The 226800-nt window shown below is 71.0% G+C and carries 203 protein-coding genes, 11 pseudogenes and 1 riboswitch (2 of these 215 only partly in view); of the genes and pseudogenes, 110 read left to right on the top strand and 104 right to left on the bottom strand.

Annotated features, from left to right (window positions below; genetic code table 11):
* Positions 1–357: the beginning of a MalY/PatB family protein gene (locus OOK07_RS01580; protein ID WP_266794731.1), read on the bottom strand. 822 nt of this gene lie to the left of the window's left edge; only the first 357 of its 1179 coding nucleotides appear in the window; its start codon is at positions 355–357; its stop codon lies beyond the left edge, outside the window.
* 174 nt (positions 358–531) lie between these two features.
* Here OOK07_RS01580 and OOK07_RS01585 point away from each other — a divergent pair, with 174 nt between their 5' ends.
* Together OOK07_RS01585 and OOK07_RS01590 are read left to right on the top strand one after the other, a co-directional pair.
* Entirely contained in the window at positions 532–1362 is an 831-nt protein-coding gene (locus OOK07_RS01585; protein ID WP_266794732.1) for an SAM-dependent methyltransferase, read from the top strand.
* 116 nt (positions 1363–1478) lie between these two features.
* Entirely contained in the window at positions 1479–2858 is a 1380-nt protein-coding gene (locus tag OOK07_RS01590; protein WP_266676126.1) for a S1 family peptidase, read from the top strand.
* Positions 2859–2862: 4 nt separating this feature from the next.
* Here the strand turns inward: OOK07_RS01590 and OOK07_RS01595 are convergent, their stop codons facing one another.
* From OOK07_RS01595 to OOK07_RS01605, 3 genes are all read right to left on the bottom strand, one after another.
* Positions 2863–3270 (bottom strand): hypothetical protein, encoded by a 408-nt coding sequence (locus OOK07_RS01595; RefSeq protein WP_266676128.1) that lies wholly within the window; start codon positions 3268–3270, stop codon positions 2863–2865.
* Positions 3271–3326: 56 nt separating this feature from the next.
* Entirely contained in the window at positions 3327–3512 is a 186-nt protein-coding gene (locus tag OOK07_RS01600) for a hypothetical protein (RefSeq protein WP_266527958.1), read from the bottom strand.
* A gap of 110 nt (positions 3513–3622) precedes the next feature.
* Positions 3623–4783 carry an ROK family transcriptional regulator gene (locus OOK07_RS01605; protein WP_266676130.1) on the bottom strand — a complete coding sequence of 387 codons (1161 nt, stop codon included), beginning with the start codon at positions 4781–4783 and terminating at the stop codon, positions 3623–3625.
* A 242-nt stretch (positions 4784–5025) separates the two neighbouring features.
* Between OOK07_RS01605 and OOK07_RS01610 the strand changes: the two genes are divergently transcribed.
* Positions 5026–6228: a Gfo/Idh/MocA family protein gene (locus tag OOK07_RS01610; protein WP_266683272.1), complete on the top strand. Its 1203-nt coding sequence runs from the start codon at positions 5026–5028 to the stop codon at positions 6226–6228.
* Positions 6229–6256: 28 nt separating this feature from the next.
* Here OOK07_RS01610 and OOK07_RS01615 read toward each other — a convergent pair whose 3' ends face one another.
* The 7 genes and pseudogenes from OOK07_RS01615 to OOK07_RS01650 form a co-directional block, all read right to left on the bottom strand.
* Entirely contained in the window at positions 6257–6955 is a 699-nt protein-coding gene (locus tag OOK07_RS01615; RefSeq protein WP_266676132.1) for a L,D-transpeptidase family protein, read from the bottom strand.
* A 154-nt stretch (positions 6956–7109) separates the two neighbouring features.
* Positions 7110–7596 (bottom strand): annotated as a pseudogene (locus OOK07_RS01620) (SDR family NAD(P)-dependent oxidoreductase).
* A gap of 586 nt (positions 7597–8182) precedes the next feature.
* A complete protein-coding gene (locus OOK07_RS01630; protein WP_266676134.1) occupies positions 8183–9097 on the bottom strand; it encodes an SDR family oxidoreductase in 915 nt (304 codons plus the stop codon).
* Positions 9098–9192: 95 nt separating this feature from the next.
* A complete protein-coding gene (locus OOK07_RS01635) occupies positions 9193–9567 on the bottom strand; it encodes a DUF4180 domain-containing protein (RefSeq protein ID WP_266676136.1) in 375 nt (124 codons plus the stop codon).
* Positions 9568–9595: 28 nt separating this feature from the next.
* Positions 9596–10225, bottom strand: coding sequence for an MBL fold metallo-hydrolase (locus tag OOK07_RS01640; protein WP_266676138.1), 630 nt, complete (start codon positions 10223–10225; stop codon positions 9596–9598).
* Positions 10225–11310 carry an S-(hydroxymethyl)mycothiol dehydrogenase gene (locus tag OOK07_RS01645; protein WP_266794733.1) on the bottom strand — a complete coding sequence of 362 codons (1086 nt, stop codon included), beginning with the start codon at positions 11308–11310 and terminating at the stop codon, positions 10225–10227. Before OOK07_RS01645 ends, OOK07_RS01640 begins: the two co-directional genes overlap by 1 nt.
* Before the next feature lie 55 nt (positions 11311–11365).
* Complete coding sequence (locus OOK07_RS01650; RefSeq protein WP_266676142.1) at positions 11366–11569, bottom strand: hypothetical protein; 204 nt, start codon at positions 11567–11569, stop codon at positions 11366–11368.
* Between the two features lie 198 nt (positions 11570–11767).
* Here OOK07_RS01650 and OOK07_RS01655 point away from each other — a divergent pair, with 198 nt between their 5' ends.
* Positions 11768–13522 carry an ABC transporter ATP-binding protein gene (locus tag OOK07_RS01655; RefSeq protein WP_266794734.1) on the top strand — a complete coding sequence of 585 codons (1755 nt, stop codon included), beginning with the start codon at positions 11768–11770 and terminating at the stop codon, positions 13520–13522.
* Between the two features lie 367 nt (positions 13523–13889).
* Here the strand turns inward: OOK07_RS01655 and OOK07_RS01660 are convergent, their stop codons facing one another.
* On the bottom strand, positions 13890–14744 hold the full coding sequence (locus tag OOK07_RS01660; protein ID WP_266794735.1) for a (2Fe-2S)-binding protein: 855 nt from the start codon (positions 14742–14744) through the stop codon (positions 13890–13892).
* Positions 14745–14956: 212 nt separating this feature from the next.
* On the opposite strand from OOK07_RS01660, the gene OOK07_RS01665 reads away from it, so the two are divergent.
* The 9 genes from OOK07_RS01665 to OOK07_RS01705 all read left to right on the top strand — a co-directional run bounded on the left by OOK07_RS01665 (position 14957) and on the right by OOK07_RS01705 (position 26076).
* Complete coding sequence (locus OOK07_RS01665) at positions 14957–15949, top strand: FecCD family ABC transporter permease (protein WP_405673932.1); 993 nt, start codon at positions 14957–14959, stop codon at positions 15947–15949.
* Positions 15946–16995: a FecCD family ABC transporter permease gene (locus tag OOK07_RS01670; RefSeq protein ID WP_266794736.1), complete on the top strand. Its 1050-nt coding sequence runs from the start codon at positions 15946–15948 to the stop codon at positions 16993–16995. The genes OOK07_RS01665 and OOK07_RS01670 overlap by 4 nt, the downstream gene beginning before the upstream one ends.
* 68 nt (positions 16996–17063) lie before the next feature.
* Positions 17064–17879, top strand: coding sequence for an ABC transporter ATP-binding protein (locus OOK07_RS01675; protein WP_266676151.1), 816 nt, complete (start codon positions 17064–17066; stop codon positions 17877–17879).
* 33 nt (positions 17880–17912) lie between these two features.
* Positions 17913–18932: an ABC transporter substrate-binding protein gene (locus OOK07_RS01680; RefSeq protein ID WP_266794737.1), complete on the top strand. Its 1020-nt coding sequence runs from the start codon at positions 17913–17915 to the stop codon at positions 18930–18932.
* An 83-nt stretch (positions 18933–19015) separates the two neighbouring features.
* Positions 19016–20191 carry an ATP-grasp domain-containing protein gene (locus OOK07_RS01685; RefSeq protein WP_266794738.1) on the top strand — a complete coding sequence of 392 codons (1176 nt, stop codon included), beginning with the start codon at positions 19016–19018 and terminating at the stop codon, positions 20189–20191.
* The gene (locus OOK07_RS01690) at positions 20188–21891 is read left to right on the top strand and encodes an IucA/IucC family protein (protein WP_266794739.1); all 1704 of its coding nucleotides are present in this window, start codon (positions 20188–20190) and stop codon (positions 21889–21891) included. The genes OOK07_RS01685 and OOK07_RS01690 overlap by 4 nt, the downstream gene beginning before the upstream one ends.
* A complete protein-coding gene (locus tag OOK07_RS01695; protein WP_266794740.1) occupies positions 21888–23099 on the top strand; it encodes an MFS transporter in 1212 nt (403 codons plus the stop codon). The genes OOK07_RS01690 and OOK07_RS01695 overlap by 4 nt, the downstream gene beginning before the upstream one ends.
* Positions 23099–24862, top strand: coding sequence for an IucA/IucC family protein (locus tag OOK07_RS01700; RefSeq protein ID WP_266794741.1), 1764 nt, complete (start codon positions 23099–23101; stop codon positions 24860–24862). Before OOK07_RS01695 ends, OOK07_RS01700 begins: the two co-directional genes overlap by 1 nt.
* Positions 24859–26076: a type III PLP-dependent enzyme gene (locus tag OOK07_RS01705; RefSeq protein ID WP_266794742.1), complete on the top strand. Its 1218-nt coding sequence runs from the start codon at positions 24859–24861 to the stop codon at positions 26074–26076. Before OOK07_RS01700 ends, OOK07_RS01705 begins: the two co-directional genes overlap by 4 nt.
* 167 nt (positions 26077–26243) lie before the next feature.
* Here OOK07_RS01705 and OOK07_RS01710 read toward each other — a convergent pair whose 3' ends face one another.
* Positions 26244–26540, bottom strand: coding sequence for a hypothetical protein (locus OOK07_RS01710; protein ID WP_266676165.1), 297 nt, complete (start codon positions 26538–26540; stop codon positions 26244–26246).
* Positions 26541–26712: 172 nt separating this feature from the next.
* On the opposite strand from OOK07_RS01710, the gene OOK07_RS01715 reads away from it, so the two are divergent.
* The 3 genes from OOK07_RS01715 to OOK07_RS01725 all read left to right on the top strand — a co-directional run bounded on the left by OOK07_RS01715 (position 26713) and on the right by OOK07_RS01725 (position 28717).
* Entirely contained in the window at positions 26713–27078 is a 366-nt protein-coding gene (locus OOK07_RS01715) for a nuclear transport factor 2 family protein (RefSeq protein ID WP_266676167.1), read from the top strand.
* 226 nt (positions 27079–27304) lie between these two features.
* Entirely contained in the window at positions 27305–27757 is a 453-nt protein-coding gene (locus OOK07_RS01720; RefSeq protein WP_266794743.1) for a hypothetical protein, read from the top strand.
* A 5-nt stretch (positions 27758–27762) separates the two neighbouring features.
* Positions 27763–27845, top strand: a riboswitch (ZMP/ZTP riboswitch).
* A gap of 23 nt (positions 27846–27868) precedes the next feature.
* A complete protein-coding gene (locus OOK07_RS01725; protein WP_266676171.1) occupies positions 27869–28717 on the top strand; it encodes a bifunctional 5,10-methylenetetrahydrofolate dehydrogenase/5,10-methenyltetrahydrofolate cyclohydrolase in 849 nt (282 codons plus the stop codon).
* Here OOK07_RS01725 and OOK07_RS01730 read toward each other — a convergent pair whose 3' ends face one another.
* Together OOK07_RS01730 and OOK07_RS01735 are read right to left on the bottom strand one after the other, a co-directional pair.
* Positions 28718–29692 carry a CU044_5270 family protein gene (locus OOK07_RS01730; protein ID WP_266794744.1) on the bottom strand — a complete coding sequence of 325 codons (975 nt, stop codon included), beginning with the start codon at positions 29690–29692 and terminating at the stop codon, positions 28718–28720.
* Positions 29685–30233, bottom strand: coding sequence for an RNA polymerase sigma factor (locus OOK07_RS01735; protein WP_266676175.1), 549 nt, complete (start codon positions 30231–30233; stop codon positions 29685–29687). The genes OOK07_RS01730 and OOK07_RS01735 overlap by 8 nt, the downstream gene beginning before the upstream one ends.
* A gap of 105 nt (positions 30234–30338) precedes the next feature.
* Here OOK07_RS01735 and ctaD point away from each other — a divergent pair, with 105 nt between their 5' ends.
* On the top strand, positions 30339–31946 hold the full coding sequence (gene ctaD, locus OOK07_RS01740; protein ID WP_266794745.1) for an aa3-type cytochrome oxidase subunit I: 1608 nt from the start codon (positions 30339–30341) through the stop codon (positions 31944–31946).
* Positions 31943–32293, top strand: a complete 351-nt coding sequence (locus tag OOK07_RS01745; RefSeq protein WP_266676179.1) for a hypothetical protein — start codon at positions 31943–31945, stop codon at positions 32291–32293. Before ctaD ends, OOK07_RS01745 begins: the two co-directional genes overlap by 4 nt.
* On the opposite strand, the gene OOK07_RS01750 is transcribed toward OOK07_RS01745, so the two are convergent.
* On the bottom strand, positions 32286–34253 hold the full coding sequence (locus tag OOK07_RS01750; protein WP_266794746.1) for an RICIN domain-containing protein: 1968 nt from the start codon (positions 34251–34253) through the stop codon (positions 32286–32288). The two genes, OOK07_RS01745 and OOK07_RS01750, sit on opposite strands and share 8 nt — an antisense overlap.
* Before the next feature lie 247 nt (positions 34254–34500).
* Here OOK07_RS01750 and OOK07_RS01755 point away from each other — a divergent pair, with 247 nt between their 5' ends.
* Positions 34501–35790, top strand: a complete 1290-nt coding sequence (locus tag OOK07_RS01755) for a glycosyltransferase (RefSeq protein ID WP_266801870.1) — start codon at positions 34501–34503, stop codon at positions 35788–35790.
* An 82-nt stretch (positions 35791–35872) separates the two neighbouring features.
* On the opposite strand, the gene OOK07_RS01760 is transcribed toward OOK07_RS01755, so the two are convergent.
* A complete protein-coding gene (locus OOK07_RS01760; RefSeq protein ID WP_266794747.1) occupies positions 35873–36535 on the bottom strand; it encodes a TetR/AcrR family transcriptional regulator in 663 nt (220 codons plus the stop codon).
* A gap of 182 nt (positions 36536–36717) precedes the next feature.
* On the opposite strand from OOK07_RS01760, the gene OOK07_RS01765 reads away from it, so the two are divergent.
* Complete coding sequence (locus OOK07_RS01765; RefSeq protein ID WP_266676185.1) at positions 36718–37977, top strand: YncE family protein; 1260 nt, start codon at positions 36718–36720, stop codon at positions 37975–37977.
* Positions 37978–38335: 358 nt separating this feature from the next.
* Here the strand turns inward: OOK07_RS01765 and OOK07_RS01770 are convergent, their stop codons facing one another.
* From OOK07_RS01770 to OOK07_RS01785, 4 genes are all read right to left on the bottom strand, one after another.
* Entirely contained in the window at positions 38336–40192 is a 1857-nt protein-coding gene (locus OOK07_RS01770) for a glycoside hydrolase family 5 protein (RefSeq protein ID WP_266794748.1), read from the bottom strand.
* Between the two features lie 93 nt (positions 40193–40285).
* The gene (locus tag OOK07_RS01775; protein WP_266794749.1) at positions 40286–42259 is read right to left on the bottom strand and encodes an elongation factor G; all 1974 of its coding nucleotides are present in this window, start codon (positions 42257–42259) and stop codon (positions 40286–40288) included.
* A 267-nt stretch (positions 42260–42526) separates the two neighbouring features.
* On the bottom strand, positions 42527–43978 hold the full coding sequence (locus OOK07_RS01780; RefSeq protein ID WP_266794750.1) for an MFS transporter: 1452 nt from the start codon (positions 43976–43978) through the stop codon (positions 42527–42529).
* A gap of 83 nt (positions 43979–44061) precedes the next feature.
* The gene (locus tag OOK07_RS01785) at positions 44062–44580 is read right to left on the bottom strand and encodes a metallophosphoesterase family protein (protein ID WP_266794751.1); all 519 of its coding nucleotides are present in this window, start codon (positions 44578–44580) and stop codon (positions 44062–44064) included.
* A 193-nt stretch (positions 44581–44773) separates the two neighbouring features.
* On the opposite strand from OOK07_RS01785, the gene OOK07_RS01790 reads away from it, so the two are divergent.
* The 4 genes and pseudogenes from OOK07_RS01790 to OOK07_RS01805 form a co-directional block, all read left to right on the top strand.
* Positions 44774–45235: a MarR family winged helix-turn-helix transcriptional regulator gene (locus tag OOK07_RS01790; RefSeq protein ID WP_266794752.1), complete on the top strand. Its 462-nt coding sequence runs from the start codon at positions 44774–44776 to the stop codon at positions 45233–45235.
* A gap of 297 nt (positions 45236–45532) precedes the next feature.
* Complete coding sequence (locus tag OOK07_RS01795) at positions 45533–46117, top strand: hydrolase (protein WP_266794753.1); 585 nt, start codon at positions 45533–45535, stop codon at positions 46115–46117.
* Positions 46118–46234: 117 nt separating this feature from the next.
* Positions 46235–48193 (top strand): glycosyltransferase family 2 protein, encoded by a 1959-nt coding sequence (locus tag OOK07_RS01800; protein ID WP_266794754.1) that lies wholly within the window; start codon positions 46235–46237, stop codon positions 48191–48193.
* Positions 48194–48197: 4 nt separating this feature from the next.
* A pseudogene (locus OOK07_RS01805) lies at positions 48198–48708 on the top strand (dTDP-4-dehydrorhamnose 3,5-epimerase family protein); the annotation flags it as partial.
* A gap of 22 nt (positions 48709–48730) precedes the next feature.
* Here OOK07_RS01805 and OOK07_RS01810 read toward each other — a convergent pair.
* The 6 genes and pseudogenes from OOK07_RS01810 to OOK07_RS01835 form a co-directional block, all read right to left on the bottom strand.
* Entirely contained in the window at positions 48731–49534 is an 804-nt protein-coding gene (locus OOK07_RS01810) for a class I SAM-dependent methyltransferase (RefSeq protein ID WP_266676201.1), read from the bottom strand.
* The gene (rfbD, locus tag OOK07_RS01815) at positions 49531–50427 is read right to left on the bottom strand and encodes a dTDP-4-dehydrorhamnose reductase (RefSeq protein ID WP_266794755.1); all 897 of its coding nucleotides are present in this window, start codon (positions 50425–50427) and stop codon (positions 49531–49533) included. Before rfbD ends, OOK07_RS01810 begins: the two co-directional genes overlap by 4 nt.
* A gap of 2 nt (positions 50428–50429) precedes the next feature.
* Positions 50430–50641 (bottom strand): annotated as a pseudogene (locus tag OOK07_RS01820) (GDP-mannose 4,6-dehydratase); the annotation flags it as partial.
* Positions 50638–51705 carry a glucose-1-phosphate thymidylyltransferase gene (locus tag OOK07_RS01825; protein WP_266676205.1) on the bottom strand — a complete coding sequence of 356 codons (1068 nt, stop codon included), beginning with the start codon at positions 51703–51705 and terminating at the stop codon, positions 50638–50640. The gene OOK07_RS01825 and the pseudogene OOK07_RS01820, both read right to left, overlap by 4 nt.
* Before the next feature lie 118 nt (positions 51706–51823).
* Positions 51824–52003, bottom strand: coding sequence for a hypothetical protein (locus tag OOK07_RS01830; RefSeq protein WP_266676207.1), 180 nt, complete (start codon positions 52001–52003; stop codon positions 51824–51826).
* A 154-nt stretch (positions 52004–52157) separates the two neighbouring features.
* Positions 52158–54605 (bottom strand): SpoIIE family protein phosphatase, encoded by a 2448-nt coding sequence (locus OOK07_RS01835; RefSeq protein ID WP_266794756.1) that lies wholly within the window; start codon positions 54603–54605, stop codon positions 52158–52160.
* Positions 54606–54801: 196 nt separating this feature from the next.
* On the opposite strand from OOK07_RS01835, the gene lanKC reads away from it, so the two are divergent.
* The 4 genes and pseudogenes from lanKC to OOK07_RS01855 form a co-directional block, all read left to right on the top strand.
* On the top strand, positions 54802–57381 hold the full coding sequence (gene lanKC / locus OOK07_RS01840; RefSeq protein ID WP_266794757.1) for a class III lanthionine synthetase LanKC: 2580 nt from the start codon (positions 54802–54804) through the stop codon (positions 57379–57381).
* Between the two features lie 73 nt (positions 57382–57454).
* Positions 57455–57571, top strand: a complete 117-nt coding sequence (locus OOK07_RS01845; RefSeq protein ID WP_266794758.1) for a SapB/AmfS family lanthipeptide — start codon at positions 57455–57457, stop codon at positions 57569–57571.
* A 106-nt stretch (positions 57572–57677) separates the two neighbouring features.
* Entirely contained in the window at positions 57678–59384 is a 1707-nt protein-coding gene (locus OOK07_RS01850) for an ABC transporter ATP-binding protein (RefSeq protein ID WP_266794759.1), read from the top strand.
* A gap of 380 nt (positions 59385–59764) precedes the next feature.
* Positions 59765–60859: pseudogene (locus OOK07_RS01855) on the top strand (ATP-binding cassette domain-containing protein); the annotation flags it as partial.
* A 231-nt stretch (positions 60860–61090) separates the two neighbouring features.
* Here the strand turns inward: OOK07_RS01855 and OOK07_RS01860 are convergent.
* Positions 61091–61699: a response regulator transcription factor gene (locus OOK07_RS01860; protein ID WP_266794760.1), complete on the bottom strand. Its 609-nt coding sequence runs from the start codon at positions 61697–61699 to the stop codon at positions 61091–61093.
* Positions 61700–62028: 329 nt separating this feature from the next.
* Between OOK07_RS01860 and OOK07_RS01865 the strand changes: the two genes are divergently transcribed.
* Complete coding sequence (locus OOK07_RS01865) at positions 62029–64182, top strand: SpoIIE family protein phosphatase (RefSeq protein ID WP_266676219.1); 2154 nt, start codon at positions 62029–62031, stop codon at positions 64180–64182.
* Positions 64183–64273: 91 nt separating this feature from the next.
* Here OOK07_RS01865 and OOK07_RS01870 read toward each other — a convergent pair whose 3' ends face one another.
* Positions 64274–65719: a S1 family peptidase gene (locus OOK07_RS01870; protein ID WP_266794761.1), complete on the bottom strand. Its 1446-nt coding sequence runs from the start codon at positions 65717–65719 to the stop codon at positions 64274–64276.
* Positions 65720–65909: 190 nt separating this feature from the next.
* On the opposite strand from OOK07_RS01870, the pseudogene OOK07_RS01875 reads away from it, so the two are divergent.
* The 5 genes and pseudogenes from OOK07_RS01875 to OOK07_RS01895 all read left to right on the top strand — a co-directional run bounded on the left by OOK07_RS01875 (position 65910) and on the right by OOK07_RS01895 (position 73077).
* Positions 65910–66322: pseudogene (locus OOK07_RS01875) on the top strand (PaaI family thioesterase).
* A gap of 481 nt (positions 66323–66803) precedes the next feature.
* Positions 66804–67019 carry a type A2 lantipeptide gene (locus OOK07_RS01880; protein WP_266676223.1) on the top strand — a complete coding sequence of 72 codons (216 nt, stop codon included), beginning with the start codon at positions 66804–66806 and terminating at the stop codon, positions 67017–67019.
* Between the two features lie 214 nt (positions 67020–67233).
* Positions 67234–68040, top strand: coding sequence for an HlyD family efflux transporter periplasmic adaptor subunit (locus OOK07_RS01885; RefSeq protein WP_266676225.1), 807 nt, complete (start codon positions 67234–67236; stop codon positions 68038–68040).
* The gene (locus tag OOK07_RS01890) at positions 68037–70259 is read left to right on the top strand and encodes an NHLP family bacteriocin export ABC transporter peptidase/permease/ATPase subunit (protein WP_266794762.1); all 2223 of its coding nucleotides are present in this window, start codon (positions 68037–68039) and stop codon (positions 70257–70259) included. Before OOK07_RS01885 ends, OOK07_RS01890 begins: the two co-directional genes overlap by 4 nt.
* A 1-nt stretch (position 70260) precedes the next feature.
* Positions 70261–73077 carry an NHLP bacteriocin export ABC transporter permease/ATPase subunit gene (locus tag OOK07_RS01895; protein WP_266794763.1) on the top strand — a complete coding sequence of 939 codons (2817 nt, stop codon included), beginning with the start codon at positions 70261–70263 and terminating at the stop codon, positions 73075–73077.
* Positions 73078–73081: 4 nt separating this feature from the next.
* On the opposite strand, the gene OOK07_RS01900 is transcribed toward OOK07_RS01895, so the two are convergent.
* Positions 73082–73609, bottom strand: a complete 528-nt coding sequence (locus OOK07_RS01900) for an SRPBCC family protein (protein ID WP_266794764.1) — start codon at positions 73607–73609, stop codon at positions 73082–73084.
* Positions 73610–73615: 6 nt separating this feature from the next.
* Positions 73616–73960, bottom strand: a complete 345-nt coding sequence (locus tag OOK07_RS01905; protein ID WP_266794765.1) for an ArsR/SmtB family transcription factor — start codon at positions 73958–73960, stop codon at positions 73616–73618.
* 196 nt (positions 73961–74156) lie between these two features.
* On the opposite strand from OOK07_RS01905, the gene OOK07_RS01910 reads away from it, so the two are divergent.
* Positions 74157–75659 (top strand): MFS transporter, encoded by a 1503-nt coding sequence (locus tag OOK07_RS01910; protein ID WP_266794766.1) that lies wholly within the window; start codon positions 74157–74159, stop codon positions 75657–75659.
* A 683-nt stretch (positions 75660–76342) separates the two neighbouring features.
* Here the strand turns inward: OOK07_RS01910 and OOK07_RS01920 are convergent.
* Positions 76343–76777 (bottom strand): protease inhibitor, encoded by a 435-nt coding sequence (locus OOK07_RS01920; protein ID WP_266794767.1) that lies wholly within the window; start codon positions 76775–76777, stop codon positions 76343–76345.
* A 324-nt stretch (positions 76778–77101) separates the two neighbouring features.
* Here OOK07_RS01920 and abmR point away from each other — a divergent pair, with 324 nt between their 5' ends.
* Positions 77102–77653, top strand: coding sequence for an ATP-binding transcription factor AbmR (gene abmR / locus OOK07_RS01925; protein WP_266794768.1), 552 nt, complete (start codon positions 77102–77104; stop codon positions 77651–77653).
* A gap of 410 nt (positions 77654–78063) precedes the next feature.
* Here abmR and OOK07_RS01930 read toward each other — a convergent pair whose 3' ends face one another.
* Both OOK07_RS01930 and OOK07_RS01935 read right to left on the bottom strand, forming a co-directional pair.
* On the bottom strand, positions 78064–80256 hold the full coding sequence (locus OOK07_RS01930) for an MMPL family transporter (protein ID WP_266794769.1): 2193 nt from the start codon (positions 80254–80256) through the stop codon (positions 78064–78066).
* 222 nt (positions 80257–80478) lie between these two features.
* Positions 80479–80958, bottom strand: coding sequence for a flavin reductase family protein (locus OOK07_RS01935; RefSeq protein WP_266794770.1), 480 nt, complete (start codon positions 80956–80958; stop codon positions 80479–80481).
* 322 nt (positions 80959–81280) lie between these two features.
* Here OOK07_RS01935 and OOK07_RS01940 point away from each other — a divergent pair, with 322 nt between their 5' ends.
* Positions 81281–81898: a TOPRIM nucleotidyl transferase/hydrolase domain-containing protein gene (locus tag OOK07_RS01940; RefSeq protein WP_266794771.1), complete on the top strand. Its 618-nt coding sequence runs from the start codon at positions 81281–81283 to the stop codon at positions 81896–81898.
* Between the two features lie 265 nt (positions 81899–82163).
* Positions 82164–83231, top strand: coding sequence for an aromatic acid exporter family protein (locus tag OOK07_RS01945; RefSeq protein WP_266794772.1), 1068 nt, complete (start codon positions 82164–82166; stop codon positions 83229–83231).
* Positions 83232–83288: 57 nt separating this feature from the next.
* Here OOK07_RS01945 and OOK07_RS43595 read toward each other — a convergent pair whose 3' ends face one another.
* On the bottom strand, positions 83289–83747 hold the full coding sequence (locus OOK07_RS43595) for an ArsR/SmtB family transcription factor (RefSeq protein ID WP_406311222.1): 459 nt from the start codon (positions 83745–83747) through the stop codon (positions 83289–83291).
* 74 nt (positions 83748–83821) lie between these two features.
* Between OOK07_RS43595 and hemC the strand changes: the two genes are divergently transcribed.
* Positions 83822–84757, top strand: coding sequence for a hydroxymethylbilane synthase (gene hemC, locus OOK07_RS01955; RefSeq protein WP_266676249.1), 936 nt, complete (start codon positions 83822–83824; stop codon positions 84755–84757).
* A 27-nt stretch (positions 84758–84784) separates the two neighbouring features.
* Here hemC and OOK07_RS01960 read toward each other — a convergent pair whose 3' ends face one another.
* The 4 genes from OOK07_RS01960 to OOK07_RS01975 form a co-directional block, all read right to left on the bottom strand.
* Positions 84785–85306: a hypothetical protein gene (locus OOK07_RS01960; RefSeq protein ID WP_266794773.1), complete on the bottom strand. Its 522-nt coding sequence runs from the start codon at positions 85304–85306 to the stop codon at positions 84785–84787.
* Between the two features lie 190 nt (positions 85307–85496).
* On the bottom strand, positions 85497–86357 hold the full coding sequence (locus tag OOK07_RS01965; protein ID WP_266794774.1) for an ABC transporter permease: 861 nt from the start codon (positions 86355–86357) through the stop codon (positions 85497–85499).
* A complete protein-coding gene (locus tag OOK07_RS01970) occupies positions 86317–87177 on the bottom strand; it encodes an ABC transporter ATP-binding protein (RefSeq protein ID WP_266794775.1) in 861 nt (286 codons plus the stop codon). The genes OOK07_RS01965 and OOK07_RS01970 overlap by 41 nt, the downstream gene beginning before the upstream one ends.
* Complete coding sequence (locus OOK07_RS01975) at positions 87174–87626, bottom strand: MarR family winged helix-turn-helix transcriptional regulator (protein ID WP_266794776.1); 453 nt, start codon at positions 87624–87626, stop codon at positions 87174–87176. Before OOK07_RS01975 ends, OOK07_RS01970 begins: the two co-directional genes overlap by 4 nt.
* A 251-nt stretch (positions 87627–87877) precedes the next feature.
* Between OOK07_RS01975 and OOK07_RS01980 the strand changes: the two genes are divergently transcribed.
* Entirely contained in the window at positions 87878–88672 is a 795-nt protein-coding gene (locus tag OOK07_RS01980; protein ID WP_266676259.1) for a SigB/SigF/SigG family RNA polymerase sigma factor, read from the top strand.
* A gap of 34 nt (positions 88673–88706) precedes the next feature.
* Here OOK07_RS01980 and OOK07_RS01985 read toward each other — a convergent pair whose 3' ends face one another.
* Positions 88707–89042 (bottom strand): ANTAR domain-containing protein, encoded by a 336-nt coding sequence (locus OOK07_RS01985; RefSeq protein WP_266794777.1) that lies wholly within the window; start codon positions 89040–89042, stop codon positions 88707–88709.
* Positions 89043–89208: 166 nt separating this feature from the next.
* On the opposite strand from OOK07_RS01985, the gene OOK07_RS01990 reads away from it, so the two are divergent.
* Positions 89209–90012, top strand: a complete 804-nt coding sequence (locus OOK07_RS01990; RefSeq protein WP_266676263.1) for a VOC family protein — start codon at positions 89209–89211, stop codon at positions 90010–90012.
* A gap of 3 nt (positions 90013–90015) precedes the next feature.
* On the opposite strand, the gene glgX is transcribed toward OOK07_RS01990, so the two are convergent.
* Both glgX and OOK07_RS02000 read right to left on the bottom strand, forming a co-directional pair.
* Positions 90016–92133 (bottom strand): glycogen debranching protein GlgX, encoded by a 2118-nt coding sequence (glgX, locus tag OOK07_RS01995; protein WP_406313266.1) that lies wholly within the window; start codon positions 92131–92133, stop codon positions 90016–90018.
* A gap of 32 nt (positions 92134–92165) precedes the next feature.
* Positions 92166–92678, bottom strand: coding sequence for a pep a2 (locus OOK07_RS02000; RefSeq protein ID WP_266676267.1), 513 nt, complete (start codon positions 92676–92678; stop codon positions 92166–92168).
* Positions 92679–92990: 312 nt separating this feature from the next.
* Between OOK07_RS02000 and OOK07_RS02005 the strand changes: the two genes are divergently transcribed.
* The 8 genes from OOK07_RS02005 to OOK07_RS02040 all read left to right on the top strand — a co-directional run bounded on the left by OOK07_RS02005 (position 92991) and on the right by OOK07_RS02040 (position 104480).
* Entirely contained in the window at positions 92991–93329 is a 339-nt protein-coding gene (locus tag OOK07_RS02005) for a DUF5133 domain-containing protein (RefSeq protein ID WP_266676269.1), read from the top strand.
* A gap of 72 nt (positions 93330–93401) precedes the next feature.
* A complete protein-coding gene (locus tag OOK07_RS02010; protein WP_266676271.1) occupies positions 93402–95369 on the top strand; it encodes an alpha-1,4-glucan--maltose-1-phosphate maltosyltransferase in 1968 nt (655 codons plus the stop codon).
* Positions 95370–95394: 25 nt separating this feature from the next.
* Complete coding sequence (gene treS / locus OOK07_RS02015) at positions 95395–97113, top strand: maltose alpha-D-glucosyltransferase (protein WP_266676273.1); 1719 nt, start codon at positions 95395–95397, stop codon at positions 97111–97113.
* Between the two features lie 28 nt (positions 97114–97141).
* Positions 97142–98503 carry a maltokinase N-terminal cap-like domain-containing protein gene (locus tag OOK07_RS02020; protein ID WP_266794779.1) on the top strand — a complete coding sequence of 454 codons (1362 nt, stop codon included), beginning with the start codon at positions 97142–97144 and terminating at the stop codon, positions 98501–98503.
* Positions 98504–98507: 4 nt separating this feature from the next.
* Positions 98508–100718, top strand: coding sequence for a 1,4-alpha-glucan branching protein GlgB (gene glgB / locus OOK07_RS02025; RefSeq protein ID WP_266794780.1), 2211 nt, complete (start codon positions 98508–98510; stop codon positions 100716–100718).
* A gap of 61 nt (positions 100719–100779) precedes the next feature.
* Positions 100780–101868 carry a glutamate--cysteine ligase 2 gene (locus tag OOK07_RS02030; protein ID WP_266801871.1) on the top strand — a complete coding sequence of 363 codons (1089 nt, stop codon included), beginning with the start codon at positions 100780–100782 and terminating at the stop codon, positions 101866–101868.
* A 124-nt stretch (positions 101869–101992) separates the two neighbouring features.
* Positions 101993–103900 (top strand): AMP-dependent synthetase/ligase, encoded by a 1908-nt coding sequence (locus tag OOK07_RS02035; protein ID WP_266676280.1) that lies wholly within the window; start codon positions 101993–101995, stop codon positions 103898–103900.
* A 145-nt stretch (positions 103901–104045) separates the two neighbouring features.
* Entirely contained in the window at positions 104046–104480 is a 435-nt protein-coding gene (locus tag OOK07_RS02040) for an ATP-binding protein (protein WP_266676282.1), read from the top strand.
* Positions 104481–104492: 12 nt separating this feature from the next.
* Here OOK07_RS02040 and OOK07_RS02045 read toward each other — a convergent pair whose 3' ends face one another.
* Positions 104493–104945: an ATP-binding protein gene (locus OOK07_RS02045; protein WP_266676284.1), complete on the bottom strand. Its 453-nt coding sequence runs from the start codon at positions 104943–104945 to the stop codon at positions 104493–104495.
* A gap of 238 nt (positions 104946–105183) precedes the next feature.
* Between OOK07_RS02045 and OOK07_RS02050 the strand changes: the two genes are divergently transcribed.
* From OOK07_RS02050 to OOK07_RS02060, 3 genes are all read left to right on the top strand, one after another.
* Complete coding sequence (locus OOK07_RS02050) at positions 105184–105552, top strand: STAS domain-containing protein (RefSeq protein WP_266676286.1); 369 nt, start codon at positions 105184–105186, stop codon at positions 105550–105552.
* A 221-nt stretch (positions 105553–105773) separates the two neighbouring features.
* Positions 105774–107168, top strand: coding sequence for an NAD(P)/FAD-dependent oxidoreductase (locus OOK07_RS02055; RefSeq protein WP_266676288.1), 1395 nt, complete (start codon positions 105774–105776; stop codon positions 107166–107168).
* A 79-nt stretch (positions 107169–107247) separates the two neighbouring features.
* A complete protein-coding gene (locus OOK07_RS02060) occupies positions 107248–109491 on the top strand; it encodes an FUSC family protein (protein WP_266794781.1) in 2244 nt (747 codons plus the stop codon).
* A gap of 7 nt (positions 109492–109498) precedes the next feature.
* Here the strand turns inward: OOK07_RS02060 and OOK07_RS02065 are convergent, their stop codons facing one another.
* From OOK07_RS02065 to OOK07_RS02090, 6 genes are all read right to left on the bottom strand, one after another.
* Positions 109499–109930 carry a hypothetical protein gene (locus tag OOK07_RS02065; protein ID WP_266676292.1) on the bottom strand — a complete coding sequence of 144 codons (432 nt, stop codon included), beginning with the start codon at positions 109928–109930 and terminating at the stop codon, positions 109499–109501.
* 28 nt (positions 109931–109958) lie between these two features.
* On the bottom strand, positions 109959–110798 hold the full coding sequence (locus OOK07_RS02070) for a DUF1206 domain-containing protein (protein WP_266794782.1): 840 nt from the start codon (positions 110796–110798) through the stop codon (positions 109959–109961).
* A gap of 55 nt (positions 110799–110853) precedes the next feature.
* Positions 110854–111720 (bottom strand): ANTAR domain-containing protein, encoded by an 867-nt coding sequence (locus OOK07_RS02075; protein ID WP_266794783.1) that lies wholly within the window; start codon positions 111718–111720, stop codon positions 110854–110856.
* Positions 111717–111959 carry a DUF5133 domain-containing protein gene (locus tag OOK07_RS02080; protein WP_266794784.1) on the bottom strand — a complete coding sequence of 81 codons (243 nt, stop codon included), beginning with the start codon at positions 111957–111959 and terminating at the stop codon, positions 111717–111719. The genes OOK07_RS02075 and OOK07_RS02080 overlap by 4 nt, the downstream gene beginning before the upstream one ends.
* Positions 111960–111966: 7 nt before the next feature.
* Positions 111967–112842, bottom strand: a complete 876-nt coding sequence (locus OOK07_RS02085) for a SigB/SigF/SigG family RNA polymerase sigma factor (protein ID WP_266794785.1) — start codon at positions 112840–112842, stop codon at positions 111967–111969.
* A gap of 176 nt (positions 112843–113018) precedes the next feature.
* Entirely contained in the window at positions 113019–113462 is a 444-nt protein-coding gene (locus OOK07_RS02090; protein WP_266676302.1) for an ATP-binding protein, read from the bottom strand.
* A gap of 260 nt (positions 113463–113722) precedes the next feature.
* Between OOK07_RS02090 and OOK07_RS02095 the strand changes: the two genes are divergently transcribed.
* Positions 113723–113944 carry a hypothetical protein gene (locus OOK07_RS02095; RefSeq protein WP_266676304.1) on the top strand — a complete coding sequence of 74 codons (222 nt, stop codon included), beginning with the start codon at positions 113723–113725 and terminating at the stop codon, positions 113942–113944.
* A gap of 344 nt (positions 113945–114288) precedes the next feature.
* Entirely contained in the window at positions 114289–114744 is a 456-nt protein-coding gene (locus tag OOK07_RS02100; protein ID WP_266794786.1) for a cyclic nucleotide-binding domain-containing protein, read from the top strand.
* Positions 114745–114818: 74 nt separating this feature from the next.
* Here the strand turns inward: OOK07_RS02100 and OOK07_RS02105 are convergent, their stop codons facing one another.
* Positions 114819–116117, bottom strand: a complete 1299-nt coding sequence (locus OOK07_RS02105) for an MFS transporter (RefSeq protein WP_266794787.1) — start codon at positions 116115–116117, stop codon at positions 114819–114821.
* Between the two features lie 176 nt (positions 116118–116293).
* Positions 116294–117028 carry a TetR/AcrR family transcriptional regulator gene (locus OOK07_RS02110; protein ID WP_266676310.1) on the bottom strand — a complete coding sequence of 245 codons (735 nt, stop codon included), beginning with the start codon at positions 117026–117028 and terminating at the stop codon, positions 116294–116296.
* A gap of 147 nt (positions 117029–117175) precedes the next feature.
* Between OOK07_RS02110 and OOK07_RS02115 the strand changes: the two genes are divergently transcribed.
* Together OOK07_RS02115 and OOK07_RS02120 are read left to right on the top strand one after the other, a co-directional pair.
* A complete protein-coding gene (locus tag OOK07_RS02115; protein WP_266794788.1) occupies positions 117176–118396 on the top strand; it encodes a saccharopine dehydrogenase family protein in 1221 nt (406 codons plus the stop codon).
* A gap of 110 nt (positions 118397–118506) precedes the next feature.
* Entirely contained in the window at positions 118507–118764 is a 258-nt protein-coding gene (locus OOK07_RS02120; protein ID WP_266676314.1) for a WhiB family transcriptional regulator, read from the top strand.
* 88 nt (positions 118765–118852) lie between these two features.
* On the opposite strand, the pseudogene OOK07_RS02125 reads toward OOK07_RS02120, so the two are convergent.
* The 3 genes and pseudogenes from OOK07_RS02125 to OOK07_RS02135 form a co-directional block, all read right to left on the bottom strand.
* Positions 118853–119050, bottom strand: a pseudogene (locus OOK07_RS02125) (two-component sensor histidine kinase); the annotation flags it as partial.
* A gap of 114 nt (positions 119051–119164) precedes the next feature.
* A complete protein-coding gene (locus OOK07_RS02130) occupies positions 119165–119317 on the bottom strand; it encodes a hypothetical protein (RefSeq protein ID WP_266794789.1) in 153 nt (50 codons plus the stop codon).
* 42 nt (positions 119318–119359) lie between these two features.
* The gene (locus OOK07_RS02135) at positions 119360–120784 is read right to left on the bottom strand and encodes a M1 family metallopeptidase (RefSeq protein ID WP_266794790.1); all 1425 of its coding nucleotides are present in this window, start codon (positions 120782–120784) and stop codon (positions 119360–119362) included.
* A gap of 150 nt (positions 120785–120934) precedes the next feature.
* On the opposite strand from OOK07_RS02135, the gene OOK07_RS02140 reads away from it, so the two are divergent.
* Positions 120935–121294 (top strand): DUF488 domain-containing protein, encoded by a 360-nt coding sequence (locus OOK07_RS02140; RefSeq protein ID WP_266794791.1) that lies wholly within the window; start codon positions 120935–120937, stop codon positions 121292–121294.
* On the opposite strand, the gene OOK07_RS02145 is transcribed toward OOK07_RS02140, so the two are convergent.
* The 3 genes from OOK07_RS02145 to OOK07_RS02155 form a co-directional block, all read right to left on the bottom strand.
* A complete protein-coding gene (locus OOK07_RS02145; protein ID WP_266794792.1) occupies positions 121249–121857 on the bottom strand; it encodes a GMC oxidoreductase in 609 nt (202 codons plus the stop codon). The two genes, OOK07_RS02140 and OOK07_RS02145, sit on opposite strands and share 46 nt — an antisense overlap.
* A 72-nt stretch (positions 121858–121929) precedes the next feature.
* On the bottom strand, positions 121930–123603 hold the full coding sequence (locus OOK07_RS02150; protein WP_266794793.1) for an FAD-binding dehydrogenase: 1674 nt from the start codon (positions 123601–123603) through the stop codon (positions 121930–121932).
* A 59-nt stretch (positions 123604–123662) separates the two neighbouring features.
* Entirely contained in the window at positions 123663–124310 is a 648-nt protein-coding gene (locus tag OOK07_RS02155; RefSeq protein ID WP_266794794.1) for a TetR/AcrR family transcriptional regulator, read from the bottom strand.
* A 104-nt stretch (positions 124311–124414) separates the two neighbouring features.
* Here OOK07_RS02155 and OOK07_RS02160 point away from each other — a divergent pair, with 104 nt between their 5' ends.
* The 3 genes from OOK07_RS02160 (at position 124415) to OOK07_RS02170 (ending at position 127262) form a co-directional block, all read left to right on the top strand.
* Entirely contained in the window at positions 124415–125041 is a 627-nt protein-coding gene (locus tag OOK07_RS02160; RefSeq protein WP_266794795.1) for an alpha-ketoglutarate-dependent dioxygenase AlkB, read from the top strand.
* 197 nt (positions 125042–125238) lie between these two features.
* Positions 125239–125985: an MBL fold metallo-hydrolase gene (locus OOK07_RS02165; RefSeq protein ID WP_266676330.1), complete on the top strand. Its 747-nt coding sequence runs from the start codon at positions 125239–125241 to the stop codon at positions 125983–125985.
* Positions 125986–126026: 41 nt separating this feature from the next.
* Complete coding sequence (locus tag OOK07_RS02170) at positions 126027–127262, top strand: DUF4032 domain-containing protein (protein WP_266676332.1); 1236 nt, start codon at positions 126027–126029, stop codon at positions 127260–127262.
* Between the two features lies 1 nt (position 127263).
* Here the strand turns inward: OOK07_RS02170 and OOK07_RS02175 are convergent, their stop codons facing one another.
* Positions 127264–128136: a universal stress protein gene (locus OOK07_RS02175; RefSeq protein ID WP_266794796.1), complete on the bottom strand. Its 873-nt coding sequence runs from the start codon at positions 128134–128136 to the stop codon at positions 127264–127266.
* A gap of 223 nt (positions 128137–128359) precedes the next feature.
* On the opposite strand from OOK07_RS02175, the gene OOK07_RS02180 reads away from it, so the two are divergent.
* From OOK07_RS02180 to OOK07_RS02195, 4 genes are read left to right on the top strand one after another with little or no spacing between them, the layout of a single operon-like run.
* Positions 128360–130036 (top strand): NAD(P)/FAD-dependent oxidoreductase, encoded by a 1677-nt coding sequence (locus OOK07_RS02180; protein WP_266794797.1) that lies wholly within the window; start codon positions 128360–128362, stop codon positions 130034–130036.
* Positions 130033–131490 (top strand): ATP-binding protein, encoded by a 1458-nt coding sequence (locus tag OOK07_RS02185; RefSeq protein WP_266676337.1) that lies wholly within the window; start codon positions 130033–130035, stop codon positions 131488–131490. Before OOK07_RS02180 ends, OOK07_RS02185 begins: the two co-directional genes overlap by 4 nt.
* The gene (locus tag OOK07_RS02190; protein ID WP_266676338.1) at positions 131487–131837 is read left to right on the top strand and encodes a UBP-type zinc finger domain-containing protein; all 351 of its coding nucleotides are present in this window, start codon (positions 131487–131489) and stop codon (positions 131835–131837) included. The genes OOK07_RS02185 and OOK07_RS02190 overlap by 4 nt, the downstream gene beginning before the upstream one ends.
* A gap of 58 nt (positions 131838–131895) precedes the next feature.
* Positions 131896–134883, top strand: a complete 2988-nt coding sequence (locus OOK07_RS02195; RefSeq protein ID WP_266794798.1) for a helix-turn-helix transcriptional regulator — start codon at positions 131896–131898, stop codon at positions 134881–134883.
* On the opposite strand, the gene OOK07_RS02200 is transcribed toward OOK07_RS02195, so the two are convergent.
* The 5 genes and pseudogenes from OOK07_RS02200 to OOK07_RS02220 all read right to left on the bottom strand — a co-directional run bounded on the left by OOK07_RS02200 (position 134838) and on the right by OOK07_RS02220 (position 140681).
* A complete protein-coding gene (locus OOK07_RS02200) occupies positions 134838–136133 on the bottom strand; it encodes an SGNH/GDSL hydrolase family protein (protein WP_266794799.1) in 1296 nt (431 codons plus the stop codon). The two genes, OOK07_RS02195 and OOK07_RS02200, sit on opposite strands and share 46 nt — an antisense overlap.
* Positions 136130–137511: pseudogene (locus OOK07_RS02205) on the bottom strand (glycosyl hydrolase family 95 catalytic domain-containing protein); the annotation flags it as partial. The gene OOK07_RS02200 and the pseudogene OOK07_RS02205, both read right to left, overlap by 4 nt.
* Complete coding sequence (locus tag OOK07_RS02210; RefSeq protein ID WP_266794800.1) at positions 137457–137606, bottom strand: hypothetical protein; 150 nt, start codon at positions 137604–137606, stop codon at positions 137457–137459. The gene OOK07_RS02210 and the pseudogene OOK07_RS02205, both read right to left, overlap by 55 nt.
* A 19-nt stretch (positions 137607–137625) precedes the next feature.
* Positions 137626–139467, bottom strand: a complete 1842-nt coding sequence (locus OOK07_RS02215; RefSeq protein WP_266794801.1) for an alpha-galactosidase D — start codon at positions 139465–139467, stop codon at positions 137626–137628.
* A 26-nt stretch (positions 139468–139493) separates the two neighbouring features.
* Positions 139494–140681, bottom strand: coding sequence for an ROK family transcriptional regulator (locus tag OOK07_RS02220; RefSeq protein WP_266794802.1), 1188 nt, complete (start codon positions 140679–140681; stop codon positions 139494–139496).
* A 62-nt stretch (positions 140682–140743) separates the two neighbouring features.
* On the opposite strand from OOK07_RS02220, the gene OOK07_RS02225 reads away from it, so the two are divergent.
* A complete protein-coding gene (locus OOK07_RS02225) occupies positions 140744–141265 on the top strand; it encodes a hypothetical protein (RefSeq protein ID WP_266794803.1) in 522 nt (173 codons plus the stop codon).
* 57 nt (positions 141266–141322) lie between these two features.
* Here the strand turns inward: OOK07_RS02225 and OOK07_RS02230 are convergent, their stop codons facing one another.
* Positions 141323–143128, bottom strand: coding sequence for a M4 family metallopeptidase (locus OOK07_RS02230; RefSeq protein ID WP_266794804.1), 1806 nt, complete (start codon positions 143126–143128; stop codon positions 141323–141325).
* Between the two features lie 262 nt (positions 143129–143390).
* On the opposite strand from OOK07_RS02230, the gene OOK07_RS02235 reads away from it, so the two are divergent.
* The 7 genes from OOK07_RS02235 (at position 143391) to OOK07_RS02265 (ending at position 151433) form a co-directional block, all read left to right on the top strand.
* Positions 143391–143969, top strand: coding sequence for a serine hydrolase (locus OOK07_RS02235; RefSeq protein ID WP_266794805.1), 579 nt, complete (start codon positions 143391–143393; stop codon positions 143967–143969).
* Positions 143970–144050: 81 nt separating this feature from the next.
* A complete protein-coding gene (locus tag OOK07_RS02240) occupies positions 144051–145472 on the top strand; it encodes a CAP domain-containing protein (protein WP_266794806.1) in 1422 nt (473 codons plus the stop codon).
* Positions 145473–145537: 65 nt separating this feature from the next.
* Positions 145538–146215 carry an AIM24 family protein gene (locus OOK07_RS02245; protein WP_266794807.1) on the top strand — a complete coding sequence of 226 codons (678 nt, stop codon included), beginning with the start codon at positions 145538–145540 and terminating at the stop codon, positions 146213–146215.
* A gap of 224 nt (positions 146216–146439) precedes the next feature.
* Positions 146440–147480 (top strand): tetratricopeptide repeat protein, encoded by a 1041-nt coding sequence (locus OOK07_RS02250; RefSeq protein ID WP_266794808.1) that lies wholly within the window; start codon positions 146440–146442, stop codon positions 147478–147480.
* Entirely contained in the window at positions 147477–148514 is a 1038-nt protein-coding gene (locus OOK07_RS02255; protein ID WP_266794809.1) for a polyprenyl synthetase family protein, read from the top strand. The genes OOK07_RS02250 and OOK07_RS02255 overlap by 4 nt, the downstream gene beginning before the upstream one ends.
* Before the next feature lie 131 nt (positions 148515–148645).
* Positions 148646–149605 (top strand): threonine/serine dehydratase family protein, encoded by a 960-nt coding sequence (locus OOK07_RS02260; protein ID WP_266794810.1) that lies wholly within the window; start codon positions 148646–148648, stop codon positions 149603–149605.
* A gap of 184 nt (positions 149606–149789) precedes the next feature.
* Entirely contained in the window at positions 149790–151433 is a 1644-nt protein-coding gene (locus OOK07_RS02265; RefSeq protein WP_266794811.1) for a protein kinase domain-containing protein, read from the top strand.
* On the opposite strand, the gene OOK07_RS02270 is transcribed toward OOK07_RS02265, so the two are convergent.
* Complete coding sequence (locus OOK07_RS02270) at positions 151425–152870, bottom strand: serine hydrolase domain-containing protein (RefSeq protein WP_266794812.1); 1446 nt, start codon at positions 152868–152870, stop codon at positions 151425–151427. The genes OOK07_RS02265 and OOK07_RS02270 overlap by 9 nt on opposite strands.
* A 75-nt stretch (positions 152871–152945) precedes the next feature.
* Between OOK07_RS02270 and OOK07_RS02275 the strand changes: the two genes are divergently transcribed.
* The 3 genes from OOK07_RS02275 (at position 152946) to OOK07_RS02285 (ending at position 155828) form a co-directional block, all read left to right on the top strand.
* Positions 152946–153917 carry an LLM class F420-dependent oxidoreductase gene (locus tag OOK07_RS02275; protein ID WP_266794813.1) on the top strand — a complete coding sequence of 324 codons (972 nt, stop codon included), beginning with the start codon at positions 152946–152948 and terminating at the stop codon, positions 153915–153917.
* A 97-nt stretch (positions 153918–154014) separates the two neighbouring features.
* Positions 154015–155031, top strand: a complete 1017-nt coding sequence (locus OOK07_RS02280) for a hypothetical protein (RefSeq protein ID WP_266794814.1) — start codon at positions 154015–154017, stop codon at positions 155029–155031.
* Between the two features lie 89 nt (positions 155032–155120).
* Positions 155121–155828 (top strand): DUF2238 domain-containing protein, encoded by a 708-nt coding sequence (locus OOK07_RS02285; RefSeq protein WP_266794815.1) that lies wholly within the window; start codon positions 155121–155123, stop codon positions 155826–155828.
* Here OOK07_RS02285 and OOK07_RS02290 read toward each other — a convergent pair.
* Entirely contained in the window at positions 155752–156249 is a 498-nt protein-coding gene (locus OOK07_RS02290; RefSeq protein ID WP_266794816.1) for a DUF6328 family protein, read from the bottom strand. The genes OOK07_RS02285 and OOK07_RS02290 overlap by 77 nt on opposite strands.
* A 161-nt stretch (positions 156250–156410) precedes the next feature.
* Here OOK07_RS02290 and OOK07_RS02295 point away from each other — a divergent pair, with 161 nt between their 5' ends.
* The gene (locus OOK07_RS02295; protein WP_266794817.1) at positions 156411–156761 is read left to right on the top strand and encodes a hypothetical protein; all 351 of its coding nucleotides are present in this window, start codon (positions 156411–156413) and stop codon (positions 156759–156761) included.
* 15 nt (positions 156762–156776) lie between these two features.
* Here the strand turns inward: OOK07_RS02295 and OOK07_RS02300 are convergent, their stop codons facing one another.
* Positions 156777–157760, bottom strand: a complete 984-nt coding sequence (locus tag OOK07_RS02300; RefSeq protein ID WP_266794818.1) for an aldo/keto reductase — start codon at positions 157758–157760, stop codon at positions 156777–156779.
* A gap of 39 nt (positions 157761–157799) precedes the next feature.
* On the opposite strand from OOK07_RS02300, the pseudogene OOK07_RS02305 reads away from it, so the two are divergent.
* Positions 157800–158428 (top strand): annotated as a pseudogene (locus OOK07_RS02305) (alpha/beta fold hydrolase); the annotation flags it as partial.
* Here OOK07_RS02305 and OOK07_RS02310 read toward each other — a convergent pair.
* Both OOK07_RS02310 and OOK07_RS02315 read right to left on the bottom strand, forming a co-directional pair.
* Positions 158397–159002 (bottom strand): TetR/AcrR family transcriptional regulator, encoded by a 606-nt coding sequence (locus OOK07_RS02310; protein WP_266794819.1) that lies wholly within the window; start codon positions 159000–159002, stop codon positions 158397–158399. The pseudogene OOK07_RS02305 and the gene OOK07_RS02310 sit on opposite strands and share 32 nt — an antisense overlap.
* A complete protein-coding gene (locus tag OOK07_RS02315; RefSeq protein WP_266676365.1) occupies positions 158999–160480 on the bottom strand; it encodes an MFS transporter in 1482 nt (493 codons plus the stop codon). Before OOK07_RS02315 ends, OOK07_RS02310 begins: the two co-directional genes overlap by 4 nt.
* 194 nt (positions 160481–160674) lie before the next feature.
* Between OOK07_RS02315 and OOK07_RS02320 the strand changes: the two genes are divergently transcribed.
* Positions 160675–161127, top strand: a complete 453-nt coding sequence (locus OOK07_RS02320) for an SRPBCC family protein (protein ID WP_266676366.1) — start codon at positions 160675–160677, stop codon at positions 161125–161127.
* Positions 161128–161173: 46 nt separating this feature from the next.
* On the opposite strand, the gene OOK07_RS02325 is transcribed toward OOK07_RS02320, so the two are convergent.
* Together OOK07_RS02325 and OOK07_RS02330 are read right to left on the bottom strand one after the other, a co-directional pair.
* Positions 161174–161869, bottom strand: coding sequence for a ribonuclease H family protein (locus OOK07_RS02325; RefSeq protein ID WP_266676368.1), 696 nt, complete (start codon positions 161867–161869; stop codon positions 161174–161176).
* 100 nt (positions 161870–161969) lie between these two features.
* Entirely contained in the window at positions 161970–162764 is a 795-nt protein-coding gene (locus OOK07_RS02330) for a VOC family protein (RefSeq protein WP_266676370.1), read from the bottom strand.
* 152 nt (positions 162765–162916) lie between these two features.
* On the opposite strand from OOK07_RS02330, the gene OOK07_RS02335 reads away from it, so the two are divergent.
* The 4 genes and pseudogenes from OOK07_RS02335 (at position 162917) to OOK07_RS02350 (ending at position 165824) form a co-directional block, all read left to right on the top strand.
* Positions 162917–163930 (top strand): zinc-binding alcohol dehydrogenase family protein, encoded by a 1014-nt coding sequence (locus OOK07_RS02335; RefSeq protein ID WP_266801872.1) that lies wholly within the window; start codon positions 162917–162919, stop codon positions 163928–163930.
* Positions 163926–164201 (top strand): annotated as a pseudogene (locus OOK07_RS02340) (Crp/Fnr family transcriptional regulator); the annotation flags it as partial. The gene OOK07_RS02335 and the pseudogene OOK07_RS02340, both read left to right, overlap by 5 nt.
* Positions 164201–164690, top strand: a pseudogene (locus OOK07_RS02345) (SAM-dependent methyltransferase); the annotation flags it as partial. The pseudogenes OOK07_RS02340 and OOK07_RS02345, both read left to right, overlap by 1 nt.
* 219 nt (positions 164691–164909) lie before the next feature.
* The gene (locus OOK07_RS02350) at positions 164910–165824 is read left to right on the top strand and encodes an SGNH/GDSL hydrolase family protein (RefSeq protein WP_266794820.1); all 915 of its coding nucleotides are present in this window, start codon (positions 164910–164912) and stop codon (positions 165822–165824) included.
* 135 nt (positions 165825–165959) lie between these two features.
* On the opposite strand, the gene OOK07_RS02355 is transcribed toward OOK07_RS02350, so the two are convergent.
* Positions 165960–166442: a VOC family protein gene (locus OOK07_RS02355; protein ID WP_266794821.1), complete on the bottom strand. Its 483-nt coding sequence runs from the start codon at positions 166440–166442 to the stop codon at positions 165960–165962.
* Positions 166443–166572: 130 nt separating this feature from the next.
* On the opposite strand from OOK07_RS02355, the gene OOK07_RS02360 reads away from it, so the two are divergent.
* The 3 genes from OOK07_RS02360 to OOK07_RS02370 all read left to right on the top strand — a co-directional run bounded on the left by OOK07_RS02360 (position 166573) and on the right by OOK07_RS02370 (position 169183).
* A complete protein-coding gene (locus OOK07_RS02360) occupies positions 166573–167832 on the top strand; it encodes an epoxide hydrolase family protein (protein ID WP_406313269.1) in 1260 nt (419 codons plus the stop codon).
* Positions 167833–167940: 108 nt separating this feature from the next.
* On the top strand, positions 167941–168579 hold the full coding sequence (locus OOK07_RS02365; RefSeq protein WP_266676377.1) for a ClpP family protease: 639 nt from the start codon (positions 167941–167943) through the stop codon (positions 168577–168579).
* Between the two features lies 1 nt (position 168580).
* Complete coding sequence (locus OOK07_RS02370) at positions 168581–169183, top strand: ClpP family protease (RefSeq protein ID WP_266676379.1); 603 nt, start codon at positions 168581–168583, stop codon at positions 169181–169183.
* A 21-nt stretch (positions 169184–169204) separates the two neighbouring features.
* Here the strand turns inward: OOK07_RS02370 and OOK07_RS02375 are convergent, their stop codons facing one another.
* Positions 169205–169630, bottom strand: a complete 426-nt coding sequence (locus OOK07_RS02375; RefSeq protein ID WP_266676381.1) for a helix-turn-helix domain-containing protein — start codon at positions 169628–169630, stop codon at positions 169205–169207.
* 87 nt (positions 169631–169717) lie between these two features.
* Between OOK07_RS02375 and OOK07_RS02380 the strand changes: the two genes are divergently transcribed.
* Together OOK07_RS02380 and OOK07_RS02385 are read left to right on the top strand one after the other, a co-directional pair.
* Positions 169718–170497: a class I SAM-dependent methyltransferase gene (locus OOK07_RS02380; RefSeq protein ID WP_266801873.1), complete on the top strand. Its 780-nt coding sequence runs from the start codon at positions 169718–169720 to the stop codon at positions 170495–170497.
* A 105-nt stretch (positions 170498–170602) separates the two neighbouring features.
* The gene (locus tag OOK07_RS02385) at positions 170603–171490 is read left to right on the top strand and encodes an RNA polymerase sigma factor SigF (protein ID WP_266676383.1); all 888 of its coding nucleotides are present in this window, start codon (positions 170603–170605) and stop codon (positions 171488–171490) included.
* 55 nt (positions 171491–171545) lie between these two features.
* Here OOK07_RS02385 and OOK07_RS02390 read toward each other — a convergent pair whose 3' ends face one another.
* Positions 171546–172001 carry an ATP-binding protein gene (locus tag OOK07_RS02390; protein ID WP_266676385.1) on the bottom strand — a complete coding sequence of 152 codons (456 nt, stop codon included), beginning with the start codon at positions 171999–172001 and terminating at the stop codon, positions 171546–171548.
* A 2-nt stretch (positions 172002–172003) separates the two neighbouring features.
* Between OOK07_RS02390 and OOK07_RS02395 the strand changes: the two genes are divergently transcribed.
* Both OOK07_RS02395 and OOK07_RS02400 read left to right on the top strand, forming a co-directional pair.
* The gene (locus OOK07_RS02395) at positions 172004–172345 is read left to right on the top strand and encodes a hypothetical protein (RefSeq protein WP_266794823.1); all 342 of its coding nucleotides are present in this window, start codon (positions 172004–172006) and stop codon (positions 172343–172345) included.
* Positions 172346–172493: 148 nt separating this feature from the next.
* On the top strand, positions 172494–173768 hold the full coding sequence (locus OOK07_RS02400) for a streptophobe family protein (RefSeq protein WP_266794824.1): 1275 nt from the start codon (positions 172494–172496) through the stop codon (positions 173766–173768).
* Positions 173769–174042: 274 nt separating this feature from the next.
* On the opposite strand, the pseudogene OOK07_RS43600 reads toward OOK07_RS02400, so the two are convergent.
* The 3 genes and pseudogenes from OOK07_RS43600 to OOK07_RS02410 form a co-directional block, all read right to left on the bottom strand.
* Positions 174043–174263: pseudogene (locus OOK07_RS43600) on the bottom strand (hypothetical protein); the annotation flags it as partial.
* Positions 174264–174322: 59 nt separating this feature from the next.
* The gene (locus tag OOK07_RS02405) at positions 174323–176671 is read right to left on the bottom strand and encodes an ABC transporter ATP-binding protein/permease (RefSeq protein WP_266794825.1); all 2349 of its coding nucleotides are present in this window, start codon (positions 176669–176671) and stop codon (positions 174323–174325) included.
* A gap of 59 nt (positions 176672–176730) precedes the next feature.
* Entirely contained in the window at positions 176731–177141 is a 411-nt protein-coding gene (locus tag OOK07_RS02410; protein ID WP_266676393.1) for a hypothetical protein, read from the bottom strand.
* A 321-nt stretch (positions 177142–177462) separates the two neighbouring features.
* On the opposite strand from OOK07_RS02410, the gene OOK07_RS02415 reads away from it, so the two are divergent.
* Both OOK07_RS02415 and OOK07_RS02420 read left to right on the top strand, forming a co-directional pair.
* Positions 177463–177849: a nuclear transport factor 2 family protein gene (locus OOK07_RS02415; protein ID WP_266794826.1), complete on the top strand. Its 387-nt coding sequence runs from the start codon at positions 177463–177465 to the stop codon at positions 177847–177849.
* A 71-nt stretch (positions 177850–177920) separates the two neighbouring features.
* A complete protein-coding gene (locus tag OOK07_RS02420) occupies positions 177921–178208 on the top strand; it encodes a DUF1905 domain-containing protein (RefSeq protein ID WP_266801874.1) in 288 nt (95 codons plus the stop codon).
* A 172-nt stretch (positions 178209–178380) separates the two neighbouring features.
* Here the strand turns inward: OOK07_RS02420 and mgrA are convergent, their stop codons facing one another.
* The gene (mgrA, locus tag OOK07_RS02425) at positions 178381–179373 is read right to left on the bottom strand and encodes an L-glyceraldehyde 3-phosphate reductase (protein ID WP_266676399.1); all 993 of its coding nucleotides are present in this window, start codon (positions 179371–179373) and stop codon (positions 178381–178383) included.
* Positions 179374–179507: 134 nt separating this feature from the next.
* On the opposite strand from mgrA, the gene OOK07_RS02430 reads away from it, so the two are divergent.
* Together OOK07_RS02430 and OOK07_RS02435 are read left to right on the top strand one after the other, a co-directional pair.
* A complete protein-coding gene (locus OOK07_RS02430) occupies positions 179508–180401 on the top strand; it encodes a LysR family transcriptional regulator (protein WP_266676401.1) in 894 nt (297 codons plus the stop codon).
* Positions 180402–180418: 17 nt separating this feature from the next.
* A complete protein-coding gene (locus OOK07_RS02435) occupies positions 180419–180934 on the top strand; it encodes a mycothiol transferase (protein WP_266794827.1) in 516 nt (171 codons plus the stop codon).
* On the opposite strand, the gene OOK07_RS02440 is transcribed toward OOK07_RS02435, so the two are convergent.
* Both OOK07_RS02440 and OOK07_RS02445 read right to left on the bottom strand, forming a co-directional pair.
* Positions 180916–181995 (bottom strand): adenosine deaminase, encoded by a 1080-nt coding sequence (locus OOK07_RS02440; RefSeq protein WP_266676405.1) that lies wholly within the window; start codon positions 181993–181995, stop codon positions 180916–180918. The two genes, OOK07_RS02435 and OOK07_RS02440, sit on opposite strands and share 19 nt — an antisense overlap.
* Positions 181996–182042: 47 nt before the next feature.
* Positions 182043–182435 (bottom strand): VOC family protein, encoded by a 393-nt coding sequence (locus OOK07_RS02445; protein ID WP_266794828.1) that lies wholly within the window; start codon positions 182433–182435, stop codon positions 182043–182045.
* Positions 182436–182585: 150 nt separating this feature from the next.
* Here OOK07_RS02445 and OOK07_RS02450 point away from each other — a divergent pair, with 150 nt between their 5' ends.
* On the top strand, positions 182586–183044 hold the full coding sequence (locus OOK07_RS02450; protein ID WP_266794829.1) for a pyridoxamine 5'-phosphate oxidase family protein: 459 nt from the start codon (positions 182586–182588) through the stop codon (positions 183042–183044).
* 105 nt (positions 183045–183149) lie between these two features.
* On the opposite strand, the gene OOK07_RS02455 is transcribed toward OOK07_RS02450, so the two are convergent.
* The 4 genes from OOK07_RS02455 to OOK07_RS02470 form a co-directional block, all read right to left on the bottom strand.
* Positions 183150–184175: an alcohol dehydrogenase catalytic domain-containing protein gene (locus tag OOK07_RS02455; protein WP_266794830.1), complete on the bottom strand. Its 1026-nt coding sequence runs from the start codon at positions 184173–184175 to the stop codon at positions 183150–183152.
* A gap of 343 nt (positions 184176–184518) precedes the next feature.
* Positions 184519–185442 (bottom strand): aldo/keto reductase, encoded by a 924-nt coding sequence (locus OOK07_RS02460; RefSeq protein WP_266676413.1) that lies wholly within the window; start codon positions 185440–185442, stop codon positions 184519–184521.
* Between the two features lie 44 nt (positions 185443–185486).
* Complete coding sequence (locus tag OOK07_RS02465) at positions 185487–186851, bottom strand: phosphoinositide-specific phospholipase C-related protein (protein WP_266794831.1); 1365 nt, start codon at positions 186849–186851, stop codon at positions 185487–185489.
* A 67-nt stretch (positions 186852–186918) separates the two neighbouring features.
* Positions 186919–187629, bottom strand: a complete 711-nt coding sequence (locus OOK07_RS02470) for a chitinase (protein WP_405623197.1) — start codon at positions 187627–187629, stop codon at positions 186919–186921.
* Between the two features lie 323 nt (positions 187630–187952).
* Between OOK07_RS02470 and OOK07_RS02475 the strand changes: the two genes are divergently transcribed.
* Positions 187953–188171 carry a hypothetical protein gene (locus OOK07_RS02475; RefSeq protein WP_266794832.1) on the top strand — a complete coding sequence of 73 codons (219 nt, stop codon included), beginning with the start codon at positions 187953–187955 and terminating at the stop codon, positions 188169–188171.
* Between the two features lie 59 nt (positions 188172–188230).
* Here OOK07_RS02475 and OOK07_RS02480 read toward each other — a convergent pair whose 3' ends face one another.
* From OOK07_RS02480 to OOK07_RS02500, 5 genes are all read right to left on the bottom strand, one after another.
* Complete coding sequence (locus tag OOK07_RS02480) at positions 188231–188857, bottom strand: SRPBCC family protein (protein WP_266794833.1); 627 nt, start codon at positions 188855–188857, stop codon at positions 188231–188233.
* A complete protein-coding gene (locus OOK07_RS02485) occupies positions 188854–189216 on the bottom strand; it encodes an ArsR/SmtB family transcription factor (RefSeq protein WP_266676421.1) in 363 nt (120 codons plus the stop codon). Before OOK07_RS02485 ends, OOK07_RS02480 begins: the two co-directional genes overlap by 4 nt.
* 60 nt (positions 189217–189276) lie before the next feature.
* Positions 189277–190629, bottom strand: a complete 1353-nt coding sequence (locus OOK07_RS02490) for an aldehyde dehydrogenase family protein (RefSeq protein WP_266794834.1) — start codon at positions 190627–190629, stop codon at positions 189277–189279.
* A gap of 157 nt (positions 190630–190786) precedes the next feature.
* Positions 190787–191989 (bottom strand): RNA polymerase sigma factor, encoded by a 1203-nt coding sequence (locus OOK07_RS02495; RefSeq protein WP_266794835.1) that lies wholly within the window; start codon positions 191987–191989, stop codon positions 190787–190789.
* On the bottom strand, positions 191989–192345 hold the full coding sequence (locus tag OOK07_RS02500) for a YciI family protein (protein ID WP_266683279.1): 357 nt from the start codon (positions 192343–192345) through the stop codon (positions 191989–191991). Before OOK07_RS02500 ends, OOK07_RS02495 begins: the two co-directional genes overlap by 1 nt.
* A 98-nt stretch (positions 192346–192443) precedes the next feature.
* On the opposite strand from OOK07_RS02500, the gene OOK07_RS02505 reads away from it, so the two are divergent.
* Together OOK07_RS02505 and OOK07_RS02510 are read left to right on the top strand one after the other, a co-directional pair.
* Positions 192444–193493, top strand: a complete 1050-nt coding sequence (locus tag OOK07_RS02505) for an acyl-CoA dehydrogenase family protein (protein WP_266794836.1) — start codon at positions 192444–192446, stop codon at positions 193491–193493.
* 255 nt (positions 193494–193748) lie between these two features.
* Complete coding sequence (locus OOK07_RS02510) at positions 193749–194087, top strand: nuclear transport factor 2 family protein (RefSeq protein WP_266676429.1); 339 nt, start codon at positions 193749–193751, stop codon at positions 194085–194087.
* Positions 194088–194126: 39 nt separating this feature from the next.
* On the opposite strand, the gene OOK07_RS02515 is transcribed toward OOK07_RS02510, so the two are convergent.
* The 6 genes from OOK07_RS02515 to OOK07_RS43395 all read right to left on the bottom strand — a co-directional run bounded on the left by OOK07_RS02515 (position 194127) and on the right by OOK07_RS43395 (position 199629).
* The gene (locus OOK07_RS02515) at positions 194127–195272 is read right to left on the bottom strand and encodes an LLM class flavin-dependent oxidoreductase (protein ID WP_266794837.1); all 1146 of its coding nucleotides are present in this window, start codon (positions 195270–195272) and stop codon (positions 194127–194129) included.
* Between the two features lie 23 nt (positions 195273–195295).
* The gene (locus OOK07_RS02520; RefSeq protein WP_266676433.1) at positions 195296–196480 is read right to left on the bottom strand and encodes an SfnB family sulfur acquisition oxidoreductase; all 1185 of its coding nucleotides are present in this window, start codon (positions 196478–196480) and stop codon (positions 195296–195298) included.
* Positions 196481–196485: 5 nt separating this feature from the next.
* Positions 196486–197040, bottom strand: coding sequence for an NADPH-dependent FMN reductase (gene ssuE, locus OOK07_RS02525; protein ID WP_266676435.1), 555 nt, complete (start codon positions 197038–197040; stop codon positions 196486–196488).
* Positions 197041–197062: 22 nt separating this feature from the next.
* Positions 197063–198280, bottom strand: coding sequence for an acyl-CoA dehydrogenase family protein (locus OOK07_RS02530; protein WP_266794838.1), 1218 nt, complete (start codon positions 198278–198280; stop codon positions 197063–197065).
* Between the two features lie 33 nt (positions 198281–198313).
* On the bottom strand, positions 198314–199435 hold the full coding sequence (gene sfnG, locus OOK07_RS02535; RefSeq protein WP_266676439.1) for a dimethylsulfone monooxygenase SfnG: 1122 nt from the start codon (positions 199433–199435) through the stop codon (positions 198314–198316).
* 110 nt (positions 199436–199545) lie between these two features.
* Positions 199546–199629 (bottom strand): putative leader peptide, encoded by an 84-nt coding sequence (locus tag OOK07_RS43395; RefSeq protein WP_351532065.1) that lies wholly within the window; start codon positions 199627–199629, stop codon positions 199546–199548.
* A gap of 138 nt (positions 199630–199767) precedes the next feature.
* Here OOK07_RS43395 and OOK07_RS02540 point away from each other — a divergent pair, with 138 nt between their 5' ends.
* On the top strand, positions 199768–200679 hold the full coding sequence (locus tag OOK07_RS02540) for a LysR family transcriptional regulator (RefSeq protein ID WP_266676441.1): 912 nt from the start codon (positions 199768–199770) through the stop codon (positions 200677–200679).
* A gap of 29 nt (positions 200680–200708) precedes the next feature.
* Here OOK07_RS02540 and OOK07_RS02545 read toward each other — a convergent pair whose 3' ends face one another.
* Positions 200709–200873: a DUF8839 family protein gene (locus tag OOK07_RS02545; RefSeq protein WP_266676443.1), complete on the bottom strand. Its 165-nt coding sequence runs from the start codon at positions 200871–200873 to the stop codon at positions 200709–200711.
* A gap of 224 nt (positions 200874–201097) precedes the next feature.
* Between OOK07_RS02545 and OOK07_RS02550 the strand changes: the two genes are divergently transcribed.
* From OOK07_RS02550 to OOK07_RS02560, 3 genes are all read left to right on the top strand, one after another.
* On the top strand, positions 201098–202627 hold the full coding sequence (locus OOK07_RS02550; RefSeq protein ID WP_266794839.1) for an SDR family oxidoreductase: 1530 nt from the start codon (positions 201098–201100) through the stop codon (positions 202625–202627).
* A gap of 80 nt (positions 202628–202707) precedes the next feature.
* Positions 202708–204081 (top strand): cryptochrome/photolyase family protein, encoded by a 1374-nt coding sequence (locus OOK07_RS02555; RefSeq protein ID WP_266794840.1) that lies wholly within the window; start codon positions 202708–202710, stop codon positions 204079–204081.
* Between the two features lie 138 nt (positions 204082–204219).
* Positions 204220–204660 carry an SPW repeat protein gene (locus OOK07_RS02560; protein WP_266794841.1) on the top strand — a complete coding sequence of 147 codons (441 nt, stop codon included), beginning with the start codon at positions 204220–204222 and terminating at the stop codon, positions 204658–204660.
* 128 nt (positions 204661–204788) lie between these two features.
* Here OOK07_RS02560 and OOK07_RS02565 read toward each other — a convergent pair whose 3' ends face one another.
* Positions 204789–206252: an APC family permease gene (locus tag OOK07_RS02565; protein ID WP_266794842.1), complete on the bottom strand. Its 1464-nt coding sequence runs from the start codon at positions 206250–206252 to the stop codon at positions 204789–204791.
* Between the two features lie 131 nt (positions 206253–206383).
* On the opposite strand from OOK07_RS02565, the gene OOK07_RS02570 reads away from it, so the two are divergent.
* Positions 206384–207568, top strand: coding sequence for an ROK family transcriptional regulator (locus OOK07_RS02570; RefSeq protein WP_266794843.1), 1185 nt, complete (start codon positions 206384–206386; stop codon positions 207566–207568).
* A 103-nt stretch (positions 207569–207671) separates the two neighbouring features.
* On the top strand, positions 207672–210374 hold the full coding sequence (locus tag OOK07_RS02575; protein WP_266794844.1) for a glycoside hydrolase family 2 protein: 2703 nt from the start codon (positions 207672–207674) through the stop codon (positions 210372–210374).
* Between the two features lie 38 nt (positions 210375–210412).
* Here the strand turns inward: OOK07_RS02575 and OOK07_RS02580 are convergent, their stop codons facing one another.
* The gene (locus tag OOK07_RS02580) at positions 210413–211864 is read right to left on the bottom strand and encodes a M6 family metallopeptidase (protein ID WP_266794845.1); all 1452 of its coding nucleotides are present in this window, start codon (positions 211862–211864) and stop codon (positions 210413–210415) included.
* Positions 211865–212153: 289 nt separating this feature from the next.
* Between OOK07_RS02580 and OOK07_RS02585 the strand changes: the two genes are divergently transcribed.
* Positions 212154–212417 (top strand): GlsB/YeaQ/YmgE family stress response membrane protein, encoded by a 264-nt coding sequence (locus OOK07_RS02585; RefSeq protein ID WP_266676458.1) that lies wholly within the window; start codon positions 212154–212156, stop codon positions 212415–212417.
* A 170-nt stretch (positions 212418–212587) separates the two neighbouring features.
* Here the strand turns inward: OOK07_RS02585 and OOK07_RS02590 are convergent, their stop codons facing one another.
* The gene (locus tag OOK07_RS02590; protein ID WP_266794846.1) at positions 212588–213517 is read right to left on the bottom strand and encodes an NAD-dependent epimerase/dehydratase family protein; all 930 of its coding nucleotides are present in this window, start codon (positions 213515–213517) and stop codon (positions 212588–212590) included.
* A 535-nt stretch (positions 213518–214052) separates the two neighbouring features.
* A complete protein-coding gene (locus tag OOK07_RS02595) occupies positions 214053–214829 on the bottom strand; it encodes a GNAT family N-acetyltransferase (protein ID WP_266794847.1) in 777 nt (258 codons plus the stop codon).
* Between OOK07_RS02595 and OOK07_RS02600 the strand changes: the two genes are divergently transcribed.
* A complete protein-coding gene (locus tag OOK07_RS02600) occupies positions 214828–215058 on the top strand; it encodes a hypothetical protein (protein ID WP_266794848.1) in 231 nt (76 codons plus the stop codon). The genes OOK07_RS02595 and OOK07_RS02600 overlap by 2 nt on opposite strands.
* Positions 215059–215508: 450 nt before the next feature.
* Positions 215509–216237: a class I SAM-dependent methyltransferase gene (locus OOK07_RS02610; RefSeq protein ID WP_266676466.1), complete on the top strand. Its 729-nt coding sequence runs from the start codon at positions 215509–215511 to the stop codon at positions 216235–216237.
* Between the two features lie 94 nt (positions 216238–216331).
* Here the strand turns inward: OOK07_RS02610 and OOK07_RS43205 are convergent, their stop codons facing one another.
* Positions 216332–217009: a chaplin gene (locus OOK07_RS43205; protein WP_323182913.1), complete on the bottom strand. Its 678-nt coding sequence runs from the start codon at positions 217007–217009 to the stop codon at positions 216332–216334.
* A gap of 295 nt (positions 217010–217304) precedes the next feature.
* Between OOK07_RS43205 and OOK07_RS02625 the strand changes: the two genes are divergently transcribed.
* Both OOK07_RS02625 and OOK07_RS02630 read left to right on the top strand, forming a co-directional pair.
* Complete coding sequence (locus OOK07_RS02625) at positions 217305–218882, top strand: alpha/beta hydrolase (protein ID WP_266794849.1); 1578 nt, start codon at positions 217305–217307, stop codon at positions 218880–218882.
* Between the two features lie 273 nt (positions 218883–219155).
* Positions 219156–220253, top strand: coding sequence for a baeRF3 domain-containing protein (locus OOK07_RS02630; protein ID WP_266794850.1), 1098 nt, complete (start codon positions 219156–219158; stop codon positions 220251–220253).
* Between the two features lie 30 nt (positions 220254–220283).
* Here OOK07_RS02630 and OOK07_RS02635 read toward each other — a convergent pair whose 3' ends face one another.
* The gene (locus OOK07_RS02635) at positions 220284–222332 is read right to left on the bottom strand and encodes a phosphocholine-specific phospholipase C (protein ID WP_266794851.1); all 2049 of its coding nucleotides are present in this window, start codon (positions 222330–222332) and stop codon (positions 220284–220286) included.
* Positions 222333–222472: 140 nt separating this feature from the next.
* Entirely contained in the window at positions 222473–222886 is a 414-nt protein-coding gene (locus tag OOK07_RS02640; RefSeq protein WP_266676472.1) for an SsgA family sporulation/cell division regulator, read from the bottom strand.
* 451 nt (positions 222887–223337) lie between these two features.
* Between OOK07_RS02640 and OOK07_RS02645 the strand changes: the two genes are divergently transcribed.
* Positions 223338–224762, top strand: a complete 1425-nt coding sequence (locus OOK07_RS02645) for a PP2C family protein-serine/threonine phosphatase (protein ID WP_266676474.1) — start codon at positions 223338–223340, stop codon at positions 224760–224762.
* A gap of 56 nt (positions 224763–224818) precedes the next feature.
* Here the strand turns inward: OOK07_RS02645 and OOK07_RS02650 are convergent, their stop codons facing one another.
* Positions 224819–226309 carry a DNA-binding protein NsdB gene (locus OOK07_RS02650; protein ID WP_266676476.1) on the bottom strand — a complete coding sequence of 497 codons (1491 nt, stop codon included), beginning with the start codon at positions 226307–226309 and terminating at the stop codon, positions 224819–224821.
* 233 nt (positions 226310–226542) lie between these two features.
* Here OOK07_RS02650 and OOK07_RS02655 point away from each other — a divergent pair, with 233 nt between their 5' ends.
* Positions 226543–226800 carry the beginning of an aminoglycoside phosphotransferase family protein gene (locus OOK07_RS02655; protein ID WP_266794852.1) on the top strand. The gene runs 885 nt beyond the window's last position, so the window shows 258 of its 1143 coding nt (coding positions 1–258); its start codon is at positions 226543–226545; its stop codon lies beyond the right edge, outside the window.

Here is a 226800-nt window from a genome sequence, read left to right on the forward strand (position 1 = left end):
ATCCCCGTGCCCGGTGACCAGTTTGAGCATCTCGACGACGCCCAGCATGACGTCGGGCACGATCGCCGTGCGCTCCACGGCGAGCCCGTCCCACCTCCACCTCTTCTCGGCGAAGGCGGCGAGCGCCTCGGCGTAGGCGGTGCCCGCCGGGTAGCCGGTGTCCCCGAGCGCGAGCGCGTCGGTGACCGCGCGGACGACTGGTTCGGCTAGCGGTACGTCCATCTCGGCCACCCACAGGGGCAGCACGTCGGCCGGGTAGGTGCGCCACTTCATGCTCGTACGGCATCGCAGGCTCTCCAGGGAGAGTGCGCGGAGGGGATTCGGTTCACCGGACGTGTCGTGCGGGATCCTGGTCATGGGGCACAAGATAGGGGGCGCCGGCACGACCTGGAACGACCTGTTCCGCAGGGCGAGCAGCACCCGGCGCCGAAAACACTCCTCCCTCACCCTCGGCAGACATCAACTCTGCCGTCTAGATTGCCGGTTGTCGTCGTACGCACCGCACCATCAGGCATTCCTGGAGCAGACCTCTTGACGGAGAACCCGGCAGTCACCGAAGATCCGGCGGCGGCGCTGCGCAGACGCATCGACACGGTGCGCCCGCACACGGCCCGGATCTGGAACTACTGGCTCGGCGGCGGCGACTACTACGAGGTCGACCGGGTGGCCGGCGACCGGATCCGCGAACTGCATCCGGCCATCGGCGAGTACGCCCGTGCCGACCGACTCTTCCTGGGACGCGCCGTGCGTCATCTGGTGGCCGACGCGGGGATCCGGCAGTTCCTCGACATAGGCACCGGCCTGCCCACCGCCGACAACACGCACGAGGTCGCCCAGCGTCTGGCCCCGGACGCGCGGATCGTGTACGTCGACAACGACCCGCTCGTCCTGGCCCATGCCCGCGCGCTGCTCACCAGTTCGCCCCAGGGCCGCACCGATCATCTGGACGAGGACGTGCGCAACGTCGAGTCGATCCTGGAGCGAGCGGCCGACAGCCTGGACTTCACACAGCCGGTGGCTCTGATGCTGCTAGGAGTGATCATCTTCCTCCGCGACGACGAGGACCCGTACGGTGTCGTGCGGCGGTTCATGGAGGCGCTGCCGTCCGGCAGCCATCTCGTCCTGTCCCACACCATCTCCGGCCCGGGGCTGCCCGAGGTGGACGCGGCGGTCCGGTTCTGGAACGAGCACGGCACCCCGGCGCTGACCCAGCGCACCCCCGAGGCGGTGGCCCGCTTCTTCGACGGCCTGGAGCTGCTGGACCCGGGCGTGGTCTCCTGCTCGCGCTGGCGTCCCGAGCGGACGCCCGGGGGCGGACCGCGGGAAGTGGCCATGTACGGCGGGGTGGGCCGCAAGAGCTGAGAAGATCACCCGGGCGCTGAACGCGATCGTCTGATGCCACGTATGGAGATGAGGGCACTCAACGACCGGAGGGCCCCGTGGCGTTGACGCCGCGCGTTCGGGTTCGGGAGCCATGCATGAGGCACGCACGACGACGGATCGTCCGGCGAGTGACGCGGCTGGCGGCCGTCGGCGGACTCCTCCTGGGAGGAGCGATGGTGACGCAGGCCGCCATGGCGAGCGAACCGTCGGCTACCTCCGCGCTCCCGCTCAGCGACTCGGGGACGTCGGACAACCCTGGTGCCGCGCTCGTGTCCAGGCTCGGCACGGCCCGTACGGCAGGCACCTGGATCGGCACCGACGGACGTCCGGTCGTCGCGGTGACCGACGCGAAGGCTGCGGCCGAGGTCGAGCGCGCGGGGGTCGCGTCGAAGATGGTCGGCCACAGCATGAACGAGCTGAGGGCGGCCGCGGCGACGCTGCGTTCGGCGCCCCGGGTCGCCGGTACGGCGTGGGTCATGGACTACCGGACGAACAAGGTGGTGGTGCAGGCCGACAGCACCGTCTCGTCCACCGACTGGTCGGGGATGACCAAGGTGGCGACCGGCATCGGCAGTTATGTCCGCATGGAGCGCGCCCAGGGCGAGTTCACCACCCGGCTCAACGGGGCGTCGCCGATCCTGTCGACCGGCGGGCGCTGCTCGGCGGGTTTCAACGTGACGAACGGCAAGAGCGACTTCATCCTCACCGCCGGCCACTGCGGGCCGACGGGGTCCATCTGGTTCGCCGACAGCCAGGGCAACCAGCAGCTGGGCAGGACGGTCCAGCAGAACTTCCCCGGCAGCGACTTCTCGCTGGTCCAGTACGCGAACGGCACGGCGGGCAACGGAGCCGACATCGTGGCCATCGGCAAGGGCAACGGTGTGCGCATCACCGGCGTCGCCGACCCGGCCGTCGGGCAGCGGGTGTTCCGCAGCGGCAGCACCAGCGGACTGCACGACGGCGAGGTGAAGGGGCTCGACGCCACGGTCAACTACCCGGAGGGCACCGTCACCGGCCTCATCGAGACGAATGTGTGCGCCGAACCCGGGGACAGCGGCGGCCCGTTGTTCTCCGACGGCATCGCACTGGGCGTGACCTCGGGCGGCAGCGGCGACTGCACCTCGGGCGGCACGACGTTCTTCCAGCCGGTGACGAAGGCGATGCAGGCGCTCGGCGTCCAGATGATCGTGTCGAAGCAGGCCGCCGGGCAGGGCGCCGCGCCGTCGCCCGCGCCGTCCACCTCTGCCACGCACAGCGCGATCGCTCCCGGAGCCACCTCCCCCGGCTCCTCGGCCCCCACGACGGGTGCCGCGAACGGTGAGACGCTGCTGGCCCGGCTCGCGGACCCCAAGAACGTCGGCCCCGGCATGCTGGTCATCGGGGGCAGCCTGCTCGCGCTGGTGGCCACCCGTTACATCCGCGCCGAGCAGGATCGCAAGGAATACCGGCGCTACTACTCGGCGCGCTGGAGCTGACCGGTCAGCCGAGCGTCAGCAGGACGGTGGCGGCCGCGGCGCCCAGTAGCCCGGCCGTCTGCCGCCGGGTGACCCGTTCGTGCAGGAGGGCCAGGCCGAGGACGACGGGCAGGGCAGAGGGAGGACCACGGCGACGGCGAGCAACTGCCGCTGGGCGGCGAGCAGACCAAGGACCAGGCCGAGCGCGGCCACGGCCCCGGCCATCAGCGCCTGGGCGATGAGGCGTCCCGGCAGCCTCAGGACGGACGGCGTCCGCGGGCACGAGAAAGGCGGCGGCGCCGGCGAGCAGCAGGCCGCCCAGTTGGCCGAGGAAGGTGGTCGCGGCGAAGGTGCCGCAGCGGGACGGCAGCCCATCGGTGAAGTCGACAATGGCGTAGCGGACAGCCGAGGTCAGTGCGAGGAGAGGGCCCATTCGGTGTGGGATGCCCCGGTCCGGGGCTCCGATGCGCGGTGGGCCTCAGCTGATGCTCAGGCCGCTCGCGCCGGCTGAGGGGCCGCGGCGGCCCACTCCAGGACGAGACGCTGGTATTCCTCGCGCTGCTCGCCGCTCAGTGTCCCGCCCGACCGGTGCCACAGGGCCCGGATCTCCTCGTTGACCTCGTCTGCCGAGCGATCGGAGGCGGGTTCAACAGTGGTGGACATGGTGTGAAGCATACGGCTCCGCAGGTGAAGGCGTTGTGAGTAAGGCCGAACAAAATGGACATATCAGACCGTTCGGGGCCGTGTTACTGATCACGTCTGTCCGACAAGGCCGGCTGTCGGGTTCACGCCTCAGCCGCTCCCAGCACCAGCACCTGGATCGCCAGGACGGCGGCGCCGCGGGCCCAGTCGTGGAAGTCGGAGACCTTGGTCTCCAGGGGGACCGGGGCGGCCATCGGATGCCGCTGGACGGTGATCGCCTCCCGCACCGTGTCTCCGGCCACATCCATCAGGCCGACGCCCTCGCCTGCGAGCAGGATCTTCTGCGGCATCGCGAAGTTGGCGATCTGGGCGACAAGAGTGCCGAGAGCACGTGCCGCCTCGTCGATGACGCGGGCGGACATGGGTTCGCCGGCGGCGGCGAGGCCGAGGATCTCCTCGTACGTCCGGTCGCGGCCGGTGGCGGCGCGGACCTGGTAGCGGATGCTGGAGCTGGTCAGCAGCGAGACGGCGCTGCCGCGCTCGCCGTCGGGGGTGAGCGGCCCGTTGGGGTTGATGATCCAGTGACGGCCGAATCCGCGGTCCTCCTCGGCGCAGGACACCCGCCTGCCGCCCAGGACGAGCCCGTAGCCGATGCCGGCGCCGATGGTGAGGACGACGAAGCGGTCCAGGCCTCGGCCGGCCCCGAACCAGGTCTCGGCCTCGGCCAGGGCGGCGACGTCGTTCTCCACGACGACGGGCAGTCCCGTGCGCTCCCCGACCAGGCCGGCCAGCGGCACGTCCCGCCAGTCCAGGAACGGTGACTCCCCCACCACGGCACGGTCCTCGACCCGACCGCCCACGCCGATGCCGATGCCCGCGAGGCGCGGGTGGGTGCGGGCGAGTTCGCCCGTCATCTCCGCGAGCAGGTCGGCGACCTCGGCCGGGTCATGGGTGGCGAGCGGGCGGTCGTGGCGCGCGACGATGTCGCTCCTGAGGGTGGTGACGACGCCGTAGACCTTGTCCTCGGTGATCTTGAAGCCGATGAAGGAGCGGGACTCGGCGACGACGGCCAGGGGCTGCGAGGGGCGCCCCTGGCGCACCTCGGCCGGGGATCCGGCCTCGGCGGTCTCGATCAGCAGGCCCGACTCGATCAGCGGCTTGGTCAGCCGGGTGAGACTGCCGGCGGAGAGGTCGAGCCTCCGGGCGAGTTCGGTGCGCGACAGCGGGCCGTGGACCAGTACCTCGATCGCCACCGAGCGCTCACCGGGGCTCAGCGGAAGCCAGCTGGCGGCAACTGTGGTCATGAAGGCCAGACTCCCACATGATTTCTTTCACCATGAAAACAACCAGCCCAGAATAGCGCGCCTCACGCCGCCGGAAAAGAAGCGGCGCAGGGCCTTGACGCCTGGATTCTTTCGCACCAAAAGTAAGTGGCCATGCAGGACATCCACGGCAACGGCAGATCCGCGACCAGCCTGAACCAGACCAACCGCCAGATCAACCTGATTCTCGACCAGTGACTCGACTGATGAAGGGCATGCCTTCCATGACGTTCTCCCTCGGCATCGTCGGTGCCGGCCAGTTCTCCGGCCAGTTCGCCAAGCTGTTCCTGGCCCATCCCGGCGTGAGCGATGTCCACGTCACCGACATCCTGCCGGAACGGGCCGAGCAGCTCGCCGCCGCCGAAGGCCTCACCGGCACCTTCCCGTCGTACGAGGCGATGCTGGAGTCGACGGCGGTCGACGCGGTCGCGGTCTTCACCCAGCGCTGGACGCACGGGCCGCTGGTCCTCCAGGGCCTGAACGCGGGCAAGCACGTGTACTCCGCTGTCCCCATGGCGATCTCCACGGAGGAGATCGCGGCGATCATCGACGCGGTCAAGGCGACCGGACTGACCTACATGATGGGCGAGACCAGCCAGTACAACCCGGCGACCGTGCACGCCCGCAACCAGATCGCGGAGGGTGCCTTCGGGCGGATCTTCTACGCCGAGGGCGACTACGTCCACGACATGGACCTGGGGTTCTACGAGGCGTACCAGTACAGCGGCGGCGAGAACTGGAAGGCGACCGCCAGCTATCCCCCGCTGCTCTACCCGACGCATTCGGTGGGCGGGGTGCTCGGCGCCTGGCAGACACACGCGGTGAGCGTGTCGGCGATCGGTGTCGTCGACGAGCGCGGCGACGGTGTCTTCGACAAGGACGTCAGCCAGTTCGGCAACGACTTCTCCAACGCGACCGCGCTGTTCGAGGTGGCGGGCGGCGGTTCGTTCCGTACGAACGAGTTCCGGCGGGTCGGCTACCCCTCGCACATCCGCGAATCCCGCTTCCGCTTCTTCGGCACCGACGCGAGCATGGAGCAGCTCGCGACGGTCGCGCTGTGGCAGGACAAGAAGGGCGTGCAGGACATCAGCGAGCTGCTGGAGCCCAAGCCCACCATGGCTCCTGACGACCCGTCACTCCAGCACATCGCGCCGGATCTGCGGGCCGCCTTCACCTCCGGTTCGGCGCCGGTGCACGACCGGGCCCGGCTGCCGCGGGAGTTCGACAACCTGCACAACGGGCACGAGGGCAGCCACCACTTCCTGGTCGACGACTTCGTGACCGCCGTGAACACGCGGTCGCTGCCGTCGGTGAACGCGTGGGTGGCCGCCCGCTACACCCTGCCGGGCATCGTCGCGCATGATTCGGCACGGCAGGGCGGGGCCAGGCTGGAGATCCCGGACTTCGGGGACGCGCCGGAGAGCTGAGCCACCGGGCCGGGTGCCTGCGCGTGGCTCAGGTGCCCGGCTTGCGGCCGTACACGAAGACGTCGTCGCCGGTCTTCAGCAGCGACCAGTACTTCTTGGCCGTGGCGGTGGTCATGTTGACGCAGCCGTGAGAGCCCGGCGGGTTCCACATGCTGAGGTTGACCGAGTGGAAGGCCTGGCCGCCGTCGAAGAACTGGCTGTAGGGCATCGGCACGTGGTAGAGGTTCGAGACGTGGTTCTTGTCCCGCCAGTAGATCTTCTTGAGGCCGGTGCGGGTCTCGTAGCCGTCGCGGCCGGTGCGGACCGGGACGGGGCCGTAGACGAGCCTGCTGCCGTCCTGGATCCAGCTGAGCTGGAGGGTGAGGTTCACGCAGGCGATGCGGCCCTTGTTCGTCGGGCACGCGCCGTTCCTGTTGGGGTTGTTCCCGACGGCCTTCTGCTTGTTCATGAGATCCATCACGCCCCAGGTGACGGACCCGGCGTAGCCGATGTTCGGCGTGATGCCGTGCTTGGTCTGAAAGGCCTTGATGGCCTTGCAGTCCGTGGCGGACTGCCTGCCGTCGACGGTCAGGCCGAGGAACTTCTCGACCTTCTTCTGGTAGGGCCCGGTCGACGTGGTGCAGCTCGTCGCCGCCTGTGCGGGCGCGGTGCCCAGTGCGAGTGCGAGCGGTGCCACCAGTCCGGTGATCCCGAGTGCGACGGCTCCCCGTCTGCGTATGTCCCCCATGGCCGGCCTTGCCTTTCGTACGGAATGGTCGTCTGATCTGCGGTCTCTGCCACCTAGACCGACGTCCCGCGCGATCGGTTGCAAGGCTTCCTCACGATGCGACGAAACGGTGACATTCGCAGTGCCCCAGGTCACAGAGTGACGAGGTGCACCGCTAGGCGTCCCTCTCCTGTCGCGTCGCTCGGAGAAATCCCGTGTTGACCGCGGTGAGGCCGCCGTCGACGGTGAGCGCGGTACCGGTGATCCAGGCCGCGTCGCGGGAGGCGAGAAAGGCGACGGCCGCGGCGACGTCGTCCGTCGCGGGTCCACGCCTCGTCCGGCCCGTCCTCGAAGAGCGGGGTGTCGGGGGTGCAGCTCGCCGCGCTGTTGACCAGGACGTCCAGCGAGCCGAAGGCCCCGACGGCGTGTGCGACGGCCGCCTCCGCGGAGGCGCGGTCCGCCACGTCGCACGCCAACGCCTCGGTCGCCAGGCCCTGTTCACGCAGGCGGGCAGCGGTCTTCTTGGCCTCGGGCGCGTCCATGTCGGTCACCAGCACCCGGGCCCTCTCCTCGGCGAGCCTCCGCGCCACGGCGGCGCCGATGCCGCGGGCGGCGCCGGTGACGAGGACGCCGTACCCTTCGAAGCGTTTGGTGTCAGCCATGGGCCGAACGTACTCCCCCCAAGATCTGCAGGGCGGATAGCGTGCGTCCATGGCCGCGCTTGTGCAGCAACTCCCCGCGCTGACAGGTGTCGTGATCGGCGCCCTCGGCTCGTATCCGGCGGTCGTCCGGGGCGACCGGGCACGGTTCCGCCGCGAGCGGGTGGCCCGTCGGGAGGAACGGCGGTTCGCGGTGTACGCGGGCTGGGCCCAGGCGTTGAAGCAGCAGGTCACGCCGACCTACCGGGTGGCGGCGTACCTCGGCAACGATCCGCATCCGCATCCCCCGTCGCCGCAGGACGCGGAGCCGCTGCTCGCCGAGATCCGGACGGCCCGGGAGCCGCATGGAGAGGCCCTCGTCCTGCTGGGCAGCCCGAAGGCCGTGGAGCAGGCCCGGGAGTGGATCGTCACGGTGCTGGAGATGGAGCGATCCGTACGGGTGGGCACGCGGGATCCCGCCGCCTGGCAGGGCCTGCTGGAGCGCCGGCGGGCCGGGCGCGAGGGCTACTACACCTCCGTACGCGACGATCTCGGGCTCACGCCCGGCCACTCCGCGCCGGCCGCTGCCGCCCGTGCCCCCTGCCTGATCTCACCGGTATCCGGTGGTGTCCGCCGGCTTCCCCGCGTCCTGGACCTCGACCACGTACCGCCAGGCGTCCGGCCGGCTGCCGTCGAGGTCCGTGAAGCCGTACTCCTTGGCCAGTCCCCCACTGGAGAGGGAATCGCCGTTCCACCGGGACACGTCCGGATCGGCTGCGAGGGCCGCGACGGCTCGGCCCACATAGCGCGGGGTCTCGGAGATGGCGAAGTGGGGGACGCGTTCGAGGGCGTCGTGCCAGTTGTCCTCGCCCACGCCGAACTGGTCGAGCATGATCTCCGAGCGCAGCCAGCCGGGGGTCAGCGCGACGGCGGTGGCGCCGCGCGGCCCGAGTTCGTGGCTGAGGGCGAAGGCCATGCGCAGCACGGACGTCTTGGCGAGGTCGTAGAAGAAGGAGTTCCGGTAGGTGTCGCGGTTGTACTCGGCGGTTCCGTCGGTGACCTCGACGACCAGTCCGCCGGGGTGGCGCAGGAGCAGGGGCAGCGCGTGGTGGCTGGTGATGGCATGGGTGTCGACCGCGAGCCGCAGGAGCCTGAGTCCGTTGTCGAGGTCGTGATCCCAGACCGGGCTCTCCCATTCGAAGAGGTTCTCGCCGCCCCAGATGTCATTGACGAGGACGTCGAGGCGGCCCTGCTCGTCCGCAACACGGTCCACGAGGGTGCGGACCTGTGCGGGGTCGAGGTGGTCGGTGGGTACGGCGATGCCCTGGCCGCCGGCCTCGGTGACGAGGTCCGCGGCGTCCTCGATGGTCTCGGGGCGGTCGTACTCGGAGCGCCGGGTACGGGTGGTGCGGCCGGTGACGTAGACCGTGGCGCCGGCCGCACCGAGTTCCACCGCGATCCCCCGGCCCGCGCCACGCGTCGCCCCGGCGACCAGCGCCACCTTGCCCTTCAGCGGTGCGGACATGTTCGGCCTCCCGTTTCCCCACGACTGCTGTCACGGTCGAGGATGCCTGGGAACCCGGACATCTTCTGTCGCCTTTTACGGAGAACCCGGTCCGGTCACCCGGCCGGCCGCAGCCTGGCGCCGAGGGCGTCGTCGTCGGCGAGGAACCAGATGTGGGCGCCCTGGTTGGTCTCGTGGACGAAATCGCGCAGTGCCGTGCTGTCGGCAACAAGCCGGGAGATGTCGCCGACGACGGCGAGGCGCACGCGGTAGTTCACGAACTTCTGCATGACCGCACCCGCGATTCCCGAACTCAGCCGGAAGAACTCGTCCGCCACCCGTTCCACGGGCAGCACGACCAGCTCGGCATCGTGCCCCATCGCGTCGCCGATCAGATCGAGCGCGGCCCGCTCACCGTCGAGCGGCGGGCCCCCGAAGGCGCCGCGCAGCACGCGTACGCCATGGATGGTTTCGACTGTGTTGGTGGTCATGCTCGGTGATCGTATCCGTCGGCCGCTCTCAGTGGCCCCGGGTGATCCATTCCTCCAGGTCGGGGGCTTCGGCGCCGATGGTGGTCGCATCGCCGTGGCCGGTGAGGACCTTGGTCTCGGGCGGGAGGGTGAGCAGTCGGTCGCGGACGGAGTTGATGATCGTCGGGAAGTGGGAGTACGAGCGGCCGGTGGCGCCCGGGCCGCCCTGGAAGAGGGTGTCGCCAGTGAAGACCGTGGCCAGTGCGGGGTCGTAGAGACAGACGGCGCCCGGCGCGTGCCCGGGCGTGTGCAGCACCGTGAGGTCGGCGCCCGCGGCCTCGATGACCTGGCCGTCGATCAGATGGGCGTCGGGGTCCCGGTCGGGGTGGGTCTGCTTCCACAGCGGCAGGTCGTCGGGGTGCAGCCAGATGGTGGCGCCGGTGCGGTCGGCGAGCGCGGGTGCGGCGTCGATGTGGTCGTTGTGGGCGTGGGTGCACACGATGGCCGTGAGCCGTCGGTCCCCCACCGCCTCGGCGATGGCCTCGGCGTCGTGCGCCGCGTCGATGACGATCACCTCGTGGTCGTCGCCGACGATCCACACGTTGTTGTCGACCTCCCAGCTGCCGCCGTCGAGGGTGAACCGGCCGGAGGTGACGAGGCGTTCGATGCGCGCGGTCATCACAGCACCACCACCGAACGCAGCACGTCACCGTGGTGCATCCGCTCGAACGCCTTCTCCACCGCGTCGAGTTCGATGGTCTCGGTGACGAACTTGTCCAGCGGCAGGCGACCCTGCAGATGCAGGTCGATGAGCATCGGGAAGTCACGGGAGGGCAGGCAGTCGCCGTACCAGGACGACTTCAGCGATCCGCCCCGCCCGAAGACGTCCAGCAGCGGCAGCTCCAGCTTCATCTCCGGGGTCGGTACACCCACCAGCACGACCGTGCCCGCCAGGTCGCGGGCGTAGAAGGCCTGCTCATACGTCTCCGGGCGGCCCACCGCCTCGATCACCACGTCCGCGCCGAAGCCACCGGTCAGCTCACGGATCGCCTCCACGGCGTCGCGCTGCCTGGAGTTCACGGTGTGCGTGGCACCCATCTCGCGCGCCGTGGCCAGCTTCCGGTCGTCGATGTCCACCGCGATGATCCTCGCCGCGCCCGCGAGGTTCGCCCCGGCGACGGCGGCATCGCCGACCCCGCCGCAGCCGATCACGGCGACACTGTCCCCCCGGCCGACTCCGCCGGTGTTGATGGCCGCCCCGATCCCGGCCATCACGCCACAGCCCAGCAGCCCTGCCACCTGGGGTGAGACCGACGGGTCGACCTTCGTGCACTGGCCCGCCGCGACCAGCGTCTTCTCCGCGAACGCGCCGATGCCCAGCGCCGGCGACAGCTCCGTGCCATCGGTGAGGGTCATCTTCTGCTTCGCGTTGTGCGTGTTGAAGCAGTACCACGGCCGGCCCCGCAGGCACGCCCGGCAGTTCCCGCACACCGCACGCCAGTTGAGGACGACGAAATCTCCGGGCTCGACGTCCGTGACGCCCTCGCCCACCGACTCCACCACGCCCGCGGCCTCATGACCGAGCAGGAAGGGGAAGTCGTCACTGATCCCGCCCTGCTTGTAGTGCAGGTCGGTATGACAGACCCCGCAGGCCTGGACGCGCACCACCGCCTCCCCGGGCCCCGGATCGGGCACGACGATCGTGTCCACCCGCACCGGTTCGTTCTTGCCCGGCGCGATCACGCCGCGTACTTCCTGCGCCATGGTGGTGAACCCTTCGTCGGCTGCTGTCCGTCCTTCCGACCCTACGGGTGACTGATCAGTAACGGCGGCGGTGGTCCCACGCCCGTGCGAAGCCCTCGGCGGCGGCGCGCGGTTCGGCGTCGGACCCGGCGGACCCATGGACGTAGGCCCGCTCGCCGTCTCGTACGGCCTGCAGGAGCGTGCGGCGGACCTCGGCGGGGTGCCACGGAACGTGCACGCTCCAGCCGTGGTCGGCGGCGAACCTGGTCAGCTCCGGCACGGCTCCGTGGCCGACGAGGACGGGGCCGTCCGGCCTACGCCGCGCTCGGGCCCGGTGACGCCGTGACCGGCAGGCTCGCCGGCCGTCTGTCCGAAGGCGCCGGCCGACCGCTCACCCTCCCGATGGCACAAAACTGGCAGGCAGCACGGCAGGAGGCCGACGTAGCCTGAACGCTTCAGTCCAATACCGAGGAGCGCCGTGAGCATCGCAGAGACCGAGTCCGGCCCGCCCGCCTGGCGGTTGCTCCTCGCCTACGTGCGGCCGCATCGGTGGGCGCTGCTGGCGGGCGCCTTGCTCTCGCTGGTCACGGGCGCCACCGGGCTGCTGTTGCCGCTGGTGGCCAAGGGCCTGATCGACGACCTTTCGCACGATCGGGCCATCACCGGCGCGCTGGTGGTCATGTCGGTCCTGGTGGTCGTCAACGCGGCGGTCGGCGCGCTCGGCTCGTATGTGCTGCGTCGCACCGCGGAGTCGGTGGTCCTCGGTGCGCGGCGTACCTTGTCGTCGTATCTGCTGAGGCTGCGGATCCCGGCGGTGGACCGCAGCGAGCCGGGCGATCTGATGGCCCGTATCACCTCGGACACCACTCTGCTGCGCGAGGTCACCACCGACTCGCTGGTCGGACTGGGCACCGGCGGGCTCACACTCGTCGCGACCGTGGCGATGATGGGCCTGGTGGACCCGGTGCTGCTCGCCGTCACCCTGGGCGTGATCCTGGGCGCGGGCACGGTGCTCGGGGTGATCGTGCCGCGCATCAACCGGGCGAGCCGGCAGGCGCAGGACGCGGTCGGCGTGATGGGCGCCTCGCTGGAGCGGATCCTCGGCGCGCTGCGCACGGTGAAGGCGTCCGGCGCCGAGCACCGGGAGGAGCGGACGCTGCACGAGGCCGCCGAGGAGTCGTGGCGGCAGAGCGTACGGGCCGCCAAGTGGTCGGCGGCGGCGGGCAACACGGCTGGTCTCGCGATGCAGATCGCGTTCATCACGGTGCTCGCGGTGGGCGGGGCGCGGGTGGCGACCGGCTCCATCCAGGTGGGCACGCTGGTGGCGTTCCTGCTGTACGTCTTCTACCTCATGTCCCCGATCCAGCAGGTGGTCGGCGCGATCACGCAGTACCAGACGGGCGCCGCCGCGCTCGCCCGGATCCAGGAGGCGCTGAGTCTGCCGTCCGAACCGGCCACCGCGCCCGCCCCGTTGCCCTCCGCAGACGCCCAGCCGGCATCCCTCGCCTTCGACGAGGTCCGTTTCCGGTACGCCGACGATCTGCCGTACGTCCACCACGGGGTGACGTTCGCCGTGCCCGCGCGGGGCATGACGGCGTTCGTCGGGCCGTCAGGCGCGGGCAAGACCACGGTGTTCTCGCTCATCGAGCGGTTCTACGATCCCGAGTCCGGCACCATCACCCTCGACGGACTGGGCCTGCCGGACTGGGAGTTGCCCCCGCTCCGTGCGGCGATCGGCTATGTGGAGCAGGACGCCCCGGTGCTGTCGGGTTCGCTGCGGGACAATGTGCTGCTGGGCAACCCGGACGCCGACGAGGACGCGCTCGACCGAGTACTCAAGACGACCCGCCTCGACGGGCTGGTCGCCCGCCTGCCGAAGGGCCTCGACACGCTGGTGGGACATCGCGGCACCAAGCTGTCGGGCGGCGAGCGGCAGCGGGTCGCCATCGCCCGTGCACTGCTGCGCCGGCCACGGCTGCTGCTGCTCGACGAGGCCACCTCACAGCTCGACGCGGTCAACGAGGCGGCGCTGCGGGACACCGTCTCCGATGTCGCGCGTACGACGACGGTCCTCGTCGTCGCCCACCGGCTGTCCACGGTGACGATGGCCGACCGGATCGTGGTCATGGACGCGGGACGGGTGCGTGCGGTCGGCACCCATCGTGAACTGGTCGCCGCCGATCCGCTCTACGCCGAGCTGGCGGCCACTCAGTTCCTGGCCACGGCAGACTGACCCGCTCCGCTTCCCGAACTGAGAGCGCGAGTTCGATTCTCGTCACCCTCTCCAGCAGAAACCCCGCCTCGGGTCGCCGCGCTCGCGCAACCCTCCCGCGCGCCCGACACACAACGTCGGCTCAGAACGCCGGCGCGGATTGCTCTTGCTGCGGGCTCTGGCTGCGTGCCCTGAGCAGCACGTCCCGTAGACGGTTGTGTGTCATGGCCAGGCCCACCGTCACCGCACCGCGCGCTGTCGACAGTCCCAGCTCCGTACCCCTGGCGTGCCCGTAAGCGCGGTCAACCACGGTCAACAGGGGTGCGATCCGACCGGAACAACCATGTCAACACAGCACATCTCCGCAGGTCAGAGGTAGATGGGCCAGTCAAGCGCCATCGCTTCCCAGTCTGCGCAACCGCTCCGCGTCGCCGGTGCGGGGACAGGTCACGCACGACTCGGCGGGCCGGATCGCATAGAACATGCAGCAGCCGGTACGGGTACGGGTGATGTGCCGTCGGCCGTCGACTCCGGCCAGGTCACGGAAGCCGGCGCCGGCCGGGTACGGGGCCATGCCGATCGGCAGCACTTCGGTGGCGGCGCGCACGGCGTCGCCCTCCTGGTCAAGCATCCGGCCCAGGTACCAGATGCCGGACACGAGGTCGTCGGCGACCATGCCCCACATCGACCGTGCCCCGCGTCGTGCGGTGGGGCCGATCGCGGCCAGGAGCGGACGCATGTGATCGGCCATCGCCTTGCGCAGCGCGGCCCGCAGCTGGTCCTCGTGGCGGAGCGTCAGCACGCCGGGCTGCGAGGCGACCAAGTCGCCCGCCAGGCAAGCCAGTTCGGTGCCGGGTGTGATCTCGTACCTGCCTGTGGCGAGGTCCAGCCGGACGTCGTCGAGCCGGATCTGGGGCACGCGCCGCTGGAGATACCAGGCCCCGCCCATCAGCACGCCGAGGTTCCAGGCGTAGGCGTGCAGGGCGCGCGAGGCGGCGACGTCACGGCGGGCAGCGACCTGGTGACGGTCGTGGATACGGGCCGCCTCGGCGTCGACGAAGGCGGCGAGCGCGGCCCGGTCCGAGGCCAGCTCGGCCGCGGTGACCGCTGTCGGGGCCGGTTCGTGGCCCGGCGCCACGACCCGTACCGCCAGCGCTTCGCAGACCTCGCACAGTCTCCGGTAGACACCGCCGAGGGCATGCGTGACGTCACCGGCGGAGTGGGCCTTCAGAGCCACGGACATGGGCGCTCCAGCACAGGAGATTCACAAGACAGCCAGCAAGGTCAGGCTTACCTTACTTCACGCCTGGTGAGTTGGCCTACGGGGGGCATCGGCAGCCCCCGAATCACGAAGCGCCCAGGTCGGGGCCATCTCTGCGGCCGGTTGAAAAGTAAAGGTAGGCTCACCTAAGCTCACGGCTTGTGACCGTGACCCAACGGGCCGCTCCCAACGGCGTGCCCTCCCCTGCCCGCAGACACGTCCCCGTGTTCGTCGCCGGACTTGGCGCCCTCGCGCTCTGTACCGCGCTCAGCCTCGCCCTCGGCGCCCGGTCGGTACCCCTGTCCACGGTCGCCGACGCGCTGTTCGGTCACGCCCACGGCCGGGAGGCGCTCGTGGTCACCGGGCTGCGGCTGCCGCGCACCGTCATCGGCCTCGCGGTCGGCGCGGCGCTCGGGGTCGCGGGCGCCGTGGCCCAGGGCATCACCCGCAACCCGCTCGCGTCGCCGACCACTCTCGGCATCAACGCCGGCGCCGGTTTCGCGGTGGTCGCCGCGATCTTCGCGCTGAAGCTCAACGACCCTGTGCAGTATGTGTGGTTCGCGTTCGCCGGCGCCGCGGGCGCCGCCCTGTTCGCCCAGGCGCTGGCCCGCCGCGCCGGGGACATCGATCCCGTACGGCTCGCGCTCGGCGGCACCGTTCTCCAACTCGTGCTGCTGTCCTGGACGTCGGCGGTGATGCTGATGAACCAGCGCACCCTCGACGAGGCCCGCTTCTGGCTGGCAGGATCCCTGTCCGGCAGGCCCCTCGACGTGCTGTGGCCGGTGCTGCCGGCCGTGCTGCTCGGGCTGGTGGTCGCGCTGGCCGTGTCCCCCGCGCTCAACGCCCTTGCCCTGGGCGACGATTCGGCCCAGGCGCTCGGTGTGCCGGTGGCCCGGATCCGACTGGCCGGCGGCATCGCGGTGGTCCTGCTCGCCGGTTCGGCGGTCGCGGTGGCCGGGCCGGTCGCCTTCGTAGGTCTCGCCGCGCCCCATCTGGTACGCCCCCTCCTCGGCGCCGACCACCGGTTGCTGGTGCCCGGCTGTCTGATCGCCGGACCGGTGCTCCTGCTGTCGGCCGATGTCCTCGGCCGGATGGTGATCCGCCCCTCGGAGCTGGAAGTGGGCATCGTGACGGCGTTCCTGGGCGCGCCCCTGCTGGCACTGCTGGCCCGGAAGGTGGCCCGATGACCGGCACCGTCGCCTTGGTTCGTGCGAGGTCAGGGTCCTTTGTCCGGGTACGTCGCCGTGTCGTGGTGTTCACCGCCTCCTGTCTCGTCGCGCTGTTCGTGCTGCTCACCGTCTCCCTGACGACGGGTGAGATGCGGATGCCCGCGGGCACGGCGCTGCGTGCGCTGGCCGGCCTCGGGGATCCGGGGGACGTGCTGGTGGTGCAGCAGTTCCGGGCACCGAGGACCGTGGCGGCCATCGTCGCCGGTGCGGGGCTGGGCGCGGCGGGCTGTGTGCTGCAACGGCTGTTCCGCAATCCCCTGGCATCCCCGGATGTCATGGGCGTGACAGGCGGGGCGTCGTTGGGCGCGGTCGCGCTCATCGCCGCCGGGGCCTCACAGACGCTGGTCCCGCTCGGAGCCCTCGGCGGAGGCCTGCTCGCGGCCCTGCTGCTGGGCGTGTTCGCCTGGCGGTCCGGGCTCGCCGTCACCCGGCTCGTACTCACCGGGCTGGCCGTGCAGGCGGGACTGGCCGCCGCCGTGAACCTGATGATCGTGCGCTTCCCGGCCGAACTCGCCGGGTCCGCGCTGCAGTGGACCACGGGGTCGGTGTACGGCCGTACGTGGACGGAGGTGTCGGGAGCGGGCGGCGCCATGGTGCTCGCGCTCGCTGTCACCCTCGTACTGCACCGCCGGCTGGCCGTGCTGGACCTCGGGGACGACTCGGCGGGTGCCCTGGGCCTGCGAACCTCGGCCGCCCGTCTTCAACTCCTGTTCGTGGCCGTCGCGTTGGCGTCGCTGGCGGCCGCGGTCGCGGGTCCGGTGACCTTCGTCGCGCTCGCCGTACCGCACATCGTGCGGTTCGTCACCGGTCCGCCCACGGCCGCCTCCCTGGGGCTGGCCGGTCTCACGGGAGCGGTGCTGCTGCTCGCCTCCGACCTCGTGGTCCAGCACCTGCTGCCGATCGAGGGGCTGCCGGTGGGCGCGGTCACCGCCACGCTCGGCGCGCCCTGGCTGCTGGTGCTGATGTTCCGGCAGAGCTCACCCCTCCAGAGGAGCCGGGCATGACCGGCGCCCCGGAGACAGGCCAGGAGCCACGTACGACCGCAGCACAGCAAGCCCGTCAGGAGCCGCACATGACCACCGCCAACCAGCTCTCCACGCGGGGCCTCGATCTGCGCTACGGCGAACGGCTCGTCGTCGGCGGACTCGATCTGACGCTCCCGGGGGGCGCCGTCACCGCGATCGTCGGACCCAACGCCTGCGGAAAGTCGACCCTGTTGCGCGGGCTGAGCCGGCTGCTCGCCCCGGCCGCCGGGACCGTCACCCTGGACGGCGCGGACATCCACCGCATGTCCGCGCGGACGCTCGCCCGCCGGATGGGACTGCTCCCCCAGCAGCCGGTCACGCCCGAGGCGATCACCGTCGAGGCGCTCGTACGCCTGGGCCGGTATCCGCACCAGCGACTGCTGAGCCCCTGGTCCGCTGCGGACCAGCGGGCGGTGGACGAGGCGCTGGAGCGCACCGGCACCACGTCCCTGCGCGACCAGAGCGTCGACCAGCTCTCCGGCGGCCAGCGCCAACGCGCCTGGATCGCACTGGCGTTGGCCCAGGACACCGAACTGCTCCTGCTCGACGAACCGACCACCTTCCTCGACCTGCGGCACCAGATCGACGTCCTCGACCTGGTCGCCGCCCTGCACGCCGAGGCGGGCCGCACCGTGGTGATGGTGCTGCACGACCTCGGACAGGCCGCCCGCTACGCGGACCACATGGTGGTCCTCAACGACGGCCGCCTCGCCGCCGCAGGCGCCCCGGCTGACGTCCTGGACGCGGACCTGGTCAGGTCCGTGTTCGACGTGGACTGCCGGGTGATCCCCGACCCGGAGACCGGCACACCGCTGGTCGTACCGAAGAGCAGCGCGGTGCGGCACCCCGCCGTGTCCGCCTGACCCGTAAGCACCTACCAGAAAGACCGGCCCCCCATGTTCCAGCGCTCTCCCCTGCACGGAATCGGCAGACTCCTCGCCGTGCTGCTCTCCGTCGTGCTCGGTACGGCCGTACTGGCCGCCTGCGGCAGCGAGAAGACCGACGGTGGCGGCTCCGCCAAGTCCTCCGGCTCGGCGTCGGCCGGCTTCCCGCGCACCCTCAAGACCGTGATGGGCAACGTCGAGATCCCGTCCAAGCCGAAGCGGGTCGTGGTCCTCGACACCGGTGAACTGGACGACGTCACCCTGCTCGGCATCGACCCGGTCGGCGCGGTCGCCCCGCACTTCAAGACCGAGGGCGGCTTCCCGACGTACCTCAAGGGCGAGTTGAGCGGCACCGCCGACGTCGGACCGCTCCTGGAGCCCAACCTGGAGAAGATCGCCTCCCTCAAGCCCGATCTGATCCTGTCGTCGAAGGTCCGGCACGAGAAGATCTACGACAAGCTCAGCGCGATCGCCCCGACCGTCTTCACCCAGACCACCGGCGGGGTCTGGAAGCAGAACCTGAAGGTGCACGCCGAGGCGCTGGGCCTGGAGAAGGAGGCCGCGGCGAAGGTCGAGGAGTACGAGACGCGGGCCAAGGCGCTGGGTGAGGCCATCCGGAAGAAGGACGGCGGCACGATGCCGACCGCGTCCGTGGTCCGCTTCATCGCCGGTCCGACGCGCCTCTACCAGTCCAACTCCTACAGCGGTGTCGTCCTGAACGACATCGGCCTCAAGCGGCCCAAGTCGCAGGTGTCGAACGACCCCGACGTCACCATGAAGGACGTCAGCCCCGAGGAGATCGACCGGGCCGACGCCGATCTGATCTTCGTCACCTCCGCCGACGCAGACGACAAGACTCAGAAGAGCCAGGTCACCTCCAACCCGGTCTGGAAGGCCCTCCCGGCCGTCAGGGACGGCAGCGTCCACGAGGTCCCGGACGAGACCTGGATGTCCGGCATCGGCGTCCAGGCCGCCGAACAGGTGCTCAAGGACGTGGCGAAAGCCACCGGCGTGGACCTCCCGAAGAAGTAACTCCCGTTCCCCGGGGGCGGACCGCGCCGTCTGCCCGGTCCGCCCCCAACCCCCCACCTGCCAAAGGGAGTTGCCTGCACACCGTGCGCATCTACCTGCTTGCCCTCAATCCGACCGACTCCGTCTCCGAGGGCTTCCTGCCCGCCGCCGCCCGGCTGGGCCTGGATGTCACCGTCCTCACCGACCAGCCCGCCGCCCATCGCCGTACCCACCCGGACATCGAGGTCCTGGAGTGCGACGTCCGCGACCACCGGGCGGTCGTCACCCGGATCTCCACGCACCACCGCCCCGACGCCGTCTTCACCAACAGCGACCACCTCCAGACCCAGGCAGCCCTGGCCGCCGCCTACTTCGGGCTCCCCGGCAAGGACTGGCGGGCCACGCTGCGCACCAAGGACAAGGCGGAGATGCGGCGCCGGCTCGCCGCCGCCGGTGTGGACACCGTGTGGTCGGCCGAGGTCACGGAGCCCGTGGCGCCCGCGGGCGCACCGTACCCGTGTGTCCTCAAGCCGCGCGAGGGCGTGGCCAGCGAGGACGTCGTCCTGGTCGACGATCCGGAACAACTCGTCACTCAGGCCAAGGAGATCCTGGGCCGTCGGCCCGGTGCCGTCCTGGTCGTCGAGGAGTACCTCCCCGGCGAGCTGTACACCCTGGAGACGCTGGGCGACGGGCAGGTCCGCCATGTGCTGGGCGGCTTCCACACCGAGTTGTCGGACCCGCCGTACTTCATCGAGGAACGCCTCACCTTCGTCCCGGCCCACCCGGAGCCCGTCGTGGCCCAGGTGCTCGCCCAGCTGGACGCGCTGGGCGTCGGGTTCGGCGCCTGTCACACCGAGTTCGTGGTGCATGAGGGACGCGCCAGGATCATCGAGGTCAACTACCGTGCCATCGGCGACCAGTGCGATCTGCTGCTCGCCCGGCTGCTGGAGATACCGCTCTTCGAGCTCGTGCTGCGCACCCACCTGGGCGAGCAGCTCCCCGCCGACCTGGGAGCCCGCCGCGACGGCGCCGCGCGTCTGGAGTACCCGTGCGCCGACCGCGCCGGCGCTCTTGTCCAAGCCCCCGCCGCCGGTGAACTGACCGTCGACGGCGTTCATCTGACGTACCGTCCGCTGCGCGCGGTGGGCGAGCGACACGAGCTTTACCGCACCAACCGCGACTACCTGGGCGTGCTGCGGGCCGTCGGCACCGACCAGCGGACGGTGGACAGGGTGTCGGCGGAATTCCTGGCCGCCCGGAGCTGGGAGATCCAGTCGTGAGCGCGCCGACCGCGACGGACACCTGCGAGACGCAGCTGCTCACCCGCGTTCTCGGCGCCCTCCTGCGCGAGGACGTGGTCGGGCTGCGCAGCCGCAGCGCCCTCGTGCACCGGCCGGACGGCGACTGGCTGCGGCTGCCGGCCGCCGGTGACGCCCTGCTGCTGCCGGTCGCCGGGGACGGCTACCAGGGCGAGTACCGGGCCCGGTTGCCCCTGCTGGCACGCGAGTCGGACGCCTCCGAGCTGACCTCCCACGAGGCCGTGCTCGGCGCGCTGCGCGATCTCGCCGAGCCCGAGGACCGCGACGGCTTCGACGCGTTCGCCGAGGAGTGCCGTCAGACACTGGACACGATGCGGCTGCACGCCCGCACGCGGGACGGCGTCATGCGGCGGCTGACCGACCGGCACGGGCACGATCCGGCCGGGTGGCCGGACCTCGCGTACGACACTCTCGCCGCCCGCCTCGACCATCCCGTCTACCCGACGGCACGCGGCCGCTCGGGGCTCACCGAGGCTCAACTGCAGGCGTACGCACCGGAGTTCCACCCCCGTTTCACGCTGCGCTGGCTCGCCGTGCCGCGTGCCGCGGTGACTGTGACCGGCCCGCTCCCCGAGCTGTGGCCCACGCCCGCGCTGCTCGGACTGCCCGAGGTCGAGCACACCCATATGGCGTTGCCCGTCCACCCGTTGACCGTGGGAGCGCCGCTGGACGAGGCCCTGCGGACCACGGGCCTCGCGGGCAGCGCGCTGCTCGCCGAGCGCGCCCACCTCGAAGTCGTGCCCACGCTGTCGATGCGCACCGTGGCGGTGGCCGCGGATCCTTCGCTGCACCTCAAACTCCCCCTGGCCACCGCCACGTTGGGTCTGCGCAACAAGCGCTCCATCAAGCCCGGCACCCTCGTCGACGGCGCGGCGGGGCAGCGGCTGCTGGAGGCGGTGATCGCGCGCGAGCCCCGCTTCCGGGACACGATCCTGCACGCCGACGAGACCACGTACGCGCATGCCGGGCACGAGCTGCTGGCCGTCCTGTGCCGCCGTCACCCGGCCGCACTCCGGGACTCCGTCGTCGTCCCGCTGGCCGCGCTTCTCGCCGAGGCGCCGGGCGGGCGCCTGGTCCTCGACCTGCTGGCCGACCGCTTCCACGGCGGCGATCCACTGGCCCTGCTGGACGCCTTCCTGACGCTGCTGTTCGACTGGCAGACGACTCTGTTCGGCTACGGCATCGCGCTTGAGTCGCATCAGCAGAACGTCTCACTGGTGCTGGGGCAGGGCACCCTGCGGTTGCTGTTCAAGGACAACGACGGGCCCCGCGTCAACCCCTCACGGCTGGCCGCCAAGCTGCCCGGGCCGTGGGGTTTCGACGATCCTCGCACGTTCAGCGCCGGGGACGGACCGGTCGCGGACCTGTTCACCACCATCACGGTCCATCTGTGCGCGGGGGCCTACGCGTTCGGCCTCGCCCGGCACCGGGACGAGCTGTTGGGTCTCGTACGCGACCGGCTCTCCCGGGCCGTCGGCCGGCTGGGCGGTGACGCGGGAGCGGTCCTGCGCGAGCGTGTCCTCGATGCACCACGGTTGCCGGTCAAGGCGATGGTCACGGCCGGAACGCTGCTCTCCAAGGAGCGTTCGGGCGCCACGGACGTCAACAAGCACTACACGACCGGCCCCAACTACCTGCTGCCCACCGGGGGCACGGCATGAGCGCCGAAGTCCTGCGGATGCCGGACCGGGCGTTCAGCCGGGCGCATGTGCACGCGGTGGCCGGTTGCTACTTCGTGGCGTCCTTCGCGGCGCTCGGGCTGCCGCCGTATCTCACCGAGATCCTGCCGGAGCTGGGCGACCCGGGAGCCCGCTGGGCGGGGGTGCTGTACGTCGTGCCGACCGTGTTCGGTGCGCTCGGCGCCCCGCTGTGGGGACGGCTCGCCGACCGTCACGGCCGAAAGCGGCTGCTGCTGCGCGCCCAGTTGGGGCTCGCCGTGGCCTTTCTGCTCGCGGGCTGGGCGGACTCCCTGGCCACGTTCACCGTGGCACTCGTCCTGCAGGGCATCCTGGGCGGCACCTTCGCCGCGTCCAACGGGTACCTGGGCGCCGCCCTGGAGGGGCCCGCCCTGTCCAGGGCGCTCACCCTGATGCAGGGCAGCGCCCGAGCCGCGCTGGTCGTGGCGCCGATCGTGATCGGTTCACTGTCGGGCTGGCTGTCGCCTCACCGCCAGTACGCCCTGCTCGCGGTACTGCCGCTGACGGCCGCCCTGTTGCTGGCGGCCCTGCCCGAACCGGAGCGTGCCGCACCGGAGTCGGAGCGAGTCGTCGAGACCACCTGCGCCGGCGAGACGCCGGTGATCTCCCTCAGGGCCCTGTACGCCCTGGAGTTCGCCTTCGTCTTCTCCACCGTCATCTCCTTCCCCTATCTGATCGCGCTGGTCGACGACCGTCTCCCGGGCACCTCCCCGACCCTCTCCGGCGTGCTGTTCGCCCTGCCACACCTGTGCTATCTGGTGTCGGCGCTGCCCGTGCACTCCGCGTTCCGCGACCGGCCCCGGGCCGGGATCGCGCTCGGGTTCACCTGCATCGCGCTCGGTCTCGCGGGGCACGGGCTCGCCGGTTCCCTGGCGACGCTGGTCGCCGTCCGGCTGCTGCTGGGCGCGGGCCTCACCCTCGGCCTGGTGTGTCTGTCGGTCCTGGCCGCCGACTGCGCCAAAGGACGCTCACCGGGCGGGATGTTCGGCTCACTGGAGTTCTTCTCCAAGGCCGGCGCGGTCGCCGCCGGCCTGGCCGCCGCGGCGGGCAGCGCCCGCTTCGGCCCGGCCGCACCCGTACTGACGGGCAGCGCGGCCGCCGCCGTCACCGTCGTCGCCACCGTGATGACCTCGTCCTTCCCCCCGCTGAACCGCACTCGCAGGAGCCGCTGATGCCCTCGCTGAGCCTCCCCCGGACCTCGTCCGGGGGGACCCCCGTCTCGCTTCGCCCGCCCGGCAGCGGGGCCGTACTCCCTTCCGCCGACGACGCCGTGGCCCACACGCTCCTCAACTGCCTGCTGCGCGAGGTCTCCGGACCCGAGCACCAGTCGGTCGTCGCCGATGGGCACCTCCTGCTGCGACTGCCGCGCCGCGGAGTGCTGCTGCGCATCGCCCTGCGCCGCACCTCGCTGCTCGGCGCACACCGGTTCACCGGCCCCGTGAGCGAACAGGGCGACGGCGGTTGGTCGGAGGTGGACTGGCGGCGCCTGGCCGAGTACACGCACGACGAGCTGTCGCTGCGCACGGGCGTGCGCAACGAGGAGTTCCTCGACCAGATCGCCTCCAGCCACGGCGCCGTCTCCACGTCGCTCGCCGCCCCGCGCTCCGCCCGCCTCCCGGAGGACCGTCTCTCGGCCTACCTGTCCTCCGAGCAGTCGCTGCTTTTCGGGCACCGCTTCCACCCGACGCCCAAGGCCCGCACCGGCGACCCGGGCGCCTGGGCCGCGTACGCGCCGGAGGTCGGCGCCTCCTTCCCGCTACGGCACCTCGCCGTCCGCGCCCACCTGATCGCCGAGGAGTTCGCGGACCCGTCGGCGACGGCCCTGCTGGACGGGCTGCGCACGGACGTGCCGCAGGGATACCGGCTGCTGCCCGCCCACCCCTGGCAGTACGAGACGCTCCGGGCGCATCCGGCTCTGGGCGCCGCGCTCGACCGCGGCGACATCCTCGACCTCGGCCCGGGCGGACGCCCCTTCGCCGCCACCGCGTCGGTGCGGACCCTGTACGACGGGGAGACCTTCCTCAAGTTCAGCCTGAACGTCCGGATCACCAACTGCCTGCGCAAGAACAGCAGTTACGAGCTGGCCGGGGCCGTGGCACTCACCGGCGTACTGGGTCCGGCACTCGCCGACCTGGCCGACCGTTTCCCCGGCAGCGCCGTGCTACGCGAGCCGGCCTACCGCACGCTCGCCCTGCCCGGCCCGGACGGCTCCGCCGACCGCGAGCTGTTCGAGGGCTTCGGCGTCATCGTCCGCGAGGGCCTGCCGCGCCGTCTCGCGCCGGGCACGGTCCCCCTGCTCGCGGCGGCCGTCGCCGACGAGTACCCGACCGGTCCCGCACACATCTCCCGCCTGCTCGACGGGGCGGACGTACGGACGACCCTCGCCTGGTGGTCGGCCTACCTCGACCTGCTCGTCCCTCCCGTCCTGGCCGCCTACTTCGACCACGGCCTGGTCTTCGAGCCCCATCTGCAGAACGTCCTGATCTGTGTCGGCGCCGACGGGATGCCCGCCCAGGTCCTCTTCCGGGACCTGGAGGGCACCAAGCTGGTCCCCGAACACCACGCCGACACCCTGGCCGCGCTGCCGCCCGAGGTCGCAGGCCCGATGACGTACGACGCGCAGCGCGGCTGGGACCGGGTCGTGTACTGCCTGCTCGTCAACCACGTCGCCGAGCTGCTCGCCGCCCTCGCCGACCTGCACCCGCAGGCGGAGGCGGCCCTGTGGGCCCGGGTGCGAGCCACGCTCCAGACGTACTCCGACCGCTACGGCTGCCCGCCCCGCCTCGCCGCCCTGCTCGCCGGGGTGCCCCTGCCCGCCAAGACCAACCTGCTCACCCGCTGGGAACGCAAGGCGGACCGGGACGCCGGCTACGTGCGGCTGCCCTCCCCGCTCGCCGAGGACGTCCTGCGCGACACGACCGGGAGCACCCGATGACCGGCCCGACCCCCGCGGTCCACGACCGCGTCCGGTCTCTCTCCTCGGCCGAACTGCCCGCATACGTCTATGACTTGGCGGCGCTGCGCACGCATGCCGCCACCGTCCGGGCCGCGCTTCCCGATCGGGTCGAGGTGTACTACGCCGCCAAGGCCAACCCTGAGCCGGAGATCCTGGGCACGCTGGGCCCGTACGTCGACGGGTACGAGGTCTCCTCGGGCGGTGAGCTCGCCCACGTGGCCGAGGCGGTGCCGGGCCGCGCTCTTGCCTTCGGCGGTCCCGGCAAGACGCCGGACGAGGTGACGGCCGCGTTGGAGCTGGGCGTTGACCGTTTCCATGTGGAGAGCGAGTACGAGCTGCGCATGCTGGGCGAGTTGGCGCAGAGGTGTGCGCCGGGGCGGCGGGTCGCGGTGCTGCCTCGGGTCAACCTGCCGGTGCCGGAGGGGTCGCTGGCGGGAAGTTCGCTGGCGATGGGAGGTCGTCCGACGCCGTTCGGGCTGGATCCGGGGAGGGCCGTGGACGTCGTCCGGGCGCTGACCGACGGCACGTATCCGCACCTCGAACTGCGGGGCGTGCACGCCCACTTGGCCAGTGGACTGGAGGCGTCCGAGCAGCTGGCCGTGGCCGGGGCGGTCGTGGACTGGGCCATGAGTCTCGGTGCTCCGCTCGCCGAGGTGAACGTCGGTGGCGGTATGACCGTCGACTACACCGAGCCGGAGCGCCGCTTCGACTGGACCGCGTACGGCAGCGGGCTGGCCCGTCTCACCGAGGCACACCCCGGACTGACCCTGCGCATCGAGCCGGGGCGGGCGTTGACGGCGTACTGCGGCTGGTACGCCACCGAGGTGCTGGACGTGAAGCGCAGTCACGGCGAGGAGTTCGCCGTCGTACGGGGCGGCACCCATCATCTGCGGACCCCGGCGACGAAGGGGCACGATCAGCCCTGCACCGTGCTGGCGTCGGAGAACTGGCCGCATCCGTGGCCGCGTCCGGCCGCCGGGAGCGAGCGGGTCACCCTGGCAGGGCAGCTGTGCACACCCAAGGACGTACTGGCCCGCCAGGTGCCCGCGCCCGGACTCAGGGCCGGTGACCGGGTGGTGTTCTCGCTGGCGGGCGCTTACGCGTGGAACATCTCTCACCACGACTTCCTGATGCACCCCCGGCCCGGATTCCACTTCCTCGACGCCGCATCCGGCGCTCCCACGGCGGAGTGAGCGCGGTCCGTCGGCGGCGGGCACGTCCCTTTCGGCGATGCTTGCCCCACCACGTGACATCTGATTCGCGATCCTCGGCGGGACGGCGATCAGCCTGCGGCAGAGTCAAGGGCCGCCCGGTGTTCCGGGCGGCCCTGGACTGGTGCGTGCGATGCGGCGTCGGTCTGCTAGAGGGCCTCGGGCAGCCCGGTCCCCGCGGCTCCCATGTGGGCGACCCGGTCCAGCTGCCCGAGGTTGTTGAGCCGGTTCAGCTGCTGCAGCTGCTGGGAGGGGCGCGGAACCTCGGCCCTGCGGTCCGCCGGGATGCCGGTCGCGGCGAGGGAGTCGATCGTGCTGATCGGGTTGAGCTCGCTCCCGTCCCGGTTCTGGATGGTCGAGTCGGACGCGCTGGCAAGGGGCGCCGCAAGGGCGGTGATGCCGGCGGCGAGACCAACCGCGGCAACGATACGTCGTGTTGAGATCATGCTTTTCACAACGTCACGGGGCCTCCGGCGGACACGGGCACAGTGCGCCGCTCACCCATCAGGGGCAGCGCTCCTGCTGCGCTTGCCGAGGCTGCCCTGGCGGAGGAGTCTCGGATGAGAGGCCCTCCGCGGCCCACTCCTCGTCGGGTCGCGGCCCTCGAAGGAGGTCATCATGGGCACCGCGGCAACCCCTGCCTTCAACGCCGACACCCTGCGCCGGGGCGTCGAGGGACACACGGCGGCAGATCTTCTGTCGCTCTACGCGGACGACGCGCAAGTGCGCATCGTCGACCGCAACACCCAACCCAGCAAGCCCAAGGTCCTGCACGGTCGCGGCGAGATCGGCGCGCTGTTCGAGGACATCTACAGCCGTGACATGACGCACAAGGTGGATCACTGCATCATCCAGGGCGACCATGCCGCCTACACCCAGTCCTGCGAGTACTCGGACGGTACACGCGTCCTGGCCGAGTCGATGATCACGTTGCGCGACGGAAAGATCACCGAAGAGATCCTGATCCAGGCATGGGACGAGTAGGAGGCAGAACCGCGAGGGTCCAGGTCACCACCCGGTTGACCTGGACCTTCTCGGCCCGTGCGGCGCTGGGGCGGGTGCGTCCTGCCCGGCCTCGGCGGCCGCTGCCAGTTTCCGCGGTAGGTCTGCCGGTGTCCGTTGCTCTGCTGCGCTCAGTGCTGAGAGCAGCGCGGCCTCGTCCGCTTCCTCCGTCACCGCGTGCTGCTCGAAGGCGGCGTTTCCCGCATCGGTGAGCCTCCGGACGAGGTGCGGCGCGGCTGGGCCTCCATGTATCTGCCTGATCGCCGACAACCACTTCAGTGAGCACGCCGCTGCACCCGCCCACTACGCGTCGGCGCTGGAGGCCGGGGAGTCGGGACCTGATCCGTTGCCGGCCCGGGAGGCCCTGCGTCATCCGGTCGACCACGACTTCGGTGACCCTCACCGTGCGCTGGAACGCCGGCGGCGGGCGACCGGGCTGGGCGGCGGTGCGGGCACGGTCCCCGGCACGCTGTCCCGGCAACTGCTGCTCGCGGTGCCGGCCCGTGACACCGGCGACGAGGCGGGGGCCAGGGCGCTCGCGACCGAGATCGCCCGCTGGGCGGGGGCCATCGGCGCCGTTCACATCGAGGCGGAGACGACCGCCTTCCTCGCCGGGGCCGATCCGACCGCCCCGCCGCAGCAGAGCGAGGAGGTCGGTTAGGGTCGTGGCGGGCCGTGACTGGCGCTGAGGTGGAGTACCACCGGGGAGCGGCCACGCGGAGTCGATGCCGTGCGCCTGGGCGATCCGGTCACACCGACCCAGGAGTGGATCATGTCTCAGGCCCGGCTCATGGACGGCACCTCGCTCGCCCGGCGGATCGTCGAGGACACCGCCGAGCGGGCGGCCGGCCTCACCGAACGCACCGGCACGGCGCCCTGTCTGGCGGCGGTGCTGGTCGGCGAGGACCCCGCCTCCGTCACCTATGTCCGCATGAAGCAGAACCGCTGCCGCAAGGCCGGCATCGAATCCCGCCACGTGGCACTGCCCGCGGCCACGACCACCGGGGAACTCGTCGGCACCCTGCGCTCACTGTCCGACGACCCCGGCGTACACGGCATCCTGCTGCAGCACCCGATGGGTGAACACATCGACGAGCGGGCCGCGTTCGAGGCGATCGCGCCCGAGAAGGACGTGGACGGCGTCACCTTCGCCTCCTTCGCGACGATGAGCTTCGGCCTGCCGGGCTTCGTGTCGTGCACGCCGGGCGGCATCATGCGGCTGCTCGACGCGTACGACGTCGACCCGTCCGGCAAGCGGGCCGTCGTAGTGGGCCGCAGCGCCATCCTCGGCAAGCCGGTCGGCATGCTGCTGCTCGCCCGGGACGCGACGGTGACGTACTGCCACTCGCGCACCCGGGAGCTGTCCTCCGTGGTCCGGGAGGCCGACATCGTGGTGGCTGCCGTGGGCCGGCCGCGGCTGATCCGGGGCGAGGACGTGAAGCCCGGCGCGGTCGTGATCGATGCCGGCTACAACCCGGGCAACGTGGGCGACGTGGACTTCGGCTCCGCCGTGGAGCGTGCCGGTCTCATCACTCCCGTGCCGGGCGGCGTCGGCCCGATGACGATCGCCACACTGCTGGAGCAGACCGTCGATGCCGCCGTCCGGCAGCTCGGGGCGTGATCAGCGCATCCAGGCGCTGTAATCCTCCACGTCGCCGGCCCTGACACCGTACTCGGGCTCGGCCTTGGTGAGGACGGTCTCCAGGCCGAGCACGGCTCCGGTGGCCGGGTTCATGATCAGCATCCGGCGATAGCCGGGAGCGTCGTACACGTACGCCTGGCCGCGCCGCCCGAGCCGGTCGGTCACCTGTCCGACCGGACGGAGTCCGTCGGTGCCGGCGAGGAGGCGCGCGAGGGTCGCGGACTCGCGGGCGCCGAGGGTCCAGTTGTCGAGCAGCACCTGGACGGCGTCGAGGAGTCCGGGGGTGTCGAGCGCGGTGTGGGTGTACGTGGCCTCCCGCAGATAGGCGCGCAGCCGTGCCGTTTCGCGCGGCGGAGGAGACTCGGGAGGCGCGTCGCTCCAGCTCGGCGGGTAGGTCTGCCTGCTGATGACATGGCCGTCCTCGACCAGGTGCGGATCGCCGCCCTCGTCACGCAGGACCGGCCGGCCGGGGTGCCGCGGGTCGGTCGCCACCACCAGCTCGGTGTGGCTGCCGTCTGCCTTCCAGCGCACGACTCGCTCCTCCGGGAGCGTGACCGGGGGCTTGTCGTCGCTCATGCCCATACTCCAGGACTGCACGTGCGTGCCCTTGCGCAGGTTGGGCGCCCCGTCCGCGGCCGCCTGCCGCTCTGCCCGGGCGGCGAGCTGTTCCAGGGGTACGGGGGTGGAGTCGCTCTGGACGACGAGCGCGCGGGGTGCGGCGACCGCGGGGGTCGTGCTCGGGCCGCCGAGCGTCAGCGTCAGCACGGTCGCGGCGACGACCGCGGTGGCCGCGAGACTCCACACGAGCCGGGTGCGGCGGCCGCCCGGAAGCTGTTCGTGCAGCAACTGGCCGAGCCGGCGCTCGGCGTGGTGGTCGAGGGGGCCGTCGCCGTAGCGGGGGCCGTCGGTCGGCGCCGGGTTGGCGCGGCGCAGGAGTTCGAGTTCGTCAGCCATGGTCGTGCTCCTTCGCGGCTGTCGGACCGGCCGTGGGTGCGGGGCGTATGCGGTCGATCTCGGCTCTGAGCCGGCGCCGGGCGCGGTGCAGCCGCATCGACGCGGCCCGGCTGCCGCAGCCGAGGGCGACGGCGACCTCGTCGATGCCCAGTTCCTCCCACGCCGTCAGGCGCAGCACCTCCCGATCGGCCTCGGAGAGCCGGGCCAGTGCGTCGTGCACCCAGGCGCCCGCCGCCTCCGTGTCGGGGCTGTCCACGGTCTGTCTGCCGTGCGCGGTCTCGTCGTTGCCCAGCCGGTCGACCAGCCGGCGGCGCCGGCCGTAGCCGCGTACCGCGTTCGCCAGGCAGTTGCGTGCCACGCCGTACAACCAGGGCAGCGGGGAGACCGGCAGGTCCAAGCGGCGCCGCCAGGCGACCGTGAACACCTCCGCCACCACTTCCTCCACCTCGTCGGCCCGCCCGTCCAGTCGCCGCGCGACATAGCGGCTGACCGCCCAGTAGTGCTCGCGATAGGCAGCGGCGAAGATCTCGTCGTTGCTCATGTTCCGTTCGTGTCCGGCACCGGCCGGATCGTCACACCCGCTTCCGTGATTCTCGTCGCGTCATCCGAGTGTGACCACAGTGCCGGGCCCGGACACAGGCGGGGTATGAGGCACCTCAAGTGGTTGACGACCACTGACCACAAGACGATCGGGACGCTCTACCTCGTCACGTCGTTCGCGTTCTTCATGATCGGCGGCGTCATGGCGCTGCTGATGCGCGCCGAGCTCGCCCGGCCCGGTCTGCAGATCATGACGAACGAGCAGTTCAACCAGGCGTTCACGATGCACGGCACGATCATGCTGCTGATGTTCGCGACGCCGCTGTTCGCCGGCTTCACCAACTGGATCATGCCGCTGCAGATCGGCGCCCCGGACGTGGCGTTCCCGCGGCTGAACATGTTCGCCTACTGGCTGTACCTGTTCGGCTCGACCATCGCGGTCGGCGGCTTCCTCACCCCGTCCGGTGCGGCCGACTTCGGCTGGTTCGCCTACTCCCCGCTCTCCGACGCGGTGCGCTCGCCGGGCATCGGCGCCGACCTGTGGATCATGGGCCTGGCCTTCTCCGGCTTCGGCACGATCCTCGGTGCGGTCAACTTCATCACCACCATCATCTGCATGCGCGCGCCCGGCATGACCATGTTCCGCATGCCGATCTTCGTGTGGAACGTGCTGCTGACCGCGGTGCTGGTACTGCTCGCCTTCCCCGTCCTGGCCGCCGCGCTGTTCGCGCTGGAGGCGGATCGGAAGTTCGGGGCACATGTCTTCGACGCGGCCAACGGCGGCGCCCTGCTGTGGCAACACCTCTTCTGGTTCTTCGGCCATCCAGAGGTGTACATCATCGCGCTGCCGTTCTTCGGCATCATCTCCGAGGTCATCCCGGTCTTCTCCCGCAAGCCGATGTTCGGCTACATGGGCCTGATCGGCGCGACCATCGCGATCGCCGGCCTGTCCGTGACGGTGTGGGCCCACCACATGTACGTCACCGGCGGTGTGCTGCTGCCGTTCTTCTCCTTCATGACGTTCCTCATCGCCGTACCGACCGGCGTGAAGTTCTTCAACTGGATCGGAACGATGTGGAAGGGGTCACTGAGTTTCGAGACCCCCATGCTCTGGGCCACCGGCTTCCTGGTCACCTTCACCTTCGGCGGCCTCACCGGTGTGATGCTCGCTTCGCCGCCCATCGACTTCCATGTCTCGGACAGCTACTTCGTGGTGGCGCACTTCCACTACGTGGTGTTCGGCACCGTCGTCTTCGCGATGTTCTCCGGCTTCCACTTCTGGTGGCCGAAGATGACCGGCAAGATGCTCGACGAGCGGCTCGGCAAGATCACGTTCTGGACGCTGTTCATCGGCTTCCACGGCACCTTCCTGGTCCAGCACTGGCTGGGCGCCGAGGGCATGCAGCGCCGGATCCCCGACTATCTGGCGGTGGAGGGGTTCGCGACGCTCAACACGATCTCGACGATCTCCTCGTTCCTGCTGGGCTCGTCGATGCTCCCGTTCTTCTACAACGTGTGGAAGACGGCGAAGTACGGCAAGCCGGTCGGCGTCGACGACCCGTGGGGCTACGGCCGTTCACTGGAGTGGGCCACCTCCTGCCCGCCTCCGCGCCACAACTTCGTCGCCCTTCCCCGCATCCGCAGCGAGTCCCCCGCGTTCGACCTGCACCACGCCCAGTCCCCGTCCCCGGCAAGGGAGTTGACCGCATCGTGAGCAGCAAGGACACCCAGGTGCTCCTCAACGAGATCGAGGGACACCTGCTCCTGTCCGCCGCCCAGGAGGAGGGCCGTACGGCCGCCGTGCGCTTCAGTGCCCGCCTCCACTGGCTGACCGACGCCCAACGCGAGGACGTGGAGCGCCGGTTCGAGGCCGAGTACCTCGCACTCGCCCGCACCTCCTGGCAGCGCACCGCGGAGCGTGCCGGTCAGTTGCGGGGCGAGTACGAGGAGACGTACCGCGGCCTGCGGCGCCGTCTGCTGGCCGGCTGGCTGCTGGCGTGCGCCGCGGTCATGGCCGCGGGTGTCGTGCTGCTCTCCTGCGCCTGGGCCGGGGCTAGTTGAGCGTCCACTTCTGGTTGTCGCCCGTACCGCACGTCCACAGCACCATGAAAGTGCCGTTGGCGGTGCCGTTGTTGTAGGCGTCCAGGCACAGGCCCGCGTTGACGTTGGTGATCGTGCCGTCGCTGTTCACGTTCCACTTCTGGTTGTTCTGGCCGTTGCAGTCCCAGATGACGGCCTTGGTGCCGTTGGTCGTGCCGTTGTCGTAGGCGTCCAGGCACTTGTTGCCGTACACCACGAGTTCCTTGCGGGAGGTGTACGTCCAGGCCTGGTTCTGGCCGCCGTTGCAGTCCCACAGCTCGGCCTGGGTGCCGTTGGTGATCGTGTGGTCGTAGATGTCGAGGCAGTGTCCGGACTGCTTGCCGACGACCTGGGTGCCGTCGGTACCGGGCTGGGGTCTGACGGTGATCGAGTCGAGGGTCGGGGCGCCCGAGAAGGTGAGCGAGTTGGTGGCGCCCTTGGACAGGCCCACCTGGACGGAGATCGTGCCCGGGCCGGCTCCGGTCGGCGGGAAGGAGACCGCGGTGGAGCCCTGGCCGTTGACCTTGAGGGTGCCGGTGCGGGCACTGGAGGTGTTGTTCGTGTACGAGACGTCGACGATCTTGACCCCGGTGCTCCCGGCGGCGACCCCGCTGAAGCTCGACGTGCCGGTGTAGGTGCTGCTCGACGCCTCGGTCCCCCCGGTGACCGTCAGCATGACCGAGCCGCCCGCCGGAACACTGGTCGTGTAACTCGTGCCGTGGGTACCGACGTTGGTGCGCGCCCACAGATCACGCACCGTCGCGGACGCGTCGGTCAGGCCCAGGTCGGACCAGCGGACGGTGATGTTCTGCGCGGAGGAGGTGCGGTTGAGGAGGACCACGGCGCGGTTGCCGGTGCCGGCCAGCGCCTTGCCGTACACCTGCAGTCCGCTCGTGTCCTCGGCGACCTTGACGCCCTGGAGTCCGCGCGGGTCCTGGTCGACGGCGACGACCTCGGGGTTCTTGAGGATCGAGGCGGTCTCGGAGGACATCGTGGCGAGGTTGTTGCCGGCGAGGAGCGGGGCACCGGAGATGGCCCACAGGTTCATGTGGGTGCGGTTCTGGGCGGCGGTGAAGCCGTCCATGCCGACCATGAGCATGTCCGGGTCGTTGTAGTAGCCGGTGTGCTGGGCCGTGGGGTGCAGGGTCTGGTCGAAGTTGGACAGCAGGTTCGTCATCGACGGCGAGTTGCCGTAGTAGATGATGTCCGTGCTCGTGCGCCACATGGGGGCCTGGCCCGGCGCCCAGTTCCAGGGGTTCTGCTTGCCCCAGTTGCAGATCGAGAGAGTGAGCGGGCGGCCGGTGGTGGCCGTCGCCTTGGCGACCGCGTCGCTGATCGACTGGTACGCCGTCGCCGCGTCGAGTCCCTCGACGTCTCCGCCGCACCAGTCGACCTTGACGAAGTCGAAGCCCCACTTGGAGAACTGGAGCATGTCCTGGTCGTAGTGGCCTTCGCTGCCGGTGTTCGCGGCGGCGGGGCGGCCGGTCGGGTAGTAGTAGCCGCAGCCGTTCTTGCCCGCGTCGGTGTAGATGCCGGCCTTGAGGCCCTTGCTGTGGATGTAGTCCGCGATGGCGCTCATGCCGCCGGGCCACTCCCCGGTGTCGACGGTGATGTTGCCGGCGCTGTCGCGGGTGCCCTGCCACCAGCCCTCGTCGATGTTGATGTACTTGTAGCCGGCCGCCGGCAGCCCCGCGGCGACGAACGCGTCGACCTGCTGCTTGATGACGTTGTAGTCGATCTTGGCAGCGAAGCTGTTCCAGGAGGCCCAGCCCATGGGGGCGGTGGGCACGGCTATCTGACGAGTCGTCGCCGCCTGTGCCGGGCCCGGAGCCGCGAACAGCAATGCGGCGGCCACGGTCAGGGCGAGGGCGAGAAGACGTACGGCGGCGGCTCTGCACCGGTGCACGAGACCTCTTCGGGGCGAGCGCGGAGGGGGGTACATGCGGCTCCTTCTGCGAGGGGACTCCGGTGGGGGAAGCCATTCAGCGACGCGTTCGAGCAGCACTTCCTCTCCATGTTCGACATGTCGAACATGGATCGATTAACCGAACGTGTCGCGCGCCGAAACTAGAGCCCCGGAGAGAGGGAAGTCAACGGATACGACAGGCCTGAAATGGCCGGTCCCGACGCGGTGTTCTCGCTGAGCGGCGTGCGGCGGCACCATACTGGCGGTCGTGCGCGTAGCGATCATGACGGCGGGTTCCCGAGGCGATGTCGCCCCCTACACCGGGCTCGGACATGGGCTCTCCCGTGCCGGACACGAGGTCACCCTGGTCACACACGCCCGTTTCGAGCCGCTCGTGGCGGGGTCGAAGGTCCGCTTCCATGCACTGCCGGTGGATCCGCGGGCCGAGCTGGAGTCCTCGCGCGGGCGTGGTCTGCACCGCAGCGGGACCGGCGTCGGGAAGTTGGTGCGGGTGGTGGCGATGGCGCGAACGCTGGCCGGGCGGATGACAGACGACCTCGTGGCAGCCGCCCGGTCGAGCGACGTCCTGCTGCTGTCCGGTTCAGTCGGCCCGCTCGGGCACACCATCGCCGAGGGACTGTCGCTGCCGTACCTGGACGTGCCGCTCCAACCACTCGCCCCCACAAGGGAGTTCGGGCCTCCGATGCTGGGGGTCCGCTCACTGGGGGCCGTGGGCAACCGGATCGCCGGGCACGGCGTCGGTCTGGCCGTCGAGCAGGTATTCGCCGGGGCGCTGCCCACGGTGCGGGAGCGACTGGGGCTGCCCCGCGTGAGTGCCGCCGCGGCCTGGCGGGCCCGGGAACGGCAGGAGCGGCCGGTACTGCACGGCTTCAGCCCTCTGGTGGTACCGCGGCCGGGAGACTGGCGGCCGGGTCTCACCGTGACCGGATACTGGTGGCCGTACGACACGGTTCCCCAACTCCCGCCCCTTCTACGGGACTTCCTCGACGCGGGACCACCTCCCGTCTACGTCGGACTGGGCAGCGCTACCGTGCCCGACCCCGAGCGGCTCAGCACCGCCATCGTGCGCGCCCTGCGCCAAGCCGGGCTGCGTGGCGTGATCCAGCGGGGCTGGGCCGGCCTCGGGGCCGTCGGCGACGACATGCTGAGCGTCGACGAGGTGCCGCACTCCGTGCTCTTCCCCCGCATAGCCGCCGTGGTCCACCACGCGGGCGCGGGCACGACGGCGGCCGGTCTGCGTGCCGGCGTACCCGCTGTGCCGGTACCGATCCAGTTCGACGAGGGCTTCTGGTCCGCCCGTCTGGTCGGCCTGGGCGTGGCCCCCCGCGCCCTGCCGCTGCGCCGCCTCACCGCCGACGCGCTGGCCGCGGCACTGAAACGGGCCACCCGCGATCCGGCGTTCGGGCGGCGCGCGGCGCACCTGGGGACGCGGATCCGGGACGAGGACGGAATGGCGCCGGTGCTGGCCGCGGTGAACGGGCTCGGCGCGGTGTCCGGGCGCGGAGAACGGACCGGACGCGTGAACGGACCGGACGCCCAAGAGCCCGGGTGATCGCACGCTCACCGGCCGCGACGAGCGCACCGCGGCTGCCGCCCGGGCGCACCCGACGCGCCGGGGGGACACATCGCACCCGTCAGTTCGCCGACGCAGCCCACCCCGGCGGACGCAGAATCGCGAGCAGCTGCTGCACCAGTTCGTCCACCACCTCGTCCAGCGTCGCGTCGACCCACCCGGCGCTCCAGTCATGGAGCAGGCCGTTGACGCTGCCGATGAAGGCTGTCGCGGCGAGGCGGTAGTCGCGCGGGGCCGCTTCTCCCCGCGCGGCCGCCGTTTCCGCCTCGGCACAGATGAGGTCCACCCAGCGGGAGCGACGGGCCAGGCGCTGCTCCTCCAGACGCGGGCTCACACCGATGATCTCGACGAAGGTGATCCGTATCCGGCGCGGGTCGCCGGTGACGTTGGCGGCGTAGGAGCGAAAGATGCCGGTGGCACGCTGGGCGAGCGGCAGGCCCTGTACTTCGGCGAGCGCGGTCACGACGGCCTCCTCGGCCCAGTCGTTGACCTGGAGGTGCAGGGCGGCCAGCACGTCCTCAAGGGTGCGGAACTCCTCGTAGAACTGCCGGGTGGACAGTCCCGCGGCCTCGCTCAGCGCCGCGACCGTGGTGGCCCGGTAGCCGGGTTCGCCGCCGAACAGTTCGAGCGCGGCGTCCAGGAACCTCCTGTGCCGCTCGGCCTGCCGTTCCGCGGCGGTCTTGCCTGCGTACCGACCCGTCGGCGCCCTGAGCCTGCCCGCCACTGAACCTCCCTCGTCCGCCCCCTCCGCCAATTTTGTCGTGCACGCAGTCTTGTGGAGAAGGGCGCCTCTTCCTTACTTTCCAGTAAGTAGGAATCTGAAGGCGCCTGTTTTCAGATTTGGCCATGCCCGTTCCGTTTGGCATGCCCCCGTCACGCTTCAGCCATCCAGAGGAGAGAGCACTCATGCCTGCCTTCAGAACCAGGCACCTTTGCTCCGTAGCCGCCGCCCTCGTCCTGACCGTCGCCGCGCCCGCGACCGCCGTCTCCGCCGCCACCGACTCCTCCTCCGCAGCCGCGCTGCGCGAGGTGATGTTCGTCGGCAACAACTGGGACGGCACAGCCGACGTCATCAAGTCCAGTGGCGACTTCGCGAAGGTCGGCCGCATCAACGTCATCCCCGACAAGGACCAGCGGATGGCGGCCATCAACGCCGATCCGATCAAGTGGATCTACTTCATGGCGATCCGCAACGGCGTCGGCGAGGGCCACGACCAGTTCGCCGACGACATGTACTCCACACCCGACGGCAGGTCGGTGGTGGTCTCCCGGCCGAGCTTCGCCGACGTCGTCTCCATCGACCTCGCCACCGGCAGCATCAACTGGCGTTTCCCCGTGTCCGGTTACCGTTCCGACCACATGGCGGTCTCCCCCGACGGCACCCGGGTGGCGGTGTCCGCCTCGACCGCGAACACCGTGCACGTGCTGGACATCAACACCGGCAAGCAGCTGGGCTCGTTCGCGACGGGCGACAAGCCGCACGAGAACATCTTCACCAAGGACGGCAAGTACATCTGGAACATGGCCATCGGGGACGTCAACACGTCACTCGACACCCCGGGTTGGGACTGGACCAAGGGTGACCGCCACATCACCGTCGTGGACGCGACGACCTACAAGCAGGTCAAGGTCATCGACATGCGGGACCGCCTCGACGCGATCGGCCTGAAGGACTTCTCGGACGCGGTACGGCCGGCCGTGTTCTCGCCGGACGAGTCCAAGCTGTACTTCCAGGTGTCCTTCTTCAACGGATTCCTGGAGTACGACGTCGCCACCGACAAGATCACCCGGGTGAAGACGCTGCCGAAGAACCCGGCGACCAGCGAGGACCGCACCACCTGGGTCAACGACTCGCGCCACCACGGCATTTCGATGAGCCCGGACGGCACCAAGCTGTGCGTCGCGGGCACCATGGACGACTACGCGACGGTCGTCGACCGCGCCACCCTCAACGAGGGTCCGCTGGTGTCCGCCTCGAAGCCCTACTGGGCCACGGTCAGCGGCGACGGCAAGGACTGCGTCATCTCCGAGAGCGGCGCCGACCAGGTCACGGCGATCGACTTCGCGACCGGGCGGAAGGTCACGTCCGTCTCCGTCGGTGACCATCCGCAGCGGGTGCGCTTGGGTCATGTGGAGGCGAACTGGTCGGGCACCTCCGGCAGCTGACTCCCGTGAGCCGTGAGGTGGGCGGCACGGGAACCAGGGGCCGGCCCACCTCGCCGCGGCACCGGACCAGCGGCCGTGGCAGGCGGACGCTCCCATCGGCCACACGCCCTCTCCGGCCTCCGCGCCAGCCAGCTCCGTCGTACGCCTACGGCCGCAAGCGGGACGCGGGACGCAACCACGCCCGGGGCCCGGGTCCTGGGCTCCGGGCGTGCCGGGCTCCGGGCGTGCCGGGCTCCGGGCTCCGGGCTCCGGGCTCCGGGCTCCGGGCTCCGGGCTCCGGGCGAACGTGCCGGGGGAGATTCCCGGGCGGACGTGACGGAGAAGATCCCCGGACGGCCGGCCCGCCCGGGGCACCTCGTCAGAAGTGCGCGGCAGCCCACGCCGTCAGTTCGGACCTGGCCGCAGTGAGCAGGCCTGCCGAGGGTGTGGTGGCGCCGTTGGTCACCAGTGCGTAGTGCAGGGCGCCCGAGTCCGTGTCGGTGAGCAGGAGCCGGCGGCTGCCGGTGCCGCCCGGTTCGGGAGCCGCGGCGATCGGGGCCGACGGCGTGTACGCCGGCGGGTCGAACGCCGTGCCCAGGTCGGAGACCACCGTGGTCGACGAGGTCGGGAAGGACGCCGGAAGGTGCAGTTCGGTGGGTGCCGAGCCGCTGCCCGAGCGCCATACGAGCAGCCCGTACTGGCCCGATCCCACCAGCGTCGCCACGTTCGGCAGCGAGCTCGGCACCGGGTTCCAGGTCAGGGTCGTCGAGCCGTCTCGTGAGCGGTCCTCGTAGGTGAAGGCGAGCGTCGAACCGGCGGTGGCGCTCGGGTACACGCGGTCGAGGAGCCGGCCGTCCTGGCGCAGCGTCGGCGTGCCGGAGTCGTCGAGGCCCACGGCCGAGAGGTCCTCGTCGTTCCAGGCGTCACCGGATGTGCGGACCTTGCCGGGGTTGTCGTTCATGAGCTCGTGGTGACGCCCGCTGTAGAGGTCCCACTGCCACTGCGAACCGGACAGCACGGGGCCCGAGCCCGCCGGATTCGACCACCAACTCGCTCCCGGCACACGGGAGTCGAGCGCCTGGTACATGGCCTTGACCACGGTCGGCGCCTTGTCCGCGGCATTTCCCGACAGCGGGTGGCCGAACTCGCTGACCACGGCGGCCGTTCCCGCAGCCGAGGCGCGGTCCCGGATCATCCCGAAGTCGGTCGCGTACTGGCCGTCGGCCGCCTTGCCCCACATGAAGATGCCGGAGATGGCCTTCTGGTCGTAGAAGTGCGTGTTGAAGACATACCGCGGACCGAGCGTGCCCGCGTCCAGGAGACCACCCTGCTGCTTCTGGAAGTCGATGTTGGCGTTCCAGAAGAGGTTGGGTTCGACGAGGGCCGGCTTGTCCTGCCAGCCCGCCGCGTCCATCCGGGCCCGGAACTTCACGTAGAAGGGCCACAGCAGGTTCTGTTCCCAGGTGCGGCTGGTCTGGCCCGGGTCGTAGCTGCCCGCATGGGGCTCGTTGTACGGGTCGAAGCCCACCACGCCGGCGAACTCCGCATCGCTGAGGTGCTGTCCGACGTACGCCATGGCCTTCTGCGCGGTGTCGAGAAAGGAGTCCTGCAGACCGTAGGTGTTGTGCCAGAAGTCGTGCTGCGCCTTGGTCACGGCCTGGTTCTGGGTGATGTTCTGACCCCAGAAGAGGCAGACGCCACAGGACTCCTGCGGGTAACCCCCAAGGTTCACCGCCCATTCGGGTGCGCCGTCGCCCGTGTACCAGCTGCCGGAGTTGAAGAGGTGGCGGGAGTAGAGGTCCTGGTGGAAGTCGGGGTAGACGCGGATGCCGGCGTCGAGGAAGGCCCGCATCTGGGCGGTGGCGGCGGCGAGGTAGGTCGTGTCGACCGCGCCGCGGGTGGGTTCGGTGTGGGCCCAGGACAGCAGGAAGCGGACCGAGTTGCCGCCACCGAGGGCGCGCAGCGCGGTCGCGGACTTCTTCGCGTCGGCCACCGAGGCGAACGGCAGGCCGCTGTTCTCCTCCAGCTTGGTCTCGCCGGAGACGTTGTACCCGCGCAGCACGACCTCGCGGCCGTGGCCGTCGACGAAGTGGCCGTTGTGCACGGTGAGCGGCGTTTCGTCGAACCAGAGAGAGTCGGGAAGGGTCGCGGCGGTGGCGGACGGCACGCCCGCCACCGTCAAAGATCCGAAGAGGACAACCAGAACAACGAGCAGACGTGCCCGGATATTCGGCATGTCCACTACAGTCCGTTGAATTCCGGACAGCGTCAATACTTCTGACTTTTGAGTAAGTTTCAGGTTTCTTGGGCACGTCCTCTCTCTGCCGCCTCAACTCCCCACTCGACGCGTCACGTTCAACAGGTACTCCTTGCGGTTGAGGGGGTTGTGGTCGGTGCGGGGACGTTCGGGAACCGTTCCGTAGGTGATCGGTGCGTGGTGGTCGAAGGCGGTCTCCAACTCGCCTTCGCCGCGCGTGAGTCCGGGCAGCCGCTGCTCCAGTTCGTGCACCCGGCCCGCCGGGACGGCACCCTCCAGCAGGCAGTCGGCACCCCGCGTCCCTGTCGTCTGCGGTACGGCCCGCAGCGCGGCCAGCACCGGGAGCAGGGCGCCGAGGGTGTCGGCCGGGGCCTCGATCCGGAAGCGGTGCATCGGCTCGTACACCCGCACGCCCGCCCGGCGCAGCGCCTCGGCCAGGACCAGCGGCGTCACCCCGCGGAAGTCAGCGCCGGTGCTCGACATGCTCTTGTCGAAGCCCTGGTGGGCGTGGCTCTGCCGGGGCGAGTAGCCGGAGTGGGTCATGGTGACGACGCAGTCGGTGACCTGCCAGCCGTGCAGACCCTGGCCGAGGGTTTCGCGGACGGTGTCCTCGACGGCCTTGAAGAAGGCGTACGGCATCGAGCCGAGTTCCACCTCCAGCCGGAAGTCCACGCCCGAGCCGGTCGGCGCGGGCTCGACGCGCAGGCCGACGGTGGCGAGGAACGGGTTCGGGTCCTTCTTGTTGTACTCGACGGCCGCCCCGGAGCCGGACAGCCGCTCGATGCAGATCGTCGTGGTCTCCCGGAAGGTGACGTCCAGCCCGAACTCCTCGGCGAGCGTGGCCTGGACGACCTCCTTCTGCACCTCGCCGTACAGGGAGACGGCGGTCTCCTGACGCACCTCGTCGTGGCGCAGGTCGATGAGCGGATCCTGTTCGGCGAGCCGGGTCAGCGCGAGATGGAGCTTCCCCCGGTCCACGCCCGGGCCCGGCACCACCACCGTCTCCAGCGTCGGCGGGGCGAAGAAGCGCCCGTACGCCTTGCGGGGTTCGCCGATCGCGTCGCCGATCCTGATGTCGGTCAGGCCCCACAGCCTGGCGATCCGGCCGGCGGGGACCGCATCGGCCCGGACATCGCCGCCGTGGTCGAAGACGCCGATCGCGGTGACCCTGCCCTTCTGGCCGGCGTCGCCGAAGGGGACCCGGTCGCGGGTGCGCAGGGTGCCGGAGAACATCCGGGCGTACGCCACCTTCTCCCCCGCCGGGCCGCGGTCGACCTTGAAGACGGTGCCCGAGACCGGTCCGCCGGGGTCGCCGTCCGCAGGCGGCAGGAGTTCCTTGATGCCGGTCACCAGTGCGTCCACGCCCGCGCCCGTGATGGCCGAGCCGAAGTAGACGGGGTGGACCTGGGCCTGGCGGGTCTGGGCGGTCAGGGCCGTACGCACAGTGGTGTGTGACATGGCACCACCCTCCACGCAGGCGGCCAGCAGATCGTCGTCATGGTCCGCCAGGACGTCGGGGGCGGTCGGCGCGAGGCCCGGCGTGAAGCGGGCGTCGGGCGTACCCGGCCCTGCGGTCGTCCCCATCGGCACGACCGCAGGGGTGAGCCGCGCGGAGATCGCGCGCAGGACAGCGTCGGGGCGGGCGCCTCCGCGGTCGATCTTGTTGACGAACAGAAGAGTCGGGATGCGCAGCCGCTGCAGGGTCCGCATCAGGACCCGCGTCTGCGCCTGGACGCCCTCGACCGCCGAGACGACCAGTACGGCGCCGTCGAGTACGCCGAGCACCCGCTCCACCTCCGCGATGAAGTCCGGGTGGCCGGGGGTGTCGATGAGGTTGACCGTCACGTCGTCGATCGGGAACGAGACGACGGCGGACTTGATGGTGATGCCGCGCTGCCGCTCCAGCGCGAGGGTGTCGGTCCGGGTGTTCCCGTCGTCGACACGGCCGATCTCGTCGATCACGCCGACCGAGTGCAGCAGCCGTTCGGTCAGGCTGGTCTTACCTGCGTCGACGTGCGCAAGGATGCCGAGGTTGAGCACATGCACGAAGCGTCATGTCCTTCGAAGAGGGGGCGTTTCCTTTCTGGCGGGACATGAACGGTGCGCGCATTGCTGCTCCCGGACGGTGCGGTGACAAGACATGGGAAGTGCAGCAGGCCGGTGGTCACGAGGCAACGGATTAACGCTCAACCAATGCCCCCGCTGCTCTCGCACCCTTCCAGGAGCGGTCCCAGAGTGACGTACATCAGGTGCATGCAGCGGCCCGGATCCTATGGAGCCATGCATGTCGCGGACCGGTCCCTGACACGCCTTTCACACTGACGCCCGCTGTTCCCTTCGCTTCCCGCCGCCTGGACGCAGGGCGCCCGGCAACAGGAGCAGCGCGAGCACCGCGCCCGTCGCGTACAGGCCCGCGGCTCCGAGCGCGACGACATGGAAGCCCCGTACGAGACTCTTCGCGTCGGTGGGCTGTCCGGCGATCGCTCCCGCCACCGCGATACCTATCGCACCGCCGGTCTGACGTGCGGTGTTGTTCATCGCGGAGGCCAGTCCTGCGCGTTCGGCGGGGACGGCCGCGATGGCCGCGGCGACGACGGCCGGGGTCAGCAGTCCCATGCCGGTGCCCCACAACAGGAACGCTGACAGCATGACCGGATACGGGGAGTGCGGCGCGGCCAGGACCAGGAGCGCGAGCCCTGCCGCGGCGACGAGCAGACCCGCGGCGGCCGGGAGGCGTGATCCGATCCGGCTGGTGATGCGCCCGCCGAACGGCGCGATGACCACGAGCGGCGCGAACAGCGGGATCACCGCCGCGCCCGCGAGCAGCGCCGAGCGGTCCTGGACCGACTGCAGGAACAGCATCAGCACGAACAGTGTGCCGAGCGTGCCCATGTTCATGATCCCGGCCACCACGTTCGCCGCGTCGAAAGCGGGTCGCCGCAGCAGAGTGGGGGGCAGCATCGCGTCGTCCCCGCGGCGCAGTTCGGCCACGACCAGTGCCGGCACCGCCAGGACGGCGAGTATCACGGCCGTGAGCACCTGCGATGTGGCGGCGCCCGAGCGTCCGCCCTCGATGAAGGCGTACGTCGTCGCCAGCAGCACCAGGCTGCCGAGCAGCACTCCGGGCAGGTCCAGACGCCGGGACTGCGCCTGACTGCTCTCCGGCACGATCGCTGCGGCCCACACCAGGGCCACCAGCACGATCGGCACGTTCAGCAGGAAGATCGCCCGCCAGCCGAGGCCGTCGACGAGTGCGCCGCCGAGCAGCGGGCCGGCCGGGAGGGCAAGACTTCCGATACCGGCCCAGAGGCCGATCGCCCGCGCGCGTGCCGCTCTGTCGGGGAAGGCGCGGCTGATGACGGCCAGGGTGCCCGGCAGCAGCAGGGCCGCGCCCACGCCCTGGAGCACCCTGGCGGCGACCAGGACGGGCAGGTCCGGGGCGACTCCGCAGGCCAGCGAGCCCACGCCGAAGACGACGAGTCCGTACAGCACCACCCGCCGGTGTCCGTACAGGTCGCCGACCGTCCCGCTGGTCAGCATGAGGGCGGCGAGTGCCAGCGCATAGCCGTCGACCACCCACTGGAGGCCGCCGACGTCGGCGTCCAGGCCCGAACCGATGGCGGGCAGCGCGACGTTGACGATGGTGACGTCGAGCAGCACCAGGAAGTACCCGGTGCACATGACGAGCAGAACGGTGCGCGGTGAGCCCTCGTGCCGTGCGGGGCTCACCGCGCGCCGCAGGAGCGTTGCCGGTGTTCCAGTCATGGTTCCTTGGTACCAGTGGGGTCTGACAATGCCGCCCCGTGGGAGGTGCTGCTGTGCGGCGCCACTGTCGGGTGCCCCGTCCCCTATCCCGAAACCGGTGGCCGTCGCACCGGCAGGCGGTGCAGCTGTACGTCCGTGAGCAGGCCGTCGGCCACGGTGGCGGTCATGTACGTGCAGTGGGGCTGACGGCGGCGGTCGGTCGGGGAACCGGGGTTCAGCAGTCGCAGGCCGCCCGGGGCGGTCGTGTCCCACGGGATGTGGCTGTGGCCGAAGACCAGCACGTCCAGGTCCGGGAACCGGGCGGCGCAGCGCGTCTCCCGGCCCGGTGCCGGGCCCGTCTCGTGCACGACCCCGAAGCGCAGTCCACCGAGGTCGGCGTACGCCACCTCGGGCAGCCGCGCACGCAGCTCGGGCCCGTCGTTGTTGCCGTACACACCGATGAGTCGGCGACAGCGGGCCACCAGCAGGTCGAAGGTGTCGGTATCGACCCAGTCCCCGGCGTGGAACACGACGTCGGCGCGCGGAAGTTCGGCGAGAAGCGGGGCGGGCAGCTCCTTGGCGCGCTTGGGGAGGTGGGTGTCGGTCGTGAGGAGAAGGCGCACAGGGGCAGCCTAGAGAGCGCATCGGTGCAGCGGAGGAAGCGGACCGCCCGGTGCGTCGGCGAGGGCCTGCGGCCGGCCCCGCTCCACACGGGCAGACCCGGCAACGACGTGTGTGAGCGGACGCGAAGGATCTACAGACAAAGCTGTTCAGGCTGGACTGGACAGTTTGAGCTTACGATTCTACGGTGAGGGTATGGACGGACCGGTCACCGACCCTCCCGGGGGCATCAGCGATTCCGCCGCGCGTGCGGCACGCGACCTGCGGGTCGTGTTCAGCCGACTGCGGCGCCGTATCAGGGAGGTCGCGGAGGACGACGAGCTCACGCCGCCGCAGGTCTCCGCGCTCACCCTGGTCGCCAAACACGGGGCTGCCACGGCCAGCGCCCTGGCCACGGCCGAGGGCGTGCGGCCGCAGTCGATGGCCACCACGCTCGCCGCACTGGACCGGCAGGGAATGATCCGGCGCAGCCCCGACCCGGACGACGGCCGCCGCCGGCTCGTCACCCTGACCGACGCGGGCCGCCGACGGGTCGAGGGCGACCGCCAGGCGCGCGAGGAATGGCTGGCCCGGGCCCTGCAGGACCGGTACACGGAGGACGAACGCCGCACGGTTCTCGACGGCCTCGCCCTGCTGGAACGGCTCACGGAGCAGTGACACCGAATCATTCCTGCGTCGCCACGTCGCGAGGCCGGCAACTTTGTGCCGTGGGGACGGCAGCCGAGCCGGCTCGTATCGCCTCTGCCGCCGGACTGCCGCACGCCTTCATGTTCCTCGTCACGGCGCCCGCGTCCGCCGCCGACGCGGCGCTCTGCGCCCACCGCACGGGCGCGGCAGGCCGGCCACGATCCGGCCCCGCGCATGCCTGCCGGGTCCGCGCCGCTCCTGGCGACCGACCCCCTCGACCACTCACCGAAACCGAACACACTCGCACGCTCCGGAAGGGCCTGACCCATGACCGTCACCGCACTCGATCCGCGCACCGCCCTCGTCGTGATCGACCTCCAGGCCGGCATCGTCGGCGCGCCCACCCAGCCGTACACCGGCGCCGAGGTCGTCACCCGTACGGCCGAACTCGCCGACGCCTTCCGTGCCCGCGACCTGCCCGTGGTGCTGGTCAGGGTCTCGTTCGCCGCGGACGGGAGCGACGCCGTCCCCGGCCGCACCCAGGCCGCCGGCCGGGGTGGCAGCCTGCCCGAGGGCTGGGACGTAGTCGTCCCCGAACTGGCCGGCCGCCCCGGCGACATCACCGTCACCAAACGCAACTGGGGTGCTTTCCACGGCACCGGCCTCGACCTCCAGCTGCGCCGCCGCGGTGTCACGCAGATCGTGCTGACGGGCATCGCCACCAGCATCGGCGTGGAGTCCACCGCTCGCGCCGCCCACGAGCACGGCTACCACGTCACCCTCGCCACCGACGCGATGAGCGACTTGAGCTCCGAGGCACACGACCACAGCATCGAGCGGATCTTCCCGCGTCTGGGGGAGCCGGGCACCACGGCCGAGATCCTGGAGCTGCTGGCCAAGACGCACGGCTGATCCGGCCGCCGGGGACACCGCAGGGCCGCCCGGAGTGGGACGAAGCTCCCTGCGGAGATAGCATCTGGCCACCGCACCCACACATACGGCGAGCGACCCGAGGGGGCTCGGAGCCCGATGCCGGTCAAGGTCAGCGTCATCGTCCCCGTCTACAACCCGGGGCCCTACATCGAGGACTGCGTCACCTCGTTGCTCAAGCAGTCCCTGCCACGCGACGAATACGAAGTGATCTTCGTCGACGACGGCTCCACCGACCAGGCCCCGGCCCGGCTCGACGCGCTCGCCGCGGAAGAGCCCCGGGTCCGGGTCTTCCACCAGGAGAACTCCGGCTGGTCGGGCAAGCCCCGTAACGTCGGCATCGCCGCCTCCCAGGGCGAGTACGTCATGTTCGTCGACAACGACGACCACCTCGGCGTCGAGGCCCTGGAGCGGATGTACGAGTACGGCGTGGCCAACGGCGCAGATGTCGTCGTCGGCAAGATGGCCGGCCAGGGCCGCGCGGTCCCGGTGGAGCTGTTCCGCCGCAACCGGCCGCGAGCGAGCGTGGCGGACGCCCCGCTCATCGACAGCCTCACCCCGCACAAGATGTTCCGCAGGGCCTTCCTCGACGAGATCGGCCTGCGCTTCCCCGAAGGCAGGCGGCGGCTGGAGGACCACGTCTTCGTGACGGAGGCGTATCTGCGCGCGGCCAACGTCTCCGTGATCGGCGACTACGTCTGCTACTACCACGTCCGCCGGGACGACTCCTCCAACGCGGGCTTCCAACGCTTCGACCCCGTCGGGTACTTCAAGAACCTGCGGGAGGCGCTGGACGTCGTCGAGCAGTACACCGAGCCGGGCGCGGTGCGCGACAGCCTCTACCGCCGATGGCTGCGCGTCGAGATGGTGGAGCGGATGCGCGGCCGGCGCCTCCTCAGCAAGCCGGACGACTACCGGCGCAAGCAGTTCGAGGAGATCCACCGCGTCGTCGCCGAGCGCTTCGGCCCCGGTGTCGTCGCCGGGCTGCTGCCGACGCAGCAGGTCGTGGCCGCGCTGATCGCCGCCGAACGGTACGACGACGTCGTGGCCTTCGCCGAGTGGGAGGTCGGGCTCACCCTGTCGGCCCGGCCCGGCACCGTCGAGTGGCGGGACGGGGCGCTGCGCATCGACTTCAGCGCCGAGTTCACCGCGGACGGTTCGCCGCTGACGTTCCCCGGCGGCGGGGTCCAGACCTCGCTGGACGGCCCGCCCGAGAACATCGCGGCCGCGATCGCCTGTGTGGGGGCCGACACCGTGGCCCGGTTCTCTCAGGCCACCCTGGACCTGCTGGTGCGCGAACGCGCCAGCGCCGCACAGTACTTCCAGCCGGTCGAGGTCACCCGGGAGATCGTGCCGGTCGAGGACAGCGGGCGCGTGCGGCTGGTGCTGCGGGCGACGGCGACGGTCGACCCGGCGGGCGCGGTCGACGGCACACCGCTGCGCGGCGGGCTGTGGGACACGTACGCCCGTGTCAGGCTGGGCGGTTGGAGCATGGAGTCCCGCATCGGCCCCGGCCCGCGCAAGGCCCGTGCCGCCACGTCGGGCGGCGTCGTGGGCGGGCGGGTGGTCCTGCCGTACTGGACCGACCAGCACGGCAATCTCTCCTTGGACGTCGACCGGGCGAGCAAACGCCTGGGCCTCGACCGCCTCGACCCCGCGGCCGTCGACACGGCGGGCGGCGGGCTGCGTACGCCTGTGCCGCTGCACGTGCCGGCCGACACCGCGGTACTGCTCCGGCTCACGTCGGCAAACAGGTCGGTCGACGCGCCGGGTACCCTCTCCCCCGCCGGTGACGGGGCCGTACTGGAGGCCACTCTGTCCGTCTCCGACCTCAGGGACGCGACCTGGCGGACCGCCCTGTGCCCGGCTCCGAAGGCCGACGAGCCACGCTTCCTCCCGCTGCCGCTCGCCCTGCGTGCGGACACCACCTCGGTCCAGGTGGTACGGACCCGCAGGCCCTCGGCTCTGCGACGAGTGGCCCGCAGGGCGCGGCGCTCGCTCGCCGCGGTCCTCGGCCGGCGCACGGCGTCCCGGTCCGCCAGGACTCCAAAGGCGTGACGGCGTGCGATCGCTCGGCGTGACGGGCGGACGGGTGTTCGAACCCAGGGTCTCCTCCGACGGGTGCAGCTTCCACGAGTGGTACCGCGGCGAGGAGTTCCGCCAGGCCACCGGGTACGACCTCTCGCTCGCGCAGGCCGACTGCCCGGTCTCCCGGTGGGGCGTCCTGCGCGGGGTGCACTTCTCCGACGTGCCGCCCGGGCAGGCCACGTAGGTCACACCTTCGCCCAGTGGGAGACGGTGCGCCTGGACGACGCCGGCCGGCACGCGCCGTTCCTCGCGGAGAGGCACGGGCACGCCTTCACGGCGCTGACCGACGACGCCACGGTGGTGCACCTGTGCTCGACCGGAAACGCGCCCCAGCGCGAGCACGGTGTACACCCCCTTGACCCGGGCCTGGGCATCGTCCGGCCGGAGGGCATCCCCCGCTGCTGTCGCCGAAGGACGCTCAGGCCCCGTCGCCGGCCGAGGCTCAGCGGACGGGGCTGCTTCCGTCGTGCGAGGCCTGCACCGCCTGCGGGAGGCCGCGCGGCGGGGTCAGCGACCGACGGCGAGCGGCTCCAGGGCCGACTGCAGCGCCTTCCAGCCGCGGGAGCGGCTCAGTCCGCGGTTGCGGGCGCGGACCAGCGGGCGCCAGAAGTCGGCTCCCACCAGGGTCTCCGGCTTGACCGCCTTGACCCGCTCCAGGACGGCCTCGGGCACCTTCTGCGGGTCGGGCACCTCGAACTCGGCCATGATCTCGTCGTACTTGTCCTTCAGCACCGTGTTCTTGGGGTCGGCGCCGAAGACGACCAGCTGGCCGGTGGGCTGGGTGTCGACGAGGACGGTCACCAGGTCGGGGCGGTAGCGGCCCAGGATCTCGATGATCTTGTACACGTCGCCGGTCCAGGCGGTGGTGTGCCGGTCGCGGGCCGCCTCGTCGATACTGCGCGGCAGCATGTCGTCGAGGACGATCACGCTGGACCAGTCGGAGTGCTTCTCGACGTTGATGAAGTCCCGCAGCGCGTACTCGAACAGGTGCATGCCGTCGATGAACGCCAGGTCGAGCGTGGTGCGCCGCCAGTACCCGAAGGGCTGGCGGCCGCGGCGCAGATTGCGCACGGGGTGCCGGCCGCCGCGCAGGTGCGCGAGGGGGTTGTCGCGGGCGAAGAAGTCGTCGCTGGTGGCCTTCACCAGGTGGACGTCGCAGCGGATCTCCGTGACCACCTTGAACGCGGGGTCGACCGCGACGCTGGGGACGCGCGACAGCTGGAGACTGCGGCCGTCGTTGACCCCGATCTCCAGGTAGTTGCGGTTGGCGCTGGACTTGTGCAGTTCCCTAAGGAACTCATGGCGTTTCACGCAGGGACTCCTTGCGGATCAGGGGAAGCTTCATGCAGGACGGCGCGCCAGTCGCGCGGCGGCGACAGGCCGAGCTCCTGCCGGCGCCCGTGGGCGAGGGCGCTGTACGCCGGGCGGGGAGCGGGCCTCGGGAAGGCCTCGCTGCCGGCGGGCCGCACCCGGTCCGGGTCGGCGCCGAGGCCCCGGAAGACCTCGCGGGCCAGCTCGTACCAGCCGGCCTCGCCGGAGCTGGTCGCATGGAAGACACCGCTCGCGCCGCGACCCAGGTGCGGGCCCAGGTCGGCGAGGCGTGCGGCGACATCCGCGCTCCACGTGGGCTGCCCACGTTGGTGGTCGACGACACCGAGGGTGTCGCGACAGGACTCCAGGTCGATCATCGTGCGGACGAAACTACGCCCGTGGGCGCCGTAGAGCCAAGCGGTTCGCACGATTGCGCCAGATGTGGGGAGTTCCTGGACCACGGCACGCTCGCCGGCGAGTTTGGTGCGGCCGTAGGTGGTGCGCGGGGCGGTGGGATGGTCTTCCGGGTACGGAGTCGTGGCATCGCCTGCGAAGACGTAGTCGGTGGAGACGTGGATCAGGCGTGCGTCGTGCGCGGCGCAGGCGCGGGCGAGGTGGCGGGGCCCGTCGCCGTTGATCCGCAGGGCCCGCTCCTCGTCGGTCTCGGCGTCGTCGACGTCCGTGTACGCGGCGCAGTTGACGACGAGATCAGGCCGGTGGTCGGCCAACGCCCCCTCGACCGCCTGCTGTTGGGCGATGTCCAGGGCCGCGTGATCGAGCCCTGTGACGTCCTCGCCGCGCCGGGTCAGCTCGTCGACCGTGTCCCGGCCGAGCATGCCGCCTGCGCCCGTGACCAGCCACCTCACGCCGACCGCCGTTTCAGGGGCTCCCACCAGGCCATCAGCTTGCCGACCAGTTCGGCGTCGCGGATGTCGCCCTGGACGAACTCCAGCCGGGGTGGGTGAGATCGAGGTTGTCGAGGTTGCCGGCGTAGGTCAGCTTGTCCAGCACGGTGATCCGCGGCGCCGGTGGCCCGTCGGCGGCGAGCAGGGTGCGGACGTAACACGAGCCGATGAATCCGGCGGCGCCGGTGACGAGGAGGTTCATGTATGGATCTGCACCTTGCTGTGGTCTCCGAGGACCAGACGGTGTGCGCTGGGCACACTGGGTGCCGGGGTGACCTCGACGTGCCGGCCGATCAGGGAGCTCTCGATCCGGCCCACTCCGAGGATCGAGGAGTCGCGCAGCACGATGGAGAACTCCAGTTCGCTGTCGATGATCCGGCAGTTCTCGGCGACGGAGGTGAAGGGGCCGACGTAGGACTCCTGGACAACGGTGCCGGCACCGATCACGACGGGTCCGACGATGCGGGAGTTGACGACCCGGGCGCCCTCCTCCACGACCACCCGCCCGATGGTCTCGGAGCCCTCGTCGACCTCACCGTCGATGCGGCGGTCCAGGCCTTCCAGGACGGTCCGGTTGACTTCGAGCATGTCGACGACGTTCCCGGTGTCCTTCCAGTAGCCCTTGATGACGGTGCAGCGCACGTCGGCGCGGCGGTCGATCAGGTGCTGGATGGCATGGGTGATCTCGAGTTCGCCACGCCAGGAGGGCCGGATGGCGCGCACCGCCTCGTGGATGAGGGGCGTGAAGAGGTAGACCCCCACCAGGGCGAAGTTGCTCTTGGGATGTTCGGGCTTCTCCTCAAGGCCGACGACCTGGCCCAGGGAGTCGAGTTCGGCTACGCCGAAGGCACGGGGGTCGGCCACTTCGGTGAGCAGGATCTGGGCGTCGGGGCGGTTGCCGCGGAACTCGTCCACGAGGGTGCTGATGCCGCCGACGATGAAGTTGTCTCCCAGATACATCACGAAGTCGTCTTCGCCGAGCCAGTCCCGCGCGATCAGCACCGCGTGAGCCAGCCCGAGGGGCCGCTCCTGGGGGATATAGGTGATCTCCAGACCGAACTTGGATCCGTCGCCGACCGCTTCCTGGATCTCGGATGCGGTGTCTCCGACGATGACGCCGACCTCCGTGATGCCTGCGGCGGCGATGGATTCCAGTCCGTAGAAGAGCACGGCCTTGTTGGCCACGGGCACGAGCTGCTTGGCCGACGTGTGCGTGATCGGCCTCAGTCGTGTACCAGCGCCACCGGACAGCACGAGAGCCTTCATCTGCTTCACCTTCGTCGCGGACCCCGAGGACGGGCTGCGACCAGTGTGGCCGCTTCGTCACGACGGCGCTGCGCCGCCGGTCCGGCGGCGCAGCACGCGTGTGGGGTCGCGGGCCTGCTCAGTCCTCGCCCCGCACGATGTTCCCCTCCGGACCCTGCTGGTCCGTCCGGGTGACCTCCTGGTCGAGAACGGCCGGAACGCAGGTGCGCACGACGCCCTTGCCGCGCAGACGCCTGGCCTTCGACCAGCCGGTCTCGGGTCGACGGATCATGAGCTTCTCACTGGTGTGCGACGTCACGGCGTCTCATCTTCCTTCTTCGTCAGTGCCCGCGGAACGGGTCCCCGGAGGCCGTCCGGCCAAACGGCGGTGTACGGGGCCGACGGGCGCATGAACACGCCGCGTGGAGCGTCCGGGCTCGGGCGTCCGCCACCAGGGCGGCTCACCGCCGACGTCACAGCGTGACCGCGAGCTCGGCCCACACCTGCTTGCCGCCGCTGACCGGCACGGTCCCCCATGTCTCCGACATGGCCTCGACGAGGAGGATGCCGCGGCCGCCGGTGGCCTCCCAGCCGATGCTCGTCGGCTTCACGGGGGTGCGGGCGGAGGAGTCGGCGACCGAGACACGCAGCTTGTTCTCGAGAAGGGTGAGGTCGAGGCGGACCTGGCCGTCGGTGTGCACCAGGGCGTTGGTGACCAGCTCGGAGACCACGAGAAGCACGGTGTCCATGCCGTCCGGGGTCACGCCCCAGGCACGCAGGACGCGCCGGGTGAAACGGCGGGAGTGTCCGACGGCCTCGGGGACACGCCACACGGTCCAGCTCTCGCGCCGCGGGCGCAGCGTCATGCCGTCGTAGCGCAGCAGGAGCAGTGCGACGTCGTCGCTGCGCCGGGCGTTGCCGAGCAGGGCGTCGGCGACGAGGCCGAGGTGGGCGGGGTCGGACACGGACAGTTCGTGGGCGAGGCGGTCGAGGCCGACGTCGATGTCTGCGTCGGCGGACTCGACGAGGCCGTCCGTGGTCAGGGCGACCACCGTGCCGGGCTGCAGCCGGAGCACGCTCAGCGGGAAGTCGGCCTGTCTGACCACGCCGAGCGGCGGTCCGCCCTCCACGTCCGGCACCTCCGTGCTGCCGTCCGGATGGCGCAGCACCGGCGGCAGGTGTCCGGCGCGGACGTACCAGGCGGAGCCCTCCTCCATGTCGACGTCGACGTAGCAGCAGGTGGCGAAGAGATCGGTCTCCAGGTCCATGAGGAGCCGGTTGGCGTGGGAGACGACCACGTCCGGCGGGTGTCCCTCCACGGCGTAGGCGCGCAGCGCGGTGCGCATCTGGCCCATCAGGGTGGCGGCGCTCGCGTTGTGGCCCTGGACGTCGCCGATGACGAGGGCGACGTGGTTGTCGGGCAGCGGGATCACGTCGTACCAGTCGCCACCCACCTCCAGGCCGGCCGTTGTGGGCAGATAGCGGGCGACGGCGACCGCGCCGGGCAGCTTGGGCAGGCGGCGGGGCAGCAGCTGGCGCTGGAGCATGCCGACGAGTTCGTGTTCGGCGTCGAAGGCGTGGGCGCGCATCAGGGCCTGGCCCGCAAGGCCGGCGGAGGCGGTGAGCAGGGCCCGTTCGTCGGGGCCGAAGTCGTGCGGGGTGTCCCAGCCGATCAGACAGGCGCCGGCCATGCGGTTGCCGGCGGGCAGCGGCAGGACGGCGAGTCCGCCGGGGCCGACGTCCGCGAGGGCGGGCTCCAGGGGCGTGCCGGCGGGCCAGATGTGGGCGCGGCCCTCGCGCAGTGCGGCGGCGAGGGTGGGCATGGCGCGCACCGGAGCGTCGGGCCATTCGCTGCGCCACTCCATGCGCCACAGCTCGGGCCAGGACTCCGGTTCGGGCGGGTCGAGGACCGTGACGACGAGCCGGTCGCCCTCCAGCTCGGCGAGCGCGATCCGGTCGGCCTGCAGTGGTTTGCGCAGGGCGGCGACCACGGCCTGGCTGACGTCGCGGACGGTGCCGGCGGTGGCGAGCATGGCGGCGAGACGCTGGACGCGGGCCACGTCGGTGACGTCGGAGCGCAGTTTGGAGGCGTCACCGACCGTGCCCACGAGCCTGGCGGGCTGTCCCTCGCCGCCGGCCTGCAGGCGTCCGCGCAGGCTGAGCCACTTCGGCGGGCCCGAGGGCTGCAGGACCCGGAACTCCAGCTCACGGTCGCCGATGGACATGTGGTCGGCCTCGACCACGGACATCAGCGAGGGCAGGTCCTCCGGCACCGTGAGGCCCAGCAGGGTCTCGACCTTGCCGTCGAAGTCGGCGCGGGTGAGGGCGAACAGCTCCAGGATGTCGTCGCCGACCTCGACCCGGCCGCTGTCCATGGCGAGGCTGAACCCGTTGGACGGCAGCTCGGCGCCTTCGACGGCCCGGGCGGGGGTGGGGCAGCCCACGGCATCGGCGATCAGTTCGAGGCACTTGCGGTCCTCGGTGTCGAACCCGTCGGGCCGCTCGCTGACGGCCAGCAGCGAGCCACCGCCGTCCTCGCCGCGCGCGGGCAGCACGGCCAGGAAGAAGTCCCGCGACGGTGTCCGCCGCGCCTCGGGGCACCGGGCGAGTTCCTCCGGGTCGAGCCACACCGGGCTCCCGGAGCGATGGCTGTCGGCCACCGGGGAGGTCCCGGACCGTGGATAGCTGTCGCGCAGGCCGAGCAGTGTCCTCGGCACGCCCGCCGACTCGACCAGGCAGAGCAGTTCGCCGTCGTCCCCCGGTGTGTACACGGCGGCGAAGGCCGCACCGGCGTAGACGAGTGCCTGCTCCAGGACGCGACGCACCCGTTCGGGCGAAGCCGGACCGGATGTGAGCGCTTTCAGGGCACCTTCGGCACGCAGAGTTCTCGTTCTGCGTCCCTCAGCGCCCTCACTGACCACGTCCGCAATTACAGCGCGTATGGGACGCCCGCGCAGCCCCTGTGAGCATTCCGTGGAACGCGTCGTGCGGGTCCACTCGAAATTCGCCGAACATGTCTTTACACATGCGTAGCGCACGGTGATCTCGTGACAGACGTGACTGTCCGGGACCGCGGGCCGGCTGGAAGTGTCGATGCCGGGCCACGGAGGGGGACGCATGGACAAGCGGTACGAGGTGTACGCGCTGGCGGACAGACACTTCTACGAGACGCCGGACCGGCTCTTGGCGCCGGGACAGCAGGGCGCGCCGCTTTTCGACACCGCGCGTCGTGAGGTGCCCGAGGGCTGGCGGTCGGCACGGATCGGCGACTGGCTGACGCTGACCCCGCTCGACGCGCACGGGAGCCCGCTGCCCGGCCCGGCGCAGGGCTGGAAGATCCACGCCTCGGCCACCCGGGCCGACGCGGAGCGCATCGCGGCGATCGTGTGGGACTACTGCGTGCCGCGCCGGATCCCGTTCAAGTTCGTGCCGGGCCCGCATCTGCTGCACCTGCGCAACACCAAGTACGCGGCCCGCGACACGAGCGGCAAGTTCGTCACCGTCTACCCGGCCCACGAGGAGCAGCTCCACCAGGTTCTGCGCGAGCTGGGCCGGCTGCTGGAGGGTTTCGAGGGGCCGTACATCCTCACCGACCTGCGCTGGTACGACGGTCCACTCTATGTGCGCTACGGCGCTTTCGCGCGCACCTTCGTCGTCGACGAGCGGGGCTCACTCGTACCGGCGGTGCGGGACGGCGCGGGCACGCTGGTGCCGGACCGGCGGGCGCCGTCGTTCCAGGTGCCGGACTGGGTGACGCTGCCCGCGTTCCTCGAACCGCACCTCGCGGCCCGCAACACCACGACGGTGGGCGAACTGCCGTACCGCATCGAGAAGGCGCTGCACTTCTCCAACGGCGGCGGGGTGTACGCGGGCACCGACACCCGGGACGGGAGCCGGATCGTCCTGAAGGAAGGGCGGCCGCACGCGGGCCTCGCCTCGGACGGCGCGGACGCGGTCGCCCGGCTGAAGCGCGAGAAGCTGGCGCTGGAACGGGTGGCGGGGACCGGTGTGGTGCCGGAGGTGCGGGACTGGTTCACGCTGGGCGACCACCGGTTCCTGGTGATGGACTTCCTGGAGGGGCGCCCGCTCAACTCCTTCTTCGCCGAGCGGCATCCGCTGCTCACGCCGGACCCCGATCCGCAGGCCGTGGCCGCCTACGCCGAGTGGGCGGTGCGCATCCACGGGGCGGTGGAGCGGGCGCTGGAGGCGGTGCACGCGCGCGGGATCGTCTTCAACGATCTGCACGTCTTCAACATCATGGTCGCGCCGGACGGGGAGTCGGTGTTCCTGCTCGACTTCGAGGCGGCGGCGCCGGTGGCGGACAACGGCCGTCAGGTCGTCGCCCACCCGGGCTTCTTCGCCCCGCCCGACCGGACGGGCCTCGACGTCGACCGCTACGCGCTGGCCTGCTTACGGCTGGCCCTGTTCCTGCCCGTCACCACCCTGTTCGTGGTCGACCGGGGCAAGGCGGCGCACCTGGCCGAGGTGATCGCGGACCAGTTCCCGGACGTACCGAAGGAGTTCCTGGACGAGGCGGTCGAGGAGATCACGCGGGGCGCCGGCGTGGGTGCCCCGGCGTTCGTACGGCCCGGTGACCGGCCGCACAGCCGTGACTCGATGGTCAAAGCGATCCTCGCCTCGGCCACCCCGGAGCGCGACGACCGGCTCTTCCCCGGCGACATCGCCCAGTTCTCCGACGGCGGCGGGCTCGGGCTCGCCCACGGCGCGGCCGGAGTGCTGTACGCACTGGCCGAGACCGGTGCCGCGCGGTACGAGGAGGGCGAGCGCTGGCTACTCGACCACACGCACCCGGCGCCGCCCGGCACTCCGCTCGGACTGTACGACGGTCTCGCGGGCGTCGCCCATGTCCTGGACCGGCTCGGCCACCGGCAGCGAGCCCTGGATCTGGTCGAGGGCATCCTCGCCGAGAAGTGGCAGAACCTCTCCTCCGACCTGCACGGCGGTCTGGCCGGCCTGGGACTGGTCCTCGGTCAACTGGCCCGCAGCACGGGCGAGTCGGAGCTGCGCGAGCGGGCCGGCGAGGCCGCACGGATCCTCGTACGACGACTCGCCGAGCCGCGGCCGGACACGCCGCGGCGGCGGGCCGGGCTGCTGCGGGGAGCCAGCGGGCCCGCACTGTTCCTGCTGCGACAGTACGAGTGGACCGGCGATCCGGAGCTGCTGGCGGCGGCCGGTGCCGCTCTGCGCCGGGACCTCGAGTGCTGCGTGGTGCGCGAGGGCGGAGCGCTGGAGGTCGACGAGGGGTGGCGGACGCTGCCGTATCTCGGCGACGGCAGCGCCGGAGTGGGGATGGTGCTCGACGACTACCTGGCCCATACCGGCCCCGGGACCGGGGAGTTCGAGCTGGTGCGCCAGGGCGTTCTCACCGCCGCCACCTGTCGCTTCTACGCGCAGCCCGGCCTCTTCCAGGGCCGCGCCGGGATGATCCTGCACCTCGCCCGTACGGGCGCCACGGACCGGTTGGCCGAACAGATCGACGCTCTGGGCTGGTTCGCGATGGACTACCAGGGCCAACTGGCCTTCCCCGGGCACCAGATGATGCGGCTGTCCATGGACCTGGGCACCGGAACGGCCGGGTGCCTGCTCGCGCTGAGCGCGGCTGCGGACGCCGGGTCCACCGCTCATCCGCCCACCGCTCGTCTGCCCTTCCTGCCGCCGCTCCGGCGGCCCTCATGACGCGGCTCCGCAACCTGACGGAGTCGTGACGCAACCCCGTCCCCACGGGTGGACACCGACGAAAGGACACGAGATGGCACTGCTCGACCTGCAGACGATGGAGTCCGACGAACACACCGGCGGCGGCGGCGCAAGCACCGTCAGCCTGCTCTCCTGCATCAGCGCGGCGAGCATTCTGCTCTGTCTCTGACGAGCATCGTGCGCTCACGGCTCCGGGCGGTCCGCTCCCACGAGGGAGGGGCCGCCCGGGGTCCTGGGCGCGGTCCCATCGACCCCGGATGCGAGGCCACGGCCGTATGACGACTCGTGCCGAGCCCGTACGCGGCTCCGCCCTGCTCAACTCGGCCACCCGGCACAGCACTTCCCGCTGCGTGGCCCTGTGCCTCATGAGCACGGCGTCCACCGGTGCCGGTCTCCTCCTGCCGGCCGCTCTCGGCCGTACCCTCGATCTCCTCCTGGCACACACCCCGGCGACCGGCTGGGTGGTGTACTGCGCGGGGATCGTCCTGCTGCTGGCGCTGCTGGACGCCTGCGAGACCGTGCTGGGCGGCACCGTCGACGCCCGGACGACCGGGTGGCTGCGGCGCCGGCTGACAGGGCATGTGCTGGCCGTGGGCCCGCGCGCCGGCGCCCGCTTCGGCCCGGGTGAACTCGTCGCCCGTCTCGTCGGCAACGCGGCTCAGGCGGGGACCACTCCGGCCGCCCGCGCCGCACTGCTCGCCGCGCTCGCCGGCCCCGTGGGGGGCATCGTGGCGCTCGGCCTGATCGACCCCTGGCTGGCGGCCGTGTTCCTGGCCGGAGCACCGGTCCTGACCCTCCTGCTGCGTGCCTTCGCCCGTGACACGACCCGGTGCGTGGCGGACTACCAGCGGCTCCAGGGGCGGATCGCGGGCGCGCTCGCGGAGGCGGTCGCCGGCCGCCGCACCATCGAGGCGGCGGGTACGGCGGACAAGGAGGCGGCGCGGATTCTGGGGCCGCTGCCGGAGCTGTCTCGGGCGGGACACCGCATGTGGCGGGTGCAGGGACGGGCCGCGGCACAGACGAGCGCCGTGGCTCCGCTGCTGCAGCTGGGCGTCGTCGCCGTGGCCGGAGTTCTCCTCACCCGGCATCGGCTGTCGGTCGGAGACGTCCTCGCGGCCTCGCGGTACGCGGTCCTGGCGACCGGCGTCGGCGTGCTGGTCGGCCAGTTCGCGAGCCTGGCCCGGGGCAGGGCGGCCGCCGGGCGCCTGGACGAGGTCCTCGGAGAGCCGGCCACCGCCCATGGTGCACGCCGGCTGCCGCCCGGACCGGGCCGGCTGGAGCTGCGCGGCGTGACGGCCCGCCGCGGCGGACGCACTGTCCTCGACGGCCTCGACCTCGTCGTCCCCGGCGGCACGACACTCGCCGTGGTCGGCCGTTCCGGCACGGGCAAGTCACTGCTCGCCGCGGTCGCCGGCCGGCTGGCCGACCCGGACGCCGGAGAGGTCCTGCTGGACGGCGTCCCCCTCCCCCACCTGACCCACAACGACCTTCGCCGATCCGTGAGTTACGCCTTCGAACGCCCCTCGCTCCTCGGCACCACCATCCAGGACGCGTTGCGCCTCGGCGTGCGGCGCCCCTCCCCCGCACGCATCCGCGAGGCGGCCCGCACGGCACGGGCGGACGACTTCGTCCGCCGCCTACCGCACGGCTACGCCACCCGCTGCGCCGACGCTCCCCGCTCCGGCGGCGAGTCCCAACGCCTGGGCCTGGCCAGGGCGTTCGCCCAGGACAGCCGCCTGCTCATTCTCGACGACGCCCTCTCCAGCCTCGACACGGTGACGGAAGCACAGATCACGGACTCCCTGCTGGCCCACGGCTCGGGCGGCACCCGACTCCTCATCGCCCATCGAGCGGCCACGGCGGCCCGGGCGGACGCGGTGGCGTGGCTGGACGGGGGGAAGGTGCGGGCGGTGGGGACGCATGCGGAGTTGTTGCGGATCGCCGGGTACCGGGCGGTGTTCGGGGACGGGGGGCGGACATGAGCGGGGGGATCCGGGTGCGGGGTGTCCGGTTCCTGTGGGCGCGCCGGGGCGTCGTCCTACGGCTCGGCGGCTGGTCCGTGCTGGAGACCGGGCAGACCTTCGTCACCGGGTACGCCCCGGCGCGGGCCCTCGACTCGGGGTTCCTGGCGGGGCGCGCCGATGCCGGGCTCGGCTGGCTCGCCGTGGCCGGGCTCGCCGTCGTCGTGGGTGCGGTGGGGACCGGGCGGGTCTACGGCGCCGTCGCCGCGTTGGCCGAACCCCTCCGGGACCGCCTCGTCGAGGGTGTGGTCGGGCGTGGGGTCCGGGAGGCCGACGACGGGGTGCTCTCGTCGCTCACCCAGCAGGTGGAGATCGCGCGCGACACCTTCGCGGGGCTCGTGATGGTGTCGCGGTCGTTCGTGTTCACCGCGGTGGGGGCCCTGGCGGGGCTGCTCTCGCTCGCCCCGCTGCTCCTGCTGGTGGTCGGGCCGCCGCTCCTGGCCGGGGTGGCCCTGTTCGCGGCGTCGCTACGGCCGCTGGCCCGCAGGCAGGAGGCGTTCCTCGTCGCGGACGAGGCGCTGGCCGAGCGTCTGGGTGCCGTCTGCCCGGGGCTGCGGGACATCACGGCCACCGGTGCCGAGGAACACATCGCCGCCGACGCGGGGGACCACATCGACGCCGAAGTGCGGGCCGCCCGTTCCCTTGCCCGCTGGGGGGTGCTGCGCGTGGCGTCGCTCGCGATCGGCGGCCAGTTCCCGATCGTGCTGCTGCTCGCCGCCGCACCCTGGCTGCTCGCCCACGGCGTCACCGCGGGTGCCGTGGTCGGCGCCCTCGCCTACATCGCCCAGTCCCTCCTCCCGGCCCTCCGCAACCTGGTCCACGGCCTGGGCACGAGCGGCTCACGGCTGACCGTGGTCCTACGCCGGCTGACGCCGCCCTCAACACCTGGCGGCGACAAGCAAGACCCTCCCGCTCAGCACCACCGCCCCACCCCCAAGGCCCACGGCGCCCCCGACACTCCCGCCCTCTCCCTCACCTCCCTGACCTTCGCCTACGGCCCCACCGCCGTCCCCGTCATCGACAACCTCGGCCTCACCCTTCCCCGCGGCTCCCACCTGGCCGTCGTCGGCCCCAGCGGCATCGGCAAGTCCACGCTCGCCGCTCTGGTCGCGGGGCTGCTGGAACCGTGTCGGGGCACGATCCGGGTGGGCGGGGAGGCGGTGCCGTCAGCCGCTGCGGCGCGCCAGCGGGTGCTCATCCCCCAGGAGGCGTACGTCTTCACCGGCACCGTCGCGGACAACCTCACCCATCTGCGGCAGGACCCCGTGTCCGAGGCGGAGCTGTGCGCGGCGGCCGACGCGGTGGGGCTCGGCCCGCTGCTCGACGCGCTCGGCGGACCGGGCGCCCGGGTAGACCCGGCGGCGCTCTCCGCGGGCGAACGGCAGCTGATCGCGCTGACCCGGGCCTATCTGTCGCACGCCCCGCTCGCCCTGCTCGACGAGGCGACCTGTCATCTGGATCCGCAGGCGGAGGAACGCGCCGAGCGGGCCTTCGCGCGCCGGCCGGGCGGCACCCTCGTCGTCGTGGCGCACCGCATCAGCTCCGCCCGGCGCGCGGATCGGGTGCTGGTCATGGACGGACCGGGTTCGGCGTGCGGAACCCACCAGGAGTTACTGGAGACCTCGCCGCTGTACCGGGAGCTCGTCGGCAGCTGGACGCCCGTGCCGTCACAGCCAGCCCTCCCCCTGGGAGATACGGATCGCGTCGATGCGGTTGCGGGCCCCGGTCTTGCGGGTGATGGCCGCCATGTAGTTGCGCACGGTCCCGTGGGACAGATGGAGGCTCCCGGCGATCTCCGCGACGGAGGCCCCCTCGGCGGCGAGGGATAACACGCTCAGCTCCCGCCGGGTCAGCGGCATCTCGGCGGCCTTGAGGAAGCCGAAGCCCAGGGAGTCGTCGACGAAACGTTCACCCTGGGCGACCCGCCGGATTCCGCGCACCAGATGATCCGGCGACCCCTCCTTGTCGACATAGCCGAGCGCGCCCGCCTCGATGGCACGTTTCAGCAGGCCGGGTCTGTTCGCGCCGGCGAGCACGAGAAGTCTCGGCGGGGCCCCGCCCGGGCCCCGGGGGCACAGGTCACCGAGCGGCGCGATGCCGTACGCGTCCGCGCACTCCAGGTCCGCCGCGCACACATCGGGCCGCAGGGACCGCACGCGGCCCGGCGCGCTGCGCCAGGGCGCGTCCTCCACTCGGAGATCGGGTTCACTGCGCAGCCACTGCGCCAGCACCGATCGCACCAGACACTCGTCATGCACCAGAAGTACTCGGATCACTGCCCGCCCCTCAGCTTTCCGTCCGCCCGTCGGATTGGTGGTGAACGCGTGCCCATTCTTAGCGTCCGCGACCGCCCTGGGGCGCGAGGATCCGGCCAATGCGGAGCGTGGGGGCGCACGCCCGTCAACCCGTGCACCACCCTGCGCATCGACTGAGGCGGCATGGTCCGCGGCCGAAGGGGTAGGCGACGGTTCTTCACCGTGCCGGGGGTGGTGCTGCGTCCGTTTTTGCGGGCCGGGTGTGACGTCGCCTCACCGCTCGCCATGCGCGACGGGCCGCCAAGGGGCAGATTTAGTCCCTGGAACCCGTCACCCGGCCGTGCGAGGAGGTGGTCGGCGTGCCCGACGGGCAGACGTCCGCGCAGGCTCCGGCGGCCGCGCGGACGCGAGTGGGCCGTCCGCTGCTGTCCCTTGCGCTGGCGTCGATGATGGACGACGTCCACGCGCACTCAGGCGCGGTGTATCTGCTGGCGTCCCGCGAACCGGTCCTGGAGATGGCCGTGATGGCGGGGCTGCCGCGGGCCTTCGCCGCGCCGTGGGAGCGGGTGGGACTCAGCGCGCCCATCCCGGTCGCCGACGCCGTGCGTACGCGGCGGCTGGTGTGGGTGGGTGGCGAGGAGGAGATGGCGCGCCGCTATCCGCGCATCGCCGTCGTGCTGCCGTACCCCTTCGCACTGGCCGCGATGCCGGTGGCGACGGAGTCGACGGCGTACGGCGCGGTCTTCGTGACCTGGCCCGGCGCCCATCCGCCCGAGCTGTCCGACCGGGAGCGGGACCATCTGACCGCGGCCTGCGACCGGCTCGCCATCCGGCTGGAGCGCGCACTGGAGGACAGTCTTCCGCCGCTGCACGAACCCGATCTGCTCGGCGTACCGCCGGTGGGCGGCGCGGCCGGCACGCTCGGCACGGTGGAGGCGGCACGGATGGTGGCACGGCTTCCGTACGGGCTGTGCTCGCTCGATCTGCACGGGCGGATCTGCTTCGCCAACGCGGCCGCGGCCGAGCTGATCGGGCTCCCGGTCAGCAAACTGCTGGGCACTCAGCTGTGGGCGTCGGTGCCCTGGCTGAACGACCCGGTGTACGAGGACCGCTACCGGGCCGCGCTGCTCAGCCAGCACACCACCTCGTTCGTGGCGGTCCGGCCGCCCGGGGACTGGCTGTCGTTCCGGATGTATCCCAGTACGACCGGGCTCAGTGTGCGGGTCACGCGGGCGCGGGCGGTGGCGGAGATGAACCGGGCCGGGCCGCAGCCCGGCGACGCCCCCTCCCGGCTGGTCACCATTTCGCAGGTGCTGACCCTGGCCGGTGCGCTGACCGAGGCCGTGGGGGTGCAGGACGTGGTGCAGCTGGTCGCGGACGAGGTCGCGCCGGCCGCGGGCAGCCAGGCTCTCGTGGTGCTCGGCTCGCGGGCCGGGCGGCTGCACGTGCTGGGGCACCACGGGTATCCGGACGCAAGCGTCGTGGAGCGGTTCGACGGACTTCCGCTGGCGGAACCGACACCGGGCACGAACGCCCTGAACACCGGGGTTCCGGCGTTCTTCGACTCCCGGGAGCAGCTGGAGCGCGTGTACCGGTCACGGCTCGCCACGCCGGACGGCTTCGAGGCCTGGGCCTATCTGCCGCTGATCGCCTCAGGGCGCCCGGTGGGCACGTGTGTGCTCGCCTACGCCGAACCACACCCGTTCCCCGCGGACGAGCGGGCGGTGCTGACCAGCCTGGGCGGTCTGATCGCGCAGGCACTGGAGCGTGCCCTGCTCTACGACGCCAAGCACCAGCTGGCCCACGGCCTGCAGGCCGCCCTGCTGCCGCACTCACTGCCGACGCTGCCCGGCATCGACGCCGCCTCCCGCTATCTGCCCGCCACCGACGGCATGGAGATCGGCGGCGACTTCTACGACCTGGTCCCCACACAGGGCATGGCCGCGGCGGTGATCGGGGACGTGCAGGGGCACAACGTGACCGCGGCCGGGCTGATGGGACAGATCCGCACCGCCGTCCGTGCCTACACGACCGTCGGACAGCCACCCGAGGAGGTCATGCGCAGCACCAACCGGCTGCTCATCGACCTCGGCACCGAACTGTTCGCCAGTTGCCTGTACCTGCGTCTCGATCCCGCGCGCGGGCGGGCCGTGATGGCCCGGGCGGGTCATCCGCCGCCGCTGCTGCGCCGTCCCGACGGCCGGGTGCGGGTGCTCGATCTCGCCGGTGGCCCGCTCCTGGGCATCGACGCCTCGGCCGTCTATCCGACGACGCAGGTCGACCTCGCGCCCGGTTCCGTGCTCGCCCTCTACACGGACGGGCTGATCGAGTCCCCCGGCATCGACATCGAGGACGCGCTCGCCGGGCTCGGCCAGCGACTCGCCGAAGCCGGGGAGCTGCCCCTGGACGAGCTCGCCGACGATCTCGTCCAGCACAGCGCGGCCGCCAGGGAACGCCTCGACGACGTGGCGTTGCTGCTGCTCAGAGCCCGTGCGCAGGCCTGAGGGACAGGCCCTGACACGACGCGGTCCGGCCCTCCCGCCGGAGGGCCGGACCATCCACCGTCGACCGGGACCTCAGGTCGGGTCGGGTCGGTCAGTGGGTCTCGGTCCGGGACGAACCGTCGCCCGCACCGGTACCGGACTGGTCGCCGGCACCGACGCCGCTCTGGTCGCCGGCACCGGCACCGGCCCCGGACTGATCACCGATCCCTGACTGGTCGCCGGCACCGACGCCGGACTGATCACCGGCCCCTGACTGGTCGCCGGCCGTCGCGGACGGGTCCGCGGTGCCGGCCTGGTCGCCGCCACCGACGGCGTCGCCGCCGCCCGCCTGGTCGCCCGCGGAAGCGGACGGGTCGGCGGTACCGGCCTGGTCGCCCGCACCCGCACCCGCGCCGCCGTCGCCGAGCGTCGCGCCCGTGGCCTGGAGGGCGGCGGTGACCGGCTGGAAGAAGGTCTCGCCACCGTTGGTGCAGTCACCGCTGCCGCCGGAGGTCAGACCGACCGCGCCGCCATCCTGGGTGAACAGGGAGCCACCGCTGTCGCCGGCCTCGGCGCAGACGTCGGTCTGGATGAGACCGTTCACGGTGTCGACGCCACCCGGATCGGTCTCGCTCTGGAAGTTCACGGTGGCGTCGAGGCCGGTGACCGAGCCGTTGTGCAGACCGGTGGTGCTGCCCATCCGGAAGACCTGCTCACCGACGGTGGCGTCGGCGGCCTGGGTGATCTGGACGGCCTGGCCCTCGCCGGTGTTGACCTCGCTCGCCGTCTGGGTGGCCGGGTCGTCGTACTTCACCAGCGAGAAGTCGTTGCCGGGGAAGGTGGCCTGGTCGACCGTGGCGACGGGCTGCCCGGTCTCGGAGTCGGACCACGCCTTGGCGGCCACACCGCAGTGGCCGGCGGTCAGGAAGGCCGGGCTGCCGTCGCTGGCCGTCACGTTGAAGCCGAGGGAGCAGCGCACGGTGCCGCCCTCCGCCTGCGCGAAGATGGCGTCGCCGCCCGACACGAGCGTCTTGAAGGTGCCGGAGGACTTCTTCACGGTCGCCATGTCGGCGCCGAGGCTCTTGACCGTCGACGTCAGTCTGTCCCACTTGGCGCCGGTCACGCTGCTGTCGGCGGTGACGGCGAGCTTGTTGGTCTTCGGGTCGACCGCCCAGGCCGTGCCCGGGATGGTCGCCTTCGCCTTCAGGGTCCGTGCGCCCGCCTTCAGCGCGGCGAGGCTGTTGCCGACCTCGCGGACCTTGGCGCCCGCCTTCTTCGCCTGGACGATCACGTTCTTGTCGCCGGATATGACGTTGACGACCAGCTGCTGCTTGCCGGAGTCGTAGTACGACCCGGCGAAGGCCTGACCGAGCATGTCCTGAAGCTGCGAGGCGAGATCCGATGCGTCGGTAGCCTTCAGGGTCTTGGGGGCGGCATCGGCCGACGAGCCGTCCTGCGACGCGTTGGCGTGCGGCAGCAGGATTGCGGCTGCGCCGAGCGCCACGACGCTGCCTGCCGCGATCGCGGCCTTGCGCTTCGGAATTCGCTTGTGACTCAAGCTTCTCGACCTCCTGGGGGGACCGGAGTGTGTGCCGCCGTCCGGCGGCTGTTCTGTTCGGGCGCCTGGATGGCTGTTGGTACGCACGGGTGTCGCGGTGCGTTCAATTCCGTTTGCCAACTCGCTTTGCCCGATGCCGAATCGGCCACGACCCGTGCCTGACGCAACGGCGCGGGGAACAATCGCCCATATGACGATGACCACCGCCGAAGCCGACAAGATCCTTTCCGCCAACTTCGCCCCCTGGGGCCTCGAACTGGGCCTGACGGTCGAGTCGTTGGCCGACGGCCGGGCCACGCTGCGACTTCCCTGGTCGGACCGTCTGTCGCGGGAGGGCGGGGGGCTGTCGGACAGGCGCTGATGGCCGCCGCCGACACGGCCACCGTGATCGCGGTGGCGGCGGCACTCGGGGAGTACGGCCCCATGACGACTGTTCAGCAGTCCACGTCGTTCCAACGCGCGGTGACCGGTTCGGATGTCCTGATCGAGGCGGTGCTCACCAAGCTGGGCCGCCGTATGGCGTTCGCGGACACCACGATGACCGACGCGGCATCAGGGGAACTCGCGGCGCGCGCGAGCACGGTCTATGCACTTCTGGGCTGACACGGCCTGGGCGCTTCCGGGCTGACACGGTCCGCAGTCGATCGGCAACGGTCTGTTCAGAACACCGATCGGAATCCCGGCTTCAGTGAATCTGCACATCCAATACGCAACCAAGTCACCGCGGGCGAAGGATCTGCACACCGCGACAGCTCCGGCCACGTCATTGGGACGGGAGTGTCGGATTCGTCGACACCTCGGCAAGGCCGTGGACCGGCCAATGCGGTGGCGCATGTGAAGAACTCGCCGCCGAGCCGTGCGCACACCTGCACCGTTCGGTGCCCCCTAGATCCAAATTGCCTGGTGAGACGCCTGGTTGATTGGAAGCGCGGGCCCGCCGCGTGCTTTGATCCATCGCACCGCGGGGGCCGCGAAGGGTTCCTGGAAACGGGCGCCCGGCGCTCGCGGTTCGCGGCCGTCGCTCTGTCCCCAGAGGGGTGCCGCTCCCCCCTTGTGAAATACCCATACGAAGGGAAGTTCCATCATGAACTCCACCCCCCGTGTTGAGACCGTCGAGATCTCTGACGCCGAGCTCGACAACGTCTCCGGCGGTCTTTCGGTGAACGCGGTCAACACCGTCACCGGTGCGCTGGACGGCATTGCTCCCGTTTCCGGCCTGGTCGACACCGCCGTCGGCACCGTCGAGGGTGTGACCGGCCTGAACACCGCCCCGGTCACGGGCCTGGTCGCCGGTCTCTGATCGCACACCTTTTGTGATCGTCGAGTCCCGGAGCCGTCTTTCGGCTCCGGGGCCTTCGGTTGCCGTGCTGCATTTCCCGGGGACCAACCCCCGGACCTGCAGCAGAAGAACAGGCCAGCCAGCGTGACCGGCGCGGACATCGCGAGGCGACCCTGAACAAACCAGCCGGCTCGTGCGAGCCGGTCCTCTCTCGTTTTCAGGTGAGGGAAGTTCCGTGCAGTTCCGCCAGCAGGCCCTCGCCAAGCTCCAGTCGCCGGAGGAACTCGACCTACCGGTGCGTTTCGCCCGCCCTCAGGGCTGGCTCGTGCTGTCCGTGACGGTGGTCGCGATGGCGGCCGCCTCGGTGTGGGCGGTGACCGGTTCGGTGACCTCCACGGTCGGCGCGCCCGCCATCCTCACGCACGGTGAGGGCAGTTACATCCTGCAGAGCCCGGTCGCGGGCCAGGTGACCGCTGTGCTGGCCAAGCAGGGTGAGCGGCTGCCGGCCGACTCCCCGGTGCTCAAGGTCCGTACGAGCCAGGGCGCCACCGTCGTCCGCACGGTGGCGGCGGGCCGGATCACGGGACTGGCCGCCACCATCGGCCAGATCATTCAGACCGGCGCGAACGTCGCCGCGGTGGAGAAGGTCGCCAAGGCCGACGATCCCCTCTACGCCACGGTCTACGTCCCCGCCGAGAACGCGGCCTCCATCCCCGCGAACGCCGCCGTGGACCTGACCGTCTCGTCGGTGCCGACGCAGACGTACGGCGTGCTGCGCGGTCATGTGAAGTCGGTGGACCGCTCGGCCCAGTCGGCCCAGCAGATCGCCTCGTTCCTCGGGGACAGCCAGCTCGGCGAGCAGTTCACCAAGTCGGGCCGCCCGGTCGCCGTACTCGTACGCCTGGACAAGTCGTCCGGCACGAGGAGCGGTTACCGGTGGTCGTCCAAGGACGGGCCGCCGTTCGACCTCACCTCCATGACCCTGGCCTCGGGTTCCATCCGGCTGGCCGATCAGCGTCCCGTCGATTGGCTGCTGCCGTGAGCACCGCACAGGAGACGCGGAGCAGGCGTCGCGCCGCTCCGCCCAAGCGTCCCGTTCCCGTGGGCAGGGCGAAGACCGTCCGCACTCCCACCGTGCTCCAGATGGAGGCGGTGGAGTGCGGCGCGGCCTCTCTGGCGATGGTCCTCGGCCACTACGGCAAGCACGTCCCGCTGGAGGAGCTGCGCATCGCGTGCGGTGTCTCCCGCGACGGCTCGCGCGCCAGCAACCTGCTGAAGGCGGCCCGCAGCTACGGCCTCACCGCCAAGGGCATGCAGATGGACACGGCCGCCCTCGCCGAGGTGAAGACGCCGGCCGTCCTGTTCTGGGAGTTCAACCACTACGTCGTCTACGACGGCATGGGGCGCCGCTTCGGCCGCCGCGGGGTCTACATCAACGACCCCGGCAAGGGCCGCCGTTTCGTGCCCATGGAGGACTTCGACGGCAGTTTCACCGGTGTCGTGCTGGTCATGGAGCCGGGCGAGGGCTTCGCCAAGGGCGGCCGCAGGCCCGGTGTGCTCGGCGCGATGCCGGCCCGGCTGCGCGGCACCGCGGGCACGATGCCCGCCGCGGTCCTGGCGAGCCTGCTGCTGGTCGCGGTCGGCGCGGCCGTGCCGGCGCTCAGCCGGACCTACATCGACGAGTTCCTGATCGGCGGGCAGACCTCCCTGCTCGGCGTGCTGTTCGCGTCGATGGGTACGTCCGTGCTGCTCACGATCGTGCTGACCTGGCTGCAGCAGGCGAATCTGCTGCGCGGCCGCATCGTCTCCTCCACCCTCTCCAGCGCCCGGTTCCTGCGGCATCTGCTGCGGCTGCCCGTCACCTTCTTCTCCCAGCGCAGCCCGGCCGACCTGGTACAGCGTCTGCAGTCCAACGACGCCGTGGCCGAGACCCTGGCCCGCGATCTGGCGGCGGCGGGCGTCGACGCGGTGGTCGTCGTGCTCTACGCGATCCTCCTCTACACCTACGACCCGCAACTCACCTTCCTCGGCATCGGCGTCGCCCTGTTGAACATCGTCGCGATGCGCGTCGTCATCCGTCTGCGCGCGACCCGGACGGCGAAGCTGCGCGCGGACAGCGCCCGGCTCACCAACACCGCCTACACCGGGCTGCAGTTGATCGAGACGATGAAGGCGACCGGCGGTGAGGACGGCTACTTCCGCAAGTGGGCCGGTCAGCATGCCACCACGCTGGAGGAGCAGCAGCGGCTCGGGGTGCCGAGCGCCTGGCTGGGTGTGGTCGCGCCGACGCTGGCCGCCCTGAACAGCGCCCTGATCCTGTGGATCGGCGGCATGCGCGCGGTGGAGGGAGGCATCTCGGTGGGCCTGCTGGTCGCCTTCCAGGCCCTGGTCACGCGCTTCACCGCACCCATCACCCGGCTCAACGGCGTGGCGGGCCGCATCCAGGACTTCGCCGCCGACGTGGCCCGTCTGAAGGACGTCGAGAACTTCCGGGCCGACCCGCTCTACGGCCGCCCCGGCGCCGGCGACTCCACGCGCCGCCTGCACGGCCACGTCGAACTGCAGAACATCACCTTCGGCTACAACCCGCTCGACAAGCCGCTGCTCACCGGCTTCGACCTGACCGTCGGCCCCGGCCAGCAGGTCGCCCTCGTGGGCGGATCCGGCAGCGGCAAGTCCACGGTCTCGCGCCTGATATCGGGCCTGTACACCCCCTGGGAAGGCGTGATCCGCATCGACGGCCGACGCCTGGACGACATCCCGCGCGGCGCGCTCGCGGCGTCCGTCTCCTTCGTGGACCAGGAGGTCTTCCTGTTCGAGGGCTCGGTCCGCGACAACGTCGCCCTGTGGGATCCCTCGATTTCCGACGACGCCGTGGTGGACGCGCTGCGGGACGCGGCGCTCCACGACGTCGTGACGCGCCGCCCCGGCGGCATCCACAGCAAGGTCGAGCAGGACGGCCGCAACTTCTCCGGCGGGCAGCGTCAACGCCTGGAGATCGCAAGGGCGTTGGTGCGCAGGCCGAGCATCCTGGTGCTCGACGAGGTGACGAGCGCCCTGGACGCGGAGACGGAACAGGTCGTGATGGACAACCTGCGCCGGCGCGGCTGCGCGTGTGTGGTGATCGCGCACCGGCTCAGCACCGTGCGTGACAGCGACGAGATCGTGGTGCTCCAGCACGGCACGATCGTGGAGCGCGGACGGCACGAGGAGCTGGTGACGCGCGGTGGCGCGTACGCGGCGCTGGTCAGGGAGCGATGAGATGACGACCGCACACGAGGGCGACCTCGTTCTCGGCGCCCTCGGCTCCATGGGCACACTGGTGGACTGCTCGGGCCTGACCCGGCTCGACCTCGAAGGCCCGCAGGTGCTGTGGCTGGTCGCGGCCGGCAGCCTGGACCTGTTCGCGGTGGACGCCGGACAGCAGGGTCACTGGCACCACCTCGGCCGCCTGGACGCGGGCTCGCTGATCCTCGGCCCGGTCCCGGGACCGCAGCACACCCTGGTCGCCCGCCCGTTGCGCGACTGCGTGGTGCACCGCATCGGGCTGCGCGAGCTGTACCAGACGGCCGACACCCAGACCTGGTCCTACGACGAGTACGGCAACCCCCAGTACGTACCGCCGACGACGAGCCCGCTGGAGTACGCCCTCGCCCTCGGTGTCGGCCGCAGCCTGTCCGTCCTCTTCCAGGCGCCGATGGCGACCGAGCGAGCCGCCGAGGTCACCGACGACGACGTCTTCTGGATGCAGGTGCCGCCGGGCAGCGTGCAGTACGGCTCGCTCTACGGCGCCGAGGCGGCCGCCGACCTGCTGATGGACCCGGCGGTCTGGCAGAGCATGGTCGACCAGCAGTACCGGCTGCTGACCACACTGGACCGCTGGATCGAGCAGCTGGAGCGCTCGCACGAGACGCGGACGGCTGCCGGCATCAAGGCGGGTGAGGCGGTCCGCGCCCAGGCCGATCAGACGCTGCTCGCCTCCATCGGCAAGTCCTCGGGCAAGCGCACCACGGCCGCCGACGCCGACGCCTCGTACGCGGCGTGCAAGCTGGTCGCCGAGGCGGCCGGGATCCAGCTCGCCGAGCCCGCGCAGAGCGGGACGGAGAGCGAACGGCTCGACCCGGTGGAGCTCGTGGCCATCGCCTCCCGTGTCCGCACCCGGGCCGTGCGTCTGGACGGCCGCTGGTGGCGGGACAACGTCGGTCCACTGGTGGGCCACCGGGCCCTGTCCGGTGCGCCGGTGGCCCTGCTGTGGCGGCGCGGCGGTTATGTGGCCGTGCATCCGTCGACGGGCCGCGAGACACCGATCGAGAAGGCCAACGCGGAGGAGTTCGAGGCGCGTGCGGTGATGTTCTACCGTCCGCTGCCCGAACGGACCCTCAGCCCGCTGCGGCTGCTGCGGTTCAGCATGCGCGGCACCGGCGGCGATCTCACGAGTCTGCTGATCAGCGGTCTGGTGACGGTGGCGATCGGGGCGCTGGTGCCCATCGCGACCGGCAAGGTGCTGGGTGAGTTCGTCCCGAGGGCACAGACGGGACTGATCGTCCAGGTCTGTCTGGCCGTGATGCTCACCAGCGTCGTGGCTGCGGCCTTCATGCTGCTGGAGAACCTCACCATCCTCCGTATGGAGGGCCGTATCGAGGCCACGCTCCAACCGGCCGTCTGGGACCGGCTGCTGAGACTCCCGACGAAGTTCTTCACCGAGCGATCGACCGGCGAGCTGGCCAGCGCGGCGATGGGCATCAGCTCGATCCGCCGTCTGATGGCGGGAGTCGGGCCCGTGGTCGCCCAGTCGGTGACCGTCGGCGCGATGAACCTGGGGCTGCTGTTCTGGTACAGCCCCATGATGGCGCTGGCGGCGATCGGCATGCTCGTCGTCATCGCGGGCGCCTTCCTGGGCCTGGGCCTGTGGCAGGTGCGCTGGCAGCGCAAGCTGGTGGTGCTCAACAACAAGCTGAACAACCAGGCGTTCCAGACCCTGCGCGGGCTGCCGAAGCTGCGGGTGGCGGCGGCCGAGAACTACGCCTACGCGGCCTGGGCCTCGGAGTTCGCCCGCAGCCGTGAACTGCAGCAGAAGGTCGGTCGCATCAAGAACCTGACCACGGTGATGGGCGCGGTGTATCTGCCGCTGTGCACCCTGCTGATGTTCATGCTGCTGGCGGGCCCGGCGCGCGGGGTGATGTCGGCGGCAGCGTTCCTCACCTTCAACACTTCGGTGACGATGCTGCTGACCTCGGTGACCCAGCTGACCGGCGCGTTCGTGTCTGCGGTGGCCGCGCTGCCGCTGTTCGAGGAGATCAAACCGGTGCTGGAGGCGACGCCGGAGGTGCGCACGGCGAGCACCCGGCCGGGCCCGCTGTCCGGCGCGATCGAGGCGCGGCGGCTGTCGTTCCGGTATTCGGACGACGGCCCGCTCGCCCTGGACGACGTGTCGTTCGCGATCCGTCCGGGCGAGTTCGTGGCGATCGTCGGCCCCAGCGGCTGCGGCAAGTCGACGCTGCTGAGGCTCCTGATCGGCTTCGACAAACCGGTCTCGGGCAGTGTGCTGTACGACGGCCAGGACCTGGGCGCGCTCGACCAGTCGGCCGTCCGCCGCCAGTGCGGCGTCGTCCTGCAGCACGCGCAGCCCTTCACCGGCTCCATCCTGGACGTCATCTGCGGCACCGAGCCGTACACGCCGGAAGAGGCGATGGCGGCGGCCGGGATGGCGGGACTCGCCGAGGACATCAAGCGGATGCCGATGGGCCTGCACACGATCGTGTCGGGCAGCGGTGCCGTCTCCGGCGGCCAGCGCCAACGCCTCATGATCGCGCAGGCGTTGATCCGCCGGCCGCGCATCCTCTTCTTCGACGAGGCGACCAGCGCCCTCGACAACGAGACACAGCGCACGGTGATCGAGTCCACGAAGGCCCTCAACGCCACCCGCATCGTCATCGCGCACCGCCTGTCCACGGTTTTGGACGCGGACCGCGTGATCGTCATGGAGGACGGCAAGGTCGCCCAGCAGGGCCCGCCCGCGCAGCTGCTGGCGGACACGAGCGGGCGGCTGCACGAGCTGGTGCGCCGGCAGATGGCGTGAGCCGTCAGTCCATGCCGGGGACGGGGGCGCCGGAAGGCACACCCGTCCTGACGTACTCCTCGTAGAACTCCTTCCAGGGGACGCCCGCCCCGGCGTGCGGCCCCCCGACGTGCTCACCGCGCGCCCTCGCGTCCAGGGCTGCCAGGCACACCTCCCAGCCGGCACCGTTGCGGGCGGAGGTGTCGGCGGCCTGCAGGACGTTGGTGAGGGTGAAGCGGGTGCGCTTGTCGTCCAGTGCCTCGAGGTCGAAGTGCAGTTCGTCGCCGCCCCACTCGAAGGACAGGTGGCGCGGCTCGTCGAGGGCGAGGACCCGGCCCGTGGACTCGGGCATGTTCGGGTCGCCGCTGAAGGTGATGGTGCCGCCGGGGCGCGGGTCGATCTCCGCTCGGGACGGGAACCAGTGGGCGAGTTCCTGCGCGTCGGTGACGAACTGCCAGACCCGCTCGACCGGATGGTCGTAGATGCGGCTGAAGCGGACGGCCGGACGGCCGTCGTCCAGGGTGAGATACGTGCCGGTGGGTTCAGCGGCCATGATGGATCAGTCCTTCGGGGTGGTTTCCTCGGGATCGTCCGTCGCCGTCTCGTCGAGGCGTCGGCCCAGCAGGTCCAGGCTGCGGTTCCACAGCGCCCGGTAAGGCGCCAGCCATCTGTCGAGCTCGGCGATCGGGGCCGGGTCGAGGGCGTAGACGCGACGCTGCGCGTCCTGCCGTACCCGCACCAGGCCTGCCTCCCGCAGCACCTTCAGGTGCTTGGAGGTGTTCGGCTGACTCAGGCCGCATGCCTCCACGATCTCGCCAACGGGCCGCGGCCGCTCCAGGAGCAGGGCGACGATGGCCCGCCGGTGGGGATCGGCGAGGGCCGTCCAGAGCGCGGCGTCGGACATGAGGCAAATATGCCTCGGTAGTTATATTTCCGTCAAGGGATATGAGACGGCGATCACAGCCAGCGAAACGTTGCCGTTTCGCTCGGGGTGGTCTAGCCTCTAGGTGTACGAAACCGTTTCGTTTAGGTTTCCTTTACCCCGCGTTGTTCTCACGTGTTCCAACGAACCCGAACGACTTCCCTGGAGTGGTTCTCCCATGTCCCAGAAGACTCTGACCGACGACACCCGCCCGGGCGCCGTCGAGGCGCAGCCCTCGGCCTCGGCCAAGCGCTGGTGGATCCTCGCGGTCGTCGCCCTCGCACAGCTGATGGTGGTGCTGGACGCCACCATCGTGAACATCGCCCTTCCTTCGGCCCAGGCCGACCTCGGATTCTCCGACGGCAACCGGCAGTGGATCGTCACCGCGTACGCGCTGGCGTTCGCGTCCCTGCTTCTGCTCGGCGGCCGGATAGCCGACCTGTTCGGCCGCAAGACGGCCTTCCTGGTCGGCGTGGTCGGCTTCGCCGTGGTCTCCGCGCTGGGCGGTGCCGCGAACGGCTTCGGCATGCTGGTCACCGCACGTGCCCTGCAGGGCGCCTTCGGCGCGCTGCTGGCACCGGCCGCGCTCTCCCTCCTCAACACCACCTTCACCGACGCCCGGGAGCGGGCCAGGGCGTTCAGCGTCTACGGCGCCATCGCCGGCGCCGGTGGAGCGGTGGGCCTGCTGCTCGGCGGCGTGCTGACCGACGCGTTCGACTGGCGCTGGACGCTGTATGTGAACGTGGCGATCGCCGTCGTCGCCTTCGCGGGCGGCTGGCTGCTGCTGACCAACCACCGCGACGCCGAGAACTCCAAGCTGGACGTACCCGGCACGGCGCTCGTCGCCGCCGGTCTGTTCTCGCTCGTCTACGGCTTCTCCAACGCGGAGACGCACGACTGGGGTTCGGCCCTGACCTGGGGCTTCCTGATCGCCGGCGGTGTACTGCTGGCCGCCTTCGCCTGGTGGCAGACCCGTACCGCCCACCCCCTGCTGCCGCTGCGCATCCTGCTGGACCGCAACCGCGCGGCCTCGTTCCTGGCCGTGCTGATCTCCGGCGGCGGCATGTTCGGTGTCTTCCTCTTCCTCACCTACTACCTGCAGTTGAACCTGGGCTTCAGCCCGACGAAGACCGGCGTGGCGTTCCTGCCGATGGTCGGTGCGCTGATGGTGGCGGCACAGCTCGGCACCACGCTCCTGGTGCCGCGGATCGGGCCGAAGGTGGTCGTCCCGCTGGGCTTCGCGGTCTCCGCGGTCGGCATGGCCTGGCTGACCGGGATCGGCGTCGGCTCCAGCTACGTCAGCGCGGTGCTGCCGCAGCTGATCGTCACGGGTGTCGGCCTCGGCCTCGTGATGCCGGCGGCGATGCAGCTGGCCACGGGCGGGGTGGCCGCCGAGGACGCGGGCGTCGCCTCCGCCACGGTCAACGCGATGCAGCAGGTCGGCGGTTCGATCGGCACGGCGTTGCTGAACACCCTGGCGGCGAGCGCCGCGACCGACTACCTGGCCGGCAAGGACGCGACGAGCAAGCTGGTGCAGGCCCGGGCGACGATCGAGAGCTACACCACCGCCTTCTGGTGGTCGGCGGGCCTGTTCGCCGTCGGCGCGGTGATCGCCTTCCTGCTCTTCCGCCGCGGTGTGCCCGAGCAGGACGCGGACGCCGCACCGGTCGTCCACATGTGACCGTTCCGGTCCGAGCCGTACTGGTCCGAGGGGCCGCCGTCAGCAGGGAGACGGCGGCCCCTGTGCGCTGCCCTGGTGGTCGTATGCGCAAAGAGGCGGCGGCCTCGGCAGCACGGTCTTCCTGTTCGCCGCGCCCGGCACCGTGGTCGTCCTGCTGCCCTGATGGCTGACCGGATGGCGGCCGGGCGAAGAGGAGACCGGGAGCCACCCTCGCGAGTCCGCCGGCGAGCGGCGCCGCAGGGGCGAGGCCGCAGAAGCGATCAGCCCCAGCACACAGGCCCGGGAGAAGTCCGAGGGCGACTGAGAGTCGCAGTCGGGATCTCACCGGACGCACGGTGCATGACGCGCCCTACGCATGCCCCGTACACGTAGAAGTAGGTGTTCGGGCCTTCGCGCGCTGTGCCGGGCCGGGACTCGGGCCAGGGCGCGCGGCGGCCGGCTGCGCATCGTCTCCGTTGCGGCCCGCCTCCACCGGCTGCCGGGCGCCGCGGGACTGCTGGGACACCTCCGCCCCTCCCCGGGAACCCCGGGGAGGGGCGGACGCGATCCCAGGAGTCGGCGGGCGGCCCCACTCCGCCCGACCGACTCCCGGTGCGAGATCGCCGGGTACCTCGCGACAGGGACTCGCACTCCCCACCTTGCGGGCCACTTCTGATGCGCGCGAGGAATCCGCGATCCCGGTCCTAGAACGCGAAGACGCTGGTCCCGTAGGAGTTCTTCACGCACTCGTTGCCGAAGGTCCGCTCGTAGGAGACGCGCTTGCCCTGCCAGACCCCGTCGATCGTGACCACGAGGGGGTCGTACTGCTTGGTACAGAGCGCGTCGGTTCTCGCCGTCAGGGTGTCGAAGTCACCGGAGGTGCCGCGCAGTTCGGCGCACGCCTGGGCGGCTGCCGGGTGGGTGCCGGAGGCCTTCGGCGCGCAGGTCAGGGTGACGGCGCGCATCGGAGTCGCGACAGCGGCACTCTCTCCGTGGCCGATCGTGAGCACCAGGGCCGAGGGGGCGTAGAGCGAGGCGGGGGCGGCGTCCGGGGTGGCGAGGGCGGCTCCGGTGAGGGGTCCGCAGACGGCGGTGGCGGTGAGGGCGAGGGTTGCTGCCCAGCGCGCGGTGTTCCGCATTGTGTGCATCCTTCCGCTGGATTCGAGGTGTACCGGACCGTTCAAGGGTTGGTGCCGGACCGGCGAGCGCGAGTCTGCCGAGTCCGACGCGGAAACACACGTCGACCCCATGCGTTTCGGTAACCTTGCGTATTGAATCAGTGGCGTGAAGTCACGGAATTCGACCGTTCAAACCCCGGAACTGAGCGGTTCTTGATCGCCCGAAGCAGCCAAGTGGCCGATTTCCAGCGCTTCGTTAATAGGCCTGAAACATTCCGGTTGAGCTGTCGGCTGACTCCCCCACGGCCCCTTGCGTTCATGAGTGAGTCGCGTAATCGTCATTACATGATTACGACAGAGCAGCAGGAGAAGCTGCGCGGCTGGTTCGCCGGCCGCGTCCCCGAGGACCTCTTCGAGGAGTTGGCCGAGCTCACGGTCGACCGCGAGGAGATCACCGTCATCGGCCGCATCCCCCAGCCCCGGCTCGCCGAGGGCGCCTCGGACGCCGAGCGGGAGGCGGCGGTACAGGGCCGGATCCAGGAGTTCCGGGAGCGCACGCGTGAGGCGCGCATGGAGGTGGCCCGCGAGGCCGAACACCGGTTCCAGCGGAAGGTCTCGTGGGGTGTGGAGTGCGGCGGTGAGCGCGCCCTGTTCACCCATGTCGCCGCGCCCGTGATGACCCGGTTGCGCCAGCCCGAGCGGCAGGTCCTCGACACCTTGATCGCCGGTGGTGTCGCCCGCAGCCGCAGCGACGCCCTCGCCTGGTGCGTCCGCCTGGTCCAACGCCACACCGACGACTGGCTCACCGAGCTGCGGGACTCACTCGAACACGTCCAGCGGGTGCGGTCCCAGGGTCCCGACGCCGAACTGGAGGACGCCCCGGCCGAAGACGAGTGATCGAGGATTCACATATCCACGGCGCCGAAGAGGGATGAACCGTCCTCCGCCGTACGGCCGGGACGGCGGCCGTTATCGGTTCGCGCACGGCTGGAACCTGCGCGGCACGACCGCCTGGTGGGTGTCCGCGCTCATCGGTGTGCCGTTCACCGACATCCCGGGCCAGTTCGTCGGCCCGCGGGCCCGCGGAGCCCTCGCGCATGCCGCACCGGCCCGTCCGACGGCCGAGGAAGCCTCGGCTCTGGACGTCGGGCATCGGCAGGCCCTCGCGGTCGTGCAGCGGGCATCCGGCACGGTGGGCTCCGACGGCACGACAGGCTCCGACGGTGTCCACCGGACCGTGCGGGCCCGGCAGACACCTGTCGTCACCTGTCGTCAAATGCGTTCACACTGCCGCTATCGCCCCGGCACTAGTTCCGGCGTCCCGCCGGGTCCTGCACTGCCGTGTCCCGGCCTCCGCCCGGGTGCGACCCGGCACCGACCGATCCGGCGCCTGCTTCGGCCGTGGGTCCCTCCGCGCGGTCGCCGTGTCCCGGCCACCACGCCGCGTGGCCGATCAGTGCGGTCAGGCTGGGTGTGAAGAACATCGCCATCACGAAGGCGGCGACGGCGATGCCGAAGGACACCGCGAAACCCATCTCCGTGAGCAGCGCGTTGCCCGCCAGCATCATCGTGGCGAAGGTCGCCGCCAGGATGAAACCGGCCGCGGCCACGGTGGGACCCGTGTACTTGAGCGCCATGCCGGCCGCCTCGCGCGGATCTCGGCCCTCGCGCGCCTCCTCGCGGAGCCGGGCGATCATGAGGATGTTGTAGTCGGTGCCGATGGCGACCACGAACAGATACATGATCACGGGGAGCATGAACATCAGCCCCGAGTGTCCCTGGCCCTCCTGGAAGATCCACACGGTGGCGCCGAGAGTTGCGCCGAAGCCGAGACCCACCGAGGCGATCAGATACCAGGGCGCGACCACACTGCGCAGCAGCAGCCCCAGAATCAGCATGATCAGCAGGGCGGCGACGGGGAACACGGTCCGGTAGTCGTGATTGACCGCGGTGTCGATGTCCTTGTAGATCGAGGACATACCGCCGACGAGGGCTTCGGTGCCGTCAGGTGCGCCGGAGTGGGCGACGTCGCGTACAGCGCCCACCGCGTCGATCGCCTTGTCCGTCGACGCCTCGTACTTGAGGGTGACGGTGAAGTCGGCGGTGGTGCCGTCCTTGTTCACCTGACTCATTCGGGCGCTCGCGACGCCGTCCACGGCCCCGAGTTTCCGGGCGTACGCGGTGAAGGCGCCCTTGTCGAGCGGCTTGCCGTCGGTGCTGGAGAGATAGACGTCCGTGGGGGCGGCCGCGCCCGCCGAGTACGCCTTCTGCATCTCGTCCTGGACGACCATCGACTCCTTGGTCTTGGGCATGGACCCGGACGCCAGGTCGAAGGTGGCCTTGTAACCGAGGGTGCCGAGCGACAGCGCGACCAGGACGAGGCCGGAGAGCACGGCGGTCAGCGCCGGGCGGCGCTGCACGCCACGGCCGAGGGCGGCGAAACGGGCGTTCTCCGGCTCCCGCTGCCAGGACTTGGAGGGCCAGAAGACCTTCGGCCCGATCAGCGACACCACGGCCGGGATCAGCGTCAGGCCCGCGATGAGCGTGACGGTGACCGCGATGGCCAGCGCCGGGCCCATCTGCTTGAGGAATCCCAGCGTGGACAGGGCGAGAGCGAGGAAGGCGATGATCACCGCGCCGGCGGCCGAGGCGATGGCCTCGCCGACCCGGCCGACCGCGTTCACCATGGCCGACTTGGGCTCGTCCCCGGCTCGCAGACGTTCTCGGTAGCGGAACATCAGGAACAGGAAGTAATCCGTGCCGACGCCGAACAGCACGACGATCAGGATCGACGAGATCGAGCTGTTGGCCTGCAGGTCGAACAGCTTGGTGGCGTACGCGATCAGCCCGTTGGCGATCGCGGACACCAGGCCGATGGTGATCAGGGGCAGCAGGGCCAGGATCGGCGCCCTGAAGATGATCAGCAGGGTGACCAGGATGATCACGAAGGTGCCGATGCCGATCAGGGCCTGGCCGCGCTTGGAGGAATCCTGCTGATCGAGCGCCTGCGCGGCGGAGCCGCCCAGCTTGACGTCCAGGTTCGTGCCCTTGGCCAGCTCCTTGACGTCCTCGCGCAGCACCTTCGCGGCATCCGCCTGCTTGGGCTGTCCGGCGTTCTTGCTGTCCATCTGGACCAGGGTCAGGTCATACCTGCCGTCCTTGGACGGCAGGCCGGGGACGACCTTCTGCACCTGGTCGATGTGCTTCTTGCCCAGTTCGGTGGTGATCCGGGCGACGTCCTGCTTGTCTTCGGCGGTCAGCCTGCCGCCGTCACTGCGCTGGTACAGCGCGATCGCGGACGGGGTGAAGGCGCTGGGGAACGCCCTCTGCTGGAGATCCGCCGCTTTGATCGATTCATAACTCTTGGGCAGGAAACTGCTCTCGTCACTGTTCGAGGGCAGACTCGGTGCGGTGGCGACGATCGCCACCGCCGCGATCAGCCATGCCACGATCGTCCAGACGGGATGTCGGACGACCGTGGTGCCAATACGTCGGAACATGCGGAATGGTCCTCCTGGGCAGGAAGATCACCGCAGCCCGGGGAGCGGACCCTGGCATCGGCGACCCCGGCCGGCACGCGTCCAACGGGCCGGCCGAATGGTTGTCTTGAGCTCATATTGTAGTGACCATGAAACAGGCCCCTCAGGGGTGGTCGCGGAACGTGATATTCCGTCACGGCGCACGGCGCACGGCGGGGCTGTTGCACAGAAGCACGGCCGGCGTCATGCCGGATGGCCGGGGCTGATGTCGAGGACGTCGTCGAGCCGCAGCAAGGGGCCCCCGGCGCGGCCGCCCCACTCCACGGGCGCCAGGACGAACCCGACGTGATCGCCTCCGTCGACGCGCCGGTCCACGGTGCCGACGAACCAGGTCGCGGCATCCTCCAGGACCGCCGACCCGCCGTGCCCGGGCTTCCACGGCACCCGCGCGAACTTGTCGACCGAGTCGCCCGTCCGCCCGCCGAACAGTGCCGCCAGCTCGTGCTGGTCACGGGTCAGCAGGTGAACGGCCAGACAGTCCGCGGCACAGGCCACTGGGTAGGTGTGGTTGGCCTTGGAGAGCCACACCACGAAACGCACCGGCCGGATGGAGCACTGCGAGGCGAAGCCGACCAGACACCCCGACCGCTCCGCATCCGTCGCGGCCGTGACCACGCACATGTCGGGGTTCAGCCGGCTCGTGAAGGCGTCGACGTCCGTCATGCTGCTTCCTCACTCCGCATCTCACTCCCCCTGTCCGCATCTCATTCCCCCTGTACACCGCCCGAGTCCCCCGTCCACTCTCCCCTCCACCGCGGCTCACGAGCGTAGGCGTCCCGCCGCAGAATCCGCCGAGTCGTTCCCGGACGGGCGAGTCCCGGCTTGGTCGTGGCAGCGTCCGAGCCGACCGGCCGCGCCGAACTCCTCAGGGACGACCTGATCCACTCACCGACGACCTGCGCGTACGCCCTGGTCGCTCGCCGACGACCGAGGCACCGCGGAAATCCCCTGGCGCCGAGGCCGGTGACGAGCCGAGACTCGTCGCATGGCTGACATGGGGTCGTTCCGGGAAGCGGTCACCGTCTGGGCCGCCGGTGGCCCCGGCGACCTCGCGCGCGAGCTGTCCGCACGGCTGCCCCTCCGGGCGGCGGTCCTGCTCGAAGGGCCGAGCGATGCCGCGGCGGTCGGCGCGCTGGCCACGCGTCACGGCCGGGATCTGGCCGCCGAAGGAGTGTGCGTCCTGCCGATGGGCGGGGCGATGAGCGTCGGCCGGTTCGCCGACCTCCTCGGACCACCCGGTCTCGGTCTTCGTCTCACGGGACTGTGCGACGAACGCGAGCGTCGCTACTACGCCCGCGCCCTGGAGCGGGTCGGCGCGGCACAGGACGGCTTCTTCGTCTGCGCCTCAGATCTCGAGGACGAGCTCATCCGGGCGCTGGGCGTGGCCCGGGTGGAGGAACTCGTCCGGGCAGAAGGCGACCTGCGCGCCCTGCAGACCTTCCTGCGCCAGCCCGCACAGCAGGGCCGCACCGCACAGCAACAGCTGCGGCGCTTCCTCGGTACCAAGAAGGGGCGCAAGATCCGCTACGGCCGCGTCCTCGTCGAGGCCCTCGACCCCGACCGCGTGCCCGCCCCGCTCGACTCCTTGCTCGCCGGCCTCTGAGCGCTCGTCGGCGCGCACCACGAACGCGATGCGGGTGTGCGTGTCGTCCAGCCGCACCGCAGGCTCCCCACCGAATCCGCGCGGACCCGTCTGCTTCGGTCCGGCCGCCCTGGGAACTGGATTCCCCTGGCACGAAGCGGCGATTGCGGGGACGGGAACGTTCATGGCTGGGAGGTCGGACGCGGCCTGGGCCGTGCCCACGAAAGTGCGGGGCGCGGGACAGGCCGTACAGCGCGCATGGGAGGGCCCCTGCAGGGAGCGGGATATGGTCGCGCAGGCGATGAAGGCCGCTTTCGCGGCCTGGGCGTCCTGGGCGGTGGTCGGCTGGTGGCTGCACGCGCCCATGGCGTTCGTGGCGCCCTGGGTGGCGATCCTGCTCGTCGAGTCGACGGTCTACCAGTCCGTCACCCATGCTCTGCAGCAGCTGGCGGCGATCGCCTCGGGAACGATCATGGCCACGGTCCTGGCGCTGCTGATGCACAACAGGATGGGCGCCATGGGTCTCGTTCTCCCCCTGGTCGTGCTCCTGGGTTCCTGGTGGCGTCTCGGCCGGCAGGGGATCTACACGGCCACCGGGGCGCTTTTCGTGCTCACCGACACGCACGTCGGACTGGTGGCGTCCGCAGCCCGGATCGCCGAGGCCGCCTTCGGAGCGGCGGTCGGCATCGGGGTCAACGCGCTCATCCGGCCGCCGGTCTATCTGCGGGATGCCCACGCGGCGCTCCATGAAGCCGCTCAGAAGACCTGGACACTCCTCGACGAGACGTCCGGGCACCTGTCCGACGGGCGGTGGGGCGTCCACGAGGCGAAGAGCTGGCACGAGCGGGCCCTGCACCTTCAGCACCTCGTGGGAGAGTGCCGGTCGGCCGTCGGCTGGAGCCGGGAGAGCCTCTGGGGAAACGTGCGGCGCCGCAGCCTCGCCGCAGCGCCGCCGGACAGGAACCAAGAAGACGCGATGGTCGTGCTGGACTACGCCGCCGCGCACACGACGGAACTCGCCCGCACCCTGCTCGAAGCAGCCAACGAGGACCGGCCGACGCACTGGTCCCGTCCGCCGCTGATCCACAGCTACGCCGGCTTTCTGGCCCGGGCGGCCCGGGTCGTGCGGCTGTACGGGGAGAGCGGCTTCGGCCGGGAGCACGACGCCGCACTGCAGCAGGCCGCCCGGGAACTGCGCGCCACCGCGGACGGTATGCGTCGGCAGACACCGGGCTCCGTGTCGGGCGTGCCCGAGGAGGCCTCGGCGTACGGCGCCCTTCTTCTACAGACCCAGCGACTGGCCGGACACCTTGATTCGTCCATCCGGCAGGACTCGACGCAGAGGTCCGTCTGAGGCCCTTCTGAGGCCCGTCCGAAGCCCGTCCGAGATCCCGCCCGCCCGCGGGAGCCCCTATCCGCCTGCCACCAGCGCGTCGCCCAAGGCCGTGCGCCGGTACAGCACGTAGTAACCCTGGCGCCGCGCATCGAGCAGCCCCGCCGCGCGCAAGGCCGTCAGATGGGACGACACCGTGGACGGGGCCAGGGTGTGCCGGGCGGCGAGTTGCGACGTGGAGGCGGGAGTCGTCAGGGTGGTGAGCAGCGCGGCGCGGTGGCCAACTCGGCGGCCTTCAACGCGGGTGTGGCCGCCGGTGCGCTCCTCGGCGAAGGCCTGCTGCCGCTCACCGGCGCGCGCGGCACCTTCCTGGCCGGCGGGATACTCACCGTGGGCGCCCTCGCCGTGCTGACCTGGCCCGAGGGCAAGCCGGCACGCGCGTTCGCAGAGCCGCCGTAGACGCATGGAGTGCGCGTCCCGGGCCTGGTTGCCGTGCACGCCGAGGCCCGGCAGGACGAACGGGGCGCGTGCGCGCATCCCTGTGGCGTGATTCGGGTCGCGATCGAGCGGGGCCGTACGGGCGCCCCGGTCCGGGGGTCTATCGTGTCCGCATGTCCGTCCCCGAGCTGATCCGTATCGTCTCCCGCGACTCGCCCATGGCGCTCGCCCAAGTGGAGCGTGTCCGCGCCGAGTTGGCGGTCCTGCATCCCGGTGTGCGCACCGAGGTCGTGCCGGTGAAGACGACCGGTGACAAGTGGATGGGCGCCCTGTCCATGGTGGAGGGCAAGGGGGCGTTCACCAAGGAGGTGGACGCCGCGCTGCTCGCGGGCGAGGCCGATCTCGCGGTGCACTGCCTCAAGGACGTGCCGGCCGACCGGCCGCTGCCGGCGGGCACGACGTTCGCCGCGTTCCTGAAGCGTGACGACATCCGTGACGCCCTGGTCCATCCGGGCGGCCTCACCCTGGACGAGCTCCCGGACGGGACCCGGATCGGTACCTTCTCGGTGCGCCGGGTCGCCCAGCTCGCCGCCACCCACCCGCACCTGGAGTGCGTGCCGTTCCGCGGGAACGCCAACCGGCGGCTGGCGAAGCTGGCGGCCGGCGAGGCGGACGCGCTGCTGCTCGCGGTGGCGGGCCTGGAACGCATCGGCCGCGAGGACGTGATCAGCGAGATCCTCTCCCCCGAGACGATGATGCCGTCCATCGGCGCGGGCATCCTCGCCCTGCAGTGCCGGGAGGGCGACACCGAAGTCATCGACGTGGTCAGCGGACTCGGTGATCCGGACACCCACCGGGAGGCCAGCGCCGAACGCATGTTGCTGCACGTCCTGCAGGGGCACTGCAACAGCCCGATCGCCGGGTACGCGCGCGTGGACCGCGGCGGCGAACTGTCCTTGCGTGCCTGCGTGTTCACCGCGGACGGCAAGACCCGGCTCAACGCCCACGAGTGGGCCGGCCGGCTCGACCCGGCGACTTTGGGCACGTCGGTCGCCGTGGCCCTGCTGCGTCAGGGCGCCCGCGAGATCATCGACGGCATCCCGCACTGAGGCGGGAGCGGACCGGGCGGGCGCGGCTCAGGCCGTGCCCTCTTCCGCCTGGTCCCTGAGGAAGTTGCTCACCTGGTGGGCCACGCTGTCCCGTGCCTGGCCCGTGTGGGCGCCGACGGCGTCCTCGTGCAATCCGATGCCGCCGGCCCACAGCCGGCGGTCGGCCCACTCCTCGTCGACCCGCAGCTGGATCTGCACGTCGACCTGGCCGAGGCCCGCCTCGGGGCCTGCCGCGAACAGCACGGCAGTGGCCCGGCGCAGCGGATAGACGTCGAAGCCCTCGATGAACTGCGAGTTGCGCCAGTCGATGAACGCGGCCTCACCGTCGGGGCCGATCCGCACGTCGATCTGGCCGTCCTCGAGATGGATGGTGGAGTGCCCGCTGCCACGGTTCTCGACGGTCACGCGGACACTGAAGTACGTGAGTCCCTCGGCCGCGTCGTCCCGCCCGCGCGGCGGCTCGGCGGCTTCCAGGCGGTGGACGCGGACACGCAGGCCGGCATGCTCGTCGTACTCCTGCCAGTCCCCGACCACGTTCGGCTCGTACACAGTCCACCTCTTCGACCTCAGAGAGCTGCTTCCTATCTGTGCGCTCAGTGCACTGTCAAATGAGCAGAATGCGCTGTGGCCAGCGAATTCACTCCCTTGATCAGTGATCAAGCGCTGCGCAGGAAGAACTGAAGGACGGGCGGGACGGACGTGCACACGTGCGTGCCGCACATCACGTTCCGGGACATGATCAGCGGGCCAGCCGGCCGAGGAGCGAGGACGCGGCGGTGATGCCGAGCGCGGCGGCCACGAACAGCACCCCGAAATCGAGGGCCAGGTGCGCGTGCGTACCGAGGAGAAGGCCGCGCAGGGCGTCCACCTGGTAGCTCAAGGGGTTGATCTTGCTGATGGCCTGGAGCCAGCCAGGCATGATCGAAACGGGGTAGAGGGCGTTGGAGCCGAAGAACAGCGGCATCGTGATGGCCTGTCCGATACCCATGAGGCGGTCGCGGCTGAGGACGATGCCGGCGATGGACATCGACAGGCAGGAGAAGAAGGCGGATCCGAGGATCACGATCCCTGCGACACCGAGCAGCTTCAGCGGGTTCCAGGTGAGGGCCACTCCGAGCAGCGCGGCGATGAGAACGACGACGACGGCCTGGATCAGGGACTTCACTCCGGCCGCGAACGCCTTGCCGGTGATCAGCGCCGACCGCGGAGTCGGCGTGACCAGCAGCTTGTTGAGGATGCCCGCGTCCCGCTCCCAGATGATCTGGATGCCGTAGAAGATGGCGATGAACATCGCGGACTGCGCGATGATGCCGGGCGCCAGATAGTCGACGTAGGGGATGCCGCCGGTGGGTATCGCCTTGATCCGGGTGAAGGTCTGACCGAAGATCAGCAGCCACAGGGCGGGCTGCACCGCGCGGGTGTACAGCTCGGTGCGGTCGTGTCGCAGCTTCTGCAGTTCGACGGCGCACATCGCCCCCACCCGGGCGGGCAGCACCCGCCAGCCCGCGCGGGGCTGGGGCGGCCGCAGAAGAAGGTCGATGCCGTCCGTGCGTGTGGGGTCAGCCGACGCGGTTCGCGGTGCGGCGGGTGCTTCGGACATCGCGGAAATCTCCTGCCTGGTCGTCGAGGCCGCTGCCCGCGACCTCGCGGAAGACGTCCTCCAGGGTGGGCAGCGGGTCCGTGGCCGCGGCGCCGCCGGCACGCCGGCGCTCACCGAGCCCCTCCCTGAGCTGGTCCGGGGTGCCGAGCGCCCGGATGCGGCCCCGGTGCATCAGGGCGACCCGGTCGCAGTACTGGTCGGCCTCGTCCATGTAGTGGGTGGTCACCAGCACGGTCATGCCGGTGGCGGCGCGTACGGCGTTGATGTGCTCCCACACGCCGGTGCGGGCGATCGGGTCGAGGCCGATGGTCGGCTCGTCGAGGATCAGCAGACGGGGAGCGCTGACGAGTGCCTGCGCGAGTTCGAGCCGGCGGACCATGCCACCGGAGTAGGTGCCGGCCAGCCGGTCGGCGGCGTCGGTGAGGTCCACGGCGCTCAGGGCCTGGCCGACGCGGTCGGCGCGTTCGCCGCGGGGGACGTCGAAGACGCGGGCGAACAGGGCGACGTTCTCGCGGCCGGTGAGGCCCGCGTCGGCGGACAGCTGCTGCGGCACGTACCCGAGCAGGCGACGTACGGCCATCCGGTCCTTGGCCGCGTCGTAGCCGAAGACACGGACCGTTCCGGCGGGCACCGGCAGCAGCGTGGTGATGCACCGGATCGCGGTCGTCTTCCCAGCGCCGTTCGGGCCGAGCAGTCCGAAGACCTCGCCCTCCCCCACGGACAGTTCGAGTCCGTCGACCGCGTTGGTCTCGCCGAAGGCGTAGGCGAGTCCGGTGCAGGTGACGGCCTCGGCCCGACCGGTGTCAGCGTCCTGCGTCATGACTTCTCGGCCTCCTCGTGCAGGTTGTCGGCCAGCTCACGCAGGGCCGGAACGGCCGCGCGCAGTGCCTCCCGGTCCGTCTCGTGGAGACGGGACAGCCCGCCTCGTACGAGTTCGGCGCGCCGTTTGCGCCACTCGTTGAGGCGGGCCACGGCCGCCGGAGTCGGCATCAGCCGGGCGGCGCGCCGGTCGCCGGGGTCGGTCTCGCGGACCAGATAGCCCTGCCGGGACAACTGGTTGACCAGCGTCGACACCGAGTTGCCGGCCAGGTGCAACTCCTTGGCGGCGTCGGAGATGCCGACGCCGGGCCGGGTCACGACCAGGCGCAGCAGTTCGATTTCTGCGCCACGCAGCTGCGGGGCGATCTGCGGGCGCAGACGGCGCCTGAGGAGCCGCTGGACACCGATGAGGGCGTCGATCAGCTCGTCCGGGAAGGTTTCCGGTTCCACACTCAGCAGGTTATCTCTGTAGCAGAGGTAATGAACCCAAAGGACGGTCAAGCGCCTGACGAAGGCCGCGTGGGCGCCCCATTCATCCTGTTTGTTTTAAAGTTTCCGATCTGGGCATTCGCACTACGTGCTTCGGACTGGAGGCACGTCCGTGGGAGTCATCCGGCTCCGGACGTCCTCCGCCGTTCCGGGCCTGTGTCTCCCATGGTGTCTGTCCGTCCCCTCAGCACCGCCGCAGGGAGGTGCGCACCATGCGTGTCACCAGCGACAGAGCGAAACCCCACCCGCACGACGACGCCCCCGACACCGCCGAAGCCTTCCAAAGACTCGCCCGAATGCCCGACGGCCCTGAGCGCCGGCGGCTCCGGGACGACCTGGTCCGTGCCTGGCTGCCCATGGCCGAGCGGATCGCCGTCCGCTTCAAGGGGCGCGGCGAGGCCCTGGAGGACCTCTATCAGGTCGCGGCACTCGGACTGGTCAAGGCCGTCGACCACTACGACCCCGCACGCGGCCACGCCTTCGAGGCGTACGCGGTGCCGACCATCACCGGCGAGATCAAGCGGCACTTCCGCGACCACATGTGGACGTTGCATGTGCCGCGCCGGGTCCAGGACCTGCGCAACAGGGTCCGGCAGTCCGCGAAGGAGCTGTCCCAGACGATCCCCGGGCGTGCACCCACCGTGAGCGAGATCGCCAGGCACGCGCAGCTGAGCGAGGCCGAGGTGCGGGCGGGGATGGAGGCCCTGGAGTGCTTCACCGCGCTGTCGCTGGACGCCGAGATGCCCGGCACCGACGGATTCGCCCTTGCGGACGCGCTCGGCAGCACCGATCCGGCGTATGACGTCGTGGTCGACCGCGTGGCGGTGGGGCCCTGCCTCCTGGCACTCCCGGAGCGCGAGCGCACCATCCTCTATCTCAGGTTCTTCAGGGGCATGACGCAAAACCGCATCGCGCAACAGCTCGGCATCTCGCAGATGCATGTGTCACGCCTGCTCAGCAGCTGTTTCGCCCAGCTGCGCGAGGAACTCCTCGCGGAGGCCGGCTGAGCCGTGGGCGTCCGGCCCCGCACGGCCCGTCGCCTCACCGCTCCGGCGGGGCCCCGGGGATCTGCGTGGGGCCGTAGCGGTCCAGCGCGTCTTCCAGCTCGGCGCCGATGTCCGGGGGCATCTCGCCGTTGCGACCCCAGATGAGAATGAGTTCCGCGACATTCCGGAGCTTGATGTTGGTGTGCTGGGACACGTCCTTCAGCACCGCCCAGCCCTCGTCCGGCGTCACCCGGCCCAGGGCGACGATCATCCCGATGGCCTGGTCCACGACGGCGTGCGAGGCGACCGCATCCTTCAGCTGGTCGACCTCTTCCTGCAGTTCGAAGATGCGGGCTGTCTCGTCCGCCGGTTCGCGCGGTGCCTGTGCCACTCGTCCATAGTGGCACCCGCTCGGTCCCCTGCCACCGGATGGCGGACGGCCGGGGCAGCCGTTTCGGCCCCACCCCGGGGGTACTCGGCAGGCGCCCGGAGTGGTTCCGGTTGGACACTGGTACAAAACCGGTGCCGCCGGTGGAAGAGACCAGGACCCGACTGCCATGAACAACGACATCTCAGGCCTGCGCGGTACGACGAAGGCCGTGTCCTCGGACTCCGTGTTCGGGGCACCCTGCTGGGTGAGTCTGACCAGCCGTGACCGCGACGCCACCGAGGACTTCTACCGGGCCGTGCTGGGCTGGGAGTGGCGCTCCGCCAAGCTGGGTGACCGCTTCCGCATGGCGCTGGTGAACGGGACGCCCGTGGCCGGGCTCGCCGCCGTCGCCGACATGTGGCAGATGGCGGTGGCCTGGACGGTGTACTTCGCCGTGCCCAGTGCGGACGAGGCCGTGGCGCGCGCACAGGAGCGGGGCGGTACGGCCGCCGTAGGGCCGATCTCCTTCCCGCCCGGGCGGGCGGCGCTGCTGGCCGACCGTGACGGAGCGACGTTCGGGGTCTGGGAGGGAGCGCTCGTCGGCGACTGGGAGAAGTGGCGGCACTCGGCCCCCACCTTCATCAGGCTGCACACGCGCGACGCCTTCGACGCCGCGATCTTCTACGGCGAGGTCCTGGACTGGGCGTCCGGGCGGCCCGGCTGCTGCGAGGTCCAGTACGAGGGCGGCGAGGTGGTGCTGCGCAGCCAGGGCGACATCGTGGCGCGCATCGAGTCCGGCGCCCTCGGGGCGGCCCCCGATCCCACCATTCGGCCGCACTGGCAGGTCCATTTCGGGGTCGAGGACGTGGCGGCCTGTGTACGGGCCGCCGAGCTGCACGGCGGCAGCGTCCTGTCGAAGGGCAGCGACGAGGCGGTGCTGCGCGACGCGGACGGCGCACAGTTCACCGTGACGTCGCGCCGCGAGCGCTGACGCTCAGTCCGCGGTACGGGCGGGGCGGGTGAGCAGGACCAGGCTGCGTGCCTCGACGCTCATGGCGGTTCCCGCCTTGTGCTCCGTCTCGTCGGGGGCGTCCCCCAGGACGGCGGTGTCCAGGAGCGCCGTCCAGCGTTCGCCGTACGTGACGTCCGGCAGCCGGAACTCGACCGGCTCCCAGTAGCTGTTGAGCAGGAGCAGGAACGAGTCGTCCACCACGGGACGGCCGCACGCGTCGGGTTCCGCTATGGCGTCGCCGTTGAGGAAGACGCCGACGGAGTGCGCGTCGGGGCGCTGCCAGTCCTCCTCCGTCATCTCCCGGGCGTCCGGCGCCAGCCACACCAGGTCGGGCAGCGGCTGGCCCGCGTGCGTCGGGGTGTCGCCGCGGAAGAACCGGCGGCGGCGCAGGACGGGGTGGGCGGCGCGCAGTCCGATGACATGGCGGGCGAATTCGCAGAGCTCCCGCTGTTCCGCGGTCAGCTCCCAGCTGATCCAGGAGACCTCGTTGTCCTGGCAGTAGGCGTTGTTGTTGCCGCCCTGGGTGCGGCCCAGTTCGTCGCCGTGGCTCAGCATCGGGATGCCCTGCGAGAGCAGCAGGGTGGCCAGGAAGTTGCGCTGCTGGCGGCCGCGCAGCTCCCGTACGCCCGGGTCGTCGGTCTCGCCCTCGACGCCGCAGTTCCAGGACCGGTTGTCGCTCTCGCCGTCCCGGTTGCCCTCTCCGTTGGCCTCGTTGTGCTTGTCGTTGTACGAGACCAGGTCGCGCAGGGTGAAGCCGTCGTGCGCGGTCACGAAGTTGACGCTGGCGCGGGGACGGCGCCGGCTGTGCTGGTAGAGGTCGGAGGAGCCGGTCAGCCGGGAGGCGAACTCGCCCAGCGTGTGCGGCTCGGTGCGCCAGAAGTCCCGCACGGTGTCCCGGTACTTGCCGTTCCACTCCGACCACAGCGGCGGGAAGTTGCCCACCTGGTAGCCGCCCTCCCCCACGTCCCACGGCTCCGCGATCAGCTTGACCCTGCTGATCACCGGGTCCTGCTGGATCAGGTCGAAGAACGCCGACAGCCGGTCCACCTCGTGGAACTGCCGGGCCAGCGTGGCCGCGAGGTCGAAACGGAAGCCGTCGACGTGCATCTCGGTGACCCAGTACCGCAGCGAGTCCATGATCAGCTGCAGTACGTAGGGGTGCCGCATCAGCAGGCTGTTGCCGGTGCCGGTGGTGTCGTAGTAGTGCCGCCAGTCGCCGTCCACCAGGCGGTAGTACGAGGCGTTGTCGATACCGCGGAAGGAGAGTGTGGGGCCCTTCTCGTTGCCCTCGGCGGTGTGGTTGTAGACGACGTCGAGGATCACTTCGAGGCCGGCCGCGTGCAGCGCCTTCACCATCGACTTGAACTCGGTGACCTGCTGTCCGCGGGTGCCGTGGGCGGCGTAGGCGTTGTGCGGGGCGAAGAAGCCGATCGTGTTGTAGCCCCAGTAGTTGGACAGACCACGACTCTGCAGCACACCGTCCTGCACGTACTGGTGCACCGGCATCAGTTCGACCGCGGTCACGCCCAGGTTCTTCAGGTGCTCGACGACCGCGGGGTGCGCGAGTCCGGCGTAGGTGCCGCGGAGTTCGGGCGGGACGTCGGGGTGGTTGCGGGTCAGGCCGCGTACGTGGGCCTCGTAGATGACACTGTCGGCGTACGGCTGCCGGGGCGGGCTGTCGTCGCCCCAGTCGAAGGCGGGATCCGTGACCACGCCGAGCATGGTGTGTCCGGCGCTGTCGGACCGGGAGCGGCCGCTCGGCGAACGCTCGAACAGGGAGGCGTGGTTGTCCACCTGTCCGTCCACCGCCCGGGTGTACGGGTCGAGGAGCAGCTTCGCGGGATTGCAGCGGTGGCCCAGGTCCGGGTGCCATGGCCCGTGCACCCGGTAGCCGTAGCGCTGCCCCGGTCCGACATCCGGCAGGTGACAGTGCCAGACGAAGCCGTCGACCTCGGTCACCGGGACACATCGCTCATCGCCCTGGTCGTCGACGAGGACGAGCTCGACGTGTTCGGCGACCTCGCTGAAGAGGGCGAAGTTGGTGCCCTTGCCGTCGAAGGCGGCACCCAACGGGTAGGGGTGCCCGCTCCAGACGGGCACCCCTGCCTTTGACCTGCGGCGGCGCTTCGCGGTCACCGGGCGTCCTCCAGGAGGCCGTCCTTCTCGCGCACCTGACCGGCCAGCAGCGCGGCCCGCGCCTCGCGGGGCACCTTGAGGACCTCGCGCAGGCTCGGCGCGGGGGCCAGGGGCACCAGGGGCACTCGCTCGCCGGCGCGGGCCCGCTGCGAGAACCAGATGACCTTGCTGCCGTTGTCGGTGGCACAACAGCCCCAGCCGTCGCTCATGGCGGCGATCCGCTGCAGACAGGCGCGCAGATCCAGGTCCGGGCGCAGCTCGCTGTCGTTCTCCGCCACTGCGGTGATCAGGTGCTGTCCGTTCCACCACATCTCGATCGACGTGTTCTTGTCCGTCGCGTGCTCGTCGATGGCCTTCAGCAGCAGCTCGGCGCCGTTGCAGACGGGCTCGACCAGTGTCTCGAGATCCCAGAGCCGGAGGTGTGCGGCCAGGATGCGCCGAACCTGCCCGACCCGTTCCGGACTGACTTCCACATCGAGGTGGTAGTAGCAGGGCACTGCGGTCTTCATCGTCGTTGGCTCCTCACCGGCGAAGCTCCCGCTTTCCTCGCCCCTGCGGGACGAGCCCCGTACGCAAAGCGTGAGGGTTGATCGCTCCTGAGTCACCTCAAGAGTGGGAGCGCTACGCCATTCGTGCAACACGAGCGCACTCGGGGTGACCGGCACCCCAAATAGTTGAAGACCCAACAAGACGTTGGGTCACTGTACGTGCACCATGTGTGAAGACCTCGATGCCCGTAACGGATCCGTGCGTGCCCACGCGCGGCCGCCGCCCGACGGTCGGGAGACGTGCGATCGAGCCCCCGGAAAGTGAAGGGCGTCATGCTGCTACCGGCCAAAGCCGAGGTGGCCCGGCAACTGCGGCGGTATCGGGCCTGGGAACGCGTCATGCTCGCGTCCCCCGCCGATCGCGCGGTGCGAGCCACTTTCGAGGACTCGGGCTACACCTTGTGCGTACTGATGGGCAAGCGCTGTGCCCGCGAGGCCGCGGACGCCGCCGAGCGCTATCTCCGGTCCACCCTCGGCGCCTACCTCCTGGAGACCGAAGAGCGGCCCCGCACGGCTGCCTACCTCCGGGAGTCCGAAGAGCTGCCCCGGACGGGTCCCGCGGACCGGCACGGTCCGCCGAAGACGCACCAGCACTTCGCCGCGGAGAGGTAACCCCTCCGCGGCACAGCTCGTATCCCCCGACCGGGCAGAGGCCCGGTCTCCAGCACGACGGAGGTGAGACCCATGAGTTCGACTCCGGCCATCGGCCGCATCCCGGTGCGGGACGTCCGCCCGGCGGTGGACTGCGGAAGGCACCCGGCCAAGGCGGTAGCGGGAGAGACGTTCGAGGTCAGCGCGACCGTGTTCCGTGAGGGGCACGACGCGGTCGCCGCCAACGTCGTACTGACCGATCCGGAGGGCCAGCACGGCCCATGGACGCCGATGCGGGAACTCTCCCCCGGCTCCGACCGCTGGGGCGCCGAGGTCACGCCCACCTCCGTGGGCCAGTGGACGTACCGGGTGGAGGCCTGGAGCGACCCGGTGTCCACCTGGCGGCGGACCGCCCGCATCAAGGTCCCGGCGGGCATCGACACCGGCCTGGTCCTGGAGGAGGGCGGCGACCTCCATGAGCGGCTGGCCGCCGGGGTCCCCGAGGGCCCATGGCGTGCGGCGGTGCTGGCAGCGGCGGCGACCCTGCGCGACGACTCGTTGCCGGTCGCCACCCGGTTGGCGGCGGCGTTGACGCCGGAGGTGGACGCGGTGCTGGCCCGGCATCCGCTGCGCGAGTTCGTCACCGCCTCGCAGACCCTGCCGCTGCTGGTGGAACGCGAGCGCGCCCTGTACGGCGCCTGGTACGAGTTCTTCCCCCGCTCCGAGGGCACCCCCCAGACACCGCACGGCACCTTCCGCACCGCCGCCCGCCGGCTGCCGGCCATCGCCGCGATGGGCTTCGACGTGCTCTACCTGCCCCCCGTCCACCCCATCGGCACCACCTTCCGCAAGGGCCGCAACAACACCCTGTCCGCCGGCCCCGACGACGTCGGCGTGCCCTGGGCCATCGGCTCCCCCGAGGGCGGCCACGACAGCGTCCACCCCCAGCTGGGCACCCTCGACGACTTCGCCTGGTTCGTGCGCCAGGCCGCCGGACACGGCCTGGAGATCGCCCTCGACTTCGCCCTGCAGTGCTCCCCGGACCACCCCTGGGTGGCCAAACACCCCGAGTGGTTCCACCACCGCCCCGACGGCACCATCGCCTACGCCGAGAACCCGCCCAAGAAGTACCAGGACATCTACCCGATCGCCTTCGACGCCGACCTCGACGGGCTGATCACCGAAACCCTGCGCATCCTGCGGCTGTGGATGGACCTCGGCGTGCGGATCTTCCGGGTCGACAACCCCCACACCAAACCGGTCGTCTTCTGGCAGCGGGTGATCGCGCAGATCAACGCCACCGACCCCGACGTGATCTTCCTGGCCGAGGCGTTCACCCGCCCCGCCATGATGCGCACCCTGGCCCAGACCGGCTTCCAGCAGTCCTACACCTACTACACCTGGCGCACCGGCAAGCAGGAACTGACCGACTACCTGACCGAGCTGTCCGGCGAGACGGCCGCCTACATGCGGCCCAACTTCTTCGTCAACACCCCCGACATCCTGCACGAGTTCCTGCAGCACGGCGGCCGGCCCGCCTTCGAACTGCGCGCCGTGCTGGCCGCCACCCTCTCCCCCACCTGGGGCATCTACTCCGGCTACGAACTGTGCGAGAACACCCCCCTGCGCGAGGGCAGCGAGGAATACCTCGACTCCGAGAAGTACCAGCTCAAACCCCGCGACTGGGAGACGGCCGAACGCGAGGGCCGCACCATCACCCCCCTGATCACCAAACTCAACACCGTCCGGCGGCGGCATCCGGCTCTCCAGCGGCTGCGGAACCTGCGCTTCCACCCCACCGACAACGACATGGTCATCGCGTACAGCAAGACCACGGGCGCGGACACCGTCCTGGTGGTCGCCAACCTCGACCCTCACCACACCCAGGAGGCCACGGTCTCGTTGGACATGCCGCAACTCGGCCTGGAGTGGCACGCATTCATGTCCGCGCACGACGAACTGACGGGTGAGACCTATCACTGGGGCAGAACCAACTATGTGCGCCTGGATCCCGGGCGGGCCCCGGCACATGTGCTCCACGTCCAGCCGTCGTCCGCGTAGCCACTGATCGGAGAGTCACAGCGACATGTCTGTCAACCAGCCCGTCCCGGACACCTTCGAGGACACCCCCGCCAGGGACCGGGACCCGGAGTGGTTCAAGCGTGCGGTCTTCTACGAGGTCCTGGTCCGTTCCTTCCAGGACAGCAACGGCGACGGCGTCGGCGACCTCAAGGGCATCACCGCCAAGCTCGACTACCTGCAGTGGCTGGGCGTCGACTGCCTGTGGCTGCCTCCCTTCTTCAAGTCGCCCCTCAGGGACGGCGGTTACGACGTCTCGGACTACACGGCCGTCCTGCCGGAGTTCGGCGACCTCGCCGACTTCGTGGAGTTCGTCGACGCCGCCCACCAGCGCGGCATGCGCGTCATCATCGACTTCGTCATGAACCACACCAGCGACCAGCACCCGTGGTTCCAGGAGTCGAGGAAGGACCCCGACGGGCCCTACGGCGACTACTACATGTGGGCCGACGACGACAGGCAGTACGCCGACGCGCGGATCATCTTCGTCGACACCGAGGCCTCCAACTGGACCTTCGACCCGGTCCGGGGCCAGTACTTCTTCCATCGGTTCTTCTCCCACCAGCCCGATCTCAACTACGAGAACCCGGCGGTGCAGGAGGAGATCCTGGCCGCCCTGCGCTTCTGGCTGGACCTGGGCATCGACGGCTTCCGCCTGGACGCCGTGCCCTATCTGTACGCGTCCGAGGGCACCAACTGCGAGAACCTGCCCGCCACCCACGCGTTCCTCAGGCGCGTCCGCCGCGACATCGACACCCACTATCCGGACACGGTGCTGCTGGCGGAGGCCAACCAGTGGCCGGAGGACGTCGTCGACTACTTCGGCGACTACCAGTCCGGCGGCGACGAGTGCCATATGGCGTTCCACTTCCCGGTCATGCCGCGCATCTTCATGGCCGTACGACGCGAATCCCGCTACCCCGTCTCGGAGATCCTCGCCAAGACCCCGGCTATTCCCTCGGGCTGCCAGTGGGGCATCTTCCTGCGCAACCACGACGAGCTGACCCTCGAAATGGTCACCGACGACGAACGCGACTACATGTGGGCCGAATACGCGAAGGACCCGCGTATGCGCGCCAACATCGGCATCCGCAGGCGGCTCGCCCCGCTCCTGGACAATGACGAGAACCAGATCGAGCTGTTCACCGCCCTGCTGCTGTCCCTGCCCGGCTCGCCGATCCTCTACTACGGCGACGAGATCGGCATGGGCGACAACATCTGGCTCGGCGACCGCGACGCCGTACGCACCCCGATGCAGTGGACACCGGACCGCAACGCGGGTTTCTCGTCCTGTGATCCGGGCCGGCTGTCCCTGCCGCCCATCATGGACCCCGTCTACGGCTACCAGGTCACCAACGTCGAGGCCTCGATGGCCAATCCGTCCTCGCTGCTGCACTGGACCCGCCGGATGATCGAGATCCGCAAGCAGAACCCGGCCTTCGGCCTCGGCTCGTTCACGGAACTCCAGTCCTCCAACCCGGCGGTCCTGGCCTTCCTGCGCGAGTACGGGGACGACCTGGTGCTGTGCGTCAACAACTTCTCCCGGTTCGCGCAGCCCACCGAGCTCGACCTGCGCGCCTACGACGGGCGCCACCCCGTGGAGCTCATCGGCGGGGTGCGCTTCCCGGCCATCGGTGAGCTGCCGTACCTGCTGACACTGGCGGGCCACGGCTTCTACTGGTTCCGGCTCACCCGAGTCGCATCCCGCATCGGCCGACGGCCCTGAGCGTGAGGCGAGGAAAGGACGCGTCACCATGCAGAAGACCGCATCGCTCCGTCCCAGACGCAGCGTAGCCACCGGTCCCATGGCCTCGCTCGCCGGGCTGCTGCGCGAGTGGCTGCCCCAGCAGCGCTGGTTCGCGGGCAAGGACCGGCCCGTCACGGAGCTCGGCCTGCTGTCCGTGACCGAGCTGTTCCCGGGCTGTCTGCATCTGCTGGTGCACGCCGGTCCCACCGGGGTTCCCGCGCCCGGCGGTGCCGCGCCGGCCGGTGACTGCTACCAGTTGCTGCTCGGCGTGCGCAAACACCTGACGCCGAGGCTGGGCCGGGCCCTGATCGGCAGGGCGGAGGCGGGACCGCTGGCCGGTCTCATGGTGTACGACGCGCTGCAGGATCCGCGTTCGGCGCAGTTGCTCCTGGAGCGGCTGCGGCGCCCCGGTACCGCGGGCCCGCTGCGCTTCGAGGGCGACCCGTCCGTGCAGGTGCCCGCCGGGCTCGTGCCGCGGGTGCTGGAGGCCGAGCAGTCCAACTCCTCGCTGGTGTACGGCGACGCGTTCATCCTCAAGGTCTTCCGGCGCATCCAGCCCGGCGTCAACCCGGACCTGGAGGTGCCGGTAGCGCTCGCCGAGCAGGGCTGCGGGCGGGTGCCGGCGCCCGTGGCGTGGTTCCGTACGACGCATCCGCAGGAGGCGACGCTCGGCGTGCTGCAGCCGTTCCTGCCCGACGCCTCCGACGGCTGGGCGCTGGCCCTGCAGGCGCTCGCGGCCGGCGACGACTTCACCGTGCAGGCCCGCGAGCTGGGCCGGGCCACCGCGGACGTGCATCTCGCCCTGGCCGCGGCCTTCCCCGCCGGGGCCCACGACGAGAGCGCGAGCACGGCGGCGGCGATGGCCGAGCGCCTGGACTCCGCGGCGCGCTGCGTGCCCGCGCTGCGCCCCCACGTACCGGGGCTGCGGACCGCCTTCGGCGCGCTGGTCACCTGCGATCCCGGGCCGCCGGCCCAGCGCATCCACGGCGACCTGCACCTGGGCCAGGTGCTGCGGGCCGGCCGGGACTGGTTCGTCATCGACTTCGAGGGTGAGCCGTCCCGCACGCTCGCCGAGCGCCGCAGCGCCCAGTCCCCGGTGCGCGACATCGCGGGCATGCTGCGCTCCTTCGACTACGCCGCCCGCCAGCGCCGCCCCTGGCGCCCGGAGTGGGCCCGCCGCTGTCGCGAGGCCTACTGCGCGGGCTACGCCGAGCGGGCCGGCTGGGACCCGCGCAAGAAGCACGGCCTGCTGCGTGCCTATGAGACCGACCGAGCCGTGTACGAGGTCCTGTACGAAGCCCGGCACCGACCGGGCTGGCTCCCCGTACCCATGGCGGCGATCGAACGTCTCGCCGTAAGAGGAGGCTGAAGACGTGGCCCTGCGTGACACCTCGCTCCCGGAGCCGTCCGGTCCGCTCATCGCCAGGAGCACCGTCGCTCCTGCCCTGGACCCCGGCGAACGCGACCGCCTGCTCACCGGCCGGCACCACGATCCGCACGCGCTGCTGGGCGCCCACCCGGTCGCGGGCGGCATCGCCTTCCGCGCCCTGCGCCCGTACGCCCGCACGGTCAGTGTCGTCGTCGACGGGGAGCGGCGCCCGCTGACCTCGGAGGGCGACGGCCTGTTCTCCAGCGTGCTGCCCCTCGACACGATCCCCGAGTACACGCTGGTGGTCGGGTACGCCGACGGTGAGCACGAGACGGCGGACCCGTACCGCTTCCTGCCCGCGCTCGGCGAGCTCGACCTGCATCTCATCCGCGAGGGCCGGCACGAGCAGCTGTGGAAGGTGCTCGGCGCCGAGCCGATGACCCACGACGGGGTGGCGGGCACCCGGTTCACCGTGTGGGCGCCGAACGCCCAAGGGGTCAGGGTCGCCGGGGAGTTCACCTGCTGGGACGGGACGGCGCTGCCGATGCGGTCGCTGGGCGCGGCCGGGGTGTGGGAGCTGTTCGTGCCCGGTATCGGTGAGGGCGCCCGCTACAAGTTCGAGATCACCTCCCGTTACGGGGGCCGTTTCCTCAAGGCCGACCCGATGGCCCGCCGCACGGAGGTACCGCCCGCGACGGCGTCCGTGGTGACGGCCGCGCACTACGAGTGGGGCGACGCGGAGTGGATGGCACACCGTGGGGACATCCCGGTGCACGAGGCGCCCCTCTCGGTGTACGAGATCCATCTGCCGTCCTGGCGACCAGGGCTGACGTATCGTCAACTTGCTGAGCAGCTACCGGCGTACGTGAAGGATCTCGGTTTCACCCACGTCGAGCTGATGCCGGTCGCCGAGCACCCCTTCGGGCCCTCCTGGGGCTACCAGGTCACCTCCTACTACGCGCCGACCGCACGGCTCGGCAGCCCCGACGACCTCCGGCACCTGATCGACGCCCTGCATCAGGCGGGCATCGGCGTGATCATGGACTGGGTGCCCGCCCACTTCCCCAAGGACGACTGGGCGTTGGCGCGGTTCGACGGGGATCCGCTGTACGAGCCGGGGGACTCGCGGCGGGCCGAGCACCCGGACTGGGGGACCTACGAGTTCGACTTCGGACGCGTGGAGGTGCGCAACTTCCTTGTGGCGAACGCCGTTTACTGGTGCGAGGAGTTCCACATCGACGGCCTGCGGGTGGATGCCGTGGCCTCCATGCTCTACCTGGACTACTCACGCGACTCGGGCCAGTGGACGCCCAACGTGCACGGCGGGCGCGAGGACCTGGACGCGGTGGCGTTTTTGCAGGAGATGAACGCGACCGTGTACCGGCGGGCACCCGGTGTGGTGACCATCGCCGAGGAGTCGACGGCCTGGGACGGCGTGACGCGCCCCACCGAGAGCGGTGGTCTGGGCTTCGGGCTGAAGTGGAACATGGGCTGGATGCACGACTCGCTCGGCTACATGGAGCACGAGCCGGTGCACCGCAAGTACCACCACAACGAGATGACGTTCTCGATGGTGTACGCCTACAGCGAGAACTACGTCCTGCCCATCTCGCACGACGAAGTGGTCCACGGCAAGCAGTCACTGGTGTCGAAGATGCCGGGCGACTGGTGGCAGCAGCGCGCCAACCACCGCGCGTACCTGGGCTTCATGTGGGCCCACCCCGGCAAGCAACTCCTGTTCATGGGACAGGAGTTCGCCCAGGGATCGGAATGGTCACAGGCACACGGCCCGGACTGGTGGCTGGTCTCTTCCGGCTACGGCGCCGAGCCTGATCACCGCGGTGTCAGGGACCTGGTCCGCGACCTCAACTCCCTCTACCGGGGCACACCGGCGCTGTGGCAGCAGGACACCCGGCCGTCCGGTTTCCAGTGGGTGATGGGGGACGCCGCCGAGGACAACGTCTTCGCGTTCCTGAGGTTCGCCGCCGACGGCACCCCGCTGCTGGCGGTCTCCAACCTCTCCCCCGTCGTCCGCCACGACTATCGCCTGTGGGCGCCCGACTCCGTTCCCGCCTGGCGGGAGGCCCTCAACACCGACGCCGCGCGCTACGGCGGAGGCGACGTGACCAACCCGGACGATCTCAAGGTGGAGGAGGGCGGGATCACCCTCACGCTGCCGCCGCTCGCCACCGTGTGGCTGGCCCCGTTGGAGTGACGATCAGCGGGTACTCGGTGGCATCGTAACCATGGCGATGTCACAGAGAGGGCGGCCTCAGGTGCGGACCGTCGGAGTGGAGGAGGAACTCCTCCTCGTGGACTCGGAGACCGGTGAACCGAAGGCGCTGTCCGCCGCGGTACTGGCCCGGGCGGAGCAGGACGACACCGACGAGGGGGTGTTCGAGAAGGAGCTCTACGGCCAGATGCTGGAGTTCGCCACGCATCCCCAGGCCGAGATGGCGGACCTGAGCGCGGAGATCGTCCGTTGCCGCAAGGAGGCGGCGCGGCACGCCGGGGAGATCGGGTGCACGGTGGCCGCCCTCGCCAGTTCGCCGCTGCCGGTGAGCCCGACGGTCGGGAAGGGCAGCCGCTACCAGTGGATGGTGGAGCAGTACGGTCTCGCCGCCCAGGAACAGCTGGTGTGCGGCTGCCACGTCCACGTGGCCGTCGACTCCGACGAGGAGGGCGTCGCGGTCCTCGACCGCATCCGGCCCTGGCTTTCGGTGATCGCGGCGCTCAGTGTCAACTCCCCTTTCTGGCAGGGCAAGGACAGCCGCTACGACAGCTACCGCAGCCGCGTGTGGCAGCGTTGGCCCTCGGCCGGGCCGACCGAGCTGTTCGGGTCGGCCGAGCGCTACCACCGGCGCGTGGCGGACATGGTCGCGAGCGGGGTGATCCTCGACGAGGGGATGATCTACTTCGACGCGCGCCTGTCCCGGACGTATCCGACGGTGGAGGTCCGCGTCGCGGACGTGTGCCTGCACGCCGACACGGCCGTCCTCGTCGCTCTGCTGACCCGGGGCCTGGTGGAGACGGCCGCGCGCGAGTGGCGGGCGGGCCACGAGCCGGCCGACCACAGCGTCAGCCTGCTCCGGTTGGCCGCCTGGCAGGCCGCGCGCTCCGGTCTCGCCGAGGAGCTGCTGCACCCCGCGACCATGCGCCGGCTGCCCGCCGAGACCGTGGTGCGGGCGCTGCTGGAACACGTCGGCGAGGCGCTCGCCGACAGCGGTGACCTGGAGCGCGCCGAGGCGACCTGTGCCCGGCTGCTGAACGGCGGTACGGGCGCGCGGATTCAGCGCGATCTGTTCGCACGGACCGACAGTCTGCGGGACGTTGTCACGACGTGCGTGCGACATACACAGGAGTAGTCATCACGGAACCGCAACTTCCCAGGTTCCGGTCACCATCCGCCCTGAGCTGGGCTAGATTCGAGCACCGTCGACAACGGAACTCGTCGGCATGGTCACCCTCCGTACAGCTCAGGAGCAGCGCATGCGCGACTTCGCCCTCGCTCCCCCCACCGTCTCCGCCCTGACCGGCGGGCTGGCCGACAGCATCTTCGACACGGCAGCCCTGAACCCCACTCTCCCGTTGCTCGCGCGCCGGCGCGCCCCCTCCTCCGCCGCCTGGGAGGAGGTCACCGCCGTGGAAGTGCGCGACGAGGTCGTGGAGCTGGCGAAGGGACTGATCGCGTCCGGCGTTTCACCGGGCACCCGCGTGGCGATCATGGCGCGTACCCGTTACGAGTGGACGGTGCTCTCCTACGCCCTGTGGGCGGTGGGCGCCGAGGTAGTCCCGATCTATCCGACGTCCTCGCGCGACCAGGTGGAGTGGATCCTGAGGGACGCCGGCTGCGTGGCGGTGCTGGTGGAGGACGAGCAGGCGGTGATGACGGTCGGCTCCGTGTGCGGGGCGTTGCCGCTGCTGCGCCACGTCTGGCAGTTGGACGCGGGGGCGCTGGACGATGTGGTGGCGCGGGGCAGGTTCATCCCGATCGCCACGGTCGACTCGCTGCGCCGTATCGTGCTGCCGGACTCCACCGCCGCCATCACCTACACCTCCGGCACGACCGGTCATCCCCTGGGCTGCGCGCTGAGCCACCGCAACCTGGCGCACCCCGCCCACACGCTGCTCGCGGGCTGGGGACACACGGTGGTGCCGCCCGGCGGGCAACAGGCGTCGGTCCTTGCCTTCCTGCCGTTCTCTCATGTGTACGGCCTCATGGTGCAGAGCCTGTGCATCCGCGGCGGGATGATGATGGGCCACGAGCCGGACCTGAGCGAGGAGGCGCTGTCGGCAGCGCTGCGTTCCTTCCGTCCCACCTATGTCTGCGCCGTCCCCTCCCTCTTCGAGCGGATCTACAAGAACTTTCTGCGCGCCGCCCAGGAGGCGGGCCGCGGTGCCCTGTTCGAACGGGCCGCGGACACGGCGCGGGATTTCGCCGCGGCCCTCGAACGGCACCGACTGGGCGGCGGTTCGGGTCCCGGCTTCGATCTCCGCCTGCAGCACGCCCTGTTCGAGCGCACGGTGTACCGCAAGCTGCGCGCCGCGCTCGGCGGCCGGGTGTGCCGGGCGTCGTCCGGCGGCTCGACCCTCAGCCGCGAACTGTCCCTCTTCTTCGAGGGGATCGGCATCTACGTCAACGACGGGTACGGACTCACCGAGGTCGGCGGCGGTGTCACCGCACAGCCGCTGGGCCGGGAGATGTCGGGGACGGTCGGGCAGGCCCTGCCGGGCACGGACATCAGGGTGGCCGACGACGGCGAGATCCTGGTGCGCGGGCCGTCGGTGTTCCAGGGCTACATCAACAACGACGAGGCGACGCGGGCCGCGCTGCGCGGCGGCTGGCTGGCCACCGGGGACCTGGGGCGGCTGGACCCCGAGGGCTATCTGACGATCACCGGCCGCAAGAAGGACATCATCGTCACCAGCGGCGGCAAGAGCGTCGCCCCGGCCGCACTGGAACAGCGCCTGAGAATGCACCCGCTGATCCATCAGGCGGTCGTCGTGGGCGACAACCGGCCCTGTGTGGGGGCCCTGATCACCCTCGACCCGCAGTTTCTGGCGTACTGGCGCGGTTCGCTGGCGCTGCAGAGCGACTCGCCGAGCCGGGAGGCCCGCGAGGACAACGCGCTGCGGGAGGAGATCGGACGGGCTGTTGCCGCCGCCAACAGCGCGGTGTCGCGCTCGGAGTCGATCCGGGTCTTCCGCGTCCTGGCGGAGCAGTTCGACATGTCCAACGGGCTGCTCACGCCGTCCATGAAGCTGCGCCGGGACGCGATCGTGCGGCACTACGCGTTCGAGATCGACGCGATGTACCAGGCACGCACGCGCGCTGGGCGGCAGACCGTGCCGGACGAACTGGCGGGCTGGGACGACGCGGACAACGTGTTCCGGTGAGTGCGCATGACCTTCTGTGGCCGGCCCAGCCGTACCACTTGCCGCTTCTGGCATGCGTAGCATCCGCCGGCTTGGGAACGTGGACAGTCCATGGTTGTGAGAGCAAGGACGACAGAGCTGTAGACACGGGGGCTGGACAGGTGACATGCCGACCGAGCCGTATGAGGACATGACGTTCGCTCCCGGGGAGATCCCCGAGCGAGTCACTCGCTTCCCCGGCGAGTTGCGCAACGTGACAGACGCCCGCCTGGACGCGGAGCAGTTTCTCGACGATCTCGCGGAGGTGACACCTCCGGCGACACCGGAGCACTGGGACGACATTCTCCTGGCCGTCACGGAACTCGCCGCCAATGCGATCCAGTACGCGCCGGGACCCTTCGAGCTGAGGATGCGCAGGACCGTCGACGGCGTCCATGTGGTCATGGCCGACACGAGTTCCGTCCCGCCGGCACCGCGCCCCTTCCGCCCCGACGGAGGCGGCGGCGGGGTCGGCTGGCATCTCCTGCACGCGCTGTGCAGCCAGATCAGTGTCACCACGAACGACAAGGGGAAGGGCATTCACGTCTTCCTGCCCTGGTGAGATCCCGGCGGCTCAGGCCGGCTGCTCGGCAGTCCGCCGGTGCCGGTCCGCGGGACGCAGCGGCACCAGCAGGCCGATCGTCTTTCCGCCGCCACGCCGCTTCTCGATGGTGATCTCCCGTGCCAGACGGATGATCAGCGGCCAGCCGTACCCGTGGCCGTGGTGCGCCACCGGCAGGGCGCCGGATCCGTACGCCGTGTCCGGCACCACGTCGCTGTTGTCCTGGACGGAGATCCAAACTCCGTCGGAGGTGGGAGTGACGTCGAACCCGGCGAGTCCGTCGCCGTGCCGGATCGCGTTGGTGACGAGTTCGGACACGACGAGCAGCAGATCGATGACGTCTTCCTCGCATGCCGTGCCGATGGCCGGCTCCCACTGCTCCCGGACGACCGACCGCGCATGTGCGCGTGCCGCCGCGGCGGTCGTCACCTGGACCGTGACCCGTGTCCTGCCGAGCCGGCTCACCGCTTCTTCACCACCAACAGCCCTCCATGCCGCGGTCGACCGGTGCCGCCGCGCGCGGCGGCACCGGCTACCTGTCCCACAGCAGCTGTTACCCGGTTCGAACGTTCGCATTCGGTACGACGTGTCACAGGACGCGGCACACGGCTCGTGTGCATGCCATGCGCGATCACGGGTAACCGCGCATGGCTGCCGTAGTTGTCGTCAGCGGTCGTAGTCGTCGTTGTTGTTGGAGGTAGACGTGTCCGTTGCCCAGAACCCGTTGTCCGTGGAGGTCAGCCTGCCCGCCCAGGACGTGGCCCTGATCGCGGTCGAGGGCTACTTGGACGTCGACACCGCGACGGAGTTCCAGCACCATCTGGCCAACCAGCTGCATCACGGCCGCCGCCACTTTCTGCTGGACCTCTCGAACGTGCCTTTCATGGACTCCTCGGGCATGAGCATCATCCTGCGCATCTACCAGGAGACCCGCGAGCTTCCCGGGAGCGTCCACATCATCTCCCCCACGCCCGCCGTGCAGCGGATTCTCGACCTCACGGGCGTCAGCATCACGGTGCCGGTGTCGGAAAGCGCCGAGGAGGCACTCGCCCGCATCATCCAGGCCCAGTGACACGGGGCCGCCGGCGCGGTTTCGGAAGCTCGATCGATTTGTTTCCCTTCCCCGGTGCGTTTCGGAACTCCGGCGGGCATGGTTGTGCTCGACGCGTTCGTCTGCATGCCGTGCCCAGCTGGCGGAACGGCTGAGGTAACGGTGGGATCGATGTGGTGCGCACAGAGATCCAGGGCAGTCGAAGGGCGTCGGTTGCAGACCGCCTGGAGCCGCAGAGAGGGATGAACACCGTGACACGACCCAGGATCCTGGTGGTTGGGGCAGGCTTCGCCGGTGTGGGATGCGTCCGCCGGCTGGAGCGGAAACTCGCGCCCGACGAAGCGGACGTCACCCTGGTGACGCCGTTCTCCTATCAGCTCTATCTGCCCCTGCTGCCCCAGGTGGCCTCCGGGGTGCTGACGCCCCAGTCGGTCGCCGTCTCGCTGCGGCGCAGCAAGAAGTACCGCACCCGGATCATTCCGGGCGGCGCCATCGGCGTGGACCTCAAGGCCAAGGTCTGCGTCATCCGCACCATCACCGACCAGATCGTCAACGAGCCGTACGACTACATCGTGCTGGCCCCCGGCAGCATCACCCGTACCTTCGACATCCCGGGGCTCACCGAGCACGCGTACGGCATGAAGACCCTTGCCGAGGCCGCCTACATCCGCGACCACGTCATCTCCCAGCTCGACCTGGCCGACGCGAGCGACGACCCGGCGGAGCGCGCCTCGCGCCTGCAGTTCGTCGTGGTCGGCGGCGGGTACGCCGGCACCGAGACCGCGGCCTGTCTGCAGAAGCTGACGCACAGCGCGGTCAAGCGCTACCCCCGCATCGCCCCCGGATCGATCAAGTGGCATCTCATCGACATCGCCCCGAAGCTGATGCCGGAGCTGGGCGACAAGCTCGGCCGCAGCGCGCAGGAGATCCTGGGACGGCGCGGCATCGACGTGTCGTTGGGCGTCTCCATCGCGAAGGCGGGACCCGAGGAGGTCACCTTCACCGACGGCCGCGTGGTGCCCACCCGCACCCTGATCTGGACCGCGGGTGTCGTCGCCAGCCCGCTCATCGCGACGCTCGGCGCGGAGACGGTGCGGGGCCGGCTCGCGGTGAACGCCGAGATGAACCTGCCGGGCCAGGACGGAGTGTTCGCGCTCGGCGATGCAGCGGCCGTGCCCGACAAGGCCAAGGACGACGGGAGCTCCGTCTGCCCGCCCACTGCCCAGCACGCGATGCGGCAGGGCAAGCACGTCGCCGACAACGTGGTCGCGACCCTGCGCAACCAGCCGCTGGCCCCATACGTCCACAAGGACCTCGGCCTCGTCGTCGACCTCGGCGGCAAGGACGCCGTCTCCAAGCCGCTCGGCATCGAACTGCGCGGTGTACCCGCTCAGGCCGTCGCCCGCGGCTACCACTGGTCCGCTCTGCGCACGAACGTCGCCAAAACGCGCGTACTGACGAACTGGGTCCTCAACGCGCTCGCCGGCGACGACTTCGTCCGTACCGGCTTCCAGGCCCGCAAGGCCGCCAGGCTGAAGGACTTCGAGTTCACCGACGCCTATATGACACCGGAACAGGTGCGGGCCCATGTCGAGGGGACGGGCCGTGTCGAGGGGACGGACCGTAAGGACGCGTGAGGCCGGTGCAGGCCGTCTTGTCGCGCCGTGACATCCTGAGATCCGGATCATGACGTGAAACGGGAGTGAGTACGACGGCGTGAGGGCAGCGGGTGGATCGGTCCGGGGACGGCTGGGCGATCTCGTCGCGGCCGACGATCCCGGGTTGCTGCGGTTGGCCGCGGGCCTGCGGACGGTGGCCGCCATCGCCCTCACGCTGACCGTGCTCTCCCTGCTGGGAGCCGATGTGCGCCTGCTGGTGGCGGGTGCCATCGCGGCCATGGTCTCCACCTTCGCCATCCGGGAGAAGCAGCGTGCCGCGCAGGCCGTCACGCTGGCACTGGGCCTCGCGGTGGCGCTCGCCTCGGTGTCGCTGGCCGCGCTCCTGCACTCCCGGGTCGTGGGCGGTGACCTGTTCTTCGTCGTCCTCATCTTCTGTGCCGTCTACATCCGGCGGTTCGGCGACCGGGGCACCGCGCTCGGGCTGATCGGCTTCCAGGTGTACTTCATGTCCCTGTTCGTCGGCGCGAGCCTGTCGGGGCTGCCGAAGCTGTGGGGCGTGGTCGCCGTCGCGGTGGCGTCCAGCGCCCTGGTGCGCTTCGTGGTCGTACCAGAGACGCCCACGGGGATCCTGGAACGGCTGCGCGACGCCTTCCGCGCCCGGCTGGCGCAGCTCGTGACCGCGCAGCTGGGCCTGCTCGACGCCGGGCCGGACGACATCGACAAAGCGCTCCAGGACGTACGCGACGGCACCGCACGTCTGCACGACACGGCCATGATGATCCAGGGCAGGCTTGAGGAGGGAACCTCCGACGAGGCCGCGGCGCGGCTCGTGCAGCGCCGGATCGCGGACGCCGAGATCGCCGCCGAACGCCTGGGCCTGCTGTTGCTCACCGCCCGCAGCGCCGAGCGGGCGGACACGCTGACCCTGCATCTGCCGGGCGCGCCCGTCCCGCCGGGCGGCCATCGTCCGGTGCCCGACGAGGCGACCGCCACGTTGCACCGCGACCTGGAGGCACTGCGCCTGCTGGTTGTGCGGCCCGTGTCCGTGGGCACCGGGGCCGGCCTGGCCCATCTGCGCAACCGGCTCCTCGGCTACCGCGACGAGGAGAACCTCCCGAAGGCCTCGCCCGCCGTGCAGGACGTGTTCCGCGGCATCGGCGAGGCCGCCCGCGCGGTGCTCGGGCTGCGGATCGCGCTCGGCGGGCCGCAGGACGACTCGGACGACACCCCGTCGACGGCCCGTTCACGCGAGGAGCTGGACGCCGAGGACGCGGTGATCGATGCGGGAGACGAGGCCGCGGAGGAGACGGCGACGGGACTGGACAGGCCCACCACCCGCGCCGCCGTGCAGGTCGCGGTGGGGTCGTCGCTGGCCATCGTGGGCGGTGAGTTCCTCTCCGGCCAGCGCTGGTACTGGGCGGTGCTGACCTGCTGGATCGTGTTCATCAACACCGCCTCGACCGGCGAGATCCTCGTCAAGGGCTACCGGCGGCTGCTGGGCACCGTACTGGGCGTCGTGGCCGGCCTGCTGCTCGCGGGCCTCGTCGGACACCACACCTGGACGGCGTTCGCGCTGGTGCTGCTGTGCGTGTTCGCGATGTTCTACACGGCGCCGCTGTCGTACACGCTGATGTCCTTCTTCGTGACCGCCGCGCTGGGTGTGCTGTACACGCTGCTGCACACCTACAGCCTGTCGGTGCTGGTGCTGCGGGTGGAGGAAACGGCGCTCGGCGCGGCCTGCGGGATCATCGCGGCGGCGTTCGTCCTGCCGGTGCACACGGACCGCCGTACCAACGACCTCCTCGTCACCGTGCTGGACCGGCTCGCCGACGTCACCGACGCCGCGGTCGACCAGCTCAGCGGCGGTGACCCGGCCGAGCTGCTCGACAAGGCGCGCGATCTGGACCAGGCGCTGGCCGACCTGCGCGCCGCCACCCAGCCGCTCACCCACCCGGTCACTCCGATGCGGGCGCGGCGCAACACCGCCCGCTATCTCGTGGCGCTCCTGGAGACCTGCGCGTACCACGCGCGTTCGCTGGCCGCGATGGCCGAGCTGCTGCCCACGCATCCCTCGATCGCGGCGGATCCCCGTCTGCGGCGGGCCGGGCAGCGCATTCTGGGCAACATCGGGGCGATCGCCGCGCGGGTCGCCGACGAGCGGGCCGCCGTCGAGGTCGAGACCGGGGCGAGCATCGCGGCGCTCCTGGAGTCGGAGCTGCCCGGCACCTCGCGATACGGGCGCATCACGGACCGGGTTCTCAGGCATCTGCAGCGCCTCGACGAGGCGGTGGTGGGCCTGGCCCGGCCGCTGGAGGTGCCGGTGGCGGCGCCGAAGCGGTGACCGTCCTTCAGAAGTCGGTGGGCAGGCCACTCACCTCGGCGATGCCGCGCAGTTCCTCGTTCTGCCGGTGCCGGTCCCGGATGTAGTCGGCGATCTCGCCCAGCCGTGCCGGGTCGGAGGCGGTGTCCGCGTCGGTGATCACTCTGACCGGACCCGTTCCTTCGAGGTCGAGTTCGACCACCTCGTTGTCCAGTCTGCCGGTGACCGCGGCGGCGATGACCAGGGCGGCCTCGTCGCGCACCTCCTGGGACAGCCCGTCCCCGTGGTCTCCGTCCAGCGCGAAGTCCAGGCCGGGAAGGCGTTCCTCTTCGATCGCCTCGAGGATCGGTTCGACCACACCGAGGAGCCGGTGGTAGTCCTCCGTGTCCATCCGGGTACGCAGAAGACCGAGGTAGACGTCGACGGGTCGGTGCTCCGGTGGAAACTCGGATTCGTCCATGCCGCCCGTGTTCCCCGTCTGCCGCGCGTCAGACCCTGCGCCAGCGAGCCAGGGTGAACGAGAACAGACCGAACAGGACAAAACCGGCCGCGACGCAGACGAGCAGCGACGGACCGAGCGGGGTGTGGGCGAACGAGCGCAGGGTGTCGTCGAGTCCCTTGGCCCGGTCGGGCCGGTAGTCGACCGCGGCGCGCACCGCGAAGGCGCCGGCGGCGGCGAACACCAGTCCGCGCGCCGTGCCGCCGCCCACGCCGGTGACGTCCACGAGCCGTCGGGACCATCGGGACATCCGGCCGAGCCTGAGTTCGTCGCGGTAATCGCGCCGCAGGGCCCGTGCGGCGATCCACACGCCGCCCACCACCACGCCGGCCCCGGCCGCGCCCACCAGCCACTGCCCGGCAGGCAGGTCCAGGACCCTGGCCGTGACATCGCGGGACTGCTTGTCGCTCGATCCGCCCGCGCCGTCGTGGGGACCGGCCGCGAACCTCAGCACGGAGTAGGCGACGAACACGTAGAAGACGCAGCGGACCGCAGCGAGCAGCCGCTTTCGCGGTGTACGGCCGTCGGGTCCGACCGAGCCGAACAGGGCCTCCGACAGCCGCCACACCGCCATGCCGGCCAGTCCGAGGCCGAGCGCCCACAGCAGGACGGCGCCGAACGGCTGCCCGGCGAGGGTCGCCAGGGCGCCGCCACGGTCCGCCTGCCGGTTGCCGTCACCGAAGGCGATCTGCAGGGCCAGGGCGCCGACCAGCAGATAGATGGCGCCGCGTGCGGCGAGCCCCGCCCGGGCGGCGCCCTCGGTCACCGAACCGCGCGCTGCCCGCTCGGCCCCCAGCCGGCCCGTCCGCGCCATGGCACTCGTGTTCATATGGACCTCCCCGAATCCGAATGCCCCGACGTCGGACGGGCACACCGTCGTGTGTTCATGCCCTGCGGATCCGCTTGCCCCGCATGCGACGGCCCAGGGCGTGCAGGTACTCCAGGGCGTCCAGGACCACCGTGCGGTCGTGCCATGCCAGCCATCGGCCGCCGTCGCCGCCCACCACGTCCAGGACCTTCAGCTGGGCCCTGGTCAGCCCTTGGAGGGTGTGTTCGGTGTGGGCGGAGACCATGCCCACGCGCAGACCCGCCGTGGTCGTGAGCGGCACGCTGTGACAGGCCCTGCTACCGGCCGCGAGGATCGCCGCCCGCGACGGCTCGTCGAAGACCGGGTCGCTCTCCACCTCCCGCACGGTGACCTGGCTGACGTCGCGGGCGGCCTTCGCGCAGGAGGTGCCGGTCGGCCCGACGTAGGCGAAGAAGTCGACGAAGTCCGCGGTCAGACCCGTGTGCTTCTCGATGACCAGACCGCGCTTGGCCCGGTCGGCCACCTGGACGTTTCCCATGTCGGTGCCGACCACCGCCAGCGTCTGGCTCAGTACGGCGCCCAGGACGGCGCCGCGGTTGCCGGCGTCCGGCGGGGGGTCGACCTCGAAGCGCAGCGCGGGCTCCGGGTAGCGGACACGCCGCGGGAACCACAGCTGGTCCCCCGGGTCGGGGCGCGGAACGGTCGCCAGAGCCGCGGACAGGATCCGCATCTTGACGTTGAGGCGCTGCGAGGCCTGCTGCAGGAGTGCGAACGCGCTGTCCGCGTCGGGCAGCTCGTAGCGCTCCTGGAGGATGCCCTGCGCGTGGGATATCTGCGGGTAGGCGCGGGCCTTGGCCCTGAGGTCCCGCACCTGTGCCCGCAGCCGTTCCAGTTCTTCGCGCTCCGGTACGTCGTCCGCCGTCCCGGGCCCTGGCTCTGTCATCCAACTCCGATCTCAGTCGTTTCGGGCGGTGCCTGGGGTGTGGTCGTGGCCGCGAGCAGCCGGTGGGCCGCCTCCAGGGCCCTTCTCACATCCCGTGTGCCGGTCGACACGCAGAGCGTGTACGCCAGGTCCTGCGCCCGCGGACTCATCCGGCCCCCGCTCTGCTCCGCCTCCTCGGCCTGCACGCTCTCGTACTCCTCCACGAGCCGTCTCAGGACGGCGGGATGGGGCATCAGCATCGTTCGTTCACCCCTCGTCCGTTCGGGCCGGTTCATGCGGCGGCCTGCCGTCGGCACCCTTCCGGCCGCCCAGCGCCTCGGCACGCACACGGGCGCAGCTGCGGCTGATGAGGCGGGAGACGTGCATCTGCGAGATGCCGAGCTGGTCGGCGATCCGGCTCTGCGTCATGTCCTCGAAGTAGCGCATGTAGAGGATGGCGCGCTCGCGTTCGGGCAGCCGGCGCAGTCCTTCCTTGGCGGACTCGCGGTCGATCACGACGTCGTACGAGGTGTCGGAGGCACCGAGCGTGTCGGCGAGGCTGTAGCCGTCCTCGTCGCCCGAGAGTTCGGCGTCCAGAGAAAGGGTGCTGAAGCTTTCGAGGGCTTCGATTCCGGCGCTCACCTCGTCTTCGGTGAGTCCGGTGTGCGCGGCGAGGTCGGCCACGGTGGGTTCCGGGGTGCCGGGAGTCTGGGTGAGTTCACGGCGGGCCACCCGGACCTTGTTGCGCAGTTCCTGCACCCGGCGTGGCACCCTCAGGGCCCACATCCGGTCCCGGAAGTGCCGCTTGACCTCACCGGTGATGGTGGGTACCGCGTAGCTTTCGAATGCGCCACGCTCCGGGTCGAAGCGGTCGATCGCCTTGACGAGGCCGAGGGCCGCGACCTGGCGCAGGTCCTCCACGGACTCGCCGCGGTCGCGGAAGCGGCCGGCGATCCGATGGGCCATGGGCAGCCACGCGGCGACGAGTTCGTCGCGGAGCAGGTCCCGCTCGGGGCCGTTCTCCAGCGTGGCGAGACGGGCGAAGTATTCGGCCGTGTCGGGTGCGTCGTCGTGCCGCCGCCCGCTGGCGGCGGTCGGCCGGGTCTGGGTGCCGGAACGGCTTGTCGACGTGTCGATGAGCATGCGGATTCGCTCCTGAACGAGGGTTTCAGGGACATACCGCGGGAGGATCGCCGTCCGGACCGGCCAAAGGGGCCCGGGGGTAGCGATACCGCTCCCGCTGGGGCGCCTCCGGTCCGAAGCACGAACGTCCGTATGCCCTGCCCACGTGCGAACAAACCGCCCCCGCGAAAAAGCGTTCAGTCCAGGGCGACCACGGCGGTGATGCACTTGCCGCCTGCGGGCAGCTCGGACACCTGTACGTCACGGGCCAGGCGGCAGACGATGGGCCAGCCGTGGCCGCCGGGGCGCTGTCGTCGCAGTGGGTCGGCGGGCTGCCTCGACACGGGCAGTCGGTCGCTGCGATCGCACACCGAGACGCGTACGCCCGTGCCGAGGACGTCGACGCTGAAGTCGGTCATGCCGCCCCCGTGCAGGATCGCGTTGGTCGTCAGCTCCGTGGCGACGAGCAGGGCGTCACCCAGGGCCTCCGGATCGCAGCAGGTGTGTGTGAGCCGGCAGCGTTCGGTGACAGCGAGTTCGACGGCCCTTCGCGCCTCGGCGGGTTTGCACGACCTGGAGGGGCGTGTCTGCTGCGCGCCCGCTCGTTCGAGGGCGGATTCGGTCCGGTGCTCCTCGCACATCGCCTGGCTCCCCTGATAGGTGAAGAGCCCGACCTCCGTGTGCGGGGGAGGCGGGCCCGGGCCAGACCTGCGACCGCCGTGCCCGGGCCGATGGCTGACGGCCACGGCTGTTCCCCCGCCCGTCGGGAGCGATTCCGGCTCCCGCTGCGCGAGCACCGCAGGTCCCTTCTCTTCGGCTCACCGGGACGGGCGTCGCCAAACCACCCGGCCGCATGCGGGATCCCGGCCATCGGAGTGAGAAACCTGGGTAGGCGGATGCCATGACCGATGTCGTGGACTCAGACGAACTGCTGCGCCGCATCCAACGTGCGCGGGACTGCGCGCAGCGGGAGGAGCGGGCGTGGCGGACGCGGGGCGAAGGCCTGCGGGCGACCGATCCGGAGGCGGCGCACGAGGCCGCAGTAAGAACTCTGACCTACGAGGCGGTCCTGTGCGTACTGGACGAGATACTGACACCGGGCCGGCACGGCGATCGGACCTGACCCGCCGGGCGGGGAGCCTGCCCGGTGGGCACCGAACCGACCGCCCTGGGTGGCCCGAGAAGGGGCTCCGGAGTGAAACAGGTCACTTGGCCCGTTCTGGGGGCGCGAAATCCCATGCAGATGGTTTACGGTTCATTCATACGTGGTGACGGAGTCGACCGTACCGTCCTCCGACGCCACCGCTTACGGCCCTGGCTGGTCTCCCCCGTCCAGCCAGGGCTTTTTCATGTCTTCGGGGCTCTGTGCGAGAACTGCCGTCCGCCGAGGTGCCCGGGGCGTCCGCAGCGGCTGAAATGGGCGTAGGGAAACCACCGGAACCGATCCTCGGCGAGGAGCCCCGCGTCATGACCAAAGCGATAAAACTGCTGAGCGCTCTTCCCCCGCCCCAGCGCCAGAGCCTGATGGCGCTCGCGCGGGAGGTCTCCTTCCCGGAGGACACCCGGATCTTCGAGGCGGGCGGCAGAGCCGACCGCTTCTGGGTCATCCGCTCGGGCGCCGTCTCGCTCGACCAGCGGGTCAACTCGCTGCAACGGGTGACCGTCGCGAGCCTCGGCGCGGGCGATCTGCTCGGCTGGTCCTGGCTGTTCCCGCCGCACGAGTGGGACTTCGGCGCGGAGGCCTTCAGCCCTGTGCGCGCCTACGAGTTCGAGGCGGCCGCGGTGCTGCGGCTGTGCGAGGAGGACACGCAACTCGGGCTCACGCTCGTGCGCAACGTCGCCGAGATCCTCGCGCACCGGCTGGAGACGACCCGCGGCAAGCTCATGGAGCAGCACGCGATCAGTCGGCGCAGCGCTCTCTAGGGCACCTCCGAGGCACCTCCCGTGCCTGTCGGGCCACCAGGCCGCCTCCGGGCCGGAGTTGGCGTACCGGGGTGTCAGATGCGGTAGCGGCGCAGTGCCGGGACCGCGGCGGCCAGAGCCAGCATCACGGCGACGACGAGGAGGCCGCCGACGACGACCGCCGTGCGCGGGCCGAGGACCGAGCCCGCGGTGCCGTGCAGGACATCGGCCAGTCGCGGTCCGCCGGCGACGACGACCGTGAAGACGCCCTGCATACGGCCGCGCATCTCGTCGGTGGCGGCGGACAGCAGGATCGCCCCGCGGAAGACCATCGAGACCATGTCGGCGACCCCGGCCAGAGCGAGGAACACCGCGGCGAGCCACAGGTTGCCGCTGAGTCCGAAGCCGGTGATCGCGGCGCCCCAGGCGACGACCGCGCCGATCACCATCCAGCCGTGCCGGCGGGCCCGGGAGAAGGTGCCGGAGAACAGTCCGCCCAGCACGGCGCCGATGGGGATCGCCGCGAAGAGCAGTCCCAGCGCGAGCCCTTCGCCGTAGGAACCGAAGGTCTGCGCGGCGAGTTGCGGGAACAGGGCGCGGGGCATGCCGAAGACCATCGCGATGATGTCGGCGAGGAAGGACAGCAGCAGCACCTTGTGCATGGAGATGTAGCGGAATCCCTCCGCGATCTCCCGCACGCCGGCGCGACGCGTCGCGGATCCCGCCAGGGGCGGCAGTGTGGGCAGCTTGTACACCGCCCACACCGTCACGCAGAGCGCGACGGCGTCGATCAGATACAGCTCGGGCAGGCCGATGACGGGTATGAGGGCACCGGCGAGCAGCGGTCCGACGACCTGCCCGGTCTGCATGACGGTGGAGCCGAGGGCGTTGGCGGCGGGCAGCTGTCCCTCCGGCACCAGACGGGCGATGGAGGCGTTGCGCGCGGGGGCGTTCAGGCCCCAGAACGCCTGCTGCACGGCGAGCAGGACCATGAGCGCGACCACGGACTCCAGCCCGGCGAAGGCCTGGAGCCAGAAGAGCAGCGAGGTGACCGCGATACCGCTGTTGGTGATCAGCAGCAGCTTGCGGCGGTCCATGCTGTCGGCGACCGCGCCACCCCACAGCGCGAACACGATCAGCGGGAGCAGACCGGCGAGGCTCGCGGCACCGACCCACGCCGAGGATCCGGTGATGTCGTAGATCTGCTTGGGTACGGCGACCGCGGTGAGCTGGCTGCCGACGGCGGTGACGATCGTGGAGGACCAGAGGCGGCGGTAGGCCGGGATGCGCAGGGGGCGGGTGTCCATGGCCCAGCGGCGCCAGCCGCGCCGGGGTGGGTCGGCCGCGACCGCGTCCGGTGCCTGCGGTTCGGTGCTGCTCTCGCTGGTGTCCACGGGCTTCCTGGTTGCTCGATACATCTTTCGGGTCCGGGGTTCACTATCCCAGCACCGTCCGAGAGTTCGGGACGCGCCTGCTCAGGCCGTGGATCTCAGGCCCGGCGACGAGCAGGGCACCGGGCGTGATCATCGTCGCGACGGCCACTGCGACCCCGCGAGCCCCGACTTCGCGGTCACGGACGTGGCGTGGGAGGCGCCGCGCGCCGGTGGAGGGACTCCAGTTGGGCCGCCGCGTTGTCGAGCAGCATCTCCAGTGCCGTCGGATACGCGCTGTCGGCCATGCGGGCCGCAAGCAGGGGTGCGGCCTCGGCGATGCGCGGGTGGGTCGTGCGGGGCAGGTGGGCGTAGGTCGAGCGCCACATGGTCTCGTCGGCTCGCAGCGCATCACTCGGCAGGGCCAGGGAGGCGGCGTCGAGAGCGGCGAAGGCCAGCGTCTGGTCGATGAAGGCGTGGTAGATGCGGACCGTGTCCGGGAGCGGGAAGCCGGCGGTGCGCAGGATGTCCAGGACGGCCTCGTCGGCGGCCAGTTCATTGGCCCGGCCGGTGACCCGGCTCGTGGTCAGCACCGCCGCCTGCGGGTGGGCGACGTAGGCGGCGTGGATGCGCAGGCCGACGGCGCGCAGATCCGCCCGCCACTCCCCCGTCGGCCGCCAGCCGTCGAGGGCCTCGCCGATGAGCGCGTCACCGATGGCGAGGGTCAGGTCGTCCATGCCGCTGAAGTAGCGGTAGAGGGTGCTCGGGTCGGCGTCCAGGGCCAGACCGAGGCGGCGGGCGGTGAGGCCGGCGCTGCCGTGTTCGCGCAGCATCCGCAGCGCGGTCTCGACGATCAGCCGCTCGGACAGCACGGTGCCGCTCTTCGTGGGCCGGCGCCTGCGCCGCTTCTCCTCGGGCACGACCGGTTTGGGCACGACACGACCTTTCGCCTTATGCCAACGCCATTGACCTTACGTGAACAGGCGGCGTTGTATCTCCGGCAGGGGCCCCTCGTCATCGATTCTCAGGACAGTCGTCGATCTTCAGGACAGTCGTCGATCCTCAGGACAGGGAGATCTGTCATGCGTGTACTGCTCGTGGGCGCCGGCGGGGTCGGCACCGCCGTCACCCGGATCGCCGCCAGGCGTTCGTTCTTCGACGCGATGGTCGTGACCGACTACGACCCGGCGCGGGCCGAGGCCGCGGTTGCTGCCCTCGGCGGTGAGGGGGGCCGCTTCCAGGCCGAGCGCGTCGACGCCGGCGACGAGGAGGCGGTGACGGAGTTGCTGCGCCGGCACGGCTGCGACGTGCTCCTCAACGCCACCGACCCGCGCTTTGTGATGCCGCTGTTCCGAGCCGCGCGCAGGGCCGGCGCCACCTATGTCGACATGGCGATGTCGCTGTCGCACCCGCACGCCGAGCGGCCCTACGAGGTGTGCGGCGTGAAGCTCGGCGACGACCAGTTCGCACAGGCCGAGGAGTGGGAGAAGACGGGCGCGCTGGCTGTCGTCGGCATGGGCGTCGAGCCCGGCATGTCGGACGTGTTCGCGCGGTTCGCCGCCGACGAACTCTTCGACGAGATCGAGGAGATCGGCATCCGTGACGGCGCGAACCTCACCGTCGACGGCTACGACTTCGCCCCGTCCTTCAGTATCTGGACCACCATCGAGGAGTGCCTCAACCCGCCCGTCGTCTACGAGGCCGACCGGGGCTGGTTCACCACCGAGCCGTTCAGCGAGCCCGAGGTGTTCGACTTCCCCGAGGGGATCGGTCCCGTCGAGTGCGTGAACGTGGAGCACGAGGAGGTGCTGCTCGTACCGCGCTGGGTAGAAGCACGCCGGGTCACCTTCAAGTACGGCCTCGGCCGGGAGTTCGTCGAGACGCTGAAGACGCTGCATCTGCTGGGCCTGGACCGCACGGCGCCGGTGACCGTGCCGAGCGCCGCGGGGCCGGTCGCGGTCTCGCCCCGGGACGTCGTCGCCGCCTGCCTGCCCGACCCGGCGACACTGGGCGAGCGGATGCACGGCAAGACCTGCGCGGGCACCTGGGTGCGCGGCACCAAGGACGGGAAGCCGCGCGAGGTGTACCTGTACCACGTGGTCGACAACCAGTGGTCCATGGCGGAGTACGGCAGCCAGGCGGTGGTGTGGCAGACGGCCGTCAATCCGGTCGTCGCCCTCGAACTCCTCGCCACCGGCGCCTGGTCGGGCTCGGGCGTCCTCGGTCCCGAGGCGTTCCCGGCCCGCCCGTTCCTGGAACTGCTGACCGCGTACGGCTCCCCGTGGGGCATGCGCGAGGAATGAACACGGGATCTTCGCGACTTACGTTGTTTCACTCGCGCATCGACAGGTGACCCGGAATCGAGTAAGCCATTCGCGAGGGCACGTACGACTTCGATCGCAGGTGACTTTTGATGGACTACTGGCGAGACCGGGCCACGTGCCGCTACGAGGACCCCGAGCTGTTCTTCCCGATCGGCACCTCAGGCCCCGCGTTGATGCAGACGCAACAGGCCAAGGCGGTGTGCGCACGCTGCCCGGTGCGGGAACAGTGCCTGGAATGGGCGCTGGACCACGGGGAGATCCTGGGTGTGTGGGGCGGCACCGGCGAGACGGAACGGCGCGCCCTGCAGCGCCGGCGGCGCGCCGCGGCCCGCCGGGGCAGCGCCTAGATCCCTGGGCCCCGCGGCGCCGGGACGGCCGGCAGCCGCAGGGTGAACGCGGCGCCGGCGCCCGGTTCGCTCGCCGCGACGGCCGTACCGCAACCTGCTCCAGCAGGTCGCCGCCGCGCACCGGTTCACGGTGCAGCCGCAGGGTGCCCGCGTCGGCCGCCGCGAGGTCCTGGAGGTCGTCGATGATGCGCTGGAGCACCAGCGCCTCCTCGTGCAGGGAGGCGAGCAGCGCGGGATCCGGGTCGACGACGCCGTCCCGGGTGACCTCCAGCCAGCCGCGGGAGTTCCTGGCGCGACCGGTGACGACCACGGCTTGGCGGGCGGCCGCGGGGATCTGGGCCAGGGTCTTCGGCCCGAGGCCGGGCAGGTGGAGCGGGGCGGCCTCGACCGACATCCGGGGCTAGGGCGAGGCCAGGGGGCTGATGCCGGGTGCGCCCGCCTGCGCGGTGGCGGCGCCGGACGGGCGGCCGGGCGACGCCATCGCCCCGCCGCCGCATCCCGTCAGCAACAGGCAGGCGGCGAGCAGGGCGCCACGGGGTCTATTCATGATCACGGATCGACTGTGACCGACACATGTGAGGAACTCGTCAGGTTTTCAGTGGTGGTTCGGCTTTCCCCGACTGTACAGCCAGGTGGTGAACAGAGGGTCGAGGTTCTTGCCGGACTCACGCTCCGCGAGGTGCACGAACTGCGCGGTCGTCCCGTGTCCTGCGCGGTGCACGGCCGCCCAGGTCCGCAGGATGCGGAAGAACGTACGGTCGCCGACGCTCCCGCGGAGTTCGTGCAGGGTCATCGCGCCGCGGGCGTAGACGGGGGTGTCGAAGATGTGCGCGCCGCTGCCGGGGTCGCTGGGCGGGAACGCCCACAGGCCGTCGCTCGCCGGGCGGGCGTAGAGCGCGTCGAAGCTCTTCTGGGCGCTGTCGCCGCCGTGCTGCTCGCTGTAGAGCCACTCGGCGTAGGTCGCGAAGCCCTCGTTGAGCCAGATGTCCTTCCACGAGGTCAGCGACACCGAGTCGCCGAACCACTGGTGGGCGTTCTCGTGGACGAGGGTGCTCAGGTCCGGGGCAGAGTCGTAGACCGGACGGGACTGGGTCTCCAGCGCGTACCCGACGTTCGGCGCGCGGTCCACGATCGATCCGGCGGCGCGGAAGGGGTAGGGCCCGAAGAGCTTGCTCTCCCATTCCAGGACGGACGGCAGCTTCTTCAGGACGGGCGCCGCCTGGGACGCCTCGCGCGGGTCGACGGCGTTGTAGACGCGGAGGCCGTCGCGGGTGTTGTACTGCTCGACCTTGAACTTGCCTACTGTCGCGGTGGCGAGGTAGGCGGCCATCGGTTCGCGCTGGCGCCAGTGGAACGTGGTGCGTCCGTGCCTGGTCCGCTGGCCCACCAGGACGCCGTTGGAGACCGCGGTGCGTCCGGCGGGCACGGTGACCGTGATGTCGTACGACGACTTGTCCCTCGGGTGGTTGTTCGCCGGGAACCAGGTCATGGCGCCCTGTGGCTCCCCTGCGACGAACGCCCCGTCGTCGGTGGGTATCCAGCCGTCGAGCGAGCCGTCCGGGTCGGTGACCGGCTTCGGGGTGCCGCTGTAGGAGACGGTGACGCGGAACTCCTCGCCCGGATGCAGGGGCCGGGATGGGGTGACGACGAGTTCCTGGCCGTCACGGCGGTACTGCGCCTTCGCGCGGTCGACGGTCAGGCCGGTGATCTTCAAGCCCGTGAAGTCGAGGTCGAAGCGGGTCAGGTGCTGGGTGGCGCGGGCGGTGAGGACGGCGGTGCCGTCGAGGTGGCGGCTCGCCGGGTCGTAACGGAGGGTCAGGCCGTAGTGGTCGACGTGGTAGCCGCCGTTGCCGGCGAGCGGGAAGTACGGGTCCCCGGCACCGGGTGCGCCGCCGGTGCCGGCGGAGGCGGGCCCGGCGGCGGCGAGCAGCGCCGCGAGGGCGACGGGGACCGTTGCGGTCAGCGCCTCGCGACGGAGGACCGTGGTGGATCTGACGCCCTGCCGGCGGGACTGCCTCATCTGCGCTCCTGGAATGGTCGGTGATCAATCATTCTTAGGCTATGAGCCCGCCCGGCGCGGGTTCCTCCCCATTCGGGTCAAGTCACACAGCGTCACCGGGCTCCCCCGCACTAGGCTCGATGTCATCCGCCGTCGCAGAAAGGCCCGGTCATGAGCGTGCGCGTGCGTCGCGTCTACGAACCGCCCGAGCCGGACGACGGCGTCCGCGTCCTGGTCGACCGGCTGTGGCCGCGCGGCCTGTCCAAGGAGGCGGCGCGGGTGGAGGAATGGCCCAAGGCCCTCACTCCGTCGACCGGGTTGCGCCGCTGGTATCACACGGGCGAGGGATCCTACGAGGAGTTCGCCGACCGTTACGAGGCCGAGCTGGACGCTCCCGAGGCCGCCGAACTCCTGCTCCACGTACGGGATTTGGCCGCCAAGGGGCCTGTGACGCTGCTGACCGCCGCCAAGGACCCCGAGCGGAGTCACGCCGCCGTGCTGGTCCGTCTGCTGGACCCGCCTTCCAGATAGCTTGCGGTGACGGCCAACGCGGCTGCCATGATGCCCAGTTGGGGGTTCACCTCCGGGCAGCCGGGCAGGACGGAGGCGTCGGTGACGAGGACACCTTCGACGCCCCGCAGACGGCTCCGGGCATCGGACGGCGCCCGCCCCGGATCGCCGCCCGCGGCGGCCGTGCCGGCCGGGTGGAAGGCCGACAGGTGCAGATCGCGCGGGGTGTCCCGGCCAGCAGCGCGTCGAGTTCGGCGAGGGTATGGGCGCGCGGTGCCCTTGGGACGCCGGTGAGGACCTCGTGGGCCCCGGCGGCGAAGAGGATTTGGCCCATGGCCCGTACGGCCGTCATCAGCCGATCGCCGTCCCCGGGGTCCAGGCTGTAGCGGACGAGCGTGCGGCCTTGGCCCAGGACCCGGCCCACGGGCCGGTCGGCGATCATGGCGCCGAGGATCGCGAGCCGGTCGGCTCCCTCCAGTTCCCGGCGCAGGGAGCGTCCGAGGCCGGGCAGGACGAAGCTGCTCATGCCGGGCGGGCTCGCGGTCGCCTCGATCAGGATCCCGCGGTCGCGGCCGGTTGTTCACCCACCTGCGTGCCGCGGGGGCGGTCGGGGGAGGCAACCCGACCGCGCCCGTGGCGCGCGCGTGCGGAATCGGTCAGGCGGTCTGCTTCGCCGCCGCCCGTCCGGCCGCCCGGCCGGAGAAGAGGCAGCCGCCGAGGAAGGTGCCTTCCAGGGCGTTGTACCCGTGGACGCCTCCGCCGCCGAAGCCGGCGACCTCGCCGGCCGCGTAGAGCCCCTCGACCGGGTCGCCGCCGGCGTTCAGGGCGCGCGAGTCGAGGTCGGTCTGGATGCCGCCGAGGGTTTTGCGGGTGAGGACGTGGAGCTTGACGCCGATGAGCGGGCCCGCCGCGGGGTCGAGGATGCGGTGCGGGGTGGCGACGCGGCCGAGGCGGTCGCCGATGTAGCGGCGGGCGTTGCGGATGCCCTGGACCTGGGAGTCCTTGCTGTACGGATTGGCGATCTGCAGGTCGCGGGCCTCGATCTGGCGGCGCAGCTCGGCCGCGTCGAGCAGCGGTTTGTCCGTCAACTCGTTCATTTTCGTGACGAGTTGCTCCAGGGTGGGCGCGGTCACGAAGTCGGCGCCCTTGCGCAGGAACGCGTCGACGGGGCCCGGGGCGCCCTTGCCCAGCAGACGGTCGCGCAGGACCGCACCCTTGTCCTTGGCGGTGATGTCGGGGTTCTGCTCGGAGCCCGACAGCGCGAACTCCTTCTCGATGATCTTCTGGGTGAGGACGAACCAGGAGTGGTCGTGGCCGGCGATGTCCTCGGTGGTGCGCAGGTGCTTGAGGGTGCTGAGGGTGTCGTAGCCCGGCAAGCACGGGTCGGGCAGGCGGCGGCCGAGGGCGTCGAACCACAGCGAGGACGGTCCGGGCAGGATGCGGATGCCGTGGCCGGGCCAGATCGGGTCCCAGTTCTGCACACCCTCGGTGTAGTGCCACATGCGGTCGCGGTTGACCAGGCGTACACCCGCCTCTGCGCTGATGTCGAGCATGCGGCCGTCGACGTACGCGGGCACGCCCGTGACCATCTCGGCGGGCGGGGTGCCCAGGCGCTCGGGCCAGTAGCGGCTGACTATGTCGTGGTTGGCGCCGATGCCGCCGGTGGTGACGACGACGGCCTGCGCGGTGAGTTCGAAGTCGCCGATCCGGTCGCGGTTGGAGGCAATTCCGCGGGGCGAGTCGTCCTTGGCGAGGACCGTGCCGCGCACCCCGCGCGCCGCGCCCTCCTCGATGACCAGCTCGTCGACCTGGTGGCGGTGGTAGAAGGTGAGCAGCCCGTCGCGTGCGGCCTGCTTGGCGTGGTCGACGAACGGCTCCACGACGCCCGTGCCGGTGCCCCAGGTGACATGGAAGCGGGGAACGGAGTTGCCGTGTCCGTCCGCGCGCAGGTCGCCGCGCTCGGCCCAGCCGACGGTGGGCAGGAACTTGATGCCGTGACTCTCCAGCCAGGCACGCTTCTCCCCCGCCGCGAACTCGACGTAGGCGCGCGCCCAGCGCACCGCCCAGGAGTCCTCGTCGTCGACCCGGTCGAACTGCGCGCTGCCCTGCCAGTCGCTCCAGGCCAGGTCGAAGGAGTCCTTGATGCCGAGGCGGCGCTGCTCCGGGGAGTCGACGAGGAACAGACCGCCGAAGGACCAGAACGCCTGCCCGCCGAGGTTGGCGGCGTTCTCCTGGTCGACCAGCGCGACCCTGCGGCCCTGACTGGTGAGTTCGTGGGCGGCGACCAGGCCCGCGAGGCCCGCTCCGACGACGATGACGTCCGCGTCCATGGCGAAGGTTCCTTTTCTTGTCGAGGTCTTGCCGGGGTCCGTCGAGGTCCGGCCGGGATCTAGCCGGGATCTCTTGGGGTCCTGCCGGGGTTGCCGCTGCCGTCGGTCAGCAGCGCGGTGAGCAGTTGTTTGAGCCAGGCGCGCGCGCCCTCGACGTCCCTGTCCAGCAGCAGTTGGGCGGTGACACCGTCGTACGCGGCGACCACGGCGTGGGCCGCGCCGTCGATGTCGCCGAGCACTGCGGGCGGTTCGACGAAGCCCCCCGCGCGGGCGAGCCGCTCCGCGATCGCCCCGCGCAGCCGCGCCCGGTGTTCCAGCAGACTCTCGGCGACCTGTGGATCGCGGGCGGCGTGCACCAGAAAGTCCGTCTTCACCAGCAGCCAGTCAAGGTCGAGGAGCAGCACCTCGGTGACGCGGTCGACGGCGGCGGGCACGTCGAGGTCCGGTCCGTCCTGGGCGAGCGCTCCGGACACCTGGTCCGCGATCAGGTCGGCGCGCTGCCGGTAGAGGGCGAAGAACAGCTCGTCCAGGCTGTCGAAGTTGGAGTAGAAGGCGCCCCTGCTGTAGCCGGCGGCCTCGCAGACCTCCTCGATCGAGACCCGCCCGAAGCCCTTGGCTGCGAACACGGCGAAGGCGGCGTCGAGGAGGTTGGCGCGCGTACGGACCCTGCGCCGAGTCACCCGCCGCGCCGTCTGACCAGCAACCATGATCCCTCCTCCATTCGATACAGGAATGTATCCGATACATCGATGTATCGAAAGTCTTCGACTTTCATGGGAACACGTTTTCGATTAAGGAGTACGCTGGATCCATGACGACGCACCTCCAGGGCTCGCTCTTCGACCAGACCGACCAGCTGCGTCTCGGCTCCCTCGGCGGAATCCGCCGGACGCAGCTCGGCCTCGGCGCCTGGATCGACGTCCTGCCCGGATGGCTCGCCGGCTCGGACCGCATGTTCGAACAGCTGGCCGCCGAGGTTCCGTGGCACGCCGAACGACGCACCATGTACGACCGGGTCATCGACGTACCGCGGCTGCTCGCGTACTACCGAGCGGGCGCCGCGCTCCCGCACCCGGCGCTGGACGAGGCCCGCCGCGCGCTGTCCGCGCACTACGCCGAGGAGCTGGGCGAACCGTTCACCACGGCCGGGCTCTGCTACTACCGCGACGGGCGGGACAGCGTCGCCTGGCACGGCGACCGGACCGGACGGGGCGCCCGCGAGGACACGATGGTCGCCATCCTCTCGGTGGGCGCGCCCCGCGATCTGCTGCTGCGTCCCGCCCGGGGCGGCGACAGCGTGCGACGCCCGCTGGGGCACGGCGACCTCATCGTGATGGGCGGCTCCTGCCAGCGGACCTGGGAGCACTGCGTACCGAAGACCGCACGCGCCGCGGGACCGCGCATCAGCATCCAGTTCCGCCCGCACGGCGTGCAGTGAGGCGGAGAGGCGGCCGCTTCGGCTGCACGCAGGGGGCTGCCTCGGGCGGACGGTGCCGGAGGCAGCCCTTCCGCCGGGCCCCGCCCTCCGGTCTGCGCCCCTGAGCCCGCAGATTGGCGCGGACCCGCCGGTTCCGGTGCGGGCCGGGTCTGCTTTGCTGGTGCGGTCGGGCAGGGACCTCACCACACGGGGCAATCATGCGGGCAGACGTACGGCAAGTCGCCGACGGCATTCACCTGGTGCACGGAAGCAACACCAACTGGGTGATCCTCACCGAGGGTGACGAGATCACCCTGGTCGACACCGGCTACCTCGGGGACCGGGAAGAGGTGCTCGCGTCCCTGGCGACGGTCGGCGGTTCACCGGAGGCGGTCGCGGCGGTGCTGATCACGCACGCCCACAACGACCACCTGGGCTCCGCCGAGTACCTGCGCGGCACCTACGGCACGCCGGTGTACCTCCACGAGGCCGAACTGCCGCACGCGCGCCGGGAGTTCCTGCACCAGGTGACCGTCGGGCAGGTCCTGCGGAACAGCTGGCGGCCCGGTGTGCTGCCCTGGTCGGTGCACGCGCTGCGCTCCGGCGGCACGGCCCATGTGCCGGTCGCGGTTCCGGAGCCGTTTCCGGCGACGGGCCCGCTGGATCTCCCGGGCCGGCCGGTGCCGGCGCACACGCCGGGCCACACCGCCGGGCACACCGCCTTCCACCTGCCGCACTCCGGGGTGCTGATCTCGGGCGACGCCCTGGTCACCGCCCACCCCACCTCGCGGGTCAAGGGGCCGCAGCTGCTGCCCGACATGTTCCACCACCAGCGCGAACGTGCCGTTGCCTCACTGGACGCACTGGCCGCCCTGGACGGCGACCTGCTGCTTCCCGGGCACGGCCCCGCACACCGCGGTCCAGTGGGTGAAGCGGCACTTCAGGCCAAGGAGCGCGCCCTCTAAGGTGAGGTGACGATCACCCGCGAGGCAAGGAAACGCGAGCCATGGCACTGCAGATCAGCGCGACGAACCCGGAGCATCCCGCGCTCCTGCTGGCCCTGCCCTGGCACCTCCCGCTGGAGGAGTGGCCCGACGAATACCTGGTCCCGCTGCCGCGCGGCATATCCCGCCACGTCGTGCGCTACGCCCGAGCCGGGGACGAGGTCATCGCCGTCAAGGAACTCGCCGAGCGGCCCGCGCTGCGCGAGTACGAACTGCTGCGCGACCTGGACCGGCTCGGCATCCCCGCGGTGGATCCGCTGGCCGTGGTCACCGGGCGGGCCGACGAGGAGGGCGCCCCGCTGGAACCGGTGCTGATCACCCGGCACCTGCGCGGCTCGCAGCCGTACCGCTCGATGTTCGAGACGACCATGCGCCCGGCCACCATGCACCGCCTCATGGACGCGCTGGCCGTGCTGCTGGTGCGCCTGCACCTCGCCGGGTTCGCCTGGGGCGACTGCTCGCTGTCCAACACCCTCTTCCGGCGCGACGCGGGCGCCTACGCCGCCTACCTCGTGGACGCCGAGACCGGCGACCTGCACCCCCGGCTCAGCGGCGGACAGCGCGAGTACGACCTCGACCTCGCCCGGGTGAACATCAGCGGCGAACTCCTCGACCTGGAGGCGTCCGGGGCACTGCACCCGTCGGTGGATCCGGTCGAGTTCGGCATGGAGATCTGCGCACGCTACGGCGGCCTGTGGCAGGAGCTGACCCGGACGTCCGTGTACCCGGCCGGCAAGCACCACTACATAGAGCGCCGGATCCGCCGCCTCAACGAGCTCGGATTCGACGTGGCCGAGATGCAGATCCAGCACTCCTCCAACGGCGACACCGTCACCTTCGTGCCCAAGGTCGTCGACGCCGGCCACCACCAGCGCCAACTGCTGCGCCTGACCGGCCTGGACACCGAGGAGAACCAGGCCCGGCGGCTCCTCAACGACCTGGAGAGCTGGATGGCCACCCAGGAGGACTACGTGCCCGGCGACCCCCTCGCCGCCCGCCCCGAGGTGCTGGCCCACCGATGGGTGCGGGACGTCTTCCGGCCCACCGTGCGCGCCGTCCCCCTGGAACTGCGCGGCACGATGGACGCGGCGGAGATCTACCACGAGCTGCTGGAGCACCGCTGGTACCTGTCGGAGCGCGCGCAGCACGACATCGGGCTGGACACGGCCGTCGAGGACTACATCAGCAGCATCCTGCCGAAGGCTCGCGACACACTGCTGCCCACGACCGGCGAGTGACTCAGGCGTGCGGGACCACCGCCACGGGGCAACTCGCGTGGTGCAGGACCCCGTGCGCCACCGAGCCGATGCGCGCGCCCACCGCCGTACGGCGCACGCGTCGGCCGACGACCATCAGCTGGGCCCGCCCGGTCATCGACAGCAGCACCTGACCCGCGCTGCCGATCTCCACGTGCTCGACCACGGGCACGTCGGGGAACCGCTCCCGCCACGGCTGCAGGGCCGCGGCGAGTGCCTTCCTCTCGAAGGGCTCCAGGCCTCCGGCCTCGTCGAGGAGGCGCATCGAACCGGGGCTGTAGGCGAACACCGGCGGCAGCGTCCAGGCCCGCACCGCCCGCACGGTGGCGCCCCGGGCGACCGCCGTCTCGAACGCGAACCGCAAGGTCTCGGCGCTGTCATCCGGTTCGCCCTGCTGGCCGACGACGACCTCACGGCCGCCGGCCTCGGCCGCGGGCTGGTCGCCGGCGCGCACGAGCACCACCGGCCGTGCCGCCTCGGCGATCACCTGCTGGCCGACGGAACCGAGCAGGAAACCGACGACGGGCCCGTGCCCGCGCGAGCCGAGCACCAGCAGCTCGGCCTCAGCGGCCGCGGCCAGCAGTGTCCCGACCGGCTCCCCCGTCACGACATCGGTGGTGACGTCGAGGTCCGGATGCCGCCCGGTGACGCCGCGGACCACCTCGTCCAGCCCGTCCCGCACCCACCCGGCCTGCGTGTCCGGGTCGGCCGCGTCGATCCCCTCGTACGGCTGGAAACTCCAGGCCTGCACCACCCTCAGCGCCAGCCCCCGGCGCACCGCCTCCCTGGCTGCCCAGTCCAGGGCGGCGGTGCTCTCCTCGGTTCCGTCGACCCCTGCGGTGATCGGGCGCGTCATGCGGCTGCCTCCGGTGTCGTGGCCACGTCCATCGCAGCCAGTCTTCACCACCCCGGCCGCACGACCTCGTAAGGGGAGCAAGGAGAGCCACTGACCGGCGGCCCGCTGCATACCGGAGCGAAGCGGGACGATCGAACATACGATGGGCGGGAGCCGGCGCGGTGGCTGCCCTTGCGACAGGACTTGCCGTGCCGTCGGCCCGACCACTCGGGGTGGGAGACGTATGGCACAGGCGTCCGACACAGCGCGGACCGTCATCATGACCGTGGACGACGACCCGGGAGTGTCCCGGGCCGTCGCCCGGGACCTGCGACGCCGCTACGGCGAGTCGTACCGGATCGTGCGCGCCGAGTCCGGCGAGTCCGCGCTGGACGCACTGCGGGAGCTGAAGCTGCGCGGTGATCTCGTGGCCGTGATCCTGGCCGACTACCGCATGCCGCAGATGAACGGCATCGAGTTCCTGGAACAGGCCCTGGACGTGTATCCGGGGGCCCGGCGCGTGCTGCTGACCGCGTACGCCGACACCAGTGCGGCGATCGACGCGATCAACGTCGTCGACCTGGACCACTACCTGCTCAAGCCCTGGGACCCGCCGGAGGAGAAGCTCTACCCCGTCCTGGACGATCTGCTGGAGGCCTGGCGCTGCAGCGACTTCCGCCCGGTGCCCAGCACCAAGGTGGTCGGACACCGCTGGTCGGCGCGCTCCTCGGACGTACGGGAGTTCCTCGCGCGCAACCAGGTGCCGTACCGCTGGTACTCGGCGGACGAGCCGGAGGGCAGGCGGCTGCTGGCGGCGGCCGGACACGATGGGCAGCGGCTGCCGCTCGTGATCACCCCGGACGGGACGCCCCTGGTCGAGCCGGAGGCGCCCGAGCTGGCCTCTCGGGTGGGCCTGGCGACGACTCCGGCCGAGGACTTCTACGACCTCGTCGTCATCGGCGGCGGGCCCGCCGGGCTCGGTGCCGCGGTGTACGGGGCGTCGGAGGGGTTGCGGACCGTGCTCGTGGAGCGCTCGGCGACCGGCGGGCAGGCGGGCCAGAGCTCGCGGATCGAGAACTACCTCGGCTTCCCGGACGGAGTGTCGGGCGCCCAGCTCACCGACCGGGCGCGGCGGCAGGCGGCGAGGTTCGGCGCCGAGATCCTCTCCGCACGGGAGGTGACGGGGCTGGAGGCCAACGGGGCCGCGCGGACGGTGCGGTTCTCGGACGGCTCGGCGGTCGCCGCGCACAGTGTGATCCTCGCGACCGGAGTGTCGTACCGGCAGTTGGAGGCTCCCGGCTGCAACGACCTGACCGGCTGCGGGGTGTTCTACGGCTCGGCGCTCACGGAGGCGGCCTCCTGCCAGGGGCAGGACGTGTACATCGTGGGCGGCGCCAACTCGGCAGGGCAGGCGGCGATGTACCTGGCCCGGGGCGCCAAGTCGGTCACGCTGCTGGTGCGCGGGGCTGACCTGTCCGCGTCGATGTCGCACTACCTGATCCAGCAGATCAACGAGACGCCCAACATCTCCGTGCGCGCCCGCACGGTCGTCGAGTCCGCGCACGGCTTTGACCACCTGGAGCAGCTCACCCTGCGCGACGTGGACAGCGGTCAGACCGAACTCGTCGACGCGCAGTGGATGTTCGTGTTCATCGGCGCGGCCCCGCTGACCCAGTGGCTGGATGGGACGGTGCTGCGGGACGACCACGGGTTCATCCTGGCCGGACCCGACCTCACGCCGGACGGGCGGCCGCCGGCGGAGTGGGAACTGGACCGGCCGCCGTACCACCTGGAGACCAACATTCCCGGCGTGTTCGTGGCGGGCGACGCACGCGCCGAGTCCGCCAAACGCGTCGCGTCCGCCGTCGGAGAGGGAGCCATGGCCGTGATGCTCGTCCACCGGTATCTGGAGCAGTCGTGAGCGGGCAGCCCGCGCCCTGCAGCCCGCAGGAGATCGGATCGCTGTTCCTGTTCGAGAAGCTGACCCCGGAGCAGAAGGGGCGGCTGTGCAGCGAGGGGCGGGTGGAGCGGTACGAGGCAGGGCCCGTGTACACCGAGGGCGAGCCCGCCACCTGCTTCTACGTGATGCTCGAGGGCACCGTCGTGCTGTCCCGGCGGGTCGGCGGCGACGACGTGGAGGTGACCCGCACCTCGCAGCCCGGGGTGTACTCGGGCGCGATGCAGGCCTACATCGGGGACCGGGTCCGTCAGGTCTACAACAACTCCATGCGTGTCACGGAGCCGACCCGGTTCTTCGTGCTGCCCGCCGACACGTTCGCGGCCATCATGCAGGAGTGGTTCCCGATGGCGGTCCATCTCCTGGAGGGGCTGTTCTTCGGTTCGAAGAGCACCCAGCGGGCCATCGGCCAGCGTGAACGGCTGCTGGCGCTCGGCTCGTTGTCCGCCGGGCTCACGCACGAGCTCAACAACCCGGCCGCGGCGGCCGTACGGGCCACCTCCACGCTGCGGGAGCGGGTCGGCAAGATGCGGCACAAGCTCGCGGTCATCGCCCAGGGCTCGTATTCCCCCGAGGTCATGGCCAACCTCATCGACATCCAGGAGCGCACGGCCGAACGCGTCGCCAAGGCGCCCACGTTGAGCCCCCTGGAGGCGTCGGACCGGGAGGACACGGTCACCGACTGGCTGGACGACCACGACATCCAGGAGGGCTGGCGGATCGCGCCCACCTTCGTGCAGGCCGGTCTCGACGTGGACTGGCTGGACCAGATCGCCGCGGCCGTGGACACGGAGATCCTGCCGAACGCGATCGGCTGGCTCAACTACACCGTCGAGACCGAGCTGTTGATGGACGAGATCAACGACTCGACCACCCGTATCTCGCATCTGGTCGACGCCGCCAAACAGTACTCACAGCTCGACCGCGCCCCCTACCAGCACGCCGACGTCCACGAACTCCTCGACAGCACCCTGCTGATGCTGGGAGCCAAGATCGGCCCGCGGATCGAGGTCGTCAAGGACTACGACCGTACGCTCCCGAAGATCCCCGCCTACCCGGCAGAGCTGAACCAGGTGTGGACGAACCTGATCGACAACGCCGTCTCGGCCATCAACAGCACCGGTGGGGAGGGCACGTTGACGGTGCGGACGGCGCTGGAGCCCGACCGGCTGCTGGTGGAGTTCCGCGACAGCGGGCCCGGTGTGCCCAAGGACATCCGGGACCGCATCTTCGACCCCTTCTTCACCACCAAGCCGGTCGGCGAGGGCACCGGGCTCGGCCTGGACATCTCCTGGCGGATCGTCGTCAACAAGCACCACGGCACCCTCCAGGTCGAGTCCGAGCCCGGGGACACCCGTTTCCAGGTCCTTCTTCCGCTCACCGCCACGGACGACGACACGCCTGAGGAGCTTGCATGACCAGCGACAACGGAATCGACACCAGCGTCCCGCCGAGCGGGTCCGGCTGCGTCGAGTGCGATGCGGTCGGCGGCTGGTGGTTCCATCTGCGGCGCTGTGCGCAGTGCGGCCACGTCGGCTGCTGCGACGACTCCCCCGCCAAGCACGCCACCGCGCACTACCGGGACACCGGCCATCCGGTGATCCGCAGTTTCGAGCCGGGCGAGCGCTGGTTCTGGAACTTCGACACCAGTGAGCTCTACGAATCCGGGCCCGGCCTCGCTCCGCCGGAGAGCCATCCCGCGGACCAGCCCACACCGGGGCCGGCGGGTCGAGTGCCGGCGAACTGGACGGAGACGCTGCGCTGAGGCCCTGACCTCCGCTGTCCCGGGCCGCGCTGTCAGTGCCGCGTGCCAGGATGGATCCGTGCCGCAGACCCTGTTCACCACGCCGCTCATCGGCCGGGACGACGAGATCGCCCGGCTCGGAGCACTGCTGGAGCGCGCCCGCGGCGGCGAGGCCCGGGCCGTGCTGCTCGCCGGGGACGCCGGCGTGGGCAAGACCCGGGTGCTGGACGAGATCGCCGGACGGGCCGCCCGGTCCGGGATGACGGTCCTCACCGGTCACTGCGTCGACCTCGGTGACGTGGGGCTGCCGTATCTGCCCTTCACCGAGGTGCTGGGGGTGCTGGCCGCCGACGAGCGGTTCGCTGACGTCCTGGCGCGGCACCCGGTGGTGGACCGGCTGCTGGGCGCGGGGCCGGACGCCACGAGAGACGGCGGGGGTCCCGCCGCGCACCGGGACAGCGGGGGCGGGCGGCTGCGGCTGTTCGAGGGCGTGGCGGGGCTGCTGGCCGACCTGTCGGAGATCGCTCCGCTGCTCCTGGTCCTGGAGGATCTGCACTGGGCCGACCAGTCCTCACGGGATCTGCTGCGGTTCCTGCTCAGCCGCGGCATCCTGCAGCGGCCGGCGGGCGGTGCGCCCACCCACCGGCTCGCGGTGTTCGCCTCGTACCGCGCGGACGATCTGCACCGCCGCCATCCGCTGCGTCCGCTCCTGGCCGAGCTGGTGCGGCTCCCCGCGGTGGAGCGGCTGGAGCTGCGGCCCATGGCCGACGCGGAGGTGACCCGGCTGGTGCGCGCGCTGCAGGACCGTCCGCTGCCGGAGGCCACGGTCCGCGGAATCGTCGCGCGCGCCGAGGGCAACGCCTTCTACGCGGAGGAACTGCTGGCGGCCACGGACACGGAGGCGGGGGGTGTGCCCAGCGGCCTCGCCGACGTCCTCCTCATCCGCATCGAGCAGCTGTCCGACACCGCCCAGCAGGTGCTGCGCACGGCCGCCGTGGCCGGCCGGCGCGTCGAGCACGACGTGCTGCGCGATGCGGTCGGGCTCCCCGAGGACGAGCTGGAGGCGGCGCTGCGCGAGGCGATCGGCCGGCAGCTGCTGATCCCCGGGCACGCCGACACGTATGCCTTCCGGCACGCCCTGGCCCGGGAGGCGGTCTACGCGGACCTGCTGCCGGGGGAACGGGCGCGGCTGCACGGCGCGTTCGCCCGCCTGCTCGCGGGACGCGGGCACCCGGCCGAGAGCGCGGCCGAGCGCGCCCACCACTACCGCGAGAGCCATGACCTGGCCGAGGCGCTCGCCGCCTCGCTGGAGGCGGCCGGGTACGCCGGCCGGGTGGGCGCGCCCGCCGAGGAGCTGCGGCATCTGGAGACCGCCCTCGACCTGTGGGAGTCGGTGGACCCGGCGGCCCGGCCCTCGGGGGACGGCGTCGACCGGGTGACGCTCACCCTGCGCGCCTCGGCGGCGGCCGCGCACGCCGGTGACTCGCACCGTGCGGTGTCCCTCACCAGGGCCGCGCTCGCGAGCATCGGCCAGGACGCGGACTCCGAGCTCGCCGCCCGGGTCCGCTACACCCTGGCCGGCAATCTGATGAGCGTCGACAGTCTGACGGCCGCGTTCGGCTACAGCAGCGAGGCGCTCGACCTGATCCCCGCCGAGCCGCCGACCCGGACCTGGGTGTGGGCGGCCGCCACGCACGTGATCGCCGCCCGCCACATCGGGGAGAACGGGACGGCGCTGCGGGTCGCCCGCCAGGCCCTGCGCGTCGCCGAGCAGCTGCGGGTCACGGACGCGCAGGCCGACCTCCTGGTCTCGCTGGCCATCCTGGAAGGCGGGGGGCGGCGCACAGCCGAGGGCCGTGAGCGGCTGAAGGAGGCCCGCCAGCTGGCCCGGCAGGCGGGGAACGCACCGGTGGAGATGCGTGCCCTGTTCAACCTCGCCGTCGGCTGCTTCGAGTCCGGTGACCTCGATGGCTGTCTGCCGTGGGTCGCCGAGGGCCTGGACCGCGCCCGCCGGGCCGGGCTGCTGTCGTCGCCGTATCCGCTGGAGATGCGCTATCTGCAGCTGCTGGTCCTGTACACGCTGGGCCGCTGGGACGAGTGCCTGCGGACCGCGGCGGACGACGTGGCCGTGCTGCCTTCGGCGGGCGCATACGCCATGGGTCCCGCGCTGTATGTGGCGCTGGCCCGCGGTGACCTGGGCGCGAGGGAGCGGGCCCTGGTTCTGCTGGAGGGACCGTTCGACTGGATGGCCACGCTGGTCGCGGGTATCGCGCTGACCGAGGCCGCCGTGCTGCGGGGTGAGCCGGAGGAGGCCGTGGAGCGGGCTCGGGCCACGGTGGGCGCGCTGACCGACGAGACGGGTCACCGCCCCGACCTCTCGGTCCGGCTGGCGGCCCTCGCACTGTCGGCGGTCGCCGACGCGGCCGTGGACCTGCGCTCGGCCGACGGCGCGTCCGGCCGCTGGAAGGACACCGCGGACGAACTGGTCGAGCTGGCCCGGGAGACGGCCGTGCGCGGCGAGGACGGCACTCCACAGGGCCCGGAGGGGCTGGCGTGGCTGGCCCGCGCCGAGGCGGAGTGGCTGCGGGCGGTGTCCGGGCCGGACGCTGCAGCCTGGGAGAAGGCGGTGACGGCGTTCGGCTACGGCGACGTGTACGAGCGGGTTCGCTGCCAAGTGCGTTTCGTGGAGGCCCTGTTGGTGGCCGAGCGGCGTGCGGAGGCGGCCGCTCAGGCACGCGAGGCGCATGCGGTGGCCGAGCGGCTCGGCGCGGCGCCCCTGCTGGAGAGGCTGGACGGTCTGATACGCCGCGGCCGGCTCGCCGACGCCCCGTCGTCGGACGGGGAGGGCCTCTCGCCGCTCACCGCCCGTGAGCAGGAGGTACTGCGGCTGCTCGCCCGTGGCCGCAGCAACCGGCAGATCGGCGAGGCGCTGTTCATCACCGGCAAGACGGCGAGCGTCCATGTCTCCAACATCCTGGCCAAGCTGGGTGCTTCGAGCCGTACGGAGGCCGTGGCCATCGCCTACCGGGAGGGGCTGATCGCGCCGGGGCCGACGGTGTCGGGCTGACCTCGGCCGCCGGGGTGCCGGGCGGTGCAGTCGAGGCTCTTGAGGTCGACGGCGTCGGCCATGGCCTGCATGCCCTTGTCGTTGGGGTGCAGATGGTCCCCGCCGTCGAAGACGGGGAGGATGCGCTCGAGGTCGTAGGGGCTGCGGAGGATGTGGTCGAAGTCGGTGACGGCGTCGAATTCGCCGCTGCCGCGGATGAACGCGTTCACCTCCCGGCGGACCGTCTCGCCGGCCGGATCCCATTCCGACCAGCCCTTGAACGGGGCCACGGTGGCGGCGACGACACATCTGCCGGCGGCGTGGACCCGCTCGGCGATCTCCCGGTAGCCGGCTATCAGGTCCTGGGCGGTGACTCCCGTATGGGCCTTGATGTCGTTCACACCCTCGAAGAGGAAGACGGTGCGGACGCCGGGCTGGGAGAGGACGTCGCGCTGCAGACGGTTCAGGGCGCTCTGGCCGCCGCCGTCCGCCAGGACCTTGTTGCCGGAGATCCCTTCGTTCGCCACTCCTTTGACGTCGCCCCCGGCGGTCCGCAGCCGGCGGGCGAGGTAGTCGGGCCAGCGGCGGTCGAGGTCGGTGGTGGACTGCCAGCCGTCGGTGATGGAGTCGCCGAGAGCGACGACGGCCGCGGTGCCCGCGGGCGGCCGTACGGAGACGGCGTCCAGGTAGAACCAGGAGCCGATCGCATCCGTCCAGTGGGCGGCGCTCTCCTCTGCGGTGTGGTCGCCCTGAGTCGTGTAGGACGTCTGCATGGCCATCCAGTGACCGGTCGCGGGGCCCGCCGCGTCGGGAGTGTGGATGCTCACCACCAGGTCGGCGGCGGCGGGGGTTTCACCGGGCAGGGGATCGCTGAGGGCGGCGGCGCCCGCGGGGACGGTGACGGAGCGTGCGCCGCCGAAGGTCAGCCGGCGGTTGCTGCCGGGGACCAGTGCGGCGCCCTGCTGCCGGATGCCGGCGTAGACGCTGTCGAAGGTCACCGGCCGGTCTCCGAAGGCGTTGGAGAGCCGGATCCGCAGGCCGCTGCCCGCCGCGCTGGTGCGGACGACCAGCCGGTAGCCGCGGTCGGGGGCCGAGTCGCCCATGCGGTCGGCGCTCGCGCCCCAGGTGACGACCGAGCGGTGGTCCTCGGGCGCGCCCACGAGGGTGAACTGGGGCTGCTCGCCGGACGCGTGCACCGGTGTGGCCTGGACGGCACCGGCCAGCAGCAGGATGGCGCCCAGGCGGCCGGTTCGGGCGAGGCGGGCCCTCACCGGGCGAGGTCCTTCAGCGTGACGGATCTGCCGGGGGCCAGGGTCACGGACCGTGAGGCGTCGCCGTAAGCCACTGTCGTGGTGCGGCCGCCGACGCTGTGGATGCGTGCCTCGGTCGGTTTCCCGTCCTTCCAGCGCAGGTCGACGACGAAGCCGCCGCGGGCCCCGATGCCCCTCGCCGAGCCCGACTTCGCCCAGGCGCCGGGGAGCGCAGGCAGGAGTTCGAGGTGACCGGGGCGGGAGTAGAGGAGCATCTCGATCACGGCCGCCGGGGTGCCGAAGTTGGCGTCGATCTGGAAGACACCGTTGCCCTTGCCCAGTTCGTAGATGCCGAAGAGGTTGGCGGCCGTGCCGTTGCTGCCGTCCGTCGAGGGACGAAGGTTGTTGACGATCAGCTGGTAGGCGTTGTCGGCGTTCTTCAGGCGGGCCCAGCACAGACTGCGCCAGGCGTTGGCCCAGCCGAAGCTCTCCATGCCGCGCGCGGTGAGCAGGGCGGTGGCGCCGGCCACGATGTTGGCCGGGGTGGAGCCGTCGGGGCGGATGCGGTCGCCCGGGAAGAGGCCGACGAGCGGGGACAGGTGCCGGTGGGTGGTTTCGCCGAGGTTGTCGGGGGACATCCACTCCTCCAGCCAGCCGGTCTTCGGGCTCACCTGCAGGAGATACAGCTGTTTGCGGAGGCCGGAAACGGTAGCCGCGTAGGTATTGTCCCACTGCAGTTCGGCTGCCGCAGTGCAGTAGTTGCCGAAGAGCGCCCAGACCAGTTCCTGGGCGTAGGTGATCGGTGATCCCCTTGGCGTCGAGCGGGCCCTGCTCCGGTGACCAGTCGCTGTCGGCGATGAGCACCTCGCGCGTGGTGCCCGGGAGAGTGGTGGTGAGCAGTCGGGCCTCCCAGAACTCGCAGGCGCCCTTGAGCAGGGGGTAGATCTTCTTCAGGTGGGATCGTGACCCCCGTGAACTCGTAGTGCTCCCACAGGGTGTTGCACAGCCAGGCGTTGCCCGCGGGATGCCACCACCAGCCGCCTCCGCCATAGGGGTTGGTGGAGATGGCGACGGTCCAGCCGGCGTTCTTGCCGCTGGAGTTGCGGTAGCGGTTGCGGGAGTCGTTGAACAGGCGGCGGGTCAGGTCGGTCCAGGAGGGGACCTGGGCGACGCAGTAGTCGGTGAACGCGTCGAAGCAGGCGGAGAGGCCGGCCCGGTCCGCCATCCAGTAGTTCATCTGGACGTTGATGTCGGTGTGGTAATCGCCCATCCAGGCCGGGTCGTTGCCGTCGAGCCAGAGCCCCTGGAGGCCCAGGGGCAGGCTGCCGCGCGACCCGGAGATCATCAGGTACCGGCCGAACTGCACGTAGGCGGCTTCGAGTTCGGGGTCGGGGTCGCCGGTCGCCGTCGGAGAGCGGCCAGGGCGGCTCCGGTCGTCGCGGCGAGGGCGATCAGATTGCGTCTGGGCAGCAGGTGGGACGGATCGGTGTTCATAGCGGCTCCTGGAGGGCGTTCAGGACGGCTTCGGTACGTCGATCCGGTCGATGTCCGGGGCGTAGCCACTGCCGCTGTCGAAGGTGATCGTATTGGAGCCGGCGTTCAGGGTCAGCGGCACGCTGACCGTTTCGGCCGTCCCCCAGTCGCCGGTGGAGGGGAACTTGTGGCTGGTGCCGCGACCGCCGTTGGCCGAGACACCGGCCGACCGGGCGTCACCGCTGACGTAGGCGATCTTCACTTGGTAGGTGCCGGCCTCGGGGACGACGACGTCCTTGAAGGTGATCCTGCCGCCGAGGTAGAGGTTGCCGACTTCTTTGCCGCCGGAGCAGGCGGAGCAGTCGGCGACGGAGGCGTTGCCGGCGAGGGTGTTGGCCGGCGATTCGGCCTCGTAGCCGGTGAAGGCGAGCGCCGGGCCGTGCGGGGTCACGGTGAAAAGGCGGGAACCGTGGGCGGGCAGGGCCTGGGTGACCTTGTCCTTGTGTGTGCCGAGGTTCTCGTGGTTCCACAGGTCGCGGACGGCGGCCTTGCCGGTGAAGCCGAGGGAGGCCCAGGAAGCCGAGACGGCGGCGGGCGAGCCGGCGAGGTTGAACAGGGCGACGGTGTAGCTGCCGTCGGGGTTCTTCGCGGCCCACACCTGCTGCGGGTCGGAGGGGGTGAGGGGCCGTGCGGGCGGGGTGGTGCCCTGGTTGACGGCGATGACCTCCTTGTTGGTGAGCAGGGACAGACCGTAGGAGTCGAGGCGGGTGAGGTCGTCGCCGGTGTAGAGCGGGGACTTGGCGATGGCCCACAGGGTGGCGTAGCTCTGTCGTTCGGCTTGGGTGAGGCCGTCCATGGCGCCGTTGCCGACGTCGAGGGAGTCCAGGTCGTTCCAGCCGCCGGGGCCGGCGTGGCGGGTCCAGCCGGGTGCGTCGTCCCAGCGGTCGTCGACGGAGTTCTCCCAGCTGACGAGGGTGTTGCAGTAGCACTCGACGTCGGTGTCCATGCGCCAGCCCTGCGCGTACTTCTTCCAGTCGGCGGCGTGGCCGATGTCGAGGGACCAGGACAGTTCGAGGTGGACGGGGCGGCCGGTGGCGGCGATCGCCTTGCTCCAGGCGGCCACGTCAGCAACGTTGTCGTACTGGTCGCCGCTCTTTCCGGAGCCCGGTCCGACGCCGTCGAGCTTGAGGAAGTCATAGCCCCAGCCGGCGATCAACTGGGCCTGCGCGTCTATGTACTTCTGTGCACAGGGCCGGGAGAAGTCGAGCTTGTAGGAGCTGTCCCAGCCGTTGGTGGTGCGCAGGTCGCTGTAGACGACGTCGGCGGTGGTGCAGCCGCCGGCGTTCCACACGGGCGTCTTTCCGCCGCCGTACGCCTCCTTCTCCAGGCCGGCGGGCAGATAGATCCCGGCCTTGAGGCCCTTGCCGTGGATGCGGTCGGCGACGGCTTTCATACCGCTGGGGAAGCGCTTCGGGTCGGCCTTCTGGCGGCCGTACTGGTCGTACCCGGGCTTCCACGTGTTGTCGCGCCACCAGCCGGCGTCGATGTTGACGTACTCGTAGCCGTACTTCTTCAGCTTGGCGGCGAGGGCGTCGGTCTGCTTGGCGACGTTCGCCTCGGTGAGGTAGCTGTAGTCGCCGTCGGGGTTGAGGCCGGGGTATTTGGACGACTGCATGCTCCAACTCGACCAGCCCATATAGGGCTTGGCCGCGACGGCAGGCGCGTCGGATACGGCGGACGCGGTGGTCCCGGTGGTCTCGGCGTGGGCCGCGGGGGCGGCGGTGACGGCGGTAACGGCGGTAACGGCACCAGCGGCGAGGGCCAGGACCACCGCGGCTCTCAGGGTGCGTGCGGGCAAGACGGAGTACGAGGATGACCGCATGGGTCGTACCTCCAGGGGGAGTTGGTTCAGCGGCTCGGTGGTGGGTCGTCGGGGGCGATGAAGGACTGGATCGCGGTGGCCGCGGCTCCGCGGGCCCACTCCTCGAAGGGGAGCGGGCGGGTCTGTACGTCGCAGTCGGCGGCGGAGCCGAAGGCGGCCGCGGCGAAGGTGTCGCGGATCTGCTCGGCGAACAGGTCGTAGGCGGCGAGCCCCTCGCCGGAGATGATCACGCGTTCGGGGCCGAGCAGGTTGGCCACGGTGGCGATGCCCCGGCCGATCGCCTCCCCGGCCCTCGCGTAGGCCTCGCGGGCTCCGACGACTCCCTGGTGGGCCAGTGCCACGGCCTCGGCGGTGTCGGCGACCTCGATGCCGGTGGTGTCGCGGATCCGGCGGACGATCGCGGCGTCCCCCGCGATGGCCTCCACACAGCCGCGGTTGCCGCAGTGGCAGGCAGGCCCTGCTGGGTCGACGGTCACATGGCCGATCTCACCGGCCACGCCGTGCGCGCCGGCGATCACACGGCCGTGCACCACAAGGCCGCAGCCGATGCCGGCGCCGACCGTCACCACGGCGAAGTCGGACAGGCCCACCCCGGCCCCGAACCACTGCTCGGCGACGGTCAGGGCCCGTACGTCGTTGTCGACGGTGACCGGCAGCCCCGTGGCCTTGGCGGCGAGTTCGGCGAGCGGTACGTCCCGCCAGTCCAGGAAGGGCGAATAGCGGACGGCGCCCTCGGTGCCGTCGACGTCGCCGGAGACGGCGACGCCGAGACCGAGGACGGGGGCGCCGAAGTCCTCGGCCTCGGCGAGCAGTTCGTGCACCAGCTCCGCCAGCGGGGCCAGCACGGCCTCGGTCGACCGGTCCGTCAGCGGGACGCGCCGGTCGAGGCGGATACGGCAGCACAGGTCGGTGAGCACTCCGATGAGCTCGCCGCCGGTCACCTTGACGCCGATGAACAGCGCTCGCCCGCCGTCGACACGCACCAGGCTCGCGGGCCGCCCGAGGGCGGGGCGGGCCTCCTCGTCGGCGGCCTCCACCAGATAGCCGGCCGCCAGCAGCGGGCGGACCGCCTTGGTGACGGCAGCCGGGGACAGCCCGGCGCGCCGGGCAACCTCCAGCCGGGTGAGGGGCCCTTGGGACAGAACCGTGGTGAAGATCTGCGAGGCGGCCGGCGTGTGGGCCGGGAACGTCTCGACAGGTGACGTGGACCGCATGGCCGGGAACCTAGGTCCCTTATTTTCCACTGTCAATAAAAGAGACAGGAATCGCCTGAAGGTTGACTGTGAGGTTTCGGGCGATCACCTCCTACGAGGCCGATCCGCGTCGTGAGCTGCACGGCCGTGAGATCGGTGAACTGCGCGACGCGGCCCGCGAGATGCTGGCGGCGCCCGGTCGTCCGGCGCCGGTCTTCGTGAATCTCCTCCAGTCCCTCCTTGCCTTCGAGGGCGTCGGCGTACGGCCGGAGGCGCTGGCCGGTGTGAACAGCGAGGAATTCGAGCTGGAGTGCCCGGCGTGCCAGGAGGGGCTGTATGTGGCGTTCGGCGGCTACGGAACGTTCGTGTCGGCCGAGGACTACGTGAGCGGGACGGACGCACAGGCCGCCGAGGACCGCGGGGAGTTGACGCCGATGCCGGCGGAGCGGCTGTCGGGACTGGGCGCGAGGCTGCACGGCGAGGCGGCCACGGCGGGACAGACGGAGGTGGCCCGGGCCCTGACGTATGTCTTCGGCGAGGGGCGCTGCCCTTCATGCGACACCGTGTTCTCGGTGGCACAGGAAGTCGAGAAGCCGTGGGACTGAGCCGGGCACCCCGCTGAACGGGGTGCCCGGACCGGTGCCCTCGCTCGGAGGCAGCGCTCAGCGGTGCGCGGCCGGGGTGTTGGCCGGGGTGACGTTGACCGCGGCCCAGGCCTTGTCCACCGTCAGGTACTCGGTGCTGTTGGCCCCGTAGAGGTCCTTGGCCGCCTTCAGCGTCGCGACGCGCGCGTCGTGGAAGTCGGTCGTGGACACCATGTAGCGCGTCAGTGCCCGGTAGAGGATGGCCGTGGCCTTGGTGCGGCCGATGCCCTTCACCGTCGAGCCGTCGAAGGTCGGCGAGTCGTACTTGACGCCGCCGATCGTCTTTCGGCCGCTGCCCTCGGCGAGCAGGTAGTACGCGTGCGAGGAGACGCCGGAGCCGGCGTGCACCTCGGCGTCGTACACCTGGGGCGACCAGTAGTCGATCGCGCCTTCGAGCTCGTCGAGGGACGGGTGGTCGAGTCGGCGCAGGAACTTCTGGTCCAGGCCCATCTTCTCGCCGATGAGGTAGTCCGGCTTGTCCGTCGCGTTGTTGGTGAAGAACTCGACGTTGGAGCCGAAGACGTCGGCGAGGGACTCGTTCAGCGCGCCCGGCTCGCCGTACTGGTTGCCTTGCTGGTCGACGCGGGTGGGCTCCAGCTTGGCGGTGGCGTCGACCACGCCGTGGGTCAGCTCGTGACCGGACACGTCCAGGGCCACCAGCGGCTTCTTGAACATGTCGCCGTCGCCGTCGCCGTAGAGCATGCAGTTGCAGTCCGAGTCCCAGAACGCGTTGGCCACCTTCCTGCCGAAGTGGACCATGGCCTGGGCGCCCTTGCTGTTGTTCTTGATGCCTTTGCGGCCGAAGGTCTTCTTGTAGAAGTCCAGGGTCTTGGTGACGCCGTACTGGGCGTCGGCGGCTGCGCTGTTCCGGTTGGAGACGGCGCCGTTGCCGAAGACGTCGTTGGTGGTGGTGATCTTCTTGCCGCGGGAGAAGCTCTCCAGTTCCTGGCCCTTGGCGTCCCGGGTCTCGGTTCCCCAGCGGGTGGGGTCCTTGAGGAGGTAGCTGGTGCGGGCCGTGCGGGTGGTGGTCAGCGGGACCTTGCCGACGAAGATGGACTTTCCGGTGCCGTTCGCCGTTGACGGATAGCGGGTGACGCCGGCCGCGGAGGACGTGGCCGTGAGGCCGGCGGCCTGTGAGCCGGTGCCCGTGGCCGGGTCGAGCTTCTCGCCGCGTTCGCGCAGGGTGTCGAGCAGGCGGGGCGAGAGGAACTCGTCGCTGTCGGGCGTGTTGCTGCGCACCTTGCCGGTGACGGCGTCGATGACGACCGTCCGGGAGCCGCCGGCCTCGGCGGTGTCGCTGCCACTGACCGGCACCCGGTAGGCGAGGGCGGACGCGCCGTCGCGGGCGTCCACGACGAGTTCGGCGGTGCCGGCCTCACCCTTGGCGACCGTCGCCGCCTTCTGTTCGGCCTGGCCGGCGGACAGCTTGGCGGCGGTGGCGGCAGCGGGCTTGACGGTGTGTCCGGCGGCCCGGGTGACACCCTTGTACGCCAGCTGCTCGGTGAGATGGACGACGAGGTCGCCCCCGAGGACCGGCATGCCCTGATGGATCCGGGTGAACCGCACGTGCCGGGCGCCCTCCGGATCGATCATGACGTCCCCGGCCTGCAGTTCGTCCCCGTGGGCGACGCCGGTCGCCGAGGCGTGGGCGAAGGCGGCGGTGCGGGCGGCGGACACCACGGACGCGGTTGAGGCGCCGGCGGTGGCAGAGGTGGTGTGGCCCGTCCCCGTGGCGGGGCCCGCGAAGGCGGTGCCCGCGAGGCCCGTGGCGGCCGTCGTCACGGCGACAGCGACCGCCACGTTGCGTATGTGCGGTCTACGCACTGGTGAGGGTTCCTTCCTTGCCAGGCGGCCGGGATCACCAACCGCCTTGACGCATGGCGCCGTTGAGCGCCACAGGGGCTGGTCGGGCCCCGAGAAGAAACCCTTTCGGATGCGTCATGTCCATGTAAAGACTAAAAAACCTGTTTCCGTGCGATACATGGCAATGCTTTGCACATCCACACCGCTCAGTGATCAGTGGGTGACCAACTGTGCGGCGACTGTGAAGATGTGACGAGACGGAAGAAAGTTGCCTCAGGTGAATGTGACCCATCTCGCATCCAGGAGCGCCGTCCTGGGAACGGCCCTGCTCTCGCTCCTCACGGTCCCCGCGCAGGCCGCTTCGGCCGAGTCGCTGCCGAAGCCCGACCTCGCCGGACTTCAGGGCGTCCTGCGCACCGCGGTCGAGCAGGGCGCGCCCGGCGCGATGGCACGGATCGACGACCACGGCTCGGTCGGCCGGGCCGCCGTGGGCCTGGCCGACACCACGAGCGGGCGGGCACTCGGCACCGCCGACCGGTTCCGCATCGGCAGCGTCACCAAGACCTTCACGGCCGTGGTGCTGATGCAGCTGGCGGACGAGGGCAGGCTGGATCTGTCGTGCGGGGTCTCGGTGTACGGGCACACGGGCGCCGTCCAGGGTTACTACACGTACGCCTTCGCCTCGAAGGACGGCAGGCGCAGCCTCACCGCACTCGCCACCACGTCCAACAACGGCGCCGTGCTCGGCACGATGCCCGGCACGCTGGAGTCGGCGTTCTGCGGCAAGCAGGCGAAGGCGCGGCGCGCGGTACCGGCCGGCGACCGCCACGAGGACGTCGCTCCTGGAGTCGTACGGGACTGACCCGGCGGGAACCGCACCGCCCCGGTGGACGTTCTCCGGACGAGCCCACCGAGGCGAGTACGACGACACCAGGGCGGCGCGATGAGCGAGTTGGTCCCCGGCGGCAACATGCCCCTTCCGAGCGGTGCCGTGACCGTCCGGGTGCCCGGCCCCTTCGACGTGTCCGCGCTCATCACGGACGATGGGGGAAAGGTCCGGGGCGACGCCGACTTCGTGTTCTACAACCAGCCGTCCGCTCCGGGCGCCCGGCTGGACGGCGACACCCTCACCGTGGAACCGCCGGGACTGCGCTCCGGGGCCACCAGGATCACCGTCGTCGTCAGCTCCGCCGAGCCCGGCACTCCCCTGGGCCGTCTCCCCGCGCCCACCCTCCTCGTCACGGCTCCGGGCGGCCGCCCACTCGCCCGGTTCGCCCCGCCGCCCCCGCGGCAGGAAACTGTGCTGCTGCTCGCGGAGATCTACCAGCGGGCCGGCGGCTGGAAACTGCGAGCACTGGGCCAGGGGTACACCGACGGACTCGCCGGTCTCGCGCGGGACTTCGGCGTGGACGTCATCGACGAGACGGCAGGGGCGGGCGCACAGACGGCACCCGGGCCGGCGGCGCCGCCGACGCCGGCCCGACAGACTTCCCACGGGCGGGCCCCGTCACCGGCACCGCCGATCCCGGCAACCCGCCCCCCTTCCTCCTCTCTTCCGCCCGTGCCCACCGCACCACCGCCCTCCCCCGATCCGGGCGGCTTCCTCGGCCTGGTCAACTCCGCGCGCGCCGCGGCCGGTTCACCTCCAGTCGTCCTCGACGCCCGTCTGACGTCCGCGGCGCACGCCCACGCCGGTGCCATGGCGGCGGCAGGGCTCCTCGGCGTCGAGGGCGGGGACGGCGTCTCCGTCCACCAGCGCGTCACAGCCGCCGGGTACGCGTACCTCACCATCGGCGAGCACCTGGTCTCCGGCCCGCGCACACCGTCGGAGTTCGTCCGGTACTGCCTGGGCGACGAGCGGACCCGGCGCACCCTGTGCGACCCGGCCTTCACTCAGGCGGGCGTGGCGTGCGTCGGCGACGGGCGCTCGGCCGACATGTACTGGACCGCGCTGTGGGCGAGGCCCCTCACGCCGGACGGCCTGAAGCGGACGGCGGCCGAAGTCGTCGAGCTCACCAACCGGGAGCGCGGCCGGGCCGGCCTGCCTCCCCTGGCCACCGACCCCCTGCTCGCCGGCGCGGCGCAGGCGCACAGCGCGGACATGGTGGCCCGCGCCTTCTACTCGCACACCTCGCCGGAGGGCACCCAGCCCTGGGACCGGGCCGCCGCCGCGGGCGCGCGCCGGCGCTCGATCGGCGAGAACATCGCCTGCGGCCAACGCTCCCCCGCCGAGGTCGTCGAGGGCTGGATGAACAGCCCCGGCCACCGCGCCAACATCCTCAAAACCGACTTCACTCACATAGGGATCGGTTTCGCCGGCGGCGGCCCGGCAGGCACGTACTGGACCCAGTTGTTCGGCGCCTGACCACCGAAGTGCCCGCCGCACCCGCGATCTTGGCGGAACGGAGCGCTCCGGGACAGGATGCGCGCATGAAGGGTTCCCTCTTTTCCAGTGAGTACATGGTCCAGCCGGCCACCGAAGCGGGCATGACCGTCGAGAACGCCAAATGCGTCAAGTACGCGGTGAACGGCGAGATGGTCGCCCGCCAGGGCGCGATGGTCGCCTACCGCGGCAACCTCCAGTTCGAGCGCAAGGGCCAGGGCGTGGGCGGCATGCTCAAGCGCGCGGTCACCGGAGAGGGGCTGCCGCTGATGGCGGTGCGCGGGCAGGGCGAGGCCTGGTTCGCGCACGAGGCTCAGAACTGTTTCATCGTCGACGTCGACCCCGGCGACGAGTTCACCGTCAACGGCCGCAATGTCCTGTGTTTCGACGCCTCGTTGTCGTACCGGATCTCGACGGTCAAGGGCGCGGGCATCGCCGGCGGCGGCCTGTTCAACAGCGTCTTCACCGGACAGGGCAGGCTGGGCCTGGTGTGTGAGGGCAATCCACTGGTCATCCCGGTCTCGGCGCAGTTCCCGGTGTACGTCGACACGGACGCGGTCGTCGGCTGGACGGCCGGTCTGCAGACCTCGCTGCACCGTTCGCAGTCCATCGGCTCGATGCTGCGCGGCGGTTCCGGGGAGGCCGTGCAGTTGATGCTGCAGGGCGAGGGGTACGTGGTCGTCCGGCCGAGCGAGGCGACGCCGCAGAAGGCGCAGCAGCACTGAGGCCCGGGAAATGAGCCTCTGAACCGATCCTCTGGAGTGATCTGCGCGTCACGAGCAACCTTCACGGCGGCAACGACGTCTTGATCCCCAACAGGTGATGCCCTGGCCCTCAGGGGCCAGGGCCCATTTTCGAAGCTCTATACACGCCATGTATACACGGCATGTGTACCCGACATGTATACACAACGCGTAGAGATGCTGTGTATACGGACCGAAAGGGATCCATGTACGGCAAGGCATTCGCCCCGGAGTACCAGGGCGCCCTCACCACTCTCTCCGTGAACTCCTCGCTGACCGACGTACTGGCCGCCGGCACACGGGAGTTGAGAGCTGCCGAGCAGGCCGGTAAGCAGGGAGAGGCGGCCCGCTCCGGACTCGCGGTCGCCGAGGCGCACCGCAGGCTGGGACAGGTCGGGGACGCCGAGCGGGCATGGAAGGCGAGTTACCGCGCGGCGCGGGAGGCCGGGGACACCGCGGCGATGGCGTGGGCGCTGTGGAGCGGCGGCACCCTGGCCCGGCAGCGGAGCGCCTTCCCGCTGGCCTGGCGGCTGCTGGGGCTCGCGGCCGAACTCGGCGAACAGGGCGGCGACGTCGTCGTACGCGGCTACTCACTCGCGGGACTTGCCGAGACCGGCCGCATCCAGGGCGACTACGAGGCCGTACGCAGGCTGCACGAGCAGTTGCTGGCCGAGGCCCGGCGGCGCGGCGAGGCACGCCACACGGTGTGGGCGCTTGAGGGCATCGCGCAGATCCACCGCAACACGGGTGAGTACGACACGGCGTACGCCCTGTTCGAGGAGGCGGCCCAGATAGCCGCGGGCGCCGACGACCGGCGCGGTCACGCCTGGGCGCTGCGCGGGCTGGCCGACATCGTGTCCGTGCGGGACAAGGACGTCGAGCGGGCGCTCGCGCTGCTGTCCGAGGCGGAGACCACGTGCCGTGCGATGAAACTGTCCAGCGCGCTGGCCTACAACCACAAGATGCGCGGCAACGTCCTGTACCGGGCGGGACGTTACGCCGAGTCCCGTGACCTGTACGAGCAGGCGCTCGAGGAGTTCCGCGCGATGAGCGAGCCGCGCGGGGAGGCACTGGCGCGGCTGGGGCTGGCCAAGTCCCTGGCCAGGCTGGGCCGCGACCGAACAGAGACGGCTGCCGAACTCACCGCTCTGGCCCGCGAGTTGGAACGGATCGGGCTACGACACGCACGGGAGATGGTGGCCCGGGCGCAGGAGGAGTTCGGCATCGTGGCGGAGGTCGTACGGTGACGGCCCTTCCTACGGTGCTGCGGGCGCCCGTCGACGCTCCTCACGTCCTCGACCGCTGCCGCGAGTTGGTGCGGCCCGCGCTGGTGGAGGCCGTCGCGCGGATGCATCCCTGGGTGGGTGAGATGTCGGCGTACTCCTTCGGCTGGTGCGAGGTGGGCGGTGCGCCGACCGTCGCGTCCGGCGGGAAGGGTGTGCGGCAGGCATTGGCCGTGCTCGGGGCCGAGGCGGCGGGCGCACCCGGGTGGGCGGGCGTACCCGCGGCGGTCGCGGTGGAGCTGGTGCACACCTTCTCCCTCCTCCACGACGACATCATGGACGGCGACGCGGCCCGGCGGCGCCGGCCCACCGTGTGGAAGGCCTACGGCACCGGTCCCGCGGTCCTCGCGGGCGACGCCCTGTTCGCACTGGCCGTCGAGACCCTCGCCGCGGCGCCGGCCGGCCCGCAGGCCGTGCGGGTGCTGTCGGTGGCGCTGGGTGACCTGGTGCGCGGTCAGGCGGACGACCTGCTGTTCGCCGACCGTCCATGGACGGGACCGCAGCGGGTGCGCCCGGAGGAGTACCGGGCGATGGCCGGGCACAAGACGGGCTCGCTGCTGGGCTGCGGGGCGGCGCTCGGCGCCCTGCTCGGCGGCGCCGCGCCCTCGGTCGTCGACGCCCTCGACCGTGCCGGGCGCCACCTCGGGATCGCCTTCCAGATCGTCGACGACGTCCTGGGGATCTGGGGCGACCCCGCGGTCACCGGCAAGCCCGTGCACGGCGATCTCCGGGAACGGAAGAAGACGTTCCCGGTCCTGGCCGCGCTCGACTCCGACGGCCCCGGGGCCCGGCGGCTCGCGGCGCTCCTGGCCGCGGGCGGGGACCCCGAGAAGGCGGCCACGCTGATCGATGCGCTGGGAGGCCGGTCGGCGGCACTGGCCGAGACACGGCACCACATCGCCGCGGTGGAGACGGCTCTTGCCGAGGTGGCCCTGGAGACGGGAGCGATGGACGAGCTGCGGTCGCTGCTGGGGTATCTGGTGCGTCGGGACGTCTGAGAGAACGCCGCCCTCCTCCGCCGCTCCGAATCCGTTTGGCCCCCGGCCCGAATCCGTTTGACCCAGGCCGTCTCGCACGCAAGGGTCGACGCGGTGCGGGTCGTCGCGCCCGTGCGGGAAAGGTGGCTGTCTTGATCGGGATCTCCGAGGTCGAAGCCGCGGCCGAGCACATCGCCGAACACGTGGTGCGTACTCCGACGCTGCCGAGCCCGGGGCTGACCTCGCTGCTCGGCGCTCCGGTGACGGTCAAGCTCGAACTGCTCCAGCGCACCGGCTCGTTCAAGTCCCGCGGGGCCACGGCCAAGCTGCTGTCGCTGAGCGCCGGCGAGCGGGCCGCCGGAGTCCTGGCGGTCAGCGGCGGCAATCACGGGATCGCCCTCGCGGTCATGGCCGCGGCCCTCCATGTGAAGGCCACGGTGGTCATGCCGCGCTCGGCGCCCGCGCGGTCGGTCGAGATCGCGGAGGCAGCCGGTGCGTCGGTGCGGCTGACCGACGGCATGGCCGGGGCGTTCGCGCTCGCGACGCGGCTGCGGGAGGAGGGGCTGACGCCGGTGCACCCCTTCGACGATCCGGTGGTCGTCGCCGGCCAGGGCACCGTCGGCCTGGAGCTGGCCGCGGACGCGGGTGACCTCACCGACGTCCTCGTCAGTGTCGGCGGCGGCGGACTGATCTCCGGTGTCGCGGCGGCGCTGCGGGACCGGCGGCCGGACGTGCGGATCTGGGGTGTGGAGACCGAGGGTGCCGAGGCCATGTCGGAGGCGCTCGCGGCGGGCGGCCCTGTGCCGGTCGCCCTGTCCTCCATCGTGTCCACGCTCAGCGCGCCGGCCGTCTCCCAACTGACCTACGACCATGTCTCCGCGCTGGTCCAGGAGGTGCTCGTGGTGCCGGACCGCGAGGCGGTGCAGGGCACGCTCGACCTGGCCGGGCACGCCAAGGTATGGGCCGAACCCGCGGCCGGCTGTCTGCTGCCCGCGGCTCGGCGGGTCCTGGAGCGGGTCGGCGAGGGCGCTCGGCTGGGTCTGGTCGTGTGCGGGGGCAACGCGACGACCGGCGACGTCATGGACTGGGCGGAACGCTTCGGGCTGCGCTGAGTCCGCGGCCCGTCCGGAAAGCACTCCGTTTGAATTCCGGTCAGCCAAAGGGGGCTTTCGTGAAGTTGCCCCACCGCGCGTAAACAAATGGCCGCGGCCGCCAATGATTTGTGGATCCTTTGAACACACCCCGTCGCGCTCCCCGTACCTCTGTGAAAGGTGAGACCCAGCGGTTCGACGAGGGATGAGCATGGTCAAGGCGCATGTCTTCACGCACGAGTTGGTCGCTGGAAGGTACCGGCTCGTCGATGTCGTCCAACGTGAGACGAACCGGGTCTGCTGGTACGGCAAGGACGTCAACGTCGGGCGTGCCCATCTCCTCACCCAGATCGCGCTCCCGGACGACCCCGACGGTGAGGCCGCGCCCCGTACGACCGCCCGCATCATCCGCATGTCCGAGACCATGGGGCTGATGTGCCCGGGCGCGGTCGCGACGGTCGTCGACACCGTGGAGCAGGGCGGTGACCTGTGGGTCGTCACCGACTGGATCGACGGCACCTCCCTGGGCGAACTCATCGCCCAGCAGGGCACGTTCAACTACGTGCGGGCGGCGCGTATCGGTCTGGAGCTGCTCGACGTGCTGGAGGCGGCGCACCGCGAGGGCATCACCCACGGCGAACTCAGCCCGGGCCAGGTCTTCGTGCAGGACCGGGGTTCGGTCGTGGTCACCGGCTTCGGACTGGCCGGCGCGACCCTGGCACCGCGGCTCACCGCGCCGTCGTACGCCTCCCCCGAACAGGCCCGTGACGAGCGCATCGGGCCCGCGGCAGACCTGTGGGCGCTCGGCGCGATCCTCTACACGATGGTCGAGGGCCGTCCGCCCTTCAGGGACCGGGACCGGCCCGAGGCGACACTGAAGGGCGTGGACCGGCTGCCGCTGCGCACTCCGGTGCGGGCGGGGCCGCTCACCCAGACGGTGCAGGGCCTGCTGCGGAAGAACTCCAGGGAGCGGCTGACCCGGCAGGTGGTCCGCGAGTCCCTCACCCGCGTCCTCACCGAGGACCCAGACACAACGACCGCAACCCTGCCGCGGGCCCGGCTGCGCGGTGTCTACGCCGCCGCCTGTCATGTCGGCCCGGGGTGGAGCAGACGCACCATGGCCTTGGGGACCGCCCTGGCCGTCGTCACCGTGGCGGGCGCGGCGCTCGCCGTCACCGGCCGGCTGCCCGGCACCGGTACGTCCCCGGCCGGCGCCGCGCCCCCGCCGCCGGCGTCCGCCACCGCGTCCGCGACCGCACCGGACAGCCGCCCCGACGGCCGGCACTCGACAGCGCCCGCACCGCCCCCGGCAACGGCTGCCACGGCCACGGCGTCACCGACGCCCCCACCGACGCCCTCGCCCTCCCCTCCGGCCACCGCGCTGCCGGCGGGCTTCCAGCGCTACACCGCCCCCGAGGGCTTCTCCGTGGCCCTCCCCAAGGACTGGACACGGGTGCGGACCTCGCGAGTCCGTGACCTGTCGTACCGCGTCACCTTCGGGGCGGACGACGATCCCCGCACCCTCGCGGTCACCTACAGCACCGTCGCGGGCCCCGACCCCGTCGCCGTCTGGCGCGACGACGTCGAGCCCGAGCTGGCGAAGGACGACGGCTTCCAGCGGATCGGCGAGATCAGGGCGACGACGTACCAGGGCCACAAGGCCGCCGACATGGAGTGGCTCTCCGACGTCGACGGCACACAAGTGCGCACCTTCGGACGCGGCTTCCTGCTCGGCGGCGGCCGCAGCTTCTCGCTGCGCTGGACGACTCCGGCCGCCGACTGGAACGACTCCGCGAACCGGCAGGCCCTGGACACCTTCCTGCGGACCTTCCGGTCATCGTCAGGCTGAGCTGCCGGGCGCCCGCATCTCGCGCAGCGGCGTGCCGCCCAACGGAGTCGTGTGCCACCGGACCGTGAACGTCCGGTCGGGCAGTGAGCAGGCCAGGGTCAGGCGGTGCGGTGTCTCCAGGAACACGATGTCGGCGGCGAGAGTGTCCGCGTCGGCCCATCCGCCGCTCACCGCGGTGGGCAACGGCTCGTCGGTGACGGTCCATCCGTCCTCCCCGACCCGCAGGTCCAGGTCGTGTCCGTCCTCGGTGAGCCGCAGTGCCCAGCCGCCCGCGTCCGCCGTCACGGCGAGACCGGTCAGCTTCGGCTGGTCCGCGCACACACCGCCGTACGGGGTGAACTCGGCGCCGGACCAGTTCTGCTGCCCCTCGGGCGGTGCGGACTTGCCCGGCGCCGGAGGCAGCGCGAGTCGCGCCAGCCGTTCCCGCAGGACGGCGTCCTCGTCCCGCCGGTCGGGGAGCGGCTCGGGCCCGAAGGCGGGCAGCAGGTGCTCCCAGACCAGATTGAGCACTTCCTGCATCTGTTCGGTCGCCGCGGTCGTCGCGATCACCGCGTCGTGCTCGGGCAGCACCAGGCAGAACTGGCCGTACGCGCCGTCGCCGCGGTAGCCGTGCCGGGACTTCCAGAACTGGAGGCCGTAGCCCCGCTGCCAGTCCGGCCATGCTCCCCCGGCCGTACCGTCGCCGTTGGCGATGTGCAGGCGGGTGGCCTCGGCCACCCACCCCTCCGGGAGCAGCCGTTCGCCGTCCCACACCCCGTCCTGCAGATACAGCTGCCCGAGCCGGGCGATGGCGTCGGTGGTGGCGTGCAGCCCGCTGAAGCCCAGTTCACGGCCGGCCCGGTCGCGAGTCCAGGCCGTCCGGCCGATGCCGAGCGGCTCCAGCAGGCGCGGGCCGAGGTAGGCGGTCAGCGACTGCCCCGTGACGCGCTGCACGATCGCGGCAAGGGTGTACGTCGTGGGCTGGTTGTAGGCGAAGACGGTCCCGGGGTCCCGCTCCGGCGGCAGCAGCAGGAAGCCGCGGGCCATGTCCGCGCGGTCGGTGGCGAGCGCCCGGTCGAGGGTCTCGGTCTCGTGGCCGCTGGCCATGGAGGCCACGTGCCGCACCAGCATCGCGCGGCTGCGCGGGTCGGTGATGTCGGCCTCGAACTCCGGGAAGTAAGAGATCACCGGGTCGTCGAGCCGGAGCAGCCCCTCGGCCAGGGCGATCCCTGCGGCCGTCGCCGTGAAGCTCTTGCTGAGGGAGTACAACAGGTGCGGACGTTCGGGGGTGTACGGGGCCCACCAGCCGGAGGCGACGAGGTGTCCGTGCCTCATGACCATCAGGCTGTGGGGTTCGATGCCGGGGGCGGCTTCGAGGGCGTCGAGGAAGGCGTGGACGCCGGCGGCGTCGACGCCCTGGGCGGCGGGGGTGCTGGAGGGCAGCGGGCGGGCACTCATGAGGGCATCCTCCCCGGTGATCCGGCGTGAATCGAGAGGCTGTTTTCCGTCGCCGGCCCGGGGGACTCGGTGGTTATGGCGCAAATCGGATACACGATGATGACCGAGCAGGCCGGCCCCCGTGAGCTGGTCGACCATGTGGTGCGGGCCGAGGAGGCGGGCTTCGACTTCTCGGTGACTTCGGACCACTACTTTCCGTGGCTGCGCCCACAGGGTCACTCGCCGTACGCGTGGAGCGTGCTGGGCGCGGCGGCACAGGCGACCTCGCGCATTCCGCTGATGACCTACGTGACCTGTCCGACCGTCCGCTACCACCCGGCGGTCGTCGCACAGAAGGCGGCGACGGTGCAGCTGCTGTCCGAGGGGCGGTTCCGGCTCGGGCTCGGCTCCGGCGAGAACCTCAACGAGCATGTGGTGGGCGGTGGTTGGCCGGCGGCCGACGTACGTCACGAGATGCTTGAGGAGGCGGTGGAGATCATCCGGGCGCTGTTCGAGGGCGGCCATGTCAACCGTCGCGGCACGCACTTCGACGTGGAGTCGGCCCGGCTGTGGGACCTACCGGACCAGCCGCCGCCCATCGGCATCGCCGTCTCCGGCGAGCAGTCCTGCGCGCTCGCGGGCAGGCTGGCCGATCTGGTCATCGCCACGGAGCCCGAGGCCGGGCTGCTGAAGGCGTTCGACCGGCACGGCGGCGAGGGCAAGCCGCGCGTGGGCCAGCTGCCGGTCTGCTACGACCCGGACCGGGACACGGCCGTGCGGCGCGCGCACGACCAGTTCCGCTGGTTCGGCAACGGCTGGAAGGTCAACTCCGAGCTGCCGCACCCCGATTCGTTCCAGTCGGCGACCCAGTTCGTCACTCCCGACGACGTGGCGGCGTCGATCCCCTGCGGCGACGACCCCGAGGACTTCGTCGAGGCCGTGCGCCCCTACGCGGATGCGGGATTCGGCGAGATCGCCCTCGTGCAGATCGGCGGCGAGTCACAACCCGCGTATCTGGACTGGGCGGAGAAGACGCTGCTGCCGGCACTGCGGGACGCCTTCGGCTGAGGCCGTCGACGCCGGCGACCGAGGCCCGTCAAAGGGTGCAATAGGCTGCCGGTCTGCACCTCCGCAGTCCGACCAGCTTTGCACAGGAGAGTCATCGGTGACACTGGCGATCGACCCGTCCGAGACGTCCCCCGCGCCGCTGTCCGACCTCGTGGCGCGCGACGCGCGTGAGTTCGGCGTCTACGCGCGCACCGGAGGCTGGGCCTTCGGCCTGATGGTGGCCCGCAGCGTACGGCCCGGCGGTCAGGGCTCGGAGGAGACGCCGAAGGTGTCCGCGAAGGAGTTCGCGGACCTGGCCGGCTGCTCTCCGGAGCGCGTCATGCGCTACTACAAGGCCTGGGACCGGGCGGCCGACGACGGTCTCGTGCCGCACTTCGAGGCACTGGCGCCGGGCCAGGAGGTGGAACTGCCGGATGCCGACGTGTGGCTGGGCTACTACGTCTCCCGCAACAGCGCCACCTCCGAGCGCGGCACCGCCATCGCCGAGGCGGCCGAGGCGGAGGGTATCCGGCCCACCAAGGCACTGGAGGTCGCCGAGAACCCGACCGCGCTGCGGGCCGCGATCCTCGCCGACCCCTCCACCGCCCGCGCGGCGCGCCAGGCACTCCTCGACCGGGTCCGTGAAGACCCGGATCTGCAGGCCGAGTTGGCCCGGGACGTCGTCCGCACGGACGACCTGAAGAAGGCCGTCGCCAGCGAGAGCAGGTCGGCCGACCGGATCGGTTACGTGCGCCAGATCGCCGAGTCGGGCCAGGTCAGGACTCCGGCGGGGCAGACCATCGACGCGCCGGTCGACCTGCGCCAGGAGGCCGAGCGGCACCTGTCGCTGATTGACGAGCTCGAAGACGACGAGGACACCGGCGAGTGGGCCACCGAGGCCTACGACTCCCTGAAGTCCCTCGTCGCCGAGACGGTGGAGGCCGATCCCGAACTGCGCGTCCAGGAACGGCGGACGAAGTTCTACGGCAGCCTGCAGAAGGCGACGAAGGCGTTCGAGGAGTTGACCTTCGACGATGTCCAGGAGTTCGTCGAGGACGACATGGTCCAGCGGCTGGAGGAACTTCAGCAGGCCATCGCCACATGTCTGACCGCGCTGCGCGGGGCCAAGGGCTGAGGGTCCCCACGGGCGGCGCTGAGTAGCCGTACTCATGCCGCCGTCCACCCGCCCGGCCAGCATGGGGGCTCCTACCAGAAGGAGCCCCCATGACTGCTGTTGTGCACTCGGCCGTCCCGCGACGGCAGCTGCCGGCCGCCCTCGCCGTCGTCGTGGTCGCCGGGCTGGCGGTGTCGGCCTGGGCCCCGCACGATCGCACGACCTGGTTCCTGGAGACGGTGTGGGTGCTGGTGGGGCTGCCGCTGGTGTTGCTCACCCGGCGGCGCTTCCCGATGACGAACCTGCTGTGCTGTCTGCTGGCCGTGCACGCGCTCGTCCTGGCGGTGGGCGGCCACTACACCTACGCGCAGGTGCCCCTGGGCGACTGGGTGCGGGACACGTTCGGCCTGGACCGCAATCCGTACGACCGCTTCGGGCATCTCATGCAGGGTTTCGTCCCGGCGGTGCTGGTGCGGGAACTGCTCAGCCGCACTTCACCGCTGCGGGGCAGTCGCTGGCTGGGTCCGCTGACGGTGTGCGCGTGCCTCGCCTTCTCGGCCGTCTTCGAGATGCTGGAGTGGCTGGCCGCGGTGATCGGCGGGCATTCCGCGGACGCGTTCCTGGCCACTCAGGGCGATGTGTGGGACACGCAGTGGGACATGTTCTGCGCGCTGATCGGTGCCACGGTCTCGGTGCTGGTGCTCTCCCGGCTGCACGACCGGCAGCTCCACGCCCTGGGCCTCATTCCGTGTGGCGGTGCAGCGTCCACAGCGGCACCACGACCCAGCACAGCAGGTACCACGCGACGACTCCCGTGACGATCCAGGGCACGGCCGCGTTGTGGGTCGCGACCCGAAGGACCAGCAGGAGCGAGGAGGACATGGTGGCGAGCAGGAGCACCAGGCCGGCGAAGGTCATCCGCGAGGCCCATTCGACGGCCGCCGTCTTGACCCGCCGCCCGGCCACCACGCGGTGCAGCGAGACCGGCCCGATGAGTGCGCCGGTCGTGGCGGCGCCCAGGACGACCGTGACGATGTAGATGGTCTTGTCGGTGTCCGACAGCGTGGCGTACTTCTGCTGGAACACGACGGTGAGCAGGAAACCGAACAGGATCTGCACACCGGTCTGGGCGACCCTGACCTCCTGGATCAGGTCGCTCCACTTCCGGTCGGCTCTCTCCTCCTTGGTCTCGTTGCGCCCCCACTCGTTCAGGTCTCCACCGCTTTTCGTGGCCGGCACGCTTCCTCCCGGCTCCGTTGCCCCGGATGTCTTCCCTGCCCGGGTTCCCTGTTCGCGCACGATTGACCGCGCCGCGCGGGAATCGGGAACCGTTTGGGCGATCACCAGGCGGTTACCCGGAACGCACGGCGTACGACGATCCCGTGAGGAGTCCGACACCCATGTCCGGCACTGAACTGACGATCACCGTCAGCGGCGGCACCACCGCTGACGCGCGCGCGGTGGTACGGGCCCTGGAGCCCGCTTTCGGGACGGCGCGGGAGGGGCCGCCCTCCGACGACGGCGTCACGGTCCACACAGCGAGGTTCGAGCACGATTCGCCCGCTCCGGCGCCCAGGTCCGGTCCCGCCGTCACCTGCCATCTGTCCGGTGCGGTGACACTCACCGTCCAGGGCTCGCCGCAGGCGGTGTCGACGGCACGCGAAACGCTCCTCCACACCTTCACGGCCCAGGACCAGGGCTCGGTCTCCGGCGACCAGGAACAGGAGTGGCAACTGCTCCTGGAGCCGTGAGCGGGTCCTTCGCCGCTACCAGCGGGCTTCCACCTGGTCCTTGATCCGGCGGTCGTAGAGGTCCCGGATCGCGGTGAGTGTTGCGCCGCCGGGCTGCGGGAGCCTGGCCGCGGCCGCGTTGGCGCGGGCCTGCTCGGGCGAGCGGGCGCCGGGGATCACGGTGGTCACTCCCGGCTGCTCGACGATCCAGCGCAGGGCGAGCTGGGCCGGGGTGTATCCCTCGGGGGCAAGCGCGGAGAACTCGGCGGCGGCCTCGACACCCGTCGTGTAGTCCACGCCGGAGAAGGTCTCGCCCACGTCGAAGGCCTCGCCGTGCCGGTTGTAGGTGCGGTGGTCGTTCTCGGGGAAGACGGTGGCCTTGGTGTACTTGCCCGACAGCAGGCCGGAGGCCAGCGGGACCCGGGCGATGATGCCGACGCCGGCCTCCTGGGCGGCCGGCAGGACCTCGCGCAGCGGCTTCATGCGGAAGGCGTTGAGGATGATCTGCACGCTCGCCACGTTCGGGCGGGCGATCGCGGTCAGCGCCTCCGCGCAGGTCTCCACGCTGACGCCGTACGCGGCGATGCGCTCCTCCTCGACCAGGATGTCGAGGGCGTCGAACACCTCGTCCGAGGAGTAGACGGGCGTGGGCGGGCAGTGCAGCTGTACGAGGTCGATGCGGTCGACGCCGAGGTTGCGCCGCGAGCGGTCGTTCCAGGCACGGAAGTTGTCGAGGACGTAGTTCTCCGGGATCTGGTCGACGCGGCGGCCCATCTTCGTGGCCACCAGCACATGCAGGTCCGGCCGGCCGGCGAGGAACGCCGCGATGGTCTGCTCACTGCGCCCGTCGCCGTACACGTCGGCGGTGTCGAAGAAGGTCACCCCCGACTCGGCCGCCGCCTCCAGCACCGCCAGGGCTTCCTTGTCGTCGACGTCTCCCCAGTCGGCGCCCAGCTGCCACGTCCCGAGACCGACGACGGATGCGTGCTGACCCGACCTACCGAATGTGCGCTCGTCCATGGCGTCAGTCTGGCATCCGTCACGCCCTTACGCGGAACTGACCGTCTGGTCGACGACGTGGAAGCCCTGCGCGAGCACCTGGGGCTCGACGCGGTGGATCTGCTCGGGCACTCGGCCGGCACCAATCAGGCGGTGCTGTACGCGGTCCGTCACCCGGAGCGCGTCCGCCGGCTCGCGCTGATCACGCCGAGCGCGACGGCCGTCGGGATCACCGTCCCCGGGGAGGTGCGGCGTGAGACGGCGCTGCTTCGCCGCGACGAACCGTGGTTCGCGGAGGCGTTCGCCGCGCTGGCGGCGATCACCGCCGGCCGGGCGACGGCCGGCAGCCGGGAGGCCATCGCGCCTTTCCTGTACTGCCGTTGGGAGACGGCGGCCCAGGCACACCATGTCGCAGGTGGCGAGCAGCGCAACGAGGAGGCCGCGGCGGTCTTCGGCGCCGAAGAGGCCTTCGACCCGGGAGCCGTCCGTGCGGCACTGGCACGGTTCGAGGCGCCGGTGTACGTGCTGGCGGGGCAGTTCGATCTCAACTCGCCGCCTGCGGTGACCGAGTTCGCCGGGCTCTTCCCGAGGGCCGAGTTCGTGGTGCAGCCGGCGCCGGTCACTTTCCGTGGCTCGACGACCCCGGGCGGTTCGTGGCTACGACGGCTGGATTCCTCCGCCTGGAGTGAGGTGCGCCTGTACCGCGGGCGCGCACCGGTCCACGACCTCCTCCAGCGCGGCAGCCCGCACTTGCGTGCCGCGCGCGATGCCGTACATCACGCCCAGGCCGAGCAGGTTGGCGACGGCCAGCTCCGCCCGCAGGCCCGCGTCGCGGCCGTCGAGGCGCTCGGCGAGGCGGTGGGTCACCTGGGTGCGGAAGTTGGCGCGCAGGATGTCGCCCTGGGCGCCCTGCAGAGGGGCGAACACGATCCGCAGGACGGGATCGGCACCCTGCTGCGACTGGCTGACCAGCACGTGCCGCACCATGTGCCGGCCGAGCCGGTCCAGCGGGGCGTCCAGCAGGGCGTCGGCGTCGGTCTCGAAGGACATGACGCGGGCGAAGAGGGTGTCCTTGTTGCCGAAGTACTTCAGGATCAGCGGCGGGCTCACACCGGCGCGTTCGGCGATGGCCTTGAGCGTGATGTCGGCGTGGGCGTGCCGGGCCAGCAGATGGCGGGCCGCCTTGAGGATGGCCGCCTTGGTCGCCGCGGCGTCCCTGCGGGCGGGCGCGGAGTCGGTGGGAGGAGTGCTCACGGCACTCATGCTCCCTCCAGGGCCTCGTCGCGGCTGTCCCGGGTGCGGCCGCGGGCCCGGCGTGTCCCGCCCGTCGGCGGGTCGCCGGGAATCGTCAGGGCCGCGGCGCCGGCCGCCAGGGCGATCACGCCGGCGATCCCGAAGGCGAGCAGATAGCCGTGCAGGGTGGGCACGAGGGCCCCGCCGACCAGGCTCGTGTGGTGTACCAGGACGGCGGCCACGGCGGCGCTGGAGACGGCCTGGCCGATCGTGCGCATCAGGACGTTGACGCCGTTGGCGGAGGCGGTCTGCTCGGCCGGGACGGCGTGCAGGATCAGGGTGGGCAGGGCCGAGTAGGCGAGAGTGGTACCGGTCGACACCACCGTCGCACCCAGGATGATCATCCACAGGTCGCGGCTGTCGGCGATGCGCACCGCGTAGCCGCAGGCGATCACCGCGGCCCCGAGGGCGAGCGTGATCCGCGGGCCGCGGGACGCGGAGATCCGGGCCGAGAGGGGCGAGAACACCAGCATGGTGACGCCGCCGGGCAGCAGGCACAGGCCGGTCTCCACGATCGAAAGGCCGAGCCCGTACCCGGTGGCCTTCGGCGCCTGCACGAGCTGGGCCGTCACCAGGGAGTTGGCGTAGAAGGCGAACCCGGTGAGCAGTGCCGCCACGTGGGACAGGCCGACGCGGGGCCGTGCGACCAGCCGCAGGTCGACCAGCGGCCGTTCGGTGCGCAGTTGCTGCCACCACCACAGCGCCATGACGACGCCGGAGGCGGCGAACAGTCCCAGGACCCGCGGGCTCCCCCAGCCCCACTGGCCGCCCTGCGACACCCCGAGCAGGAGGCACACCAGTCCGGCGGCCAGCGCCAGCGCGCCCACCACGTCGAACCGGCCCGGCTCGCGCACCGGCGACTCCTTGACCACCCACCACACGGCCGTCACGCCGAGCGCACCGAGGCCGCTGGTCAGCCAGAACATGGTGTGCCAGTCGGCGTACTGCACGACCAGGGCGGCCAGCGGCAGGCCCAGGGCGGCGCCGATGCCGACGGTGGAGCTCATCAGGGCGACCGCGGAGCCCCGGCGTTCCGGGGGCAGTTCGTCGCGCAGGATGCTGATCGACAACGGCACCACGGCGGCGGCGGCGCCCTGCAACGCGCGGGCCGTGATGAGTACGACGATGTCGGACGACAGGGCGCACATCACCGAGCCGGCGGTCATCAGGACGAGGGCCGCCGTCAGCACCCTGCGCTTGCCGTACATGTCGCCGGCCCGGCCCAGCACGGGGGTGAGCACCGCACCCGACAGCAGGGTCGCCGTGACCATCCAGGACACCGCGCCGGGCGAGGAGTTGGTCAGCCGGGGCAGGTCGGGCAGGAGCGGTACGACGACGGTCTGCATGACGGCCATGAGGATGCCGCCGAACGCCAGCACCGGAATGGCGAGCCGGTCGCGCAGGCCTCCCGCTTCCGGGGTGCGGGGTATCGGGCCCGGCTGGTCCATCGGCACTCCATCGGCGGCGCGGAAAGAAACGGGTGAATGGCTATTCACCTTAGCCGGTGAATGGCCATTCACCCAAGAGCGGACCGGACGCGGAGGGCGGCGCGCGCTGGGGCGGGGCGGGTGCGAGGGTGGTTTGCCCCGCAGGTCACGGGTACCCGCGCCGGACGCAACCGATGAGAAGGAGGGGTTCGCCCGTGTCGCAGGTCGAGGAATCCATCGAGGTCGGCGTCCCGGTGCACACCGCGTACAACCAGTGGACTCAGTTCGAGACGTTCCCCGAGTTCATGAACGGCGTCGACCGCATCGAACAGCACACCGACACGCTCACCCACTGGGTGACCAGCGTGAATGGCGTGCACCGCGAGTTCGACGCGGAGATCACCGAGCAGATCCCGGACGAGCGGGTCGCCTGGACGACGGTCGCGGGCCAGGCCCGGCAGGCCGGAGCGGTGACGTTCCACCGTCTCGACGACAGCCACACCAAGGTCATGCTGCAGATGGACTTCCATCCGGACAGCATCACCGAGCAGGTCGGCGACAAGCTCGGGTTCGTGAAGCGGCAGACCAAGGGCGACCTGGAGCGCTTCAAGAAGTTCATCGAGGAGCGCGGCCAGGAGTCCGGGGAGTGGCGCGGCGTGATCGTCTGACCGACGCCGCACCCGACCGGCACCCTCGCGGAGTGCGGCGGAGGCCCTAACCGGCCTCCGCCGTACGGCACTCCGGGTGCCCCCAGCCCTGCGCGTTCTTGGCGATGGTCTCGCCGGCCGCGTAGGAACGGCCGCACAGACAGCGGCCGGGGAACTTCGCCTTGAGGGTGCGGGACGAGTCGCCGCGCTGCCGGGACGCGGCGGGCTTGCGGCGCGGGGCGCTCGACTTCGGGGTGTCCGGGGAGGGCGGCGGCTCGGCCGAACCCAGTGCGCTGCCTGCGGGCTCCTGCACCTTCGCGGCCTGACTGGCGGCGCGGTCGGCGAAGTCGTTGAGCGGGTCGCCGTCGACCTGGTGGGCGGGTACGTAACGGAATTCGACCGAGCGGCCGTCGAGCAGTTCGTCGATGCGCACGACCAGTTCCTGGTTGGCGACCGGCTTGCCGGCGGACGTCTTCCAGCCGTTGCGCTTCCAGCCGGGCAGCCAGGTGGTGACCGCCTTCATGGCGTACTGGGAGTCCATGCGGACTTCGAGCGGGACGCCCGGGTCGGTCGCCGTCAACAGGCGTTCCAGCGCGGTGAGTTCGGCGACGTTGTTGGTGGCCCTGCCGAGCGGCCCCGCCTCCCAGCGGGCCGCGGTCCCGGAGTCGTCGGAGACCACCCACGCCCAGCCCGCCGGTCCCGGATTTCCCTTCGAGGCCCCGTCGCACGCGGCCACCACACGTTCACCCATGGGCTCGATCATGCCACGGGCGGACGGGGCCTCCGGCACCCTCCTGGAGCGGTCCGCGGACGTCTCCAGGTCCTCGCTCAGACGTCGTCGGTCCTCTGTCAGACGTCCTTTGTCAGACGTCCTTGGTCTTCGGCAGCTCGCCCTCGGACCGCGTGAGGTCGATCACCGAGAAGCTCGCGCCCTGCGGGTCGCTGAGTGCCGCGAACCTGCCGTACGGGCTGTCCATCGGCCCGAACCGCAGGACACCGCCGAGCTTGGTCGCCTTGGCCACCGCGTCGTCGCAGTCCGGGACGACGAAGTAGAGATTGAGGTAGGAGGGCACCTCGGGCGGGAACTCGTCGCCCATCTTCATACGGCCCAGGACCGTGGTGTCACCGAGGTTGAACTGGCGGAAGTCGACCGCGTCGTCGACGATCTGCTGCGCCGAGTACCGGAAGACGGCGCTGAAGAACGCGTCCGCTTTCTCCGGTTCGCGGGTGAAGACCTCGGCCCAGCCGTAGGCGCCCGGCACGGCGGTCGCCTCGAAGCCCTCGTGGGTGCCGCCCTGCCACACGCCGAAGACGGCACCGCTGGGCTCGCTGGCGATGCACATGGTGCCGAACTCGCCGACCTGCATCGGCTCCATCAGCACCTGGCCGCCGTTCTCCCGGATGCGGGCGGCGGTGGCGGCGGCGTCCGGCGACGCGAAGTAGAGGCACCACTGCGAGTGGCCCTCCTGGCCGGGCATCGGCGGCACCACGGCGGCGACCGCCTTGCCGTCCACGTAGGCCTGGGTGTAGTTGCCGTACTCCGACGACGCCTCGCCGAAGGTCCAGCCGAGGACGTCACCGTAGAAGCTCTTCGCTCCCTCGACGTCGCCGAACATCGCGTCGGCCCAGCAGGGGGTTCCCTCAGGTTGTACGGCCATGGCAGCGGCCCTCTCCCGAATCGGTGGATGGTCCGTTTCCTCACGCTAGTCATGCGCCCGCCGAAGCGCGCGCCGAACGCCTCGCTCCGTTTCAGACTGGACGGGAAAGGGCTTGGACGCTGCGGACGGGGTGCGCGATGGCGGACGGGACGATGCTCGCGTGGTCGGTGGTGACGCCGGGGCCGGTCGAGGAGAAGGGCCTGCGACGCGTCGTGAAACCGGTGCCGGTGCCCGCCGAGGACGAACTCCTCGTGCACGTACGCGCATGCGGGGTGTGCCGGACCGATCTGCACGTCGCCGAGGGTGATCTGCCGGTGCACCGGGCGGGGGTCACGCCCGGGCACGAGGTCGTGGGCCTGGTGGCCGGGTTCGGGGCGGGGGTCGGCGGCTTCGCCGTGGGTGACCGGGTGGGCGTGGCATGGCTGCGCAGGACGGACGGCACATGTGACTACTGCGCGCGCGGGGCCGAGAACCTGTGCCCGTTCTCGCGGTACACCGGCTGGGACACGGACGGCGGCTACGCGGAGTACACCACCGTGCCCGCAGGGTTCGCATACCGACTGCCGGAGGCCGGCCCCGTCGACGAAGTGGCTCTCGCGCCGCTGCTGTGCGCCGGGATCATCGGCTACCGCGCGCTGCGGCGGGCGGCGCTGCCGCCGGGCGGACGGCTCGGTCTGTACGGGTTCGGCGGCAGTGCCCACCTGTGCGCGCAGCTGGCGCTGGCCGAGGGCGCCACGGTGCACGTCCTGACGCGCGGGGCGGCCGCACGGCGGCTGGCGCTCGATCTGGGCGCCGCCTCCGCGCAGGACGCGTACGCCATGTCGCCGGAGCCGCTGGACAGCGCGATCCTGTTCGCGCCTGCCGGGGACCTGGTACCGGTCGCACTGCGGGCCCTCGACCGCGGCGGCACCCTCTCGGTCGCCGGCATCCACCTCAGTGACACGCCGGCACTGCACTACGAGACCGAGCTGTTCTACGAGAAGCAGCTGCGCAGCGTCACCTCCAACACCCGTCAGGACGGGCGTGAGTTCCTCGCCCTCGCCGCCCGGCACGACATCCACGCGACGACCCACGCCTACCCCCTGACACAGGCCGACAGGGCACTGCGCGATCTCAAGGCGGGTCGCTTCGACGGGGCGGCGGTGCTGGTGAACGACGTGTCGTGAGGTGCGGGCGGGGCAGGTGCTGTTCGAGGCCGGGCAGCCGGTCACGGAGGCCTACCTCGTCGTGCACGGCAGGTTCACCCGCTACGCGGCGGGCGAGTACGGCGAGGAGGAGGTCATCGGGGTCGTCGCCGGCGGCGACCAGATGGGCGACGAGGCCATCGGGCAGTCCGACCCGCTGTGGCTGAGCTCGGTGCGGGCGGAGACGGCCGGTGTGCTGCTGGCGCTGCCCTGGGACGTCGTCAGGGAGTTCACCGACCGGGTGCCGTCCCTCAGGCCGCGTTCGCAAATGAGCAGGCGCGCCGGCGGGACATCGACGGCCGGGTGCGCTACCACCACCGCAACATGCTCGACACCGGCTTCACGACGGGCGCCTACGCCGCGTCGTGGAACAACGAGTCGACCATGTACGTCGAGCTGGACCAGCTGTTCGCCGAGCACTCCCGGCTGCTGCGCCGCGGCGGACGCTATGTGGTGGGTCACCGGCTGCTACAACGACACCTACGGACAGGCGTCCCGCGAGGTGTCCCTCATCAACGCCCACTACATCTGCGACATCCACCCGCGTTCGGAGTACTTCCGGGCGATGGCCCGTCACCGTCTCGTACCCGTCCATGTGGAGGACCTCACCCCGGCCACCATCCCCTACTGGGAGTTGCGCCGACGGGCCGAGCACCTGGTCACCGGCATCGAGGACACGTTTCTGACCGCGTGCAAGAACGGCAGCTTCCAGTACCTGCTGATCGCCGCGGACCGGGTCTGAGGCACCCGGCCACGTCGTAGGTACTCCCCCGCGCCGGGGCGCACGTTCCGGCGCGGGCTCCTGCGGTTTCTTCGTCAGTCCCGCATCGCACGACCCCGTGCCGGAACTCCCTCCTGGAGCGGCGGGGCAGCGAGTGGACTCACCTCTGTGTCTTCCGCCTTGGGCCGTCCTGTGCTTGCCTGGGGAGCCGTTTTCGCTTGCCGGGGCTGGAGTTGCCGTATGCGGAAGCCGTGGTTCGTGGGGGTGCTGCTGACCGGAGTGCTGCTGCTCGGAGCGTGCGGCGACCCGTCGTCCGGGCCGGAGGCGGCGCCCCCGTCCCCCACCGTGCCAGGAGCGTCCGCCACGACGACCCACCAGCGGGCACCGGTCTCCCCCGGCACGGCCGCGGTGGCACCTCGGGTGCTGTACCTCGGCGACTCGCTCGCGATGGAGGCGCAGAACGTCCTCGGGCAGCAACTCCGCGGCGACCTCGAAGCGTCGTACACGAGCGCCCCTTACTCGGGCACCACGCTGTGCGACTACCTGGAGGGGACGGGGAAGCGTTCGCTCGTTCCGGACGCGGACAAGGCGGCCGCGCTGGTCCGCTCACGGCATCCGGACTATGTGGTGCTGCAGTTCTGGGGCAACGCGTGGGGCTACACCTGGTGCATGGACGGGATCACCTACAACGCCTCGCAGCAGAGGTACTTCACGCGCTACCGGGCCGATCTGCGCCGGCTCACCGAGCAGATCGCCGCGGCCGGCGGGGACCACCCTCCGAAGATCGTGTGGGTGTTGCAGGGGCCCGACCCGATCACGCCCGACCGGGTCCGGCGCGTGAACGAGATGTACGAGCAGCAGGCCGCCGCCTCGGGCGATCTGGTCGCCGACGCGGGCGCCGCGGTGAGCCCTGCCGGGGCCCGCTACACCTGGGCCCAGTACCTGCCGTGCACCGGCTACGAGCAGGCGCACGCCGGCTACTGCACCCAGCCGGGCCGCGGCCGCACCGCCCTCCATCTCGACGCGGACTATCTGCACTTCTGCCTTGCGCCCACCACCTCCACACCGAAGCCGTGCCCGGTGCGCTCCCCCGGCATCCTGCGGATGGCCCGGGAGATCACGCGGGTGGTCGCGGACCGGGTTCGCACTCGATGAGCCGGTTCGAGGTGGCGCCGGGCCTCCGCCGTGCTCCGCCGGCCGGCGAGGTGGCGACGCCTGCGTGGGCCTCCACCTCGCAGGCGACGAACGGTCGAGGCCCATCCGCCCGCCGGGCGGGAGGTGGGCCGGCCGTCACTCTCCCTTGTAGGCCTTCTCCAGGGCGGCGATGTCGAGCTTGTGCATCTTCAGCATCGCCTGCATCGCACGGCTCGACTTCGCCGTGTCCGGGTCGCTGATCATCTCGTCGAGGCCCTCAGGGATGACCTGCCAGGACACTCCGAAGCGGTCCTTGAGCCAACCGCAGGGGCCGGGCTCGCCGCCGCCCTCGGTGAGCTTGGTCCAGTAGTGGTCGATCTCCTCCTGGTTCTGGCAGAACATCTGGAAGGAGATCGCCTCGGTGAACTTGAACTGGGGGCCGCCGTTCAGGGCGACGAACTTGTGGCCGTTGACCGTGAAGTCGACGGTCAGCACCGTGCCGGCGGGCTGCATGGCGCCCTCGGTGTAGTGGGACACCCTGCCGATGCTGGAGTTCTTGAAGACCGAGACGTAGAAGTGCGCGGCCTCCTCGGCCTGGCCGTCGAACCAGAGACACGTGGTGAATCCGTCGGTGGTCATGTGTTCTCCTCCTGGGGCGTGGTACACGGTCACTTCTGTCGACCGATCCTCACCGCGGAACTCATCGGTCGCGCCGCGAATTGATCCGGGCGGCCCCGGCACCGACCGAAAGAGGCTCACAGCCATCATGATGTCTTCGCCCGCAGGGAACGCTGAGCACGCAGACAACTCAGGCAGCACGGAGAGCACAGGGAACGCCGGGAACGCCGACGGCATTCGCCCCTTCCGTCTCGCCATCCCGCAGGGCGAGCTCGACGACCTGCACGACCGTCTCGACCGCACCCGCTGGCCGGACGAGCTGCCCGGCACCGGATGGGCGTACGGCGTACCCGTCGGCTATCTGCGCGAGCTGGCCCGGTACTGGCGCCACTCGTACGACTGGCGGGCCGCCGAGGCGCAGCTCAACCAGTGGCCGCAGTTCACGACCACGATCGACGGCTCGACCGTGCACTTCGCGCATGTCCGCTCCCCCGAGCCGGACGCCACCCCGCTGATCATCACCCACGGCTGGCCGGGGTCGATCGTCGAGTTCCTGGACGTGGTCGGACCGCTCACCGACCCCGCGGCGCACGGCGGGGACCCGGCCGACGCGTTCCACGTCGTCGTGCCGAGCATCCCCGGGTTCGGACTGTCCGGTCCCGCCGCGGACACGGGCTGGGAGGCGGGCCGGGTCGCGGACGCGTGGGCCGAACTGATGCGCCGGCTCGGTTACCAGCGGTTCGGTGCGCAGGGCGGCGACTGGGGTGCCGCCATCTCCCGCGAGCTGGGACGCGCCCACCCCGATCGGGTGACCGGCGTCCATCTCAACCTGCTGCCGGGCGGGCAGCAGGCCACCGAACCGACGCCGGAGGAGCTGGACGCACTCGGCACGGAGGAGCAGGAGCGGGCGCTGCTGTCGTGGCGCCGGTGGAGCGAGTGGTCGCGCGAGGGCACGGGATACGCCGTCCTGCAGGCCACCCGGCCGCAGACTCCGGCGTACGCGCTCACCGACTCGCCAGTGGGCCAACTCGCCTGGATCGTCGAGAAGTTCCAGGAGTGGACGGACTCGGATCTGCTGCCCGAGGAGGCCGTGGACCGGGACCGGATGCTCACGAACGTGATGCTGTACTGGCTGACCGGGACCGCGGGTTCCGCCGCCCGCATCTACTACGAGCGGGCGCACACCACGGGCCGCGCCGCCCTGCCCACCGAGCCCTCGGCCGCGCCGACCGCGCTCGCCCTCTTCCCGGCCGAGCCGCAGCTCCCGCTGCGGCACAAGGCGCAGCGCACGGAGAACCTGGTCCGCTGGACGGAGTTCGACCGGGGCGGGCACTTCCCGGCGATGGAGGAGCCGGACCTGCTGGTGGGCGATGTGCGGGCCTTCTTCCGGCAGCTGCGCGAGCAGGGCTGAGGGCGGGCTCTGCCCGTGGCGAATCTGCCGCGGGCAGAGAAACCGCATCGGGGCGCGGCCCCGGGCCAAGAGTGGAGTCGACGGCATCACCACTCGACAGGAGAGACCATGACTCCACTGACCACGCTCTCGCCCCGCGCCGAGGAGGGCGACACCCCACCCGGCCGGTTCGACGAGCATCTCGCGGCCCAACTCCTCGGCCAGCGCATCGTGTTCCTCGCCACCCAGGTCGACGAGGTGTCCGCGAACCGGGTCTGCGCGCAACTGCTCCTGCTGTCCGCCGAGGACCCGCGCACCGACATCAGCCTGTACATCAACAGCCCGGGCGGATCCGTGCACGCGGGCCTCGCCATCTACGACACGATGCGGCTGATCCCGAACGACGTCTCCACGCTCGCCATGGGCTTCGCGGCCAGCATGGGCCAGTTCCTGCTGTGCGGCGGCACGCCGGGCAAGCGGTACGCCCTGCCGAACGCGCGGATCATGATGCACCAGGGGTCGGCGGGCATCGGCGGCACCACCGCCGACATCGAGATCCAGGCGGAGAACCTGGAGCACACCAAGCGGACGATGGAGCGGCTCATCGCCGAGAACACGGGCCAGACCCCGGAGACCATCGCCCGGGACGGCGACCGCGACCGCTGGTTCACGGCCGAGGAGGCCAGGCAGTACGGCATGGTGGACCGGGTGCTGGAGTCGCTCGCCGATGTCCGCCCTGCCGCCTCGAAGCGACGGATGGGGCTGTGACATGGCGAACTACACGATTCCGTACGTCGTCGAGCGGACCGCGAACGGCGAGCGGTCCTCCGACGTGTTCAGCCGGCTGCTGTCGGAACGGATCATCTTCCTCGGCACCGAGATCGACGACGGCGTCGCCAACGTCGTCATCGCGCAACTCCTCCATCTGGAGTCGTCGGCCCCCGAGAACGAGATCGCGGTCTATCTCAACTCCCCCGGCGGCTCGTTCACTTCGCTGATGGCGATCTACGACACGATGACGTTCGTGCAGGCGCCGATCTCGACGTTCTGCGTCGGGCAGGCGGCCTCCACGGCTGCCGTACTGCTGGCCGGCGGGGATCCGGGGCGACGGTTCGTGCTGGAGCACGCGCGCGTACTCCTCGGGCAGCCGGCCAGCGGTGGCAGCCGGGGCATGATTTCCGACCTCGCTCTGCAGGCCAAGGAGATGGTCCGGATCCGCGCCCAGGTCGAGGAGGTGCTGTCTCGGCACACCCGCCAGGACATCCCGACGCTGCGCGCGGACATGGACCGCGACAAGGTGTTCACCGCCGAGGAGGCGGTGGCGTACGGACTGGCCGACGAGGTGCTGAGCCGACGCCTGGTGGCGGTCTGAGGCGCCGGCCGGGATCGGCCGTCAGGCGACCAGGCACAGTCCGTTGTACGGCGAAGTGGACGTCCGGCGGCTCCTGTTGGCCGACCGGGCAGTGATCCGGGTGAGCTCTCCCTGGGCCAGCGACAGCAGGTCGCCCAGGCCGAGCCCCAGGGCGTGGGCGGCGGCCGCGAGGACCTCCGAGGAGGCCTCCTTGCGGCCGCGCTCCACCTCGGAGAGGTACGGCATGGAGATCCGGGCCTCGTCGGCAACGTCCTTCAGGGTGCGCTCCTGGGCGAGGCGTTCGCGCCGCAGGACGTCCCCGACCAGGTCGCGCCACAGGGGCTCCCTGGGTGCTGCGGGCACGGGGGCCGTGGGGGCCGGGCGCGCGGGGAGAGGGGCGACCGGCCGCGCGCCCTGCGGGCGGCGCAGCTCAATGACTCGGGCTTCGTTCGGCGCTTGGCTGCTCACCTCCTCAGCCTAAATTCCCTCGCCCCGATGGGAAGAGATCGGCATTCTGCCCTTGGTGGAATCGCGGAGGCGAAGGATGTGGTGACGGTGCTGCGGGACACGTTCAACGAGGCTGCCGAACTGTACGACCGGGCTCGGCCGCGGTATCCCCGCGCCCTGGTCGACGAGCTGGCCCGTGCGGCCGGGCTGGGCCCGGACAGCCGGGTCCTGGAGATCGGCCCGGGTACCGGCCAGCTCACCGTCTCGCTGGCGGAGTCCGGCTGCCGTGTCATCGCGGTGGAACTGGGTGACGCGATGGCGGAAGTGGCCCGGCAGCGGCTGAGCGCCTTCCCGCGCGTGGAGGTGCGGGTGGCGGCGTTCGAGGACTGGGAGCTGCCGGAAGAGCCCTTCGACCTGGTGGTGTGCGCGACGGCCTTCCACTGGCTCGACCCGGCGGTACGGGTGGTCAAGGCGGCCGGGGCGCTGCGTCCCGGCGGGTGTCTCGCCCTCGTCGTCACCGACCACGTGGCCGGCGGCACCACGGAGTTCTTCGCGCAGGCGCAGCGCTGTTACGAGCGCTGGGATCCGGCCACACCTCCCGGGCTGCGCCTGCAGCCGGCCTCCGAAATCCCCACGGACTGCGGGGAACTGGAGAGCTCCCCGCACTTCGAGCAGGTCGTGGCGACCCGCCACACCCGGGACATCACCTACACGACCGACCAGTACATCGACGTCCTGCTCACCTACTCGGGCCACCGTGCGCTGGAGGAGACGGCACGGCAGAATCTGTTGACGTGTCTGCGCCGGCTGATCGAGACGCGGCACGGCGGAACCGTCACCAAGCGCTACCTCCACGACCTGATCGTGGCCACCCGCGTCGGAGAGTGACACCAACAGGCATGCATGCACCGGCGCAGGCCGGGTACCCGCATCACGAAGGACTCGCCGCAGACAGTACTGACGTCGCACCGTGACTTTCGTGGGAGAGGGAAAATGGACACCGCCGTGGAACGGTCGGAGGCAAAGGTTGTCGAGAAGGCCGCCGAAACCTGCACGAGTGATGGACCACTGCCGGGGATCGCACAGCCACGCTCGGTGGCTCCGCGTGACGCACGGGAACTGTCCCGCCAGTTCTTCCAGCGCCTCTCGGAACTCGAGGAGGGCACGCACGAATACCAGTACGCGCGCAACACGCTCATCGAGATGAACATCTCGCTGGTGCGGTTCGCCGCCGGACGGTTCCGGGGGCGCGGCGACGACATGGAGGACCTCGTCCAGACGGGGATGATCGGTCTGATCAAGGCGATCGACCGCTTCGAACTGTCCCGCGAGGTCGAGTTCACCTCGTTCGCCCTGCCGTACATCGTCGGCGAGATCAAGCGTTTCTTCCGCGACACCACCTGGGCGGTGCACGTGCCGCGCCGGCTGCAGGAGCTGCGGGTGGAGCTGGCCAAGGCGCGCGAGGAGCTGGCCAGCCGGCTGGACCGTGACCCCACGGTCCCCGAGCTCGCCACCTTGATGAACATCTCCGAGCAAGAGGTGATCGAGGCGCAGATAGCCTCCAACGGCTACAACTCCTCGTCGCTGGACGCCGCACTCACCGGCGACGGTCCGGAGGGCGGTGAGGCGGTGCTCGCCGACTTCATCGGTGTGGAGGAGAACGGGCTGCGGCTCGTCGAGGACTTCCAGTCGCTCGCCCCGCTCATGGCGGAACTCGGTGAACGCGACCGGCAGATCATCCACATGCGGTTCGTGGAGGAGGCCACGCAGGCGGAGATCGGTGAACGGCTCGGCTGCTCGCAGATGCATGTGTCGCGCCTGATCAAGCGGATCATCGCGCGACTGCGCGAGGGGATGCTGGGCGAACTCGACTACGCGTAAGTGACCGGCACAATCGTCTCATGACCGCCGAAGTCGTCACAGGCGACTTCGGCGGTCATTCGCCGTTCAGGGCCACCACGGCGCACACCCGCTTGCCGACCGGCACCCGCTCCACGGTCACCCTTTTCGCCAGGACGTGGACGATCTCCAGACCGTGCCGGCCGACGCGCTCGGGGTCCCGCGGGAAGCGGCGCGGCAGGGCTGCGCTGCTGTCGTAGACGCACACCGTCACCGAGACGTCCGTGCCTTCGAGTTCCAGGATGTACGGACCGTTGCTGTGCCGGTCGGCGTTGGTGACCAGCTCGCTGACCACGAGCAGCACCTCCTCCTCGGCGCGGTCCGCGATCTTGGCGCACCACTCGGTCCTGAGCTGGTCCACGAAATGCGCGGCCAAGGACCGTGCCTCGGCGATGGATCCCGGTTCGCCGGTGTAGTGCGCCGCCCGCCGTAGCGGTTCGACGGGCACGTCGAAACCAGTCGGTATCACTGCCCCGCCCACGTGCTCGATCATGCATGTCTCTCTCGGAAGCCGGCCTGGCCGGACGCTGCTGCATCTGTGCTCGTACCCCGAGCCGCGCCCGGCAGTCCCCCTTGCGGGCCGATCTGTCCGCTTCGGCGCACAGCGCCGGTGATGTGCAGGTCGGCTTCGCAGCATTTTACGCGCCGGCGGCCTGGTTCGGCGGCGTCTGGGCGATCGTCGTACCGGAGCCGAGGGGTGCCTCGGACGACGAGGCCGGAGGCGACTCGGGCTCGCTCGCCCCGGGCTCGGTGCAGGGCGGCTCGGAGCTCGGCGAGGAGGAGGACGGGGCGGTGGACGTCGGCGGGCAGGTGGTGGGGGTGCCCTGGGGGTCGTAGATCACGAAGAGCCTGGCGGCCCGTCCCTGTCCACGCCGCTTTCCTACCTGAAGAACCATCGTGTGCCCCGGTTTCGTGCCGCCCGCGAGCCGACGCGGACGGCCCTCCCGGCGGGCGGGGCGTGCGGGCGCTGCCTAGCGTGGCGAGAGTGAGCCCGCGAACCCCCTCCGCCTCCGTCGCCGCCCGCCACGGCTGGGTGCAGGCCCTCGCAGCCGTACTGGCCGCGCTGATCGCCATGGGGGCGGTCGCCGCCCTGGGACTGTGGGCGGCGGGAGCGGGCGACCTCCCGGACGGCGCGTTCCCCAGGGTCGTCGCGGCGACCGTCGTCACGGCCGTCGGCGGCACGATCGAACTCTCCGGGAACGCCGGCGCACTCGCCGAGTCGGCGGCCGGACTGACCGTGATCCCACTGTCGGTCACGCTGACCGGGGCCCTCGTCCTCGCGGCGGCGTTCCTGCGTCCGCTGCGCCACCGGGCGGTCGCCGGCGCCCCGGAGCTGGCGGGCTGGGCCGCCAGGATCGCCGCCCTGTGGCTGCTCGCGCTGCTCGGCCTGGCCTTCGGCGCCCGGCAGACCTTCTCGCTCTCCCTCGGCGAGGGGACCATCAGCGATCTCGGCGACCTGTTCGGCGTGTCCCCGAAAGTCGGCTTCCGTACGGACGTGCCGCTGACTCTGGTCTTCGGCCTGCTGTGGCCGGCCGGTGTGCTGCTGCTGGCCCTGCTGGTCTCGCGCGGGGCACCGCTGCCGGGCCGTCTGCTGCGCTTCCAGGAGTCGGTGCGGCCGGCCGCGTACGCCATGGTCGTCCTGCTGCTCGCGTTCGTCGCCCTGGGCGTCCTCATCGCGCTGGTCGTCGCGGTGACCCGTGGCCACCCCGCCGAGACCCTCGCTGTCATCCTGCTGGGCATGCCGAACCTGACCTGGCCGGTGCTCACGCTCGGGCTCGGCGCCACCTGGACCGGGCGGGTGCAGGGGCCGTTCGGGCTGCCCATGCCGCATGTGCTCGACGAGGTGCTGCGCACCAAGGACGTCTCCACGCTCAACCTTCGTACGCTCGCCGAGCACGACGGCCGGGTGTGGTGGCTCCTGGCCGTCGACGCGGTGCTGCTGCTGGCCGCCGCGTTCGTGATGGCTGCCCGCTCCCCGGCCCGGACGAAGGCCTGGCAGCACGCCCTGCGCATGGCCGTCGCCCTCACGCTGACGGTGCTCATGATCTGCCTGGTGGGCCGGATCTCCGCGCACTACGGGCTGTCCGTCCTCGGCATCGGGGACCTGGGCGGAGATCTGGGGGACCTGTCTCTGAAGCCGAAGGTGTGGACCGCGCTGGGTTTCGCCGTGCTGTGGGGGCTGGTGACCGGCTTCCTCGGTGCGCTGCTGGCAAGGCAGGTGCGGCGGCGGGGCGCGACCGAGCAGGAGTGGGAAGCGTGATGCCGTCCATGGAGTGGAGCGACACCCGGCACGCTCCTCCACGGCCTCCAGGGCATGGGAGGTGCCGGGGCCTGGCTGCGGCTCGGGAAGACCGGTTCCGCCCAGTACGGTGGCGGTTCCGGCCGCCCCTCCCCCGCACCGACCACCCGTAGGTCGCCCTCCGTCGGCGGATGGCCTGGCGCCCGGCGCGCCCGTCACGGCATGCGCAGGGCGGCGACGAATGCGAGGCGAAGTCGTGGCGGTAGTCCGGGCTCTTGGCCAGGGCCTGGGTGAACACGGCGTCGGCCCGAGGAGCGAGTTCGGGGCGGGACTCCGTCAGCCGGGCGGGCGGGTGCTGCGGTACGGCGACCAGGAAGCGGCCGTCGCCCCACGCGGACCAGCCGTCGGCGCGCACGACGTGCCCCGGTCTCCGCGCCGCTCGACGAGCTGGACCGGGAGGAGCGGGTCGAGGGGTACGGCGGGCCGCGCCGGATCGGGGGCCTCCCAGGCGGGCATGCCGTGCTGGGGGACGACGGAGGTGGGCCGGTGGCAGCCGGGGGTGGCCGTCGCGGCTCCTACTTCCGCATCACGGCGGGCTCGTGCCGACGCAGCAGCCGGGACACCGCGAAGCCGAAGACCGCCGAGAGCACCACCAGCATGGCGATGTTCAGCAGCCACACCCCGGCCGAATGCCTGAACAGCGGATCGCCGGTCAGGTCGCCGGGCAGGATCCGCGCCAGCCCGACCGTGCCTGCCATCGCGCCGAGCGCCCACCGCGAGGGCACCAGCCAGGACAGCTGCTCCAGACCCGGAACGCCGTCGAGCTTCAACAGGGCGCCGCAGAGGACGACTTGGACGATGGCCAGCAGCACCAGCAGCGGCATCGTCACCTCCTCCTTGCGCACCAGCGCGGACACCAGCAGGCCGAGCATCATCGCGGTGAACGCCAGCAGGGCGACCGCGACGGTGATTTCGACAAGGGGCGGCATCAACACGCCTTCGCCACCGGGCGCGTTGAGGTTGACGCCGAGGAGGGCCACCAGGCTCAGCACCACGGCCTGCAGCACGGTGATCGTGCCCAGCACGACGACCTTCGACATCAGGTACGCCGATCTGGACAGGCCGACGGCCCGCTCGCGCTGGTAGATGGTTCGTTCCTTGACGAGTTCGCGTACGGCGTTCGCCGCGCCGGTGAGGACTCCGCCGACGCAGAGGATGAGCAGCGCGTTCATGGCCGTCGACTGCGTCAGTTTGCTGCCGGCCAGGGCGCGGGCCATGGCGCCCATCACGAAGGGCAGGGCGATCATGATGGCGAGGAAGGTGCGGTCTGCGCCGAGCGCGGCGGCGTAGCGGCGCACCAGGGTGCCGAGTTGGGCGCCCCGGCTGCGTGGCCGGGGCGGCGCGGTGATGACGACCGGGCCCGAGCGGGACACGCGGGGCTGTGCCGTCGCCTCGCTGACGTAGTGGCGGTGGAAGGGCGAGAAGCGGAAGTCGCCCGCCCAGTCCCGGTCGTGGTCCCGTTCGAAGGACTCGAAGGCCTCCGGCCACTGCTCGAAGCCGAAGAACGCGAGGGCGTCCTCGGGCAGGCCGTAGTAGGCGATCCTGCCGCCGGGCGCGAGTACGAGGAGCCGGTCGCAGACGTCGAGGCTCAGCACGCTGTGGGTGACGACGATGACGGTCCGGCCGTCGTCGGCGAGGCCGCGCAGCATGTGCATCACCGAGCGGTCCATGCCGGGGTCCAGCCCCGAGGTCGGCTCGTCGAGGAAGAGCAGCGACGGCTTGGTCAGCAGCTCCAGGGCCACGCTGACCCGTTTGCGCTGCCCGCCGGACAGGCTGTGCACCGGTTGCCCGGCGCGTTGTTCCAGGCCCAGTTCGCGGATGACCTCGTCGACCCGGGCTCGGCGTTCGGCCTTGGCGGTGTCCTGCGGGAAGCGCAGCTCGGCGGCGTAGGACAGGGCGCTGCGGACGGTCAGCTGGGCGTGCAGGATGTCGTCCTGCGGGACCAGGCCGATGCGCTGGCGCAGTTCGGCGTAGTCGCGGTAGAGGTCACGGCCGTCGTAGAGGACGGTGCCGTGGTCGGCGGGCCGCTGGCCGGTCAGGGCGTTCAGGAGCGTGGACTTGCCGGCGCCGCTCGGGCCCACGACGGCGAGCAGGCACTTCCGCCCCACCGGGAAGGACACGTGGTCGAGGAGGGTCCTGCGGCCGCGGTCGACGGCGACCGTGAGGTCCTGGACGTCCAGGGAGACCTCGCCGGTGTCGACGTACTCCTGGAGCTGGTCGCCGACCAGGCTGAACGCCGAGTGGCCGATGCCGACGATGTCGCCGGGGCCGATCGGGGCGACGGTGACGGGCGAGCCGTTGAGGAACGTGCCGTTGTGGCTGCCCAGGTCGGCGATCTCGTACGCCCCCTTGGACCGGGCGCGCAGTTCGGCGTGCCGGCGTGAGACGACCAGGTCGTCGATGACCAGGTCGTTCTCGGGGGCGCGGCCGATGCGGACGGTGCGCGCGGGCAGCGGCCGTACGCTGGTGGGCCGCCGGAAAGTGCCGGTCACGCCCGGCATCGACACCGCGGCAGCCGCCGTGGGGTGCTCGGGGACCGGCGCCGAAGCGCGGGTCAGGACGGCGCGCGGGCCGTCGGACGGGTTGCCGAAGTGGATCACACTGCCGGGACCGACGCCCCACGCGCGGACGCGGCGGCCGTCGGCGAAGGTGCCGTTGGTGCTGTTGTCGTCCTCGAGGGTCCAGTGATCGGCGTCCGGGCGCAGCACCGCGTGGTGCCACGAGACCCTCGCATCGTCGATGACGATGTCGCTCAACGGGTCGCGTCCGACGTGGTAGTCGCGGCCCGGACTCATCACCGTGGAGCCCGCCTCGGTCTCCACGACGAGTTCGGGCGCGGACGGTGCGACCGGCCGCTCTGTCATGGACAGGATTCTACCGATTCGTCCGTATGTGCGCCTGATGCGGCAGGCGCAGCCATCGGTCAGCCGACGGGCAGGAAGAGCCCCGGGACGGTTCGCTGCATACGCAGGGCGTCGATGGACTCGGCGAGCAGCTCGTACTCGGTGGTGTCATCACTGGTCACCAGGCGCACCAGGCGTCCGGCGGCCAACTCGTATGCCACCAGCTCCTGTTGGGCGTCACTGGTGCACCACGTGCGCATTACGGTCGGCACGTCGGGCACAGTATGGGCGACCGGCACGAGCGAACTCGCCGGGAAGTGCTCCGCCTCCGGCTGCGGATCGAGGCGATCGGCGATCCAGTTCGCGCGATCGCGCAGCCACCACAGGGCGAGGGCGAGCGTCGGGGCCCGATACGTGCCTAAAGGCACCCCTATACGCTCGCCTCCGCAGACGCCGTACGCCGTGACGTGGCATAAGAACTCGTCGTGCACGTTCTCTCCCCCGCTGCTCGTTCGCCTCTCGGCTGTCCTCACTTTCGATGCGGCTCATGTGCTGTGCGTGACGGCGACTTCGCTCGCCGTGAAGTTCCACAGTGTTGAGTATGTTCACTACTGAAACACTGTCACCATGACTTTCCGGCCAGTCTCCTGGCATATTCGCCAGGCCAGTTGGCCGAATTCCGGTGAGCGCCGCCATTACCCGAGGAGTAATCGACGGTGCGCGGCGCCGCGGGCATGGTGGGCGTACCGATTCGCCGGAGCGCGAATCCGGGACCTGACCAGCAATGACCACCTCGATGGAGGCTGATCGCCATGCCCGCGAACACCAACCGTTACGAAAGCGCCGTCGCCCGTTACTTCGAGGCTTGGAACGCCGGCGAGCCCGAGGAGCTGGCCAAGGCGGTGGCCGCCGCCTGGACGCCGGACGGCAGTTACACCGACCCGCTCGCCGACGTCGGCGGGCACGAGGAGATCGCCGCCCTGATCGCGGCGGCGCATGAGCAGTTCCCGGGGTTCGCCTTCCGGCAGACCGGCGCAGTGGACGGCCATCACGACACAGCGCGCTTCTCCTGGGAACTGGTCAGCGAGGCCGGAGGAGGCGCCGCGCCGGTCGCCGGCTTCGACGTGATCACGCTGGAGGCGGACGGCCGGATCCGGTCCGTGCTCGGTTTTCTGGACCGGGTGCCCGCCGGGGCCTGAGTTCCGCGATGAGTTTCCCCGCTCGCGGCGGTCTGCAGAAGTACCAGGCCACCGCGAGCGAAGGAGCCACCATGACCACGATCACCAAGCTGGACGAGGAGTTCACCGCCGTCCTGCGCAAGAGCGCGGAGGACCGCGGCTGGACCTATCTCGTCTGGCCGGGGAGCGCCGAGTTCTTCGGCACCCGGGGACTCGTCAAGGTCCGCGGCACGATCGACGGACACCCCTTCCGCAGCTCGTTCATGCCCCTGGGGGACGGCACGCACAAGCTGCCGGTGAAAGCCGACATCCGCAGGGCCATCGGGAAGGGCGAGGGCGACACGGTCACCGTGCGCCTGGAGGAACGGCTCAGCTCCTGACGGCCGGCCCGGCTCCCGGCGGCGTCCCGACAGCGCCGGGTGTGCGGTGCCTACAGCCGCCGGCCGGTCTCGGCTGCGTCCACCGCGGTACGAGGACGCGCAGACGCCCGGCGTACTTCCCGCACCGCCGGTCCGGAGGCGGCTGCCCGCCTCCGGCAGATCAGCGAGCGCCCTACCGCGTGACGATCGCGTCGATGCGGGCCAGTTCCTCGGCATCGAAGTCCAGGTTCCGAGTGGCCGCGACGCTGTCCTCGATCTGCTGCGGGCTGCTCGCGCCGACCAGTGCGGAGGTCACCCGGCCGCCGCGCAGCACCCAGGCCAGGGCGAGTTGGGCCAGGGTCTGGCCACGGCCCTTGGCGATCTCGTCGAGTGCGCGCAGCTTGCCCACCAGGTCCTCGGTGACCGCGTCCGAGTTCAGGAAGGGGCTGTCGCTCGCCGCTCGCGAGCCCTCCGGAATGCCGTCGAGGTAGCGGGAGGAGAGCAGACCCTGCTCCAGCGGCGAGAAGACGATCGAGCCGACCTGCAGCTCGTCGAGGGCGTCCAGCAGGCCCCCGTCCTCGGGGCGGCGGTCCAGCATCGAGTAGCGCGGCTGATGGATGAGCAGCGGGGTGCCCAGCTCGCCGAGGATGCGGGCGGCCTCCCGGGTCTGCTCCGCCGAGTAGTTGGAGATGCCGACGTAGAGCGCCTTGCCCTGCTGGACCGCCGAGTGCAGGGCACCCATCGTCTCCTCAAGGGGAGTCTCCGGGTCCGGCCGGTGCGAGTAGAAGATGTCGACGTAGTCCAGGCCCATCCGCTTCAGGCTCTGGTCCAGCGAGGACAGCAGGTACTTGCGCGAGCCCCACTCGCCGTACGGCCCGGGCCACATCAGGTAGCCGGCCTTTGTGGAGATCACCAGCTCGTCGCGGTAGTCAGCGAAGTCCGCCTGCAGCGCCTCGCCGAGTGCGGACTCGGCGGCGCCGGGCGGCGGGCCGTAGTTGTTGGCCAGGTCGAAGTGGGTGACGCCGAGGTCGAAGGCACGGCGCAGGATGGCCCGCTGGGTCTCGACGGGGCGGTCGGGGCCGAAGTTGTGCCACAGGCCGAGCGAGATCGCGGGAAGCTTCAGGCCGCTGCGTCCGGTGCGCCGGTAGGGCAGGTCCGCGTAGCGGTCGGGGTGTGCGGTGTACAACGCGACTCCAGAGGGGTTGGCGCAAATGTCCGGTTTCTGCAACGGGTGGGAAACCATCACCCACTCTTTCGCGGCCTGCGGGCAGTGGTCCAACAGGAGAATCCGATGGAACTCAGCGGATAGTCTTCTCAATCATGGAACTGCGCCATCTCCAGCACTTCGTCGCCGTCGCCGAGGACCAGCACTTCACCCGGGCGGCGGAACGGCTGATGGTGTCCCAGTCGGGCCTGTCGGCCTCGATCCGGGCGCTGGAGCGGGAGTTGCAGACCCCCCTGTTCGTGCGGACGACACGCCGTGTGACTCTCACGGAGGCCGGGCGCGCGCTGCTGGGCGAGGCGGAGCGGATCCTGGCCCAGGTACGGTCCGCGCACGAGGCGGTCGCGGCCGTGCAGGGCGTGCTGCGCGGCACGCTCGCGCTGGGCACCGAGCAGTGCATCGCGGGAGTGCGTGTGGCGGGTCTGCTCGCCGCTTTCCGGCGGTGCCACCCGGACGTGGAGATACGGCTGCGGCAGGCGGGCTCGGGCGCGCTGGCGGAGGAGGTCGCGGCCGGACGCCTGGACCTGGCCTTCGCCTACCGGACCCAGGCCGACACCGACCAGCTGCGCTCGGTGTCGCTGACCGCCGAACCGATGACCGTGCTGTGCCACCCGAACCACCGTCTGGCGACCGGCGGTGCGGCGGTCACGCCGGACGACCTCGGCGGCGAGGTCTTCGTGGACTTCCACCCGGACTGGGGTCCGCGCCGCACGACCGACGCGGCCTTCGCCGCAGCGGGCGTACGGCGCACGGTCGCGCTGGAGGTCAACGACGTGCACAGCCTGCTGGACCTGGTGGACGAGAACCTCGGCATCGCCGTCGTGCCCCGCCACTTCCGGCACAAGCGCGAGGCGCTGACCGCCCTGCCGGTGAAGGGCACGGGCGAGAGGGTCTACGAGACGGTGGCGCTGCTTCCGCCGCAGCAGGCGACCAGTCCGGCGGCCCGGGCGCTGATGGCACTTCTGGAACAGGGGACGCAGGACGGGGTGTGATGCGCGATGGTGGATGCATGCATGCCAAGGACATCCTCATCGACGCGTTCAACCGCATCCAGGAAGAACTCCACGCCGCCGTCGAAGGCCTGGGCCCGGACGCCCTCAACGCCCGCCCCTCCGACGACGCCAACTCCGTGGCCTGGCTGGTCTGGCATCTCACCCGCGTCCAAGACGACCACATCGCCGACGCCTTCGGTCTCGACCAGGTGTGGCTCACACAGGACTGGGAGAAGCGCTTCGGGCTGGACCTGCCGCGCCACGACACGGGCTACGGGCACAGCTCCGCGCAGGTCGCCAAGGTGCGGGTCGACTCCGGCGACCTGCTGACCGGCTATTACGACGCCGTCCACGAGCAGAGCCTCGGCGTCCTGCGCGAGGTGGCGGCGGGGGACCTGGAGCGCGTCGTCGACGAACGCTGGGATCCGCCGGTCACCCTGGGTGTGCGGCTGGTCAGTGTCCTGTCCGACGAGCTCCAGCACGTCGGACAGGCCGCCTACGTACGGGGGCTGGTTCAGAGCGCCGCTGCGTAGCCCGGCAGGACGACGTCCTCGATGAGGGCCCTGCGCTCGTCGAACGGGATGAACGCGCTCTTCAGTGCGTTCACCGTCACCGCGCGCAGGTCCTCGACCGTCCAGTCCGCCTGCTCCACCAGCAGGGACATCTCACGGGTCATCGTCGTGCCCGACACCAGACGGTTGTCGGTGTTGAGGGTGACACGGAAGCCGAGGTCCTTCAGGGCCGTGATCGGGTGCTCGGCGATCGACGCCGCGGCGCCCGTCTGGAGGTTTGACGTCGGGCACATCTCCAGGGCGATCCGGCGATCCCTGATCCAGCCCGCGAGCCGGCCGAGCTTGCCGGCCGCGAGGTCGGGGATGTCCTCGGTGATGCGCACGCCGTGGCCGATGCGCTGGGCGCCGCACACCTGGAGCGCCTGGTGGATGCTGGGCAGGCCGTGCGCCTCACCTGCGTGGATGGTGAACGGGACGTTCTCGCGGCGCAGGTGCTCGAAGGCGTCGAGGTGGTCGGCGGGCGGGAAGCCGTCCTCCGCGCCTGCGATGTCGAAGCCGATGACACCGGCGTCCCGGAAGGCGACGGCGAGATCGGCGGCCTCGCGCACACGGTCGAACATCCGCATGCCGCACAGGAGGGTGCCGACCCGGACCGGGGTGCCGGCCGCGGCCGCCTTCGCCATGCCCGCCGCGAGCCCTTCCTGGACGGTCTCGACGACCTCGGGGAGGGTCAGCCCGCCGTTGGTGTTCAGCTCGGGGGCGTAGCGCACCTCGCCGTACACGACGCCGTCCGCGGCCAGGTCGAGCACGTACTCCTCGGCCGTGCGCAGCAGGCCCTCGCGGGTCTGCATGACAGCGAGCGTGTGCTCGAAGGTGGCTATGTAGCGCACCAGGTCGCCGGAGTTGGCGGCCTCGAAGTACCAGGCGGCGAGCTCGTCCGGGTCGGTGGTGGGCAGGCTGTGGCCGACCGCGTCCGCGAGTTCCACCACGGTGGCGGGGCGCAGGCCGCCGTCGAGGTGGTCGTGCAGGACGGCCTTGGGCAGCCGACGGAGAACAGCGGGGTCTACGCGCGTAGCGGTCATGGTGCGTCTTTCCTGGGCGGGGCGAGCGGGGTGATGGAGGGTATCGGTCAGTCGGCGGGCTGGAGCAGGTCCCAGCGGTTGCCGTACAGGTCCTGGAAGACGGCGACCGAGCCGTACGGCTCATGCCGGGGCTCCTCCAGGAAGGTCACGCCGGCGGCGAGCATACGGGCGTGGTCGCGGGCGAAGTCGTCGGTGTGCAGGAAGAACCCGACGCGCCCGCCGGTCTGGTCCCCGATCCGGCCGCGCTGCGCCTCGTCCTTGGCCCGGGCGAGCAGCAGGCCGGCGCCCTGTCCGCCGGCGCCGGGCTCGACGACGACCCAGCGGGAGCCGTCCGGGCGGGGCGCGTCCTCGACGAGCCGGAATCCGAGGGCCTCGGTGTAGAAGCGGATCGCCTCGTCATAGTCGTCGACGACGAGGGTGACCAGGGCGACGCGTCTCATCGGTGCCTTCCGGAAGGGGGGATTGACGGGAGAGGTTATACGTAAAACGCACCTGACGCCAGTCACATCCGGACCTAGGACCCGCGTACGAGCCGAGGCCGGACTCAGGACCGACGCGCGGGCCGGCGTCGACCGGCTAGCGTTCCGGCCATGAAGATCGACACGCCGCCGCGCGACCCCCGAGAGCGCAGGCAGGACGTCCTGCACCGGCTGGAGAAGGAGATCGACATCTGGGTGGCCTCGGCGGACGCCGACGGGCTGCCGTCCCTGGTCCCGCTCTGGTTCGTGTGGCACGCCCAGTCCGTGTGGCTGGCGACCCGTACGACGAATCCGACCGGCCGCAATCTGCGGGACGGCCGGCGGGCCCGGCTGGCGTTCGGAGACACCCGGGACGTGGTGCTCATCGACGGGCACGTCGAGACCAGCACCCTGCGGGAGGTGCCGAGCGCGGCGGCCGAGGCGTTCCTCGCCAAGACGGGCTGGGATCCCCGGCAGGACAGCGCTACATACGCCTTCTTTCGCGTGCGCCCCTACGCGGTCCAGGCCTGGCACGAACAACACGAGCTGCCCAGGCGGCATCTCATGAGGGACGGCGCCTGGGTGGCCTGAGGCGGCCGCAGGCGTCGTGGCCGGCCCGAGGCGGCCCGCACGCGTCGTGACGCGGCCGCCCTCCCGTGGCCGTGGCCCTCGCCGCGACCGTGGCCGGAGACCCTGTCAGCGGTTGGTGAGCACCATCCGGAAGCGGGCGCTGCCGGAGAGCATCCTCTGGTAGGCCGCGTCGGCCTGCTCCAGGGGCACGGTCTCGACCATCGGGCGGATCCCCTGCAGGGCGCTGAACGCCATGGTGTCCTGCACGTCCTGCGCGGTACCGGAGGGGTGACCGCGGATGATCTTGCCGCTCATCAGCAGCTGGTTGGGGTTGATGCCCAGGGGCTGGGCATCGGCCCCGATGACGACCAGCTCGCCCCGGGGCGACATCCCCTCGACGGTTGCCGTGATGGCCGCCGAGTTGCTGGCGGTGGCGAGGACGACCCTGGCGCCGCCGAGGGACCGCAGCGCCTCCGCGACGGGGGTGTCCGCGGTGCTGTCGACGTAGTGGTGGGCGCCGAGCTGTTTGGCGAAGTCCGCCTTGCCGGCCCCGCGGGCGATCGCCACGGTCTCGAAGCCCATCGCCACCGCGTACTGCACGCCCAGGTGACCGAGTCCACCGAGGCCGAGCACTCCGACCAGGTCACCGGCGAGCGCGGGACTGCGCCGCAGCCCGTTGAACACGGTGACGCCCGCGCATGCCATGGGTCCCGCGTCGGCCGCCGAGAGGGCGTCGGGAATGCGTGCCAGTGCGTCGACCGGCGCGATCATCGACTCGGCGAAACCGCCGTCGTAGGCCCACCCGGGCACCTTCAGGTTGTCGCAGACGATGAAGTCGCCCCGCCGGCACGCTCCGCAGTGGCCGCAGCTGCCGCCGAACCAGCCGACGGCCACCCGGTCGCCCACCTGCCAGCCCATGTCCCCCGCTCCGTCGCCGAGTTCCTCGATCCGCCCGGCGCTCTCGTGCCCGGGCACCACCGGGAAGCGGACCCCCGGCACCACGGCGTTCACGAAGATGGTGTCGCTGTGGCAGATGCCGCACGCCTCCACGGCGATCCGCACATGGCCGGGCCCCGGCCGCGGCACTTCACGTTCGACGATCTCGAAGGGCTCGCCGGCGGCGGCGACCTGGGCGACTCGGTAGGTGCTCATCTGCCTCTCCCGAAAGTGCGGAATGTCTCTGCACCAGCACACCAGCTGTGGATCTGTCGCGCGCGCCGAACGGCTGGGCGAGCGCGTGGCCGCCCGGCCGTGGACCGGTCGGAGCCCAACGGACGGGCGGTGCGCACACGTATCGCTTCTACTACTCCTTGGAAGCCGACGGAAGTTCTCGCACCGACCCGGCGGGACTACGACGCCTTCGTCGGCATCGTCGCCGGGACCGCCCGCCGGATACCGCGGAACGACGCCGCCGTGCTCTTCAGTGGGGCGGGTCGGGTGCCTGCGGAGTGCCGGGAACGGCGAGTGGTCCTCGGCTCCCGAGCGCCCTGCGGCGTCAGCCCGCCGCGTGGTGCAGGGCGTCGAGCCGTCGCAGTTCCTCGTCCGTCAGTCGCAGTGCGCCCGCTGCGACGTTCTCGGCGAGATGGTCGGGGTTGCTCGTGCCGGGAATGGCGAGGACGTGTGGACCCTGGTGAAGGGTCCAGGCGATCCTGACCTGGGTGGGGGTCGCGTCGTGGGCGCGCGCCACCGCGAGCACCTCTTCGTCGTGACTGTCGCCGGCGGCCTGCGGTCCCTGCTTGCCCGCGACGGCGAAGAACGGCACGAAGGCGATGCCCTGTTCGCCGCAGACACGCAGGAGTTCGTGCGTGGCGGGGTTGTGGGAGTCCAGACCGAAGCGGTTCTCGACGGCCGACACCGGTGCGATCGCCTGGGCCTCGGCGAGGTGGTGGGGCTCGACGTCGGAGAGGCCCAGGTGCCGGACCAGTCCCGCCTCACGCAGTTCGGCAAGGGCGCCGAAGTGCTCGGCGACGGACTCCTGGCGCATGCGGCGCAGATAGACCAGGTCGAGGTGGTCCCGGCCGAGCTGGCGCAGGTTCTCCTCGACGTGGCCGCGCAGTTGGTCGGGGCGGGCGGAGGTGCCCCACTCGCCGCAGTAGTCGCGGTAGGGGCCGACCTTGGTGGCGATGAGGAGGTCGTCCGGGTACGGGGCCAGGGCACTGTTGATGATCTCGTTCGCCGAGCGCAGCTGCGAGAAGTAGAAGGCAGCCGTGTCGATGTGGTTGACGCCGAGTTCGATCGCCCTGTGCAGCACCGCGATCGAGCGGTCCCGGTCGGTCGGGGTGCCGAGGTGGAAGGCGGCGGTGCCCGTCAGCCGCATGGCCCCGAAGCCCATGCGGCTGACGGTGAGGTCGGCGATTTTCCAGGTGCCCGCGGCGTCCGCGGTGATCGTTTCGGAGGTCATCGGCGGAGTCTCGCACATGTGTCGCACCCGGCCGCGGGCACTTTACGGATGCCTGTGCCTCTCTACGGATAGGTGTAGGTGTTCAGGGTGTTCACGGCGGCGGCCGGGTCGCCGAGGTCGTAGCGGTCCACGGCCAGGAAGTTGGGCTTCTTGCGCGCGGCCGGCTGGCAGAACCGCCGGGCCCGGTCGGTGAGTTTGGTGTTGTCGGTCGTCGCGGTGGCGGCGACGGCCGCGTCACGGAAGTGGTTCATGACGAAGAGCGGGCGGAAGCCGGACTCCGTGCGGGTCAGGGGGACATTGGTGTCCGCGGCGTACCAGCGGCTGTAGCAGGACCAGTCGGAGGAGCCGACACCCGAGCCCATCGACCAGTAGTTCTCCACGGTCCATTCGCGCTGGTACATCACGCCGAAGCTGTCACGGGTGAGGCCCGCCGACTCGTCGGCGGAGCGGCTGTGGTCGGTGAACACCAGCAGCCGCTGGTTCGCGGCGATCAGGTCGGACAGCTTCGGCCAGCCGTTCTGCCGGACGCCGGTGCGGTCGGGCCGGTAGAGGACGTCGGACAGGCCGTTGACGCGGGCGAGTTCGGATTTGAGGACGCCGGGGTCGACATAGTCCTCCAGGAACACGGTGACGAACTGGTCGGGGTGCGCCTTCAGGAAGTCGACCATGCGCTGGAGGTCGACCCACAGAGCGACCGGCCTGCTGACCAGGGTGCAGCTGTCGTGGCAGAGGATCGCGCCGTCCGGGGTCTGGTGGATGTCCAGCATGAAACCCCGGACGCCGTCGGTGAGTTGCCGGTCGATGCCGCGTGCCTGGTTGGGGAAGAAGTTGACGAAGGGCGGGGCGAAACCGCCGTCGACGCCATTGGCGTAGGCGTTGTGCGCGGTGAGGAACGTGACCTGGTCCAGGGTGCGTTGGTCCTGGGGCGGCATGGAGGCGGTCGTCGGCGTCACGGGGGTGAGGTACCAGGCGGCGAGGCCGCCGGACGTGCCGATCGCCAGCTGGGCGGGGTAGTTGCCCCCGGAGGGCCTGGCGGCGACCGTGAGATACCGCTCGGCGCCCGGGGCCTTCAGTGTGTACTGGTCGGTGCCGGACGGAGTGATCTCCCAGGCGGCTTCGGTGCTGGTGCAGGCGAGGGTGCGGGCCTGGTCGCCGGATCGGCCGAGGCAGCTGCCCGCCGTGTCGGTGCTTTCCAGGACGTACGAGGAACCGTTGGCCGTCAGTCTCCACTGCTGGTGGTCCTCGTCGCCCTTGGGTCTGTGTTGTTCGACGGCTCCCGCGTTGTCGGCGGCGTCGAGGCCGGTCGTGGCGCTCTGGAGGTAGTAGGCGCCCGGCGTCGGGACCGCGGCGGTCGCGTGGGCCGGGGGTGCCACGACCGTGGCGGCGAGCGCCGCGGTCGTGGCGAGCAGGGCGTGGGGGGTGCGCATGGTGATGCCCTTCGTCCGAGACAGGGTCGAATGGTCAGGTGCATGACACCATGACGCGGGGCCGGCGTCAGCAGTAGAGGTTGGCGCCGGGAGTCACGCCGAGGATGCCGGTGATGCGCTGGTAGGCGTCGACGCGGCTTTGGACCTGGGCGGGGTTCTTGCCGTCGCATTCCAGGGAGCCGTTGATGGAGCGGATGGTCTGGCCGAAGCCGGCGCTGGTGACCATGGCGTTGTGCGGGGTCATGGTGCCGGGGCCGGACTGGGTATTCCAGTACCACAGGCCGGTCTTCCAGGCCACGGACGCGTCGTTCTGCACCAGGTAGGGGTTGTTCAGCAGGTCGATGCCGAGGGCGTCGCCCGCGGCCTTGTAGTTGAAGTTCCAGGACAGCTGGATGGGGCCGCGTCCGTAGTAGGCGGCCTGGCCGGCCGGGCAGCCGTAGGGCTGGCTCGCGTCGCAGTAGTGGGGGTAGTTGGCGGTGTTCTGTTCGACGACGTAGACCAGGCCGCCGGTCTCGTGGCTGACGTTGGCCAGGAAGGCGGCCGCCTCCTGCTTCCTGACGGTGTCGCTGCCGGTGGCGGCGAAACCGGGATAGGCGCTGAGCGCGGCGGTCAGACCGCTGTAGGTGTAGAACGAATTCCGGCCCGGGAACATCTGGTTGAACTGCGACTCACTCACCACGAAGCCGGCGGCCGAAGCCGTGGGGGCCGGCTGGAGCGCCAGGACGGCGCCCCCGAGGGCGAGCGAGGACAGGACTGCGGCGATGCGGCGCCTCAACACGGATCAACTCCTTTACGGAGCACGGCCGCACCCGGCAAGGGTGCGGCCGTGGTGGGGGGTTGTGGAGGCACACTCAATCGCTTTGGTCTGTACCAGTCAAGGGTGTAGACCAGTCAATCACCGTTTCCGATCGCCAAGTTGCGCCGAGGGGGCGCGGAAACCGCCGTCCGGGCTGCCGGCACCGGCCCCGGGAAACGACAACCCGCAGCACCGGCGCGCCGACAGCGGTACTTGAGCGGGCACCGGCGCGCCTCGGCCGCAGCGCTCGTGAGTGCACCGGCGTCCCGCATGCGAGCAGGCGTCCCAGGCCGCACGCTGGTCCCATGGCCAGCACACAGCCCATCGTGATCTACCCGCCCGCCGCGGACGGCGGCCGTCGCGTGCGTGTGGACGACCACTTCCTGGGGATGGCGTACGGACTGCTGGACATCGTCGAGTTCCTGCGCCTCGCGGGCCTGGGGGACGTCGACGACGAGTGGGTGCGGCAGTCCGGACTGATCGAGTGGCGCGGCGGCGGGGCGAAGGTCTGGGCCGCCGAGTGAGTGACCTCGCCGCACACGACGCGGCACTGTGCGGCCGGCGCAAACCGGGGCCGGCCGGCTCAAGCTCCCGTGTACGCCGCCGTGGTCCGGTCCGCCGACTCGCGTGCCGTCTTCTCGTCCTCCCCGCCAAAGACGTTCGCCGCGAACCAGGCCTCGCTGCTGGATGCCATGAACTGTCGGCCCTCGTCCGAGCCCATCCAGGCCCTGAACGCCTTCGGGTCGACAGCGGCGCCGCTCGCGAGGTGCAGGGACAGACCCCTGACCATCAGATCCCAGCCCACGCCGACCGCGCCGGGGCCGAACTCCGCCCACTTCGTGTCGTCGGCATGGGCGATGTGATCAAGCTCGAATCGCGTGCCGCCCTCCTCGGGTGTCAGACGGAGCTCGATCCAGCTGACCTCGCCGCCGTACTCCCACGTCGCGGCGAAGCCCGTCGGCGGGTCGCAGCGCTCGATCACACCGCCCGCGTTGCCCTCCAGCTGGTAGCGGCCACCCAGCCGCAGGTCCCCCGACACCGGCAGCAGCCAGCGGGGGATGCGCTCGGGGTTCGTGCAGGCGTCCCACACGTCGTCGAGCGGAGCGTCGTAGGACCGGGCGACGCTCACCACACGGGCCTCGCCCGCCTTGAAGGTGCGCCTGCCGACCTGCCGGCGTACGGCGCTGACGTCGTGGGTCACGTCGCTCATGAGGTGCTCCTCGGGGGTTCGTCGGTGCCGCGGAGCCGGCGCTCACGCCTGCCTCGGGCCAGCTCGGTGGCCAAGGCGTCCAGGTGCGGGCTCCAGAAGCGCCGGAAGCGGTCGAGCCAGGCGTCGATGTCCTGCAACGGCTCGGCGTTGACCGCGTACAGTCGTCGGGCCCCTTCGGGACGAACGGTCACGAACCCGTTCTCCCGCAGCACCCTCAGATGCTGTGACACCCCGGGCTGCGAGATCCCGAACTCCTCCCCTATGACCTCACAGACGGCTCCCGAGGTCATCTCCCCGTCGGCCAGCAGCTCCAGGATCCGTCGGCGTGCCGGATCTCCGAGCACATCGAAGGCGTGCATGGGCGAATCATATCAGGCACCACTTATATAAGCAGCACCTGATCCCAGGCGTGCCCCGCTTCAGTTCAGCGGCTTCTCCAGCACCGCCTTGCGGTGGCTGAACGTCTCGATCGAGTAGTGGCCGTGGTAGCTGCCCATGCCGCTCTCCCCCACACCGCCGAACGGCAGGTCGGAGACGGTGAGATGGGCCAGCGGCAGGCCGTGTCCGAGGCCGCCGGAGGACGTCTCGGCGGCGATCCGGCCACGCGTGTCGGGGGACTCGGAGAAGACGTACAGGGCGAGGGGCTTGTCGCGGTCGTTGATGAAGTCGATCGCCTCGTCCAGGCCGGGCACGGTGACCACGGGCAGGATCGGGCCGAAGATCTCCTCCCGCATGACGGGCGCCTCGGGGTCGACGTCGGTCAGGACGGTCGGCGCGATGTACTTCGCCGTACGGTCACTGCCGCCGCCGACGACGACGCGGCCGGAACCGAGCAGACCGGAGAGCCGGTCGAAGTGACGCTCGTTGATGACGCGGCCGTACTCGCCCGAGATCTGCGGGTCGGTGCCGTACAGGGCCTCGACGGCGCGGATGAGCGCGGGCTCCAGGGCGGCGGCGGTGGCGGGGTCGGTGAGGACGTAGTCGGGGGCGACGCAGGTCTGGCCGGCGTTGAGGAACTTGCCCCGGGCCAGCCGGTCCGCGACGACGTCGAGGTCGGTGTCGCGGTCGACGAACACCGGGGACTTCCCGCCGAGTTCGAGGGTGACCGGGGTGAGGTGCTCGGCGGCGGCACGCATGACGATGCGGCCGACGGCGCCGTTGCCCGTGTAGAAGATGTGGTCGAAGCGCTCGGCGAGCAGGGCCGTGGTCTCGGGGATGCCGCCCTCGACTACGGCGACCGCGTCGGTGTCGAGGTAGGCGGGCAGCAGGCGGGCGATCGCGGCCGAGGTGGCGGGTGCCAGTTCGCTGGGCTTGGCGACCACGGCGTTGCCCGCGGCGAGCGCGCCGACGACGGGGGCGAGCAGGAGCTGGGCGGGGTAGTTCCAGGGGGCGATGACGAGGACGACGCCGAGGGGGTCGTACTGCGTCCAGGCGCTCGCGTCCGCGCCGAGGTGGGCCGGGACCGGGGCGGGTTCGGGGCGCAGCCACTCGGCGAGGTGGTCGAGGGTGTGGTCGATCTCGCGGATCGTGAAGTCGATCTCGGTGCGGTGGGCCTCGGTGGAGCTCTTGCCCAGGTCGGCGTGGAGGGCGGCGGCCAGGTCGGGGCCGTTCTCCGTGAGCAGTTCACGCAGTCGGTGCAGCTGGGCGGTGCGCCATGCGACGGGCTTGGTGCGGCCGGTGCGGAAGGTGGCGCGCAGCCGGGCCACGACGTCGGCGGGCTGCTCGGGGGCGGACTGCTCGGAGGTGGACTGCTCGGGGGCGGGGTGGTTCACGATGCCTCGCTGCGGGTGTACGGCCTTGCGGCGTGCGGGTGCGGTGTCGATCCCGACGGTCGGGCCTGCCCGTCGGGATGGCGGTCAGGTGTATATGCCAACCTTTCCTACACCAAAATAGATTCCGGTGCCGGGAGGCCACTTTCCGCGCCGGTCGTCACGAACGGATGAGCTCCTGTCGGCGCCGTTCCAGGAAGGCTCGCTCGGCCGGGTTCTCCGTACGTTCGACGGCCGCCTCGTACGCCCGTACGGCCTCGGTGCCGCGGCCCAGGCGGCGCAGCAGATCGGCGCGGACGGCGTGGAGGACGTGATAGCCGTCGAGGTCCAGTGCGTCGACGAGGTCGAGGGCCCGCCGGGGCCCTTCGGTCTCGGCCACGGCGACCGCTCGGTTGAGGGCGACGACCGGGCTCGGGGCGACGGCCATGAGCTGGTCGTACAGCTGCCGGATCTGCCCCCAGTCGGTGGTGGCCGCGGTGGGTGCGTCGCTGTGGACGGCCTGAATGGCGGCCTGGATCTGGTACGGCCCCGGCCGGCCGCGGCGCAGACAGCGGCGGACCAGCGACTGCCCCTCGGCGATCAGGCCGGAATCCCAGCGGGCACGGTCCTGTTCCGGCAGAGGGACCAGTTCGCCGTGGTCGTCCAGGCGGGCGGGCCGGCGCGAGTCGACGAGGAGCATCAGCGCGAGCAGGCCGGTGACCTCGGGTTCGTCCGGCATCAGCTCGGACAGCAGACGGCCGAGGCGTACGGCCTCGGCGCACAGGCCGGGGCTGCCGGTGTAGCCCTCGTTGAAGATCAGGTAGACGACGGCCAGGACACCCTTCAGCCGGTCCGGGAGGTCGGCGTCACGGGGCACCCGGTACGGGATCCGGGCGTCGCGGATCTTGGCCTTGGCGCGGACGACCCGCTGGGCCATCGTCGGCTCGGGCACCAGGAAGGCGCGGGCGATCTGGGGCGTGGTGAGGCCGCCGAGCAGGCGGAGGGTCAGGGCGACCTGCGCCTGGGGGGCGAGCGCGGGGTGGCAGCAGGTGAAGATCAGACGGAGCCGGTCGTCGCGCACGGGGCCCTCCTCGGCCGGTGCGTCGGGGGTGAGCAGCAGGGCGGCCTGGGAGTGGCGGGCCTCGCGGGAGGACTCGCGGCGCAGCCGGTCGATCGCCCGGTTGCGCGCAGTGGTGATGATCCACCCGGCCGGGCTCGGCGGCACTCCGGTCTCCGGCCAGCGCTGCACGGCCGTGGCGAAGGCGTCCTGCACCGCTTCCTCGGCGAGGTCGATGTCTCCGAGGAAGCGGACGAGGACGGCGACGGCGCGGCCGTACTCCGCACGGAACACGGCCTCGACGTCGGCCTCTCCGGGCTGAGGCATCAGTCCTCGGCCTGGTGCATGAACGGGCGGACCTCGATGGGCAGGGTGGTCGCCCAGGTCGCCTTCCTGCCCCATTCCAGGGCCGCGTCCAGGTCGGGGGCCTTGATCAGGCAGATGCCGCCCAGGTACTCCTTGCCCTCGGCGAACGGGCCGTCGGTGATGAGGACGTCGCCGTCCTTGGGCCGCAGCACGGTGGCCGTATCGGGGCCGTGCAGCCCGCCGGCGAAGACCCAGGCGCCGGCCTCGCGCAGTTCCGCGTGGAAGGTGTCGAGGTTGCGGATGATCTCCGCCATGGCCTCCGGCCCGGGCGGCGTTCCCTCGGCCGGCGTGATCACGCTGAGCAGGTAGTACTGCATGACGTCCTCCTTGGCGTCTTGTCCTTCTCTCACCTCCTACACGAACGGCGCACCCCCGGATCGACACCGCGCACGACGGGATCGGGAGAATTTCTTTCATGACCGCCGCACCGCACCCACTCGTCTCCACCGCCCGGTCCCTCGCGGACGACCTGCTCGCCCCGAACGCGGCGCGGATCGACCGGGAGGGCGTGCCCGAGAGCCATGTCGACGCCGTCAGGCGGTCGGGGCTGCTGGGGGTGAGCGCGCCGCAGGAGTACGGCGGTGCGGGCGCCCCCGATGCGGTGGCGCGGGAGGTCGCGGAGATCCTGGCCGGCGCGTGCTGCTCGACGTGGTTCGTGCAGACCCAGCACCACACGCCGGTGAAAATGCTCGCCGCCGCCGAACTCCCGGTGCGGGAGCGGCTGTTGCGTCCGCTGGCGACCGGCGGGCTGATGGCGGGGATCGCGTTCGCGCACGTCCGGGCCTTTCCCCGGGTGCCAGTGCGGGCAAGCGCCGAGCGGGACGGGTGGCGCTTCGACGGAACGGTGCCCTGGTACACGGGCTGGGGTCTCAACGACGTGATGCTGCTCGCCGGTGTGACGGAGGCGGACGAGGTGGTGTTCGCGTTCACCGAGGCCCACGAGCAGCCGGGGCTGCGTCCCTCGCCCCCGATGCGGCTGGCGGCACTGAGCGCCGCCCGTACGGTGTCGCTGGAGCTGGACGGACTGTGGCTGCCCGACGAGTCGGTGGTGCTGCGCACCCCGCAGGAGAAGTTCGCGCTCGTCGACCGGCCCCGCAACACCAACGCCTCCCCCGCGGTCTTCGGGGTGGCCGACGCCGCGCTCGCCCTGCTGGACGGCGCCGGTGAGGCACAGACGGCGCAGGCGTTGCGCGGACGCCTGGACGAGGTGCGGCGGCAGGCGTACGCGCTGGCCGAGCACCCCGTCCCGCACGAGCGCGTCGAGGAACGGCTGGCGCTCAAGACGCGGGCGTACGACATCATGCGCGCGGCCACCACGGCGGCGATCGTGGTGGGCGGTGGCCGTGGCATGGCCCTCGACGGCACCGCCCAGCGACTGGCCCGCGAGGGGATGTTCCTCCTGGTCCAGGGCCAGACGCCCGAGGTGCGCCGCGCCCACCTCGACGCGCTCGCGGAGCTCTACTAGGCGTTCTGTCCGGGGAGGTCGTGGACGGCTGAGCCAGGTCTCGGCGTGCCGGGCGGAAGCCCTCGTACTGGATGCGGGCCTTGGCTTTCGCCCGGTGCGGCGAGTGGAGGCACTTCCCACGCCCTTGAGGCACTGGGGGGGAGCGTGCCAGGCGTCGGGGCAGGCGGGACTTTCGCACTACGCCCTCGTGCGAGGGCGTGGGCACCCGGCCTACGGTGGCGGAACGGGGCCGAGTCGTCCGACCGAGGAGACCGAATGATCAACAGTCCGACGGACGTCGTCGAGGCGGCGTTCCGGCACTACCGGTCACAGAACCGCGAGGCGGCCTTCGCCCTCTACGCCGAGGACTTCTCCTTCACCAGCCCGCGGGACGACCACATCGACAAGGAAGCCTTCTTCGAACGGTGTTTCCCGACCGCCGACCGGTTCACGGAGCAGCGGCTGCTGCATGTCGTCCCGGCCGACGAGGAACTCGTCCTCGTCCACTACGAGTACGAGCTCACGTCGGGCGGCCGGTACCGCAACGTCGAGGCGATGACGGTGCGGGACGGGCTGATCCGGGAGGTGCAGGTCTTCTTCGGCGGTGGCGTGTGACCTGGCCCCGCGCCGCCGGCATGATCCAAACGACACGTCCTAGCTCGCGAACGGCACCTGGGTCGCGGGGGTGGACTGCTCGCCGGACGGGTGCCGCCACAGTCCCTGTGCGGCCAGGCGTGGCAGGACGCCCTCGCCGAACCAGTACGCCTCCTCCAGGTGCGGGTAGCCGGAGAGGACGAACTCGTCGACGCCGAGGGCGTGGTACTCCTTGATCCGCTCGGCGACCTCGTCGTGGCTGCCGACCAGGGCGGTGCCGGCGCCGCCGCGCACCAGGCCGATGCCGGCCCACAGGTTGGGGTGGATCTCGAGCCCGTCGCGACTGCCGCCGCCATGCAGGGCGAGCATCCGCTGCTGTCCCTCGGACTCGCTGCGGGCGAGCCCCGCCTGCACGGACTGCACGGTCTGCGGGTCGAAGCCGTCGAGGAGACGGTTCGCCTCCGCCCACGCCTGCTCGGCGGTGTCGCGGGTGATGACGTGCAGCCGGATGCCGAAGCGCAGGGTACGCCCCTCCTTGGCCGCCAGGCCCCGGATCCAGGCGATCTTCTCGGCGACCTGCGCGGGCGGCTCGCCCCAGGTCAGGTAGACGTCGACGTACTTGGCGGCGACCTCCCCGGCGATGGGCGACGATCCGCCGAAGTACACCTCGGGGACCGGGTCGGGGACCCGGGCCAGCCTCGCGTCCTCGACCTGGAGGTGCTCGCCGTGCAGATCGACGGTCTTGCCCTCCCACAACTCCCTGACGATCTCGAGGAATTCGCCGGTACGACGGTATCGGGCGTCCTTGTCGAGGAAGTCGCCATAGGCCCGCTGTTCATGGCTCTCGCCGCCCGTGACGACGTTGAGGAGGAGCCGTCCGCCGGACTGCCGCTGGAAGGTGGACGCCATCTGGGCGGCGAGCGTCGGCGAGACGAAGCCGGGGCGGAAGGCGACCAGGAACTTGAGGCGTTCGGTGTTCTGGCTGACCATCGCGGTGGTCAGCCACGCGTCCTCGCACCAGGCACCGGTCGGGGTGAGCGCGCCGACGAAGCCCAGGTCCTCGGCGGCGCGGGCGATCTGGCTGAGGTAGGACACCGTCGGCGGCCGGTCCCGTCCGAAGACGGTGGCGGGGGTGCCGTGGCCGCCGCCGACCACATGGCGGCTGTCGCCGTTGGTGGGGAGGAACCAGTGGAAGGTGAGGGACACGTGGGTCTCCGATCAGGGTGTCGCTAGAGGAGGCCGTGGCGGGGCGGCCGGGTGCCGTTCAGCACGTACCGGCCGATGTGCTGGATCTTCCAGCGGGCCGGGTCGTGCAGGGTGTGGGTGCGGGCGTCGCGCCAATGGCGGTGCAGGTTCAGGGAGTTGAGCGCCGACCGGGTGCCGGACACTTCGAAGAGGGCGCTCGCCACCTCGACCGCCGTCTGCGCGGCCTGCACCTTCGCCGCGGCGACCGCGATGGAGGCCTCGGCCGCCGTGTCGTCGGTGAGGTCGGCGCGCGCCGCGTCGATTGCGCGGGCCGCCTCGCGCAGCAGTGCCTCCGACGCCCTTGTCCGCAGGGCGAGTTCACCGAAGCGCTGGATCAGCAGCGGGTCCTCGGCGGCCGTCTCGACGCCGCTCTCGAACCAGGGGCGGCTCTTCGTCCGTACGAATTCCGCGGCCTCGGCGAGCGCGCCCGCTGCTATGCCGGTGTCGATGGCGGCGTGCAGCAACTGGGCGACCGCGCCATGGAGTTGTGGGCCCTCGAAGGTGAGGTGGTGCGGCAGGACGCGGTCGGCCGGCACCGGGACGTCGTCGAGGCGGACGGTGCCGCTGGCCGTCGTCCGCTGGCCGAGGCCGTCCCAGTCGTCGATCACCCGGAGGCCGGGAGCGTCTGCGGGAACGTAGGCGACGTGCAGTGTGTCGTCCTCCGCGCGGGCCAGGACGGGGATCCAGTCGGCGAAGAGGGCGCCGGTGGAGTAGTGCTTCACGCCGGTGAGGACGTAGGAGCCGTCCGGCTGCGGCTGGAGGCGGGTGCGGATGTCCTGGACGTGCTTGGTGCCCGCCTCGGACTGGGCGTTGCCGAAGCGGCGGCCGGCGAGCAGCTCGGCGAAGAAGAACTTCCGCTGCTCCTCGGAGCCCTGACGGCGGATCACATTGACGTAGGCGAAATGGCTTTGCGGGATCTGGGCGATGCTGCCGTCGGCCGAGGCGAGCAGCCGGAAGATCTCGGCGAGCGTCGACGCGGTGACGTCCGCGCCGCCGTGCTCGGCGGGGACGGTCACGGCGAGCAGACCGGAGGCCGACAACCGGTCCAACTCGGCGCGCGGAAGCCTGCGTTCGACGTCCCGGGCCGAGGCTTCCGCACGGAAGTCCTCGGCCAGGGCGGCCGCGACGGCGAGGGCTTCCGCGTCGTCGGCGATGACATGGGCGGACACGGCGCTCAGCTCGCCGCGGCCAGCAGCGGCGTGCGGCCGATGGCCGTCGAGAACTGGTCGACCACCTGGGCGAGGGCCTCGGTGGCGCCCGGCGCGAGGGTCAGCGAGCCGTCCTCGTGCACGGTGATGTCCTTGTCGAGGGTGAACCAGCCCTGCACGATGTGGCCCGCGCCCATGGAGCTGAGCACCGGGCGCAGCGCGTAGTCGATGGCCAGGACATGGGCGGTGGAGCCGCCGGTGGCGAGCGGCAGAACGGTCTTGCCGGCCAGGGCGTACTGCGGGAGCAGGTCGAGCAGTGCCTTGAGGACGCCTGAGTACGACGCCTTGTAGACGGGGGTGCCTACGACGACACCGTCCGCCTGCGCGAAGAGTTCGGTGGCCTCGACGATGGCGGGGTGCCGGAAGTCCGCGCCGAGCAGCGCCTCGGCGGGGACGGTGCGGACATCCAGCGGGATCACCTCGTGGCCCTGCGCGCTCAGCCTCTTGTCCAGGTGGCGCAGCAGGCGGTTGGTGCGGGAGGAGGCGGAGGGACTGCCGGAGACGGACAGGACGGTGGCCATGGGTCCTCTTTCGGGGAAGCGGTCAGGAGTACCAGGTGGGTTCGGGCAGTTCGCCCTCGAGGACCCAGCGGCCGACCTCGCGCCGCTTGTAGGCGACGGGGTCGTGCAGGGTGTGGGTGCGGACATTGCGCCAGAACCGGTCGAGGCCTTCGGCGGACGCGGTGGAGCGGGCGCCGGTGACCTCGAAGATGCGGTTCGCGATCTCCAGGGCGACGTCCGTGGCGCGGGCCTTGACCGCCGCGACCCGGACTTCGAAGGCTCCGCGGCTCTCCGGGGTGACCGCGTCCGGGTCGTCGTGCAGTGTCTGACCCTCGGCGGCGACCGCGTCGGCGAGTGCCTCCGCCGCCCACAGCTTGGCGGTGAGGTCGCCGTAGGCGTCGATGACGTACGGCTCGTCGACCGCCCGCTCGTGTCCCCCGTGCAGCCAGGACCTCGCCTTGGTGCGGGTGTAGGTGGCCGCCGTCTCCAGGGCGCCGCCCGCGATGCCCAGGTAGAAGTTGACGAAGACCAGTTGGATGGTGGGGACGTTCAGCGTGCTGTACGTGCGCGGCTGGAACTGCTTGTCGACGTAGCCGGCCGCCGACGACCACGGGGTGCGCACGCCGTCGAGGGTGACGCCGCCGCTCTCGGTGAGGCGCTGGCCGATGTTGTCCCAGTCGTCGTGGAAGGTCAGGCCCTCGCTGTCGGACGGCACGATCGCGAAGACGTGCTGGTCGGTGCCCTCCAGGACGCCTTCGAGGACGGTGACGTCGGAGACCTTGCTGCCGGTGGAGAAGGACTTGCGGCCGGTGAAGACGAGGTCGTCGCCGTCCTCGGTGACGGTCACGTCCTTGTCGCGGGGGTTGACGGCCCCGCCGAAGAACCAGCGGCCCCGGCTCGCCTCGGCCTCCACCTGTTCCCACTGCTGGCGGGTGCCGACCAGACGGGCGGCCCAGAACCAGAGGTAGTGGTAGCCGAGCAGCTGGCCGATGGAGCCGTCGGCCCGGGCGACCTCGCGGACGACACGGTAGGCGGTGGGCCAGTCCTGGCCCGCGCCGCCGTGCTCCGTGGGGCCGAGCAGGGTGACGAGGCCGGCGTCCTTGAGGAGCTGGACCTCGGCGTACGGGGTGGCTCCGGCGCGGTCGCGCTCGGCGGCGTCGGTGGCGAGGACGGCGGCGACCTGCGCGGCGCGTGCGATCCAGTCCTGGGCGGTCCGCGGGGCGGGAAGGGTCTGCCAGTCGGTGGGCGTGGCGGTGCTCATGCTCGTTGACCTCTTTCGCGGTGGGGGGGGCGATCAGACGTGAACGGGGACGGACTCGGGCTCCACGTCCGGGAGTTGAGCCTCGAGTTCACGCACGAGCGGCAGCACCCGCTCGCCGAAGTACTCGACCTCCTCGTGGTAGTGCAGGAAGCCGAGGAGGAAGAGGTCGACGCCGAGCTTCTTGTAGGCGACGATGCGCTCCGCGATCTGCTCGGGGGTGCCGATGAGCCCCGTGCGGAAGCCGTCGTTGTACTGGACGAGGTCCTCGAAGGAGGAGTCCTGCCACATGCCCTTCTTGTCGGCCGTGGACTGCCCCGCCTGCTTCACCGCCGCACCGAAGCCCTCGACGGCCTCGGTGTCGGCCCGGGCGACGATCTCGCGGAGCGTGTCGCGCGCCTCGGCCTCCGTGTCGCGGGCGATGAGGAAGCCGTTGAGCCCGAACTTCGGTGCCGTACGGCCGACTTGGGCCGCGGATGCGTGCACGTCCTTGATCTGTTCGACGACTCCGTCGAAGTCCTTGCCGTTGGAGAAGTACCAGTCGGAGACCCGCCCGGCCATGGCGCGGGCGGCGGTGGAGTTGCCGCCCTGGAAGATCTCCGGGTGCGGGCGCTCGGCGGTGTTGAGGGGCTTTGGCTTGAGGGAGAAGTCGCGCAGCCGGTAGAAGTCCCCGGCGAGTTCGGTGTGGTCCTCGGTCCAGACCTGGCGCAGGGCGCGAATGAACTCCTCGGCGCGGCGGTAGCGCTCGTCGTGCTCCAGCCAGGGCTCGCCGAGGGCGGTGAACTCGCCCTTGAACCAGCCGGACACGACGTTCACGGCGAAGCGGCCGTTCGAGAGGTGGTCGGCGGTGGCGCCGAGCTTGGCGAGGACGCCCGGGTGCCACAGGCCGGGGTGGACGGCGGCGATGACCTTCAGGCGTTCGGTGGCGAGGAGGAGGGCGAGGCTGAAGCTGGTCGACTCGTGCTGGTACTCGGCGCCGTAGCTGGCCATGTAACGGACCTGGCTGAGGGCGTAGTCGAAGCCGTTGTTCTCGGCGAGGACGGCGAGTTCGCGGTTGTACTCGTACCCCCAGTCGGTGCGCTGCTCGATCCTGCTGGTGACGAGTCCCCCACTGACGTTGGGGACCCAGTAGGCGAATTTCACGGGCGCTGCGGACATGCGGAACTCCTGTTGCGGAATGTTTTCAGGCACGCCGAATTCACATCGTGCGCAGGCGCGGTGAATTCAGGCGGAGAAAAGGAAAAGCACGGCGGATCTCAGGGAGTTGATCAGGCCGCGGAGCAACAGGAGGCGCTGGAGACGCGCGCGAGGTCGACGTGGCGTCGCCGCGTGAGGTCCAGTCGCATCTTCATGCCGTCGATCGTGGCAGCCGGCGGCGAGGGCCGTCAAGGAGAACCCGACCGGTCTCGCATCCCGGACCATTGAATTTCACGAACGTGTGACAGGGAAACCCTTGAACCGCTCGTGAAATCAGCTGCATTCTGCTGGTCGTGCGAACGGAACAACTGGAATACATCGCGGCCGTGACCCGGCTCGGTTCGCTGCGCCGGGCGGCGGAGGAACTGCGTCTTTCCCAGCCCGCGTTGAGCGAGACGGTGCGCAACCTCGAACGTGAGCTGGGCGTCGACCTCCTGGAACGCAAGCGGTCGGGGGCCACGATGAGCGCGGAGGGCCGGGAACTGCTGCCGCACATCGTCAATGTGCTGGACGCGGTGGACCGGCTGCGGTCGGCAGCGGGCGAACAGCACCGCATCAGCCGCATGGTGCGGGTGGGCACGGTGAACGCGGCGACCGTCCCCCTGCTCATTCCGGTCGTCCGGGAGTTCCGGGCCGCGCATCCGCTCACCCAGGTCGAGGTGGTCGCCGCGCAGCAGACGGAGATCCACCGGGCCCTGTCGGAGGGCGGTTTCGACCTGGGCCTGGTCAACCATCTGGACGGCGACGACGTGCCCGCCGGCGTCGAGTGCACGGAACTGCTGCGCGGGCGGCCGGTGGTGTGCGTGCGCCCCGACAGCCCGCTCGCCTCACTGACCACCGTGACGGTGGACGACCTGCTCGCCCAGCCCGTGATCGCGATGCGTACCGGCTACGTCATGCACCGCTATGTCCACCGGCTGCTGCACGGCCGCGGCCCGTCCTTCTCGTACTCCACCGACGGCGCCGAGATGGGCAAGCTGATGGTCGCCGAGGGCCTCGGAGTGACGGTGCTGCCGGATTTCAGCATCATCGGTGACCCTCTGGAGCGGCAGGGCACCATCACCTACCGGCCGATCGCCGACGACACGACCCGGGTTCTGCTGATGCTGCAGCGCCGCAGGGCGGAGTCCGTGCCGCGGGCCGCGCAGAACCTGTACGAGGTGTTCGTGCGCAGGGCGCGGGAGGTGGGCGGAGCGCCCGGGTGACACAGCGGCCGATCGGCCGTCGCGTCCGGTCAGTCGTCGTCGGCCGGGACCACCACGAGGAACGCGTCCGACTTGAGGTCCATGATCACTTTCGCGGGCCGGCCCTCGGCGCGGCACCGGGCCGCGTACTCCTCCGCCGGCCACGATCCGCGCGGAGCTCCCGCAGGAAACCGCTCCAACACCTTCGCGCCCATAGCGGCAGCACCTCCACCAGCGACTTGCGGTCACGACTTCGTACGGTGCGTCTGCCCGCGATGCGCGCCGACATGTGTGCCGGACCGTAACGACCTGCACGATTCCCCCAAGCGCTGGTCGGCCTCCTTCGTGGGTACCCGGTCGAGGCGAAACGCCCGCATCCGATACGGCGGAATCCGTGGAAGTGATCAAAAGGGGGGCCGACGCAAAGGAACCGGAGCTGATGAACGCTGACCACGACGGACCGGCCCTGCACTGCCTGGTGACCGGGGCGACCGGATACATCGGCGGCAGGCTGGTGCCGGAGCTGCTCGACGAGGGCCACCGCGTGCGCTGCCTGGCCCGCTCTCCCGGCAAGCTGCGCGACCACCCCTGGGCCGGGCAGGTGGAGGTGGTCAAGGGCGACGTCACGGACGCCGACTCCGTGGCCGAGGCCATGCGCGGCATCGACGTCGCCTACTACCTGGTCCACGCGCTGGGTACGGGCGACAGCTTCGAGGAGACCGATCGCAGGGCGGCACGGATCTTCGGCGAGTCCGCCCGCGCCGCGGGGGTGAGGCGCATCGTCTATCTCGGCGGCCTGACGCCCTCGGGCGTGCCGGAGGGCGAGCTGTCCCCGCATCTGCGCTCCCGGGCCGAGGTGGGCCGCATCCTTCTCGCCTCCGGCGTGCCCACTACCGTGCTGCGCGCGGCGACCGTCATCGGCTCGGGCTCGGCCTCGTTCGAGATGCTGCGCTACCTCACCGAACGCCTGCCGGTGATGATCACTCCCAGCTGGGTGCGCACCCGTATCCAGCCCGTGGCGGTGCGGGACGTGCTGCGCTACCTCGTCGGCGGCGCCCGGATGCCGGCCGACGTCAGCCGTGCCTTCGACATCGGCGGACCGGGCGTGCTCACCTACCGCGACATGATGTCGCGGTACGCGACGGTCGCCGGTCTTCCCCGCCGGGTCATCGTCCCCGTCCCCGTGCTCACCCCGGGCCTGTCCAGTCACTGGGTCGGGCTGGTCACCCCCGTTCCCGCGTCGATCGCACGGCCGCTGACGGAGTCGCTGCGCCATGAGGTCATCTGCCGCGAGCACGACATCGCGCGCTACGTGGCCGATTCCGCCGGGTGTCCGATCGGCTTCGACGAGGCGGTACGGCTGGCCCTGCAGCGCATCCGCGAGGCGAAGGTCACCACCCGCTGGTCGTCGGCCTCGGTGCCCGGCGCGCCCAGCGACCCGCTGCCCACCGACCCCGACTGGGCGGGCGGCAGCCTGTACACCGACGAGCGGGAGCTGCCGGTCGACGCCTCGCGCGAGGCACTCTGGCGGGTGATCGAGGGGATCGGCGGGGACAACGGCTGGTACTCCTTCCCGTTGGCCTGGGCGGTGCGCGGCAGGCTGGACCGGCTGGTGGGCGGCGTGGGGCTGCGCCGGGGACGACGTGACGCGGCACGGCTGCGGGCCGGCGACTCGCTGGACTTCTGGCGGGTGGAGGAGATCGAGCCGGGCCGTCTGCTGCGCCTGCGGGCCGAGATGCGGCTGCCTGGCCCGGCCTGGCTGGAGATGTACGCGGAGACCGAGGCCGACGGCCGCACGCGCTACCGCCAGCGGGCCCTGTTCCACCCGCACGGGCTGCTGGGCCACGCCTACTGGTGGAGTGTCTCCCCCTTCCACGCCGTCGTGTTCGGCGGCATGGCCCGCAACATCGCGCTCGCCGCGGCCCGCGCCCCGACCGCGCCGGCAACGGATCCCGCGTCCAGCAGTTGACGGCCGCGGTCGCCGCTCCACCCGGCCGGAAGCACCTCACCGGCCGCCCGTGGCTCCCCCTCCTCCCCCGGAGAAGCACCATGAACGTCTCGGTCGTCCTGTTCACCGCCGACCTGCGTGTGTACGACCATCCGCCGCTGCTGGCGGCGCACGAGGCCGATGAGGTGGTCCCCCTCTTCGTGCGCGACAGGGCCGTCGCGGACTGCGGGTTCGCCGCGCCCAACCGGCTGGCGTTCCTCGCCGACAGCCTGCGCGACCTCGACAACGCTCTGCGGGAGCGGGGCGGCCGCCTGATCGTGCGCTCGGGCGACATCGTCGACGAGGTGTGCAAGGTGGTCGCCGAGACGGACGCCGGCGAGGTGCACATGGCGGGCGATGTCAGCGCCTACGCGCATCTGCGTGAGCGCCGGCTGCGCCGCGCCCTGGAGTCGCAGGGGCGGCGGCTGCACGTCCACGACACGGTGACCACGGCCGTCGCCCCCGGCGAGGTCACTCCGGCCTCCTCGGACCACTTCGCCGTCTTCACGCCCTATTTCCGGCAGTGGTCCAAGGTCCACCAGCGCGACCCGCTCGCCGCGCCGCGCACCGTACGCGTCCCGGACGGCACGGGCTCCGAGACGCTCCCTTCCCGCTCCGGCGTGCCGGGCCTGTCCGAGGGACTGGCGGCCGGTGGCGAGGCGGAGGGCCGCAAGCGCCTGACCGCCTGGCTGCGCGGCGGGATCGGCACGTACGAGGACCGGCACGACGACCTGGCCGGTGACGCCACCTCCCGCCTCTCGTCCCACCTGCACTTCGGCACCCTCTCCCCCGTCGAACTGGTCCACCGGGCACGAAGGGCGGGCGGTCCGGGCGGCGAGGCCTTCGTCCGGCAGATCGCCTGGCGCGACTTCCACCGTCAGGTCCTGGCCGCCCGGCCCGGCGCGGCGAGCTCCGACTACCGCACGAAGCACGACCGTTGGCGCTCCGGGCGCGAGGCTCGCGAGGACGTCGAGGCCTGGCAGGAGGGCCGCACCGGCTACCCCGTCGTCGACGCGGCGATGCGCCAGCTGCGGTACGAGGGCTGGATGCACAACCGGGGCCGCCTGCTGACCGCGAGTTTCCTCACCAAGACCCTGTACGTCGACTGGCGCGTGGGCGCCCGCCACTTCCTGGACCTCCTCGTCGACGGTGACATCGCCAACAACCAGATGAACTGGCAGTGGATGGCGGGCACCGGCACCGACAGCCGCCCCAACCGTGTCCTCAATCCCGTCACCCAGGGCAGGCGCTACGACCCTGACGGGGCCTACGTCCGCCGCTGGGTCCCCGAACTCGCCGGGATCGACGGCCCGGCGGTACACGAGCCGTGGAAGCAGCGGGGCCTCGACCGTGCCGGACTCGACGACTACCCGGACCCGATCGTCGAACTGTCCGAGGGCCTCACCCGGTTCAGGCAGGCCCGCGGCCGCGACTGAGGAGCACCGTCCAACGAGAGCCAACATGTCTCTCACCTCTACACATAAAGAACAAATAAGAGCACAATGCACATAAGCGGCTCTCCCCGCACACCGCGCCAAGACGCGGTCAGGCCAGCCAGTCGAAGGAGACGAGTCATGGCCGATGTCTCACACACCAGAGGGGACATGACGAGCCACCCCGACGTTCCCGAAATGCGGGCGCGGTATGCCCGCATGCTCGGCGGTCGCGATGTGGCGCTCGTGGACGGACCGGTGTTCCTTCTCGGTCTGTACTGCGCCGTTTCGCCATGGATACTCCACTACACGACGAGCCAGCCCGCGCTCGTGACGCACAACCTGATCATCGGCATAGCGATCGGCCTGCTGGCCCTCGGGTTCACCCGGGCTCCCGAGCGCATGTACGGCCTCAGCTGGGCGTTCTGCGCGGTGGGCGTATGGATGATCATCGCGCCCTGGGTGGCCGGTGACGGCCCGGACGCGGGTGTGATCCTGAACAACGTCATCATCGGCGCGCTCGCCCTCGTCCTGGGTTCGCTGTGCGCCGCAACGGCGGCGCGGAGCGCTCCGAGGGCGTAGACGCAAGCCGGGAAGGGACGGCACAAGGGCCGGTCCGCGCCCCGCGCGAACCGGCCCTCCGCCACCACTTCGCCCCCGCGCCACCAGCTCGGCTCTCCAGTGCGGACACGACAGTTGCCGCAGACGGTTCACACGCCCGTCGGTGACGCGCCCGGTTGTACCGGGGCCAGATACTCCTGCGAGATCTCCTTCGGTCCGAACGGCCACACCTTCTCGAAGCGTGCCCACAGCACGAAGGCCACACAGCCCAGGCCCAGCCAGGCCAGCGACCACTCGATGGGATGGCGGCCCGGCGAGTTCCTGTCGGCGTAGCCGTAGATCACGCACCAGCCGACGAAGGCGATGATGCTCGGCACCGGGTAGAGCCACATACGGTACGGCCGGTGGAGTGCCGGCTGCCGCCTGCGCAGTACCGTCAGCGCGATGATCTGGGCCAGTGCCTGGACGATCACCATCACCGTCGTGAGCAACTGGATCAGCGTCGCCAGGTCCGTGTGCCGGCCGATCAGGAAGCCCACGGCCGTGATCACACCCATCGTCGCCAGGCCCAGCATCGGGAAGCGGTGTTGGGGGTGCAGCCTGGCGTAGGGGCGGAAGAAGACCCGCTCGCGGGCCGCGTCGTACGGGACGCGGGAGCCGCCCAGGAGTCCGGTGAAGACCGAGGCGAACGCCGTGATCAGGATGAGCACGGTGACCGTGTCGGCCGCTCCCTTGCCCCACGTCTTCTCCAGCACGGCCGACGCGACGGACGTGGAGGCGATGTCGTCGGCGTCGATCATGCGATGCCAGTCGATCACGCCGAGCGTGCCGATCTGCAGCAGCAGGTAGATCGCCATGATGCCGAGGATGGAGAAGATGATGGAGCGGGGCAGGGTGCGTCCGGGATCCTTGATCTCGGCGCCCATGTAGGCCGTCGTGTTGTAGCCGAGGTAGTCGTAGATGCCGATGGTCAGGCCGCCGGCGAAGCCCAGCCAGAAGTGGTTGCTGCCCAGGTCGAAGGCGTGCGCCGGGTAGGTGAAGGCGAGATGTGCGCTGAAGTCCGTCGCGGCGGCCAGGATGACCAGCAGGACGGATGTGATCATGACCGCCCACATCACGGCGGTGATCCGGGCGATGTGCTCGATGCCGCGCCACAGCAGGATCACGACCAGCGCGATCATGCCGAGGCCGACCAGGTCGCCGGACGTCTTGCCCAGGTCCGGGGCGAGGTATCCGAGGTACTGGACGAAGCCGACCACGCCCGTCGACATGATCAGCGGGATGAACAGCATGGCCGTCCAGACGAAGAGGAACGGCATGAGCCGCCCCGTGCGGTACTGGAAGGCCTGGCGCAGATAGACGTAGCTGCCGCCGGAGCCGGGCATCGCCGCGCCCAGCTCGGCCCAGACCAGCCCGTCGGCGAGCGCGAGGACCGCGCCGGCGATGAAGCCGATCACCGCCTGCGGGCCGCCGAACGCGGCGACCATGAGCGGGATCGTGACGAACGGGCCGATGCCGCACATCTGGCTCATGTTGATGGCGGTGGCCGGGAAGAGGCCGACACGGCGGACGAAACCGCCCGTGGGTGGCGGACTGGACGGACTACCGGACATGGGGTCTCCTGACGCACCGGGCGCTGGGCCTGTCCAAGGCCGGCTGGCCCGGCGAGGCTGACTGGCCGATAAAGTTAAGGAGCCTTACTTGATGCGTCAAGAGGTCCTCCCGGATCAGTGAGAATGGTGGGATGCCCGCCAGTGATGCCATGGACCAGCAGGAACAGCCCTGGAACCGTCGGCGGCTGCGCAGCACCAACGAGCGGCTCCTGCTCGACCGACTGCGCGCCGGCGGCGCCGCGTCACGCGCCCAACTGGCCCGCGAGACCGGCCTGTCCAAACCGACGGTCTCCAGCGTGCTCGCCGCACTGGAGGCGGCCGGACTGGTCCACGAGGTCGGCACCCTCGCCCCCGAGCGCGGCCGCACCGCAGTCCTGTACGCACCGGACCCGGCGGCCGGCCATGTCCTCGGCATCGACATCGGCCGCAGCTGGCTGCGGGTTGCCGTCGCCGACCTGGACGGCGGCGTCGTCGCGCGCTCCGACGTGCGCAACCGGGCCCGCAGCTCGGCCGCGATGGCCGAGCTGGTGGTGGCGACGGCCCGCCAGGTCGTCGCCGGTTCGGGCGTGGCCCCGGACGAGGTGGTGCACGCGGTGGTGGGCACGCCCGGCGTGTACGACGAGAAGCAGCGCCGGGTGCGCTACGCGATGCACCTGCCGGGCTGGGGGCGCGCCGGGCTGTTCGACCGGATGCGCGAGGAGCTGGGCATCCCCCTGGAGGTCCACAACGACGCCAACCTGGCGGCGCTCGGCGAGTACGCGTACGGCGTCGGCACGGGCAGCCGGCTCTTCGCGTACATCCTGATCGGGACCGGCCTCGGGATGGGCGTGGTCAGTGAGGGGCGGCTGTTCACGGGGGCGCACGGGCTGGCCGGGGAGATCGGGTTCCTGCCGTGGCCGGGGCAGCAGAAGCCGGAGCGGCTGGAGGATGCGGTGTCGGGGGTGGCCGTCGTCGAGGCGGCGCGCAGGTTCGGCATGAGCGGGCAGCTCACCGCGAAGGCCGTGTTCGACGCGGCCCGGCAGGGAAACGACGCGGCGGTCAAGGCGGTCCGGCTGGAGGGCGAGCGCATCGCGCACACGGTGGCGGCGGCCGCGGCCGTGCTCGACCCGGATCTCGTGGTCCTCGGCGGCGGCGTGGCCCACAGTGTGGATCTGCTGCTGCACCCGGTGCGCGAGCACCTGCGGGCGCTCACCCCCCTGCGGCCCAGGGTCGTACCCAGCCGGCTCGGCGAGGACGCGGTGCTGCTGGGCGCGGTGGCCACGGCACTCGGGACCGCACGGGACGTCGTGTTCGAGCGCAGGTCGGCGGCGTCCTGACCAACTCGCCCACGAGCCGGGGTGATTGACACCGCACGCTGGGGCGCCCTACCGTGACCGCAATTAGTAAAGTTTCCTAACTTTACGAAGGGCTGGAGACTCCGTGAACGGACACCGTCTCGCCACGGCCGCCGTAGTCCTGGGGCTGCTGGGTTCGCTGGCGACCGGCGCCCGGGCCGGAGCACACGAGCATCGGCAGGGACCGCACGCGCGGCCCACCCTGGTCTCCTCCGCGCCCGGCAGCACGACCCCTCTCGACGGCTACACGGTGCAGTCGACGGCCAAGGTCCCGGACCCGGCGGCCGACGTGTCCTCCCCCGGCTACCCGGCGACCGGCTGGTATCCGGCCGGCCCCCGCTCCACCGTCCTCGCGACCCTGCTGGCGAACGGCGTGTACGCCGACCCGTTCTATTCGACGAACCAGCAGAAGATCCCCAGGGCCGACTTCCAGGTCCCCTGGTGGTACCGCTCCGACTTCAGGGTCGCCGACACCTCCGAGCGCACCTACCTCGACTTCAGCGGTGTGGTCTCGGCAGCCGACGTCTACCTCAACGGCCGGCAGGTCGCCACGGCGAAGGACGTGACCGGCGCCTACACCCGGCACGAGCTGGACGTGACCTCGCTGGTCCGGTCGGGTACGAACACCGTCGCCTTCCGGATCCGGCCCAACGATCCGGGCAAGAACCTCACGATGGGCTGGATCGACTGGCTGCAGCCGCCGCCCGACGAGAACATGGGCATCGTGCGTGACGTCCTCGTCCGGCGCGGCGGCCCGGTCGCGCTGCGCGACGCCCACGTGGTGACCAAGCTGGACGTGCCCTCGCTGGCCTCGGCCGACCTGACGGTCAAGGCGCAGGTCCGCAACGACTCCGGCGCACCGGAGACGACAGCGGTCGCCGGCAGCATCGGCGCCACGACGTTCGGGAAGAGCGTCACACTGGCCGCGCACGAGACGAAGACAGTCACGTTCGCCCCGTCCGACGTCCCCGGCCTCCATCTGGCCTCGCCGAAGGTGTGGTGGCCGGCCGGAATGGGCGGCCAGCCTCTGTACGACCTGAATCTCACCGTCTCGGACTCCGGCACCGTCTCGGACACAGCGCACCAGGCCTTCGGTATCCGCGACGTCCAGGCGCCGCTGAACTCCGATGGTGCGCGCCAGTACCGCATCAACGGCCGCAAGCTGCTGATCAAGGGGGGCGGCTGGTCGCCGGACGAGTACCTGCGCTGGGACCGGACCCATGTCGAGGACCGGCTGAAGTACGCCCTGGACCTCGGCCTGAACACCATCCGCCTCGAAGGTCACCTCGAACCGGACGAGTTCTTCGACCTCGCCGACCGCTACGGCATCCTGACGCTGCCGGGCTGGGAGTGCTGCGACAAGTGGGAGGGCCAGGTCAACGGCGGCGAGCCCGGCGACAAGTGGACCGCCGCCGACTATCGGGTCGCGAGGGCGTCGATGGCCGCAGAGGCCGTCCGGCTGCGCGATCACCCGAGCGTGATCTCCTTCCTCGTCGGCAGCGACTTCGCGCCCGACGCGACGATCGAGAAGAACTACCTCGACGCCCTGAAGGCCGCCGACTGGCCGACCCCCGTCGTTTCCGCCGCGTCCGACAACTCCTCGCCGCAATTGGGGAGTTCGGGCATGAAGATGACGGGCCCGTACGACTGGGTCCCGCCGAACTACTGGTACGCCAAGCGCGAGGGCGGCGCGACCGGCTTCAACTCCGAGACCAGCGCGGGTCCCGACATCCCCACCCTCGACACCCTGCACCGCATGATGACCCCGGCCGAACTCGACACCCTCTGGAAGAATCCGGACGCCAAGCAGTACCACCGCTCACCGTCGTCGACCTTCGGCACCCTGAAGCTCTACGACGACGCCCTCACCGGCCGCTACGGCGCCCCGACGAGCCTGGCCGACTACGTCCGCAAGGCCCAGCTCGCCCAGTACGAGAACGTCCGCGCCCAGTTCGAGGCCTACGAGCGGGGCGCCACCGACTCCTCGAAGCCCGCGACCGGCGTCGTCTACTGGATGTTCAACAGCGGCTGGACCTCGCTGCACTGGCAGCTGATGGATCATCAGCTCGACCAGGGCGGCGCCTACTTCGGGGCGAAGAAGGCGAACGAACCGCTGCACGTCCAGTACTCCTACGACGACCGCTCGGTGGTCGTGGTCAACAACCGGCACGCGGCCGCCACCGAACTCACCGCCCGTGCCACGGTGTTCAACCCCGACGGCACGCAGAAGTACGACAGGACCGTGACCGGCATGCAGGTGAGCGGCGACGGCGCGCACGGCACCGCGCTCACCCTGCCGGCGTCGGTGAGCGGGCTGTCGACGACGTATCTGGTGCGCCTGACCCTGGCCGACGCCTCCGGCAAGGAGGTCAGCCGCAACGTCTACTGGCTGTCCACCGGGCCGGACACCCTCGACTGGGCCCACACCGACTGGTACTACACGCCGACGACGAGCTACGCCGATCTCAGGGGCCTGAGCGGGATGGCGCGGGTGCCGGTGTCGGCGGCGGCGTCGACGGACATGTCGGGCGGGACGGCGACCACGACGGTGACCGTACGCAACACGGGCGGCGGAATGACACCTTCGTTGCTCACCGACGTCCATCTCGTCGACGCGACGGGGAAGCCCGTACTGCCCGTCGAGTGGTCGGACAACCAGGTCAGCCTGTGGCCCGGCGAGACGGCGACCCTCACCGCCACGTACCGGACCGCGGATCTGCACGGGTCGGCACCACGGGTGCGGGTCTCCGGCTGGAACACTCCGGAGCAGACGGTTCCCGCCGGATGACCGCCTGGGGCCCGGTCGGGACCGGGCCCCAGGAGACGTCAGCTGACGTTGAGTGCCGTGTCGTCGATGACGAACGACGTCTGCAGGGTGGAGCCCTCGGTGCCGGTGAACCTGAGCGTGACGGTCTGACCGGCGTAGCTCGCGAGGCTGAAGCTGCGCTGGGTGTAGCCTCCGGCGGCGTTCAGGTTGGAGTAGGTCGCAAGCGTGCCGAGCACGGTCCCCGAACTGTTGAGGACCTGGACCTTGAGCGTGTCGTACGCCGTGCTGGTGGTCGTCTCCGCCGTGTCGATGTGCAGGTAGAAGCTGAGGGCGGCGGTGGTGCAGCCGGACGGGATGGTCACCGACTGGGAGAGCGCGTCGGTGGTGGCGGTTCCGTAGCCGTCCAGCCAGGCGTAGTACGAGCCCGTACGCGCCGACTGGCTGCTGGAGTTGGTGATGACGCCGCTGGAGGCGCTCCAGGTGGTGCTGCCCGACTCGAAGCCGTTGTTGCCGAGCAGCTGGGCGGCGGTGCAGGTGCCGGAACCGCCGCCGCCGTCGCCGCCTCCGCTGCTGCCGTCGCCGGCGAGCCAGGCGGTGGCGTTGAGGGCGAGGGCCGCGTTGGTGGCACCGGTGTCGTTCCAGCCGTCGTAGAGGGTGTTGCCGGACTGGCCGGTGCCGTCGTCGATCGGTGAGCTGTCGCCCCAGAAGGCGACGCGGCCGCTGCCGAAGGTGCTGGTGAGGAAAAAGGCACCCGTGTTGCCCGAGTAACCGCTGCGGTACACCAGGCCCTTGACGGCGGAGTTGTCGGACGGTTTGAGAGTGGCCGTCGTGCCGTCGGCGATCAGGCTCTTGGTGACGGTGCCGAAGGAACCGTGCAGCACGGGGTCGCCGCTGTCACTGATCGCGGCCGGGTAGCCCGACTTGACGTCCAGTGTGTCGATGGAGAAGCCGAACGGGTCGGTCGAGTCGACGCTGTTGTTGGTCATCAGGTCGTTGAGGATCTCGACCGCGTCCTCACCGTCGTTGTTGCGGTCGGCGCCGGTGTGGTCGGAGATCATGAACAGTCCGCCGCCGTTCTTGACGAAGTTCATGATCGCAGTCTTCTCGGCGGCGGTGAAGAGGGTGTTGGGCTCCGGCAGGACGAGGGTGTCGAACTTCGACAGGTCCGTGGTGGACGAGCCGCCGTAAGTGAGGGCGCTCGTGGCGGTCTTGAGGCTGTAGCCGCCGGTCTTCTGGAGGGCGACGCCCCACGACGAGAGCGCGCCGGTCCAGTCCGTCTCGGCGGACGGGGAGGAATCCTGGGAGAGCGGGTCGGGCTTGCCGGTGGAGATGATCCAGTCGGCGTTGCCCGCCTCTTCGGCGTGGCCGTCGTCGAACAGGACGCGATGCGTCGTGGCCGCGTGGGCGGGGGTGGCGGTGACGGTTGCCTGAGCGGCGGCCGCCGCGGTGAGCAGACCGAACGCGGCCAGGGCGGTGGTGAGTCTGTGGCGGGATCTGGTGAGTCCGGGCATCCGACGTACCTCCGTGTGGGGTCGGGGAAGAGCGGGGCGGGGCGGTGCCAGTCGGACCTACGCGCGTAGGCGAAGAGAGCATCTGCGCGCGTAGACATCCGGCCGCACGACTGCCGTGCGGCCGAATCGGTTGAACCGTACATGGCAGGAGGGGGCGTGAACAGGCGTCACCCGGCGCACCGGGACGGAGATTGACCGCGCGTTGACCCCTGGTTTAAGCGGAACGGACTGTCCCCGTCTCCAGGGGGAATCCGGATAGTGCGGGGGCTTTTGACAAAGAGGGGCGGAGATGGAGATCTCAGGCATCATCAGTGCCATCGTGATCGGCATCGTCATCGGTGTGCTGGGCCGGCTCGTCGTCCCGGGACGACAGCGCATCGGCATCCTGCTGACGATCGTCGTCGGCATCGTGGCCGCGCTGATCGGCTCGGCGATCGCCAGCGCGTTCGACGTGTCCGACACCAAGGGCATCGACTGGATCGAGTGGCTCATCCAGATCGGCCTCGCCGCACTCGGCGTGGCCGCGCTGGACCGGTCGAAGGCACGCCGCTGACACGACACGTGTGGCGACACCCACTGTTTCGGGTCCGGGCGGGACGCAACCGCGCCTCGCCCGGCCGCGGTAGGAACTGCTGCGGAGGCACTGCTGCCGTTATGGACCGCGCTGCCGCTCGGACCGCGCTCCGGTCCCGAAGCGCGGTCCGAGCGGCCTCGGCCGGGCGATCACCGGACGGCCGCCAGCGCGGCGAGACCGTCCCGGCTGGACGGGTACCGGGGTGTCCAGCCCAGTTCCCGTTCCGCCTTCGCCGACGAGACGCGCATGTTCGCCCGCATGATCGTGTGCGCGTAGGACATCGGCCTGGTCATCCACAGCGGCACGGTCATCGGCCTGGGCAGGCCGAACTCCTCGGCCACGCACAGGACGTGGGAGCGGAATCCGAGCGGGGTGCGGTCGGCGATGTTGTACGCCTGTCCCGAGCTGCCGTTCTCGACCGCGGCGACCATCGCCCGCGCCGCGTCGGTGAGTTCGACCCACGCGAGGACCCGGCCGTGGTCACCTGGGGCGGGCAGCTGCCGCTTGCGCAGCATGAGCAGGACGGCATCGGTGCCGCCGGGACCGTAGAACAGGCCGAAGCGCAGCGAGATGCCCGCCAACCCCCTTGCCTCGAAGGTGAGTTGCTCCTTGATGCGCATGCCCTCGATGTGCCGTTCCAGCTCCGGGGTGGTGCCGTGCGGGCCGAACTGGTCGTCCTCGGTGATCACATGGTCGCCGAAGTCTCCGTAGCCGTAGCCGAAGACCATCGACTCGCACACGAAGCGGTCGGCGCCGGTGGTCTGCGCGGCCTCCACCAGGTGGGCGGTGCCGGCGACGCGCAGCGCATCGGTGGCGTGCATGTCCCGGTGGCGCATGGGCGCCTTGCGCAGAGCGGTCGCGGCGTGGATGACGGTGTCGAAGTGCTGTCCGTCGACGGCCCGCAGCAGGGCGTCGCGGTCCATGAGGTCGGCCCTGACGCCGTTGGCGGGCCCGCGGCCGAGGCCGGTGACCTTGTGGCCGGCCTCGGTCAGGGCCCGGGTGATGTGGCCGCCGAGGATGCCGCTCGCGCCGGCGAGGAGGATGCTCTGGTTCTTCTGGTTCTTCGGGATCGTCGTCATGACTGTGCGACGGGTTGGGCGGCCAGAGATGTGACATCCCGTCCCGAGGAGCCCGCGTCGGCGCGGTGCGGTGCGGTTCGTGGTCGAGCAGGTGGCCGTCCGGGCTCAGGCGGACGCGGCCGTGGGCGCGCCCGCTCGTGGCCAGTGGTGCGGAGGCGTCGCACCGGGCGGGGGGACCGCGCTCACCCGGGCGCCCGTGCGCGGGGCGACCGGCCATGCACTGGGCGTTCGGCCTGGAGGTGTCCGGTCAGTTCCACGGTGCGGGCCGCGCCGGAGGCACCGGGCGGACGCGTTAGGCCTGGACCGGCCCGGCAGGTCGACACGGCTACGGCACGGGGACGATCCGGCGGGCCGCTAGGTCCTGTCGTCAAATTCCCGTCGTCCGCCCGAAGGGCGGGCCGCGCGGCGTCAGGTGCATGCTTTCGGCGTGCCGGGCGCAGACCCTCGTACTGGTTGTACGTGGGTCTGCGCCCGGTGCGGCGAGAGTGCGTGCATGGCGTCGCGCGGCAGGCGGGAATTTGACGACAGGTCCTAGCTAGGGCACGTACGTGTACGGCGTCGTCGTGGTCAGTGGCGCGAAGCCCATGCGTTCGAGGATGGGGCGGCTCTGGCTGGAGGCATCGACCTGGAGGTAGCGGTAGCCGCGCTCCACTGCGGCGCGGGCCCGGTGTGCGACCAGGGCGCGGTAGACACCCCGGCCGCGCCAGGCCTCCACGGTGCCGCCGCCCCACAGGCCGGCGAAGCGGGTGCCGGGGACGAGCTCCATGCGGGCCGCGCTCACCGGTACGTCGCCGGCGAGGGCGACGGTGGCGACGATCGTGTCCGGCTCACCCGTCAGCCGGGCGAGCAGCTGGTGGCGCATCCGGGAGCCGTCGGCGCCGAAGGCCTGCTCGTGCACGTCCACGAGCAGGTCGACGCCCGCCGCGTCGGTGACGGGCAGCAGGCGGATGCCCTCGGGCGGTTCGGCATCGAGGTCGAGGCGGGCGGCCTCGGCGATCATCAGCGTCTCCCCGGGCTCGGGCTCGAAACCGGCGGCCCTGAGCCGCTGCCCCAGATCCACCGGCAGGTCGTGCCCGTACAGCTTCCACTCGAACTCGAGGCCCAGCCGGGAGAAGTACGCGATCTGCCCGGCGATCACCGCGTCCGCGTCCGCCTCGGCCAGGTCGGACCACACCACCCCGTTCCAGCCGCGCGCCGAGGCAACCCGGCGCACCACACCGCCGACCCGCTCGACGCGCGCGTCGAGCCCGTCGGGCCGGGCGCCTTCACGCATGTCGTGGTCGAAGAGAGCGAGCACCCCGGCATGATCCATGGGCTCACTCCAGCATCCCGGGGCGCGGGGGACAACAGCTTTACCCGCGGCCGCCCGGCTTTACCGCCGCGAGGTACTCGCCGCCGGTTCGCTGACCGGCGGTGTGACCCTGGAGAACCTGGGCCCGGGAGCGCTGCCCTGGATCGCGCTCCCGCTGATCACGGCCGCCCTCGTCACCGTGGCCGTCGCCCGTCGGCATGCCTTTCCGGCAGCGCGGGGGCGTATCTAGGCCGCTGCGGAGATCACAGCAAAGCGGCCTCCAGCGAGCACGGGCGATGTGCGACGCCGCGCACGCCTGGGTGGGCCCCGGGCGCGGATCGTGTACGTCGCCCCGTCGCGGCAACTGTCCTCGTGGCCGGCCGAGTTGGGGGTTCCCGCTGCGCCGGTGCGGGCGCTGACGTTCAACGAGGTCGCGCCGGATCTGGTGGTGGAAGGCCCTGTGCCCGAGCCGGTTCAGGAGGTGCGGGCCTGCGCCTTCACGGCCGGGGCGCCTGAGCATCACCGGGCCGCTGTTCCCGAGATGCAGGGGCAGGCCACGGTGCCTACGATCTATGGGGAACCAGACCAGGTGGACGGCCCGGTCTCCTCCGAGGGAGGAGGCGCTTGCCCTTGTTGTCGGCACATCGGCTGCCCCGGCTGTCCGCGCGTTTTCCGCTGAAGGCGAAGGGCTGAGCCCGCCATGGCGACCCGCAACGACGACGTCGACTGGGACGCCTGGCCGGTCGCGGACTACCTCGCGGAGAACTATCGCGACCTGCACCGGTCCGACGCCGCGGTGATCAGTCACCACTCGGCGTTCTACCGGCGGTTCGTGCCGGGTTCCGTCGGCCGCTCGGTGGAGTTCGGGGCCGGCCCCAATCTGTATCCCCTGATTCTCGCGGCCGCCGCGAGTCGCCGTATCGAGGCCGTCGAGGCGGGGGCGGGCAACATCGCCTACCTGGAGAACCAGATCCTCTGCGGCCCCGACGCCAGCTGGCAGCCGTTCCACGCGCTGTCCCGGCGCCTGAACCCTGATCTGCCGGCCACGCTGGCCGGGGCACTGGCACACGTCAACGTCGTCCACGCCGACGTCAGGGAGCTGGAGCCCGCCGGCTACGAGCTGGCGTCGATGCACTTCGTCGCCGAGGGCGCCACCGAGGACTTCGCGGAGTTCACCGACTTCTGCCGCGCCTTCGTCCGCTGCGTGGTTCCCGGCGGGCACCTGGTGGCCGCCTTCATGGAGAACATGCCCACCTACCGCATCGGGCCCGCGTCCCGCTGGCCGGGCTGCCCGGTGAATCCGGAGATCGTCACCAGGGTGTTCACCCCGATGACCCGCGACCTGTCCGTCACGCGCATCGACAGCGACCCGGCACAGCCGGAGCACGGGGACTCCGGGATGGTGCTGATGACCGCCGTGGCCCGTTAGACGAGCTGGAGGACGTGGCCCCACCCGGGTCGCTGGAGGCCCTGCCGGTCCCCCGCCCGGCAGGGCCTTTCCTCGCTGCGCTGGGTGGGTGCGGTCAGCGTGTCGCCCGTCGCCGCAAGCTCCGGTGGACGGCGGCTCCGCCCAGGACCAGCGCGACGCTCGCCGCGGCGGCGGGGAGTGTCTGGTCGGCGCCGGTGTGGGCGAGGGAGGGCGGGGTCTCCAGCGGCGTGGTGCGCTGTGCGGTCACCTGCTGCGGATGCGCCTTGGCCGGAGCGGACGGCTTCGGCGCCGGCTTGGCGCGGTGGTGAGCGCGGCCGGAGCTGTTCCTGGACTCGTTGCCGACAGCAGCGTTGCCGACGCCGACCACGTTCGCCGTGTTCCCGCTGACGTTCACCGGGACATGCAACGGGAGCTGGACGGTGTTGCCCGAGACCACCCCCGGCGAATCCTTTCCGCTGCCGTCCGCCGCGCTGCCGCCGAAGGTGGCCTTGCCCGCTGCGTGCTTGCCTCGCGCGCTCCTGTTGACACAGCTGTTGCCCACGGCGGGGTTGAGGAGCCCCACCACGTTCACCGTGTTCCCGCACACGTTCACCGGGACATGCACCGGCAGCTGGACGGTGTTGCCCGAGATCACGCCGGGCGAATCGGCACTGAAACCGTTCGCGGCGGAGCCCCCGTCGGCCGCGAAAGCGACGCTCACCGGACCCGCCAGAGCCATCGCGCCCGAAGCCGCGGCGACGGCGATCACACCATTTCGGGTAACCCTTCTCATAGGTTCCCTGCCTTCCAGACATGGTCGCGGGCACGTACCCGCGCCGGAGAAGCGGGCACTGGCCCGCACGGGTTAAAACGCGGGCGAACCATCCGGGTTATGGCTTATCGGTCTTTCACCCCATCGAGCGACACGGTTATCGAACTAGCAGCAAACCTGCCGTATGCGCACGCAGGGTGCGCAGGGTAGGGCACTCCGTGAGGTCCCGCTGGCCCGGAGGCGGGCCCCGCAGCGCCCGCTTATCGTGATCGAGGCGCCGTTCTCCCGGTCCCCGGCGGGCGCCCTGGAGGCATCGATGCTGGCCAAGTTGCCAACGCGGCCCGCTGTCCGACGCTGCGCCGTCAGCGGAGCCGTGGGTCTGGCCCTGGTGGCCGCGGGTCTGCCCGCCGCGGCCTCGGACGGCTCCGGCCCCGATCTGACGCGGTTCTACCGGCAGAAGATCGTCTGGTCCGCGTGCCAGGGCGACGACATGCCCAAGGACCTTCAGTGCGGCAGGATCACGGTCCCGCTCGACTACACCGAGCCGAAGGCCGGCACGCTCGACCTGGCGCTGGCCCGCTACCGGGCAACGGGCAAGAAGCGGGGCTCGGTGCTGCTGAACTTCGGCGGTCCCGGCGGCGCGGGCGTCCCTGAACTCGCCGCGGGCGGCGACGACTTCATGGGCCTCACGAACGGCTACGACGTGGTGACGTTCGACCCGCGCGGGGTCGGCAGGTCCTCCCCGGTCAGCTGCGGAGACGGCGCCGCCGAGGCCTCGGATGCGACCGGCGAGAACGCGGTGGCCGACGATCCGCGGGCCATGCTCGAAGCGTTGCGGACGGCGGCCGCCCAGTGCGCGAAGCACTCGGGTCCGGTACTCCCCCACATCGGCACGGTGAACTCCGCGCGCGACATGGACGTGATGCGCGAGGCGCTCGGTGACAAGAAGCTCAACTACCTCGGTTTCTCCTACGGAACCCGCCTCGGCGCGGTCTACGCGGCCCAGTTCCCCGAGAAGGTCGGCCGGCTGGTGCTCGACGGGGTGGACACGCTGACCGAACCGATGTCCGAACAGGGAGTGGCGGGCGCCGAAGGGCAGCAGACGGCGCTGGAGGACTTCATCACGTGGTGCGCCAAGGACATCGCCTGCCCGTTCGGACAGGATCCGCGCGACGGCCGGGAGCAGGTCGTCCACCTCGTCGACTCCCTCGACGAGGACCCGGTGTCGACGGACTTCGGCCAGAAGTTCTCCGGGCAGGACCTCGTGGGCGCCATCAGCCAGGCGCTCTACAGCAAGGAGCTGTGGCCGTCACTGGAGCGGGCGCTCGGCCAGCTGGTCGAGGACGGTGACACACGCGGAGTGATGGGCTTCGCGAGCGGCGGCGCCGTGCTCCCCGTACGCGGGCGCACCGGCGGCGGGCTGGTCGACGCCAACGACGTCCCGCTAGACAACCTTCCGGCGGCGCTGATGGCGATCAACTGCGCGGACGATCCCGACCGCCCCGCCGCGGACACGATCCTCAAGGACCTCGGCCGGCTGCGCGCCGAGTACGAGCAGGCGTCCCCCGTCTTCGGCCGCTACCGCCTCACCGAGCTGCTGATGTGCTACGGCCGCCCCAAGGGCACCGATTTCATACGCAAGGACGTGCATGACGTCCACACGCCGAAGATGCTCCTCGTCGGCACCCGCGGCGACCCGGCGACGCCGTACCGCTGGACCGTGGAGACGGCGCAGCGGCTCGGCTCCTCGGCCGTGGTGCTCGACAACAAGGGCGAGGGACACACCGGTTACGCGTCGTCCAAGTGCGTACACCTGAAGGTCGACAGCTTCCTGCTGTACGGCAGCCTGCCGCCGACCGGCAGTTCATGCGGGCCCGAGGAGGAGGACGACTGAGTCGCCGCCCGGACGAACCTCAACTCCGGTACCACGGCCCGGTGTTGGCGAGGACGCACATGCTCCGTCAGCCGGCCCGTCATCGTGAGGCGCCCCGCCCGGGCGTCCTTCTCGACCTGCGTCACGAGGCGTCCCGCGTGGGCCGGGACCGCGTTGAACGGCGATGCGGAGAGCGCCACCCGGCAGCCGAGCGACAGAGCAGTGAAATGTCCCGTATGCCTGGCTCAGCTGCCCCTGATGCCCGATCGGCGAAACGGTCCTATGGTGCTTGTTATGGAGCACGACCTGAGTCCCTCAACCTTGTCCGAGCTCCGGCGCCCGCGCGCCTATCCGGCCGTGTCCGTGCTGACGCCGACACATCGCCGGGAGCCCGAAAACGCCCAGGATCCGGTCCGGCTGCGCAATGTGGTGGCCGAGGCCAAGAAACAGCTGGAGTCCGATCCCTCGGTCACCCGGGAACGGCGCCACGACGTGGTTCACCAGCTCGACCAAGCCCTCAGGGAGGTGGATCTGGCGCACGCCGAGGACGGTCTGGCGATCTTCGCCGCTCCGGGCGAGCACCAGGTGTGGTCGCTCGCCCGTACCGTGCCGGAGCGTGTGGTGCTCTCCGACACCTTCCTGACCCGCAACCTCGTCTCCGCGCACGCCGCCGAGCGGCCGTTCTGGGTGCTGTCGGTCTCCTCCGACCGGGCCACCCTGTGGAGCGGCGGCGCGGATCGCGTCGTGGAGGACCGGGCCGGCAGCTTCCCCCTGACCAGGCGCCCCGAGAACTTCGACGCCGAGCGGCAGGAGCAGATCGGCGACTTCCCGAGCACCTACCGCGACGAGGGCACCCGGCACTTCCTGCGGGAGGCCGACGCCTCGATGGGCATGGTCCTGCGCGAGCAGCCGCGGCCCCTCTACGTCACCGGTGAACAGGCGGCCCTGTCGGCGCTGGACGAGGTCGGCAGCGTCACCAAGGAGGCGGTGCACCTGCCCCATGGCGGTCTCGCCCACGGCACTCCCGACGCCGTGTGGCAGGCGGTACGGCCGATGATCGCCGCCGAGGCCCGCAGAAGCAGCGACGCCGTGGCCCGGGAGCTCGAGGCGGCACGTGGCCGCAAGGCGTTCGCGGCCGGTGTCGACGAGGTCTGGCAGAGCGCCCGCGAGGGCCGGGTACGGCTGCTCGCCGTCGAGGAGAACTACCGCATGACGGTGCGCGACGTCCTCGGCGACCACCTCGTCCCGGCCGCCGGCGGTGACCTCGACTCCCGCGAGGACATCGTGGACGAGATCGTCGAGCAGTGCCTGGAGACGGGCGCGGACGTCCGGTTCGTACCGGACGGCATGCTGGGCGACGCCCACGGGATCGCGGGGGTCCTGCGCTACTGACCCTGCCCGGTACGAGTACTGCGCCGAGCGTCAGCCGCTGGTGCTCGGCGCACCCGTCTCCAGGTGCCCGGTGAACCGGCGCGACCAGGAAGCGTCGGAGTCGACGGTGACCGTGAAGTCGTACCAGCCGTCCTGGTACGCCACCGCGTTGAAGGCGTCCTCCGCCCATCCCCCCGCGGCCACGGTGTACGTCCATGGGCCGTCGCCGCGATAGTGGCCGGCGGTGATGGTGAACTGCACCGGCACGGAACCGGAGTTGACCATCCTGAAGTAGATCGCGAGCTTTCCCGTACCCGCTTCGACGGCGTAACGGGTGCTCACCTCGGCCGACTTGCCGGCCTTCGTCGCGTCGCCCCGGAAGCGCCGCAGGAAGCGGTTGGGGCCGACCATGGTGAAGTCGTACCTGCCGTCGCCGTGGCCGGCGCCGATGTTGAAAGAGCCGGTGGCCGTGCCGCCGGGGTCGACGGTGTACTGCCACGGTGTGGTGTCCCGGTAGGCGCCCGGGTGGAGGGAGAAGTGCGCGGCACGCCGGGCGGCGCCGCCCTGGTTGGCCATGGCGAACCGGGCGAGGATCCTGCCGTCCGTCCCGAACTCCAGATGGTCCAGCCAGCCGTTCGGCTGGTACGGCAGCGCGCGGGCGGGGCGGCTGCCGGGTTCCTGGGTGGGCAGGGCGTTGGTCGTGGGGACGGGGTCGGGCAGCGGCCCGCAGGTGTCGTAGCCGATGACGCTCGTCGCGGGCAGCGGCACCGTGCCGTACACGGGGTGGGCGAAGTCGAAGGCGCCGGTCAGGTCACCGCTGACCTTGCGGCGCCAGGCGCTGATGTCGGGGCACGTCGCGGGCTTGCCCAGAGCCGCCGTCCAGGTCTCCAGGAAGCGTAGGACCGAGGTGTGGTCGAAGACCTCCGAGGAGACCCAACCGCCCCGTGTCCAGGGCGAGATGACGATCATCGGGACGCGGAATCCGAAGCCGTACGGCACCCCGTCGAGGAACTCCCCGGCGGTTCCCGCGGGCGGGACCGGGGGCGGGACGTGATCGAAGCAGCCGTCGTTCTCGTCGTAGTTGAGGAACAGGACGGTGGAGTCGGAGACGTCACTGTCGGCGGCGAGGGCCCGGTAGACGAGGTCGACGAAGTGGGCGCCGTCGCCGGGCGGGGCGAAGGGGTGCTCGGAGAAGGCCTGGTTGGCGACCACCCAGGAAACCTGCGGCAGGGTGCCCGCGAGAACGTCGGCCCTGATGGCGGCGGCGATGTCGTCGGGGGTCGAGCCCGTCACCCTGGGAACGGAGGCCATGCCGCGGTCGTGGAGGGGGTTGCCGGGTCCGGCGTTCGCGAAGTTCTTGAAATAGGCGCAGCCGTTGTCGCCGTAGTTGTCCGCCGCGTTCTGGTAGACCTTCCAACTCACCCCGGCGTTCTGCAGCGCCTCGGCGTAGTTCTGCCAGGTCAGGCCGGACTCGTCGCCGCCGTCGTGACTCGAGGAGTCGACCTTGCCGCTCCACAGATAGGTGCGGTTGGGGCCGGTCGCGCTGAGCGCGGAGCAGAAGTAGGCGTCGCAGACGGTGTAGTTGTCGGCGAGCGCGTAGTGGAAGGGGATGTCGGAGCGGTCCAGGTAACCGAGCGAGCGCACGTTCCCCACGCCGGACACCCAGTTGTCCAGGCGGCCCTTGTTCCAGGCGGAGTGCTGGGAGGACCAGGTGTGCGGCAGCTCGGCGTTGCACTGGGCGAGGGTCCCGCCGTCCATGCCGCCCGCGTCAGGGGTGGCGCTGAGCTTCCACGGGTACTGGCGCCCCGAGCCGTTCGGCTGGTTGAAGACCGGGTGGCCACCGGCGAGCGTGATGCCGCTGCGGTCGTCGAAGCCCCTGACGCCCTTCAGGCGCCCGAAGTAGTGGTCGAAGCTGCGGTTCTCCTGCATGAGGATCACCACGTGCCTCACGTCCGAGATCGTGCCGGTCGCCGCACTCTGCGCGGTGACCTCAGTGCCCGTACCGACGCGCGTCGCCGTGCCCGTAGCGACGCCCGTCGCCATGCCCGCCGCGACGGTCGCGCCGAAACCCACGAAGCCCCTTCGGCTGATCGGTGTCATCGGCCCCGTCCTCGTCACCGGAGTGCCCGGGCGGCACACCGCGGCAAGGCTGCCCGCGGTGCCCGTCAGGGGCCGTACCTGTGTGGTGAGCCCGAGATGAACAGGAGCCAAAACCGTCCTCCACAGGGGCGCGAGGGTCGTCAGACACTGCCGAACAGCGAGTTCAGGCCCTCGTCCACGGCCGCACCGACGTCCTCCTGCCCGGCGGCGACCACGGCGTAGGTGCGCAGCAGGAACCGGCGCAGGGCGTCGGTGTCGAACTGCAGCAGGGCCAGGCCGTAGGGCGAATGGAACTCCACAACTGTACGGGCCCGGCCGCACGGCCAGATGTGCACGTCGCCCCCGCCGGCGGGGCCACGCAGCCCCTCCTCCAGCAGAGAACGGCCGAAGGTCCAGGTGACCCCCGTGCCGTCGAGGGAGACCTCCGGCGGGAAGTCGAGGTACACGGCCAGCGGATCCGTGGCGGCATAGCGCAACGTGGCGGGAACGGGGAGCTCCTGCTCGTCGGCGGTGATCAGACGGCCGTGGGCGGGCTGTCGGAGGGTGATGTCCATGGTCGGTCTCCCCTGCGGTAGGAGGTCGGCCGGATTTCCGGTGTGCTTGTACGAGCACGCAGGTGCCGTTCGCATTACGTGGAAGCGCTTGCGACTTTGTGTGACCTGCGTCACTTGGCTGCCAGGGCCATTCCTGTCGCGTCCCGCCGCGCGTGAGGCGAGGCGGGATCACTGGGCCGCCATAGAACAAGCAGCCGTCGAACGCGCGATTGAACGCCCGCCAGGAGTGCTCACCGGAACGTCAAATCGCGTACTCTGCCTACGACTTGGCCCGTCAGCGGCGTACGCCATCCGCACTGCACGGTCACCCCGTGAAGACTGTGGCATATGCCAGAAGCACCACCGTATCGGGTGTTGCCGAATCCCTTACAGGGCGTCGCGGGCTGTGCCACAGTCGTAACGGTCCCCAAGCCGTCAGCCCCGGTCGTACCGTCCCGCATCGGAGTGCGTCATGCCGTCCCATCTCTCCGCGGATCACCCAGCCGCCCAGCCGCCAGGACGTGGCTCGGTCGACGCGTTGATATCGCAGACTCGCCGGCTCAAGGGCGAGGTGGACGCCGTACGGCGGGACGCGCACAGCGACGGTTCGGACCCTCAGGAACGGTGGCAGCGCGCGCTGTGCGATCTGGCGCTGCACCAACTCACCGACCTCACCGACCACTTGGGGCAGCTGCGGGACGGCCCCGCCCCCCTGCCCCCGGTAGCGGAACCCGCACCTGTCCGTGCCGTACCGCACGCTCCCCGGCGCGGCTCGCTGCTCAGCCGGGTCGGCAGCGCCGAGTGGAACCTGCTGACGGACGAGGCGAGCTGGTCCGGCGAGCTCTACCAGATCCTGGGCCGCGACCCCGCCGCTCCCCCGCTCACCCTCGACGAACTGCCGTCCCTGGTACTGGACGAGGACCGCGCGAAGCTGACGGCGATGGTCACGGACTGCCTGGTCGACGCCAAGCCCATCGACGGTGAGTTCCGCGTCGTGCGCCCCGACGGCGAGGTGCGCGCGGTGCACATGATGGGCGAGCCCGTGCTCGACACCGACGGCAGCACCGCCTCGATGTGGGCCGTACTGCGTGACGTCAGTGAACTGCGACGCAGCCAGAAGGTGGTGAGCGAGACCCGTGACTCGCTGCAGAGCCACCAGCACCGCGCGCAGACCGAGCACCGGCTCGCGGTCGAGCTGCAGGAGGCCGTGCTGCCGCCGTGGCGTGGCTCCCTGCGGCTCCCGCACCACGGTCCCGAGACACTGGATCTGGCGGCGCACTATCTGCCGTCGTCGACAAGCGCACTGATCGGCGGCGACTGGTACGACGCGTTGGAGCTGCCCGACGGCCAGACGCTGCTCAGCGTAGGCGACCTCACCGGACACGGCGTCGCCGTCACCTCGGGCATGGCGACGCTGCTGGGCGCCGTACGCGGCATGGCGATGGCCGGCACCGAACCCGGCCAACTGATGTCCTGGCTGAACCAGTTACTCGACGCCACCGTGCAACCCGCCCTCGGCAGCGCCGTCTGCTGCCGCTACCGCCCCGCCACCCGCACACTGACCTGGGCACAAGCCGGACACCCCGCCCCGCTACTGTTCCGCAACGGGACGGGGCGCAGGCTGCACGCACCGGACGGCGTCCTGCTCGGCGCGACCTCGGGCGCCTCCTACGAGCAGGTCGAAGAGACCCTCGATACAGGCGACCTGCTCGTGCTGCACACCGACGGGCTGGTGCCCGGGCGCAACGGCACGGAGACCGCAAGCCGGCTCCTCGACCTGGCCCCCCGCTTCGGCGAGGCACGGACCGCGCAGGACTGCGTGCGGATGGTCATGGAGGAGTTCGGCGGGGCCGAACGTGAGGACGACGCGTGCGTACTCGTCGCCAAGGTGATGTGAACCAGCGGTGATGTGAACCAGCGGTGAGATGAATCGGCAGCCGCCGCACGAACCCCCTACGCCCGTGCGCTGTTGCCGCTCTTCGCCGTCCTCGGCAACGACAGTTTGATCTCCTCCCGCAGCTCGTGGATCTTCGGATAGCTGGAGTACTCGGCGGTGAGCCGGTACATCTGGCGCAGCCGGTCCCAGGTGCGGTGGGAGGAGTTGGTTCCCATCGACATCAGGGCCAGACGTGCGTACCGGTCGGCCTGTTCGGGGTCGTCGGCGATGAAGCAGGCGGAGGCCATGGACAGGAAGTCGAAGATCTTCGACCGCTGCCGGTCGTCGACCCTGAGCGCCAGGGCCTTCTCCGCGTAGTGCTGGGCGTGCGCGGCCGCTCCCGGCTCGTGCTCGGCCAGTGTGCGGTAGGCCAGGGCCTGCATGCCGTACAGGTCCTCCTCCTTGAACATCTGCATCCAGCTCGGAGGCGGCACGTCGCCCTTGTCCGAGACGAAGAGATCCTCCGCCCGGCCGAGGGTGCGGCGCATGGCCTGGCCCTTGCCCATGGAGGCCTGCGCCCAGGCCTCGATGGTGTAGAGCATCGCCTGGGTTCGCGGCAGCACTTCTTCGCCGGAGCCGGACTGGGCGAGCTTCATCAGGTCGAGTGCGTCGTCGGGCCGGCCGAGGTGCACCATCTGGCGAGCCGCCCGGGAGAGCGCCTCCCCGGCGCGGGGCCGGTCGCCGCCCTCACGGGCTGCGTGGGCGGCGATGACGAAGTACTTCTGGGCCGTGGGCTCCAGGCCGACGTCGTGCGACATCCAGCCCGCGAGGACGGCGAGGTTGGCGGCGACGCCCCACAGGCGCCGCTGGAGATGGTCGGGGTGGCGGTAGGCGAGCATGCCGCCCACCTCGTTGAGCTGGCCCACGACTGCTTTGCGCTGCAGCCCGCCGCCGCGGGCGGCGTCCCAGGCCCGGAACACCTCGACCGAGCGCTCCAGTTCCTCGATCTCCTGCGACCCGATGGGGGCTGCGTCGTAGCGGTCGAACCCAGCGGGGTCGGCATGCAGGGGATTGTCGTAGTCGGGGGCGTCGGCGGAGAGGGTCGGATCGGTGTGCAGCCAGTCGTACATGGCGCTGCTGAGTGCGGATCCTGCGGTGAGCGCGACACCCGCACCCACCACACCGCGTCGGTTGAGCATGAGGTCCATTCCCGTGAATTCGGTGAGGACCGCCGCAGTCCGCTCGGGCGCCCACGGCACACCGTCGGGATGTTCCACGCTCCCGGCGTCCTGCCGTTTCCCCACACGCCCGTGCCGGACCAGACCGAGGTCCTCGATGGTCACGACACGGCCGAGACGCTCGGTGAACAGCACCGCCAGCACCCGCGGCACCGGATCGCGCGGGATCTCTCCCGTGTCGATCCAACGCCGAACCCGGGAGGTGTCGGTCGACAGCTGGGGGTGGCCCATGGCCGCCGCCTGCCGGTTGACCAGCCTCGCGAGTTCGCCCTTGGACCAGCCGGCCAGGCCGAACAGGTCCGCCAGGCGGGTGTTGGATTGTCCGCTCACGTCAAGCCCCCAGGTTCTCGGCTGAGTTGACAGTAGCCCGGTGCAAGTTGCCGGGCGACTATTCGCCAGGGTTCGCCAGGGTGCGCCAGATGGTGTGCCACTGGGCGTCGGGTGTCAGGTAGGAAAGCGCCACCCCGACCCGGTTGCCGAGGGACATTCCCCAGGGTGCACCTGAGGTGCCGGGCCGGGCAGCGCACTGACGTCGCAGGCACACGAAGGGATCTGTTTCGCCCATGTACACAGCATCGTCCTCCGTGTCCGCCCCGCCCCGGCCGCTGCAGCCCCGCCCGGCGGCCGGCGGCCCCTATCTCGACCCCGCGGCCCGTCCGGCGGCTCCCGCGCTCGGCGCGGGCAGGGCCCGGCGCCTGCCCGGGCTCGGCACCCAACCGCTCAGCGGGAGACTCGACTTGTCCGGCCCCCAGGGCGCCCAATTGCGTACGGCGATCGCGTCGGTGCACCGGATCTGTCCGGAGTTCGCTCCGGTCCAGGTG

The organism is Streptomyces sp. NBC_00078 (assembly GCF_026343335.1).
GTDB lineage: Bacteria > Actinomycetota > Actinomycetes > Streptomycetales > Streptomycetaceae > Streptomyces.

Coding starts and splice junctions, on each gene's coding strand:
- OOK07_RS02285 (WP_266794815.1), top strand. CDS start 155,121: ATGACTGCTGTTGTGCACTCGGCCGTCCCGCGACGGCAGCTGCCGGCC.
- OOK07_RS43205 (WP_323182913.1), bottom strand. CDS start 217,009: ATGAGAAGGGTTACCCGAAATGGTGTGATCGCCGTCGCCGCGGCTTCG.
- OOK07_RS02325 (WP_266676368.1), bottom strand. CDS start 161,869: ATGATCGAGCCCATGGGTGAACGTGTGGTGGCCGCGTGCGACGGGGCC.
- OOK07_RS02395 (WP_266794823.1), top strand. CDS start 172,004: ATGTCTCTCTCGGAAGCCGGCCTGGCCGGACGCTGCTGCATCTGTGCT.
- OOK07_RS02245 (WP_266794807.1), top strand. CDS start 145,538: ATGAAGGGTTCCCTCTTTTCCAGTGAGTACATGGTCCAGCCGGCCACC.
- OOK07_RS01765 (WP_266676185.1), top strand. CDS start 36,718: ATGCCTGCCTTCAGAACCAGGCACCTTTGCTCCGTAGCCGCCGCCCTC.
- OOK07_RS01695 (WP_266794740.1), top strand. CDS start 21,888: ATGAGCGCCGAAGTCCTGCGGATGCCGGACCGGGCGTTCAGCCGGGCG.
- OOK07_RS02295 (WP_266794817.1), top strand. CDS start 156,411: ATGTCCGGCACTGAACTGACGATCACCGTCAGCGGCGGCACCACCGCT.
- OOK07_RS02530 (WP_266794838.1), bottom strand. CDS start 198,280: ATGAGCACCGCCACGCCCACCGACTGGCAGACCCTTCCCGCCCCGCGG.
- treS (WP_266676273.1), top strand. CDS start 95,395: ATGTCTGTCAACCAGCCCGTCCCGGACACCTTCGAGGACACCCCCGCC.
- OOK07_RS01700 (WP_266794741.1), top strand. CDS start 23,099: ATGCCCTCGCTGAGCCTCCCCCGGACCTCGTCCGGGGGGACCCCCGTC.
- OOK07_RS02595 (WP_266794847.1), bottom strand. CDS start 214,829: ATGGATCATGCCGGGGTGCTCGCTCTCTTCGACCACGACATGCGTGAA.
- OOK07_RS02415 (WP_266794826.1), top strand. CDS start 177,463: ATGCCCGCGAACACCAACCGTTACGAAAGCGCCGTCGCCCGTTACTTC.
- OOK07_RS02390 (WP_266676385.1), bottom strand. CDS start 172,001: ATGATCGAGCACGTGGGCGGGGCAGTGATACCGACTGGTTTCGACGTG.
- OOK07_RS02155 (WP_266794794.1), bottom strand. CDS start 124,310: ATGGTTGCTGGTCAGACGGCGCGGCGGGTGACTCGGCGCAGGGTCCGT.
- OOK07_RS01905 (WP_266794765.1), bottom strand. CDS start 73,960: ATGTCCGACGCCGCGCTCTGGACGGCCCTCGCCGATCCCCACCGGCGG.
- OOK07_RS02630 (WP_266794850.1), top strand. CDS start 219,156: ATGGAGCACGACCTGAGTCCCTCAACCTTGTCCGAGCTCCGGCGCCCG.
- OOK07_RS01610 (WP_266683272.1), top strand. CDS start 5,026: ATGACGTTCTCCCTCGGCATCGTCGGTGCCGGCCAGTTCTCCGGCCAG.
- OOK07_RS01680 (WP_266794737.1), top strand. CDS start 17,913: ATGTTCCAGCGCTCTCCCCTGCACGGAATCGGCAGACTCCTCGCCGTG.
- ssuE (WP_266676435.1), bottom strand. CDS start 197,040: ATGGCCACCGTCCTGTCCGTCTCCGGCAGTCCCTCCGCCTCCTCCCGC.
- OOK07_RS01605 (WP_266676130.1), bottom strand. CDS start 4,783: ATGACCACAGTTGCCGCCAGCTGGCTTCCGCTGAGCCCCGGTGAGCGC.
- OOK07_RS02160 (WP_266794795.1), top strand. CDS start 124,415: ATGACGACGCACCTCCAGGGCTCGCTCTTCGACCAGACCGACCAGCTG.
- OOK07_RS01635 (WP_266676136.1), bottom strand. CDS start 9,567: ATGACCACCAACACAGTCGAAACCATCCATGGCGTACGCGTGCTGCGC.
- OOK07_RS02275 (WP_266794813.1), top strand. CDS start 152,946: ATGGCGCAAATCGGATACACGATGATGACCGAGCAGGCCGGCCCCCGT.
- OOK07_RS02510 (WP_266676429.1), top strand. CDS start 193,749: ATGATCAACAGTCCGACGGACGTCGTCGAGGCGGCGTTCCGGCACTAC.
- OOK07_RS02610 (WP_266676466.1), top strand. CDS start 215,509: ATGGCGACCCGCAACGACGACGTCGACTGGGACGCCTGGCCGGTCGCG.
- OOK07_RS02635 (WP_266794851.1), bottom strand. CDS start 222,332: ATGACACCGATCAGCCGAAGGGGCTTCGTGGGTTTCGGCGCGACCGTC.
- OOK07_RS43595 (WP_406311222.1), bottom strand. CDS start 83,747: ATGCGCGCACGCGCCCCGTTCGTCCTGCCGGGCCTCGGCGTGCACGGC.
- OOK07_RS02330 (WP_266676370.1), bottom strand. CDS start 162,764: ATGGCCGTACAACCTGAGGGAACCCCCTGCTGGGCCGACGCGATGTTC.
- OOK07_RS02115 (WP_266794788.1), top strand. CDS start 117,176: ATGCGTGTACTGCTCGTGGGCGCCGGCGGGGTCGGCACCGCCGTCACC.
- OOK07_RS01845 (WP_266794758.1), top strand. CDS start 57,455: ATGGCACTGCTCGACCTGCAGACGATGGAGTCCGACGAACACACCGGC.
- OOK07_RS02600 (WP_266794848.1), top strand. CDS start 214,828: ATGGGCTCACTCCAGCATCCCGGGGCGCGGGGGACAACAGCTTTACCC.
- OOK07_RS02240 (WP_266794806.1), top strand. CDS start 144,051: ATGAGCGAGTTGGTCCCCGGCGGCAACATGCCCCTTCCGAGCGGTGCC.
- OOK07_RS02035 (WP_266676280.1), top strand. CDS start 101,993: ATGCGCGACTTCGCCCTCGCTCCCCCCACCGTCTCCGCCCTGACCGGC.
- OOK07_RS02070 (WP_266794782.1), bottom strand. CDS start 110,798: ATGAACACGAGTGCCATGGCGCGGACGGGCCGGCTGGGGGCCGAGCGG.
- OOK07_RS01790 (WP_266794752.1), top strand. CDS start 44,774: ATGGACGGACCGGTCACCGACCCTCCCGGGGGCATCAGCGATTCCGCC.
- OOK07_RS02420 (WP_266801874.1), top strand. CDS start 177,921: ATGACCACGATCACCAAGCTGGACGAGGAGTTCACCGCCGTCCTGCGC.
- OOK07_RS01645 (WP_266794733.1), bottom strand. CDS start 11,310: ATGGCGCAGGAAGTACGCGGCGTGATCGCGCCGGGCAAGAACGAACCG.
- OOK07_RS02495 (WP_266794835.1), bottom strand. CDS start 191,989: ATGCCTCAGCCCGGAGAGGCCGACGTCGAGGCCGTGTTCCGTGCGGAG.
- OOK07_RS01750 (WP_266794746.1), bottom strand. CDS start 34,253: ATGTACCCCCCTCCGCGCTCGCCCCGAAGAGGTCTCGTGCACCGGTGC.
- OOK07_RS01590 (WP_266676126.1), top strand. CDS start 1,479: ATGAGGCACGCACGACGACGGATCGTCCGGCGAGTGACGCGGCTGGCG.
- OOK07_RS02550 (WP_266794839.1), top strand. CDS start 201,098: ATGAACGCTGACCACGACGGACCGGCCCTGCACTGCCTGGTGACCGGG.
- OOK07_RS01715 (WP_266676167.1), top strand. CDS start 26,713: ATGGGCACCGCGGCAACCCCTGCCTTCAACGCCGACACCCTGCGCCGG.
- OOK07_RS01705 (WP_266794742.1), top strand. CDS start 24,859: ATGACCGGCCCGACCCCCGCGGTCCACGACCGCGTCCGGTCTCTCTCC.
- OOK07_RS01780 (WP_266794750.1), bottom strand. CDS start 43,978: ATGACTGGAACACCGGCAACGCTCCTGCGGCGCGCGGTGAGCCCCGCA.
- OOK07_RS02430 (WP_266676401.1), top strand. CDS start 179,508: ATGGAACTGCGCCATCTCCAGCACTTCGTCGCCGTCGCCGAGGACCAG.
- OOK07_RS01660 (WP_266794735.1), bottom strand. CDS start 14,744: ATGTCCGTGGCTCTGAAGGCCCACTCCGCCGGTGACGTCACGCATGCC.
- OOK07_RS02500 (WP_266683279.1), bottom strand. CDS start 192,345: ATGCAGTACTACCTGCTCAGCGTGATCACGCCGGCCGAGGGAACGCCG.
- OOK07_RS02065 (WP_266676292.1), bottom strand. CDS start 109,930: ATGGACGAATCCGAGTTTCCACCGGAGCACCGACCCGTCGACGTCTAC.
- OOK07_RS02250 (WP_266794808.1), top strand. CDS start 146,440: ATGTACGGCAAGGCATTCGCCCCGGAGTACCAGGGCGCCCTCACCACT.
- OOK07_RS01880 (WP_266676223.1), top strand. CDS start 66,804: ATGAACTCCACCCCCCGTGTTGAGACCGTCGAGATCTCTGACGCCGAG.
- OOK07_RS02580 (WP_266794845.1), bottom strand. CDS start 211,864: ATGCCCGGACTCACCAGATCCCGCCACAGACTCACCACCGCCCTGGCC.
- OOK07_RS01600 (WP_266527958.1), bottom strand. CDS start 3,512: ATGCTTCACACCATGTCCACCACTGTTGAACCCGCCTCCGATCGCTCG.
- OOK07_RS02385 (WP_266676383.1), top strand. CDS start 170,603: ATGGACACCGCCGTGGAACGGTCGGAGGCAAAGGTTGTCGAGAAGGCC.
- OOK07_RS02640 (WP_266676472.1), bottom strand. CDS start 222,886: ATGGACATCACCCTCCGACAGCCCGCCCACGGCCGTCTGATCACCGCC.
- OOK07_RS01980 (WP_266676259.1), top strand. CDS start 87,878: ATGCGTGTCACCAGCGACAGAGCGAAACCCCACCCGCACGACGACGCC.
- OOK07_RS02055 (WP_266676288.1), top strand. CDS start 105,774: ATGAACACCGTGACACGACCCAGGATCCTGGTGGTTGGGGCAGGCTTC.
- OOK07_RS02270 (WP_266794812.1), bottom strand. CDS start 152,870: ATGAGTGCCCGCCCGCTGCCCTCCAGCACCCCCGCCGCCCAGGGCGTC.
- OOK07_RS01825 (WP_266676205.1), bottom strand. CDS start 51,705: ATGAAGGCTCTCGTGCTGTCCGGTGGCGCTGGTACACGACTGAGGCCG.
- OOK07_RS02085 (WP_266794785.1), bottom strand. CDS start 112,842: ATGCTCATCGACACGTCGACAAGCCGTTCCGGCACCCAGACCCGGCCG.
- OOK07_RS02440 (WP_266676405.1), bottom strand. CDS start 181,995: ATGACCGCTACGCGCGTAGACCCCGCTGTTCTCCGTCGGCTGCCCAAG.
- OOK07_RS02180 (WP_266794797.1), top strand. CDS start 128,360: ATGGCACAGGCGTCCGACACAGCGCGGACCGTCATCATGACCGTGGAC.
- OOK07_RS02460 (WP_266676413.1), bottom strand. CDS start 185,442: ATGTGCGAGACTCCGCCGATGACCTCCGAAACGATCACCGCGGACGCC.
- OOK07_RS02090 (WP_266676302.1), bottom strand. CDS start 113,462: ATGTGCGAGGAGCACCGGACCGAATCCGCCCTCGAACGAGCGGGCGCG.
- OOK07_RS02135 (WP_266794790.1), bottom strand. CDS start 120,784: ATGAGGCAGTCCCGCCGGCAGGGCGTCAGATCCACCACGGTCCTCCGT.
- OOK07_RS02365 (WP_266676377.1), top strand. CDS start 167,941: ATGACTCCACTGACCACGCTCTCGCCCCGCGCCGAGGAGGGCGACACC.
- OOK07_RS43395 (WP_351532065.1), bottom strand. CDS start 199,629: ATGAAGATGCGACTGGACCTCACGCGGCGACGCCACGTCGACCTCGCG.
- OOK07_RS02555 (WP_266794840.1), top strand. CDS start 202,708: ATGAACGTCTCGGTCGTCCTGTTCACCGCCGACCTGCGTGTGTACGAC.
- OOK07_RS02210 (WP_266794800.1), bottom strand. CDS start 137,606: ATGAACACCGATCCGTCCCACCTGCTGCCCAGACGCAATCTGATCGCC.
- OOK07_RS02645 (WP_266676474.1), top strand. CDS start 223,338: ATGCCGTCCCATCTCTCCGCGGATCACCCAGCCGCCCAGCCGCCAGGA.
- OOK07_RS01710 (WP_266676165.1), bottom strand. CDS start 26,540: ATGATCTCAACACGACGTATCGTTGCCGCGGTTGGTCTCGCCGCCGGC.
- OOK07_RS02590 (WP_266794846.1), bottom strand. CDS start 213,517: ATGACGACGATCCCGAAGAACCAGAAGAACCAGAGCATCCTCCTCGCC.
- OOK07_RS02570 (WP_266794843.1), top strand. CDS start 206,384: ATGCCCGCCAGTGATGCCATGGACCAGCAGGAACAGCCCTGGAACCGT.
- hemC (WP_266676249.1), top strand. CDS start 83,822: ATGTCCGTCCCCGAGCTGATCCGTATCGTCTCCCGCGACTCGCCCATG.
- OOK07_RS02565 (WP_266794842.1), bottom strand. CDS start 206,252: ATGTCCGGTAGTCCGTCCAGTCCGCCACCCACGGGCGGTTTCGTCCGC.
- OOK07_RS02265 (WP_266794811.1), top strand. CDS start 149,790: ATGAGCATGGTCAAGGCGCATGTCTTCACGCACGAGTTGGTCGCTGGA.
- OOK07_RS02080 (WP_266794784.1), bottom strand. CDS start 111,959: ATGCTGATGCCCCATCCCGCCGTCCTGAGACGGCTCGTGGAGGAGTAC.
- OOK07_RS02010 (WP_266676271.1), top strand. CDS start 93,402: ATGAGTTCGACTCCGGCCATCGGCCGCATCCCGGTGCGGGACGTCCGC.
- lanKC (WP_266794757.1), top strand. CDS start 54,802: ATGGACAAGCGGTACGAGGTGTACGCGCTGGCGGACAGACACTTCTAC.
- OOK07_RS01770 (WP_266794748.1), bottom strand. CDS start 40,192: ATGCCGAATATCCGGGCACGTCTGCTCGTTGTTCTGGTTGTCCTCTTC.
- OOK07_RS01595 (WP_266676128.1), bottom strand. CDS start 3,270: ATGGGCCCTCTCCTCGCACTGACCTCGGCTGTCCGCTACGCCATTGTC.
- OOK07_RS02150 (WP_266794793.1), bottom strand. CDS start 123,603: ATGGACGCGGACGTCATCGTCGTCGGAGCGGGCCTCGCGGGCCTGGTC.
- ctaD (WP_266794745.1), top strand. CDS start 30,339: ATGAGGCACCTCAAGTGGTTGACGACCACTGACCACAAGACGATCGGG.
- OOK07_RS02355 (WP_266794821.1), bottom strand. CDS start 166,442: ATGACCACCGACGGATTCACCACGTGTCTCTGGTTCGACGGCCAGGCC.
- OOK07_RS01850 (WP_266794759.1), top strand. CDS start 57,678: ATGACGACTCGTGCCGAGCCCGTACGCGGCTCCGCCCTGCTCAACTCG.
- OOK07_RS02475 (WP_266794832.1), top strand. CDS start 187,953: ATGGCCAGCACACAGCCCATCGTGATCTACCCGCCCGCCGCGGACGGC.
- OOK07_RS01990 (WP_266676263.1), top strand. CDS start 89,209: ATGAACAACGACATCTCAGGCCTGCGCGGTACGACGAAGGCCGTGTCC.
- OOK07_RS02300 (WP_266794818.1), bottom strand. CDS start 157,760: ATGGACGAGCGCACATTCGGTAGGTCGGGTCAGCACGCATCCGTCGTC.
- OOK07_RS01675 (WP_266676151.1), top strand. CDS start 17,064: ATGACCACCGCCAACCAGCTCTCCACGCGGGGCCTCGATCTGCGCTAC.
- abmR (WP_266794768.1), top strand. CDS start 77,102: ATGATTACGACAGAGCAGCAGGAGAAGCTGCGCGGCTGGTTCGCCGGC.
- OOK07_RS02175 (WP_266794796.1), bottom strand. CDS start 128,136: ATGACGCGCCCGATCACCGCAGGGGTCGACGGAACCGAGGAGAGCACC.
- OOK07_RS01795 (WP_266794753.1), top strand. CDS start 45,533: ATGACCGTCACCGCACTCGATCCGCGCACCGCCCTCGTCGTGATCGAC.
- OOK07_RS01935 (WP_266794770.1), bottom strand. CDS start 80,958: ATGACGGACGTCGACGCCTTCACGAGCCGGCTGAACCCCGACATGTGC.
- OOK07_RS01970 (WP_266794775.1), bottom strand. CDS start 87,177: ATGACGCAGGACGCTGACACCGGTCGGGCCGAGGCCGTCACCTGCACC.
- OOK07_RS01945 (WP_266794772.1), top strand. CDS start 82,164: ATGGTCGCGCAGGCGATGAAGGCCGCTTTCGCGGCCTGGGCGTCCTGG.
- OOK07_RS02220 (WP_266794802.1), bottom strand. CDS start 140,681: ATGCGGTCCACGTCACCTGTCGAGACGTTCCCGGCCCACACGCCGGCC.
- OOK07_RS02100 (WP_266794786.1), top strand. CDS start 114,289: ATGACCAAAGCGATAAAACTGCTGAGCGCTCTTCCCCCGCCCCAGCGC.
- OOK07_RS02075 (WP_266794783.1), bottom strand. CDS start 111,720: ATGACAGAGCCAGGGCCCGGGACGGCGGACGACGTACCGGAGCGCGAA.
- OOK07_RS02165 (WP_266676330.1), top strand. CDS start 125,239: ATGCGGGCAGACGTACGGCAAGTCGCCGACGGCATTCACCTGGTGCAC.
- OOK07_RS02120 (WP_266676314.1), top strand. CDS start 118,507: ATGGACTACTGGCGAGACCGGGCCACGTGCCGCTACGAGGACCCCGAG.
- OOK07_RS02480 (WP_266794833.1), bottom strand. CDS start 188,857: ATGAGCGACGTGACCCACGACGTCAGCGCCGTACGCCGGCAGGTCGGC.
- OOK07_RS02370 (WP_266676379.1), top strand. CDS start 168,581: ATGGCGAACTACACGATTCCGTACGTCGTCGAGCGGACCGCGAACGGC.
- OOK07_RS01920 (WP_266794767.1), bottom strand. CDS start 76,777: ATGCGGAACACCGCGCGCTGGGCAGCAACCCTCGCCCTCACCGCCACC.
- OOK07_RS02310 (WP_266794819.1), bottom strand. CDS start 159,002: ATGAGTGCCGTGAGCACTCCTCCCACCGACTCCGCGCCCGCCCGCAGG.
- OOK07_RS01755 (WP_266801870.1), top strand. CDS start 34,501: ATGACGGCGGGTTCCCGAGGCGATGTCGCCCCCTACACCGGGCTCGGA.
- OOK07_RS01900 (WP_266794764.1), bottom strand. CDS start 73,609: ATGGCCGCTGAACCCACCGGCACGTATCTCACCCTGGACGACGGCCGT.
- OOK07_RS01640 (WP_266676138.1), bottom strand. CDS start 10,225: ATGACCGCGCGCATCGAACGCCTCGTCACCTCCGGCCGGTTCACCCTC.
- OOK07_RS02140 (WP_266794791.1), top strand. CDS start 120,935: ATGAGCGTGCGCGTGCGTCGCGTCTACGAACCGCCCGAGCCGGACGAC.
- OOK07_RS01670 (WP_266794736.1), top strand. CDS start 15,946: ATGACCGGCACCGTCGCCTTGGTTCGTGCGAGGTCAGGGTCCTTTGTC.
- OOK07_RS02505 (WP_266794836.1), top strand. CDS start 192,444: ATGACCGCCGCACCGCACCCACTCGTCTCCACCGCCCGGTCCCTCGCG.
- OOK07_RS02005 (WP_266676269.1), top strand. CDS start 92,991: ATGCTGCTACCGGCCAAAGCCGAGGTGGCCCGGCAACTGCGGCGGTAT.
- OOK07_RS02560 (WP_266794841.1), top strand. CDS start 204,220: ATGGCCGATGTCTCACACACCAGAGGGGACATGACGAGCCACCCCGAC.
- OOK07_RS02215 (WP_266794801.1), bottom strand. CDS start 139,467: ATGCGGTCATCCTCGTACTCCGTCTTGCCCGCACGCACCCTGAGAGCC.
- sfnG (WP_266676439.1), bottom strand. CDS start 199,435: ATGTCCGCAGCGCCCGTGAAATTCGCCTACTGGGTCCCCAACGTCAGT.
- OOK07_RS02625 (WP_266794849.1), top strand. CDS start 217,305: ATGCTGGCCAAGTTGCCAACGCGGCCCGCTGTCCGACGCTGCGCCGTC.
- OOK07_RS02445 (WP_266794828.1), bottom strand. CDS start 182,435: ATGAGACGCGTCGCCCTGGTCACCCTCGTCGTCGACGACTATGACGAG.
- OOK07_RS01730 (WP_266794744.1), bottom strand. CDS start 29,692: ATGGCTGACGAACTCGAACTCCTGCGCCGCGCCAACCCGGCGCCGACC.
- OOK07_RS01630 (WP_266676134.1), bottom strand. CDS start 9,097: ATGTCCGCACCGCTGAAGGGCAAGGTGGCGCTGGTCGCCGGGGCGACG.
- OOK07_RS01895 (WP_266794763.1), top strand. CDS start 70,261: ATGACGACCGCACACGAGGGCGACCTCGTTCTCGGCGCCCTCGGCTCC.
- OOK07_RS02405 (WP_266794825.1), bottom strand. CDS start 176,671: ATGACAGAGCGGCCGGTCGCACCGTCCGCGCCCGAACTCGTCGTGGAG.
- OOK07_RS01965 (WP_266794774.1), bottom strand. CDS start 86,357: ATGTCCGAAGCACCCGCCGCACCGCGAACCGCGTCGGCTGACCCCACA.
- OOK07_RS01800 (WP_266794754.1), top strand. CDS start 46,235: ATGCCGGTCAAGGTCAGCGTCATCGTCCCCGTCTACAACCCGGGGCCC.
- OOK07_RS01910 (WP_266794766.1), top strand. CDS start 74,157: ATGTCCCAGAAGACTCTGACCGACGACACCCGCCCGGGCGCCGTCGAG.
- OOK07_RS01940 (WP_266794771.1), top strand. CDS start 81,281: ATGGCTGACATGGGGTCGTTCCGGGAAGCGGTCACCGTCTGGGCCGCC.
- OOK07_RS02585 (WP_266676458.1), top strand. CDS start 212,154: ATGGAGATCTCAGGCATCATCAGTGCCATCGTGATCGGCATCGTCATC.
- OOK07_RS02435 (WP_266794827.1), top strand. CDS start 180,419: ATGCATGCCAAGGACATCCTCATCGACGCGTTCAACCGCATCCAGGAA.
- OOK07_RS02095 (WP_266676304.1), top strand. CDS start 113,723: ATGACCGATGTCGTGGACTCAGACGAACTGCTGCGCCGCATCCAACGT.
- OOK07_RS01725 (WP_266676171.1), top strand. CDS start 27,869: ATGTCTCAGGCCCGGCTCATGGACGGCACCTCGCTCGCCCGGCGGATC.
- OOK07_RS02020 (WP_266794779.1), top strand. CDS start 97,142: ATGCAGAAGACCGCATCGCTCCGTCCCAGACGCAGCGTAGCCACCGGT.
- OOK07_RS02450 (WP_266794829.1), top strand. CDS start 182,586: ATGAAGATCGACACGCCGCCGCGCGACCCCCGAGAGCGCAGGCAGGAC.
- OOK07_RS02040 (WP_266676282.1), top strand. CDS start 104,046: ATGCCGACCGAGCCGTATGAGGACATGACGTTCGCTCCCGGGGAGATC.
- OOK07_RS02335 (WP_266801872.1), top strand. CDS start 162,917: ATGCTCGCGTGGTCGGTGGTGACGCCGGGGCCGGTCGAGGAGAAGGGC.
- OOK07_RS02350 (WP_266794820.1), top strand. CDS start 164,910: ATGCGGAAGCCGTGGTTCGTGGGGGTGCTGCTGACCGGAGTGCTGCTG.
- OOK07_RS02000 (WP_266676267.1), bottom strand. CDS start 92,678: ATGAAGACCGCAGTGCCCTGCTACTACCACCTCGATGTGGAAGTCAGT.
- OOK07_RS02485 (WP_266676421.1), bottom strand. CDS start 189,216: ATGCACGCCTTCGATGTGCTCGGAGATCCGGCACGCCGACGGATCCTG.
- OOK07_RS01735 (WP_266676175.1), bottom strand. CDS start 30,233: ATGAGCAACGACGAGATCTTCGCCGCTGCCTATCGCGAGCACTACTGG.
- OOK07_RS02465 (WP_266794831.1), bottom strand. CDS start 186,851: ATGCGCACCCCCCACGCCCTGCTCGCCACGACCGCGGCGCTCGCCGCC.
- OOK07_RS02360 (WP_406313269.1), top strand. CDS start 166,573: ATGTCTTCGCCCGCAGGGAACGCTGAGCACGCAGACAACTCAGGCAGC.
- OOK07_RS02315 (WP_266676365.1), bottom strand. CDS start 160,480: ATGGACCAGCCGGGCCCGATACCCCGCACCCCGGAAGCGGGAGGCCTG.
- OOK07_RS01615 (WP_266676132.1), bottom strand. CDS start 6,955: ATGGGGGACATACGCAGACGGGGAGCCGTCGCACTCGGGATCACCGGA.
- OOK07_RS01930 (WP_266794769.1), bottom strand. CDS start 80,256: ATGTTCCGACGTATTGGCACCACGGTCGTCCGACATCCCGTCTGGACG.
- OOK07_RS02190 (WP_266676338.1), top strand. CDS start 131,487: ATGACCAGCGACAACGGAATCGACACCAGCGTCCCGCCGAGCGGGTCC.
- OOK07_RS02170 (WP_266676332.1), top strand. CDS start 126,027: ATGGCACTGCAGATCAGCGCGACGAACCCGGAGCATCCCGCGCTCCTG.
- OOK07_RS02455 (WP_266794830.1), bottom strand. CDS start 184,175: ATGAGCACCTACCGAGTCGCCCAGGTCGCCGCCGCCGGCGAGCCCTTC.
- OOK07_RS02545 (WP_266676443.1), bottom strand. CDS start 200,873: ATGGGCGCGAAGGTGTTGGAGCGGTTTCCTGCGGGAGCTCCGCGCGGA.